This window comes from Nocardia brasiliensis NBRC 14402, assembly GCF_000308475.2.
Classification (GTDB): Bacteria; Actinomycetota; Actinomycetes; order Mycobacteriales; family Mycobacteriaceae; genus Nocardia; species Nocardia brasiliensis.
Genome location: NZ_BAFT02000110.1, coordinates 173,015 through 401,358, shown reverse-complemented (window position 1 = coordinate 401,358; position 228,344 = coordinate 173,015). Strand labels below are relative to the sequence as shown.

Annotated in this window: 224 protein-coding genes, 4 tRNA genes, 3 pseudogenes, 1 riboswitch and 1 other annotated feature (2 of these 233 running past the window's edge); of the genes and pseudogenes, 94 read left to right on the top strand and 137 right to left on the bottom strand. The window is 67.1% G+C overall.

The genetic code is table 11. The features are described from left to right. The 4 genes from ettA to TY25_RS38070 form a co-directional block, all read right to left on the bottom strand. Positions 1-1,349: the 5' portion of an energy-dependent translational throttle protein EttA gene (gene ettA, locus TY25_RS38085; RefSeq protein ID WP_014982533.1), read on the bottom strand. It extends 328 nt beyond the left edge of the window; only the first 1,349 of its 1,677 coding nucleotides appear in the window; the start codon lies at positions 1,347-1,349; its stop codon lies off the left edge, out of view. A 314-nt stretch (positions 1,350-1,663) separates the two neighbouring features. Then, entirely contained in the window at positions 1,664-2,158 is a 495-nt protein-coding gene (locus TY25_RS38080) for a single-stranded DNA-binding protein (protein WP_042264682.1), read from the bottom strand. Positions 2,159-2,525: 367 nt separating this feature from the next. Continuing rightward, complete coding sequence (locus TY25_RS38075) at positions 2,526-3,479, bottom strand: serine/threonine dehydratase (protein WP_042264935.1); 954 nt, start codon at positions 3,477-3,479, stop codon at positions 2,526-2,528. A gap of 167 nt (positions 3,480-3,646) precedes the next feature. Beyond that, entirely contained in the window at positions 3,647-5,704 is a 2,058-nt protein-coding gene (locus TY25_RS38070; RefSeq protein WP_088606979.1) for a bifunctional copper resistance protein CopD/cytochrome c oxidase assembly protein, read from the bottom strand. 82 nt (positions 5,705-5,786) lie between these two features. Between TY25_RS38070 and TY25_RS38065 the strand changes: the two genes are divergently transcribed. Further along, positions 5,787-6,173: a DUF4345 family protein gene (locus TY25_RS38065; RefSeq protein ID WP_226887034.1), complete on the top strand. Its 387-nt coding sequence runs from the start codon at positions 5,787-5,789 to the stop codon at positions 6,171-6,173. Positions 6,174-6,242: 69 nt separating this feature from the next. Next, positions 6,243-6,319: transfer RNA gene (locus tag TY25_RS38060), tRNA-Arg, on the top strand. Here TY25_RS38060 and TY25_RS42265 read toward each other — a convergent pair. From TY25_RS42265 to TY25_RS38035, 6 genes are all read right to left on the bottom strand, one after another. Further along, positions 6,285-6,542, bottom strand: a complete 258-nt coding sequence (locus TY25_RS42265; protein ID WP_081869366.1) for a hypothetical protein — start codon at positions 6,540-6,542, stop codon at positions 6,285-6,287. The two genes, TY25_RS38060 and TY25_RS42265, sit on opposite strands and share 35 nt — an antisense overlap. Before the next feature lie 206 nt (positions 6,543-6,748). Beyond that, positions 6,749-7,270 (bottom strand): phosphatase PAP2 family protein, encoded by a 522-nt coding sequence (locus TY25_RS38055; RefSeq protein ID WP_052383469.1) that lies wholly within the window; start codon positions 7,268-7,270, stop codon positions 6,749-6,751. Next, the gene (locus tag TY25_RS38050; RefSeq protein ID WP_042264681.1) at positions 7,267-8,436 is read right to left on the bottom strand and encodes a DUF418 domain-containing protein; all 1,170 of its coding nucleotides are present in this window, start codon (positions 8,434-8,436) and stop codon (positions 7,267-7,269) included. Before TY25_RS38050 ends, TY25_RS38055 begins: the two co-directional genes overlap by 4 nt. A gap of 67 nt (positions 8,437-8,503) precedes the next feature. Further along, positions 8,504-9,007: a hypothetical protein gene (locus TY25_RS38045; protein ID WP_146154059.1), complete on the bottom strand. Its 504-nt coding sequence runs from the start codon at positions 9,005-9,007 to the stop codon at positions 8,504-8,506. Beyond that, complete coding sequence (locus TY25_RS38040; protein ID WP_042264677.1) at positions 9,004-10,419, bottom strand: ATP-binding protein; 1,416 nt, start codon at positions 10,417-10,419, stop codon at positions 9,004-9,006. Before TY25_RS38040 ends, TY25_RS38045 begins: the two co-directional genes overlap by 4 nt. Further along, a complete protein-coding gene (locus tag TY25_RS38035; RefSeq protein WP_042264675.1) occupies positions 10,416-11,090 on the bottom strand; it encodes a response regulator in 675 nt (224 codons plus the stop codon). Before TY25_RS38035 ends, TY25_RS38040 begins: the two co-directional genes overlap by 4 nt. A gap of 466 nt (positions 11,091-11,556) precedes the next feature. On the opposite strand from TY25_RS38035, the gene TY25_RS38030 reads away from it, so the two are divergent. Genes TY25_RS38030 through TY25_RS38010 form a run of 5 tightly spaced genes read left to right on the top strand, consistent with a single transcriptional unit; the run spans position 11,557 to position 14,172 of the window. Then, positions 11,557-12,075, top strand: a complete 519-nt coding sequence (locus tag TY25_RS38030; RefSeq protein WP_146154060.1) for a YbaB/EbfC family nucleoid-associated protein — start codon at positions 11,557-11,559, stop codon at positions 12,073-12,075. A 30-nt stretch (positions 12,076-12,105) separates the two neighbouring features. Beyond that, positions 12,106-12,432 carry a hypothetical protein gene (locus TY25_RS38025; protein WP_042264671.1) on the top strand — a complete coding sequence of 109 codons (327 nt, stop codon included), beginning with the start codon at positions 12,106-12,108 and terminating at the stop codon, positions 12,430-12,432. Continuing rightward, positions 12,425-12,748 (top strand): hypothetical protein, encoded by a 324-nt coding sequence (locus TY25_RS38020; RefSeq protein ID WP_042264669.1) that lies wholly within the window; start codon positions 12,425-12,427, stop codon positions 12,746-12,748. The genes TY25_RS38025 and TY25_RS38020 overlap by 8 nt, the downstream gene beginning before the upstream one ends. A 3-nt stretch (positions 12,749-12,751) precedes the next feature. Next, entirely contained in the window at positions 12,752-13,534 is a 783-nt protein-coding gene (locus TY25_RS38015) for a hypothetical protein (protein ID WP_042264666.1), read from the top strand. After that, positions 13,531-14,172, top strand: coding sequence for a hypothetical protein (locus TY25_RS38010; protein ID WP_146154061.1), 642 nt, complete (start codon positions 13,531-13,533; stop codon positions 14,170-14,172). The genes TY25_RS38015 and TY25_RS38010 overlap by 4 nt, the downstream gene beginning before the upstream one ends. 359 nt (positions 14,173-14,531) lie before the next feature. Here TY25_RS38010 and TY25_RS38005 read toward each other — a convergent pair whose 3' ends face one another. The 5 genes from TY25_RS38005 to TY25_RS37985 all read right to left on the bottom strand — a co-directional run bounded on the left by TY25_RS38005 (position 14,532) and on the right by TY25_RS37985 (position 20,401). Further along, on the bottom strand, positions 14,532-15,743 hold the full coding sequence (locus tag TY25_RS38005; RefSeq protein ID WP_042264662.1) for a cytochrome P450: 1,212 nt from the start codon (positions 15,741-15,743) through the stop codon (positions 14,532-14,534). Positions 15,744-15,832: 89 nt separating this feature from the next. Then, entirely contained in the window at positions 15,833-16,936 is a 1,104-nt protein-coding gene (locus TY25_RS38000) for a terpene synthase family protein (RefSeq protein WP_146154062.1), read from the bottom strand. Continuing rightward, complete coding sequence (locus TY25_RS37995; RefSeq protein ID WP_042264658.1) at positions 16,831-18,213, bottom strand: cytochrome P450; 1,383 nt, start codon at positions 18,211-18,213, stop codon at positions 16,831-16,833. The genes TY25_RS38000 and TY25_RS37995 overlap by 106 nt, the downstream gene beginning before the upstream one ends. Before the next feature lie 22 nt (positions 18,214-18,235). Further along, a complete protein-coding gene (locus tag TY25_RS37990; RefSeq protein ID WP_042264928.1) occupies positions 18,236-19,282 on the bottom strand; it encodes a polyprenyl synthetase family protein in 1,047 nt (348 codons plus the stop codon). 486 nt (positions 19,283-19,768) lie between these two features. Continuing rightward, positions 19,769-20,401 (bottom strand): helix-turn-helix transcriptional regulator, encoded by a 633-nt coding sequence (locus TY25_RS37985; protein WP_146154063.1) that lies wholly within the window; start codon positions 20,399-20,401, stop codon positions 19,769-19,771. A gap of 288 nt (positions 20,402-20,689) precedes the next feature. Between TY25_RS37985 and TY25_RS42260 the strand changes: the two genes are divergently transcribed. The 3 genes from TY25_RS42260 to TY25_RS37975 all read left to right on the top strand — a co-directional run bounded on the left by TY25_RS42260 (position 20,690) and on the right by TY25_RS37975 (position 22,869). Continuing rightward, complete coding sequence (locus TY25_RS42260) at positions 20,690-20,911, top strand: agmatine deiminase family protein (protein WP_369405394.1); 222 nt, start codon at positions 20,690-20,692, stop codon at positions 20,909-20,911. Between the two features lie 97 nt (positions 20,912-21,008). Then, positions 21,009-21,878, top strand: coding sequence for an alpha/beta fold hydrolase (locus TY25_RS37980; RefSeq protein ID WP_042264656.1), 870 nt, complete (start codon positions 21,009-21,011; stop codon positions 21,876-21,878). A gap of 43 nt (positions 21,879-21,921) precedes the next feature. Beyond that, complete coding sequence (locus TY25_RS37975; protein WP_146154064.1) at positions 21,922-22,869, top strand: hypothetical protein; 948 nt, start codon at positions 21,922-21,924, stop codon at positions 22,867-22,869. 72 nt (positions 22,870-22,941) lie between these two features. On the opposite strand, the gene TY25_RS37970 is transcribed toward TY25_RS37975, so the two are convergent. After that, positions 22,942-23,622: a TetR/AcrR family transcriptional regulator gene (locus TY25_RS37970; protein WP_042264652.1), complete on the bottom strand. Its 681-nt coding sequence runs from the start codon at positions 23,620-23,622 to the stop codon at positions 22,942-22,944. Positions 23,623-23,742: 120 nt separating this feature from the next. Here TY25_RS37970 and TY25_RS37965 point away from each other — a divergent pair, with 120 nt between their 5' ends. Beyond that, a complete protein-coding gene (locus tag TY25_RS37965; protein ID WP_042264650.1) occupies positions 23,743-25,158 on the top strand; it encodes a flavin monoamine oxidase family protein in 1,416 nt (471 codons plus the stop codon). A gap of 54 nt (positions 25,159-25,212) precedes the next feature. On the opposite strand, the gene TY25_RS37960 is transcribed toward TY25_RS37965, so the two are convergent. Then, a complete protein-coding gene (locus tag TY25_RS37960; RefSeq protein WP_042264649.1) occupies positions 25,213-25,476 on the bottom strand; it encodes a hypothetical protein in 264 nt (87 codons plus the stop codon). A gap of 189 nt (positions 25,477-25,665) precedes the next feature. Between TY25_RS37960 and TY25_RS41085 the strand changes: the two genes are divergently transcribed. Then, the gene (locus TY25_RS41085) at positions 25,666-28,197 is read left to right on the top strand and encodes a serine/threonine-protein kinase (RefSeq protein ID WP_052383467.1); all 2,532 of its coding nucleotides are present in this window, start codon (positions 25,666-25,668) and stop codon (positions 28,195-28,197) included. Between the two features lie 502 nt (positions 28,198-28,699). Here TY25_RS41085 and TY25_RS37950 read toward each other — a convergent pair. Next, positions 28,700-29,080, bottom strand: coding sequence for a PLDc N-terminal domain-containing protein (locus tag TY25_RS37950; protein ID WP_042264648.1), 381 nt, complete (start codon positions 29,078-29,080; stop codon positions 28,700-28,702). 228 nt (positions 29,081-29,308) lie between these two features. After that, on the bottom strand, positions 29,309-29,623 hold the full coding sequence (locus tag TY25_RS37945; RefSeq protein ID WP_042264646.1) for a DMT family transporter: 315 nt from the start codon (positions 29,621-29,623) through the stop codon (positions 29,309-29,311). A gap of 8 nt (positions 29,624-29,631) precedes the next feature. Beyond that, positions 29,632-29,696, bottom strand: a riboswitch (guanidine-III (ykkC-III) riboswitch). Between the two features lie 118 nt (positions 29,697-29,814). Here TY25_RS37945 and TY25_RS37940 point away from each other — a divergent pair. The 10 genes from TY25_RS37940 (at position 29,815) to TY25_RS37900 (ending at position 41,001) form a co-directional block, all read left to right on the top strand. Further along, positions 29,815-31,032: an epoxide hydrolase family protein gene (locus tag TY25_RS37940; protein WP_042264645.1), complete on the top strand. Its 1,218-nt coding sequence runs from the start codon at positions 29,815-29,817 to the stop codon at positions 31,030-31,032. A 2-nt stretch (positions 31,033-31,034) separates the two neighbouring features. Next, entirely contained in the window at positions 31,035-32,030 is a 996-nt protein-coding gene (locus tag TY25_RS37935; RefSeq protein ID WP_042264644.1) for an aldo/keto reductase, read from the top strand. A gap of 97 nt (positions 32,031-32,127) precedes the next feature. Then, a complete protein-coding gene (locus tag TY25_RS37930) occupies positions 32,128-33,090 on the top strand; it encodes a lipase family protein (RefSeq protein WP_226887035.1) in 963 nt (320 codons plus the stop codon). Between the two features lie 103 nt (positions 33,091-33,193). Next, positions 33,194-34,792 carry an esterase/lipase family protein gene (locus TY25_RS37925; protein WP_042264642.1) on the top strand — a complete coding sequence of 533 codons (1,599 nt, stop codon included), beginning with the start codon at positions 33,194-33,196 and terminating at the stop codon, positions 34,790-34,792. Positions 34,793-34,929: 137 nt separating this feature from the next. Beyond that, the gene (locus TY25_RS44540) at positions 34,930-35,061 is read left to right on the top strand and encodes a hypothetical protein (protein WP_256656720.1); all 132 of its coding nucleotides are present in this window, start codon (positions 34,930-34,932) and stop codon (positions 35,059-35,061) included. A gap of 63 nt (positions 35,062-35,124) precedes the next feature. Beyond that, complete coding sequence (locus tag TY25_RS37920; RefSeq protein WP_052383466.1) at positions 35,125-38,043, top strand: AfsR/SARP family transcriptional regulator; 2,919 nt, start codon at positions 35,125-35,127, stop codon at positions 38,041-38,043. Positions 38,044-38,175: 132 nt separating this feature from the next. Further along, on the top strand, positions 38,176-38,706 hold the full coding sequence (locus TY25_RS37915) for a diacylglycerol/lipid kinase family protein (protein WP_052383465.1): 531 nt from the start codon (positions 38,176-38,178) through the stop codon (positions 38,704-38,706). A gap of 31 nt (positions 38,707-38,737) precedes the next feature. Then, the gene (locus TY25_RS37910; RefSeq protein ID WP_042264641.1) at positions 38,738-39,979 is read left to right on the top strand and encodes a phthiocerol/phthiodiolone dimycocerosyl transferase family protein; all 1,242 of its coding nucleotides are present in this window, start codon (positions 38,738-38,740) and stop codon (positions 39,977-39,979) included. Between the two features lie 195 nt (positions 39,980-40,174). Further along, positions 40,175-40,726: an RNA polymerase sigma factor gene (locus tag TY25_RS37905; RefSeq protein WP_042264640.1), complete on the top strand. Its 552-nt coding sequence runs from the start codon at positions 40,175-40,177 to the stop codon at positions 40,724-40,726. Next, positions 40,723-41,001: a hypothetical protein gene (locus TY25_RS37900; RefSeq protein ID WP_052383464.1), complete on the top strand. Its 279-nt coding sequence runs from the start codon at positions 40,723-40,725 to the stop codon at positions 40,999-41,001. The genes TY25_RS37905 and TY25_RS37900 overlap by 4 nt, the downstream gene beginning before the upstream one ends. A 19-nt stretch (positions 41,002-41,020) precedes the next feature. Here TY25_RS37900 and TY25_RS37895 read toward each other — a convergent pair whose 3' ends face one another. The 4 genes from TY25_RS37895 to TY25_RS37880 form a co-directional block, all read right to left on the bottom strand. Continuing rightward, positions 41,021-41,926, bottom strand: coding sequence for an alpha/beta fold hydrolase (locus TY25_RS37895; protein WP_081869363.1), 906 nt, complete (start codon positions 41,924-41,926; stop codon positions 41,021-41,023). A 27-nt stretch (positions 41,927-41,953) separates the two neighbouring features. Beyond that, on the bottom strand, positions 41,954-42,793 hold the full coding sequence (locus tag TY25_RS37890; RefSeq protein WP_052383463.1) for an alpha/beta fold hydrolase: 840 nt from the start codon (positions 42,791-42,793) through the stop codon (positions 41,954-41,956). A gap of 124 nt (positions 42,794-42,917) precedes the next feature. After that, positions 42,918-43,811 carry a LysR family transcriptional regulator gene (locus tag TY25_RS37885; protein ID WP_042264638.1) on the bottom strand — a complete coding sequence of 298 codons (894 nt, stop codon included), beginning with the start codon at positions 43,809-43,811 and terminating at the stop codon, positions 42,918-42,920. Between the two features lie 24 nt (positions 43,812-43,835). Beyond that, on the bottom strand, positions 43,836-44,654 hold the full coding sequence (locus TY25_RS37880) for an alpha/beta fold hydrolase (protein ID WP_342448064.1): 819 nt from the start codon (positions 44,652-44,654) through the stop codon (positions 43,836-43,838). 276 nt (positions 44,655-44,930) lie between these two features. Between TY25_RS37880 and TY25_RS37875 the strand changes: the two genes are divergently transcribed. Together TY25_RS37875 and TY25_RS37870 are read left to right on the top strand one after the other, a co-directional pair. After that, positions 44,931-45,662, top strand: a complete 732-nt coding sequence (locus tag TY25_RS37875; protein ID WP_042264636.1) for a GbsR/MarR family transcriptional regulator — start codon at positions 44,931-44,933, stop codon at positions 45,660-45,662. 84 nt (positions 45,663-45,746) lie between these two features. Further along, on the top strand, positions 45,747-46,589 hold the full coding sequence (locus TY25_RS37870) for an acyl-CoA thioesterase family protein (RefSeq protein WP_042264635.1): 843 nt from the start codon (positions 45,747-45,749) through the stop codon (positions 46,587-46,589). On the opposite strand, the gene TY25_RS37865 is transcribed toward TY25_RS37870, so the two are convergent. The 4 genes from TY25_RS37865 to TY25_RS37850 all read right to left on the bottom strand — a co-directional run bounded on the left by TY25_RS37865 (position 46,566) and on the right by TY25_RS37850 (position 50,704). After that, positions 46,566-47,549, bottom strand: a complete 984-nt coding sequence (locus tag TY25_RS37865; protein WP_081869362.1) for a helix-turn-helix domain-containing protein — start codon at positions 47,547-47,549, stop codon at positions 46,566-46,568. The genes TY25_RS37870 and TY25_RS37865 overlap by 24 nt on opposite strands. Beyond that, a complete protein-coding gene (locus TY25_RS37860; protein WP_042264633.1) occupies positions 47,546-48,277 on the bottom strand; it encodes a PAS and ANTAR domain-containing protein in 732 nt (243 codons plus the stop codon). Before TY25_RS37860 ends, TY25_RS37865 begins: the two co-directional genes overlap by 4 nt. Positions 48,278-48,611: 334 nt before the next feature. After that, positions 48,612-49,574, bottom strand: coding sequence for a hypothetical protein (locus TY25_RS37855; protein WP_042264632.1), 963 nt, complete (start codon positions 49,572-49,574; stop codon positions 48,612-48,614). Between the two features lie 218 nt (positions 49,575-49,792). Then, the gene (locus tag TY25_RS37850; protein WP_042264910.1) at positions 49,793-50,704 is read right to left on the bottom strand and encodes a manganese catalase; all 912 of its coding nucleotides are present in this window, start codon (positions 50,702-50,704) and stop codon (positions 49,793-49,795) included. Between the two features lie 193 nt (positions 50,705-50,897). On the opposite strand from TY25_RS37850, the gene TY25_RS37845 reads away from it, so the two are divergent. Continuing rightward, a complete protein-coding gene (locus TY25_RS37845) occupies positions 50,898-51,413 on the top strand; it encodes a GtrA family protein (RefSeq protein WP_052383462.1) in 516 nt (171 codons plus the stop codon). Between the two features lie 4 nt (positions 51,414-51,417). On the opposite strand, the gene TY25_RS44535 is transcribed toward TY25_RS37845, so the two are convergent. Further along, a complete protein-coding gene (locus TY25_RS44535; RefSeq protein WP_256656719.1) occupies positions 51,418-51,543 on the bottom strand; it encodes a hypothetical protein in 126 nt (41 codons plus the stop codon). Between the two features lie 153 nt (positions 51,544-51,696). Here TY25_RS44535 and TY25_RS37840 point away from each other — a divergent pair, with 153 nt between their 5' ends. Beyond that, positions 51,697-51,906, top strand: a complete 210-nt coding sequence (locus TY25_RS37840) for a hypothetical protein (protein WP_042264631.1) — start codon at positions 51,697-51,699, stop codon at positions 51,904-51,906. On the opposite strand, the gene TY25_RS37835 is transcribed toward TY25_RS37840, so the two are convergent. Continuing rightward, positions 51,903-53,231, bottom strand: coding sequence for an MFS transporter (locus TY25_RS37835; RefSeq protein WP_042264630.1), 1,329 nt, complete (start codon positions 53,229-53,231; stop codon positions 51,903-51,905). The genes TY25_RS37840 and TY25_RS37835 overlap by 4 nt on opposite strands. Positions 53,232-53,432: 201 nt before the next feature. Between TY25_RS37835 and TY25_RS37830 the strand changes: the two genes are divergently transcribed. Beyond that, positions 53,433-54,308: an LLM class F420-dependent oxidoreductase gene (locus tag TY25_RS37830; RefSeq protein ID WP_042264629.1), complete on the top strand. Its 876-nt coding sequence runs from the start codon at positions 53,433-53,435 to the stop codon at positions 54,306-54,308. Positions 54,309-54,363: 55 nt separating this feature from the next. Here TY25_RS37830 and TY25_RS37825 read toward each other — a convergent pair whose 3' ends face one another. Both TY25_RS37825 and TY25_RS37820 read right to left on the bottom strand, forming a co-directional pair. Next, positions 54,364-56,211, bottom strand: a complete 1,848-nt coding sequence (locus TY25_RS37825; RefSeq protein ID WP_042264628.1) for a Xaa-Pro dipeptidyl-peptidase — start codon at positions 56,209-56,211, stop codon at positions 54,364-54,366. 78 nt (positions 56,212-56,289) lie between these two features. After that, positions 56,290-57,249 (bottom strand): M64 family metallopeptidase, encoded by a 960-nt coding sequence (locus TY25_RS37820; RefSeq protein ID WP_052383461.1) that lies wholly within the window; start codon positions 57,247-57,249, stop codon positions 56,290-56,292. Positions 57,250-57,430: 181 nt separating this feature from the next. On the opposite strand from TY25_RS37820, the gene TY25_RS37815 reads away from it, so the two are divergent. Then, entirely contained in the window at positions 57,431-59,026 is a 1,596-nt protein-coding gene (locus TY25_RS37815; RefSeq protein WP_042264626.1) for an alkaline phosphatase D family protein, read from the top strand. A 125-nt stretch (positions 59,027-59,151) separates the two neighbouring features. Beyond that, complete coding sequence (locus tag TY25_RS37810) at positions 59,152-59,811, top strand: hypothetical protein (protein ID WP_042264624.1); 660 nt, start codon at positions 59,152-59,154, stop codon at positions 59,809-59,811. Here the strand turns inward: TY25_RS37810 and TY25_RS37805 are convergent. The 3 genes and pseudogenes from TY25_RS37805 to TY25_RS44830 all read right to left on the bottom strand — a co-directional run. Continuing rightward, positions 59,808-60,131, bottom strand: a complete 324-nt coding sequence (locus TY25_RS37805) for a hypothetical protein (protein WP_042264622.1) — start codon at positions 60,129-60,131, stop codon at positions 59,808-59,810. The genes TY25_RS37810 and TY25_RS37805 overlap by 4 nt on opposite strands. Next, entirely contained in the window at positions 60,121-60,435 is a 315-nt protein-coding gene (locus TY25_RS44835; protein ID WP_370466235.1) for a class I SAM-dependent methyltransferase, read from the bottom strand. The genes TY25_RS37805 and TY25_RS44835 overlap by 11 nt, the downstream gene beginning before the upstream one ends. Then, positions 60,405-60,647, bottom strand: a pseudogene (locus TY25_RS44830) (class I SAM-dependent methyltransferase); the annotation flags it as partial. The pseudogene TY25_RS44830 and the gene TY25_RS44835, both read right to left, overlap by 31 nt. Before the next feature lie 270 nt (positions 60,648-60,917). Here TY25_RS44830 and TY25_RS37795 point away from each other — a divergent pair. From TY25_RS37795 to TY25_RS37775, 5 genes are all read left to right on the top strand, one after another. Then, on the top strand, positions 60,918-61,712 hold the full coding sequence (locus TY25_RS37795; RefSeq protein WP_042264616.1) for a DUF1460 domain-containing protein: 795 nt from the start codon (positions 60,918-60,920) through the stop codon (positions 61,710-61,712). 85 nt (positions 61,713-61,797) lie between these two features. Further along, positions 61,798-62,709, top strand: coding sequence for an SGNH/GDSL hydrolase family protein (locus TY25_RS37790; RefSeq protein WP_052383460.1), 912 nt, complete (start codon positions 61,798-61,800; stop codon positions 62,707-62,709). A 19-nt stretch (positions 62,710-62,728) separates the two neighbouring features. After that, entirely contained in the window at positions 62,729-63,133 is a 405-nt protein-coding gene (locus tag TY25_RS37785) for a hypothetical protein (RefSeq protein WP_172595763.1), read from the top strand. Between the two features lie 28 nt (positions 63,134-63,161). Next, positions 63,162-63,455 carry an ANTAR domain-containing protein gene (locus tag TY25_RS37780; RefSeq protein ID WP_052383459.1) on the top strand — a complete coding sequence of 98 codons (294 nt, stop codon included), beginning with the start codon at positions 63,162-63,164 and terminating at the stop codon, positions 63,453-63,455. Between the two features lie 103 nt (positions 63,456-63,558). Next, positions 63,559-64,572, top strand: coding sequence for a YdcF family protein (locus tag TY25_RS37775; RefSeq protein ID WP_042264615.1), 1,014 nt, complete (start codon positions 63,559-63,561; stop codon positions 64,570-64,572). A 6-nt stretch (positions 64,573-64,578) separates the two neighbouring features. Here TY25_RS37775 and TY25_RS37770 read toward each other — a convergent pair whose 3' ends face one another. After that, positions 64,579-65,262, bottom strand: coding sequence for a PAS and ANTAR domain-containing protein (locus TY25_RS37770; RefSeq protein WP_081869361.1), 684 nt, complete (start codon positions 65,260-65,262; stop codon positions 64,579-64,581). A 79-nt stretch (positions 65,263-65,341) separates the two neighbouring features. Here TY25_RS37770 and TY25_RS37765 point away from each other — a divergent pair, with 79 nt between their 5' ends. Together TY25_RS37765 and TY25_RS37760 are read left to right on the top strand one after the other, a co-directional pair. Next, a complete protein-coding gene (locus tag TY25_RS37765; protein WP_042264613.1) occupies positions 65,342-66,160 on the top strand; it encodes a M15 family metallopeptidase in 819 nt (272 codons plus the stop codon). Between the two features lie 170 nt (positions 66,161-66,330). Further along, positions 66,331-66,870: a hypothetical protein gene (locus tag TY25_RS37760; protein ID WP_042264610.1), complete on the top strand. Its 540-nt coding sequence runs from the start codon at positions 66,331-66,333 to the stop codon at positions 66,868-66,870. Between the two features lie 7 nt (positions 66,871-66,877). Here TY25_RS37760 and TY25_RS37755 read toward each other — a convergent pair whose 3' ends face one another. Further along, the gene (locus TY25_RS37755) at positions 66,878-67,684 is read right to left on the bottom strand and encodes an SAM-dependent methyltransferase (protein WP_042264609.1); all 807 of its coding nucleotides are present in this window, start codon (positions 67,682-67,684) and stop codon (positions 66,878-66,880) included. Positions 67,685-67,813: 129 nt separating this feature from the next. Here TY25_RS37755 and TY25_RS37750 point away from each other — a divergent pair, with 129 nt between their 5' ends. After that, positions 67,814-69,976 carry a putative bifunctional diguanylate cyclase/phosphodiesterase gene (locus TY25_RS37750; protein WP_042264608.1) on the top strand — a complete coding sequence of 721 codons (2,163 nt, stop codon included), beginning with the start codon at positions 67,814-67,816 and terminating at the stop codon, positions 69,974-69,976. Positions 69,977-70,019: 43 nt separating this feature from the next. Here the strand turns inward: TY25_RS37750 and TY25_RS37745 are convergent, their stop codons facing one another. The 5 genes from TY25_RS37745 to TY25_RS37725 all read right to left on the bottom strand — a co-directional run bounded on the left by TY25_RS37745 (position 70,020) and on the right by TY25_RS37725 (position 75,316). Further along, positions 70,020-71,444: a purine-cytosine permease family protein gene (locus tag TY25_RS37745; protein ID WP_042264606.1), complete on the bottom strand. Its 1,425-nt coding sequence runs from the start codon at positions 71,442-71,444 to the stop codon at positions 70,020-70,022. A gap of 120 nt (positions 71,445-71,564) precedes the next feature. Continuing rightward, the gene (locus TY25_RS37740) at positions 71,565-72,263 is read right to left on the bottom strand and encodes a respiratory nitrate reductase subunit gamma (RefSeq protein WP_081869359.1); all 699 of its coding nucleotides are present in this window, start codon (positions 72,261-72,263) and stop codon (positions 71,565-71,567) included. Between the two features lie 356 nt (positions 72,264-72,619). Next, positions 72,620-73,630, bottom strand: a complete 1,011-nt coding sequence (locus TY25_RS41080) for a DUF8176 domain-containing protein (protein WP_146154065.1) — start codon at positions 73,628-73,630, stop codon at positions 72,620-72,622. After that, entirely contained in the window at positions 73,617-74,996 is a 1,380-nt protein-coding gene (locus tag TY25_RS37730; protein ID WP_042264599.1) for a hypothetical protein, read from the bottom strand. The genes TY25_RS41080 and TY25_RS37730 overlap by 14 nt, the downstream gene beginning before the upstream one ends. Beyond that, entirely contained in the window at positions 74,993-75,316 is a 324-nt protein-coding gene (locus TY25_RS37725) for a hypothetical protein (RefSeq protein ID WP_014982463.1), read from the bottom strand. Before TY25_RS37725 ends, TY25_RS37730 begins: the two co-directional genes overlap by 4 nt. 213 nt (positions 75,317-75,529) lie before the next feature. Between TY25_RS37725 and TY25_RS37720 the strand changes: the two genes are divergently transcribed. The 3 genes from TY25_RS37720 to TY25_RS37710 are packed head-to-tail and all read left to right on the top strand — an operon-like array spanning position 75,530 to position 78,192. Continuing rightward, positions 75,530-76,384 carry an ABC transporter permease gene (locus TY25_RS37720; RefSeq protein ID WP_081869358.1) on the top strand — a complete coding sequence of 285 codons (855 nt, stop codon included), beginning with the start codon at positions 75,530-75,532 and terminating at the stop codon, positions 76,382-76,384. Next, positions 76,377-77,201, top strand: coding sequence for an ABC transporter permease (locus tag TY25_RS37715; protein ID WP_042264597.1), 825 nt, complete (start codon positions 76,377-76,379; stop codon positions 77,199-77,201). Before TY25_RS37720 ends, TY25_RS37715 begins: the two co-directional genes overlap by 8 nt. 1 nt (position 77,202) lies before the next feature. Beyond that, positions 77,203-78,192, top strand: coding sequence for an ABC transporter ATP-binding protein (locus tag TY25_RS37710; RefSeq protein ID WP_042264595.1), 990 nt, complete (start codon positions 77,203-77,205; stop codon positions 78,190-78,192). A 36-nt stretch (positions 78,193-78,228) separates the two neighbouring features. Here TY25_RS37710 and TY25_RS37705 read toward each other — a convergent pair whose 3' ends face one another. Further along, positions 78,229-78,927, bottom strand: coding sequence for a DUF4389 domain-containing protein (locus TY25_RS37705; RefSeq protein ID WP_042264888.1), 699 nt, complete (start codon positions 78,925-78,927; stop codon positions 78,229-78,231). Between the two features lie 160 nt (positions 78,928-79,087). After that, positions 79,088-81,151: a CocE/NonD family hydrolase gene (locus TY25_RS37700; protein ID WP_226887036.1), complete on the bottom strand. Its 2,064-nt coding sequence runs from the start codon at positions 81,149-81,151 to the stop codon at positions 79,088-79,090. Positions 81,152-81,277: 126 nt separating this feature from the next. On the opposite strand from TY25_RS37700, the gene TY25_RS37695 reads away from it, so the two are divergent. After that, on the top strand, positions 81,278-81,943 hold the full coding sequence (locus TY25_RS37695; RefSeq protein ID WP_042264591.1) for a TetR/AcrR family transcriptional regulator: 666 nt from the start codon (positions 81,278-81,280) through the stop codon (positions 81,941-81,943). On the opposite strand, the gene TY25_RS37690 is transcribed toward TY25_RS37695, so the two are convergent. Then, positions 81,940-82,260, bottom strand: coding sequence for a hypothetical protein (locus TY25_RS37690; protein ID WP_042264589.1), 321 nt, complete (start codon positions 82,258-82,260; stop codon positions 81,940-81,942). The genes TY25_RS37695 and TY25_RS37690 overlap by 4 nt on opposite strands. Positions 82,261-82,653: 393 nt before the next feature. Here TY25_RS37690 and TY25_RS37685 point away from each other — a divergent pair, with 393 nt between their 5' ends. Beyond that, complete coding sequence (locus tag TY25_RS37685) at positions 82,654-83,178, top strand: DUF4254 domain-containing protein (RefSeq protein ID WP_226887037.1); 525 nt, start codon at positions 82,654-82,656, stop codon at positions 83,176-83,178. 17 nt (positions 83,179-83,195) lie between these two features. Here TY25_RS37685 and TY25_RS37680 read toward each other — a convergent pair whose 3' ends face one another. Genes TY25_RS37680 through TY25_RS37670 form a run of 3 tightly spaced genes read right to left on the bottom strand, consistent with a single transcriptional unit; the run spans position 83,196 to position 85,804 of the window. Further along, entirely contained in the window at positions 83,196-83,519 is a 324-nt protein-coding gene (locus TY25_RS37680) for a hypothetical protein (RefSeq protein WP_042264585.1), read from the bottom strand. Continuing rightward, positions 83,520-84,668: a fatty acid desaturase family protein gene (locus TY25_RS37675; RefSeq protein ID WP_042264583.1), complete on the bottom strand. Its 1,149-nt coding sequence runs from the start codon at positions 84,666-84,668 to the stop codon at positions 83,520-83,522. Between the two features lie 20 nt (positions 84,669-84,688). Continuing rightward, a complete protein-coding gene (locus tag TY25_RS37670) occupies positions 84,689-85,804 on the bottom strand; it encodes a ferredoxin reductase (protein WP_042264580.1) in 1,116 nt (371 codons plus the stop codon). A 202-nt stretch (positions 85,805-86,006) separates the two neighbouring features. On the opposite strand from TY25_RS37670, the gene TY25_RS37665 reads away from it, so the two are divergent. Further along, entirely contained in the window at positions 86,007-86,627 is a 621-nt protein-coding gene (locus tag TY25_RS37665; protein ID WP_041563527.1) for a TetR family transcriptional regulator, read from the top strand. 29 nt (positions 86,628-86,656) lie between these two features. Here the strand turns inward: TY25_RS37665 and TY25_RS37660 are convergent, their stop codons facing one another. Then, positions 86,657-87,073, bottom strand: a complete 417-nt coding sequence (locus tag TY25_RS37660) for a nuclear transport factor 2 family protein (protein WP_042264579.1) — start codon at positions 87,071-87,073, stop codon at positions 86,657-86,659. A 177-nt stretch (positions 87,074-87,250) separates the two neighbouring features. Here TY25_RS37660 and TY25_RS37655 point away from each other — a divergent pair, with 177 nt between their 5' ends. Continuing rightward, a complete protein-coding gene (locus TY25_RS37655) occupies positions 87,251-87,670 on the top strand; it encodes a nitroreductase family deazaflavin-dependent oxidoreductase (protein WP_042264577.1) in 420 nt (139 codons plus the stop codon). 16 nt (positions 87,671-87,686) lie between these two features. On the opposite strand, the gene TY25_RS37650 is transcribed toward TY25_RS37655, so the two are convergent. Together TY25_RS37650 and TY25_RS37645 are read right to left on the bottom strand one after the other, a co-directional pair. Continuing rightward, positions 87,687-89,426: a flavin monoamine oxidase family protein gene (locus tag TY25_RS37650; protein ID WP_042264576.1), complete on the bottom strand. Its 1,740-nt coding sequence runs from the start codon at positions 89,424-89,426 to the stop codon at positions 87,687-87,689. A gap of 231 nt (positions 89,427-89,657) precedes the next feature. Next, positions 89,658-90,059, bottom strand: a complete 402-nt coding sequence (locus TY25_RS37645) for a nuclear transport factor 2 family protein (RefSeq protein ID WP_172595762.1) — start codon at positions 90,057-90,059, stop codon at positions 89,658-89,660. 102 nt (positions 90,060-90,161) lie between these two features. Here TY25_RS37645 and TY25_RS37640 point away from each other — a divergent pair, with 102 nt between their 5' ends. Further along, positions 90,162-90,770, top strand: coding sequence for a TetR/AcrR family transcriptional regulator (locus tag TY25_RS37640; RefSeq protein WP_042264573.1), 609 nt, complete (start codon positions 90,162-90,164; stop codon positions 90,768-90,770). Between the two features lie 16 nt (positions 90,771-90,786). Here the strand turns inward: TY25_RS37640 and TY25_RS37635 are convergent, their stop codons facing one another. Beyond that, complete coding sequence (locus TY25_RS37635; RefSeq protein WP_042264572.1) at positions 90,787-91,314, bottom strand: DinB family protein; 528 nt, start codon at positions 91,312-91,314, stop codon at positions 90,787-90,789. A gap of 110 nt (positions 91,315-91,424) precedes the next feature. On the opposite strand from TY25_RS37635, the gene TY25_RS37630 reads away from it, so the two are divergent. Then, positions 91,425-93,209: an N-acyl-D-amino-acid deacylase family protein gene (locus TY25_RS37630; RefSeq protein WP_088606987.1), complete on the top strand. Its 1,785-nt coding sequence runs from the start codon at positions 91,425-91,427 to the stop codon at positions 93,207-93,209. Between the two features lie 36 nt (positions 93,210-93,245). After that, on the top strand, positions 93,246-93,845 hold the full coding sequence (locus TY25_RS37625) for a TetR family transcriptional regulator (RefSeq protein ID WP_042264567.1): 600 nt from the start codon (positions 93,246-93,248) through the stop codon (positions 93,843-93,845). 30 nt (positions 93,846-93,875) lie between these two features. Here TY25_RS37625 and TY25_RS37620 read toward each other — a convergent pair whose 3' ends face one another. From TY25_RS37620 to thrS, 4 genes are all read right to left on the bottom strand, one after another. Beyond that, positions 93,876-94,721: an alkylmercury lyase family protein gene (locus TY25_RS37620; protein ID WP_042264566.1), complete on the bottom strand. Its 846-nt coding sequence runs from the start codon at positions 94,719-94,721 to the stop codon at positions 93,876-93,878. Positions 94,722-94,846: 125 nt separating this feature from the next. Beyond that, on the bottom strand, positions 94,847-95,812 hold the full coding sequence (locus TY25_RS37615) for an ADP-ribosylglycohydrolase family protein (RefSeq protein WP_169744372.1): 966 nt from the start codon (positions 95,810-95,812) through the stop codon (positions 94,847-94,849). A gap of 19 nt (positions 95,813-95,831) precedes the next feature. Next, on the bottom strand, positions 95,832-96,476 hold the full coding sequence (locus TY25_RS37610; RefSeq protein ID WP_042264564.1) for a VOC family protein: 645 nt from the start codon (positions 96,474-96,476) through the stop codon (positions 95,832-95,834). 91 nt (positions 96,477-96,567) lie between these two features. Further along, entirely contained in the window at positions 96,568-97,785 is a 1,218-nt protein-coding gene (gene thrS, locus TY25_RS37605) for a threonine--tRNA ligase (RefSeq protein WP_042264561.1), read from the bottom strand. A 326-nt stretch (positions 97,786-98,111) separates the two neighbouring features. Here thrS and TY25_RS43095 point away from each other — a divergent pair, with 326 nt between their 5' ends. From TY25_RS43095 to TY25_RS37590, 3 genes are all read left to right on the top strand, one after another. Then, a complete protein-coding gene (locus tag TY25_RS43095) occupies positions 98,112-98,441 on the top strand; it encodes a hypothetical protein (RefSeq protein WP_226887038.1) in 330 nt (109 codons plus the stop codon). Beyond that, entirely contained in the window at positions 98,438-98,851 is a 414-nt protein-coding gene (locus TY25_RS43090; RefSeq protein ID WP_042264559.1) for a MerR family transcriptional regulator, read from the top strand. Before TY25_RS43095 ends, TY25_RS43090 begins: the two co-directional genes overlap by 4 nt. Positions 98,852-98,914: 63 nt before the next feature. Beyond that, positions 98,915-99,250 (top strand): YnfA family protein, encoded by a 336-nt coding sequence (locus tag TY25_RS37590; RefSeq protein ID WP_042264557.1) that lies wholly within the window; start codon positions 98,915-98,917, stop codon positions 99,248-99,250. 25 nt (positions 99,251-99,275) lie between these two features. Here TY25_RS37590 and TY25_RS37585 read toward each other — a convergent pair whose 3' ends face one another. From TY25_RS37585 to TY25_RS37565, 5 genes are all read right to left on the bottom strand, one after another. Then, complete coding sequence (locus TY25_RS37585) at positions 99,276-99,485, bottom strand: hypothetical protein (protein WP_042264555.1); 210 nt, start codon at positions 99,483-99,485, stop codon at positions 99,276-99,278. 26 nt (positions 99,486-99,511) lie between these two features. Beyond that, complete coding sequence (locus TY25_RS37580; protein ID WP_146154066.1) at positions 99,512-99,985, bottom strand: hypothetical protein; 474 nt, start codon at positions 99,983-99,985, stop codon at positions 99,512-99,514. Positions 99,986-100,174: 189 nt separating this feature from the next. Next, entirely contained in the window at positions 100,175-100,435 is a 261-nt protein-coding gene (locus TY25_RS37575; protein WP_042264551.1) for a hypothetical protein, read from the bottom strand. A 115-nt stretch (positions 100,436-100,550) separates the two neighbouring features. Further along, a complete protein-coding gene (locus tag TY25_RS37570; protein WP_042264549.1) occupies positions 100,551-102,581 on the bottom strand; it encodes an NADPH-dependent 2,4-dienoyl-CoA reductase in 2,031 nt (676 codons plus the stop codon). 19 nt (positions 102,582-102,600) lie between these two features. Continuing rightward, the gene (locus tag TY25_RS37565) at positions 102,601-103,158 is read right to left on the bottom strand and encodes a PadR family transcriptional regulator (RefSeq protein WP_042264547.1); all 558 of its coding nucleotides are present in this window, start codon (positions 103,156-103,158) and stop codon (positions 102,601-102,603) included. A gap of 170 nt (positions 103,159-103,328) precedes the next feature. Here TY25_RS37565 and TY25_RS37560 point away from each other — a divergent pair, with 170 nt between their 5' ends. From TY25_RS37560 to TY25_RS37545, 4 genes are all read left to right on the top strand, one after another. Beyond that, entirely contained in the window at positions 103,329-104,696 is a 1,368-nt protein-coding gene (locus TY25_RS37560; RefSeq protein WP_369405393.1) for an MFS transporter, read from the top strand. Between the two features lie 58 nt (positions 104,697-104,754). Then, entirely contained in the window at positions 104,755-105,558 is an 804-nt protein-coding gene (cmrA, locus tag TY25_RS37555; RefSeq protein ID WP_014982429.1) for a mycolate reductase, read from the top strand. 150 nt (positions 105,559-105,708) lie between these two features. After that, the gene (lysA, locus tag TY25_RS37550) at positions 105,709-107,052 is read left to right on the top strand and encodes a diaminopimelate decarboxylase (protein ID WP_014982428.1); all 1,344 of its coding nucleotides are present in this window, start codon (positions 105,709-105,711) and stop codon (positions 107,050-107,052) included. A 192-nt stretch (positions 107,053-107,244) separates the two neighbouring features. Next, complete coding sequence (locus TY25_RS37545) at positions 107,245-108,519, top strand: diaminopimelate decarboxylase family protein (RefSeq protein WP_042264543.1); 1,275 nt, start codon at positions 107,245-107,247, stop codon at positions 108,517-108,519. Between the two features lie 51 nt (positions 108,520-108,570). Here TY25_RS37545 and TY25_RS37540 read toward each other — a convergent pair whose 3' ends face one another. Next, complete coding sequence (locus tag TY25_RS37540; RefSeq protein ID WP_042264541.1) at positions 108,571-110,337, bottom strand: helicase HerA-like domain-containing protein; 1,767 nt, start codon at positions 110,335-110,337, stop codon at positions 108,571-108,573. 223 nt (positions 110,338-110,560) lie between these two features. Here TY25_RS37540 and orn point away from each other — a divergent pair, with 223 nt between their 5' ends. Beyond that, a complete protein-coding gene (gene orn / locus TY25_RS37535; RefSeq protein ID WP_042264539.1) occupies positions 110,561-111,211 on the top strand; it encodes an oligoribonuclease in 651 nt (216 codons plus the stop codon). A 56-nt stretch (positions 111,212-111,267) separates the two neighbouring features. Then, positions 111,268-111,340: transfer RNA gene (locus tag TY25_RS37530), tRNA-His, on the top strand. A gap of 559 nt (positions 111,341-111,899) precedes the next feature. Here TY25_RS37530 and TY25_RS37525 read toward each other — a convergent pair. Together TY25_RS37525 and TY25_RS37520 are read right to left on the bottom strand one after the other, a co-directional pair. Beyond that, entirely contained in the window at positions 111,900-112,733 is an 834-nt protein-coding gene (locus tag TY25_RS37525) for a CoA transferase (protein WP_042264537.1), read from the bottom strand. 564 nt (positions 112,734-113,297) lie between these two features. Further along, complete coding sequence (locus TY25_RS37520; protein WP_042264535.1) at positions 113,298-113,831, bottom strand: GNAT family N-acetyltransferase; 534 nt, start codon at positions 113,829-113,831, stop codon at positions 113,298-113,300. A 652-nt stretch (positions 113,832-114,483) separates the two neighbouring features. Between TY25_RS37520 and TY25_RS37515 the strand changes: the two genes are divergently transcribed. Further along, positions 114,484-115,620, top strand: a complete 1,137-nt coding sequence (locus TY25_RS37515) for a bifunctional 3'-5' exonuclease/DNA polymerase (RefSeq protein ID WP_236639175.1) — start codon at positions 114,484-114,486, stop codon at positions 115,618-115,620. A gap of 46 nt (positions 115,621-115,666) precedes the next feature. Here the strand turns inward: TY25_RS37515 and TY25_RS37510 are convergent, their stop codons facing one another. Then, entirely contained in the window at positions 115,667-116,881 is a 1,215-nt protein-coding gene (locus tag TY25_RS37510; protein WP_042264533.1) for a L,D-transpeptidase, read from the bottom strand. 274 nt (positions 116,882-117,155) lie between these two features. Here TY25_RS37510 and TY25_RS37505 point away from each other — a divergent pair. Further along, a tRNA-Lys gene (locus tag TY25_RS37505) sits at positions 117,156-117,228 on the top strand. A 112-nt stretch (positions 117,229-117,340) separates the two neighbouring features. Here the strand turns inward: TY25_RS37505 and TY25_RS43085 are convergent. Both TY25_RS43085 and TY25_RS37500 read right to left on the bottom strand, forming a co-directional pair. Beyond that, the gene (locus tag TY25_RS43085; RefSeq protein WP_156055184.1) at positions 117,341-117,499 is read right to left on the bottom strand and encodes a site-specific integrase; all 159 of its coding nucleotides are present in this window, start codon (positions 117,497-117,499) and stop codon (positions 117,341-117,343) included. Between the two features lie 47 nt (positions 117,500-117,546). After that, positions 117,547-118,790 (bottom strand): IS3 family transposase gene (locus TY25_RS37500; protein ID WP_106387042.1). Its coding sequence is split into 2 segments (ribosomal slippage): positions 117,547-118,496 and positions 118,496-118,790, totalling 1,245 coding nucleotides; the frame shifts between segments, so codons are not numbered across the junction. Beyond that, positions 118,375-118,503, bottom strand: a sequence feature (AL1L pseudoknot). (Overlaps the previous gene by 129 nt.) Before the next feature lie 165 nt (positions 118,791-118,955). Between TY25_RS37500 and TY25_RS37490 the strand changes: the two genes are divergently transcribed. Continuing rightward, entirely contained in the window at positions 118,956-119,963 is a 1,008-nt protein-coding gene (locus TY25_RS37490; protein WP_042264529.1) for an Lrp/AsnC family transcriptional regulator, read from the top strand. Position 119,964: 1 nt separating this feature from the next. Here TY25_RS37490 and TY25_RS37485 read toward each other — a convergent pair whose 3' ends face one another. Together TY25_RS37485 and TY25_RS41075 are read right to left on the bottom strand one after the other, a co-directional pair. Next, positions 119,965-120,387 (bottom strand): PPOX class F420-dependent oxidoreductase, encoded by a 423-nt coding sequence (locus TY25_RS37485; RefSeq protein WP_042264528.1) that lies wholly within the window; start codon positions 120,385-120,387, stop codon positions 119,965-119,967. Between the two features lie 406 nt (positions 120,388-120,793). After that, complete coding sequence (locus TY25_RS41075) at positions 120,794-121,144, bottom strand: MarR family winged helix-turn-helix transcriptional regulator (RefSeq protein ID WP_052383457.1); 351 nt, start codon at positions 121,142-121,144, stop codon at positions 120,794-120,796. Positions 121,145-121,147: 3 nt separating this feature from the next. Between TY25_RS41075 and TY25_RS37475 the strand changes: the two genes are divergently transcribed. Further along, the gene (locus tag TY25_RS37475) at positions 121,148-121,603 is read left to right on the top strand and encodes a hypothetical protein (RefSeq protein ID WP_052383456.1); all 456 of its coding nucleotides are present in this window, start codon (positions 121,148-121,150) and stop codon (positions 121,601-121,603) included. Between the two features lie 345 nt (positions 121,604-121,948). Here TY25_RS37475 and TY25_RS37470 read toward each other — a convergent pair whose 3' ends face one another. Beyond that, positions 121,949-122,218, bottom strand: a complete 270-nt coding sequence (locus tag TY25_RS37470; protein ID WP_042264523.1) for a cytochrome C oxidase subunit IV family protein — start codon at positions 122,216-122,218, stop codon at positions 121,949-121,951. Positions 122,219-122,229: 11 nt separating this feature from the next. Continuing rightward, positions 122,230-122,745 carry a cytochrome c oxidase subunit 3 gene (locus tag TY25_RS37465; RefSeq protein WP_162184257.1) on the bottom strand — a complete coding sequence of 172 codons (516 nt, stop codon included), beginning with the start codon at positions 122,743-122,745 and terminating at the stop codon, positions 122,230-122,232. Between the two features lie 131 nt (positions 122,746-122,876). Between TY25_RS37465 and TY25_RS37460 the strand changes: the two genes are divergently transcribed. The 4 genes from TY25_RS37460 to TY25_RS41070 all read left to right on the top strand — a co-directional run bounded on the left by TY25_RS37460 (position 122,877) and on the right by TY25_RS41070 (position 127,608). Next, complete coding sequence (locus tag TY25_RS37460; RefSeq protein WP_042264519.1) at positions 122,877-123,596, top strand: hypothetical protein; 720 nt, start codon at positions 122,877-122,879, stop codon at positions 123,594-123,596. A gap of 925 nt (positions 123,597-124,521) precedes the next feature. After that, the gene (locus TY25_RS37455) at positions 124,522-125,481 is read left to right on the top strand and encodes a GlxA family transcriptional regulator (protein ID WP_226887039.1); all 960 of its coding nucleotides are present in this window, start codon (positions 124,522-124,524) and stop codon (positions 125,479-125,481) included. A gap of 250 nt (positions 125,482-125,731) precedes the next feature. After that, entirely contained in the window at positions 125,732-126,814 is a 1,083-nt protein-coding gene (locus TY25_RS37450) for an esterase/lipase family protein (RefSeq protein ID WP_106387003.1), read from the top strand. Further along, positions 126,811-127,608: an SMP-30/gluconolactonase/LRE family protein gene (locus tag TY25_RS41070; RefSeq protein WP_052383454.1), complete on the top strand. Its 798-nt coding sequence runs from the start codon at positions 126,811-126,813 to the stop codon at positions 127,606-127,608. The genes TY25_RS37450 and TY25_RS41070 overlap by 4 nt, the downstream gene beginning before the upstream one ends. A gap of 6 nt (positions 127,609-127,614) precedes the next feature. Here TY25_RS41070 and TY25_RS41065 read toward each other — a convergent pair whose 3' ends face one another. Then, complete coding sequence (locus TY25_RS41065; protein WP_052383453.1) at positions 127,615-127,794, bottom strand: hypothetical protein; 180 nt, start codon at positions 127,792-127,794, stop codon at positions 127,615-127,617. A 50-nt stretch (positions 127,795-127,844) separates the two neighbouring features. After that, positions 127,845-128,126, bottom strand: coding sequence for an esterase/lipase family protein (locus TY25_RS37440; RefSeq protein ID WP_052383452.1), 282 nt, complete (start codon positions 128,124-128,126; stop codon positions 127,845-127,847). A 707-nt stretch (positions 128,127-128,833) separates the two neighbouring features. Here TY25_RS37440 and TY25_RS37435 point away from each other — a divergent pair. Next, positions 128,834-129,193, top strand: coding sequence for a MerR family transcriptional regulator (locus TY25_RS37435; protein WP_042264512.1), 360 nt, complete (start codon positions 128,834-128,836; stop codon positions 129,191-129,193). A 97-nt stretch (positions 129,194-129,290) separates the two neighbouring features. Here TY25_RS37435 and TY25_RS37430 read toward each other — a convergent pair whose 3' ends face one another. Next, the gene (locus TY25_RS37430) at positions 129,291-129,710 is read right to left on the bottom strand and encodes a hypothetical protein (protein ID WP_042264511.1); all 420 of its coding nucleotides are present in this window, start codon (positions 129,708-129,710) and stop codon (positions 129,291-129,293) included. A gap of 206 nt (positions 129,711-129,916) precedes the next feature. Here TY25_RS37430 and TY25_RS37425 point away from each other — a divergent pair, with 206 nt between their 5' ends. Continuing rightward, positions 129,917-131,857, top strand: a complete 1,941-nt coding sequence (locus TY25_RS37425; RefSeq protein ID WP_226887040.1) for an FAD/NAD(P)-binding protein — start codon at positions 129,917-129,919, stop codon at positions 131,855-131,857. 405 nt (positions 131,858-132,262) lie between these two features. Here the strand turns inward: TY25_RS37425 and TY25_RS37420 are convergent, their stop codons facing one another. Continuing rightward, positions 132,263-132,706, bottom strand: coding sequence for a DUF1707 SHOCT-like domain-containing protein (locus tag TY25_RS37420; RefSeq protein ID WP_162184256.1), 444 nt, complete (start codon positions 132,704-132,706; stop codon positions 132,263-132,265). Between the two features lie 76 nt (positions 132,707-132,782). Between TY25_RS37420 and TY25_RS37415 the strand changes: the two genes are divergently transcribed. Continuing rightward, a complete protein-coding gene (locus TY25_RS37415) occupies positions 132,783-133,376 on the top strand; it encodes a TetR/AcrR family transcriptional regulator (protein WP_042264509.1) in 594 nt (197 codons plus the stop codon). A gap of 10 nt (positions 133,377-133,386) precedes the next feature. Here TY25_RS37415 and TY25_RS37410 read toward each other — a convergent pair whose 3' ends face one another. The 19 genes from TY25_RS37410 to TY25_RS37320 form a co-directional block, all read right to left on the bottom strand. Next, positions 133,387-134,190, bottom strand: coding sequence for an SDR family NAD(P)-dependent oxidoreductase (locus tag TY25_RS37410; RefSeq protein ID WP_042264508.1), 804 nt, complete (start codon positions 134,188-134,190; stop codon positions 133,387-133,389). Next, entirely contained in the window at positions 134,187-135,293 is a 1,107-nt protein-coding gene (locus tag TY25_RS37405; protein WP_042264505.1) for an isochorismate synthase, read from the bottom strand. Before TY25_RS37405 ends, TY25_RS37410 begins: the two co-directional genes overlap by 4 nt. Continuing rightward, entirely contained in the window at positions 135,281-135,967 is a 687-nt protein-coding gene (locus TY25_RS37400; RefSeq protein ID WP_042264504.1) for an isochorismatase family protein, read from the bottom strand. Before TY25_RS37400 ends, TY25_RS37405 begins: the two co-directional genes overlap by 13 nt. Before the next feature lie 36 nt (positions 135,968-136,003). Beyond that, on the bottom strand, positions 136,004-136,960 hold the full coding sequence (locus tag TY25_RS37395; protein ID WP_042264501.1) for a UbiA family prenyltransferase: 957 nt from the start codon (positions 136,958-136,960) through the stop codon (positions 136,004-136,006). 124 nt (positions 136,961-137,084) lie between these two features. Further along, positions 137,085-139,346, bottom strand: a complete 2,262-nt coding sequence (locus TY25_RS37390) for an MMPL family transporter (RefSeq protein ID WP_042264874.1) — start codon at positions 139,344-139,346, stop codon at positions 137,085-137,087. 224 nt (positions 139,347-139,570) lie between these two features. Beyond that, positions 139,571-140,758: a hydroxymethylglutaryl-CoA synthase gene (locus TY25_RS37385; RefSeq protein ID WP_042264499.1), complete on the bottom strand. Its 1,188-nt coding sequence runs from the start codon at positions 140,756-140,758 to the stop codon at positions 139,571-139,573. Between the two features lie 7 nt (positions 140,759-140,765). Then, a complete protein-coding gene (locus TY25_RS37380) occupies positions 140,766-141,824 on the bottom strand; it encodes a hydroxymethylglutaryl-coenzyme A reductase family protein (protein WP_115347024.1) in 1,059 nt (352 codons plus the stop codon). Between the two features lie 37 nt (positions 141,825-141,861). Further along, positions 141,862-142,947, bottom strand: coding sequence for a type 2 isopentenyl-diphosphate Delta-isomerase (gene fni / locus TY25_RS37375; protein WP_042264497.1), 1,086 nt, complete (start codon positions 142,945-142,947; stop codon positions 141,862-141,864). Continuing rightward, positions 142,944-144,035 (bottom strand): phosphomevalonate kinase, encoded by a 1,092-nt coding sequence (locus tag TY25_RS37370; protein WP_042264495.1) that lies wholly within the window; start codon positions 144,033-144,035, stop codon positions 142,944-142,946. Before TY25_RS37370 ends, fni begins: the two co-directional genes overlap by 4 nt. Continuing rightward, positions 144,032-145,051 (bottom strand): diphosphomevalonate decarboxylase, encoded by a 1,020-nt coding sequence (gene mvaD, locus TY25_RS37365; protein ID WP_042264493.1) that lies wholly within the window; start codon positions 145,049-145,051, stop codon positions 144,032-144,034. The genes TY25_RS37370 and mvaD overlap by 4 nt, the downstream gene beginning before the upstream one ends. After that, on the bottom strand, positions 145,048-146,031 hold the full coding sequence (gene mvk, locus TY25_RS37360; RefSeq protein ID WP_052383450.1) for a mevalonate kinase: 984 nt from the start codon (positions 146,029-146,031) through the stop codon (positions 145,048-145,050). The genes mvaD and mvk overlap by 4 nt, the downstream gene beginning before the upstream one ends. 23 nt (positions 146,032-146,054) lie before the next feature. Then, positions 146,055-146,687 carry a GNAT family N-acetyltransferase gene (locus TY25_RS37355; protein ID WP_042264491.1) on the bottom strand — a complete coding sequence of 211 codons (633 nt, stop codon included), beginning with the start codon at positions 146,685-146,687 and terminating at the stop codon, positions 146,055-146,057. Positions 146,688-146,712: 25 nt separating this feature from the next. Further along, the gene (purB, locus tag TY25_RS37350; protein WP_201773751.1) at positions 146,713-147,996 is read right to left on the bottom strand and encodes an adenylosuccinate lyase; all 1,284 of its coding nucleotides are present in this window, start codon (positions 147,994-147,996) and stop codon (positions 146,713-146,715) included. After that, complete coding sequence (locus TY25_RS37345) at positions 147,993-150,191, bottom strand: penicillin acylase family protein (RefSeq protein ID WP_042264488.1); 2,199 nt, start codon at positions 150,189-150,191, stop codon at positions 147,993-147,995. The genes purB and TY25_RS37345 overlap by 4 nt, the downstream gene beginning before the upstream one ends. Beyond that, a complete protein-coding gene (locus tag TY25_RS37340; RefSeq protein WP_162184255.1) occupies positions 150,188-150,436 on the bottom strand; it encodes a phosphopantetheine-binding protein in 249 nt (82 codons plus the stop codon). The genes TY25_RS37345 and TY25_RS37340 overlap by 4 nt, the downstream gene beginning before the upstream one ends. 5 nt (positions 150,437-150,441) lie before the next feature. Beyond that, positions 150,442-152,082: a (2,3-dihydroxybenzoyl)adenylate synthase gene (locus TY25_RS37335; RefSeq protein ID WP_042264486.1), complete on the bottom strand. Its 1,641-nt coding sequence runs from the start codon at positions 152,080-152,082 to the stop codon at positions 150,442-150,444. Continuing rightward, a complete protein-coding gene (locus TY25_RS37330; protein WP_063602797.1) occupies positions 152,079-153,263 on the bottom strand; it encodes a 3-deoxy-7-phosphoheptulonate synthase in 1,185 nt (394 codons plus the stop codon). The genes TY25_RS37335 and TY25_RS37330 overlap by 4 nt, the downstream gene beginning before the upstream one ends. Next, positions 153,260-155,182: a hypothetical protein gene (locus TY25_RS37325; protein WP_042264485.1), complete on the bottom strand. Its 1,923-nt coding sequence runs from the start codon at positions 155,180-155,182 to the stop codon at positions 153,260-153,262. The genes TY25_RS37330 and TY25_RS37325 overlap by 4 nt, the downstream gene beginning before the upstream one ends. Beyond that, positions 155,182-155,511: a 4Fe-4S dicluster domain-containing protein gene (locus TY25_RS37320; RefSeq protein WP_042264483.1), complete on the bottom strand. Its 330-nt coding sequence runs from the start codon at positions 155,509-155,511 to the stop codon at positions 155,182-155,184. The genes TY25_RS37325 and TY25_RS37320 overlap by 1 nt, the downstream gene beginning before the upstream one ends. Before the next feature lie 302 nt (positions 155,512-155,813). Between TY25_RS37320 and TY25_RS37315 the strand changes: the two genes are divergently transcribed. Then, positions 155,814-156,839 carry a ketoacyl-ACP synthase III family protein gene (locus TY25_RS37315; RefSeq protein ID WP_042264862.1) on the top strand — a complete coding sequence of 342 codons (1,026 nt, stop codon included), beginning with the start codon at positions 155,814-155,816 and terminating at the stop codon, positions 156,837-156,839. 187 nt (positions 156,840-157,026) lie between these two features. Further along, a complete protein-coding gene (locus TY25_RS37310; RefSeq protein WP_370466234.1) occupies positions 157,027-157,749 on the top strand; it encodes a siderophore-interacting protein in 723 nt (240 codons plus the stop codon). 5 nt (positions 157,750-157,754) lie between these two features. On the opposite strand, the gene TY25_RS37305 is transcribed toward TY25_RS37310, so the two are convergent. The 4 genes and pseudogenes from TY25_RS37305 to TY25_RS44735 form a co-directional block, all read right to left on the bottom strand. Beyond that, positions 157,755-158,843, bottom strand: coding sequence for a hypothetical protein (locus TY25_RS37305; RefSeq protein ID WP_042264480.1), 1,089 nt, complete (start codon positions 158,841-158,843; stop codon positions 157,755-157,757). 18 nt (positions 158,844-158,861) lie between these two features. After that, positions 158,862-159,875 (bottom strand): polyprenyl synthetase family protein, encoded by a 1,014-nt coding sequence (locus TY25_RS37300; protein WP_042264478.1) that lies wholly within the window; start codon positions 159,873-159,875, stop codon positions 158,862-158,864. 148 nt (positions 159,876-160,023) lie between these two features. After that, a complete protein-coding gene (locus TY25_RS37295) occupies positions 160,024-161,202 on the bottom strand; it encodes a ParB/RepB/Spo0J family partition protein (RefSeq protein ID WP_226887041.1) in 1,179 nt (392 codons plus the stop codon). A 293-nt stretch (positions 161,203-161,495) separates the two neighbouring features. Then, positions 161,496-162,068, bottom strand: a pseudogene (locus TY25_RS44735) (CocE/NonD family hydrolase C-terminal non-catalytic domain-containing protein); the annotation flags it as partial. Between TY25_RS44735 and TY25_RS44730 the strand changes: the two are divergent. Both TY25_RS44730 and TY25_RS44355 read left to right on the top strand, forming a co-directional pair. Beyond that, positions 161,949-162,392 (top strand): annotated as a pseudogene (locus tag TY25_RS44730) (hypothetical protein); the annotation flags it as partial. The pseudogenes TY25_RS44735 and TY25_RS44730 sit on opposite strands and share 120 nt — an antisense overlap. 20 nt (positions 162,393-162,412) lie before the next feature. Then, positions 162,413-163,135 (top strand): Rossmann-fold NAD(P)-binding domain-containing protein, encoded by a 723-nt coding sequence (locus TY25_RS44355; RefSeq protein ID WP_226887042.1) that lies wholly within the window; start codon positions 162,413-162,415, stop codon positions 163,133-163,135. 7 nt (positions 163,136-163,142) lie between these two features. On the opposite strand, the gene TY25_RS37285 is transcribed toward TY25_RS44355, so the two are convergent. The 3 genes from TY25_RS37285 to TY25_RS37275 all read right to left on the bottom strand — a co-directional run bounded on the left by TY25_RS37285 (position 163,143) and on the right by TY25_RS37275 (position 164,783). Continuing rightward, positions 163,143-163,547, bottom strand: coding sequence for a hypothetical protein (locus TY25_RS37285; RefSeq protein ID WP_042264474.1), 405 nt, complete (start codon positions 163,545-163,547; stop codon positions 163,143-163,145). Positions 163,548-163,620: 73 nt separating this feature from the next. Then, a complete protein-coding gene (locus TY25_RS37280) occupies positions 163,621-164,058 on the bottom strand; it encodes a hypothetical protein (protein WP_042264473.1) in 438 nt (145 codons plus the stop codon). A 245-nt stretch (positions 164,059-164,303) separates the two neighbouring features. After that, positions 164,304-164,783, bottom strand: coding sequence for a MarR family winged helix-turn-helix transcriptional regulator (locus TY25_RS37275; RefSeq protein WP_042264471.1), 480 nt, complete (start codon positions 164,781-164,783; stop codon positions 164,304-164,306). 150 nt (positions 164,784-164,933) lie between these two features. Here TY25_RS37275 and TY25_RS37270 point away from each other — a divergent pair, with 150 nt between their 5' ends. Both TY25_RS37270 and TY25_RS37265 read left to right on the top strand, forming a co-directional pair. After that, positions 164,934-167,171, top strand: a complete 2,238-nt coding sequence (locus TY25_RS37270) for a hypothetical protein (RefSeq protein WP_042264469.1) — start codon at positions 164,934-164,936, stop codon at positions 167,169-167,171. Between the two features lie 19 nt (positions 167,172-167,190). Further along, positions 167,191-167,649 carry a nitroreductase family deazaflavin-dependent oxidoreductase gene (locus TY25_RS37265; protein ID WP_042264467.1) on the top strand — a complete coding sequence of 153 codons (459 nt, stop codon included), beginning with the start codon at positions 167,191-167,193 and terminating at the stop codon, positions 167,647-167,649. Positions 167,650-167,890: 241 nt separating this feature from the next. Here TY25_RS37265 and TY25_RS37260 read toward each other — a convergent pair whose 3' ends face one another. Beyond that, positions 167,891-168,517: a class I SAM-dependent methyltransferase gene (locus TY25_RS37260; protein ID WP_042264464.1), complete on the bottom strand. Its 627-nt coding sequence runs from the start codon at positions 168,515-168,517 to the stop codon at positions 167,891-167,893. A 147-nt stretch (positions 168,518-168,664) separates the two neighbouring features. Between TY25_RS37260 and TY25_RS37255 the strand changes: the two genes are divergently transcribed. Next, entirely contained in the window at positions 168,665-169,471 is an 807-nt protein-coding gene (locus TY25_RS37255; protein ID WP_226887504.1) for a class I SAM-dependent methyltransferase, read from the top strand. On the opposite strand, the gene TY25_RS37250 is transcribed toward TY25_RS37255, so the two are convergent. Both TY25_RS37250 and TY25_RS37245 read right to left on the bottom strand, forming a co-directional pair. Next, the gene (locus tag TY25_RS37250; protein ID WP_042264461.1) at positions 169,445-170,209 is read right to left on the bottom strand and encodes a class I SAM-dependent methyltransferase; all 765 of its coding nucleotides are present in this window, start codon (positions 170,207-170,209) and stop codon (positions 169,445-169,447) included. The genes TY25_RS37255 and TY25_RS37250 overlap by 27 nt on opposite strands. Before the next feature lie 144 nt (positions 170,210-170,353). After that, positions 170,354-170,722 carry a chitin-binding domain-containing protein gene (locus TY25_RS37245; protein WP_042264460.1) on the bottom strand — a complete coding sequence of 123 codons (369 nt, stop codon included), beginning with the start codon at positions 170,720-170,722 and terminating at the stop codon, positions 170,354-170,356. 731 nt (positions 170,723-171,453) lie between these two features. Between TY25_RS37245 and TY25_RS37240 the strand changes: the two genes are divergently transcribed. The 3 genes from TY25_RS37240 (at position 171,454) to TY25_RS37230 (ending at position 173,042) form a co-directional block, all read left to right on the top strand. Beyond that, positions 171,454-172,041, top strand: a complete 588-nt coding sequence (locus TY25_RS37240) for a transglycosylase SLT domain-containing protein (RefSeq protein ID WP_042264458.1) — start codon at positions 171,454-171,456, stop codon at positions 172,039-172,041. Positions 172,042-172,147: 106 nt separating this feature from the next. Then, entirely contained in the window at positions 172,148-172,462 is a 315-nt protein-coding gene (locus tag TY25_RS37235; protein ID WP_042264455.1) for a hypothetical protein, read from the top strand. Positions 172,463-172,562: 100 nt separating this feature from the next. Next, on the top strand, positions 172,563-173,042 hold the full coding sequence (locus tag TY25_RS37230; RefSeq protein ID WP_042264453.1) for a DnaJ family domain-containing protein: 480 nt from the start codon (positions 172,563-172,565) through the stop codon (positions 173,040-173,042). On the opposite strand, the gene TY25_RS37225 is transcribed toward TY25_RS37230, so the two are convergent. Then, entirely contained in the window at positions 173,039-173,509 is a 471-nt protein-coding gene (locus tag TY25_RS37225) for a MarR family winged helix-turn-helix transcriptional regulator (protein ID WP_042264451.1), read from the bottom strand. The two genes, TY25_RS37230 and TY25_RS37225, sit on opposite strands and share 4 nt — an antisense overlap. A 59-nt stretch (positions 173,510-173,568) precedes the next feature. On the opposite strand from TY25_RS37225, the gene TY25_RS37220 reads away from it, so the two are divergent. Both TY25_RS37220 and TY25_RS37215 read left to right on the top strand, forming a co-directional pair. Next, complete coding sequence (locus TY25_RS37220; RefSeq protein WP_042264450.1) at positions 173,569-174,546, top strand: pirin family protein; 978 nt, start codon at positions 173,569-173,571, stop codon at positions 174,544-174,546. Positions 174,547-174,679: 133 nt separating this feature from the next. Beyond that, positions 174,680-174,976 (top strand): excalibur calcium-binding domain-containing protein, encoded by a 297-nt coding sequence (locus tag TY25_RS37215; protein WP_014982373.1) that lies wholly within the window; start codon positions 174,680-174,682, stop codon positions 174,974-174,976. A 68-nt stretch (positions 174,977-175,044) separates the two neighbouring features. Here TY25_RS37215 and TY25_RS37210 read toward each other — a convergent pair whose 3' ends face one another. Continuing rightward, positions 175,045-175,266 (bottom strand): DUF3618 domain-containing protein, encoded by a 222-nt coding sequence (locus tag TY25_RS37210; RefSeq protein ID WP_014982372.1) that lies wholly within the window; start codon positions 175,264-175,266, stop codon positions 175,045-175,047. A gap of 243 nt (positions 175,267-175,509) precedes the next feature. Here TY25_RS37210 and bcp point away from each other — a divergent pair, with 243 nt between their 5' ends. From bcp to TY25_RS37200, 3 genes are read left to right on the top strand one after another with little or no spacing between them, the layout of a single operon-like run. Next, positions 175,510-175,983 carry a thioredoxin-dependent thiol peroxidase gene (gene bcp / locus TY25_RS37205; RefSeq protein WP_042264859.1) on the top strand — a complete coding sequence of 158 codons (474 nt, stop codon included), beginning with the start codon at positions 175,510-175,512 and terminating at the stop codon, positions 175,981-175,983. 9 nt (positions 175,984-175,992) lie between these two features. Further along, complete coding sequence (locus TY25_RS43075; protein WP_156055182.1) at positions 175,993-176,160, top strand: hypothetical protein; 168 nt, start codon at positions 175,993-175,995, stop codon at positions 176,158-176,160. A gap of 59 nt (positions 176,161-176,219) precedes the next feature. After that, positions 176,220-176,906 (top strand): TetR/AcrR family transcriptional regulator, encoded by a 687-nt coding sequence (locus TY25_RS37200; RefSeq protein WP_042264446.1) that lies wholly within the window; start codon positions 176,220-176,222, stop codon positions 176,904-176,906. On the opposite strand, the gene TY25_RS37195 is transcribed toward TY25_RS37200, so the two are convergent. Beyond that, a complete protein-coding gene (locus TY25_RS37195; RefSeq protein ID WP_146154067.1) occupies positions 176,894-177,295 on the bottom strand; it encodes a hypothetical protein in 402 nt (133 codons plus the stop codon). The genes TY25_RS37200 and TY25_RS37195 overlap by 13 nt on opposite strands. 222 nt (positions 177,296-177,517) lie before the next feature. After that, positions 177,518-178,261, bottom strand: coding sequence for a TetR/AcrR family transcriptional regulator (locus TY25_RS37190; RefSeq protein WP_081869352.1), 744 nt, complete (start codon positions 178,259-178,261; stop codon positions 177,518-177,520). Between the two features lie 99 nt (positions 178,262-178,360). Between TY25_RS37190 and TY25_RS37185 the strand changes: the two genes are divergently transcribed. Together TY25_RS37185 and TY25_RS37180 are read left to right on the top strand one after the other, a co-directional pair. Then, a complete protein-coding gene (locus tag TY25_RS37185) occupies positions 178,361-179,317 on the top strand; it encodes a daunorubicin resistance protein DrrA family ABC transporter ATP-binding protein (RefSeq protein WP_042264442.1) in 957 nt (318 codons plus the stop codon). Positions 179,318-179,349: 32 nt separating this feature from the next. Beyond that, complete coding sequence (locus tag TY25_RS37180) at positions 179,350-180,078, top strand: ABC transporter permease (RefSeq protein WP_042264856.1); 729 nt, start codon at positions 179,350-179,352, stop codon at positions 180,076-180,078. Positions 180,079-180,148: 70 nt separating this feature from the next. On the opposite strand, the gene TY25_RS37175 is transcribed toward TY25_RS37180, so the two are convergent. Further along, entirely contained in the window at positions 180,149-181,426 is a 1,278-nt protein-coding gene (locus tag TY25_RS37175) for a DUF7159 family protein (protein ID WP_146154068.1), read from the bottom strand. A 240-nt stretch (positions 181,427-181,666) separates the two neighbouring features. On the opposite strand from TY25_RS37175, the gene TY25_RS37170 reads away from it, so the two are divergent. Together TY25_RS37170 and TY25_RS37165 are read left to right on the top strand one after the other, a co-directional pair. Then, entirely contained in the window at positions 181,667-182,287 is a 621-nt protein-coding gene (locus TY25_RS37170) for a TetR/AcrR family transcriptional regulator (RefSeq protein ID WP_226887505.1), read from the top strand. Between the two features lie 130 nt (positions 182,288-182,417). Continuing rightward, positions 182,418-183,572, top strand: a complete 1,155-nt coding sequence (locus tag TY25_RS37165; RefSeq protein WP_042264438.1) for a PucR family transcriptional regulator — start codon at positions 182,418-182,420, stop codon at positions 183,570-183,572. Between the two features lie 3 nt (positions 183,573-183,575). On the opposite strand, the gene acpS is transcribed toward TY25_RS37165, so the two are convergent. Beyond that, a complete protein-coding gene (gene acpS / locus TY25_RS37160) occupies positions 183,576-184,013 on the bottom strand; it encodes a holo-ACP synthase AcpS (RefSeq protein ID WP_014982362.1) in 438 nt (145 codons plus the stop codon). Positions 184,014-184,024: 11 nt separating this feature from the next. Further along, entirely contained in the window at positions 184,025-193,402 is a 9,378-nt protein-coding gene (locus TY25_RS37155) for a type I polyketide synthase (protein WP_042264435.1), read from the bottom strand. Between the two features lie 386 nt (positions 193,403-193,788). Between TY25_RS37155 and TY25_RS37150 the strand changes: the two genes are divergently transcribed. Beyond that, a tRNA-Leu gene (locus TY25_RS37150) sits at positions 193,789-193,873 on the top strand. 452 nt (positions 193,874-194,325) lie between these two features. Here TY25_RS37150 and TY25_RS37145 read toward each other — a convergent pair. Beyond that, a complete protein-coding gene (locus TY25_RS37145; RefSeq protein WP_146154069.1) occupies positions 194,326-195,162 on the bottom strand; it encodes a flavin reductase family protein in 837 nt (278 codons plus the stop codon). A gap of 155 nt (positions 195,163-195,317) precedes the next feature. Here TY25_RS37145 and TY25_RS41060 point away from each other — a divergent pair, with 155 nt between their 5' ends. Further along, positions 195,318-195,617, top strand: coding sequence for a hypothetical protein (locus TY25_RS41060; RefSeq protein ID WP_052383445.1), 300 nt, complete (start codon positions 195,318-195,320; stop codon positions 195,615-195,617). 816 nt (positions 195,618-196,433) lie between these two features. On the opposite strand, the gene TY25_RS37135 is transcribed toward TY25_RS41060, so the two are convergent. Beyond that, entirely contained in the window at positions 196,434-196,877 is a 444-nt protein-coding gene (locus TY25_RS37135) for a MarR family winged helix-turn-helix transcriptional regulator (RefSeq protein ID WP_042264430.1), read from the bottom strand. Positions 196,878-196,976: 99 nt separating this feature from the next. On the opposite strand from TY25_RS37135, the gene TY25_RS37130 reads away from it, so the two are divergent. Continuing rightward, positions 196,977-197,369 carry a nuclear transport factor 2 family protein gene (locus TY25_RS37130; RefSeq protein WP_042264428.1) on the top strand — a complete coding sequence of 131 codons (393 nt, stop codon included), beginning with the start codon at positions 196,977-196,979 and terminating at the stop codon, positions 197,367-197,369. A 3-nt stretch (positions 197,370-197,372) separates the two neighbouring features. Here the strand turns inward: TY25_RS37130 and TY25_RS37125 are convergent, their stop codons facing one another. After that, positions 197,373-197,711 (bottom strand): ArsR/SmtB family transcription factor, encoded by a 339-nt coding sequence (locus TY25_RS37125; protein ID WP_042264427.1) that lies wholly within the window; start codon positions 197,709-197,711, stop codon positions 197,373-197,375. Positions 197,712-197,868: 157 nt separating this feature from the next. Between TY25_RS37125 and TY25_RS37120 the strand changes: the two genes are divergently transcribed. The 3 genes from TY25_RS37120 (at position 197,869) to TY25_RS37110 (ending at position 201,174) form a co-directional block, all read left to right on the top strand. After that, positions 197,869-199,011, top strand: a complete 1,143-nt coding sequence (locus TY25_RS37120; RefSeq protein ID WP_042264424.1) for an FAD-dependent monooxygenase — start codon at positions 197,869-197,871, stop codon at positions 199,009-199,011. Between the two features lie 185 nt (positions 199,012-199,196). Beyond that, positions 199,197-199,970 carry an alpha/beta fold hydrolase gene (locus TY25_RS37115; RefSeq protein ID WP_042264422.1) on the top strand — a complete coding sequence of 258 codons (774 nt, stop codon included), beginning with the start codon at positions 199,197-199,199 and terminating at the stop codon, positions 199,968-199,970. A gap of 70 nt (positions 199,971-200,040) precedes the next feature. Next, a complete protein-coding gene (locus TY25_RS37110; RefSeq protein WP_042264852.1) occupies positions 200,041-201,174 on the top strand; it encodes an NAD(P)/FAD-dependent oxidoreductase in 1,134 nt (377 codons plus the stop codon). A 4-nt stretch (positions 201,175-201,178) separates the two neighbouring features. On the opposite strand, the gene TY25_RS37105 is transcribed toward TY25_RS37110, so the two are convergent. The 4 genes from TY25_RS37105 to TY25_RS37090 all read right to left on the bottom strand — a co-directional run bounded on the left by TY25_RS37105 (position 201,179) and on the right by TY25_RS37090 (position 208,891). Further along, the gene (locus tag TY25_RS37105) at positions 201,179-202,672 is read right to left on the bottom strand and encodes a flavin-containing monooxygenase (protein WP_042264850.1); all 1,494 of its coding nucleotides are present in this window, start codon (positions 202,670-202,672) and stop codon (positions 201,179-201,181) included. Positions 202,673-202,795: 123 nt separating this feature from the next. After that, positions 202,796-206,290 (bottom strand): carboxylic acid reductase, encoded by a 3,495-nt coding sequence (gene car, locus TY25_RS37100; RefSeq protein WP_042264421.1) that lies wholly within the window; start codon positions 206,288-206,290, stop codon positions 202,796-202,798. A gap of 96 nt (positions 206,291-206,386) precedes the next feature. Further along, positions 206,387-208,177: a carbamoyltransferase family protein gene (locus TY25_RS37095; RefSeq protein WP_042264419.1), complete on the bottom strand. Its 1,791-nt coding sequence runs from the start codon at positions 208,175-208,177 to the stop codon at positions 206,387-206,389. A gap of 240 nt (positions 208,178-208,417) precedes the next feature. Then, a complete protein-coding gene (locus TY25_RS37090) occupies positions 208,418-208,891 on the bottom strand; it encodes a flavodoxin family protein (RefSeq protein ID WP_042264416.1) in 474 nt (157 codons plus the stop codon). 558 nt (positions 208,892-209,449) lie between these two features. On the opposite strand from TY25_RS37090, the gene TY25_RS37085 reads away from it, so the two are divergent. After that, complete coding sequence (locus TY25_RS37085; protein WP_042264415.1) at positions 209,450-209,800, top strand: putative quinol monooxygenase; 351 nt, start codon at positions 209,450-209,452, stop codon at positions 209,798-209,800. A gap of 137 nt (positions 209,801-209,937) precedes the next feature. Here the strand turns inward: TY25_RS37085 and TY25_RS37080 are convergent, their stop codons facing one another. The 19 genes from TY25_RS37080 to fabG all read right to left on the bottom strand — a co-directional run bounded on the left by TY25_RS37080 (position 209,938) and on the right by fabG (position 226,012). Continuing rightward, positions 209,938-210,720 carry a hypothetical protein gene (locus tag TY25_RS37080; protein WP_042264414.1) on the bottom strand — a complete coding sequence of 261 codons (783 nt, stop codon included), beginning with the start codon at positions 210,718-210,720 and terminating at the stop codon, positions 209,938-209,940. A 32-nt stretch (positions 210,721-210,752) separates the two neighbouring features. After that, positions 210,753-212,117, bottom strand: a complete 1,365-nt coding sequence (locus TY25_RS37075) for an FAD-dependent oxidoreductase (RefSeq protein ID WP_162184254.1) — start codon at positions 212,115-212,117, stop codon at positions 210,753-210,755. A gap of 22 nt (positions 212,118-212,139) precedes the next feature. Continuing rightward, positions 212,140-213,129, bottom strand: a complete 990-nt coding sequence (locus TY25_RS37070) for an ACP S-malonyltransferase (protein WP_052383444.1) — start codon at positions 213,127-213,129, stop codon at positions 212,140-212,142. Positions 213,130-213,151: 22 nt separating this feature from the next. Then, complete coding sequence (locus TY25_RS37065) at positions 213,152-214,330, bottom strand: 2Fe-2S iron-sulfur cluster-binding protein (protein ID WP_081869349.1); 1,179 nt, start codon at positions 214,328-214,330, stop codon at positions 213,152-213,154. Positions 214,331-214,338: 8 nt separating this feature from the next. Next, positions 214,339-215,826 (bottom strand): phytoene desaturase family protein, encoded by a 1,488-nt coding sequence (locus tag TY25_RS37060; RefSeq protein ID WP_042264407.1) that lies wholly within the window; start codon positions 215,824-215,826, stop codon positions 214,339-214,341. A gap of 69 nt (positions 215,827-215,895) precedes the next feature. Beyond that, positions 215,896-216,300 (bottom strand): hypothetical protein, encoded by a 405-nt coding sequence (locus TY25_RS37055; RefSeq protein ID WP_042264406.1) that lies wholly within the window; start codon positions 216,298-216,300, stop codon positions 215,896-215,898. Beyond that, positions 216,297-216,710, bottom strand: coding sequence for a hypothetical protein (locus TY25_RS37050; protein WP_042264405.1), 414 nt, complete (start codon positions 216,708-216,710; stop codon positions 216,297-216,299). Before TY25_RS37050 ends, TY25_RS37055 begins: the two co-directional genes overlap by 4 nt. Next, a complete protein-coding gene (locus TY25_RS37045; protein ID WP_042264404.1) occupies positions 216,697-217,044 on the bottom strand; it encodes a hypothetical protein in 348 nt (115 codons plus the stop codon). Before TY25_RS37045 ends, TY25_RS37050 begins: the two co-directional genes overlap by 14 nt. A 10-nt stretch (positions 217,045-217,054) precedes the next feature. Then, positions 217,055-217,216, bottom strand: coding sequence for a hypothetical protein (locus TY25_RS43070; RefSeq protein WP_156055180.1), 162 nt, complete (start codon positions 217,214-217,216; stop codon positions 217,055-217,057). Continuing rightward, positions 217,213-217,848 carry a 2-hydroxychromene-2-carboxylate isomerase gene (locus TY25_RS37040; protein ID WP_042264402.1) on the bottom strand — a complete coding sequence of 212 codons (636 nt, stop codon included), beginning with the start codon at positions 217,846-217,848 and terminating at the stop codon, positions 217,213-217,215. Before TY25_RS37040 ends, TY25_RS43070 begins: the two co-directional genes overlap by 4 nt. After that, positions 217,845-218,795, bottom strand: a complete 951-nt coding sequence (locus tag TY25_RS37035) for a thioesterase family protein (RefSeq protein ID WP_042264400.1) — start codon at positions 218,793-218,795, stop codon at positions 217,845-217,847. Before TY25_RS37035 ends, TY25_RS37040 begins: the two co-directional genes overlap by 4 nt. Next, on the bottom strand, positions 218,792-219,631 hold the full coding sequence (locus tag TY25_RS37030) for an alpha/beta fold hydrolase (RefSeq protein ID WP_081869348.1): 840 nt from the start codon (positions 219,629-219,631) through the stop codon (positions 218,792-218,794). Before TY25_RS37030 ends, TY25_RS37035 begins: the two co-directional genes overlap by 4 nt. Continuing rightward, entirely contained in the window at positions 219,628-221,691 is a 2,064-nt protein-coding gene (locus TY25_RS41310; protein ID WP_146154071.1) for a beta-ketoacyl synthase N-terminal-like domain-containing protein, read from the bottom strand. The genes TY25_RS37030 and TY25_RS41310 overlap by 4 nt, the downstream gene beginning before the upstream one ends. Then, positions 221,675-222,805: a beta-ketoacyl synthase N-terminal-like domain-containing protein gene (locus TY25_RS37020; protein ID WP_081869347.1), complete on the bottom strand. Its 1,131-nt coding sequence runs from the start codon at positions 222,803-222,805 to the stop codon at positions 221,675-221,677. Before TY25_RS37020 ends, TY25_RS41310 begins: the two co-directional genes overlap by 17 nt. Further along, positions 222,802-224,010 carry a beta-ketoacyl-[acyl-carrier-protein] synthase family protein gene (locus tag TY25_RS37015; protein WP_042264393.1) on the bottom strand — a complete coding sequence of 403 codons (1,209 nt, stop codon included), beginning with the start codon at positions 224,008-224,010 and terminating at the stop codon, positions 222,802-222,804. The genes TY25_RS37020 and TY25_RS37015 overlap by 4 nt, the downstream gene beginning before the upstream one ends. Before the next feature lies 1 nt (position 224,011). Further along, positions 224,012-224,272, bottom strand: coding sequence for an acyl carrier protein (locus TY25_RS37010; protein WP_042264392.1), 261 nt, complete (start codon positions 224,270-224,272; stop codon positions 224,012-224,014). An 82-nt stretch (positions 224,273-224,354) separates the two neighbouring features. After that, complete coding sequence (locus TY25_RS37005; protein ID WP_042264390.1) at positions 224,355-224,831, bottom strand: 3-hydroxyacyl-ACP dehydratase FabZ family protein; 477 nt, start codon at positions 224,829-224,831, stop codon at positions 224,355-224,357. Beyond that, positions 224,825-225,244 carry an ApeI family dehydratase gene (locus tag TY25_RS37000; protein WP_162184253.1) on the bottom strand — a complete coding sequence of 140 codons (420 nt, stop codon included), beginning with the start codon at positions 225,242-225,244 and terminating at the stop codon, positions 224,825-224,827. Before TY25_RS37000 ends, TY25_RS37005 begins: the two co-directional genes overlap by 7 nt. 27 nt (positions 225,245-225,271) lie before the next feature. Next, positions 225,272-226,012: a 3-oxoacyl-[acyl-carrier-protein] reductase gene (gene fabG, locus TY25_RS36995; protein ID WP_042264387.1), complete on the bottom strand. Its 741-nt coding sequence runs from the start codon at positions 226,010-226,012 to the stop codon at positions 225,272-225,274. Positions 226,013-226,710: 698 nt separating this feature from the next. Between fabG and TY25_RS36990 the strand changes: the two genes are divergently transcribed. Further along, positions 226,711-228,162 carry an amidase gene (locus TY25_RS36990; protein ID WP_042264385.1) on the top strand — a complete coding sequence of 484 codons (1,452 nt, stop codon included), beginning with the start codon at positions 226,711-226,713 and terminating at the stop codon, positions 228,160-228,162. A 102-nt stretch (positions 228,163-228,264) separates the two neighbouring features. Here TY25_RS36990 and TY25_RS36985 read toward each other — a convergent pair whose 3' ends face one another. Continuing rightward, positions 228,265-228,344, bottom strand: partial view of an FAD-dependent monooxygenase gene (locus TY25_RS36985; protein ID WP_042264384.1) — the final stretch only. Its footprint extends 1,138 nt past the window's final position; only the last 80 of its 1,218 coding nucleotides appear in the window; the start codon falls outside the window, past its right edge; it ends in the stop codon at positions 228,265-228,267.

The window sequence follows — 228,344 nt, the reverse complement described above, 5'->3', positions numbered from 1 at the left end:
CGGTTGCGCTCACCACCGGAGAGCACGCCCGCGGGCTTCTGCTGATCCGGGCCCTTGAAACCGAACGCGCTGACGTAGGCCCGCGACGGCATCTCCTGGTTGCCGACCTGGATGAAGTCCAGGCCCTCGGAAACCACCTGCCACACATTCTTCTTCGGGTCGATGCCCGCGCGGTTCTGGTCGACGTAGCTCAGCTTGACCGTCTCGCCGATCTTCACCGTGCCACTGTCCGGCGCTTCCAGGCCGACGATGGTCTTGAACAGCGTCGTCTTACCGACACCGTTCGGGCCGATGACGCCGACAATGCCGTTGCGCGGCAACGTGAACGACAGATCCTTGATCAGCTGCCGATCGCCGAAACCCTTGTCCAGATGCTCGACCTCGACGACCACGTTGCCCAGGCGCGGGCCCGCCGGAATCTGGATCTCCTCGAAATCCAACTTCCTGTGCTTATCGGCCTCCGCCGCCATCTCCTCGTAGCGGCCGAGGCGCGCCTTGTTCTTCGCCTGCCGCGCCTTGGCGCCCGAGCGCACCCAGGCCAGTTCGTCCTTGAGCCGCTTCTGCAGCTTCTGATCCTTCTTGCCCTGCACCTCGAGTCGCTGGGCCTTCTTCTCCAGGTAGGTGGAGTAGTTGCCCTCGTACGGGTAGGCGCGGCCGCGGTCCAGTTCGAGAATCCACTGGGCCACGTTGTCGAGGAAGTACCGGTCGTGCGTGACGGCGAGGACGGCGCCCGCGTACGCGGCCAGGTGCTGTTCGAGCCAGAGCACACTCTCGGCGTCGAGGTGGTTGGTGGGCTCGTCGAGCAGCAGCAGGTCGGGCTTGCTCAGCAGCAGTTTGCACAGCGCGACGCGGCGGCGCTCACCACCGGAGAGGTTGGTGACCGGCTCGTCCGGCGGCGGGCAGCGCAGCGCGTCCATGGCCTGCTCCAGCTGGGAGTCGACGTCCCACGCGTCCGCGTGATCCAGGTACTCCTGCAGCTTGCCCATCTCATCCATGAGCTCGTCGGAGTAGTCGGTGGCCATCAGCTCGGCGATCTCGTTGAAGCGATCCAGCTTCACCTTGACCTCGCCGAGGCCCTCCTCGACATTGCCGCGGACCGTCTTCTCCTCGTTGAGCGCCGGCTCCTGCATCAGGATGCCGACGGTCGCGTCGGTCGCCAGGAACGCGTCGCCGTTGTTCGGCTGGTCCAGTCCGGCCATGATCTTCAGGACACTGGATTTACCAGCACCGTTCGGGCCGACGACACCGATCTTGGCGCCGGGAAGGAAGTTCAAGGTGACATCGTCGAGCACGACTTTGTCGCCGTGCGCCTTGCGAACCTTCTTCATCGTGTAAATGAACTCAGCCATACAGGGAAGCCTATCGGTAAGGGGATCAACGATTACGCCCCACTGCCCCACCCTCGCAGCTCACGGGCCCGTACATTCAACCAGCACCTGATCACCGAGATTCCCACCCCCACCGGGATCCGCGTCGCCGGAGTCACCATGCCGCCGGCGGGCCGTCTCAGCCTCGCCCGAAGCCTTGAACACCGCGCCGATCGCCGCGCGCACGGCCGTGACTGGACGGCATCAGATGGGCGGTGAGATACGTCGCCGAGCCGTCCCAGCCGCGCGCCGGCCGCAGTTGCGATGCCACCGGAGCGGGCGGAGTTGGCGGGTGATCAGACCGGGGCGGGGACGGCTTCGTCGTGTGGGAGGAGTTGGGGCGGTTGGGTGGGTGGGAGGGGGGCGGAGAGGACGCCGGACTCGGCGACCGAGAATTCTTGTGGGGGTTGGTCGTCGGACCAGCGGTCTGCGGACCAGCGGGTTACCTGGGCGGTGCAGCGGGCGAGGTCGGGGCCTACTGCGGTGGCGCGCATTTCCAGGTCGCGGCGCTCTACGCCGTCTCTGCCGCGGTATTCGCGCGAGCGCAGTTGGCCGTGGGCGAGGACGGGGTCGCCGCGGTGCAGCGACACATCGACGCCCGATACCAAACGACGCCAGCAGGAGACGGTGAGGAACAGCGCACCGTTGTCCACCCACTCCCCTGTCGCGTGGTCGAGTCTGCGTGAATTGCTGGCCATCCGGAAGGTCAGCATCTGCTCGCCGTTCGGCAGATCCCGCTTCACCGGATTGTTCACGATCGTGCCGATCACGGTCGTATTCGCCTCGTACATGGTGACGCCCCTTCGCATTCCGCCCGCTTGCCCGGGAACTTCCGCCCCTTGGTGGGATGCCACCAGCGTCGCCGATCCGGCGGCCGATCGGACGGTGCGAGCCGAGAATGTGCACAACTTTCCCGGATGTGGATAACCGTTGCTTCGCAGGCGATTTCACGTTCGCGCCCGATCCTCGCGCCCACGGCCCACCTCGCGCTCGCGCCCGACCCTCGCGCCTACGGCCGACCTCGCGCTCACAGCCGACTCGCGTTCGCGCCCGATCCTCACGCTCACAGCCGACCTCACGCTCACGGCCGACCTCGCAACCGTAGCCGACCCGCAGCAGCGACCGACCGCGCAACCGCGACCGCTCTCGCGTTCGGAGCTAGAGCGCCGCGAGATCCGTATTCGCCCCGCACAGCACGATAACGGGCCGCTCCCCAGGAGCCGGGACGTACACCCCGCTCTGCACGGCCGCCAGTGCGACCGCGCCGGCCAGTTCCACCACGATCCGGAACTCACGCCACAGATAGTCCCTCGCGGTGGTGATCGCATCGTCGGTGACCAGCAGCGAGCGGATCTCGTGCCGGCGCGCCACGTCCATCGCGATATCGCCGATCCTGGTGGCGCCCAACGATTCCGCCACGATACTGGACACCGCGATCTCGACCGGCCGGTTCGCCCCCAGCGCGGCGTGCAGGGTAGGTATCCCCTCCGGTTCGACGCCGATGATCTGCTGGCGCCGGCCGATCGCGGCGGCGATCCCCGCGATCAGCCCACCCCCGCCGACCGCGGCCAGCACCGGTGGCCGCCCCCGCACCTGTTCCTCGAGCTCCAGCCCGACCACGCCGGCCCCGGCGACGACCGCGGCCAGGTCGTAAGCATGCAGACGCAATGCCTTGCGTTCCACCGCCAGTTCGGTGGCGTAGTCGAGCGCCTCGGTGTAAGTCGTGCCATGCCAGAGCACTTCGGCGCCGTGCGACCACATCGCGGCGACCTTGGTGTGCGGCGCCGACTCGGGAACGACCACCGTGCAAGACTTTCCGAGCTGCGCGGCGGCCAGGGCGGCGGCGATGCCCGCGTTCCCGCCCGAGGCGATCACCACCTGCTCGGCGCAGTCCGGCGCCGCCAGCAACGCGTTGAGGCTGCCGCGAACCTTGAAAGTGCCTCCGTACTGGAGGTATTCGAGCTTCATCGTGACCGGCACCGGACCGTCCGGTCCGGCGACGGAGGTGTGGAAGACCGGGGTCTTACGGGTACGTCCGGCCAGCCGCTTGCGCGCGGCCCGCACATCGGATCGGTGCACGCGGTCGATGTGGTCGTGCTCGGGGAAGACCATGGAACGCTCGTTCACAACCACACCTTGACCACATTCGACTCGACCACGACTGCACAACCATGTCCGACAGCACAGCGCCCGATCGTGGAGCACCACCCCGCAAGACGGATTTCGCACGATTGCCTTCGCAGGACACTGTGTCAGTGGAACACACTGTGCCACTCAAATCACGGTTGTGCCGGATCGCCCGCCGACTTCTGTGGTCCCCGATCACGTTTGGCCAGTTCGGCGAACATCGCGTTGTGCGCGGCGAGGTCCGCGTCGTGGTCGCGGTCGGCGGCTCGATCGGTGCGTTGCGCCAATCGCTTATCGCTGCGCGACCATTGGATGAGCAGCGCGAGCATCACCACCACGAGCGGCACCTCGCCGCTCGCCCACGCGAGGCTGCCGCCGGTGCGTTGATCGCCCAGCAGGTCACCGTTCCAGCCGAGTCCGAGACCGCGGTAGAACCAGCCGCCGAGCACCGTGGTCATGCTCATCAGCGCGATCCCGAAGAACGCATGGAACGGCAGCGAACCGAACACCATGGCCAGCTTGGTCAGCGGTTCCACCTGACGCGGTTTCGGGTCGATACCGATCACCACCCAGTAGAACAGGTAGCCGCTGAGCAGGAAGTGCAGGTTCATCAGCAGATGCGCCCCATGGGAATCCGCGAACGTGTCGAAGATCCCGCCGAGGTACAGCGCATAGAACCCGCCGACGAAGATCACCGAGGCCACGATCGGGTGGGTCAGGAACCGCGATACCGGATTGTGCACCGCGGCCAGAATCCACTCGCGCGGTCCCGGCGCCCCGCCGCGGCCCGCGGGTGGCAGGGCGCGCAAGGCCAGTGTCACCACGCCGCCGAGCGCGAACAGGATCGGCGCCAGCATGGACAGCGCCATGTGCGCGCCCATGTGCACGCTGAACATCGCGGGCGCGTACCGGCCCACCCCGGACGAGGTCGCCAGCAGCAACACGACACAGCCGGACAGCCAGGCGATGGTCCGTCCGATCGGCCAGGCGTCGCCGCGGGCCCGTAACCTGCGCACGCCGAGCAGATATCCGATCGCGAGGATGATCGCCAACGTGCCGAAGATCAGGTCGAAGCGCCAGTCGAACAGCATGCGCGCGACCGTCGGCGGCCCGGCCAGGTTGTAGCCGAGCTCCACCTCCGCGGGCGTGGGGATGCTGGTCGGCGGCGGTGGCGGCGTCCGGCCGAGGCCCACCGCGAGACCCATGGTCGCGGCGAACACCAGCACCTCGACTCCGGCGAACCGGATCAGCGCGCCGCGGTCTTTCGGGTCCGCTGCCAGCGCGGGCAGCGCGGCCCGCCGTTGCGCGTAACCGAACAGCCCGAGCAACACCAGCGCCGCCGCCTTCGCCAGCACCAGCCTGCCGTAGGTGCTGGTGAACAGCTCGTCCCAGGGCACCCGGACCCACGAGTTGATCACCCCGCTCACCCCGATCGTGGCGAACGCGAAGGTGGCCGTCAGGGAGAAGCGCCGCGCGGCCAGATCGGTGTGCGCGCCGCCGCGGCGGGCGTGTGCCAGCAGCGCGAACAGGCCGCCGACCCATACCGCGGCCGAAACCAGGTGCAGGATCAGGCTGTTGGTGGCCACGTCGTGCGCGCCGCCCGAGGAGGAATGACCGGTCAGCGCGAGCGGCATCATCGTCGCGATCGCCGCGCCGAACAGCACCGGCGTCCAACCCCAGCGCAACGCGAGCCGGGCGCCGACCGCGACGATCAACGCGAACAGCACCGTCGTGCGCCACGCGCCCGCCAGTTCGATCTGATCGATCGCCCGCCACAGCCCCACCGGGTCCAGCGTGTCGCGCACCGGCTGTCCTGTGGTGTCGGACACGGTCAACGGAATCAGCAGCGCCGCACAGCAAGCCCAGAGCAGCGCGAAGTTCGAGGCGCGCCGCACCGCGCGATAGCCGCCCACGTCCAGCAGCCCGCTCGCCTGCGGCGGCACCAGGAACGCGGCGAACAGCAGCGAGCCGACGGTCAACGCCGCGGACAGATCCGCGAGCGCGCGCACCGCGGGCAGCCCGTAGGTGGTCAACGCGCCGGGATCCGGAATGCCGAGCAAACTCAGCGCCTGCGCCGCGGACAGGCCCACCACGAGTGCCGCGACCACCGCCGCGATCGCCGCGGAAAGCGCGATCACCACTGCGTATGTCGCCGCCGGCCGGTTGCTTTCCAGATCGGGGGAAGCGGACGGGTCCAGCGCAGACGACATACGACTGAGCGTAGTTCCAGTGTTATCGCGTGGCCGCGCCGGGTTTGGGCCGATATTGTGGGCTGCGGATCACGGAGGTGCTGTGTCGGTCGTGTCGATCGTGTTGATTGCCTTGGTGGCGTTGTTCTTCGCTGCCATGGGCGTTTTCGGGCTCTTGCGGCCCAGCCAACTCGTCGACCCGCTCGGGCTGCTCGCCGACCGCGCGGACGCCCGCGCCGAGGTGCGGGCCGTCTACGGCGGCTTCGGCATCGCCATCGCGGTGATCCTCGGGTTGGCCGCCGCCGATGTCGGTGACCTCAGATTCGGGGCGTGCGTGGCGGTGGCCGCCGTGCTCGGCGGCATGGCGTTCGGCCGAGTGTGGTCGTCTGTCGTCGAAAGCCCGTCCGCCTTCTACCCCGTTTGGTTCTACCTGGTGCTAGAGGTGATCTTGGCCGCGATGCTCGTACTCGCCGTCGCGCTGGACCCTTAGCCATCTGGTCGGTCGCTATAATTGGCGCGCTGGACAGCACGACCAATGTCGGCCATGGTGGAACCCACTGCCTCCGTAGCTCAGTTGGATAGAGCAAGGGCCTTCTAATCCCTAGGTCGCAGGTTCGATTCCTGCCGGGGGCGCCACACAGATGGTGCCAACCATCGCGCCGTCACCCTTATCGGGGGTGGCGGCGTTCTCATTTCGGCCTGTGACCAGCACCTCCTGCGCGACACCGGACGCGAGAGCCAGCGTGCGCGCTACCAGGGTGATCCGGTAGCTGAGCCGGTTGTGGGTCTTGTGGTAGCGAACCTCCAGCCTTCGGGCATCGAACAGTCGCCGGGCCAACGCGTGCGGCAACTCCTCCACGCGCAAGTACCCAATCGGGCGAAAATTAATCAACCCAGGACTCGACACGTGCGCGATCTCGGTTTCTACCTCGGCGAGCCGCCCCTTCAGCTGGGTCTGCTCGGCAAGAGGTCGATGGGCATTCCACGATCATGCGTCGCATCCAGCAGATCGTCTGGGTGACGCTCCGCCGGTTGAAGACGGCCCGGCGGAACCAACCGTTGTGATCATCGCAATCTGTGACTGCGGGGCAAGTGGGCAGCCGATGTGGTCGGCAGTACATGGTCGAAATGATCTGGGGGCCGTTTCGTACGGTCGCGGACGCTGGTGGCCAGTGCGGTGCATCCGGCGACGAGCAGGAGCGCGCCGATCACATCGCTGGGGCGATGCCACTGCTGTGTGACCACCGACGCGGCTGTCGCGCTCGTGCATGCCAGACCGGCGGCCACGGTGAGTCCGCGGGCCGGGTGGCTGGTCGCCGGCGTTGCCGCCGCGGCCACGGCGGCGACCCAGGTGACCGTGCCGCTCGGGAAGGAGTTCGACATTCCGGTCGCCAGGAAATCCGGACGAACCAGGGCGGCTTTCGCCAGGGCGGCGCTGGTCGGAGCGCCGACCAGCACGGTAGCGACCCGCGCCGAGTTCAGCGCGGACCGTGAACGCGCCAGGCAGATCGCGATCGCGGTGAGTGCGAGCACCGACGCGCCGGTCAAGAGCGTGGGGTCGAGGAACGCCGAGTGGGTGGTTGTCATGCCGCACCTGCCGGGACTCGGCGCGGGCCGGGTACCGCGGTGACCATGGCGATGTGCACCAGCCACTCCAGGGGCCCGCGACGGAATCGCTTGCGCCACAGGGCCGACAGCGCGAGGACTGCCACGATGACGCCGCCGAACCCGGCCACCGAGAACTGTGTCCGGGGCTCGAGAACGGAGTACAGGAACAGCAGGTGCCCGACGTACCAGGTCAGGGTCATGCTCCCGGCCGCGACGAGGGGCCACAGCAGCAACTGCGCGCGCGGGCGGTCCAGCAGTGGCAGCAGCAGACCGAGCAGCAGCAGCGCCACGCCGATCATGAAGGTGATGCCGACGAGACTGGTGGCGTACGGGGCCGTGGCGCCGGGCATGTCGAACAGGGATCGCCAGGTGAGCATGTCGGCCGCCGGAAGCAGATGTGGAACCAGGGCCGCGACCGCCGACGCGGTGAGTGCCAGCGCGAGGCCACCCCCGGCCATGCGGCGGCGTACCGCCGTGGCGCGCAGGTCGAGGCGGCCGATCGCGATTCCGGCCAGCACCAAGGGGATTCCGTAAACGGTTTGGAAGCCGCCGCCGTAGCCCACCAGGGAGAACAGGTATGCGGCCCAGTGCTGCGGCTGGAGAAGTATCGCGGGCCCGCTCGGGATCTCGGTCATCAGCCAGCTCATGTGGTTGTTCATCACCCACACGGCGTAGAGCGTCACGGCCGGCATGGCCGCGGCGGACATCAGGGCGAGAGTCCGGGGTCGCAGATCGGTGCAGGGCACCAGCAGGAGCAGCAGCACCCCGTAGAACTCCAGCACGTTCGGCGCGGCACTCTCCAGGCACAGCCCGATGAGGAAGATCATGCCCGCGCGCACGGCCAACCGCCTGCGCGCCAGGCTCATTCGCTGGCCGGTGTACGGTCGCGCACCGCCGGTCATGAGCGCCACGGATACTCCGGCGAGCAGGATGAACAGGCTCATGGCGCGTGAGGATGTCTCGTTCTGGAGCCACGCGACGGGTGCGGTCGCGACGTCCGGCGCACCGGTGTGCAGCCAGCCCGACATATGGAAGTGCATGAGGAATACGCCCAGCAGCGCGAGCCCGCGCACGGCGTCGACGCCGAGCAGCCGTGGCGGCGCTTGCCCGGTCCGCAGTTCTGTGGAAGTGGCGAGTGCTGTCATGCCGGATACGGTGCCCGCCCGATGTGGGCGCTTCGTGGCAGCTGTGTCGCGGTTCTGTCGCAAACAGTCAGCGCTGGACCGGACAGGTCAGCGGGCCGAAGTCCGCGCCGATGGTGGGCTTGATCAGCACGGTGGCCGATGGGCGGCCCGCTTGGCGATGGACTCCCAGTGCAGTGCAGGCGACCTGGGCGACCGCGTGATCGCTGAGTTCTGTTCTGGGGTAAGGCATGTCGATGGTGATGAGGGTGTCGAATTCGGTCACCATGGGGGCCGGGCCGCCCTCCGCCTCCGGTATCTCGGTGTGCAGTCCCGGGCCCGGTTGCGTGCGGCGCATCAGGTCGAGTGCCTCGCCGACCGTCCCCAGTTTCCCGGTTTTCCGGAATTCCGGGGTCACGGTCCCGTCGGCGGCGACGTAATATAGGGCCACGCCCGGCGCGATGCCGGTCGGGGCGTCGCCGCCCGCGACGACGGCGCTGCCCGAGATCCCGCAGCCGCCGCACACCGCCGCCGCGAGCAGGAGCGCGACCGGCCCGATTGGGGTCCATTCTCGGTGCCGCCCAGGGATTTTCACGGCTGACTCCCCGCTGCGGGCCGCCCCGGGGTCCGGGGCAGGCGAACGGTGAAGCGCGCGCCACCGGTGGGTGCACGGCCCGCGGTGATGTCGCCGCCGTGCAGGCGGGCGTGCTCACGGGCGATGGCCAGGCCGAGTCCGCTGCCCCCGGCCCCGCCGCGCCCGGCGTCGGCCTTGTAGAAGCGGGTGAACACGCGGTCGGGATCGGTTGCGGGCAGCCCTGTTCCGTGGTCGTCGACGGTGATCAGCACGTCCTCGCTCGCGGTGCGAATATCCACCTGCACCGGCGGTGTGCCGTGCGCCAGCGCGTTGCCGACGAGGTTCGCCACGATGACGTCCAGGCGGCGGCGGTCCACGATCGCCTCGACCGGCTCCATCGCCCGCAGCCGCACTCGGCCGTCGTCCCAGAGCCGGGCGGCGAGGCTGTCCCGCACCGCCGCGACGATTTCCAAGGCCTCGGGGTGCAGCCGTTCGGCCGCGGCGTCGAAGCGGGAGACCTCGATCAGGTCCGCGACCAGGGCGGTGAGCCGCCGGGTGGCGTCGACCGCGAGCAGCGCGGACGCACGCTGGTCGCCGGTCATCCGATCGGATTCGGCCTCCAGCACCTCCACCACCGCGGTGAGCGTGGTGAGCGGTGTGCGCAGCTCGTGCGAGACATCGGCCACGAAACGGCGGGACTCGGCCTCCGAGGCCCGCAATCGGTACACCGTCGATTCCAGTTGTGCCGCCATGTGATTGACCGTCACGGTGAGCTCGGACAGTTCGTCGCCGCCGCGGGTGTTGCCGCGCGCGGTGAGATCGCCGTCGGCGAGTCTGCGTGCGGTATCCCGCAATTCCCGCACCGGCCGCAGCACGCCGCGCGCGGCCAGCAGCGCCAGCCCGGCCGCCAGGGGCAAGGCCAGCAGGCTGGTCAAGATGGCGGCGCGGCCGGAATCGGCTATGCGGGCCTGCGTTTCGCTGAGATCGCGCACCGCGTACACCTCGATGCCCGAGCGCGTGCGGCGGCCGTCCACACCGGTGACCATGACGGGGGTGCCGATCAGCAACCGAGGGCCTGAAATCCTTTGCAGCATCAGGCCGCCACTGTCGCGCACCGCGTTCCGGAGCTCATCGGTCACCAACTCGCGATCGGAACCCGTTGCCGCGGTGAGGTTCCCGTAACGCACCCATACTCGGCCGCCGACCAGGTCCCGTAACCGGTCCAGGGTCTGCTGATCGGGAGGATCGGTGAGCGATGGCGCCGCGGCCGTGATGCGCGCCGCCACCTCGGCTGCGGCGCTGTTCTGCGCGTCACTGGTCAACGAGGCCCGCGCCGAGGCGAATCCCGCCCAGGCCGCCGCCGCCGCGCCGATCACGGTGACCAGCACAAATGCGGCCAGCAGCCGGGCGCGCAATCCGCGCGGCCATCTCATATCGGCCCGAACCGGTAGCCGAAGCCGCGCACCGTCTGCACGAACAGCGGCGCGGCGGGATCGTCTTCGATCTTGGCGCGCAGCCGCTGGATCCCGTTGTCCACCAAGCGCGAATCGCCGAGGTAATCGTGCTCCCACACGCGTTCGAGCAGTTGCTGGCGGCTGAAGACTTGCCCCGGGGCGCCGGAAAGCTCCAGCAGCAGACGCAGCTCGGTCGGCGTCAGCGCCACCGCGACTCCGTTCTTCGCCACCGTCAGCCCGTCACGGTCGATCTCGAGCGCCCCGAATCGCACGGTGCCGCTCTGCACGTCCCGGCCGCCCCGGCGCAGCACCGCCTTGATGCGCGCGTCCAACACCCGCGGCAGCACCGGCTTGACCACGTAATCGTCGGCCCCCGCCTCCAGCCCGCCCACCACGTCGATGTCGTCCTCGCGCGCGGTGAGCATGATGACGGCGACGTCACCCCGCGCCCGCAGCCGTCGGCAGACCTCGAAGCCGTCCATGCCGGGCAGCATCACATCCAGCACCACGAGCTCGACCCCGTCCGCGGCGAGCCGCAGCCCCTCCTCCCCCGACGCCGCGACGCGCACCTCGTGGCCATGCCGCCGCAGCGCCATTGCGAGGCTGTCCCGGATCAGCGGGTCGTCCTCTATCAGCAGGATGCGCGCCACCGCCTCATCATGGCATCGCCGCGGCCCGCCGAGGCGAGTGCCACAGTGCAGTGCTCGAGACAGTGAACGCCGAAGGCGCCGAGGGTGCAGCACTCGCGCGAAAACAAGCCGAGGTGCTGTGGGAGATCACCAAATGGCAGGCATGGGATCACCCCAGCGGGTTCCAGGCGGCCCAAATGGCGGGTCGAAAGAGTGATCGTTGCTGGGGTTGCCACTGCGGAGATGATTTGAGATAAGGCCTTTGTACACCGCCTGCCCGTTGCCCGCGGCTGCGCCCGGCCAGGCCCCTGATCGCCGACACGGTCAACTGCCAAGAACGTTTCAGCGGATTGACCCGACATTCGACGGTCGATACAGTCGGACCGCCGGATCATGATCACGGCGCGATCGACGGGGGACACCTGATGAATGCCATTGGCACGACCGACCTCAGAGCTGCCTGCAACGCTTCAGCGAAGGGGCAATGATGGCTGCCCAGGGCTACTACAACCATTACGATGACCCCGACGAGTTCTGGGACGACGCACCCCTCGAGGTCGCCCGACGCCCGTCGGCGGAGGTTCCCGCATCCCGCCACGTCGGCGCATCCACCGGCGAGGCCCCCGAGGGTCACGTCAGGTCAGTTCAAGCCCAACCCCTGTCTCAACCGCGGGTGCCCAATGACGATGTCGCCGCTCAGCAGGAGCAGTTCGAGCGTCGCCGCGATATCGCGCGAGGTCGTATCGACGCGGTGATGGCGAGTGTCGGTTCGATGCTGTTCACCGGGACGTCGTCCGATCGGGCCGCGGTCGCGAGTGTCTCGAGCTCCGGTGATGTCGTCGACATCCGACTGGCAAGGGGTTTCGGAGATTTGACGCGTCCGAGCTGGGCGGTCGCCGATGACATCAACTCTGTTGCGACCGCCATAGTCGAGGCGGTCAATGCCGCGCGGTTCAGCAGAGCCGAAACTGTCGCCGACCGATTGACCAGCGAATCCGCTCGCTGACACGGGAACGCGAAACAACCTAGGATATGCATGTCGGATTTCGATCGCCTGTACCACTTGACGCAGGAGAGAAACAAGCAGTGGCGTGACCTCATGGAGGACGTCAACTCCGGTCGATTCTATGCGACGCGCGCGGCGCAAAGCCGCGAAGTGCCGGTTGTCGACGACTGTTCCGGAGCAACGTACGGATTCCTGATCGTCGATGGAAACGGCACGATCAGGTCGATGGATCTCGATCCGCAGGAGGTCGTTCGATCGAACGAGGGCGACGTACTGAAAGCTATCTCCGCAGCGATGAACTCGTCGGCCACTCGATCGCACCAAGGTTCCTACCAGGGAGAGGGTAAGAATGTCTGACCAGGATTTCCATGTGGTTCCCGAGGCGCTGAAGCTGGAAGCTGAAGAAATCCGTCAGACTTCAGGGCATTGGGACGCCGCGAAGAAGAAGATCCTCGAGTCCCCGATGGATCTCCACGCGCTCGGCTCTTATGGCAAAGACAATGCCGCCAAGTTCAATCTCGCCACGACCTATCTGACCGCGAAGCTCCGCGAAGGGGCCACTTCGATTCAATCCGCCGCGGACGGATTGAAAACGTGCGCTACACATTTCGAGAACCTGGACGCTGACTACTACCGTCAATTCGGCTACATCGACGCGCAGTTAGGGTACTGATCCGTGGGCGATACGAAGGGTTTCGCCATCCCGGCGGAACGAAACCCCAATGGCCTGCCCGCTGAACTCGTGTTCCCCTGGGATCAGGCAGCTTACGTGGTCACTTGGGCCGAACACCTCGACGTCGACGAGCCCGTCCGCGATCGAATGAGCGTCCTGCAGAAGATGCTCGGGGACCCCAGCAAAGTGTCGTCCGTCCTGGCGGCCTGGCAGGAGGCGGTCACCGAACTCACGAAAGCGGTCGATGGCAGTAACGACGGCATGGGTCTGGCGACAGCGAACGAAAACCTGAAAGCGCGCTGGGCAGGCACTGCACGGGATGCCGCTGTCGACTACGTGGACCGGCTGGCTACATCCACGCGCTCGAACAATGGCCACATCGCGCAAATCGCCACATATTTGAACGATCTCGGCGCCTACGTGACGACCGCATATACCAACGCCACGTCGAATGTGCAGAGCACCGCGGCAAGCCTTGCGCAGTACGAGGCTGCGCGCAAGAAAGCGCAGACCAACGCCTTGATCGTGATCTTCACCGGCGGCGCGGGCGGCACCGACAGCTACCAGAGCGCCGCACTAGAATTCGTGGACCGGTTCATGACCGACACGAAATCGTTACTGGATAATCTCAGCAAATATATGGTCGATACCGGCGGTAAGATCGACGATGTCATCACCAAGATCAACCAGGTAGAAGTCCCCGCAGCGATAGCGCCAGCCGCATTGACCGTTCCCGGATGGCAACCACGTAACCCGACCGGACCGGGTTGGGGGACCCCGTCATGAAAAATATCGGAACTGTGACGATGGGCATCGTCTTGGCCTCGCTCGCACTGACCGGCTGCGAGGAGAAAACACCCGACTCCGCCCCGCCGTTCAGCACTCCGCCCACCGACTGCCTCGAAGTCCAGGCAGTCACGAAGGACGCGGTGTCGAGCTATGCGGGTGAACTCTACGATCCGAAATCCGAATTCCGTCCCGAGCAACCGCAGAAAGAGTCCGCGACAGTCTTGACCTGCTACGGCGCCTTCGTGAACAACGCGTCCCACAGGGATGGCGCCGACGCAACAGGAACCCGCGCTGCCACCGTTTTCATCGCGATCACCGTCAACCAGCCCGGCTCCTGGGGGGACAAGGATCCGGTCAACGAGACCGAGCGCAGCTTCACCAGCTATCGGGACCAGCATTCCCCCGCGGTAAAGATCGTGAACGGTATCGGTGACGACGCTTACTCATTCCACGAGATCTCATCCACCGACGCCGCGGCCGAGACCGATTTCCGTGTCGCCAACGCCACCGTGCACATCCGCCTGAACCGAACGTTCGCCGGCCCGTCCACGCCCGAGCAAGGGACCGCTGTCGAGCGTCACGCATTGGAGGTGGCCCGCGCTTTGGCAGGGGGCTTCGACAGAGTCATGAAATAGGTCAGCTCGTGCCTCGCGCACGTCGGACTCGACTGCGGCACTTACCTGGTCCAGTTCCACTACCAGCTCGGCGATGCGCCCCCGCGAAAAAGCTTCCGGTGGACGAATAGCGTTGCACTCCTGGACATTTCGACGATTCTCCGCACTGCCGTACCAATCCGTTCGATCGCGGCGACCTCAGCGCCCGAGTTCAGCTCCGGTCGGGTTCGGACCCCCAATAGGTGTGGCAGTGGCTGTGGCCCCCCAATAGGTGTGGCAGTGGCTGTGGCTCGGGTACGAGTTCGCGGTCGGGTTCACCGACCAGCTCGAGGCTGCGGAAAAGGCGTTTCATCACAAGCACTGGTCGAACAGTTCCGGGTTCACCACGTCACCGGGAGTTCGTGCACCCCGTACACGACCATGTCGTGCTTGAACTCGACCTCGTCCAGCGCAACGGCGAGCCGTAGTGTCGGGATCCGCCGGTAGAGCGTGCGGTAGACCGCCTGTAGTTCGACTCGCGCGAGCGCCTGGCCGAGACACTGGTGGATGCCGTAGCCGAACGCGAGGTGGTGGCGCGCCTCGCGGGTCACGTCGAGCCGGTCGGGGTCGGGGAACCGCGCCGGATCGCGGTTGGCCACGTTGTCCGCGGTGATCAGCCCATCGCCCTGGCGGATCCGCTGTCCGCCGACCTCCAGATCCTCCAGTGCCACGCGCCGCCGTCCGCTGTGCGAGATGGTGAGGTAACGCAGCAGCTCCTCGACCGCGTTCGCCACCAGTGCGTCGTCACCGTCGCGGACGGCGGCGAGCTGATCCGGATGCGCCAGCAGCGCGGCGGTGCCGAGGGCGATCATGTTGGCCGTCGTCTCGTGCCCGGCGACCAGCAGCAGCAGCCCCATCGACGCCGCCTCCGCGACCGTCACCGCGCCGGCGGCGACCTGTTCTGTCGCAAGCCGACTCAGCAGGTCGTCGCCAGGGCCGGCGAGCTTGTCCCGTACCAGTCCGCCGAGGTATTCGAGCAGTGTTTGCATCGCGGCTCGTGATTCGGCCGCGGACGTATCGCTCGCGGTCAGCACCTTGCTCACCCGGTGGAAGAAGGCCCGGTCGGCGTACGGCACGCCGAGCAGTTCACAGATCACCAGCGAGGGCACCGGAAGTGCGAACGCCTCCACCAAGTCGGCCGGGTTCGGGCCCGCGAGCAGATCGTCGATCAGGTCATCGACGATCTGCTGGATCCGCGGTCGCAACCGTTCTATCTTCCGCACGGTGAAGTCGGCGGTGAGCAGGCTGCGCTGCGCGGCATGTTCCGGGTTGTCCATGGTGATGAACAATCTCGCCTGGTCCGGACTGGCCTTGATCCCCGGCGACTGCGCCGGATACCCGTCCCGGGTCGAATCGGCGCTGACGCGCGGATCGGCCAGCAGCGCGCGCACGTCCGCGTGCCGGGTGAACAGCCACGGCTCGCCGTCGTCCCAGATCCGCACCTTGGACACCGGCTCCTCCCGCTGCCTGCGGCCGAGCTCGGGTGGCGGGTCGAACGGGCAGCGCCCCCGTGCCATCGGATACTGGCGTGCTCCGGACCGAACCTCCGACATCGCAGTCCTCCTACAGAAATTCAGCGAACAATTGTTTCCGCATCGCCGTACTCGGCATTTCCAATAACCTGCACGACGGGTTCGTACATTTATTCGGCGTATCGGGCGCTTTCGAGGTGAATGTCGTACGTGGCCTTCACCACGGTCTGCACTCCGGTGAGGAACCGCAGTGCTCGGTCGATCTGATCGAGGTCGGCGTCGAGCTTGCGCAATGCCGCCGGCAGGGTCTCTGCGGCTTCGACAAGAGCGAGGATATTGTGGTTTGCGATCTCGATCGCGCGGGCCGTCGCGTCTTCGCGGGTGAGCCCTGTCGATCGTTCCAGGACGGCTACCGCATTCTCCGTGTCGCCGCAGCGGATTTCCTTGTCGTAGGAGAAGACGTCGTTGATCATGATGATGATGTCCAATGCTGCCCGCCGCAGGCGAAGCATCGCCGGACTGGTGTGCACTACCGGCGATAGTTCGCAGTCGTCGGTCAGTTCGATGAAATCCAGCAGCGGGTCGGACACTATATCGAGTCGCCGATGCGCGAGGTAGTCCTCGATGCTGGTTGATCCGCCCGCCGCGCGCGCGGCGGAGTGATGGGCGAAACCGGTGAGGCCCGCGGCGAAGTGTTCGCTGAATCGATGGAACCAGATCGCCGATGCGCTGTCCCGGAATCGGCGCATCATGTCGGCGAGCGCCCGAGCCAACGGCACCTCGGACGTTTCCCGGAAAGCCGCTGGGGCACAGATGATCTCGATCATGCCTTCGACGGAGGCAGCCACCGTCCCCGGCAATGCGCCCAGACTGCCGTTGAATTCGTCGTCGTAGAGAAAGCCCCAGCAATTCCAATCGGTGACCAGGGCCAGATGGTCTACACCGGCGTGTGGATAGAGACGGCCGATAATGAGCGGAAGGTCGGCCCCGATACCCGCGGTCGCCGCAGGGGCGATCCCCATGGTGTCGATCCAGTCCCGATGCGGCTCACGGACCAGCTCTGTTCGCGGGTTGCGAGCGCTGGGGAACGGGATGTGCAAACCGTCGACTGCTTGTCCTGCGTCCACCGACATTGTGGTTTTCCAATCTATTCGAGCGGCTCGGATGGTTACCGGGATCGGCGCGCCGTAACACGGAGGCGGAGATGGCGAGGGGTCAAGGTCGCTTTGACAGCAGGCTCGAGAGATTGATCCGAAAGCGGCGTCAGGCGCCACTGGCCGACAATAGTGATCAATGCCATCGTCGCCTGGGTGATGGCAACGCGGTCGCCGATGCACTTGCGGGCTCCGGCAGCGAATGGAATGAAGGCCGTTCGATCAGGCTTGGTGTGCCGCCAGCGCTGCGGGTCGAAACGATCGGGATCGTCGTACAAATCCGGTCTACGGTGAATGACGTAGGGACTGTAGGCCAGCGTGGTCCCGGCCGGAAGCTGGAAGCCGCCCAGCGAAGTCTCCTTCGTAACTGTGCGGGTGAGCAGCCAGGCCGGTGGATAAAGCCGGAGAGTCTCGTGGATGACATGGCTTGCCATGTCCATGTCGGTCAACCGCTCGAAAGTCATCGGGTCACCGGCCAGGACGTCTTGGATTTCCTGATGCAGCCGGTCCTGAATTTCGGGGTGACGGGCAAGCAGGTGCATCGCCCAGGCCACTGTGCTCGCGGTCGTCTCCGTCCCGGCGCCGAAGAAGGTGGTGATCTGGTCGACCAATTCGATATCCGTCAGCCGATCGCTGCTGTCCGGATGTTCCGTGGAGTCGACAGCCTCCTGCAGGAACGCCAGTAGGTCGCTGTGGTGGGCGTCGTCCGCACGACGTCTGCCGACGGCGTCGGCTACCGCACTCCGTAACCGCTGGTTCGCCTGGTCGAAGCGCCGGTTTCCCAGCAGCGCGAAGTGGTTGAGGAACCGGGGTGTGATCATTCGCCGGAACGCTCCCTCCACCACCGTGACCAAGTCGGCAATAAGCTGTTCCGGCTCCGGGAGGGTGTTGGCGAACATTGTCAGCACGGCCGTGCCTGCTGTCATTGCCATCAATTCTCGGTCGACATCGACGACTTGGTCGTCCTGCCAGGAACTCGCCATTTCTTTCGCCGCGGACGCGAACACCGCGCCGAATTCAGGGAGCCGGGTCGGATGAAACGCCGACTGGCACAGACGACGCTGACGCCGATGTCTGCTGTGCGGGCAGGTGATCAAACCGTCACCGATCACCTCGGCAGCCTTGTCCATGACCGGTCCGCCCTTGTCGAAGGTGCTGTCCGCCAGCAGAACCTGCCGGGTGAGTAGCGGATCGCACACCATCACCATCGGAAGGGATCCGATTCGTATCGTCGTCACATCGCCGTGGGCGGGAAGTGCCGAGATGAACGCCAACGGGTCCCGCAGCAGCGCTAACGAATGTCCGACCAACGGCAGCGCTCCCGGGGCAGTCGGAATCGCCTGATTTTCCGAACCGCCGTTCGGCAGTTCTCGGTACTGGCTGAATACTGCTCGCATCGTGACTCGGACTCCTATTGAACTATCGGTTGCGGTCGATAGCCGACGAACCGAGAATTCTCAGCTCGGACACATCGATAAAACTGGGCAATGCCGCCATGGCCGCGAGTCGATGCTGCTCGGCCAATTGCCGCGCCACAGTCATTCCGCCCGCTTTCTCGACCAACTCGGCAACACGAGCCAAGTCGGCCTTGCTCAGCACTCGGTCATCGAAATACAGACCTGCCAGCTCGGTTGCCGCGGGATGGTCCGATTCGAGCGCCGCTATAATCGGAAGAGTTCGTTTTCGCCGAGCGAGATCGTTGCCGGATGGTTTTCCGGTAATGGCCGCATCGCCCCAGATGCCCAGTAGGTCGTCGACGATTTGGAATGCGATGCCCGTCTCCCGGCCATAGGTTTCCAACGCCGCCACGGTGGCGTCGTCGGCTCCGGCGTACAACCCGCCCAGCGCACACGCGGCCCCGAGCAACGCGCCGGTCTTGCCGGACGCCATCAGCAGGTAGTCGGCGACATCGACCCCACCGCCCTGCTCGCAGGCGCAGTCGAAATGTTGACCCGCACACAGGTCCAGGGCCGTCGAGGCCAGCAGCGCAACCGCTCGGACCACAACACGGTCCGGACTGCCGAGGAGGACGCGCGTCGACAAAGCATGCAACGCATCGCCCAGAAGCACGGCGTCACTGACACCCCACACGCTCCACACCGTCGCCCGGCCACGACGCAGCTGGTCGCCATCCATCACATCGTCGTGAATCAGCGTGAAATTGTGCAGCAACTCCACCGCTGCCGCCGCCGGCGCCGCCACCGTGGCATCGGCCCCCCACGCTCGCGCCGATGCGAAAGTCACCGCGGCACGCAACCCCTTTCCCAAGGTCGAGCCCGTAGGACGACCCTCGACGTCCCACCATCCGAAGTGATATCCGGCCATTCGTCGCAGCGGGGCCGCGAGACCGTCTACTGCCGCACGCAGCAGCGGCTCGACCTGTTGACGTGCAGCGTCGAGGAGCGCGCCCGCATCCAGGTCCGGTGGGTCATTCCGAGAGCGCTGCCCGCCCACCTGAAAGCGCATACACGACGGCACCGCGGTCATATCGATTTCCTATCGCGATTTATCGTAGGCCAAATGAATTGACTGACAATCAAGCCAATATTTGCCCGCACCGTGGACGTTGTCAAGCCGAATGAGACCAACGCAACAGGGGGCCGGACGCGATGGCGAGACATTGGTGTCGCCGCTGCTCGGAGACCATGTCGGCCAGCAGCTTGGCGGTAGCTTCGACGTGGAGGTGATGGTGACCAGGGCGACGGGCGCGGAGGGGAAGTGCTAGCTCGACGCCAAGCCGAGGCGCTGCGGGAGATCACGAAATGGCAGGCACCCCGGCAACACCGGCCGCCCGGAACCTGTCCAGCCGTAAGGCATCGAACAGTCGCCGTGCGAACGGCAACATCTGCCTTCGGGTCTGCGACTACCCGTGCAAAGTGTGGCTGGGCGGCTGTCCGAAGCGTTCCTGGTAGACGGTCGCGAAGCGACCCGCTCGCTCAGCGATCGAGGCGGTCATGACTCGGACTCCGGTGTGGTCGCGGGCGAGCCCGGCGCGTTGAGGGTGGTGTGCGGGGGTTGGCCGTAGAGGTGCCGGTAGGCCGCGGCGAAACGGCCGGGATGGCTGAAGCCCCACTCGATGGCGATCCCGGTGACCGTGCAACCGTCTCCGGCCCGGCACTGGTCGAGTTCGTTGTGTGCGGCGTGCATGCGCAGCTCCCGCAGGTACGCCATCGGGGTGGTGTGCAGCTGGTGCCGAAACGCCAGCTGGATGGTCCGCACCGAGACGAAACCCGCGGCCGCGATATCGGCGATAGCGAGTTCGTCGCGCAGATGCTTCTGCATGAATGCCACCGCACGCCGCACCGGCTCGTCGGCAGTACGCGGTTCCGCGGCCGGTTCGACCGGCACAGTTTCGGCGGGCACGACGGCGTTCGCGCAGGCGGCCAGGTAGGCCGCCGCGTCCTCGGCCAACCCCAACTCGCTGGTCTCGGCCTCGACGGACTGCTGATGCGCGATCACCGACCGCACCAGTTCCACCGCGCGCATGTCGGGGGCGGGTCCGTCATACCCGCGGGAGCAGACCACGCGCAGGAACTCCTCGATCGCGGCCACGTCCCGACCGCTGAACCGCTTCCTCGCTGCCACCAGTGCACCTCCCACAACCCGACGGGCACGATCTACGTGCCGAATCCCTTCCGATCAGCCTGCTCTCGGCATACCCGCATGGACAACCGGGGACACGCGATGACACCGACCGATTTCGTTGATTGTCCTGACGCGAATCAGGGTTCGTTTTCTGGACTGACGCCGACTACCGAGGCTGGGCGTCGGAAAGGGCGTCGCTGTCGCAGGAGGACGGTTCAGCCCAGAGCAGGACTCCCGACCAGTCTCGGCGCGCGGAGGTTCTCATGACCGTCCACACCCCCCCGGCCGCTGCTGCCGCCCCGCCCAGCGGCACCGTGGCAAAGACTCTTACGCGGTACGGTTTTCCTGCCGATGTTCGACGTAGCGGAGGCTGATCGAGCCGCGGTGCGCGCCTATCAGCGGGCCATGCCCGATCACCACATCGTCGGCGTGCCCGCCCGAGTTCCCGCCGGGTCCGGCGGCACGATCCACTGCCTCACCATGCAGATACCCGCACCGAGCGCGCGCTGAGCGACGATGCGGTCCGGTCTGCGACGAGCGGACCACCGGCTGCGACGAGATCGGCGACCACCGATGAGTTCTCGGCTCCGGTACCGTCGATATCGGCATGACGACAAACAAGCTCGAAACCTCCGGCGCGACGCTCACTTACGATGTCCACGGACCGCTTCCGACCGCGGACGGGCGTCCGCCGCTGCTGATGATCGGCCTCCCGATGGACGCCAGCGGTTTCACCGCGCTCGCCGCGCATTTCCCGGACCGCACGGTCGTCACCTACGACCCGCGCGGGCTCGGTCGCAGCGTGCGCACCGACGGCGCGGTCGACAACGTGCCCGCCGTCCACGCCGGTGACGTGCACGCCGTCATCGAGGCGCTCGACGCCGGGCCGGTCGAGGTCTTCGCCAGCAGTGGCGGGGCGATCGTCGCCCTCGCGCTGGTGACCGCACACCCCGGCGACGTGACCACGTTGGTGGCCCATGAACCGCCGCTGCTGTCGGTGCTCCCTGATGCCGCCGCGGCCGAACGTGCGGCGGACGGCTACCGCGCCGCTTACGCGAAGAAGGGTTTCGGCGCGGGCATGGCGACCTTCATCGCGATGACCTCCTGGCAAGGCGAATACACCGACGACTATTTCGCCGCGCCGGCCGCCGATCCCGCGATGTTCGGCCTGCCGAGCGAGGACGACGGCGCCCGCGACCACCCGCTGCTCTCGGAACGTTCCCGGCCGGTCGTCGGCTACCGCCCCGACATCGCCGCGCTCACCGCGGCATCGACGCGGATCGTTCTCGGCTACGGCGAGGAGTCGACCGGCACCGTCACCCACCGCACCTCGGCGGCGCTCGCCGACCAACTCGGCCACAAGCCCGTCCTGTTCCCGAGCCACCACGGCGGCTTCACCGGTCCCGAGTCCGGCTACCCGGGTCAGCCCGAGGCGTTCGCCAGGGTCCTCCACGAAGTCCTCGACCCGGCCAGCTGATCGAGCGTTCCCGATGGTCGAAAACCGTTGTCGCGGCGGTACGGTGCAGAGGATCAGCACGCTGTGTGCCGTACTCGCCGGAGTGGCGGTGCTCGTCCTCACTGCTTGCTCCCCGCCATTGACCGACTATCGCGCCGAAGCCGACAAGCTCGAGCAAGAGATCTCGGCGATGTCGGGGGTGCAGCGCGTCGAACTCGCCGTCGCCGACGATTTCTTCCTCGGGGACAACTACTTTCGGCTCACCGCGTCCATGCCCGAGGCGACCGAGCCGCAGATCGGCCAGGTGATCGCCCGCATCGACGAACGCCTGGGCAAGTTCGGCGGTTTGCGGGATCGGAGCTTCGAATTCGTCGTCGGTGATCGAGCCAGGGTCGGCGCTCCCGAGGCGCTGGCGGTGGACCCGTTCCTCGATGCGGTCCGAAACGTCCGTCGCTACAGTGCCTCGATGCCCGAGGGGACCATCTCTTGGGAGGTGCGTCCCACACCACGGATCTCCGTCGGGACGAAGGGGACCGGCACAGCCGAACCGCTCGCCGCGATCCGGGCGATGATCGGCCCCACGACCGCCGCCGAGATCTCGATCGAAGCGGCCGAGCACGGGCGGTGGAACGTCGACCTACCGCTGTCCGTCGAGCGGGAAAGGGAGCTTCGCCGCCAGTTGCCCGAAAACCCTTGGGCCACTGAGTTCGTCGTTATCAAGAACGGCGCTGTCGTCCAACTGTCCTTGCGCAACACGACACCGTCCGCCGTCGACCCCGACCTTGCCTACACCCAATTATCCGAAACCGTAAGGACATTGAGCCCGACCGCCGCTAACCCACTACTCCTGAACTGGATCTGGTTCTTCGCCTACACCGGAGAAAAGCGCAACGAAGGCTCCGTCCACGCCGCGGGCTGCCATTACACGATCCCCACCGCCGACGAAACCCTCAGCGCCCCAGCCCGAACCGTCCAGCAGAGGATGCGCCAGGAGTTCGACACCTGCCGATAGGACTTGGACTCCGCAGCACACCGGCGGACCGGGTATCGCATGATCAGCGCACCCGGCTCCTGCGGCGCAACTTCAGGCGGGATCGAGACCGTTGAGCACGGCGCGCAGCCCGTGGCCGAAACGTTGTACGGGGTCGATGTTCGGATAGCGGTCGAAGTAGGCGGTGACCGGCGCGACATCTTGTCCGTCGGCTGAGGTCAACCGCGAAATGTCGGCCGCGGTGAACGAGCTCGCCGCTCGACCCGCACGAGCCCAAGGGGATTCGGCGAGCGCTGCGCCGAGCACATAGTAGTAGAAACCCGTCAGCGCCGAATCCAGCCGGCCACCGGTGAAGCCCGCGGCGGTCAGCACCCGCAGGATCGTGCCGAATTGTGCGACGGCCGCTGGGCCCAGCGGCGGATTGTCACCGACCAGGGCGGCGGCCCACGGATGGCGCACCAACGCCTGAAAAGTGCGGTGGCCGATCGCGGTCAGCGCGGCTCGCCAGTCGTCTGTCGCCGGATCGGCCGCGAGCGCCTCCGCGAACACCGCGTCGACCGCGAGTTCCAGCAGATCGTCTTTGGTGGCCACATATCCGTACAGCGTCATCGGCGCGGCGTCGAGCCGGGCGGCGAGCTTGCGCATGGTCAGACCGGACACCGCCTCCTCATCGAGCAGCGCAACAGCGGTGGCCACGATCTGGTCGCGGTCGAGTGCGGGCGGGTTGCGCGTCGGCTTCGCCGGGCGCAGCCACACCGAGTTCCGTTCGGGCATTGCCCGATCCTACGGCCGCACGTACATTGAACGCGTACCCGTACAACGTACGGACTTCACGTATTGTGTACGAACCGCGGACGGCCGCATGCTCGCTCCGCCTGGATCGAGGGAGAAACTATGTCGGGGAACGAAACTCACGAGGTAGACGTCGTGGTCATCGGCGCAGGCCTGTCCGGCCTGGCGGCGGCGCGACGACTGGTCGACAACGGTCGCTCGGTCGCGGTGCTGGAAGCCAAGACACACGTCGGCGGGCGCACCCGCGACGGCTGGGCGGGCACGACCCGCGTCGATGACGGCGCATCGCTGGTATATCCCGTGCACCACAACGTGTTTCGGCTCGCCGCGGCGCACCGGGTCGCGCTGTTCGAAGGGAGCTTCGACGGACGGTTCTTGTTCGTTTCCGACGGCGTGACGCACACGCTGCGGCTCGGCTCGACACCCGGTATCCGACTACTCGGCCGCCCCAGCTTGCGACCGCTGCTACGGATAGCGTTACGTCTCACGGCACGATGGCTCGACCTGCCGCTGCCCGCCGCGGATCTGACCGAACTGATCGGCGTGATCGGACATTTGGACGACTTGGCGGCCACGGTGCCGGCGCAGGCACCGTGGACCGCGCCTGACGCGGTCGCACTGGATCGGCACACGCTGGGTTCCTGGCTGGCCGACGAATTGACCTCGCCGTCCACGCGCGCGGTAGTCGAGTCGAGTCTGGCCGGGTTCGTGCCGTTGTCGGCCTCGCTGCTCTACACCCTGCACTTCTTGAACACCTGGGGTGGTGTCGGTTCACTGCTGTTCGGACAGCAACGCTCGGTCTATCGATTCACCGGTGGTGCACAGGGTTTGGCAGTGGCCGTCGCGGAATCACTCGGCGATCGGGTGCAGCTCGGCAGCCCGGTGCAGGCCATCCATCGACAGCGCGACCGTGTCATAGTGCACAGCGCGACAGCGGAATTCGTGGCACGGCGAGTGATCGTCGCGTTCACCCCGTCGGGCATGCGTGCGGTGCGCTTCGAGCCCGAACTACCCGGCGACCGCGCCGTGCTGCACGATGCTTGGCTACCGGTGCACGGACGCAAGATCAATGTTGTTTATCCGGAGCCGTTTTGGCGCCGGGCCGGGCTTTCCGGCGCCGCACTGGGCGATCTCGGGCCGATTCCCGGGGTGACCGATGTATCGCCCCGTGACTCCGGGGTGGGCATCCTGACCAGCTACGTCACCGTGAACGAGACCACGATCGACCCGGGTACGCGACAGGCCGCCGTGCTGGCGGCGTACGCCCGGCTCTTCGGCCCGCGAGCGCTGGATCCGCTGGCATACGTCGAAAAGAACTGGGCGGACGAGCCTTTCGCCCATGGTTGCGAGGGCGGGCTGGCCTGTGGCGCGCTGACCACGGCGCGGCGCCTGCCGAAAGAACCTGTGGGCCGCGTCCATTGGGCGGGTGTCGAGACCGCCGACGCCTGGATGGGATTCATGAGCGGCGCGATTCAAGCCGGCGAACGCGCCGCCGACGAGGTCCTCGCCGCAGCTTGAGCCCGGTAAGGGAGCTACGGCGGGACGCTCTCGATACCCGGTGACCGGCACATCTCACTCGCCGCTGTCGCCCCCACCGGCGTGGAATTCCGACGACGAAGACCCGGTTCCACCGCGGCGCAGGACGCCGCTTCTGTCTGGCTCGTCGTCGCGGCGACGGAGTCCGATGATGCCGAGCACCACCAGCGCGGCCGCCACGAGCACGCAGATACCCGCGGCGGTCAGGGAGAAATCCACGAGTGCGGCGGCGGCGATCAGCACCACGCCCGCGACGACGAACAACATCAGCCCTCCCAGCGCAAGCAGTGTGACCAGCATACGAACTCCGCCGGACACGGTTCTGCAAAAACGCTGTTAACACCGGTACCCGCGATAGACGATTGCTACTACATCTAGTTGATAGCGCGATGCGCTTGCGGCGGGCAGGGCCCGACCCGTCCGCATCGCGACGGCACCAGGGGAAGGAACGCATGAACCCCGCCGACGCCACCGATCCGGGAACCGCTCGTGAGCAACGACGTGCATCCTGAGCAAACATTCGCCGGATACACCATCGAACGACTGATCGGGCAGGGCGGCGCGGGACGCGTCTATCTGGCCAGGCACCCGAGACTGCCGCGGCTGGTCGCGCTCAAGGTGCTGGACAAGATGTTCGCGGGCGATTCCGGTAGCCGAGCCCGCTTCGAGCGCGAGGCCGAAACGGCGTCCCGGCTCGACCACCCCAACATCGTCACGATCTACGATCGCGGCCACACCGCCGACGCGACCTGGATAGCGATGCGGTTCATCGACGGCACCGACGCGCTGGCCGCGATCCGCAACGGGCCGATGCCGGTCGCGCGAGCCGTGCGGATCACCACCGAGATCGCGAAGGCGCTCGATCATGCGCATGAGCGCGGCGTGCTGCACCGCGACATCAAGCCGTCGAACATCCTGCTCGAACATCCGCCCGCCGACGAACCGGAGCGCGTGTTCCTCGCCGATTTCGGTATCGCGAAGATGACCCAGGGCGCCGGTCAGTTGACCGTCGAAGGCCTGTTCGTCGGGAGCCTCAGCTATGCCGCGCCGGAACAGTTGAGCGGGCAGGACCTCGATCGTCGGGTCGACGTCTACGCGCTCGGCTGCACGCTCTACCAATTGCTGACCGGCGAAACCCCGTATGGCACAGACAATATGGCGAACCTGCTGCAGGCCCACCTGTTCGCGCCGATCCCGTGTCCGAGCCGGCATCCCGGCGTACGCCCCGAACTCAGCGCCTTCGACGCGGTCATCGAACGCGCACTCGCGAAGAACCGCGACGACCGATTCGCGACGTGCGGAGAACTAGCGGCCGCCGCCGAAGCCGCCTTGAGCAGTGCGTTGCCCGAACTTCCCACCGTGACCGGACGCATCCAGCAGGTCGACGTCGTATCGGGAGCTCCCGGCGGCCCGAATAACGACAGCCCGACAATCGTCCACAACACCGCTCAGGTGACGGCGTCGGCCCCGCCGACCAACACTGTCGATGCCTCGGGCGATTTGTGCGGACACCGGATGGGCGGGCGATACCACCTGCTCGAATACATGGCCCGCGGCATCTCCGGCGACCTTTACAAGGCCTATGACGACATACTCGGCGAATTGGTCGCGGTGAAGGTCGTGCAGACCGTCGACGCCGACACCAAGAAACGGCTCCAGCGCGGCGGCCGGGTATGGCTGAAGCTGAAGCCGCACCCCAATGTCGTCGAAGTGATGGATGTGCAGAACCAACTCGGCACCGACCCGCCCTACATAGTCAGCAGAATCGTCGACGGCATCGATCTCGCCGAACTCACCAAGAACCGGGATCTCCGCCTCGATGAAGCCATCTGGATCGTCATCCAGGTCTGCGCCGCCCTCGAACACATCCACGCCAGTGGCATCGTGCACCGCGAGATCAAGCCGAGCAATATCTTGGTCGCCGGAAAGGAGCTGCTCGTCACCGTGTTGGATTCGGGCATCGCCAGACACGAGAACCCGGCCGTCGACTCGTTCACGAAAACCGGCATATTCGTCGGCGATCTCGCCTACGCGGCGCCTGAACAGATACAACAGGGATACCAGGTCGGGCGCCGCGCCGATATCTACGCGGTGGTCGCGGTCCTGTACGAACTGGTGACCGGCGCCCGGCTGCCGTTCCCCATCCCCGACGGATGGCAACCGGATCAGCAATCGCTCGCCGAGCTGCCCGAACGCCTGCGATCGGCCTTGATCCGCGGGCTGTGCCAGAACCCGAAAGATCGATTCACCAGTATCGGCGAGTTGCACGACTGCCTCGCCCCGCTCTCGCGCCGGGCCTCGCAACCTCCGATCCAGGGGCCCGTAGTTGTTGCCCTGCACGGGATTCGAACGCACGCCGCCTGGCAGCGCGCTTTCACCGAGGTCGCGGGCCGAGCCGGCTTGGGCACGCACGTCGACCTGTGGAATTTCGGATACTTCTCCGTGCTCCGTTTTCTGCTGCCGTGGGCGCGCCTGTCCAAGGTGCGCTGGTTCCGGCAGGTCTACCAGCAGGAATTCGGCACCGGCAGCCAGGAACCGCCATCGATCGTCGCGCACAGCTTCGGCACCTACATCCTCGGCAACGCGCTCTTGCGTTACCCCTACCTGCGATTCCGCAAAGTACTGCTCTGCGGATCCATTCTGCCGACCAACTTCCCCTGGGATCAGCTCATCGAACGCGGCCAAGTACAAGCCGTACGAAACGAATTCGGCAGCGAAGACGTGTGGACCCGTGCCGTCAACTGGTTCGTCTCCGGAACCGGACCCTCCGGGCTGCAAGGGTTCACCGCACAATGCCCACGACTGCAACAAGAGAATTTCACCTTCGCGCACAGCGAATACTTCGAACGCGGGCACATGAACAGCCGATGGTTGCCGTTCCTCACCGCACACCTCGAAGAGCGCCCGATCCACGAAACCTGTATCCCCACACCACCTGTCGAACACCGCCCCTGGGGGCTGTACCTGGCCTACTCGGTGCTCGCCGCCACCGCCCTACTGGTCGCCCTCCTCGTTCTCTGAGGTTGTCACGCACGCTGACGAGCCGAACAAGAGACCGCAACCCGGGCCGGCGAACCTTGCCGCCGACGGCTCAATGCGCGGGCTCGTTCCCCTCATCCGGATCTCTGCGACGGCGATATCGCGCCACCAACGCGCCCTTTGCCGTGCACGTGCGCCGATCACCGTTGCGCCCACGCAATTCCGACTTACTCATGCTCGGCGGCACCCACCGACAACGCTCCTCTTCGCTCATATCGGGTTGGACCCACGAACGGCAGCGCAGGTTCCCCGCGACACGCACCTGTCCCCGACGTGTCCTGTCCAGTGCCACCGTAAGGCACCTTCAGAACACGGAAAGACATCGCGACGTGCCCTTCAAGGTTTGCTGCGCAACGCCGCGAACGTCCTCGATCGCGGCTGCACCAAGCCTCGGGCACAGACCGCCGAGGACGAAGCGGACAACGTCGTAGTTGATCTACAGTCGCGGCACCCGAGCAGACCGATGGAGCCGTCGACGCAGCGATCAGAGCTGTTCGCCCTGTTCGCGGCGCCGGTCCAGGTCGCTCTGCCGCTCTGCTTCCTGGCGGCGGGCCTCGGCGCGCTGCTGTTCGGCGCGCTCGCGCAGGCCGCGCAGGAAGGCTTCGTCGGCGGCGGCGTCCTGAGCGACGTGGCGGCCGGGACGGTCGTACTCGGCGTACGCGGTGGTCGAGCGTGGGCGGCCCTCGTGCACGGGGCGGCCCGCGAAGAGCCAGAGCAGCGCGCCGACGGTGGGGATGAGGATGACGACGATCAGCCAGCCCATCTTGGGTAGATGACGGATGCCCGCGTCCGGACAGGTGATGATGTCGATCAGGCAGTAGACCCACAGTGCCAACGTGAGTAGTCCAACGATCGCGTAGGGCATCAGTACCTCCTAGTACGTCTGCCAGCCCGGTCCGTGCGGCGATTCGTGGCGAATCTCCCCCCAACCGGCCCGGGCCCGTGCCCGTAGCTGGCAGATCTTCTCGAACGGGCGGCAGGATCGGCCCCCGACTGCCGCACCACGGCAGACCCTATCGGACGACCGCGCGGCTCTCCACTCGACGCGGATGTGCGTCTTTACCCAGCAGACGTGCTGGTCACCCGGCACTGCTCAGTGCACCGACTTCAAGCCGATCACGCTGCCGATGATGCCGAGGAGAAAGACGACTTTGAGGAGGGTGATCGGTTCGGAGCCGGTGGTCATCGCGTAGGCGACGGTGAGCACGGCGCCGATGCCTACCCAGACGGCGTAGGCGGTGCCGACCGGGAGGTCGCGCATGGCGAAGGCCAGGCCGACCATGCTGGCGGCGAGCGCGAGCAGGAAGACGAGGGTGGGGATCAGGCGGGTGAAACCGGCCGATTTACCCAGAGCGGTGGCCCAGATCGCTTCACAGACGCCGGACAACACGAGAATCAACCAAGACATGACGAGCCTCCGAGGCCGTCTTGTCGCGCGCCGGGTACGGCTCCCTCGTCCGGGGTCCCTGCCGGGACCTGCCTTCCACGATGGCAACTCGGCGCACCGGGGGCAAGCGGGCAGCCGGTGACGTTTCTCTCCATGAAGTGCGCAATTTTGTGTATCGAGCAACGCGGAGGCTGCGTCCTAGCATCGCGGTCGTGACTGAAATCGAGCCGTTTCCCGTGCACATTCCCGAGCGCGAGTTGCAGGACTTGCGGGAGCGTCTCGACCGCGTACGACTGCCCGAGGCGGAAACGGTGGCGGACGGTTCGCAGGGCATCGGGTTGGCACGATTGCAACGGCTCCTGGACGGCTGGCGGCAGCACGATTGGCGTGCGCTGGAACAACGCTGGAATGCGCTGCCGCACTTCCGCACTCGGCTGGACGGACTGAATATCGCGTTCTGGCATGTGCGTTCGCCGGAAGCCGGCGCTTTTCCGCTGGTGCTGACGCACGGGTGGCCGGGCTCGGTGCTGGAGTTCGAAAGCGTGATCGGGCCGCTGACCGATCCGGTCGCGCACGGCGGTTCGGCCGCGGACGCTTTCGACGTGGTCGTACCGGCCCTGCCCGGTTTCGGGTTCAGCGAACGGCCGCGGGAAACCGGCTGGAATCCCGGCCGGACCGCACGCGCATGGACGGCTCTGATGACCCGGCTGGGGTACGAACGCTTCGGGGCGCACGGTGGCGACTGGGGCGCGTTCGTCAGCACCGAATTGGCCTGCCTGATACCGGAAAGAGTTGCCGCACTACATCTTACGATGCCGATCGCGGCACCGACGCCCGAGGACATCGCGACGGCCGACGCCGCGGAGCAGGCCATGCTCACCCGGCGGGACAGGTTCATGATGACCGGGCCCACCCATGTGATCGCCCAAGGCATGCTGCCGCAGACGATCGGCTACGCGCTGCTCGATTCGCCGGCCGGGCTCGCGGCTTGGCTGAGCGAAGCTTTGGTCGCCTTTTCGGACACGCGACCCGAAGCAGGTGGCGGCGTCAGCGTTGCGCAGCAGCTGGACGACATCGCCCTCTACTGGTTCACCGGCACCGGAGCCGCCACCGCTCGCTGGTATTGGGAGGCCCTGCGGTGGACGGCGCGAAGCGCGGCCGAGCAGAACGGCCAGCCGGTTCTCGTGCCCACCGCCTGCACAGTGTTCCCGGCCGAACCGTTCCCGGTGGCCCGGCGCTGGGCGGAACACCGCTACCGGAACCTCACCAGTTGGCACGAGATGGAATACGGCGGGCACTTCCCGGGGTGGGAACACCCGAACGTGCTGGTCAGCGAACTACGAAACGCCTTCCGCGCGATCCGCCAGGACACCGAGCGCTGCGGTGGGGAGGCCCGCACACCTCGGCAGTTGCCCCGTGCAACGCTGTAGTCATGCCCGCCTCCTCCCCTCCCGGCTCCCCGACCGACGCGCCGATCAGCAGATATGGACTGGGGACGGCCGCGGTGGGACGCCCGGGCTACATCACGCTCGGACGAGAACTGGACCTGCCCGCCGAGCGCACGGTGGACGCGATGCGCACCCGCACACACGCGCTGCTCGATGCCGCGTGGGCGGCCGGGGTGCGCTACTTCGATACCGCCCGCTCCTACGGTCGCGCAGAGGAATTCGTCGGCGAATGGCTGACGGCGCGGCCGGAAGTCGCGGCAGCGGCCACCATCGGCAGCAAATGGGGCTACACCTACACCGCCGGCTGGCGGGCGTCGGGTGTCTCGGCCCATGAGGTCAAGGAACACACGGTCGCCGTGTTCGATCGTCAAATCCGGGAAACCCGAGCCGCTTTGGGCGAGCACCTGGATGTCTACCTGATCCATTCGGTCACTCCGGACAGCCCCGCGCTGGCCGACCGGGAGCTGCACGCGCGACTGGCGGACCTGGCCGCGGCCGGGGTCCGGGTCGGGCTGTCGACCAGCGGGCCCGCCCAGGCGGCGACCGTGCGCGCGGCGCTGGAGGTCACCGTGACCGGTGAGCCACTGTTCGCCGCCGTCCAGTCCACCTGGAACCTGCTCGACCCGTCCGCGGGACCCGCACTGGCCGAAGCACATTCGGCAGGATGGCTGGTGGTGGTCAAGGAAGCCATGGCCAACGGCCGCCTCGCCGGCCGCAACGCCACCGGTCCCGGCACCGCCGCCCTGCGCGCGGTGTCCGACCGTCTCGGCACCGGCACCGACGCGCTGGCGCTGGCCGCGGCAGCCGCCCAACCCTGGGCCGATATCGTCCTGTCCGGCGCCGCGACCCGGGACCAGCTGACCTCCAATCTCACCGCCGCCGAACTCGACCTCAGCGCCGACGACCTGAGCGAGCTGGCCGTCCTGGTCGAATCCCCCGAGACTTTCTGGCGCACCCGCGCCGAATTACCCTGGGCCTGAACGTGCGGCGCGAGCCATGCCGACCCTCGCGACTGCCGAGTGCACTATGCTTCCCGACCACATGAACTAGAACAGGTTCCAGGGGGAGGGATTCGCGGTGCGGGGATCAAGATTGCTGGCTGCTGCCGTCGTCGCGGCTTACGTCACAGCAACGAGCGCAGGCTGGGCAACGGCAGTGCCACTGCCGGAACAAGATTCGTTCTACACGGTGCCGCCGGGCATTGCAGACCTACCCAACGGCACCATTCTCGCGTCGCGGCCGATCGACGCACGGTCCTACTTCCAGCCGCTGGCCGCAGACGCATGGCAGGTGCAATACAAGACGGTCGACAATCGCAACGAGCCCAGCGCATACATCGCCACGATCCTTGTGCCACAGCAGGAATGGCCCGGCGCCGGCCCTCGGCCACTGCTGTCGTACCAGGTCGCCGAAGACGGCGTGGGCACGAAATGCGCACCCTCCTATGCGTTGCGCGGCGGACTCGGCGGCGGTCCGAGCAACTCGTTCAGCGAGACCGGGATGATAGGCATTGCGCTCCAACAGGGTTGGGCCGTGGTCGTGCCGGACTATCAAGGCCCGAACTCCGACTTCTCCGGCGCGGACGGCTACGCGCACGGCGTCCTGGACGGCATACGCGCCGCGAAGACGTTCCCGCCCGCGGCGGTCGACCCCGCCGCTCCGGTCGGCCTGTGGGGCTACTCCGGCGGCGCGCAGGCCACTGCGGTCGCGGCCCAGGCGCAACGCGCCCAGCTGGAGGCCTGGCCCGGTTCGCTCACCGACAATGCCGAGCTGAGCCGGGTCATCCGGTCGACCAGCCCGCTGTTCCGGGCGGGCGCGCCCATCGCGCCGGTGCTGATCTATCACGCGCTCAACGACGAGTTCGCCCCCGTCGATTCCGCTCGGTCACTGGCCGAAAAATATTGCGCCGCAGGCACTCCGGTGCAGCGAGTGGAGAATCCGCTCGGTGAGCACGGCACCGAAGCGGCAGCCGGGCTCCCCGCCGCCCTGACCTACCTGTCCGACCGCTTCTCCGGCAGGCCCGCGCCCAGCACCTGCTGACACATTTCCCGCGGAACGAAACGCCGGACGGCGTGGTGTCGATGATGTGGTAACAGCATCACCGCAGGCCGGACGGCCCGCGACGGAACACCCCGGGGGCGAGATGACCACCGCACAAGTGCACCATCGACGGTTGATCGTCTACGTACCCGGCTTGACCGAGCGCCCCGGGGCGATAGACGGCCTGTTCGCGCGGTTGCAACGGGAACCCGGCTACGGAACCGACGAAACGATCTACTGGCAGTTTCCGGACGGGATCCGCCGCTTCAGCCGCGGCACGCTGGCGAACCGGTGCCGGGATCTGGCGGACCGGATCGACGCGTACTGGACCGGGCCACGCAAGACGCCGGAGATCGTGCTCATCGGGCACAGCATCGGCGGGATCATGCACCGGTACGCCTACTTGCAGGCGTTGCGCGGGATCGACGGGCACCGGCTGCCGTGGGCGGACGCGGTGACCAGGATCGTGCTGCTGGCCGCGCCGAATCGCGGGGTCGATCCCGATCGGCTGCCGTGGTGGCAGCGCTATCCGACGAAGGTGCTGGCGCCGCTGCTGCGCCGGTTCACGGCGGTCGAATTGATCTGCGGCGCACCGTTCATCACCAATCTGCGGATCCTGTGGCTGCGCGAGATCGCCCAGCTGGGCAACCAGGCGCCGATCGTGGTGCAGGTCAGCGGGAAGAAGGACCGGGCCGTCGTCAAGGAGGACAGCCGCGATCTGGAAACGCTGCCGACCGGCGTGCAGAAGGTGGTGCCCGGCGCCACGCACGCGGACATCATCAGCATCGAAGCGGGCTTGTCCGAGGACTATGCCGGTCAGCGGTACGAGATTCTGCGCGCGGCGATCACCGAGCCGCTGCCGCCCAGCAATCCGGAGCCGCTGCCCGCCGCCGAGGCCACGAAAACCTCGGTGGTGTTCGCCCTGCACGGCATCCGCTCGGGTAACGGCGAATGGCCGAGCGAGCTGGAGGCGGCGCTGTTGGCGGCCGACAAGAATGTGCTCGTGGTGACGCCCTCCTACGGCCGGCTGTCGGCCTACGATTTCGCGCTCCCGTTCACGCGCCGGCGCAACCTGCGCTGGTTCGCCGACATGTACAGCTACCACCTCGCCCGTCACCCGGGCATTCCATTCCATTTCGTCGGGCACAGCAACGGCACCTATTTGTTCGGCCAGTCACTGAAACAGATCCCGGCCCTGGAGTTTCAGCATGTGTTCCTGGCGGGCAGCGTGCTGCCGCGCGAGTTCGACTGGGTCCGGTGCGCCGACGCGGGTCAGATCGGCTCGCTGGTCAACATCTGCGCCAATCAGGACAAGCCGGTCGGCTGGCTGTGCAGCGGGCTGCGCGCGTTCCGGATGCGCGATGTCGGGGTCGGCGGATTCACCGGCTTCGATTCGGTACCGCCGGGCACCCGGCAGATCCGGCACATCGAGGGCGGACACGGCGCGGCCCTGGTGACCGACCGTCTTTCGGCCGTCGTCGACTACGTGCGCACCGGAGAGGCAGGCGGCGAAGCGCACGTGGTCAAACCCGGCCGCGGCTTCGAACTGATGTCGCGGGTGGCGCCCAGGCTGGCCTGGGCGACGGTGGCCGCCGTGGCCGGGCTGAGCTGGCTGGCCCTGTCCACGATGGGCATTCTGCTCGGCGCGGCGATCGTGGCCGGGCTGCTCGGGCTCACCTACACCACTTTGAAAGTCGCTTGAGCCCAACCGTTCCCCTGGCCGGGCACCTTCCGGCACAGTGGCACTGTGCAGCAGGACTTGCCGTTCACCAGGCGCGTTCATTCCCCGTTCAGCGCGAGACAGTGGCCATTGATCCACTGTCCCTACGGTCCGAAAACATGACGAATCGGACCCCTCCGCCACTGGCCGCGCTGCACGAACCGTGGGGGTGGGTGAAGCGGCTGCTGGTCCTCGTGTTCGTGGCGGTGGGGTGTGTAGTGCTCGAGGTCAAGGACCGCCTCCTCGGCTGATGGCGGACAGCGGGACGCCGACCCTTAAGATCGGGTGATCCCATGTTCCGCTGAAAGAAGCCGATGGACGCTGCCGACCTGAGTTTTACGGTGCTGGGCCGCGTCACGGTGCGGCGCGGTGCGCTGACGCTGGCGTCGGAACGCCTGCGGACCCAGGCCGTGCTCGCCGCATTGCTGTTCGCGACCGGGCGGCCGCTCACCGCGGCACAGCTGGTGGACGCGGTATGGGGCGAGGAGTTGCCCGGCGACCCGATCGCCTCGCTGCGCTCACACGTGCTGCTGTTGCGCAAACTCGTCGAACCCGATCGCGTGCGCCGCGGCGCGGCCACGGTGCTCGTTTCGGTCGGCGACGGCTACGAATTGCGCGTCCCCCGGGAATCGGTGGACGCCTTCCAGGCCCAGTCACTGGCCGCGACGGCCGACCGAGCCCGCGCCGCAGGCGATTTCGAGCAGGCGCGAGCACAGCTCGATCAAGCCCTGGCATTGTGGCGTGGCGAAGTGCTGGCGGGTGTACCGGGCCCGCTCGCAGTGGATCGGCGCCGGCACTTCAGCGAGTTGCGGACGACCCTGCTGGAGGCCGGTTTCGAGGTCGATCTCCAGCTGGGGCGACACGAGCAGGTGCTCGGCGAATTGGCCATGGCCAGTGACGAATTCCCGTTCCGCGAGCGACTGCGCGGACTGCGGATGACCGCGCTGTATCGCTGCGGCCGGCGCAGTGAGGCCCTGACGGTGTACACCGACACCAGGCGGCTGCTCATCGACCAACTCGGCATCGAACCCGGCCCCGAGCTGGCCGAGCTGCACCAGCGCATCCTCGACGACGATCTGGCCTTGCCCTCGGCGCACTCAGCCCCACCCGAGTTGCGCGAAAGCGTCCGGCCAGCTCAAATACCCAGGGGCGTAGCAGATTTCACCGGACGCGCAGCACTGGTCGACGAGCTTGGCGCGACGTTGATCCCCGCGGGAGACACCCCGCCCATCGTGGTGCTCACCGGGATGGGCGGGGTCGGTAAAACGACCCTGGCGACGCACGTCGCGCGCGAGATCAGCGCGCACTTTCCGGACGGACAGCTCTACGCCGACCTGCACAGCATGGACGATCGTCCCGCCGAACCGGTCGGCGTGCTCGGGGCCTTCCTGCGCGCGCTGGCGGTGCCGGACAGCGATATCCCACCCACCGAGTCCGAACGAGCGGCTCTGTTGCGCAGCATGCTCACCGATCGCCGCATGCTGCTGGTGCTCGACAACGCGGGCACGCTGGATCAGGTGCGGCCGTTGCTGCCGAGCGGGTCCGGTTGCGCGGTCTTGGTCACCAGCCGTACGGTGCTGCCGTTACCGGACGCGACATACCGGCCGCTCGGCGTCTTGTCCGCGGCCGAGGCGCGAAGCTTGCTGGAACGCATAGTGGGAACGGACCGCATCGCCGCAGCGCCCGCGGCCGCCGCCGCGGTCGTCGCGGCCTGCGGTCGATTGCCGTTGGCGATCAGGATCATCGGCGCCCGCCTGGTGGCGCGACCGCACTGGAGCATGGCCGCCGTGGCACAGCGGCTGGCCGACGAACGGCATCGCCTCCCGGAACTGCGCTGCGGCGATCTGACCGTGCACGCCTGCTTCGCGTTCGGCTACCGGCAGCTGCCCGCCGCCACCGCGCGGACTTTCGTGGCACTGGCCGTGCCCGCGGTGCCGGATCTTTCGGTCGCCGCAGCCGCATCCATCCTGGGTCTCGAAACCGCAGCGGCGGCACAGGTCTGCGAGTCACTCGTCGACCTCGGGCTGTTGCAATCCATCGGCGACGATCGGTACAGCTACCACGATCTGCTGCGGCTGTTCGCCCACACCGTCGACACCGAGATCGACCGCGCAGAGGTGCTGTCGCGCCTGCTGGACTACTACCTCGCGACCGCGAAAAACATCGTCCGCCATCGTTATCCCGGCCATCGGCTCGACTATGTCCGGCCCACAGCGCAACCGGGCACCGCGATCGGCACCGAGGCCGCCGCACACGCCTGGCTGGATACCGAGCGCACGGCGTTGATCGCGCTGCACCGCCAGATCGCCGCGGATCACCCCGCACTCGTGCCCGCGAGCGTGGACGTCGCGATGTTGATCAGCGAGAGCGTCGACCCGTCGGCCCAGTCCGGGCAGTTGGCCGACGCGGTGCGCGGGCTGCTCACCGTCGCAGCGGGATTCGACGACCGGGACACCGAATTCCGCGCGCGCGTGGCGCTCGGCTTGATCCTCGCCCTGGATCTGGGCCGAGGTGACGACGCGGTCGCCGTGCTCGAACCCGTGCGAAAGATACTGCGACCGAACGGGAGCAGTCTGCTACTGGCCTTCGCCGAACACCTGCTGGGGGCCGCCGCGCTCAGCGTCGGGCGCGCCGCCGACGCGATCACCCACATGGCCGCCGCGGTCGAGATCTTCCGCGACCTGGACGACCCGGCCTGGGAAGGATGGGCCTGCGCCACCCTCGCCGATCGGTACGGCGATGCCGCGCAATGGGATCGAGCCGCCGATGCCGCCGAGCGCGCACTGCGCTTGGCCGAGCGACTGGGTGGCGCGGCCTTCGAGTCGCTGGCCCGGAGTCAGCTGGGCCGGGTGGTGCTGATGCGCGACCGTGATCCGGAGCGTGCCGTGACGATCTGCGCGGACGCGGTGCGCACGGCTCGCGGACACGGACGACGGCTGCTCCTGGGCTGGGCGCTGTACCGGCAGGCGGAGGTCGCCCTCTACGGGCAACACTTGGATATCGCGGAAGCCGCTGCAGCCGAAGCTGTTTCGGTACTCACGGAGGCCGCGGACCCGATCCGTCGCGGGCACGCACTGGACTATCGGGCCCGGGCGCTGGCCGCGCTGGGACGCGATATCGAAGCCCAGCAGGCGCGCGCGCAGCTCGCCGAGCTGGCCACCCGGATCGGCCGCACACCACCGGCGGCGGCCGAGTTCGAGGCCGTCGGCGCGGGGAGCACCGGCCGACCCTGACCGTCGGCCTGCGCCGTCTCTCCCATCGCACCAGGTCGGGCGGGCGTTCATTCGCGGCTCAATGTCTGCTCGAGCACACCGCCCAAGATCGGATCGACAGCACGTTCCCCGGTCCGATCGGAGCAGTTCACCATGCCTTCCGCCGCCACTATCGGCAGCAAGACCATCGATGTGATCGGGTATCCGTGCAGTGCGCGCGGACGAGGACTGCGCACGGCCGTCACGGCGGCGCACTACCTCGCCGCCCGCGGCGCCCGGGTCCGTCAACTGCGCGGCACCACTCTCGCGACGACGATCGACCTGATACGCGAGCGGCTCAGCCGACCCGACCGTCCGGAGGTCATCGACACCGAGGCGTTGCTCGTGACCGTGGGCAATATCGGCCGCACCGGCGGCAAGCGGATCTGCCCCGGCGCGCGGCTCGACGACGGCTTGCTCGAAATCACCGTGATCGGATCCGCACCGCGCGGACGGACGCTCCGCCTGCTCACCGCGTTGGCCGCCGGACGGGCGGTCACTCATCCCGCCGTCACCTACCACCAGGCGGCCGCCGTGTCCGTGTGGTGCCCGGCGGGCAGCGCGATCGTCGACGGCGCCTCGCTGGACGCGCGGCCCTGCACCGCACGCGTTCTGCGCGGCGCACAGGCCGTCCTGGTGCCGTGAATCTTGTGAACCTACCCCTGAGGAGAACCTCGTGAAATACCGAATCGGCGCCATCGACCAGAACTTCGCGCCGAACAGACTCACTGTCTCGTACGTGGCCATCTGCGCGGGTGCGGTCGATGTCGACCTACTGCGGCGGGCCTTCGCGCACACGTGCCGTCGCTTTCCGATGCTGTGCGGGCAACTCCGCTCGGACGACGGCGACTGCTACGTCCACATTCTCGACAGCGATCGCGACGAGGCCGTCTTCGAGACGGTGCACAGCAGCGTCTCGGAGTGGCTCGTGCGCGGGCTCGACCCAGTCGATCCGACAGTTCGGCTGGCGACGCTGGAGATCGTGCACGCCGGCGCGACCACCGCGGTCGCACTGCGCGTATCCCACGCCATCGGCGACGCGCACCTGGGATTCGAGCTCATCACCGAACTGTGGCGGACGGCCACCGCGCTCGCCACCGGGGCACTCGCCGACCCCACCCCGCTCGTGCCCCGCAGGCTGGAGGAACTACTCCACGAGCGCGGGATTCCCGTCCCCGACGTGGCGCTGCCCGCACCCAACGGTCTCTACCGCTGCACACCGACGGAGATACTCGGCCGACCGGGCCTGCGCGTCGCCACGGAGGAGCGGATCACGCTGTCGGACAGGGACACCGGCGCGCTGCTCCGCCTCGCACGAGCGCAGGGCACGACGGTGCACGCACTGCTCAGCGCCGCGGTGATCCGGGCCGAGCGGGTGATGATCGCCGAAACTTCCGGCGCCGCACCCGAAGACGAGCTGCCCATGATCATCGGACATGCCGTCGACCTGCGCCCGCACCTGACACCGCCGGCTCCGGTCACCGACACCAGCAACGGTCTCGGGTACGCGCCCACCGTCACCCTGTGCGGTCCGGACGCCGACCTGCTCACCCTCGGCAAAGAGGTCAAGGCGCAGATCGTGTACGGCATCGACAGCGGCACCGCGCTGGCCACCATGTTCGCCGCGGCCCGCAGCGGGGCGAGCACACCGGACACCGCCGTCAACATCCTTACCAACTGGGGCGTGGTGCCCGCGTTGGACTGCCCGGAAGGGATGGAGGTGGTCGACTTCCGTGGCTTCGTCACCGGTGATTCCGTCCCGGAGCTCAGCTACTTCGTCTACACCTTCCGAGGCCGCCTGAGCATCGAGTTCACCTACGCCGAAAACCACCATCACCGCACCCGGATCACCGAACTGCGCCGCCTCGTGGCGGGGAACCTCGAGGAATTGATCGATGATCTGGCCCGCCAGAACTGACCGGCCGGGCGCTGCGACGATATCCGGGCCGCTGCTGCCGAATCCTTTTTCCGCCTCGGTCGCTCTTATGTAGGAGCGGCCGAAAGGGCCGGTGTCGAGGAGGATCGATGACAGTGATCGTGGTCGCCGTGGTGGCGGCGGTGTCATTATGCAGCTGTGTGGCCGTGCTGCGGTGGCGTGGAAGGGCGAACAGGCATGAGTGAATCGGCTTCGTGGCCCGGCGACCAGCTGGTGCTGGCAGCCCAGCACGGCGATGAAACCGCCATCACCGCACTGGTTTCCGGTGCATATCCGCACATCCGGCGGTTCGCGACGTCGCTGTGCGCGAGCAGTCAGGACGCGGAGGACGCGGCGCAGGAGGCGGTCATCGTGCTGTTCCGCAAGATCGGCACGCTGCGCGCGACCACGGCGCTCGCGTCCTGGGTGTTCCGGATCGTGCGGAACGAATGTCTGCGCCGCGCCCAGCTGTTCACGCGCCGCACCGCGGCTGCGGCGGAGGAGCTTTCGCCCTCGGCCGAGGACGACGTGCTGAACAGGCTGGAGATCGAACGGGTGGCCGCCGCCGTGGCGTTGCTGCCCGAGGATCAGCGTCGCGTCCTGATCATGCGGGATATCCAGGGGCTACCGGGGAAGACGGTCGCGGCGTCGCTCGGGCTCAGTGCGGCGGCGATGAAGTCGCGGCTGCATCGTGCCCGGGCGGCGGTGCGGGCGCACCTTTCCGTCATCGAAGGGAGTGAATCGCGTTGAGCACCGACGCACCGTCGTTCGCCAGCAGATCCCTGCCGGTCCACCTGGCCAAGGGCGCCATCGGTTTCGGACTCCTCGCCGCCTCGCTGGCACTGCTGCCGATCCTCGGCTGGATCGGCCTGCTGCTCGTGGTGCCGGGTCTGGTGGCATTGCGCGGCTGCCCCACCTGCTGGGCGATCGGCCTGGCGCAGACGCTCTCGCGGGGCCGCCTGCATCGGGTCTGCACCGACGGCCGGTGCACCCTGCAATCCGCGCCGCCCAGCCGATCTTCGTGACCAATTTGCCGTCGTCCGGTTATCGCACCGGCGTCGCGTCCAGGAACGAAGTGAGCAGCGGTACGAGCAGGTCTGGGCGATACATGATGTCGTAGTGGGTTGTGCCCGGGACTGTTTCGAGGCGTGCGCCCTTTCCGGCGTCGAGCCGGGCGACGAGATCGGTGGTGTGCTCGCGGTACAGAGCATCGGATTCCGCGGTGAGGATGAGGGCGGGTGCTTGGATTTTCGGCAGTTGCGCGGTCCAGTCATAGTCCTGGGTGAGCAGCTGCCTGGTCTTGGTGACCAGGGCCGTCCAACCCGCCGGGTCCGGAGCGACACCGCTGTACAGCTGGTAGAGCGGAGTCTCGCGCAGTGCATCGGGATTCATCGCGGCCATCCCGGCTCGGGTCTCGGGCAGCCAGCCGTCGGAGCGATAGGGGGCGGACGCGATGGCGAGACGGCCGACCAGATCCGGTCGGCGCGCTGCGACCTGCATGGCGACGCCACCGCCCAGCGAGTAGCCGAACAAATCTGTCCTGCCGAGGTTCAAATGAGTGATCAGCGCCGAAATGTCATCGGCCAGTGACTCATAACTCAACGCTCGCTCGCGATCGGGCGTGTGACCGTGGGCTTGCAGGTCCACCGAGATGACCTGGCGTGTCTTGGACAGCTCGGGAATGTAAGTGCCGAACGTGGATTCAGCGGTGGCGAGCCCACCGTGCAACAGGATCAACGGCTGTCCGGTGCCCTGTGTCTCGTAGTACAGCCGCCCGCCGTTGATCTCGGCATACCGTCCTTTACCATCGGTGGACGCCGGATCGTCTGCGGCAGAGCGTGTTTCCGACGCAACCGCGCCGGTGTCGTCGGTTCCGCCGCAGCCGGTGAGCAGCACTGCGGACAGGGCCACGGCGCTCGAGGCCGCCAATGACACGATGCGGATTCGCATGGGGTGATCCTTAGAGATTGCTGGATGTCAGGCCGCGAAGTGATCCGCGCCGACGAGGAAGGCACCCGAAACCGGTGCCAGGAGTGCGATTTTCGGATCGTGGCTCAGCTTCGCCACTTCCTCGTGCCGCGCGTTCGGAAGCACGGCGGTAATGGCACGGGCGGCCGACCGCAACAAAGCGCCGCTCTTGGTACCCGAAATGACCAGGGTCGGCACCTCGACGCCCGCCCACTCGGCGGGCCGCAACGCTTCACCACGCATGTACGGGCCCATGATCGCCCAATCGTGGGCCGAGGCGGGAGCGGTGGCCAACAGCGACTTCCAGAACGGGGTGAATCGCATGACCGCGGCGAGCAACCACGGCATGCCCATGCCTTTGGTCATGTAGTAGCGCACCACCTCCGCGCGCCGGTCCGCGGCGATCATCTCGTGCAGCCTGGCAGCCAGATCCGCTGGGGGAACAAAGTTTTCCTGGTCGGTGACGAAAGGCGGTTCGTAGGCGACCACTTTCGTGATGCCGTGCACCCGCTCGGAAGCGGCGGCGAGCAGTGCCAGGCCCGCACCCGACGACCAACCGAACAGCGCGGCGCGGCCGCCGACCGCCTCGATCAGCGCGGCGAGGTCGTCGATCTCGTTCTCTACGCTGTAGACACCGGGCGAGTCGGTGCTGTCGCCGCGTCCGCGCCGGTCGTAATTCACGACCGTCAACCCATACTGTTGCGCCAATATCTCGGCCAACTCGACCAGTTTCGGAAACTTTCGATAGCTGAACGCGCCGCCGATCAGGATGACCGTTCCGGCGGTACCGCCGACGATCCGATCGAAGGCGAGGACGACGCCTCCGGGCGTGGTGATGGTCTGCACCATTCGTGCCTTTCTCAGCAAACATTTTCAGCGGCACCACGAATCTCAACAGCCGGCGACAGGCGCAACAAGCGGCAAGTCGGCAACGCCGGATGTAGCGCGGCTAAACGATCACCGATGCGGCGGCTCACGCCGAAAGCGCTGCCTCGGTGATGGTTTCGAGGAACGGGGGCACCAGCGGGTGCTGTCCGGCGCGCGGCCACATCAGCCCGTAATCGATGTTCGGCGCGTCGCGGAAGGGGACGAACACGATCCCCGGGTGCGAGTGGAACCGCTCGGCCCGCAGGGCGACGGTACTGACGCCGACACCCTGGCTGACGTGCACGAGCACCTCGGCCCAGAAGGTCGTCGCGGGTCCCTGCGGGATCGACCGGCCCGCGGGAGTCCGGCGGGGAAAGTGGCAGTCCATCCAGTAACGCGGGACCGATGCATCCACGAGGGTGATCAGCTTCGTGTCGGCGAGATCTTCCACGGACACCGATTCCGCCGCCGCGAAGGGATGCTGCTCGGGCACCATCAGTCCGCGCGGTTCGGTGAAGACAACCGCCCCGGTCATGATGTCGGGTTCGGCGATCGGGAATGCGGTGAGCTGGAGATCCACTGCGCCCGAACGCATCCGGCGGAGCGGATCGGTCAGCTGGATCTCTTCGATGCCGATGACGGCGCCGGGGTAGCGAATACGGAACAGATCGGCCGCGCGCACGAGCAGATTCCCGCACCAAGGCGTCGAGAAACCGGCCGTGATGGCCCGTTCGACGCTACCGCCCCGGCTGGCGGCCAGGACGCTCGCGGTGATCTGCTCGTACGCGGGACGCAACTCGTCGCGCAGCTGCCTGCCCAGCGGCGTGAGGGCGACCGTGCGACTGTTGCGCTCGAAAAGCGCACTGCCGATCCGGCGTTCGAGCTTTCCGATGGTCTGGCTGATCCGGCTGGTGGTCACCCGCAGGCGTTCGGCGGTTCGGCCGAAATGCAGTTCTTCGGCCAGCGTGAGGAAAGCCTCCAACTCGTGCCGCTCCAGCATGGGCGTTGCTCGGGCGCCGGTCGATCACCGACGCGCGGACCGCTGAGCCGACTCGGTCTCGCGCACGGCCGCGGCGACGGCGCGAAAGTCTTTACGCAGGATGTGGGAATGGTTGCTCGCGACCTTCGCGCTCACCTGGATGTGCGGGTTGCGCGCGAGCACCGGATCGAGGGAGGCGCGCACCGCTTCCATCTCCTCCTCGCCGCCGCCGAGGCTCGCACCCGTGGCCAAGACGTAGCGCACGGGGCAGCGCACCTGATCGAGCACTGGCGCGATCGCCGCGACGATCTCGTTGATCTCGATATTGACCTCGGCGTGCTCGGCCGCGCTCATCCGCGCCGCCATGCCGAACGGACGCGCGAGCGGCAGCAGAAAACGCATGCGGTGGAACAACTTCCGAATCCGCTCCTGCCCCTCGGCACCGGTCAGCCCGTACGGCATCGCACCGTCCACCGACACCACGCCGAGCGCGCGCTCCGGATTCCGCGCCGCCCAGTGCGCCGCGAGGGTCGCACCGTAGGACCAGCCCACCAGGATCGCCCGATCCACGCCGCGCGCAGCGAGAACGGCATCGACATCGCGCAGGCACGCCTCGAAGGTGTAGTCCGCGGACTGCCGCGACTTGCCGCGCGCCCGCATGTCGTAACTGATGTGCCGGTATCCGGTACCGAGATCGGCGATCACCGGCCGCCACGGGCGCCGATCGGCGTAGGCACCGTTCAAATACAGGATCACCGGACCCGAACCACCCGTGTCGGTCACCGCCAGTGCGGTGTCCTCGACCGGCACCAGGCCGGTCCAGGTCGAGTCGGCGGTCGAGTGCTGTGCGGTCATGGTCCTCATCGCGGATCTCCTCAGGTGCGTTGTCTGCGCTTCACGGTTCCCATGTTCGGGAATCTCTGAACGTCATCGAACGTACATTGCGTTTAGCTATTCGTCAATATTAGATCGTCACGTAACTACCGAAATAGCTCGACGTTCAATGATTCATTGCAATGGCATTGGCAGTGAATGCAATGCGCCTCGTACTACCTCTTTGCAATGAGATCCGGAGGGCGGCATACTTGAGCAGCCAGCGGCGGGCATCGCCCACCGACACACCGAGAAGATCGGCACCCTATGCCCGGAGGCAGACTCAGCAACGAGGATCGGCAGCGCATATCCATGGGCCTGGCCGAGGGACTCGGCTATGCGGAAATCGGCCGGCGACTGGGCCGGCCCGCCTCGACCATCATGCGCGAGGTCACCCGCAACGGCGGCGCCGACGGCTACCGCGCGGATCGAGCCGACGAGGACACCCGTCAGCGTGCGCGCCGACAGAAGCGACCGCAGCCGACGACGCGACCACTCCCGGACAGCGCTTACGGCCGCGACCCGCGGGAGGTCCAGGACGCCGCCGAATCCTTCACCGCGCTGCTGGTCGGCCAGGGCCTCGCCCGGATGGAGGCGCGCGTGCTGGCCTGCCTGCACTTCACCGACTCCGGCGCACGCACCGCCGCCGAGTTGGTCCAGCTCCTCCAGGTGAGTCCGGCGTCCATCTCGCACGCCGTCGCCTTCCTCGAACAACAGGGCATGCTCCGGCGCGAACGGATGCCCGGTGGACGCCGCGAACGCTATGTCATCGACGATGATCTCTGGCTGCGCAACCTGCACGCGACGCTGCAGATGAGTGAAGCCCTGGCCGCCGAATCCCAGCGCACCGCCGAGATTCTCGGCGTCGACACCCCGGCGGGAGCCCGGTTCGTCGCCTCGACCGAACTCCTCCTGCTGGTGAACGAGGCGTTCCAGCACGCGATCGAGCAATGGACCCGGCGTACCGCCGCGCGCGAAACTTCGGACGTTGCGCGGTAGATCCGCGCCAATCCGGTAGAACGTTCCCGCCACCAGGTCTTTTGCGATGGTCCTCGGTCAGCGGACCGATCTAAGGTCCCTTTCATGAGTTCCGTCGAAGTTTCCTCGTATCCGGTCCGGTGCGATATCCAGCCGCGGCAGGCCGATCTCGGCCGGGACGGCACCGCGAGCACGACCGCGCTGGCGCAGTGGCTGCTGGAAGCCCGCAGACGACTGCAGCTGCCTCGATTCGAGCGACTCGTGCACTCCGGCGCGTTCGGTCCCTTCCAGATCGTGCTCGTCGGCGAGCGCGCCGAACGGCTCGCGCCGGTTCGCCTCTCGGACCCGGATATCACGGTGCACACCGGAATCCGGCGGTTCGGCCGGTCGTCGTTCACCTACGAGCAAGCGGTGTTCACGGGCACCGAGCAGGTAGGCCGCGGTGGGGCGACGATCCTGCTGCTCGGCCCCGCGGGACCGCTCGCACTGCCGGACGAGATGATCGCCGATCTCACGGAGCTGTCCCTCCCGGATTCGACCGAACCGGCTCCCGCGCGACCGGCGGTCGAGCGCCGAAGCCGCGGCCACTACTCGTTTTTCGCGCCCTTGCGGGCACGGATAACCGACGTCGACATCAATCAGCACGTCAACGCCATCGTCCTGGCGACCTGGTACGACGAGGCGGTCGCCGCGTTCACGGCCGCGGCGCTCGGCGTGCCGGGCCTGGTGCCCGACCTGGCGCCGACGGCGCACCGCATCGACTACATCGGCGAGGTCACCTATCCCGGGGACTATGAAATCGGTGTCGCGGTCGGCTCTTTCGAAGCCGATACCGTGCACTACGAACTCGGCATCTTCGGCGGCGACACGTGTTTGGGCGTCGCCGACCTCACCGGACCGCGCGGCGAACTGACCCCGGAATCCTCAGCAACCGACGTCCCCCGCTGAGCGAGCGTAGTCGACCGGCGTCCGACCGTAGCGCTTCTTGAACGCGCGGACGAAGTGGCTGCTGTCCGAAAAGTGCCAGCGCGCAGCGACTTCCGCGATGGTCGGCCGTCGGCCGGGGCGGGTGAGCGCGCGCCGCGCCGCGTCCAGCCGCCGGTGCCGGATGTAGGTCGCCGCGGGCTCCCCCGCCTCGGTGAAGGCCCGTTGCAACGTGCGCACCGAGACGTTGAGTTCCCGCGCCAACATCGCGGGAGACAGGCCCGGATCGGTGAGGCGGCGGTCCGCCAGATTCTTGGCCGCCCGGGCGAGCGCGGGCCGGAACTCGGCCTCCGCGTCGTCGAAGCGCCCCGCCGGCACGGCCCTGGCCAGCTCGAGCAGCGCGTCGTGCGCGGCGTGCACACCGGCCGGGCCGAGCGCGGTCACGGTCTCCTGGACCATGGTCGTGTGCGCCATCAGCAGGCGCATCTCGGCCGAATCCGCCGAGCCGAGGCTGCTCCGATCCCGCAGCCGCGACTCGAGCACGGCTGAGGGCAGCGTGAGGATCCGCACCGTGGTGTCCGGCGCCGCGCCGAAATGCAACGGCGAACCGTACCGCAGCAGGAATTGTCCGCCCGTCACGCGGTATTCATCGCCACCGGGCGTGCCGCCCAGCGCCCAGGTGCCGCGCCGGACCACGTACATCCGTACCTGATCCGCGTAGCCGTACGGGGTGCCCGCGGTGCGGATGACCGACGCGCTGTCGAGATCGGTGACCGCCACGTCGCGCACCTTCGCGACCCGGGTCCGTACCCGGAAATCGCCCCGGGTGGTGGAACTGAAGGTCGGCAGCGGGAAGGCCGAGCCGACCTCGGTGAGCCACCCGTGCCGGAAGATGTCGAAACCGCGCGAGACGCGGCCCGGGTCCGTGGAGTCGAGGGCGAAACCGCCGCGGGTGTCGGCCTCGGGCGTATCGGTGTTGTTCATCGGCGGACACCGTCACCCTCGTGGCGCACCGCGTCGAGTTCGGCGTCCGGTGCGCTGAGCACGCGCAGGTGCGCGGTCAGCAGGACATGATCGATCCGGGTGCGCAACGCGGTCGGGGCCGCGCCCGAACCGGTGACATCGGCGATGAACTGCTCGGACAACGCCCGCAGTTTGATGTTGGTCTCCTGGGAACGCCAGCGCAGCACATTGAACGCTTGATCGGCATCGATGCCGTAGGCCAGCATCAGCATGCCCTTGGCCTGCTCGATCGCGGCGCGGGCCGCGACGACCTCGGGCAAGGTCTCGGTGAGCACCGTCCGTCTGTCGGTCGCGACGGTGGCGGTGATGTCGACGTAGTAGCCGGTGGTGCCGATGATCTGTCCGGCGTCGTCGTACAGATGGTCGCCCACCACCATCACGTGCCGGACCACGCCCGTGGCGTCGACGAGCCGATGCCTGCTACTGAACGGCTGCCCGTTCTCGACCGCGGCGGCGATCGCGGCGGCGACCTGCTCGGAATCGTCCGGATGCCGATGTGCCAGTAGCAGTTCCGTGGTCGGCTGGACGGTCCCCGGCTGATATCCGTGCAGTTCGGCGACTTCGGGCGACCATTCCCAGCGTTGATCGGCGAACCAGTACCAGAAGGTGCCGACCCGCTGCGGCGTCCCGCCGATCACGTGCTCGAAGTCCTCCGTACTCGCTCGAGCTGGCAGCGCATCACCGGTCACGGATCCAGTATCGCTTCGAACGTCACCCGAGGCGACGTGCCCGGACGAATCGCCCGGCTGACCAGCGAACCTTCACGACACGCCGGTCAGTACCGGGAGCAGTCCGTGGTGGCGCGCGGCCCAGACGACTTTGCCGACGGGCCGGCGCGGCGCACAGCCCATGCCACGTTCAGCTGCGAAATACTGTGCAATCCACCGGCGTGCGCGCCCTCGGCGCCGGGTTCGGCACACCGCGGAGGTCTTGCGCGAGCTGCTGTCCCGCGATCCTTCCTGAACGTACGCGCACAGGCCGGCTCGAATCCGAGCCGGCCTGTGCCAGTAGCGAATCGGGGTATCAGTTCAAGCCGGTCACCTCTTGGGCGATCGCGGCGAGCCGGGTCTGCGCGGCAGAGATGACACCGTGCCGGTCCTTGTGCTCCTCCTCGTAGGCGACGATCGCGCGAATGTCGGCGGGCGAGGTCAGCTCCTTGATCGCGGCGACGGCCTGGGTCACGTTCAGGTCGGCGTAATCGGCGATCGGCAGTTCCGCCGGTTCGAGCACGCCGGTGCTGGTCCGCAGCGAATGGACCGCATCGGCGGCACCACGCGCGCCTTCGCGGCGGGCCACCTGCTCGGCGGTCTCCAGGACCGCATCGCGGGACGCGGCAAGCGTTTTCACGGCGACATCACCCGCGTACGCACCCCTGGCGAGCAGCTCTTCGAGCGCGGGCGGCGCGCTGCGGAAAGTGTCCAGCGCCCGGTCGATACCGCGCGCGGACCAGGTCACCGGGATGTTGACCAGCTTCACCGCAGTACCGGCGGCTGCCTGGAACGGCGTGCGGCGCAACGCCGCCGGGCCACCGAGGGCGTCCTCGGCCAGCACGGTGGTGAGCCAGTCGACGGTCGCCGAGTGCGCGGCGATCAGCCGGTCCGCCAGCGCCACGATCCCGGCGTGCTCGGCGGTGGTGGCGAGCGCCTTCAGGTAGCGGGCGCGGTCGAGCAGCTGATGCTCCAGTGCGAGATCGCCCAGCAGGGCTTCGTCGAACGGCTGCGCCTGCTCGCCCATCGTCCTGACCGCCGCGACGGCCCGGCCGAGGAAGGGGCCGATTCTGGTTGGTATGCCGCCCAATTCGCGCAGCGCGGCTTCGATGGCGGCGGCGCGGGCCCGGGCGTTGTCGGCGTTCTCGGACATCTCCCGGCGCACCGCGTCCGTACGCGCCTGTGCGATACGGGTTTCGGCGACCTGGATTTCGGTGTTGGTCAGATCGCGGACAGCGCGCAACTGCGCCAGCAAGGTGGTGGTGTCGCGTGTGCTCATGAAAATCTTTGTCCTTCGACGTGGATATCAGGTCGGCGCAACGGTGCACCACTGATACGACTACCCACCTGGCCCGTCCGAAACATTGCGCCCCAACATTTTCGGTCTCGAGCCGCCTGACAACACACTGGTCAGGCACTGATTGCGGCCGATCGGAGTCGGCACCGATCGGCCGCAGTGGCTCAGCAACACCGGGCACGCGTTGCCGGGCCGTGCGATCAGGGCTTGTCGGGATCCAGCGTGTCCTTGATCTTCCCGATCAAACCCGCTTCGGTACCCAGCGCGGCCGAGCGTGGTTCACCCATCGAGCCGTCGTAGGTGACATAGAGCTGCGGGTCCGGCGGCGGCGGTGCGGCCTTGTCCCCCAACGGAACCGGATCCGGGATGAAACCGTTCTTGTGCAGGCCGTCCGGCGCCATGCCGTGCGCCCACATGCCTTGGTCGGCCGCTACGCCGTCGGACAGGTGCCACAGGCTGGTCGCGTGCTCGCTGTGCTCCTCATCGAGCAGCGCGTTCGGGGTGATGGTGTCCTCGATGCCGTCCGCCTTGAGCTGCGCGATCGCCGACAACCACAGATTCTGGTGGTAGGTGTCGCGCGCGAGGTTGAACTTCAGTATGTCCTTGACACCCGGGTCGTCGGTCATGTGATAGAGCCGCGCGGTCTGCACGCGCCCTTGGGATTCCGCGGTGACGTTGGCCCGGAAGTCGGCGAGCAGATTTCCGCTGGCCACGATGTAGCGACCGTTCCACGGCACCCCGTTGCTGTCGGCGAGCACCGGCCCGCCGCCGGAAACGATCGCCTGCTGCGGATCCATCCCGCCCAGCACGGCCGCGACCACCGGGTCGCCCATCGCCGCCTGGGTGGCGTGCGTCGCGGGCGCCCCCTCGAGCAGGCGCGCGACCATCGTCGCGATCATCTCGACGTGCCCGATCTCCTCGGTCGCCACGTCCATGATCATGTCCTTGTATTTGCCGGGCATCCGGCAGTTCCAGCCCTGGAACAGGTACTGCATGGTCACGGTCATCTCGCCGTAGGCGCCGCCGATGAGTTCCTGCAGCTTGCGCGCGTACACCGGGTCCGGCTTCTCCGGCTTGACATCGAATTGCAAATGGTCGGTATGGCGAAACACGTTGTCCTCCAAATGTGTTGTATACGTTCCCTTCCCGCCGCGACTACCGCGGCAGCGGCGGGGCAAACACCGATTCGGCGCCGCCAAAACGGCGAGTCGCCGAGTTCGATCTTGTCTATACGTATACATCTACGTATAGTCAGAACGTCGCCGGAAGTCGGCGGCGCCGAGACCTACGTTCGATCGGAAGACCATGACCGTCCTGCAGACCACCCGCCCGGGGATGCTCCCCGGCACGAGCGCCTACGCCGCGTTGGCCGATCGGTACCGGGGGCTGCGCGCGGAATGGGAGGCGGCGCTCGCCGGACCGCTGCGGCACCTGCGCAGCGAACACGCGCTGGCCCAGCTCCTTCGGTTCGCCCTGGTCGGTGGTGCCAGCAATATCGCCTACGTGCTGCTGTTCCTGGCCATGCACGGCAGCGGACCTCTGGTCGCCAACATCGCGGGCTCCCTGATGAGCACGGCGATCGCGAACGAATTGCACCGGCAGCTCACGTTTCGCGCGGCAAACCGCGTCGATTGGCGCACCGCGCAGTGGGAAGGCGGCGGGCTGGCCCTGCTCGGCCTGGGCATCAGCACCGCGGCCCTTGCGGGACTGAACTTCTGGGCACCGGGCCTCGGCGAAACCGGACAGGCGGGCGCCGTCCTCGCCATCATGGCCGCGGTCGGCGGTCTACGCTTCCTGGCCCTGCGCACACTCGTATTCTGACGCGTCAGATCCGGTCGTCGCCTTCGTTGGCCGACGGGTTCCCGGTGGACAGGGAGGTGTCGTCCTTGCCGCGCGACCGCTTGCGGAACAGCAGCACGGCGGCGACCACGACCACCAGCGCAATGATCACGATTATCTCCATGATCAGGTGCTACCCGGCATATCGATGGTTATTCGCCGCGGCGGCGATGCATCTTTTCCCGCACCCCGGGTACGCAGCGTCAAGCACGCCGAACCTATGCGGCGCTGCGGCACAGCAACGGACTCGAACACAGGAGGACTGATGGTCTCCCAGGACACGATCGCGCAGCTACGCCAAGACCTCACGACGGCCTCCGACGCGGGCGACGAGGCGGCGGTGACCCGTCTGCGCGGCGAGCTGGACGAAGCACTGAACGCCCAGGGTTCCGAAACCGAGGCGCTCGACGATCCGACCGCCACCACCGAAGACCCGGCCGCCAAGATGGACTACGAGGGCGACACCCCCAACTAAAACACCTTCGCAGGGTCGTCCTCGTGCGCGATGGTGCGCAGGTCCAGACGGCGGGTCTCCCCCGCCCAGAGGAATGCGGTGGCGGTGCAGGCCAGCATCGCGCACAGCAGCAGTGCGACAGGGACGGTGGACGGGTACCGGTCCAGCAAAGCGACACCGATCAGCGGGGTGAGCGCTCCACCGACGACGGTGGCGAGCTGATAGCCCAAAGATGCTCCCGTGTAACGGACTTCACTCGGGAACAGTTCGGCGAAGAACGGCGCCTGGATGCCGGTGAGCAGGCCGTGCATGGTGAGCCCGATGGTGATCACCACGGTGATCACGGTCCACCGGCCACCGTCCACCAGTGGCAACGCGAGGAAGGCCCAGAGCGCGATCAGCCCGGCCAGGAGCACGCTCGTCGGCCGGCGTCCGAACCGGTCGCCCACTGCGCCCCCGGCCACGATGGCGGCCGCCTGGAAGCACGAGGCGATCGTGATCGAGGACAGCACGGCGCTTTTCGGCACGTGCACGACCTGGGTCAGGTAGGCGAGCAGGAAGATGCTGAAGGTGTAGTAGGTGGCCTTCTCGCCGACGTCCGCGAGCGCGGCGATGAGCACCTGTTTGCGGAAGCGGCGCAACACGATTCGCACCGGCGCGTGTCCGGACCGGTCCGCGGCGCGGGCCTGCGCCGCCAGGAAGATCGGCGACTCCTCCACCGCGTGCCGCAGCCAGATGCCGACCAGCACCAGCACGATCGAGAGCAGGAACGGGATCCGCCAGCCCCACGCCTGGAATTCGGCATTCGACACACCGAGCCCCAGCACCGCGAGAACGCCTGTGGCCAAGAGGTTTCCGAGCGGACCACCGGTTTGCGGCCAGCTACTCCAGAAACCACGATGGGCGGGCGAGCCGTGCTCGGCCACCAGCAACACCGCGCCGCCCCACTCCCCGCCGAGCGCGATGCCCTGCACCAGCCGCAGCAGCACGAGCAGCAGGGGCGCGGCGACGCCGATGCTGGCGTAGGACGGAATCAATCCGATCGCGACGGTCGCACCGCCCATCAGCAGCAACGTGATCGACAGGGTCCGCCGCCGCCCGAGCCGGTCGCCGAGGTGCCCGAACAGCACGCCACCGAGCGGCCGCGCCAAGAACCCGACCGCGTAGGTCGCCAATGCCAGCAGCACCCCGACGAGGGGATCGTCCGCCGGAAAGAACACCTTGTTGAAGACCAGCGCCGCCGCCAGCCCGTAGAGGAAGAAGTCGTAGAACTCGATGGTCGTCCCCGCCACGCTGGCGGCGACCACCCGGGCGAAACGAGCACCGGAGGTGGGAGTGTCGGTCATAGTCGAGCATCCAGTCGATCAGTGGTCGCGGTGACCTGTCGACTATGCCGTCCGAGGCCACCACCCGTCCCGAAATTCGTCCGATCAATTCGACCGCCTGGCCGGCCCGCCGAAACGCGGTCGCACGCGAGTACTTGACTTGGAGTGCACTCCAAGTCGTAGCGTGCTCACCGAGAGTCTTCGACAGACAAGGGGCTGGTCATGGAACTCGGCTTGCATCTTCCGATCTTCGATATCGACGGTGGCACCACTGCCATCGCCGGTGAACTCGCCCGGGTCGGGGCCGCCGCGGAGGCGGCGGGCGCGACCTGGTTGTCCTTCATGGATCACTACTTCCAGATCGAGCCGACGGGCCTGCCCGCGGAGGCGAACATGCTGGAGGGCTACACCTCGCTCGGCTACCTCGCCGCGCACACCTCCACCGTCGAACTGGGCCTGCTCGTCACCGGCGTGACCTATCGCCATCCCGGGCTGCTCGCCAAAATCGTCACCACCCTCGACGTGCTGTCCGGCGGCCGGGCCGCGCTCGGCATCGGCGCCGCGTGGTTCGAGCGCGAACACCGCGGGCTCGGGGTGCCGTATCCGCCGCTCGGCGAACGTTTCGAGCGACTGGAAGAAGCGTTGCAGATCTGCGCGCAGATGTGGGATCCGGAGCACAACGGGCCGTTCGAGGGCACGTATTACCAACTGGCGGAGACGCTCTGCGCCCCGCAGCCGATCTCGAAGCCCACGGTGCTGATCGGCGGCAGTGGCGAGCGCAAGACCCTGCGCTTGGTCGCACAGTACGGGGACGCCTGCAATCTGTTCGGCTCCTCCCCGGAGGACGTCCGGCACAAGCTCGACGTGCTGCGCAGGCACTGCGACGACGTCGGCCGGAACTACGACGACATCCGGATCACGGTGATGGCCAACAATCCCCGCCCGGACCCGGAGCGCCGCAATGAATTCGTCAGGCAGATGGCCGATTACGCCCCGCTCGGCGTGCACACCGTCATCATCACGCCGACCACAGGCGCACCCGCCGCGTGGATCGACGCGATGGCGCCGACGGTCAAGCAGCTCGCCGAACTCGGCTGACCCGCAACGAATCCGGCCTACCCCACTGCGGTAGGCCGGACCGTGCGAGACCGGACTAGCCGGTCGCGACGTTGAACACGCCCTGCCCGCCGACCACCGGGAAGGTCACCTTGGTCTCGGTGAGGTTCACCGAGAACCCGGGGCCCGGCTTGGGTCGCAGGGTGTATTCGTTGTCACTGGACAGGATGACCACGCCCAGCTTGTGTCCTTTCGGCAGCAGGTAATCGTGCGGCTGCATGGAAAGGTTGATCGAGTACTGCGTGCCCGGCGTGATCGGGGTCGTCTTGCCGAGCGAGTCCCGGTTCTGCGGATCCACCCAACCCCTGGTGATGATGCGGGATCTGCCGTCCGGTCCCCGATCCACCAGCAGCGCGGTGACATTGGCCGCGGGCCGCTGGAAGGTCATCCGGAACGCGACATCGACTGTGCCGCTTATCCGCAGCGCGGACCTGGTCGCTTTGGTGTAGTAGGCCAGGCGATTCGGCGAGCTGGGCGCGGCGACGAGGTCCGCGGCCGTCTTGCTCGCGTCGTCGTCGAGTGATTCCGGCGGCGCACCGTTCGCGCCGCCGATCGGCACGAGCCCGCCCGCGCTGCGGCCACCGGGGGTGAACTGCGCGATCGCCGCGGCGGCACCGGGTGCGGGCCATTCCGCCTCGTTCACCCAGGACTTGTCCTCACGCTGGATGGTGGCCTTGGGTTCCCGATCGATCCCGTTGTTCTGGCCGAGCAGATACTTGCTGAACCAGCGGTTCACCGTGCGCAGCCATTCGTCGCGGCGCAGGCTGATCGGGTCGACGTGGCCGGACTGGTGCAGCCAGATCTTGTGCGGGATATTGGCTTTCGTGAGCGCCGCGTACCACTGCGCGACATGCTTGGTCTTGACATTGAAGTCGTTGAGCCCGTGCACGGCCAGTACCGCGGCGCGCACCTTGCCGACGTCGTTGAGGTAGTCGCGCTCCTCCCAGAACTTGTTCACATCACCGGTGATCCGGTCCTGGTCTCGTTCGAGCTGGTCGATGACTGGCTTGCAGATGTTCTGGTCCGCCCTGGTGTAGACGTAGCGGGCCAGCACGTCGGTGTCTTCACCCTGGTACGTGCCGGGCGCGACCACCGCACCGGCGGCGCGGTAGTAGTCGTACCAGCTGCTGATCGCGGCGATGGGCACGATCGCCTCCAGGCCGGGCACGCCGGTCGAGGCGACGGCGTTCGGCAGCGTCCCGTTGTAGGAGACGCCCATCATGCCGACTTTGCCGCTGGCCCAATCGGCTACGGCGCGCTTGCCCTGCTCGTCCCTGGCCTCGGCCCGGCCGTTGAGCCAGTCGATCGGGGCGCGGGCGCCGATCGTCTCGTTACGCGCGCCCGAGGTCGGGCAGCCGGTGGACTTACCGGAGCCGAGCGATTCCCCGTACATCACGGCGTAGCCGCGGGACAGGAAGTACTCCTCGTACTGCCAGGTGATCTGCCCGTTGCCCAGCGTGATGCCCGCGACCCGCAGGTCTTCGGCCACCCGTGCGCGCATCTCGCCGGGCGCCTTGGCCATTCGGCCTTCCGGCCCGCCGGGCACGTAGAGCTCGACATCGACGCCGTGGTTGGTCACGTCGTTGCCGCCGGAGAAGTACGGGCTCGCCTGGTACACGACCGGCAGTTTGCCGGTCGCCCCGGCCGGACGGACCACCTGGATATGCACCTCGTCGTCCTTGCCGTCACGGTCGCTGTCGATCGGCGCCCGGACCCACAGGTCCTTGCGGATCGGTGCGGCCGCGTCGAAGACCGGCTGGGCCTCGCCGCCGGAAAACGATGGCCCGCTTGCCGGTTGCGCCATCGCGGGTGCGCCGCACAGCAGCATCGCACCCACCGCGCTCACCAGGGCCAGTCGTTGCCACGGTCTGGGAATCGCCGCCATAATCCACTCCTTGTCATCCCCCGCGCGACCTTTCCGCGCGGGGCTCGAAAAATTCACTGGCTCAAAGGAATTGCTGGATCAGGGCTTGTTCGGCGGAGCCTTCCGCTCGATCGCGGCCTTCATCGCGTCCAGGCCGATGAGGTTGAATTCCCGCCCGAGCGCTCGCATCAACGAGTTCTCCGTCGGCCGGTACACCCCGCGCTTGTGATAGACCGCGCCTTCGTAGGTGCCGACCACGCCGCCGTCGGGTGAGGGTTTGCCGAGGTACTGGTACCACTTGGTGCGCTTCTGCTGCATCTGCGCGCTGGTGTAGATCGAGGCGTTGACCTCGCGCGGTTCGCCGCCGGTGTAGCGGTCGTCGGGGTAGTCGTACTCGTCGGCCAAGCCGCCGATGGTGTGGCCGAGTTCGTGCAGCACGATCTGCCCCGCCGCGGTGTTGCCGCCGGACGAGGTGGCGACCCGGCCGCCCGCACCGCCGTATTTCGTGGTGTTGGCCAGCGCGACCACCTGGTCGACCTCGGGTGCGAGCCGGGCGAACTGCAGCGCCTTGTTCTCGTTGACGCAGAGCAGCCGCTCCGTGCCGCCGCACCAGAAGGTCATGTCCAGCGCGGTATTCCGATAGGTGCCGCGGGGATCGTTGTCCACCCCGGACTGCTGGGACACCACGTTCACGGCCCAGACGTTGAAGGAGTTCTTGTACGACTTGAACGGTTCGACCTGGGTCAGCTCGTTCCAGCGACTTGTCGCCTGCTGCTTGTATTTGCCCAGCTCGGCCGAGGTATAGCCGTCACCGACGAAGACGAGATCGAAGCGCTGACTCGACGGGCCGGTCTGCTGGATCGGCACCACATCGGCCTGTACCGCCGAGCGCGGCGCCGGGGTCTGGTCCTGGACCGGTGCGACGACCCGGCTGATCGTGCCGTCGGGCGAAAAGACTTCCCGCTCTTCGTATTGCGTGGCGGATCCGGTGGCGGTGGACAGTCCGGCGATGATCACCGTGCCGAACATGATGGTGGACAGACGTCGTAGCAGAGGCATGACGAAACTCCTGGAATGGTCCGCGAATTCGAACGAAACGGCGGTGGCGCGCTGTCTCTGGATGCGTCGAATGCCTAATCAAGGAACCACATCCGGGCGAGCAACTCGACTGGCGCACAACTGGGGATCGGCATCGGCGTTCCGGACCCGGCCGCCGCGCGGCGAAGTAACGTCGGAGTGCATGGCGAAGCTGCTTTTGGGGCCGGTGTTACGGCACGTCGACACCACCTCGGCGACCGTCTGGGTGGAGACGGACAGTGCGTGCGAGGTAGATGTTCTGGGCTTGCGCGCGAACACCTTTCGGGTAGGCGAGCAGCATTTCGCGCTGGTGCTCGTCACGGGATTGACGCCGGGCACGTCGACGCCGTACGAGGTGCGGCTGGACGGGGAATCGGTGTGGCCGGAGCCCGAATCCCGTTTTCCGGCCTGCCGGATCCGCACCCGGCCCGTCGAGAAGATCCTGTTCGGCTCGTGCCGGGCGGCCAAGGCGACGGCGAGCGCCGAGGCGGACGCGGTCGGCCTCGACGCGTTGGACGCCTACGCGTCCCGCATGCGGGACCTGTCCGAAGACCGGTGGCCCGACGCCTTACTGCTGCTGGGCGATCAGGTGTACGCCGACGAGCCCACGCCGCAGCTGCGGGAATGGTTGCACCGGCGGCGCGGTGACCAGGAACCGCGGGGTGAGGTGGTGTCGTTCCGGGAGTACGGCGAGCTGTATCACGAGACCTGGAGCGATCCGGAGATCCGCTGGCTGCTGTCGACGGTGCAGACCTCGATGATCTTCGACGACCACGACATCCGCGACGACTGGAACACCTCGCGCATCTGGCGCACGCAGATGGCGGAAAAGCCGTGGTGGCGCAGCCGGATTCGCGCGGGGCTCGCGAGCTACTGGGTGTACCAGCACATCGGTAATCTCGGACCCGCCGAACTCGCGGACAACGAGCTGTACCGCGCGGTCACCGAGTCGGGCACCGATGTCCGCGCCCTGCTAGAGGATTTCGCCGAACGCGCCGATCGAGAAGCGGACGGGCGCAGGCCGACCCGCTGGAGTTACCGGCGCGATTTCGGCCGGATCCGGCTGCTGATGATCGATACCCGCGGTGGGCGCATCCTCGACGGTCAGCGGTTGATGGTCGGGACGGAGGAATTCGACTGGATCGAGGCGAACGCCGCCGGTGAGTTCGACCATCTCCTTATCGGATCGTCGTTGCCGTGGCTGATGCCGCACGCGCTCAGCCACCTCCAGTCGCTCAACGAACGCGCCGCGAACCAGCCGGGATTGCGCGGCCGTCTCGGCGAAAAGCTCAGGCAGGCGGCCGATCTGGAGCATTGGCCCGCGTTCCGCGCGTCGTTCGAGCGCTTGGCCGGACTTATCCACCGGATCGGTACCGCGCCGGACGCGCCACGCACGATCTGCGTGCTGTCCGGGGACGTGCACCACAGCTACGCCGCCCGCGCGGACTACGGTCACCCGACGAAATCCCATGTGCTGCAACTGGTGTGCTCACCAGTACACAACGATCCGCCGAAGCGGTTCCGGCCCGTGTTCGCCCTCTCCTGGGCCACGCCGATCGCCTCGGCGCTGCGGTGGCTCGCCGACCGGCGCGGCATCTCCCCGGACCCGGTGCGCTGGACCAAGGTGAGCGGCCCGCATTTCGGGAACTCGATCGCCGCGCTCGACATCACCGGCGATGCCGCCCGGTTCACCCTGGAGACCGCCCGGAAAGGGGTCGGCTTGGTCGAGGTGGCCCGGCTGGACCTGACGACGACCTGACCGCACACGCGCACGGTGGCGGGAATCACCGACGGCGCCGCGTGACGACCGTAGGCTCGGTCGTGTCGATCCGACAGCGGGCGACACCATGTTGTCGCGCGGGAAGAACGGAAGGACTGAAGGCAATGCTGCGGAAGTTCCTCGATCAGGGTGTCGTCTCGATGATCGACCGGTCGGCGCGGTTACAGAAGCCACTGGTGGACAAGTACGTCGGCTTCGTGCAGGGCAGGCATCCGGTCGAATCGCCCGATCAGATCGTCGAGCGGCTCGGACGGCACTATTTGATCGCGGTCACCGCGAGCGGCGTCGTGGTCGGCTTGAGCGCGGCCGTTCCCGGCGTCGGAACCTTGGTCGGGCTGGCCGCGGCCGGCGCCGACACGGTGTTCTTCATCGAGGCCTCGACGGTGTACACGGTGGGCGCGTCGGAGGTCGCCGGAAGCAAGGCCACTGCGCCGCGACCGCCGCTGGTCTCCGCGGTCGTGCTCGGGCAGGCGGGCACCGGTGCGCTCGGCGCGGCGGGCCGTTCGGCCAAGCAATGGGACACGATGCTGGCCAACAAGCTTCCGGTGCTGCGCCGGATGGATGATTCACCGATCAAACGATTCGTCGTCCAGTTCATCGTCAAACGTGGTGCGCTTGCCTTCGGCAAGGTGATCCCGGCCGGGATCGGCGCGGTCGTCGGCGGCGTCGGCAACCACGCGCTGGCCCGGGGCGTCATCAAGAACCTGCACGCGGCACTCGACGACACCGCTCGCCCCGACCAGGTGGTGCCCGCGGACGCTTAGGCCCGTAGCCCGTGGCTGGTCCACGCCGCGTCGAAATTCGGATGGCCTCGATAGACGTCGAGGAAGAGATCGAGCACCTCGCGGAGCGCGTGTTCGGCGCTCTCCGCGCAGATCTCGGCGCGCCCATACCGATACATCACCAGCACACCCGCTTTCGCCTGCGCCTCCGCGGCGAACCGGGTGCCCGCGTCGGCGTCGTCGATCGACACCTGTGCCGCGTGCCGTAGGTCCTCGCCGATGCGGGCGACCAGAAACGATTCGGCGGCCGCGGGCAGAGCCCACGTCCGTGCCCGGTCCACGTGCAGGTCTTCAGCAGTCATGGGTCACGCTCCCTCGTAGTGGCGAACAGGCACGGCCTAGTGGCTCAGGTGCACCCCCTTGGCACAGGTGAACTGCATGACGTCGATGTGCCCGACCCGGAAGTGGGTGCGCACAGCCGCGCAGCGCCGCGGCCCAGTGGTCGAGCGTCTTCGCGTAGTGCAGCCGCAACGGGTGGATCCGGGTCACCGCGAAACCGGTCGTCTCGGCGTATTCCCGTACCCCGCGCGGGAATCGGCCCCACGGAATCGGCAGGTGACCGCCGGGGAATATCTCGCGCGCAGCATCGTCGCGCCCCAGCCGCACCCGATGTCGAGCAGCGTCATTCCGGGTTGCAATGCGCACTTGTCCAGTGCCAGGTCGATTTTCGCCCGCTGCGCCTGCTCCAGGGTGTAGCCGGACTCTTTCCAATACGCACAGCTGTAGGTGCGGCCGGGGTCGAGAAACAGCGCGAAGAAATCGTCGGACAGGTCGTAATGGGATTGCACCTCGGCATAGAACGGAGCGTGACGACTCATGCAGCAACCTCCAGGAAGTTCGACGTTCGAATGTGGTGGTCAGGCCGGAGCACCGAGAGCTCGCCCGCCGCCTGCGCGACAAGGCGGTCCGAGCGACATCGAGTTGGAGCCGGACCCGCTGGGCCCACTGCGCGATCAGTACGGAGTCGCAGTGCGGGAGTACACGGATGACCGGAAGATATGTGATGTACATCACATATCAACTGGGGATTTCCGGATACCGTGGGGAACGCCGTCGTACCTCGATCGACTCCTGGAGGCGCTTTGCGCATGCTCGCCCGTGTCCTGCTCGTCCTGCTCACGCTGGTCATCGGCGCGGCGACCGCGCTGCCCGCGGCCTCGGGCGCCCCGGGCGTCTCCTACGACGACGCCACCGCGCGCAGGATCGATGACGCGCTCGCGGCCCGCGCAGGCGCGCAGAGCAAAGGCGAGTCGATCGAGCGGGTGTCGCGCCCCTTCCTCGGGACGCCGTACGTCGCGAACACGCTGATCGGCTCCGCGAGCCAGGACGAGCAACTGGTGGTCGACTTGCAGCGGGTGGATTGCTTCACCTACCTCGACTACATCGAGGCGCTCAGCCGATCCACCACGCGCGACGAGTTCACCGCCAACCTGATCCAGACGCGGTACACCGACGGCGTCGTCGACTTCGCGCATCGCAAGCATTTCTTCAGCGATTGGGCGCACACCCCGCGCGTCGCCGCCACCGACATCACCCGCTCGCTCAGTCCGGACGCGGTCACCGCGGCCAAGCGACTGAATGCGAAAGCCGATGGTGGGCAGTACCTTCCGGGACTTCCGGTCACCGATCGGGACATCACCTATATTCCGAGCGACGCCGTCGACGACACCGTCATCGGTCAGCTCCGCACCGGCGATTACCTCGGCGCGTATGCCGACGCACCCGGGCTGGACGTCACCCACGTCGGCATTTTCGTCATGACATCGACGGGTCCGGTATTTCGCAACGCGTCGTCGCTGGCCGCCGATAACAAGGTGGTCGACTCACCGTTGGCGGAATACGTCCGAACGGTGCCGGGCCTCGTGGTGTTCCGCGCGCAATAAGCCGGTCGCCTCGGTTAACCGGCCCGACACTTCCACCCGGTAATACTGGGATTCCGGGAACGCTTCTGCCGAATCGAGGTTCGCCGTGTGGCAACACACCGTCCGCTGGTCTGCCGCACTGGCCACCGCGTTCGCACTGGCCGCCGCACCCGCGACGGCGCAGCCGGCCGCACCGCCCTACCGCGAATATGTTTCCCTCGGTGACTCTTTCACCGCGGACGTGCTCACCGCGATCCCGCCGACCACCGAGTTCGCCCCGTTCAACTGCGACCAATCGGCCACGAACTACCCCAGGCTGGTCGCGGCCGCACTGTCGGTCCCGGTCTTTCACGATGCCAGCTGCGGCGGCGCGAAAACCGCGGACATGACCGCGCCGCAAACGGTGCCGATCGGCACCAATCCCCCACAGCTGGACCGGCTGACGCGCACCACCGACCTCGTGACGCTGAGCATCGGCGGCAACGATCTCGGCCTGCAAGAGCTGATCCCGCAATGCCTTTCACCCGCGGCGCTGCTGCCCGGCCTGCCCGCCGCCGGTGGTTGCGCCGCGCGGCTGACCGCGGCGGGCAGCGATCCGATCGAAACCCGCACCCGCGCCACCGAACCCGAGATCGCGGCGACGATCGACCGGATCCGGCACCGGGCCCCGCATGCGCGGATCCTGCTCGTGAACTACCTGGACGCGCTCCCGGCCACCGGGTGCGTGCCCGACCTGCCCGCCACGGACGTCGACGCGGCATACCTGCGGGCGAAGCTCGTCCGGCTGAACACCATGCTCGCCGACGTCGCCGCGAGTACCGGCGTGCAACTCGTCGACACGTTCACCGCCACGGCCGGGCACGACGTCTGCCGAGCGCCCGACGTGCGCTATGTCGAAGGGCTGCTGCCGTTCTCGGCCAGAAACCCGCGGCTGGTCGCCTTCCCGTTCCACCCCAACGCGGCCGGCGCGCAGGCACAGGCCCGCGCGGTACTCGACGCGATCGGCCGTCCCGCATGAGAACACGGCGCAAACTGGTGTGGTGACAGACGACCCCGGGCAACTGATCGTGGTGGACGCCGCGAACGTCGTCGGCTCGCGACCCGACGGCTGGTGGCGTGACCGTGCGGGTGCGGCCCGCCGATTGCTCGCCAAGCTGATCGTGCTGGATCAGCGCCTGACCGAACCGGCGGAGGTGGTGGTCGTGCTGGAGGGCGCCGCCAAAGCGGCGGCGCCGGACGCGCCGGACGCGCTGCGGGTGGTGCCGGCCCACGGGTCCGGGGACGACGCGATCGTCGACGTGGTGCTGGCCGCCGTGCAGGACGATATCGACCGGACGATCATCGTCGTGACCGCCGATCGCGGCCTGCGCGAGCGGGTCGAGGCGCTCGGCGCGGACACGATCGGGCCGCGCTGGCTTTTGGACCTCATCGAGCACCCATAACCCGGCGATCACTGGGTAGTCCGCCGACATGAACAATGCATTCGAGGAACGTGGCCAACCGTCCCTCGGACGTGCCTTACCCGAACTCCTGGCCGCACGGGCCGTGATCGAGCAGGCCAAGGGCGCGTTGATGTTGGCCTACGGTATCGATGCCGAGCAGGCGTTCGGCATGCTGCGTAAGCGCTCGCAGGCAACGAATGTCAAGCTCAGGGAGCTCGCGGCGCAGCTGATCGCCGAGTTGCCGAGCCTGGATCTGGCGCCGCCGGAGTTGCGGCGCAAGGTCGACCACCTGCTGCACGGGCCGTCGCAGGCCGAACACTGAGCGACCGGAAACTCGTTGGTACCTAAGGGACGATTCGCGCTCGACGACGCCCTGACCGAGGGCCCGATGCAATCGGACACCGCCGTGGCGCTACCGTGCGCGGGTGATCCTGCTCACGGTCGGCCTGATTCTGTTGGGTGTTTTCGCGTTGCGCTTCCATCTCGATCGCCGGCGGTTGAGCAACGGGATCTATCTCTTGTCAGGCGTCCTCGTCCTAGGCGTGTGGGCGATCGGGTCGGGCGATCAGGTGGATCTCACGCTGGCGCTGGCCGGCCTGCTCGTGGTGCTCTCCCCGCTGGCGGTGCTGGTGCTCGCCGGGCTATTGCTGGCCAACGGCATGCAGATGCTGCGCCGGGAAGGGCTGCGGATCGCGAACCTGCTCTCGATCGGGCCGGGCGTCGTGCTGCTGGCGCCCTACGTGCTGCTCGGTGTCGCCATCGCGACCGGCAGCCTGCGGTCGGTGCTGCTCGCGTCACTGCTCATGGCTGTGAGCTACTTCGGCTTCGTGTTCACCGGCTTCGTGCTGTACTCGCTGCTCTACGGCCGGCTGCCGTACCAGCCCGGCATGGACGCGATCGTCGTGCACGGCTCCGGGTTGGTCGGCGCGCGGGTGCCGCCGCTGCTGGCCGCTCGCTTGGACCGTGCCGCCCAGATCTACTGGGCCGAACTGGCCGAAGGCCGCAAACCCGTGATCATCACCAGCGGCGGCAAAGGCTCCGACGAGGCGGTATCGGAGGCGGCCGCGATGGCGGACTACCTGCTGGCCCGCGGCATCCCCGAGGACAGCGTGGCACGCGAGGAGAAGTCCACCACCACGCGGGAGAATCTGCTCTTCATCAAGCGGCTGCTCGGCGAGCGCGGCACCACGACCCGAATGGTGCTGGTAACCAGCAACTTTCATATCCTGCGCACCGCGATTCTGGCGCGCAGACTGCGCCTGGACGCGGAGGTGACCGGCGCGCGGACCGCCTTCTACTACCTGCCGAGCGCCGTCCTGCGCGAGTTCATCGCGATCGTCGTCGCCTACAAGTGGACCAACGCCCTCACCTGCCTGACGCTGGTATCGCTGCCGCTGGTGCTCGGTTTGGCCGCCGGCGAGTCGCTCACCGGCCGGTGAGCGACCTCAGGACGCGTCGACGCGTTCGTGCACGGTCAGCAGCAGATGGTCGAAGCGCGTGCGGAACCCGGCGCTGTCCTTGCTGATCATCCTGAGTTCGGCGACGAACTGCGCGGCCAGGTCGCGCAACTTGGTGTTGGTCTCCTGGGAACGCCAGCGCAGCACCCGGAACGCCTGCTCCGCGTTCACCCCGTAGGCCAGGATCAACGCGCCCTTGGCCTGCTCGATCACCGCCCTGGCCTCGATCACCTCGGGCAGGATCTCCTCGAAGACCTCTTGGCGTTGCTCTTCCAGCCGTTCGGTCACGTCGACGTAGTAGCCGGAGGTGCCGACGATCGCACCGTCCTCGTCGGTGAGCAGGTCGCCGACGACCACCACCTCACGCACCTCGTCCTTCGCATCGACGATCCGGTGCCTGCCGCAGAACGGCTGGCCGGTCTCGGCGGCCGCGGCGATGCAGCTGGCCACGTGCTCGCGGTCGTCGGGGTGCTTGTGCGACAGCAGCAGCTCGGTGGTCGGTTCCACCTCGCCGGGTGCGTAGCCGTACATCGCCGCCAGCTCGTCGGACCATTCCCACCGCTGATCGGCAAACCAGAAACGGAACCAGCCCGGTTCGGCGCAGGGGTCGACGCCGATGGTCTCCTCCATCGCCTGCACCACGCCCGGTGGCACCTCGTCGCCCAAACTCACGCGTCCAGTATCCGCCGAAACCTTCGCGCACCGCGAGGCGGCCCGTCATTGTGGCAGCAGCTGACTCACGAGGAGAACCATGAGAAGTGTGCTGCTCGCCCGACGGCTCGCGATCCTGGCGGTGGCCGGGGCCCTCCTGCCTGCCCTCACCGCCTGCGCGGAGCGCCGCGCCGATCCACCCGCGACCGAGCCCGCCACCACCGCGGGACCGGTCGCCGACGAATCCGCCTTCGTCTCCATCACCGCCGTCGATCCGACGATCCTGGTCGACGCCCGGTACTACGGGGAACACAACTTCCTCGGCACCCGGGTCAACGGCTACGAGGCACCGAAATGCCTGCTGACCAAGCAGGCGGCCGCCGCTTTGGCTCAGGTGCAACAGGAGTTGCGGCCGATGAACCTCACGCTGAAGACCTACGACTGCTATCGGCCGCAGCGGGCGGTCGACCATTTCGTGGCCTGGGCCAAGGACCTGGGCGACGTGAAGATGAAACAGGAGTTCTACCCCACCGTGGCGAAGGCGAATCTGTTCCGCGACGGCTACATCGCCGAGAAATCCGGGCACAGTCGCGGCAGCACAGTGGATCTCGCCATCGTCGCGTTGCCCGCCGCCGACCCCGAGCCCTACCGCGCCGGTGATCCGCTGCGCGCCTGCTTCCTGCCCGCCGAGCAGCGATTCCACGACAACATCCTCGACTTCGGCACCGGTTACGACTGCTTCGACCCCGCCGCGCACACCGCCAACCCCGCCACCGGCGGCAACCAGCGCGCCGTGCGGACGCTGCTGACCGAACTGATGGACGATCACGGCTTCACCAATCTGCCCGAAGAGTGGTGGCACTTCACCCTGAAAGACGAGCCCTTCCCGAAGACCTTTTTCGACTTCCCCGTGCGCTGAGCGCGATCGACCTTGCGGCGGGGGTGCACACGGGACGCGCGGGCTCCTACACTGAGAAAACTGCGGCACGGTCGAGCGTCGAAGCGGCCCGCATTCGGCGATCGGCATCCATCGAAGTCTTGATCCGCTCGCCGGTTGCGTTGCCCGGCCCGTTCCATGGAAGAGGCGCCATGCCCGATCCATCACACGTCAAGGTCTGTTTGTTCGGGCAGGATTGCCGCTGCCCCAGCATCACCGTATTCCTCGCGCCGGAACCGCTGCTGCCCGGCGGCAGCATCCTGCATCTGCTCGAACAAGCGCCCCTGAGCGCGGACACCGGACCGAGCCCCGACGCCGACCTGATCGACCGGGTACAGGCCGAATCGGCCGACGCCGATCGAACGGCCCTGTTGCACACCGAGTTCCGCGCGTTTCTGGCGGGCCTGCCCGAACCCGGGCAGGTCGGGACCATCCTGCACGACCATCAGATCAGCGCCACCGCACCGGTCGGCCTCGATCTCGACGATCCCGCCGAGCTGACCCGGCTGGCGCTACTTCCCGAGCACCCCATCGGTTTTCGCCGCACCGCGGACTTCCGCGAGGCGGCCATGCGCCGTGCGATGGCGCTCGTCTATCGGCACTTCGAGGTCGACCAGCGCGTCCGGCTCATGTATCACGGCTTCGCCGATCCGAGCACCGGCTGGTTCGCGCTGCGCACCGCGAGCGCCTGAGGGTCGATCAGGGTTTGCGGGCGACGCCGCCGTAAGCCCCGGACCGCTCCGGGAACTCGCCGATATCCGCGGCGTTCTCCGGTCGCCAGAGCGGCAGGTGCACGAGCCCCGGGTCGAGCAGGTCCCAGCCCACGAAGAACTCGGCGATCTCCGGCCGGCTGCGCAGCACGATCTCGGTCGAGGTGCGCCCGGACAGTTTCTGGGCCTCGAGCACCTCCTCGGGCTGTCCGTCGGCGGTGGCGTGGGTGATGGCCAGGTAGCTGCCGGGCACGACCGCGTCGCGCAGCCGGGCCACGCAGCCCGCCGGGTCGGCGTCGTCGGCGACGAAGTGCAGCACGCCGAGCGCGAGCACCGCCACCGGCTGCTCGAAATCGATCAGCTCCGCCACGGCCGGATCGGCCAGGATGGCTTCGGGGTCACCGATATCCGCGCGCACCACCGCCGCGGCGGGATTGCCGTCCAGAATGGCCCGGCTGTGCGCCACCGCGACCGGGTCGATATCGACGTAAACGACTCGCGCCGAAGGGTTTCGACCCTGGGCGACCTCGTGCACATTGCCGACGGTCGGGATGCCGGAGCCGATGTCGAGGAACTGGGTGATGCCCTCGTCGACCAGGAACCGTACGCATCGGCGCAGCAAATCCCGGTTGGCCCGCATGGTTTCGGCCACGTTGGGGGTGAAGGCCTCGATCTGCCTGGCCAGGGTCCGGTCGATCTCGAAGTTGTGCATGCCGCCGACGAAGTAGTCGTACACCCGGGAGGCGCTGGGCCGATCCAGATCGATTCCCTCGGGCGCCCAACTCGGTCTGGTCATCGATCCCGAACCCTCCTAGAAATATCGCCAGCTCACGATCGACGCGGCGAAAGCTTCGTCATCGTAGCCGGGTTCGCCCGTCGCCCGCAGTTGGGCGAGCGCCAGCAAACCGGACTACGATCAGAGCTTATGGCGTGGGATGCCGGGAGGGGTTCAGATCCTGGCGGACCGCACGCCGAACTGGCCGAGCAATGGGCGGCCGCGCTCGGTGGCGGACCGCGCGATCATGTCGTGCCCATGAGTTCGGCCGAATCCCGGTTGCTGCTCACGACGCTGGCCGAGGAATTCGCGATCGCCGCCGAGACCGGCGCGCCCGTCGAGCAGGTCTCGGAACTGGGTGCCCGGCTGGCGGAATCGCATTTCGTCGGCGACGAGGTGCTCGGCCGCACCCTGGCCGTGCTGAACACCTACCTCACCGAGGCCAGCGGCGTCCCCGCCGGGCGCGTGGCCGAATTGGTCGGCGCGTTCGCGACCGGCTACCTGCGCGCGTTCCGCGCCTGGCTGCTCGCCGAGCAGGAGAGCGTGCGCACCGCCGAGATCGCCGCCCGCCGGATGGTCGAGCAGCAGTTGCGCTCCAGCGAGGCCCGGCTGCGGGCGGTGTTCTCCCAGGCCGGCATCGGCACCGGTCTCTCCGATATGACCGGACGCATCATCGAGGTCAACAACGCCTTCGCGAACATGCTCGGCTACCGGCCCGAGGAGATGTGCCGGCTCTCGGTGACCGATCTGACCCACCCCGACGACGGCCCCGACATGTGGCAGAAGTACGCCGGGGTGCTCGCGGGCAAATACGACAACGTGCAGTTGGAGAAGGCGTACCGGCACCGGGACGGCGGCACGGTGTGGACCCATATCAACGTCTCGCTCATCCGGGACGAGCAGGGACAGCCGCAGTACACGCTGGTGCTGGTGGAGGACGTGTCCGAGCGACGGGCGCTGCGCGAACGGTTGCAGTACCGCGCGCACCACGACCAGCTGACCGGCCTGCCGAACCGATCGCGCTTCTTCGACGCGCTCGCGGCCGCGTTCGCCGACTGCACCAGGGTCGGGCTCTGCTACGTCGATCTGGACCATTTCAAGACCGTCAACGACACCTACGGGCACGCGGTCGGTGACGAGTTGCTCGCCCAGGCCGCCGCCCGGCTCAGTGCCTGCACCACGCGCGCCGATCAGCTCGTGGCCCGGATGGGCGGCGACGAGTTCGTGGTGCTCGTCCCACATTCCAGCGGCGTCGAGGAGATGGCCGCGGTGGCGCGCACGGTGTTGCACGCGCTGTCTCAGCCGTTCTATGTGCACGAGCACCATCTGGCGATCACCGCGAGCATCGGCGTGATGGAGGAGCGCGCGGATCGCTCGTCCACCGGCGACTTCCTGCAGGCCGCCGACACCAGCATGTACTGGGCCAAGGCCGCGGGCCGCGCCCGCTACGCGATTTTCGACGCCGATCGCGGCCGGCGCGAACACACCAGTGCCGAACTGTCCGCGGCGATGCCCTCGGCCATCCGGCACGGCGAGTTCTTCCTCGACTATCAGCCGATCGTCTCGCTCGCGGACGGCCAGACCGTCGCCGTCGAGGCGCTGGTGCGCTGGCGTCATCCCGATCTCGGCGTGCTCAGCCCGGCCCGTTTCGTCGACCTGGCCGAGGACAACGGCCATATCGGCGCGCTGGGCGCGGTGGTGCTCGAACGCGCCTGCCTGGACAGCCGGGAATGGCATACCCGCTACCCGCATACCCCGACCATCAGCGTGAACGTCTCGGCCGCCGAGGTGGCCGATCCGGCCTGGCTCGATCACGTGCAGCAGGTGATCGCGGAAACCGGCATCGAGGCGGGCCTGCTGCAACTGGAACTGACCGAGCGCGCGTTCATGCAGACCACGGGCCGGCCGCTGCGGGCATTGCACACGCTGGCCGAGTCGGGCGTGCGGATCGCCATCGACGATTTCGGCACCGGCTACTCGAATCTCGCCTACCTCGGGCAACTTCCGCTGCACGTGGTCAAGCTCGCGGGCCCGTTCGTCCAGCGCATCCGCACACCGGACACCGCGAGCCCGACCGACCTGTTGCTGCTCGAGACGATCATCGATCTCACCCACGCCCTCGGCTTCACCGTCACCGCCGAATGCGTCGAAACCCGCCACCAGGCCGACCAACTCCGCGACCTCGGCTGTGACACCGCACAGGGCTGGCACTTCCACTATCCGATGCCCGCCGACCAGGTGACGACCCTGCTCGGCAGCACGGCGGGCGCGAACGACGCCCTGTTCAGACGAAAACCTCTCGGCGACAAGTGATTCCGGCCGCCCCGGCGGCAATCTCGGGGCGGCCGTGGCATGTTCAGCGATCGGTGGTGCCCGGTGGATAGATCATCCGCTCGGGTGGGTTGCTGGTGCGGCGGGCCAGGGGGTAGTAGACCGCGGCGGTGAACACGATGCCGACGATCCAGGAAATATCTGCGCCGCCGAGCATTTCGGTGAGCGGGCCGGTGTAGAGCTGCTGGGCCAGGAACGGGACCTGCGCGAGAATGCCGAGGACGTAACAGGCCAGCGCGGTGACGTTCCAGCGCCCGTAGCGACCGTCCGGGTCGTAGAGGGCCGGAATGTCGATCCGCTCACGGGAGATCAGGTAGTAGTCGATCAGGTTGATCGCGCTCCACGGCGTGAACACCATGAGCAGCGTGAGCACGAAATTCTTGAAATTGTTCAGGAAGTCGGCGCTGGCCGCGAGCGCGATCAGCATCGACACCACCGTGAACCCGACGATGTAGGCGGCGCGGACGATCGGCGTGGCCCGCGATTGCCCGGTGAACGCGGTCACCGAGGTCAGGATGCACATGAAGCCGCCGTAGGCGTTGAGGCAGTTGACGGTCAGCTTGCCGACCACGATCACCAGGTAGATCAGCAAGCCGAGCACGAACGGCCCCGCCAGCGCACCGAGGAAGCCGACCTGGTTGCCCAGGAAGGCTTTTCCCGCCGCCGCCGCGACGATCGCGCCGAACGTCATCGACCACTGTGAGCCGAGCACACTCCCCGCGAAGGTCGCCCAGAAGGTGGTGCGGTCGCTGGTCGAGCGGGGCAGGTAGCGCGAATAGTCGGCCACGTACGGCCCGAAGGTGAGCTGCCAGCCCGCGCCGAGCGAGATGGCCAGCACGAAAGTGGCCGCATCGAACGGCTCCGCCCCGAGCAGGGCGCGCACGTCGTATTCCGCGGCGAGCCGGACCGCGAGATAGCCGAAGCCCACGATGCCGACCACCGTGGCGATCCGGCCCACCACGTGGATGAGCCGGTATCCGGTCACCGCGACCACGGCGGTGAGCGCGCCGAACACGAGGATCCCGACCGTCGCGTCCTCGACGCGCAGGATCTTGTTCACCGCCTGACCGGCGAGCACCGTACCGGTCGCGGCGAACCCCAGGTACATGACGACGACGAGCAGCAACGGCAGCACGGCGCCGAAGACGCCGAATTGTGCTCGGCTGGAGATCATCTGCGGCAATCCGAGGCGGGGTCCCTGCGCCGAATGCAGTGCCATCACGATGCCGCCGAGGATGTTGCCGATCAGCAGGCCGAGGATCGCCCACAGCGCGTCGGCCCCGAACACCACCGCCAGCGCACCGTCGACGATCGCGGTGATCTGCATGTTCGCCCCGAACCAGAGGGTGAACTGGCTGCGCGGGGTGCCGTGCCGTTCGGCGTCGGGGATCACCTCGATGGTGCGCCGCTCGATCGGTCCCGTCGCGTCGATGCGCTCGTCCTGCGCCATGGGTCCGCCTTTCGTCCACGAGGCACGATCAGCGAAACGGCGTTGCCCCGGAGCAGCAGTATGCCGGATACCGGACGGTCTTGTACGGCGTTGCGGCGCAACCGGTTCCGCGAACCGCGGCTACCCGGTCGCGAGCGCCCGCGGCGATTCCGGCGCGGGCTCGGCCTTGATCCGCAGCAGCGCGCGGCAGATCGGATCCGCCATCACACCGGCCAACCGGGTGTAAGGCCAGATCGCGATGAACACCATCAGGATCAGGCCCCGGGCCTGATAGATGAGCGGCGCGTGCACCATGACGTCGGGTTGCGGGTGCAGGCTGAACAGCGACCGGAACCAGACGAAAAGCGTTTCGGCGGTGCGATATCCGCCTTCGGTGGAGTTCGGGTCGAACTTGATCGCCACCCAGGACAGCAGCGCGGTCACCATCAACGGGAAGGTGATGCGGTCGAACGGGCTGATCACCGGCCGGGCCGACCCACCGATGATATCGGGCACGAACAGCAATACCGCGCCGACCGCGGCCGCGACGAGCGCGCCGATTTCGACGAGGGCGAGCGCCACGTAGAGCGGGCCGTCCGGATGGCCGTGCGGCCCGGAGACGAGCAACTCGGTCACCCGCGCCGCGATCAGCACACCGATGCCGGCGCGCAGCGCGGTGGTGCCGAACCGCTGGCCGGGGTCGGTCTCCTCGCGATTGCCGAACCAACTGAACCGATCGTGCCGATAACGCCACACATGGCCGAGGACGAACGACAGAAACGCACTGTAGGGAAGCGTGATCCACAGCATCGACATCATCTGCCGACTCGCCTTCTGCATCGAGCTAATCGAAAACGAAACTATCCGGTGCACTACTTTCGCAGACCGCGAGTCACCAGGCAAGCATCGAAAGCCCCATTACCCAGCGTGTACTACCTTTGAACGACAGTGGATCCGGGGTGCGGCGCCGAGGCCGAGTCGGCCGGCGGGGCGGCCACCACGGCAGACAGGATGAAGGCCACCACCGCCGCGGTTTCGGCCACCGTCCGCTTAGAAATACGCATATCCCGATCCCCAACTGTGCACCGCACACCTCGTCGACACTCCCTGTCGAACGAACGGTATCCACCCGCGAACGGCGTTCCCAGACAGTACTTTTCCTGCCCCGGGAATCGGCGTTACCCCGCGCGTGCGCGTCAGCCCGAGGCAATCGCGGTGATGAGGGTGCGGGAGGCGAGCGTGCGGGTCGTGATGAGCTGGGTGAAGGTGCGCGGCTGTTCGCCTGGGTACTGCTCGGTGAGTTTCACCTCCCAGTGCGCGAGTCCGTCGTCACCGTCCTTGGCCCGGGTGACCAGGACGCAATAGCGGGTGCCGACGGGAGTCTGGTTGATCCCGCGCTGGATCTGGTCGGCGGGCGAGACGATCGCGTTGTCCGCGACCACCGCGCGCGCCCGATATCCGGAACGCTCCACGTAGTAGGCGTATTCGAACGCGAGGATGGCGTCCGGGCCGTTGGCGGTGCCGCCGGGATCGGTACCGGACACGAGGTCGGGCGTGCGCCGCTGTTCGCACCCCTGCGTCGCGATCGCCGAGGCCTGTGCGGGCGGTGCCGTGCTGGTCGCCGCCGTCGTCACCGCGCCGGGCGCGCGCACCGTCGAACTGGCCGCGGCGGGCTTGTCGTCGCCACCCAGACCGTTGATCGCGGTGTACAGGATCGAGACCACCGCGATCCCGACACCGAGCACGATCAGTACGGCGAGGATCCGATTGCCGTTCGATTGCCTGCTGCGCTGGCGGGTCGGGTGGCGCAGCGGTACGCCCGGGTGGATGCCGGACCGGTTGATGATCGCGGGCGGCGGGGCGACATTGTCGTCGTAGCCGGCGGCTCGATCGTCCTCGTCCGCGACGGGGACGCGCCGCCGTTCCGGCGCCACCGACGGCTCCGGTACCTGCTCGGCCGTCCGCGGCGGCGGATCCAGCCACTGCTCCCAGTCACCGGTGCGCCGCGGCCGGGCAGCCGGTGCGTCCGGGTTCGGCTCGGGCACGTAGACCTCCGGATCTCGGCGGCGCACCGGCGACCGGCGACCGGACGGACGCCGCCGCTTGCGCGCCTTGCCGACGGGCGTGCGCACCATGGGCAGTCCGGTATCGAACGGATTGCCCTGCCCCTCTTGCCGACCCGGAGAATTCGGGTCAGAGGGTGTCATCGTCGTAGTCGCCGAGCACCGGTGTCACGGCGACCACCGCGGTCGGCACGGTCACGCCGAGCTGGCCTTCGCGGGGCTTGTGCTCCCGATCGTCGGGCGGCGGCGACGGCGGCAACGCGACGCCGCCGGTGGTGCCCGGCGGGTGCGGCTGATCCGGCGCGGCGGAACGCGACGGCGCGTCGTCCACCACCGGTGGCGCCGGGGCGGGCGCGGGGGCCGGCCTCGACTCCGGTTTCGGCGGCGCCTCGTTCGCGGTCGGCGCGGAACCCGGCCCGGCCGACGGAATCACACTGCTCGGACCGCTGGGACCACTCGGTGCCGGGGTACGCACGCCCGCACCGAAATCGAACAGCTTCGGCGAGGCACTCGGATTCGACGAGCCGTTCGGCCCGTCGCCGGTGGTGCTGCCGGGCCGGATCGCCTCGGTCACGGCCTTGTCCGCGCCGGCCGCCACCGTATCGATGGCGTGCGTGCCGACCTCGGCGACCTTGTCGATGATGTGGGTGCCGACGCCGGCGATCTTGTCGATGATGTTCGTGCCGATATCGACGCCCGCGTTGATCGCCGCCGTGCCGACCTGCACCCCCGCCGAGATCAACTGCTGCTGCAACTGCAGTTGCGCGGCCAGCGCCGGATCCATCGGCTGCCCGTTGGCGGTCGTGCCCGGCACGTATTGGCTCGTCACACCGGGCGGGTAGGTGCCGGAGGAGTACGGCCCGGACGAGTAGGGCTGCGCCGTGGTGACCCCGGACGGCTGCGTGACCGTGAGCGGGCCCATCGCGTCGAGCCGCCTGCTGTGGTCGTCCATTTCGGTCTGCGCGGCGTTCACCGTGGTGAGCGCGTCCCGCAGGGCCTGGGTGGCCCGCGCGATCACCGCGTCGGTGTCGGGCGCGGCGGTGGCGTTGCCGAGGATCTGGCGGGCGTCGCTGCGGAAGTCGGCGATGATCTGATCGACCGTGCGCGCGGCGCGGGCGCTGGTGGCGTGTGCGTCACCGAGCACGCTCAGGTAAGCCGGTCCGCGGTCGGAGATTTCGCCGATCTCGGTCTGTGTGGTACGCAGCGCGGGCACCGCGGCGTCGGCGCCGCGCGAGGTCCAGGTCGACTCCAGGGCGTGCAGGCCGTCGCGGTGCGGGCCCTCGGTATCGGCGGCCTGGGTGCTCGCGGCGGACAGCGCGGCGGTCGCGGTCTGATTCGGCACGGCGACCCCCGAACCGAGCGTGGACCGCAGTTGCAGCAGCGGCCGCACCAGCGCGGCGACGATCGGAGGATCGACATTCGGGTCGAGATAGGTCGTTGCGGGCACGGCATTATCGGTGCGCGCCGGCGCGGCCGCGGGCCGTCTGCGTAGTCCGGACAGGCTTCTCATGTCAGCGTCTCCCCCGTCCGGGTGATGGCGCCCGCGGTGTCGCCGTCGACACCCTGCATATTCGCGGTGTAGTCGCGCAGTACCTGCCCATAGGTGCCGACCAACTGGCCCGCGGTCGAGAGCGCCTGCGCGTGTTCGGAGACCGCCGTGGCGAAGCGCGCCGCGAAGTCGGCGCCGATCAGTCCGAGGTCGGCGGCGAGCTGGTCTTGATTCACCGCACCGGACGCCACGGCCGACGCCGAGGCGAGTTGCTGGGAGACCGCGTCCGCGATCGCGGTGTATGCGGCTACCGCCGCCGGGTCGAGCTTCAGCGTGTCCACCGTTCCCCTCCCGGGTTACCAGTCCTTCGCTACCGCGACATGATTCGAGGACAAGCCTACTGCGCGACCTGGACACCTGCGTCAGATCTTCGCTTGTCGCTCCGCTGAGTATGGCAATCAACGTGCGCGCTGTCATGCGCTGGCCCGGCACTTCGTCGAATTGATGCTCGAGGGGTTACCTCGGGTTGCCGGAAGCACTAGGCTTGACTCTTTGTGCACGGCAGTGTGGAGGGGGACGGGAAAGTCGCTGCGACCGGGCACCCTTGGCGGGTCATCGCGGTATACGCCCAGTTGGCACGGGCCGGGTTCCGGCGGCAGTCCCAGTACAAGCTGGCGATGTTCGCCGGACTGTGCACCAATTGCGTGTTCGGCTTCGTCCGGGCCGCGGTGATGCTGGCCGCGGTGCGGGCGGCGGGCGACTTCGGCGGCTACACCGAAGGTTCCATCGGCGCCTACGTCTGGTTGTCGCAGGGGCTGCTCGGCGCGCTGCAGTTCATGGGGCCGCCGCTCGACCTGTCGGATCGAGTGCGCAACGGCGACATCGCGATCGACTTCCTGCGTCCGGTCGACATCCAGCTCGGCTATCTGGCCGGCGATATCGGACGCGCGGCGTGCACGATCCTGCCGCGCGGGGTGCCGAGCGTGTTGATCGGCGTGCTGACCTTCGGCCTGGCGATGCCGACCACGCCGGGCCCCTACCTGCTGGGGACGGTGAGTGTGCTGCTCGCCGTTGCCCTCTCGTTCCTCTGCCTGTTCGTGGTCGCGCTGATCGGTTTCTGGGTGGTCGAGACCCGCGGCATCCGGGTGGTGTACCAGATCTGCGGCACGTTCCTGGCCGGGCTCTTCGTGCCGGTGCACATGTTCCCGCTCTGGCTGCGCACGATCGCGCAGGCGACACCGTTCCCGTCCATCCTGCAAGCCCCGATCGACGTGCTGTCCGGCCGGACGACCGGCACGGCGGCGGTGGGCGTGCTGGCGGTGCAGGTGTTCTGGGTGCTGCTGATCGGCCTGGCCGGGCGGCTGCTGCTGGCCGCGGGCCGGCGCAAGCTGGAGGTGCAGGGTGGCTGAGCGGGCCGCCGCCGCGGGCACCTGGTTCACCCCGTACGCGGCGGTGCTGCGCTCGCGGATCCGCGCGCAGCGGTCCTACCGGTTGTCTTTCGCCAGTGAGGTTTTCGGCGCGTTCCTGATCGGCCTCGTCGAATTCGCCGAGGTGTGGGTGATCTTCCACAACGTCCGGGTGCTCGGCGGGCTGGATCTGAACGCCGCGCTGCTGCTCTTCGGCTTCGGGCAATCGACCTTCGCGCTGGCGCAGGTCCTGTTCGGCCATCTGGACACGCTGCCGACGCTGATCCGGATGGGCCAGCTCGACGCCTACCATCTGCGCCCGCAGCCGCTGCTGCTGCAACTGATCACCAGCGATATCTCACTGCGCCGCTTCGCCCGGGCCGCGGTCGCGATCGTGGTGCTCGGCATCGGGCTGTGGCGCAACGACATCGATTGGAGCCCAGCGACTCTCGCCCTGATCGCACTCACCCTGGTGAGCGGCGTCGCCCTGTTCGGCGGGATCTTCGTGTGCGCGGCGGGATTACAGTTCTATTTGATCGACGGAGCCGAACTCACCAACAGTTTCACCTATGGCGGTTCGTTCGCCGCGGTCCAACCGGCCACGGTGTTCCCGATGCCGCTGCGGGTGCTGTTCGGCTTCGCGATTCCGGTGTCGTTCACGGCCTACCTACCCACCATCGCGCTGCTCGACTTGCCCGGCCCGCCGCTGCTACCCGCGTGGCTGGCGTGGTTCGTCCCGCTCGCGGTGCTGTGGGTGTGGCTGCTGGCACTGATGCTCTGGCGCTTCGGTACCCGGCACTATCAAGGAGGGGGCGGCTAGCATGGCGAATCCCGGTGCGGCAGCAGCCATCATCGATATCGAGAACCTGACCAGAGAATTCACCCTGTCCCGCAAGGACGGCCGCCGGTGGCGGCGGCGACGCGAGACCTTGACCGCGGTGGACCGGATGACTTTCCGGATCGAGCGCGGCGCCGCGGTCGGCTATATCGGCGCCAACGGCGCGGGCAAGTCCACCACCATCAAAATGCTCACCGGCATCCTGGTGCCCACCGCGGGCCGCGTGCGCACCTGCGGGCTGGAACCGGTCCGGCAGCGGCGCGAACTGGCCGCCCGGATCGGCGTCGTCTTCGGACAGCGCTCCCAGCTCTGGTGGGACCTGCCGCTGCGCGAATCGTTTTCGATCCTCGCGGCCATCCACCGGCTGGAACCCGATGCCGCGCGCAAACGGGAGCACGAGCTGGTCGAGCAACTGGAGATGGCCGAGACGCTGGACACGCCGGTGCGCCAGCTCTCGCTGGGCCAGCGCATGCGCGCGGAAGTGGCCGCCGCCCTGCTGCACTCACCCGAGCTGGTGATTCTGGACGAACCGACGATCGGGCTCGACGTGCTGTCCAAGCAACGCCTGCGCGAGTTCCTGCGCGCCGAACGCGCCGAGCGCGGCACCACGCTGCTGCTCACCACCCACGACATGGGCGACATCGAAAGACTGTGCGGCCGAGTGCTCGTCGTGGATCACGGACACCTGGTCTACGACGGGTCGCTGACCGGGCTGGCCGCCACGGTGGGGGCGCGTCGCGTCCTCGTCGTCGATCTGGCCGAGCCCACACCGGATCTCGACGATCTGCCGTGCGCGCAACTGCTCGAATCCGAAGGCGGCGGCATGCGCCAGCGGCTGGCCTTCGATCCGGAACAGACCACCGCCGCGCAGCTGCTCGCGCTGGTCTCCGAGCGCGCCGAGGTGCGGGATCTGTCCATCGAGGAGCCCGAAATCGAGGACGTGGTCCGGCGGATATACGAATCCGCCCGCTGAACCAGCGGGCGGATCCGGTGCGAAGGTGCTTGGGCGTCAGCGGGTTTCGCGGGCACCCTGATCGAGCCGGAACGGCGGGTATTCGTCGCGCATCAGGGTGGCGTAGGCCTGCACCCGAATGCTCCAGCGGCTGATGCCGAGCAGGAAGTCGTACACGCCCTGCGGGTACCGGGCGGTGAACAGCAACCCGATCACCGCCACCAGGACCAGAATGCTGGTCAGCGAAATACTCGTGCTGCCGGCCCAGGAGTCGCCGTCGCCCATCGCGAACGCCGCCCCACCGGCCATCATCGCGGCCAGGATCAGATAGTGCGGAATGGCCAGCAGCCACCACTTCACCAACACCAGGCCACGGCTGAGCCGTTCGGGGTAGTCGACCTCGAGATCGGCCGGGTACTCCGCGTTCGGTTGCAGGCTGAACGGCGGGTACTTGTCGGTGCCGAGCACCGACAGCGCGTAGAACTCCACCCGCCACGTCCACCGCATGACACCGACATTGAAGTCGAACAGCGCCTTCGGATACTTGGCGGTGAACAGAATCGCGAAGAACGCGACTATCGTGAGCACGATATAACCGATGTGCAGGAAGAACAGCACGATGTAATGCGGAATGGCGAGAAGCCATTTCACCAACCACATCCAGCGTGACAGTGCCGGATCCAGATCACCGCGCACACGAATCGGAGCGACCGCGTCGACCGCTTTCGCGGCAATCTCGGGATTTTCGGGTTCCATGATCGACGCCCCTTTCAGATGCTTTCGATCCACGCCGCGAACAAATGCGACTTGCATCGATTGTCACGTACCCGAAGTGCGCGAACGCCACGATCTGATATCGACACGCCGACGAATAGATGTGCGGAGGCGGGCGGTGCACACCGCCGCCGTAATCGCGCTACTCCAGCGGCCGGCTCAGCGGCACGTTGACGAAGCTCGGCGCCGCTGGGTCGAGCACCAGGTGCTGCGAGGTCAGCGCGTTGCGGATGCCACCGTCGAACAACAGCGGCGGCGGCAGGAAGCCGCGCGGGAAGTTGCTGGCGAAGACGTTGACGCGCAACCGATGTCCCGGCTTCAGCACGGCGTCGAGCGGATTCACCGCGACGTCCAGAGCGGTCGGCTGACCGGGCACCAGCGGCTGACGGTCGGCCAGCGTCAGCTTGTACACGGTGTGCGTGTAGTCGCCGTCGGCGTCCTTCTCGCTCTTGTCGTCGTCGACCGCGCGCAGCGACGCCGCGAGCTGCCCGCTGGCCAGCACTGTCGACTGCCCGTCCGGCGCAACGTCGTTCACGCTGACCGCCCAGTAACCCTCGATGTTGTCGTACATCGTGTTCAGGTGCACCGTGATCGGGCCGGACAGCACGGTCGGCTCGGTCACCGGGGCGCCGGTGAAGGTGAGCCCGCCCGTCTCGTGGATCCGATCGTCACGGCCGCAGAAGTTGAAAATGCTGAGCACGCCGGTGGATTCGACGGCCGAGTCGCGCGAGCACAGCGAGGTGATTCCGGTAACCGGTGAAACGGTCAGCCGAGCCGCGTCCTGCGGCGTCTGCGCGCTCAGCGAACCGTCGTAGACGCTGTTCGCGGTGCCGCTGCGGACCGGCGAGAGGTACATGCGCTGATATTCCATGCCGGGCCGCGGGAAGGCCGGCGCGGTGGTCCAGCCGCCGCCCTGCTGCCACAGCGCGACCGGCCCGTACTGATCGATGCCGTTGTCGATTCCCTTGAGCCACTTGTCGAACCACGCCATCTGCAAGACGTCCAGCCGCGGCGGCCGCCCCGGATTGCCCAGTCCGGAACCGGGATTGATGTGGTACGTATCGCCCATGATCAGCTTCTTGCGCTCCGGCGGCAGCGGAATGTCACCGAACGAGCGCGCACTCGACGAGGCGAAGATGTCCTGCCAGCCGCCGTAGGCGAAGGTAGGCACCCGGATATCCTCCGGGTGACTGTCGGTCCACGCGTTGCGCAGCGGACTACCGGGCAACAGCTGCTGCTTCAGCGGTTCGGGCACCGAATCCACCGAGAGCGACAACGCCATCAGAATGTAGTCGAAGAACTCCAGCGGCGTCTGGACCCGGTCCATCAGCCATTTCATATCCAGATGACCGAGGGCGATGCCCACCGGGTCGGGGAAATTGGAGATCAGGTCGATCGCGGCGATGTAGAGCGGGCCGAACAGCCCCACTCCGCCGCCGGGAAACGCGACATCGGTGAGCGTATCGGTACTGCCCTCGACCGGGAAGATGGCCTTGAGCGCGGGCGGATTCTGTTCGGCTGCCTTGAATTGATTGATGCCGGAGTACGAGATACCCGACATACCGATATTGCCGTCCGACCACAGCTGCTTGCTCGCCCAGTCGATCAGTTCGACGGTGTCCTGAGTCTCCCGGCTCTGGAAGAACCTCCAGTCGCCCTGGGAATAACCGGTACCGCGTACGTCGGCCACGATGTAGGTGTAGCCCTGTTGCACCAGCTTGCGATCCGCGCCGAACGTCCGTGCGGCGCCGCCGCTGAGCGCCCTGGTGAGATCGGTGATCGAGTCGAACGGGGTGCCACCGAAATCGAATCGGTTCACCAGCTCGATCAGCGCATCCGAGAGCACCGGGATGTTCAGCGCGAGATCGGCGATCAGGGACACGAATTTCGTATATGGGGTCAGGTTGACGATGGTCGGCAGCGGTTCGTCGACAATCCGGCCCGCCGCATCCACCGGACGATAGATGTTGGCCTTCAGCACCGTTCCGTCGCTCATGGTGACCGGCACATCGAAGTCGATGTGCACGGGCCCGGGGTATCTCGGCGGGCCGTCGTGCGCCGCGAGCCACGCCGCGGCGAGCGCGCCACCGTCGGGCGGCGTCTCGGCGACGGCCGTGCTCGGCACGACCCACAGTGCGGTCATGGCGGCCGCCACCGCCATGACCCCGGCCCGTGCCGCGGCACGGCGAACTGTCCTCATCGTCATCGAACCTCCTGGCAGACCCGCTTAAAAACATCGCCGTACCCAACTGGGATGTGAGAGTAACCGGGACCACATCCGGCGGGCAAGTATGAGACGGATCACTATCGTGAAGGTGACTATCCTCAGAGGATGGGACTCGAAGCCGGCGTCGACCGCGGCCGCCTACCGCGCGGCACCCACGGCATGGCGCCGGAGGCGGTCGCGCACTCGCAACGCATGCGGATGTATCTCGGCGTGCTCGAGGCGGTGGCCGAACGCGGCTATGCCGCAACGACAGTCGGCGATATCGTGGCCCGCGCCAGCGTCTCCCGGCGCACCTTCTACGAGCTGTTCCGCGGCCGCGACGACTGCTTCACCGAAGCCTTCGAGGCCGCGGTGGACCTGGTGCTCGGCGAACTCGACACCAGCGTGCACGCCACGCCGCGCTCGGAATGGCGGGTGCTGATCCGCCGGACGCTGGACACCTACCTGCGCGTGCTGTCCGAGAACGGCGTCTACGCCCGGGCGCTGCACATCGAGTGCCTGGTAGCCGGGCCGATCGTCGCGCAGCAGCGGCGGGCGATGAAAACGCTGCTCGCCAACCGCATGCACGCCGCCTTCCGGATCGGGCGCACCGCGGGCGATATCCCGGTGGACGTCCCGCCCGAAATCTTCGAGGCGCTCATCGGCGCCGTGGACGACCGCATCCGCGACTGCCTGGACGGTCCTGGGGCACAGGCACTACCGGACCTCGGTGCACACCTGTACCAGATCACCATGGCCCTGTTCGGCGTACCGGATTGGAACCAGGACTAGCCGGGCCCGGTGCCCTGCGCCGAGTAGAGGCTCACTTCGCCGTCCTCGCTGAGGAAGGCGTTCACCAGCATCATGCGCTGCGCCTGCAGTTCGTCCGGGTCAGGGGCCTCGGTGGTGATCGAGATCTGCGGTATCGCGGCCCAGTTCACCACGTAGCGCTCCGGCGGACCGTCGTTGTCGGACAGGCGGGCGAGCCGGAACACCGAAACGGTCTTGCGCACGATGAGGGTGCGCACCACCTCGCCGATTCGCTCCGGGTCTTCCAGCGCGAACATGAACCCGAAGGTGAGCTCGGGCGATGACACGTAGGCAGGCACGAATATCGAGGCTAGCCGATCGCGCGGCGGCCCGCAGCCGCCGCGCCGAACCGGTTGCTGCCCATGAACTGAGGATGCGATGTCGGAAACTGCGACGGTATCCGCATGTGACCGCTCCGTGACGGATCATAACGATTCATCGGCGCCGGATAGATTTGTACACCATACTATTGCGCGGATTCGACAACCGCGCTTTCCTGAAAGAGTCCCGATTTCTCGGGCCGTCTTCCTCATCGCATCGTCGCGGATTTCCCGGTTTCTTTGCCGTGCTGGTGGACTGTTGGGGGTGGCGTCCGAGCGCGGGGCTGCGCCGGAGCCGAGGGGTGCCCCTCCCCGAAATCCCCCTCGGCCCTGGCGCATCCAGAATTGGATCGTGACCGCAGGGGTGTGCACATGCCTACCGAATACGCAGGCGTCCGTATCGGCATCGAAGAGTTGCCACCACCCGCGGAGTTGTTGCGCGCCTTCCGAAACGAGCCGAATCACCGCAAGCACAGCGTGCTCACCGCCGCCCGCGAACTCGTCGAATGCCATGAGCGACGGCGTAATGCGCTCGAGGCCGCGCACGCACCGGGCGTCACCACCGGCCGCGTGGTGGCGTGCGGTCAGCTCATCGAGGACATCGACACCCACCGGGCCGAACTCGTCGCGCGCATCGACAGCTGGGTCGCGGGCAACGTCGAGCACCGCGGCGGCGCCTCGCTGCACACCGAGACCCTCGGCGCGGTCATCGATCGGCTGGCGGCGAAATGGATTGCGGCACAACAGGCTTTGCGAAAGGCGCCGCAGCAGGCGCACCGCGTGCAGGTGGACGGGGAAGCCCACCTGCAGTGGTGCAGGCTCGCCGAGCTGACCGACGGATACCGCGACCTGATCACCGACGTCACCGAGCACCGGCGCAGGCTGCCGGTGTGGTGATCAGCGCGACGGGTCGATCAACGCGGCTCGCCGGGCTCCGGTTCGACCACCTCGGCGTCCACATAGGGCGCCTCGGTCGCCACCGGCTCTTTCACCACCGGCTCGGCGGCCGGCGCCTCGAGATCATCGTCGAGATCGAGATCGCGTTGTGCCGCCGCGTCCCGGCGCGCAGCCGCGGCGGCCTCCCGCATCTCGATCCCGTCGGTGATCCACTCACCGATCTCCTTGGTGACCTCCGCGACCGTGCCCGCGATGATGCTCGCGATATTGCCGACATGCTTCGCACCCGAGGACGTCAATTCTTGAATGAGGTCCTTGTTGCTTTCGAATTTCCCAATCATTCACACGCCCACTTCGCTTGCCTTTCGCTGACGCATCACGATAACACCGGGAGAAGGCTCGCTCTTGACCAAGCCGGGCGGCAGTGCGAGCTTGAAAATTTTCAGCCACACCGAACCGATCTGCTTGCCGAGCGGGCCGGTGTTGTACGGCAATCCGTACTTTTCACACAGTGCCCGGACCTCCGGCGCCATCTCCGGATAGCGCGCGGCGGGCAGGTCCGGGAACAGGTGGTGTTCGATCTGGTGTGACAGGTTGCCGGACATGATGTGGAACAGTTTGCTGCCGGTGATGTTGGCCGAGCCGAGCATCTGCCGCACGTACCATTCGCCGCGGGTCTCGTCGGCGGTCTCTTCCTCGGTGAACGTCTGTACGCCGGTGGGGAAATGGCCGCAGAAGATGATCGAGAAGGCCCACAGGTTGCGCACCAGGTTGGCGGTCACGTTGCCCGCGAGCGTGCTGAAGAACAGCGGGCCGCTCAGCGCCGGGAAGATCACGTAGTCCTTGAGCACCTGCTTACCGGCCTTGCGCCACTGACCCTTCACCAATTTCTTGATGTCGGACCACTTCCGCTTGCCCGCGACGATGTTCTCGACCTCGAGGTCGTGCCCCATCACGCCCCACTCGAACAACACCATCAGCGCGAAGGCGTACAGCGGCTGACCCAGGCGCAGCACGTTCCACGACTGCGCCTCGTCCATCCGCAGGATGCTGTAGCCGATGTCGCGGTCCTTGTTATGGATGTTGGTGTAGGTGTGGTGCAGGTAGTTGTGCGAATGCTTCCACTGGTCCGCCGGGCAGACGGTATCCCATTCGAAGACACGGGAATTCACGCCGGGCTCGCGCATCCAGTCGTACTGGCCGTGCATGACGTTGTGGCCGATCTCCATGTTGTCCAGGATCTTCGACACACTCAGCGCAGCGACGGCGGCCAGCCAGAACGGCGGCAGGAAACCGAGATACATGAGGCCGCGGCCCGCGATCTCGAAACCACGCTGCGCCTTGATGATCGAGTACAGGTATTCGCGGTCGCGCTCGCCCAGGTCGGCCACCACCTTGGCGCGCAGTTCGTCCAGCGCCCGGCCGAGCTCTTCGACCTGATCGGGGCTCAGGACCAGGGGGCCGTCTTTGGTTTCGGTGAGGATGGTCATCGATTACTCCTCTTGTTCGGTCAGATGTCGATCTCGACGTCGCCCACGGGGGCGTTGATGCAGAGCTGGATGGGCTGATCCGGGTCGCTGTCGGTCTCGCCGGTGCGCAGGTTGCGGGTGCAACCGGAACGGCGAACAGCCGTGCAGGAGAAGCAGATTCCCATCCGGCAGCCGTACTCGGGGGTGAGCCCCGCCGCTTCGGCCTGTTCCAGCAGGGGGGCGCCGTTGTTGTCCGCGGTGACGCCGGCGGCGGCGAAACTCACTGTGCCGTAGGCATCTTCGGTATCCACAGGCGCGAGGGAAACCGTGAATTCCTCGCTGTGCAGCCGCTGGTCGAGCTGCTCGGCCTGGTAGATCTTGCGCACCGCATCCATCAGCGACTGTGGGCCGCAGACAAAGGTTTCCGCGTCGGCGAACCACGGCGCCACCCGCTCCAGTTCGTCGTAGTCGAAATACCCACTGGCAGCCGCGGTGGCCACGTCGACCCACGGGGCCTTGCGGTTCACATTACTCGTGTCGGACCGCCACGGATGCCGCAGTTCGATGCGAAAGTTCTTGTGCCGCTGCGCGATCGCGTCGAGTTCGGCGCGATGCGGCACCACCTCGGGCGACTTCGCGTAGTGCAGGAACACGACCTCGCCCGGATAGTCCTCGGCAGCCAGGGTGCGCAGCATCGACAGCACGGGCGTGATACCGCTGCCGCCGCTGATCAGCAGCACCCGGTCGGGTCGCTGATCCGGCAGCCGGAACGTCCCCGCGGCGGGCTCGAGGTCGACCACCAGTCCGGGCCGGGCGTTGCGGTGCAGATACTGCGACACCAAACCCTCGGGATGAGCCTTGACGGTGAGCTGCACCTGCTTGCCCCGGCCACCCGCCGGGCCGACCGGCGAATAGCACCGGGTATGCCGGACACCGTTGATCACGACACCGATCTGCACGTATTGGCCCGCGGCGTGACCCTGCCACTGGCGGGTCGGACGCAGGGTGAGCGTCACCGAGCCGGGCACCGACCGGTCGACGTGGACGATCTCGGCGCGCATCTCCCGCGCGGTCAGCGTGGGACGCACCAGTTCCAGATACCGGTCCAGCGGATGCGGTGTGGTCAGGGTCTGCACCAGATTGATGAGATCCACCATTCGTTCTCCGTACCTCTGCGTCGGGGTCCTACTGCCGGGCTGTGTGGCGCGGGTCCCGCGACGTTGCGTTCCAATTTCAGTGCACGTCTGTACACTCAACTAGTGTGACCGATGGCAGGGGTCGGGTGTCAACCGGCAAAACATGTGACCCGAACAACATCTTTGGATGAGTGGAATGGTGAACGGATGTATGCTCACCGTGATGAGCGAGCAGTCAGCAACCCGAGGCGAGCGCAAGGAGCGCACGCGACAGGCCCTCATGGACGGCACCTTGGCGTTGGCCGCCGACCGCGGCTTCGCCGCGCTCAGCCTGCGTGAGATCGCCCGTTCCGCGGGCATCGTGCCAACCGCCTTCTACCGGCACTTCGCCTCGCTCGACGATCTGGGCGCGACCTTGGTCGACGACGGCATCACCGCTCTGCGGCTCGCGCTGCGTGAGGTGCGGCGCAATCCGGAGGCCAGCCTCGCCGACACCGTGCGCTTCGTGTTCGCACAGGTCGACCCGAAGCGGGAACTGTTCGGCTTCCTCACCAGGGAGCGCCACGGCGGATCGGCGGCACTGCGCAAATCCATCGCGCTGGAAATCCAGTTGATCGTGCGGGAACTCGTCGCGGACCTCTCCCGCATCCGCGCGCTGGACTCCTGGTCCCCCGCGGACCTGGAGATCGCGGCCGACCTGCTGGTCGCCACGGTCTCCGACGGCATCGCCGCCTACATCTCGGCACCGGCGCGCGAACAAGAACTGCTCGTCGACCGCACCGTGCAACAGATGCGCCTGATCGCCCTCGGCATGGGCGCCTGGTGGCCGCCGAAGGAACGCTGAGCCGGGCGCGCACGCCCGGCAGGCGGAAATCAGCCGGCGAACACCATGCGGTGACCGCGGGCGGTGTCCATGTACTCGCGCACGCGGTGGATCAGGCCGTCACGAAGTTCGAAGACGAAACAGTAGTCGTTCTCGTAGGCGTTCCCGTTCGCGAGGGTGGCGGTCATGGTCTCCTCCACCGTCACCCGATCACCGTCGGCGTAGAAACCGCGGAAAACGATCGAGACGTCCTTCGCGAAGAGCTTCGGAAAGCCGTTGGCGATGAAGTCGGCGATGAAGTCGCGGCCGACCATGTGGCTCGGGCCGTTCAGGAAGACGGCGGTCGCGTTGTTCGCCTGAGCGAGCCATTCCGCGTCCTCGGTGAAAAACGCGGCGATCTGATCGAAGTCGTGGGTGGCGAACGCCTTCCACGCGCGTTGCACGAGGGCCTTGCTGGTCTCTGACATGCGGTCGACGTTACGAGGGCCGAGGCGAAATGCTGGCGGAAATCAGACGAGGTCACCACCGCACCGGGCCCACGGGTCCGCCCTGAGTCGGATGCGGTGGGGCCACTCGGTTTCTAAGCTCGTGTGCGGCGGTGCCGCGCACCGTTCGTTTCGCGGCCGAAAGTGCACGGAGGACGCATGACCCAGGCAGATCGTGGCCCGCAGTTCTTTCCCACCTGGTTCGGCCGCTGGCAGAGCCGGTACATGAACCCGGTCGCCCGTCGCCTATCGCGCTACCTGCCGACGTTCGCGGTGATCGAACACCGGGGACGCAAATCGGGCAAACACTACGAGACGCCGGTCAACACATTCGGTTTCGACGGCGGGCTGGGCATCGTGCTCGGGCACGGCACCACCGACTGGGCGCGCAACGTACTCGCCGCCGACGGGGCCGAGTTGCGCCGCGGCGGCCGGGCGATCCGGCTCGTCAACCCGCGCATCGTCGACAGCGGTACCGTCGCGCGGTTGCCGCTGGTGCCGCGCATGGAGACCGGGCTCGTCCACGCGATCACGGGCAAGCGGCTGCAGCTGTTCGTCGCCGATATCGCGCCGAGCTGACGAAATCGGTGACGGCTCAGCGCTGGTGGACCTCGAGAGCGCTGCGGACACCGCTTTCCAGCGCGCCCTCGATCCACGCGGTGTTGAGGCTGGTGTGGTCACCGGCGAAATGCACCCGGCCTTCGATCGATCGGGTAGCGAAATGATGCTCGTGCAACTGGCCGGGCGCCGGGATGGCTGCTTCGCCGAGCGCGTAGCGGGCCCGCGCCCAGCTCTGGGTGATGCCGACACCGGTGAATTCGGCATCGACCCGCGCGCCGAACAGTTCGCGCAGGCCGGCCAGGGCGAAGTGGATGCGCTCCCCCTCGGTGAGCGCGTCCCAGCGCATCGCGTCCTCGGCGAAGGTGTAGGAGGCCAGCACCACCCCGCCGTCGGAATCCAGCACGTGCGACGGGAAATACGTGCACCGGTTCGGCGAATCGCTGACGCAGCGCCCGCCGCGGAAGCCGCCCGGCCCCTGCTCCCAGAAGCGACTTTTGAACTCCAGCAACACTTTTGTCGCCGAGTCGTGCTGTAGTTCGATGATCGCCCGGCGCTTGGCATAGCTCAACGGCGGATCGAACGTGCAGAAGCGCGCCGCGCTGAACGGGATCGCCACGATCGCGTAGTCCGCCTCGAACGACTCGACCGGATCGATCGGCCGGCCGTCGGAGGTCTCGTCGCCGGTTTCCGCGGTGGTCCGGATCCGCACGCCGTGCTCGGTCTGCTCCAGCCCGGCCATGCGCTTGCCCAGCAGGAGCGCCGGTCCCAGCTGCCGGGCCAGTGCGTCGGTGAGCGTCGACATGCCGCCCGCCAATTCCCAATAGGTGGCGCCTGCGGGGATCAAGTTGTGGTCGACCAGCGGGAACACGACGCTATACCCCAGCCGCGCGGTCAGGTTCTCCAAGGTGCCGACCGCATCGATCCGCGCTTTGGGCCAGCCCCGCTCGCGCAGATAGTCACGCAGGGAATGGTTTTCGTAGGTTTGCAGCAGGCCGGTCCAGCTCTCGACCTGCCGCTCGATCGAACCGCTCTGCCGCACAGAGTCTTTGCGCAGTTCGGCATCGAGAGCGGCGCTGCTGGCCGTGGACAGCGCACAGCCGAAACCCGCGTGCACCGCACCGGGATTCGCGGCGTAGTCGCCGCGCGAAACGATGCTTCCGTTCACCTTGATCAGCCCGCGGCTCGCAGAAGCCGTTGGCACGTAACGTATTACGGGTCCGTTGGACCACTCCTCACCGGTGAAGGAGCGATAGACGACCGGCGGCGTGACAGGTGCACGGGTGTGCGGATGTACATCGGCGCTGTAGAACGGCCTGCGCGGCAGACCGAACTTGTCGGCCAGCGCCAGCGCCAACGGCTGTGCGCCGGACAGCCGCATCGCGCCGCCCTCGGCGTAGAGGGCAGGATCGGTGAAGACACCGCGGAACGTCTTGACCCGGCCGCCGACCCGATTTCCGTTGGCCTCCAACACCGTCACCTGATGTCCGGCCGCGGCGAGCAGATTCGCGGCACTCAACCCGGCCGGGCCCGCGCCGACGACGATGACGCGCTTGCGCCGATCCGCGGCGGGAAGACCGGTATCGATCAGGGTCTTCAAGTAGGTCAACGTGAGATCGGTACCGTCCGCGCCGACCCCGAGCAACTGTCTGGCCAGCCATTCGCTGCGCGAACTGTCGCCGACGCCGGCGGCGGGCGCGCACGCCGTCGCCGCCAGCGCACCCGCGGCCAGCGCGGTACCCAGCAGACCGCGTCGGGACACCCCGCCGTTCGACATCCCCGATCCTCCCCGGTGCGAGGGCAGAGCCCAGTTCAGCGCAACGGCCGCAGACGGTACCGGAATCGTGCCCTCCCCCACGCGAACTCGGCACATGCGCCGCTACGACGGGCGATTCGCAGAGTATAATCCGGTGGGTGGCGCGGAAGCGGACGGCGGCGAATTGACCCCGAAGCTTTCCCTCGAGCGCGCCGTCGTGGCCGCGAACTACGCCGCCGATATCGAGGCCCTCTACCGCTGAACGCTCTCGGCCGGGGTGGCCAGTGCGGCCTGCATGGCCACACCGTCGACGTAGGTGTGCTTCTCGCGCACCGCACCGTCCTCGACGAAGACCACGTCGGCGATGTCCACATCGACGGCCGCACCGGTGACCGAGGTGCCCGACAACTTCCACTGGACCGCCCAGAAATCGTCGCCGACTCGCAGATTGACCAGATGGAAGGTCAGGTCCGGGACCAAGGCGAAGGTCTCCGCGGCGGCCGCGCGGATCTCGACCCGGCCGTGTGCGGGCTTGCCCCCGGAATGCAGATGGAAAACCGAGTCGGGCGTGTGCAATTCGACGATGCGGTCGGGATCGCGATCAGCCCAGCAGGCGTGGTAGCGCTCGAACAGATCCTTGGTGCCAACGGACATGATCTGAATCCTTCTAAGATACAAACAGGATGACTGTATGTTCCACGAAGGTGGCGGCCGCGGTCAAGGGGTGCGGCGGCGTGGATAGACTGCTACGTCGCCATGAACGCTGATCGACGAACCCAGGCCGAACGCTCGGCCGCCACCCGCGCCGCGGTGATCCGTGCCGCGCGAGATCTGTTCGGCCGGTTCGGATATGGCGCGGTGAGCACCGTCGCGGTGGCCGAGGCCGCTGGTGTCAGTCGCGGCGCGCTCTATCACCAGTTCAGCGAGAAGCGCGAGCTCTTCGAGGCGGTGTTCGAGGATCTCGAGCGCAGCCTGGTCGAGGTGATCGGCACGGCGGTGGCCGAGGCGCGGTCCGACGATCCGATCGCCGGCCTGATCGTCGGCTGCCTGGCCTGGCTGGACGCGTCGACCGCGCCCGAAGTGCGGCGCATCGCACTGCTGGACGGCCCCGCGGTGCTGGGTTGGCACCTCTGGCGCGAGATCGAGTTGCGGCACACGATCGGCCGGGTGGAAAACGCCTTGGCGGGCGCCATCGCGGCGGGTCGCATCCGACGCCAACCCGTGCGCCCGCTGGCGTTGATCATCGTCGGCGCCCTGGACGAGGCGGCCCAAATCCTCGCGCACTCAGCGGAATCCACCGATGACACCGCTGCGGTGCGCGCGGTGATCGAACAGTTGATCACCGGCCTCACGATCGACGCCTAGGCCGAAACCGTTTGCCTCACCGGCCGTCGCGCACCGCGTGCAGCAGCCGCAGCTGCCCGATCTCGGCAGCGTTCTTCATCAGTTCGGCGTTCACCCAGGCGAGGGTGTGCGCGACGGACTTCCTGTCCTCGTCGGGCCACGGAAACGCCGCCGGGGCAAGGAGATCCGCGTCGGAGATCCGATCCAACGTGCGCAACCACTCCGTCCGCAGGCCGCGCAGCCATGCGACGACGGCGTGGTCACCCGGCCACTCGATCTCGTGCCGCTCCCGGGGCGCCCGGCCGGCCAGGTGATCCATGGTCACACTCCACCACCAGCCGATATGCCAGCTGAGCCAGGCGATGGTCGGTACCGGGATCGGATCGGGCTCGATATCCGCCCAGTCCGGCACCCAGCTCCCGTCGGCGCCGGCCCGCAGCGTCCAGCACAGTTCCGCGGGCTCCCAGCGAACCTCAGCCTCGGTCAACCGCTCGAGGTGGACTTCGAACAGCGCCCAGACCAGGTCGAATTGCCAGCGCAGCACGGTAGACGACGACACATCCATGGGCCGAATCATGCCTACCCCACCTGACCAGGGCAATTGATTTGCCGAACTTAGATAGTGATCGATCACTATTTATGTTACCGTCAAGCGAAACCGCCAGGAGGCATGCGATGTTCGACATGATCGTGCGAGACGGACTCTGGTTCGACGGGACGGGCGCGCCGCCGCAACGTCGCGACCTCGGCATCCGGAACGGGGTCGTGGCGGCGATCTCCGCGCAGCGACTGACCGGCGGGCCCGACACCGAGGTGATCGAGGCCGAAGGCAAATGGGTCGCACCGGGTTTCGTCGATGTGCACACCCACTACGACGCCGAACTCCTTGCGTGCCCGTCCCTTTCGGAATCGGTACGGCACGGTGTCACGACGGTGTTCATCGGCAACTGCTCGCTGTCGACCGTCCTGGCCTCGAACGCGGACTGCGCGGACTTCTTCAGCAGGGTCGAGGCGGTGCCGCGCGCGGCCGTGCACGGCGTGCTGGAAACGCACCGCGACTGGCGAACTCCCGCCGAATACGCCGCAGCACTGGAGCGACTTCGACTGGGCCCCAATGTTGCCGCTTTCCTGGGCCATTCGGATCTGCGGACCCATGTGCTCGGCCTCGATCGGGCTGTCACCCGGGACACCCGGCCCAGCGCGGCGGAACTCACGCGCATGCAAACGCTGCTGGAGCAGGCCATCGACGCGGGCTTCCTCGGCTTGTCCTCGATGACCAACACCCTGGACAAGATCGACGGCGAGATCTACCGTTCCCGTTCGCTGCCCTCGACTTACGCCGGGAGCCGGGAGTTCCGGGCGCTCAACACCGTACTGCGCCGCCGCGGCCGCATCCTGCAGAGCGCGCCGACCATCAACTTCACGCCGAATATCTGGAAGTTCTTCGCGGCCAGCTCGGGGTTGTTCGGGCGCAAGGCCTTGCGGACCTCCCTGTTGTCGGCGGCCGACTCGAAGGCGTATCCGCCGATCGTGTTCTTCATGATGTACGCCGCGCCTCTGCTGAATCGATTCGCGCGCACCGACTTCCGGTGGCAGCACCTGCCGGTGCCGTTCACCGTCTACGCCGACGGCATCGACCTGGTGGTGTTCGAGGAATTCGGCGCCGGTGCCGCGGCCCTGCACCTCAAGGACGAGGTCGAACGCAATGAACTGTTGCAGGACAAGGAATATCGTCGCTGGTTCCGCAAGGACTACGACAACAAGTTCAGTCCCCGGATCTGGCACCGGGACTTCTTCGACGCCACCATTGTGGCCTGCCCGGACGAGAGCGTGATCGGCAAGACCATCGGGCAGGTCGGCAAGGATCGCGGGGTGCACCCGGTCGACGCCTACCTCGACCTGGTCGTCGAATACGGCACCCGGTTGCGGTGGCGTACCACCGTGGCCAACCACCGGCGCAAGTACCTGGACAAGCTCGCCACCAACCCCGGTGTGCAGATGGGTTTCGGCGACGCGGGCGCGCACCTGCGCAACATGGCGTTCTACAACTACCACCTGCGGCTGCTCGAACGGGTACAGGCCGCGCAGGCCCGCCGCAAGCCCCTCATGCGGATCGAGCAGGCCATCCACCGGCTGACCGGCGAGCTCGCCGACTGGTACGGCCTCGACGCAGGCCACCTGCGCGTCGGGGATCGCGCCGATCTCGTCGTGCTCGACCCCGCCGGGCTGGACCAGTCCGTGCACGGCCTGCACGAGCGCCCCATGCCCGAGTTCGGTCTCGCCCGCATGGTCAATCGCAACGACGGCGCGGTGACCGCCACCGTCGTCAACGGCGTAACCGTCTATCGCGAGGGACAATTCGCGGCCGGCTTCGGCAGCGACTGGGGCACCGGCCAGTTCTTGCGCGTCGGCCGGCCGGCACGCGCACACGTCGAGATCCGGCATTCGGTCGGCTCCTGATCGGCCGCGGCGCGCCGTGCGCTTACGATCGCGCCTATGAGCCGCACTCAGCGCGAACGGCGCGAGTCCACCATCGCCAAGCTGCTCGACGCGAGTATCGCGACGATCAGCGAGAAGGGCTATGCGCGCGCCTCGGTCAAGACCATCGCATCCCGGGCCGAGCTCTCCTACGGTGCGCTGTTCCGGCACTTCGAGACCATGGCGGATTTCATGGTCGCCACCGCCGAAGAGGCGTTCCGGCGCCAGCTAGACGCGTTCGAAACACGGTTCGCCGCCATTCCGGCCGCGGAACGCGGTGTGGAGACGGTACTGCGGCTGCAGTACGAGCTGGCGGGCAACTCCGTCAACGCCGCGATCTACGAGTTGCAGCTGGCGGCGCGCACCGACGAAAAGTTGCGGGAGGGACTGCAACCGGCGCTGTTCGCCTACGGCGTGCGCATTCTGCAACTCGCCCTCGAGACCACGGACCCGGACCCAGCCATCGATCCGGCGGACTTCGCCACGGTGGTGTTCATGATCAGCGATATGTTCGACGCCGAGCACCTGTTCCGGCACGTCCGGCCCTACCCGGAGCTCACCGAACGCCGAATCCAGTTGCTCACCACCATGATCGATGCGCTACGACCGACCAGCTGACCGACCGCGCGTCGGGCGCCCGTTACCGCGTCAGCGCAGCCGGAACCGCAGGAAGGATCCCAGACCGTGGCGCCGCCACGCACGCAGCATCGGAAGCGTTGGCAGCCAAAAGGTTTCGGGACGCGGAAAGCCGCGTTGCGACAGGCCGACGAGCCCGAACCGGCGCAGCTTGCGGGCGAGCGGCAGCAGCGGGAACACCGGCTGGTAGTCGTAGTCCAGCCTGCCCTTGCCGAGCAATTCGGTGATGAGCCGGCCCATCTGCTCGGGGGCACGGGTGACACCCTTGATCTCGGGATGCGCCCGGCGCCACTGCTCGGCGGCCGCCTCGGACGCGAAAAAGCTGTTGTAGTCACACCATCCGACCACCCGGTGCGGCATCTCACGCAGCGGATACCCCAGATGCACCCGCAGTGTGCGGGGTGCGTAGTCCAGTAGCACCCCGTCGCGTCCGACCAGGCGCACCGGCTGCCCCGTCTGCCTGCACACCGACTCGACGACCACCTCCGCACCGGGGAACTGCCCCGAGATCGCGCAGGCCTCGACGGCGCATTCGGCGAACCAGCGCTGTACGCCGTCGACGGTGATCCGATAGTGGTTCTCGAACGTCGCGAACGGACGCGCGTAGACGATCTCCCCCACCGCGGGTTGCGGCCGCGCCAGCGGCTCGTCCTGGAACACCGGACTCTCCGCGTGTTCCTGGTCCTGCCGCGCCACGCAGATGGCGCCTTCCAGGTCGCGCAGGTCCGTGGCGAGGTCCGCCTCCGACAGCGCGAACTCGGCCCTGAGCTCTGCGATCGTCGGTGCCGTTCCCTCCCGCCGGACCTGCGTCATGATCCGCTGCCGGATATCGCGGGCGCGGTCGGTGAGCTCTGCCATCCCTGCCTCCGAAAACGCCGTGCTGTTATGTGATCAACGAACACATTGCGATCACTGGTCACATTATGATGGGCCGACGGATTCGAAAAGTCAACGAGCACGAGTTTCGTGAGGGTGCCGAGCCCTCAGGATGCCCCGGAGAACCAGCTGCGCAACCGTCCCCTACGCCGCCGCGCCGCGCGGACGGGATCGAACCAGCCGGGCAACGGTTCGCGAGCCGCGAGCCACACCGGTGGCACCCCCGCGATCGACTGGGCGCGGCTACCGACGCCGGTGAAGGCGGCGACGATGCCTCCCGCGATCGCACCGGTGGTGTCGATATCGCCGTCCGCCGCAAGGCAAGCGGCGATCGCACTCGGGTAGTCGGCCAAATGCGTTGCCGCGACCCACAGGGTGAACGGGACCGTGTTCTGCGCGGTGACCTGCGAACCGTTGCCGAGTTCGGCCGCGGCCTCCTGCACCGAGGCGCCCAGCAGGGTGCGTGCACGGCGGATCAGCGCACCGGTTTCGCCGTGGTCCAGTCGATCGAATACTGCGGTGATGAATTCGCTCGGCGCAGGCCGAGTCCCGGTCAGGCGCGCCTGCGCGGCTTGCCCGGCGGCCAGTGCCACCGCGACCGCGCCGGTGACGCCTTCCGGATGCAGATGCGTCACCTCGGCGGATCGGATCGCTTCGGCGACAATCCTTTCCGGGTCGCCGGCGTAGTAGGCGCCCAGCGGGGCGACGCGCATCGCCGCGCCGTTGCCACACGAACCCTGATGGTCGTACGCGGCGCCGGCGGCGGTCCGCCACGGCACGCCCTCACCGATCTTGCGCAACGTGGCGATCGCGAGGAAGCCGTAGTCGCGGGCCGGATCGAGGCGCCGGGCGAACGCGGCGGCCAGCCGATCCTGGTCGATCCGTTCGTGCCGGGCGAGTTCGTCGACCACCGTGCAGGCCATTTCGGTGTCGTCGGACCACCGCCACGGCCCGCCGGGGAGTTCGCCGGCGCGCACGTCGCGAATCGAGCGGCGCATGATGGGGAATTCCCACCCCAGCGCGTCCCCTACCGCAAGCCCGTCCAGCGAATCGAGCATCAGATCCCTGTGCATCGCCGCCGATGGTAGGCGCTCAACGGTCGGCGGGGGCCGGGGTGGGCTCCCATTCGAAGCCGTCGGGGTCGGCGAAGGCGCCAAGACCACTCGCGAGGACGATGCGATGCGAGCCGGAACCCTCGGGGGCCACACCGGCATCCTTGGCCGCCGCCTTGCGCCCGTACAGCGCCAGCTTGATCGCCGCCGACGGCGCCTCGAACTCGACGTACTTGCTACCGAAACTCTTGCCGACCGCCAGACCGCGATCGGCGTAGAACTGCTTGGTCGCCTTCACGTTGTCCACACCGAACAGCACGACGAAGTCGTCGATCTCCCGGGTGGCCGGGCCGGTGTCCTTCTTCGCCGAGGTCGCGATTTTCCAGATCGCACCGTCCGGGGCCTGCACGACCGCGCCGTAACCCCAGAAGCTCTTCTTCGCGGGCTTGACGATCGTCGCGCCCGCCTGCACGGCGCTGCCGACGAGGCTGTCGACAGTACTGGGCTGCGAGACGACCAGCGAGAGGATGAAACCGCGGAATCCGCTGGTCGGCGCGTCCGAGGCGCGCACCCGCAGCTTGTCGCCGAGCCCGAACGCGGCCGCGTAGAACTCCGCTGCCGCGGCGGGGTCGGCCACCTCGAGGGTGACGGCGTCGATGGTGATCTGGTCAGTGGTGGTGTTCATGTCGATAACGCTAGGTGCGGGCCGGTGACCAGCGCTTCTCGATTCCTGATCGGTTCGCGCGGCCGCCGGCCACCGGCCCGCCGCCGGGCGATCAGTCGGCCCACAGTCGGGTGTCGTGACTGTTCACTAGCGCGCGGATACGCGCGATCGCGTCGTCCGCGGACTGCGCGGGCAGCCTTCGTCCGTCCCGGAGCCGTACCGCGACCGCGTCGTGCGCGATCTCGTTCGGCCCGAGAATGAATTGATATGGTGCCGAACGGCTTTCCCGGACCCGTGCCGCCAGGCTGCCCGATTCGGCGCCGAAGACCTCGGCACGCAGACCGGCCCGCGCACACCGATCGCGCAGCTCGACGGCAGCGGCTGCGTCGGCGGCCGAGATCGGCAGCACGGCAACCTGTTTCGGGGCCAACCAAGCGGGGAACGCGCCGCCGTGCTCTTCGATCAGCTGCGCGACAGCGCGCTCGACGCTGCCGATGATGCTGCGGTGCACCATGACCGGTCGGTGCTTCGCCCCGTCGGGCCCGACGTAGTGCAGGTCGAACTGATCGGGCTGATAGAAGTCGACCTGCACGGTCGACAGGGTCGACTCCCGGCCCGCGTGGTCGTGCACCTGGACGTCGATCTTCGGCCCGTAGAATGCGGCTTCGCCCTCGACTGCGTCGTACGGCACACCCACCCGATCGAGCACCGCGCTCAGAATCTTGCTCGCCCGCAGCCACATATCCGGTGCCGCAACGTATTTGCCGCCGGGGCCGGGTAGCGACAACCGGTACCGCACCGCGCTGAGACCCATCGCGCGATACGCGGCCCCGATCAGCGCGAGAGCGTCCGCGGCCTCGTCGGCGACTTGCTCGAGGGTGCAGAAGATATGCGCGTCGTTGAGCTGGATACACCGCACTCTGGTCAAACCGCCCAGAACGCCGGACAATTCGGAGCGGTACATGGCACCGAGTTCAGCCATGCGCAGCGGCAGTTCGCGATAGCTGTGCGAGCGGGATCGGTAGATCAACGCGTGATGCGGACACAGGCTGGGTCGTAACACGACCTGCTCACCGCCGACATCCATCGGCGGGTACATGTCTTCGTGGTAATGCGCCCAGTGCCCGGATATTTCGTACAGCTCGCGCTTGCCCAGGGCCGGGGAATACACGTGCTGGTAGCCCGCCTGGCGTTCCACGCCGCGGATGTAATCCTCCAGACACTGGCGCACGATCGCCCCGTCGGGCAACCAGTACGGCAGCCCGGCCCCGAGCAACGGGTCGGTGTCGAACAAGCCGAGTTCCCGGCCCAGTTTGCGATGGTCGTACATGGGGTCTCCTCCGAATGCGGGCGGATGACCACACGACAAAAGCCCCGGGCATCCGCCCGGGGCTTTGTCAGAACAAGAGTCAGCGCGCCGGGACGTCGTCCGGCGTCGTGATGCACAGTGCGCGCTGCATGCGCGAGACGGTACACCCGCTACGCATCGGGAACAATGGAATTCCTGGGGGCTGCTCTCTTGCCGCCCGTTCGGATCGGGGCTTGCATCCGGTACTCGGGTACAGGCTTAGCATCGAATTACGCGGCGCTGATCGGCGCTTTCGGTGTGGGAGGTAGGCAATGACCGGACAACCAGTCGAGCGAGGCGATTTGCCCGTGAAGTTGCACTGGGCTCCGGTGCAGGGATGCACGCTGCCCACCGCCGCGCAGCCGGTACGCGAGGCCGAGTTCGCCGCACTGTTCGCCGCGGCGGTGCGGACCGTGCACCGGCCTTCGCCGAACCTGCTGCGGTTGGCGGTGGCCGCTGGTGCGGAGCAGAGGGCGCGGGACCTCGCCGCGCGCGAATCCGGGTGCTGCTCGTTCTTCACCTTCGAGTTCACGCCCCGCGATCCGGAGACGGTGTGGATGGACATCGAGGTCCCCGCCGCGCGGGTCGCCGTGCTCGACGGTCTCGCCGCCCAGGCGATCGAAGCGAGCGGTTCGTGAACGGGCTGCGTTCGGGCGAACTCGCCGCGGCCGCAGGGGTGAATGTGCAGACCCTGCGCTATTACGAGCGGCGCGGGCTGCTCGGTCGACCCGATCGTTCGCTGGGCGGGCACCGGCGCTACCCCGAGCGGACGCTGACCATCTTGCGAATCATCAAAGCCGCGCAACGACTCGGGTTCAGCCTCGACGAGGTCGCCCAGTTGCTCCGCAGTGAACCCCGGCGTGTCCGTGAGGGCGGCCTGCCGGTGCGCACCGCCGGCAAACTCGCGGAGGTCGACGCGAAGCTCACCGAGCTCACCGAGGTACGCGACACGCTGCGCGCGATGCTCGCCGCAGGGTGCGACGACCTGTTCGTCTGCAGTGAGAGCCCTTCCTGCCTATTGCCTTTCACAGCCGACACCACGCGGTGACCGGCAGGCGAGGTCACGACGCCGGCCCGGACGGCGCAGGTTGATCTCCTACGCTGCGTGCCTATGACCGTCTTGCGTTCGATCCTGCTCTTCGCGCTGGCCGCCGTGGCCGAGATCGGCGGAGCCTGGCTGGTCTGGCAAGGTGTGCGCGAACATCGCGGCTTGGCGTGGATGGGCGCCGGAGTGCTCGCCCTCGGCTGCTACGGATTCGTCGCGACCCTGCAACCCGACGCCAACTTCGGCCGCATTCTCGCCGCGTACGGCGGCGTCTTCGTCGCGGGCTCGCTGCTGTGGGGGATGGCGCTGGACGGATTCGAGCCGGACCGCTGGGATCTCACCGGCGCCCTTATCTGCCTGCTCGGCGTCGCCGTCATCATGTACGCGCCCCGCGGCGCCTGACCCGCCGCGAACGGCTGGACCGAGCCTAGCCCAACTCGACTTCGTCGAATCCCACGGTGAGCCGGTGCCGCCGCTCCCGCAGCACGCCGCCTTCCCGGTGCGCGAGCCCCTCACCGAAGTCGATGCGCAACGTCGACCTCCGCACGTCCACCTCCCGGACGACCGCGCAGACACCGCTGAACGGTCCCTCCGGGAAATAGACGACGTCACCTGGCGCGTAATCGGAGAACCCCACGCCCGCACAGTCATCCGGAGCAGCGCTCATTCGGCGGCGTCGAAGAGCACGATCGGGCCCGCGCTGATCCAGTGCTGGACCGGCTTCGTGACGCAGTTCTCGTCCAGATGGTTCAGATCCGGCATCGACTGGACGAACGAAACATAGTGGTACGGGCCGAGATAGCCCTCCATGAAGTTCTCGGCACCGACGCTCACGTAGGTGGCAGGTCCGTCGAGTTGCAGCGTCCCGCCGTCCATCGTGGGCAGCCGCACCGTGACGTGCCCTTCGCCGCCGTCGGTGAGGCAGGTGCCGGTACTGCCCAGGCCGGGCCGGGTGCCGGTGGTGACGTCGGCATCGAACACACCCGCCCCGAACGGATCCAGCTCGCGACCGGCGAGCCGTCCTGCGCAGACGATCGAAAGGCCCCGGTTGCGGACCTGCTGCTGCGACGGCGTCAAGCTGAGGCCCGGCGGCAGCGCCCGCTCGGCCCCCGCGACGAAACAACTCGCGGTGCTCACCGGCGCAGCGGACGCAAGTGGTTGCGGCACAAATGCGGCGCCGGTGAGCGATAACAGTGCGATGGCGAACGTCGCCGCACGACGCATGACTTCCCCTCCCGTATGCGATAACCCCCCGATCGTAAACACGCTTGCGTTGTCCCCGTGGGCATTCGACGGTCAGAGATGAAACACGTTCCAGCTACTCGGTTACCGGTTGGGCGGCGGGCAGGGCTTACCGTTGAGATCGGACGGCGGCGGCAACGGCTTGCCGTCGGGGCCGACCGGCGGCGGCAACGGCTTACCGTCCGAACCCAGCGGTGGGGGCACACACCCCTCGGGCGGCGTGGCGCCCTGTACCGAACCGAATCCGCCGAGCCCGACGGGGTTTGCCGTCGCCGAGCCTGCGGCGAGCAGCCCCGACCCCATGATCGCGGCGAAAACCAAGACACTGGCCGTACGCAGCCTCATATCAATTCCTGTCTCGAATGCTGTTGTCCTGTCATGGCTTTAGACGCGCGGCGGCACGTCCGGTTCCACGGCCGAACAAATATGAGCTACGTCACATTCGAGACCCGGCGTCGATTCAGAGGCGAGCCGCCAGCCGCGTGCCCTGATCGATGGCCCGCTTGGCGTCCAATTCCGCGGCGAGTTCGGCGCCACCGATGAGGTGCAGGTTCACGCCCGCGGCGCGCAGCTCGTCCTCCAGGTCGCGCACGGATTCCTGGCCCGCGCAGACGATGACGTTGTCGACCGGGATCAGCTGGGGGCGTTGCCGTTTCTCGCCGAAGCTGATGTGCAGGCCGTGGTCGTCGATGCGCTCGTAGTTGACCCCGCCGATGTGGTCGACGCCCTTGGCTTTCAGCGCCGCGCGATGCACCCACCCGGTGGTCTTGCCCAGGTCCTTGCCGAACGGTGTCGACTTGCGTTGCAGGAGCACCACTTCGCGCGCGGCCGGCGCCGGCTTGGGTTTGGTGAGCTGCCCGGGGGCCTGCTCGTTGTCGGCATCGACGCCCCACTCTTCCTTCCACTCGTCGAGCTTGAGCGTGGGATGGCCTTCGACGGTGAGGAATTCGCTGACGTCGTAACCGATGCCGCCGGCGCCGATCACCGCGACGCGCTTGCCGACCGGCCGCTCCTCCCGCACCAGTTCGGCATAGGACAGCACCATCGGATGGTCGATACCCGGGATGTTCGGGATGCGCGGCTTGACGCCGGTGGCGAGCACCACCTCGTCGTAGCGGCCCGCGATGAGTTCGGCCGCGCTCACGCGCTTGTTCAAATGCACTGTCACGCCGGTGACTTCGATCTTGCGCCGGTAGTAGCGGATCGACTCGTCGAACTCTTCCTTGCCGGGGATGCGGCGAGCGATGTCGAACTGGCCGCCGATCTTGTCGTCGGCTTCGAACAGGTCGACGCGATGACCGCGCTCGGCGAGGTTGACCGCGGCCGACAACCCGGCGGGTCCGGCGCCGACCACCGCGATCCGCTTGGTGCGGCGGGTGGGGAGCAACTGGAGCTCGGTCTCGTGACCCGCGCGCGGGTTCAACAGGCAGGACACGGTCTTGCGCTGGAACGCGTGGTCGAGGCAGGCCTGGTTGCAGGCGATGCAGGTGTTGATCTCGTCGATCCGGTCCTGCTTGGCCTTGTTCACCCACTCCGGGTCGGTGAGGAACGGGCGGGCCAGCGAAACCAGTTGCGCGTCACCGCGAGTGAGGATCTCCTCGGCGATCTCGGGCATGTTGATCCGGTTCGACGCGCAAACCGGAATGTCCACCTGCTTGGTGATCTTCGCGGTGAACTCGACGAAGGCCGCCCGTGGCACCGAGGTCACGATGGTCGGCACCCGCGCCTCGTGCCAGCCGATATCGGTGTTGAGGATATTCGCGCCCGCCGCCGCCAATTCCTTGGCCAGCGCGACGATCTCGTCGAAGGTCTGCCCCTTCTCGACCAGCTCGGCCATCGAGAGCCGGAACACGATGATGAACTTCGGGCCGACCGCGGCGCGGGTGCGACGCACGATCTCCACCGCGATCCGGCGGCGATTCTCGGCCGAACCGCCCCACTCGTCGGTGCGCTTGTTGGTGCGCGGCGCGAGGAACTGGTTGATGAAATAGCCTTCACCGCCCATGATTTCGCAGCCGTCGTAGCCCGCGAACTGGGCCAGCCGGGCGCAGCGCACATAGTCGTCGATGGTGCTCTCGATCCCCTTGGCCGACAGCTTGCGCGGACGGAACGGGTTGATCGGCGCTTTGATCGAGGACGCGGAAACGCTGCCCGGCACATAGGAGTAGCGGCCCGCGTGCAGGATCTGGATGGCGATCTTGCCACCCTCCTTGTGCACCGCCTTGGTGATCACCCGATGCCGATAGGCCTCGGTCTTGTTGGTCAGTTTGGAGCCGAAGGGCAGCAGCCACCCGGTGCGGTTGGGCGCGTAACCGCCGGTGATGATCAGGCCGACACCGCCGCGGGCGCGTTCGGCGAAATAGGCGGCCAGCTTGTTGGTATCCCAGGCACGGTCCTCCAGGCCGGTGTGCATCGACCCCATCACCACGCGATTGCGCAAGGTGGTGAAACCGAGGTCCAAGGGCTCGAAAAGGTGCGGGAAGGAACTCATCGGCGCGTCTCGCTTTCGGTCAATCCGGGTGCGGGGCTGTCGCACTCGGGCGCAGGGCTTGCAGAACTTCGTCGCACCATTCGATGAACCCCGCCTCCACGCGGATGCCCGCGCGCAAGACGAGGAACTGGTGCAGAGCCGTCCCGGAGAGCTGATCCGGGACCGGAAAGTCGCGTTTTTCGATGAGGCGGTACACCTCTAGGCGCTGAGCATGCTGGTCACGATGGCGGGCGACCTCGGCGCACAGCGCGGTGATGTCACCGTAGGCGGCGGCGCGGATCTTGATCGCGAGCTCGTTGCGCGGGGTGCCCGCGTCGGAGGGTTCGGCGATCCAGCGGGCCAGCTCGGTGCGACCGGCCGCACTCACCGAGTACACCTTCTTGTCCGGCCTGCCCTCCTGGACCACCGACTCGCTGTTCAGCCAGCCGGACTCTTCCATGCGCTTGAGCACCCGGTAGATCTGCTGATGGGTGGCGCTCCAGAAGTAGCCGATGGACTTCTCGAAGCGGCGTGCCAGCTCGTACCCCGAGCCGGCCCGCTCGGTCAGCGATACCAGCAGCGCATGCTCGAGGGCCATGGCGTCAGATTAGCCGTAACACCCAGTACTATGCAACTGAGTGCATAAGGTTCGGCTATCGTGCCGGTAACTCGCCGGAACGAGACCTGCGCCCCGTGCGTAGCACCCAGGTATCGAATCGGCGTGCAGGGCGCTTTGTCGGCCACCGGCGCAGGCCCGCGGCGGATAGGCTGCGCGGCATGACCGAGGTGAACGCGCGAGCGACTGTCGGACAGGCCGCCGGGCGCGCACAGGTGGTGGCGTGGGGATTCTGGGACTGGGGATCGTCCGCCTTCAACGCCGTGATCCTCACCTTCGTCTTCTCGGTGTACCTGACCGACAAGGTCGGTGACGATCTACCCGGCCCCTTTTCGTCGAGCACCTGGCTCGGCTTGACCCTCGGTGCCGCGGGCCTGTTGGTGGCGCTGACCGCGCCGATCTTCGGGCAACGATTCGACGCGTCGGCGAAACGCAAACGCTCCCTTGCCTTCTTGACCGGGCTCTGCATCGCGTCGATGACACTGCTGTTCTTCGTGCACGACGACTACCACTATCTGGGGTACGGCCTGCTGCTGCTCGGACTCGGCTCCGCCTTCTTCGAGCTGGCCAGCGTGCCCTACAACGCGATGCTGCGCCAGGTGTCCACCCCGGACAACGTCGGGCGGGTCTCCGGATTCGGCTGGGCCATGGGCTATTTCGGCGGCATCTTCCTGCTGCTGATCTGCTACTTCGGCTTCATCTCCGGTGACGGCGACAATCGCGGGTTGCTCGGCATCCCCACCGACGACGGACTCAACATCCGGTTGGTCGCCGTCGTCGCGGCGGTCTGGTTCGCGGCGTTCGCGCTGCCGGTGCTGTTCAGCGTCCCCGAATTACCGCGCACCGACGCCGATCCCGGCGCCGCGAACGCGGGGTTCTTCGCGTCGTACAGGGTGCTGTTCCGCGATCTGGGCGAGCTGTGGCGCGTCGATCAGCGCATCGTCTGGTTCCTGTTGGCCAGCGCGGTCTTTCGCGACGGACTGGCGGGTGTCTTCACCTTCGGCGCGGTGCTCGCGGTCCGGGTGTACGACATCGCCGAGGCCGATGTGCTGCTGTTCGGTATCGCGGCCAATGTGGTTGCGGCACTGGGCGCGATCGTCGCGGGACGGCTCGACGATCGGGGCGGGCCGAAGCGCGTCATCGTGGTCTCGCTGGTGTCGATGATCGTGTGCGGCCTCGCGCTGCTGGTGGTGTCGGGCCCGCTGATGTTCTGGATCTTCGGGCTGCTGCTCACCGTGTTCGTCGGCCCGGCGCAGTCCGCGTCCCGTTCCTTTCTCGCCCGCCTGGCCCCGCCTGGACGGGAAGGTCAGATCTTCGGCCTCTACACCACCACCGGGCGCGCGGTGTCGTTCCTCGCACCGCTCTCGTTCGCCCTGTTCACCATCCTGTTCGATACCGATCGGGCGGGCATCGTCGGGCTCGTCCTCGTGCTCGCGCTCGGGCTCGGCGCGCTGCTGCCGGTCCGCTCGCCCGCGCCGACGGACGTGCAGACAGGTCCCACGGACAAACCGGTCCGCTAGCCGGGGTCTGGGCGGACCGCCCGCCTCGCCGTCCCGAAACATCGCTTAGGCTCCTGGCGTGAGCTTGCCCTCCCCCACCTCCGAGAACCGCGCCGTGGTCACCGGCGCCTCCTCCGGCATCGGCACCGCGCTGGCCGCCGACCTCGCCGCCCGCGGCTATTCGCTGATCCTGGTCGCCCGGCGTGGTGAGGTGCTCACCGAGCTCGCCCAGCGGCTGACGCTGGCGCACGGCATCACCGCGGAGGTGCGTGCGGTCGATCTGTCCGACCGCACCCAGCGCGGCGCACTGGTCGAAGAGCTCGGCGCCCGCGACATCGCGATCCTGTGCAACAACGCCGGGATCGCCACCTTCGGCGCGGTCGCCGAGCTCGATCTCGCCTACGAGCGGGCGCAGATGGAACTGAATGCCGTTGCGGTGCACGACCTCACGCTCGCGGTGCTGCCCGGCATGATCGCGCGCGGCGCCGGCGGCATCCTGATCAGCGGCTCGGCCGCGGGGAACATGCCGATCCCGAACAACGCGACCTACGCCGCGAGCAAGGCCTTCGCCAACACCTTCTGCGAGTCGTTGCGCGGCGAGCTGAAGGATTCCGGCGTGCACGTCACCCTGCTCGCGCCCGGCCCGGTGCGCACCGAGACGCCCGATCCCGCCGAGGCGTCGATCGTGGACCGGCTGGTGCCCGATTTCATGTGGGTCTCCTCGGAGTACACCGCGAAGGTGTCCATCGACGCGCTGGCCCGCAACAAGATGCGCGTCGTGCCTGGCTTGATCAGCAAGGGAATGAGCGTCGCGGGGCAGTATGGGCCGCGCGCCGTCACCGCCCCCATCGCCGGCGCCTTCTACCGGAAGCTGGGCGGCTGAGACCGCGGTCACGGGCCTGGTCAAGGTTCCGTCAAGATCGGGGCCCGGCTCGTCAAGCACCCGTAAGCTGGACGTTTGCCCAGGGGGAATCGGCGTAGTCCTGACAACGGCCCCGCATACGGAATAGCGGGGGCGCACACAGGAGACACCGTGACGCTGCTCGAAATTTTCCCGTCGCTGAAGTCGGGAATGCCCTCGCGCCTCGACTCGGCGGTATGGCCGCGGGACACGCATTACGACGACGCGGGCCGCATAACGATCGGCGGGGTCGCCCTCGCCGATATCGCGGACCAGTACGGCACTCCGACCTACGTCCTGGACGAGCGCGAGGTCCGGGAACGCTGCCGGGCCTACCGCAAGGCCTTCCCCGAGGCCGAGATCATCTACGCCGGTAAGGCTTTGATGATCCGCGCGGTCGCCAACTGGGTTTCCCAGGAGGGACTGTCGGTGGACGTGTGCTCCGCCGGGGAGCTGGCCATCGCACTCGCCGCCGGCGTCGCGCCGCGGCGGATCATCATGCACGGCAACGGCAAATCGTTCGACGAACTGACCGCCGCGGTGCAGGCCGGGGTCGGCCGCATCGTGGTCGACTCGCTGGCCGAGATCACCCTGCTCTCGGCGCTGGTCACCGATTCGCAGAATGTCCTGCTCCGCCTTTCCCCCGGCATCGACGTGCACGGACATCCCGCGGTGAAAACCGGTGTCACCGACCAGAAGTTCGGTTTCCCGCTCGGCGGCGACACCGCGGCCGAGGCGGTCGCGCGCATCCTGCGCCAGCCCAAGCTGAATTTGGTGGGTTTCCACTGCCACCTCGGCTCGCAGATCCACGATCCGGACTACTACGGCGAGGCGGTGCGCCGGATGGTCGCCGAGATGGCGCGGGTCCGGGCCGACCACGGCCACCTGCTCACCGAGCTCGACCTCGGCGGCGGGCATGCGGTGGCCTACCGCACCGGCGATATCGCGATGGACCTCGCCGACCTGGCCGCCATCATCGAGGACGCGCTCGACGCGGCCTGTGCGCGCCAGCACTTCCCGCGCCCGACCATCTCGCTGGAACCGGGCCGCGCGATCGTCGCGCACGCGGGCGTGACGCTGTACCGGGTGCTCTCGGTCAAGCACATCGAAGGCGGGCACACCTATGTGACCGTGGACGGCGGCATGAGCGACAACCCGCGCGTCGCGCTGTACGGGGCGCGCTACAGCGTCGTCGTCGCGAACCGGCACCCCACCTGCGCGAGCATGACCGCGACGGTCGCGGGACGGTTCTGCGAGGCGGGCGACATCCTGGCCACCGACGTGCAGCTGCCGGTCGACCTGCGCCCCGGCGAGGTGCTCGCGGTGCCCAGCACCGGCGCCTACCACCACAGCCTCGCGTCGTCCTACAACAGCGTGGGCCGGCCGCCGATCGTCGCGGTGCGCCACGGGCAGTGCCGGGAGCTGGTGCGCCGGGAGACCACCGCGGATCTGCTGAGCCGCGACGTCGGGTACTGAGCGCGTTCGCACCGGCCTGTCCGACTCGTGCGACAGGCCGGTACGCGCTCGGCGCTTGTCAGTGATTCGTCAAGATCGCGGGGCCGGTGGTCAAGGTTGCGCTAAGCGACCCGCCCCGGGTCTACGCAAGGGCGTAGTAGTTGATAGGCCCCGCAGCACAGCGAAAGCGGGGAGCGGATCAGGAGAGCAGCCGTGACGCTAGTGGACTTCTTGTCGCCACCTCGGCCGGGAGCGGCCGCAAAGCTGGATTCCGCGGTGTGGCCCGCCGGCGCCGCCTACGACGCCGGGGGCCGGATCGTGCTCGGCGGTGTGGCGCTCACCGAGATCGCCGACAGCTACGGCACCGCGCTGCGGGTGGTCGACGAGCGCGAGGTCAGACAGCGCTGCCGGGTATACCGCAAGATCTTCGCCGAGGCCGAGATCGGCTACGCCGCAACGGCCTTGCTGGTCCGCGGCATCGCGAACTGGGTCACCGCCGAGGGGCTCTCGGTGGTCGCGGGCACGGCGGCGGACTTGACCGCCGCCTTCGCCGCGGGCGTCGATCCGAAGCGAATCATCTTGCATGCCAACCGGACTCCGCGCGCCACGCTGGAGACCGCGGTGGCCCGACGGGTCGGCCGGATCGTGGTCGGATCGTTGGACGAGATCGGCGTGCTCGCCTCGATCGCCACCCGACCGCAGCGCGTGCTGCTGCGCGTCGCGCCGGGGATCGGCCGCGACGGCTACCCGACCTGGGACGACGCCGACGCCCCGGGCTTCGCGCTCGGTGACATCGCCACCGCGGTGGCCCGAGTACTGGGCACGCCCACGCTCGAACTGATCGGCTTCCACTGCCACCTCGGTTCGCAGATCTACAACCCGGACCACTACGGCGAGGCGATCCGGCGACTGGTCGCCGAGATGGCGCAGGTCCGCCGCGACCACGAGCGCCTGCTCACCGATCTGGACCTGGGTGGCGGTCACGCCATCGCGTACCGCAACGGTGACGCCGAGATGAACCTCACCGAGCTGGCCGCGATCATCGAGGACGCCCTCGACGCCGCGTGTGCGCAACAGCATTTCCCCCGGCCGAACATCGCGATGGAGCCGGGACGCGGCATCGTCGCGCGCGCGGGTGTCACGCTGTACCGCGTCCTGTCGGTGAAACACAATGACGGCGGCCGTATTTCGGTCGTCATCGACAGCGAAGAGCGCGGCGGCAACGGCGCCTACGCGGGCACGGTGGTGGCGAATCGGCGGCCGTCCGGGCCGCTGTCCAGCGCCACCGTCGCGGGGCGCGCGGGCGACGTCATCCTCGCGGCCGACGTACGGTTGCCCGCCGACCTACGCCCCGGCGAAATACTGGCCGTGCCGTGCACCGGTGCATACCATCGCGGGCCTGCGATGTCGGTGATCGGCGTGCGGGGCGGCCGATGCACGGAACTGCTCCGCCGTGAACCGCACCTGCTGGATCGCGACGCGAGCTGAAAACAGCTACCGGTTCCCCCCGATCCGGCAGGCCGAGTCGGGGGGAACCGGTCAGCGCTTGCGCGTGCCGAAGATACTGCGACTGATCTCCCGGCCCGCCGCGGTGGCAGCGGATCGCAGGAAGCTCTTCACCGCAGGGTTTTTCATGATCCGCTCGGCGGTCGACTCGTCGCCACCCTTCGCGGAGCGCCCCGGCGCGGGCGCGACGACCTCCGGATTCTGTTCTGCCGCCTCCACTTTCGCGGCCAGAATCTCATAAGCCGACTCCCGGTCGACAGTTTGACCGTACTTGCCGTGCAACGAACTCGACAGCGCGCGCGACTTGATCGCGTCGTCACCGATGGTGTCCATCAGTGAACGCGGCGGCTGAATCCTGGTCCACGCCACCGGGGTCGGCGCGCCCTTCTCCGAAAGCACCGTCACGACGGCCTCACCCGTACCGAGCGAGGTGAGCGCCTTCTCCAGATCATAGGTACTGGTCTTCGGGTAGGTACGCACCGTCTTCGACAGCGCCTTCTGATCGTCGGGGGTGAAGGCGCGCAACGCGTGCTGGATGCGCGCACCCAGCTGCGACAGCACGGGGTTCGGGATATCGGTGGGCAGCTGGGTGCAGAAGAACACGCCGACGCCCTTGGAACGGATCAGCTTGACGGTCTGCTCCACCTGATCCAGGAAGGCCTTGGAAGCGTCCGCGAACAGCAGGTGCGCCTCGTCGAAGATGAACACCAGCTTCGGCTTGTCGATATCGCCCACCTCGGGCAGCGTCTGGAACAGGTCGGCGAGCACCCACATCAGGAAGGTGGAGAACATCACCGGCCGTGCCGCCTGGGCGCCGAGCTCGAACAGCGTGATGACGCCCTGGCCGCCCGCGACCCGCACCAGATCGCCCGGATCCAGTTCCGGCTCACCGAAGAACGTGTCACCGCCGTCGGCCTCGAGGTTCACCAGCGCGCGCAGGATCACGCCCGCGGTGGCCGCCGAGACGCCGCCGATGCCCTTGAGGTCCTCCTTGCCCTCGGGGCTGGTGAGATGCGTGATGACGGCACGCAGATCCTTCAGGTCGAGCAGGGCGAGACCGTTCTTGTCCGCCCAGTGGAAGATCAAACCCAGCGTCGATTCCTGAGTCTCGTTGAGCCCCAGCACTTTACTGAGCAGCACCGGGCCGAACGAGGTGATCGTCGCGCGGATCGGCACCCCGATTCCGTTGGTGCCGAGCGAGACGAACTCGGTGGGGTACCCGGTCGGCGCCCAGTCCTGCGCACCCGTTTCGGCCGCCCTGGCACTGAGTTTGTCGTTGGCTTGACCCGGCTGCGAAAGACCGGACAGGTCACCCTTGATATCCGCGAGGACCACGGGAACGCCTGCGCGCGAGAGCTGTTCGGCGATGCCCTGCAAAGTCTTCGTCTTACCGGTACCCGTCGCGCCCGCCACCAGGCCGTGCCGGTTCATCGTGCGCATCGGGATGCGCACGCGCGCCGTGGTATCCACCTCGCCGTCGACCACCACCGTGCCGAGTTCCAACGCCGCCCCGTCGAAGGCGTAGCCGGCGGCGATCTCCTGCGCGGCCGCCGACCCTGTGCCGTCGTTCGCGGCAGCGGCTTCCTTCTTGTCGGCTTTCGCCGCGGCAGCTTCGGCGGCAGCAGCGGTTTCGTCGGCCTTCGCCGCCGCGCTCTGCGCCTTCGCCTTACTCGCCCCCGCCTCCTGCTCGGCGAGCTCGCGCTCCGCTTCCTCCGCGGCAGCCGCCGCCTCCGCCGCTACCCGCGCCGCCTCCTCGGCAGCCTTACGCGCCGCGGCCGCCTTCTCCTGGGGCGTAGTCATCGCACGTCCTCCGTCTGGGGTCTGACTCGAACTGCTAACGCAGTGTTTGCTGTCGTACCGAAACGCCTGTGCCGATCTGCCCGAAACTGTATCCCCGCAACGCCCGATCAGGAGCGGCACACCCCGCCGAGATTGTCGCCACACCGGTAAACCCGGCGGGACACCCCGCCGAGAACACGCGGCGCGAAGGCAGCGCAAATCGGACAGAGCTAATGTTGCTGCCGTGTCGGACAAATATGTGGTGTGGATGGATTGCGAGATGACGGGCCTGCGCCTGGACAGCGACAAGCTGATCGAGGTGGCCGCGCTCGTCACCGACAGCGACCTCAACATCCTCGGTGACGGCGTGGACATCGTGATCCACGCCGACGACGCGGCGCTGGCCGCGATGCCCCCGGTGGTCGTCGACATGCACGCACGCTCCGGGCTGACCGAAGAGGTACGCCGCTCCACCGTCACCATGGCCGAGGCCGAGGAACAGGTGCTCGACTACATCCGCCAATACGTGCCGACCCCGCGGACAGTGCCGCTGGCGGGCAACTCGATCGCCACCGACCGCGGCTTCATCGCCCGCGACATGCCCACGCTCGACGCGCACCTGCACTACCGCATGATCGACGTGAGCTCGATCAAGGAACTGTGCCGTCGCTGGTACCCGCGCATCTACTTCGGCCAGCCGGAGAAGGGCCTGACCCACCGCGCGCTCGCCGACATCAAGGAATCGATCCGCGAACTCGAGTACTACCGGCGCACGGCGTTCGTCACGCCCCCCGGCCCGACCACCACGGAGATCGCCGCCGTCGCCGCCGAGATCGGCGCCGCCGCATCGACCGTCGAATCAGCCCAGGTCAGCGGCGTGCCGGAAACCGATTAGGGACTCGAAGGGTAGACACGCTAATATCGACGGCGCCGGTATTCATCCCGGCAATGGTGACCGTAGTTCAGTTGGTAGAGCACCAGGTTGTGATCCTGGCTGTCGCGGGTTCGAGTCCCGTCGGTCACCCGCACGGGCCAGGTCAGGTTAATCCCTGACCTGGCCCTTTTGTTTGGCGAGGTTGTGGGCGGCTGTTACGGCCTGCTGCGTCGACCTGGAGGCGAGTTCCCCGAGGGGCACGTCGTCGACCTGCGGCCCAAAGCGCCTGCATGTGGTGTGCCGCGCACTCTTTGTTACGCCGCGCGCGTGTCAGCGTGCAGACACGCACGCGGGAAGCGAAATATGCGCGCCGGCGAGGCCAAGCGCATGACCGAGCCTGGCGGGCGGCCACCACGCGGCCGAGGGGCCGCCGCGCACTTTCCATTACGCCGCGCGCGTGTCTGCACGCTGACACGCGCGCGGGAAGGCGAAACGTGCGCGCCGTGCCAGTCGAGCACCTCCACCCTGCGGCCGCCTTCGGCACCGAGTCGCTCCCGATGCTCGGAAACCAAGCGAACGTCGAGCGCGGGAGCGCAGTGCAGCCGACGCGGCGTGGGCATGCTCTCGCACTCTTTCTGATCCTTCGCACTCGCTGTGGCATGGCAGAGGGGGTGCGAGGAAACAGAAGTGGTGCGAGGAAAGGGTGGGGCTAGGGGCGGACGGCGTTCAGGGGGAGGTCGTTGGCGGCGGCGATCGCTTCCAGTTCGGCGGTGGACTTGTCGGCGAACGCGGTACGCAGGCTTTCGTGGCTGCCGTCGGCGCCGAAAGTGGCCAGTGCGCGCATGAAGAAGTGGGGTTCGACGGCGCCGAGCGCGACGTAGCCGTCGGCGCATCGATAGATGCCGTATCCCGGGAACGCACCACCGAGGATCGCGTCGGTACCCATCAGCCGATAGCGGACCGCATCGCCGGCGCGGGCGGCGGCCTCCTCCAGCGCCACGCGATACGGTTGTCCCGCACCGGTTTCCGCGCGACGGACCAGCGCGGCCAGCGCCGTGGAGACGGTTCGCTCGGCGCCGAGCATGTCGGCGATCGGCACCGTCGGCATCTGCGGCGGGACGAGCGTGCCGTGTACGGCTTGATAGTTCAGGTCGTGACCGGGCAGTTCCGGGTCGTCGGCGTGGCCGACGATCTCGATCAGCGACAGTCGCGGGAAACGCTCCTGCGGCTGGGCGAGGTCCAATCGCACGAGCGCGCTGGGCCGCATCGAGGTGATGAGCAGATCCGCGGGCTGCAGCAGGTCGTCGAGTTTGCGTCGGTCCGCGTCCTGTTTCAGATCGAGCGAAGCGATCTCCTGATTCTCGATAAGCGCGCGATACCAGTCCGGCGCGGCGGCAGCGAGCGGATCCCCACCCGGCGGCTCCACCTTGATCACGTGCGCGCCGAGTTCCGCGAGTCGCGCGGCCGCGAGCGGTCCGGGCAGATTCACGGCCAGGGAAACAACCCGGACCCCGGACAGCGGCTGCACTGCGGTGTTCTCCATACCGCGACGATACAGTTGTATCGTCTGCGAGTTGTCTGCACCGTAACCGATGTCTCACACTTAGGCACGATCGACGCCCCGCCCATGGCACGCAGCGCAGCGCTCGCATCATTGAAGGGCACACATATCGAGGGGACACCGACGACGAGGACCGGTCACGGCATAACCGTCGACCAAAGACCCCTGCCACCTGCTACTGCTCAGCGGGTGGCCGTGTTCCTCTCCGGCCGACAGAAAGCCGATGCGACTGGCAAGGGTCAACCCCGCTGACAAAGGGCAGCCCGGCCGTGTTCCTCCCCGGCAGACGGGAAGCCCGCGCGACTGGCAGGGGTCAGCCCGGCCGAGAAAGGGCAGCCCGGGAGACCTCGCCGGCCACGGCGCAGGGCTCGACGATCATGGTCGAGCAGCGATCGTGCGGATCTCGGCGGCGGAGTCATCCTCGCGGTGAGCAACCACGTGATGGTCGACCACGTGGTGGACCTGCAGTGCGCAGCTGAGCCTTCTCAGCGTCGCCACCCGTGCCGATCACGGTAGCGCGGGGCGAGTGCTGCGGGCCGATGGCCGTCAGCGGTTCCAGAGCAACACCGGACCGGTCAGATCCCTTGGGAACCAGGTGTATTCGAGTTCGGGCAGGTCGAAGCCCTGCTCGAAGTGGGCAGTGCGTTCGTCGGTGCGGGTGGCCCCGTTGCGTTCGTAGAAGGCGATCGCGGGGGTGTTGTCTTTCAGGACCTCGAGGTAGACGGTGGTGCCGGGGTGTTCGGCGGCGGCCCAGGCGAGGACGTGCCGCAGCAGGCGCCCGCCGATACCGGAACGTTTCAGCCGCGGCTGGACGTGCAGGTTGTCGATCAGGAGGCGGCCGTCGGTACGCGGGACGAGATAGGCGAAGCCGAGGAGCCCGTCCGCGTCGTCGGCGATGAAGAGCGTGCCGTCCGACGGTGCGCCGTCGAGGCGGTTCCGCCAGAGCGCGAGCCGGTCCTCGAGCAACGATCCGTGCAGATATGCGTCGGGCATGATGCCCGCGTAGGCGGTCTGCCAGCTATGCGTGTGCAGCGCCGCTACGGACTCGGCGTCCGGCCCGGCTCCCGGTCTGATCCTCATGGGTCGAGTTCACCGCACCGGGACGCGAGTCGGCACCTCATTTTGCGGTGTCCGGACCGCGCATCTGGCCCCGAGCGAGCGTCGCACCGAATTGTCGGTCCCTGCTGCCAGACTCTGGGCATGCGGTGGGCGGTGGCGGAAACAGGCGACGGCGGCGCCCGGCTGTGCCCACTCGACCAGGAGGGCAGACCGGCAGGCCCGGTGGTGGACGAGCCGTCGCTCGCGGCGGCCGTGCGGTCCCGGCCCGAGGTCGAACGGTGGGTGTGGCGCTGTACCACCGACATCTATCGTCCGCTGCTGGCGGCGGGCGTGCGCGTGGCACGCTGCTACGACGTGCAGGCCGCCGAGTCGCTGCTGATCGGCCACGAGGAAGGCCAATCGGGCCAAGCCCGCTCGCTCGCGGCCGCGTGGGCCCGCCTGCACAACCTGCCCGTCCCGCCGGACGCGCCGATCCGGGCCGCCGAGACCCAGCCGTCCCTGTTCGATTCCGGCCCGGCGCCACTGCCGCCCGGCGTCGACGAATTCGCCGCGCTGCTGGAGGTTTACGCGGCGCAGGTGGCCCGGACCGCGAAAACCGAACACCCGGACCGCATGCGCCTCCTGCTCGCCGCCGAATCGGCGGGCATGCTGGTGGCCACGGGAACTAAACCTCGTGGGCATCCCCTGGCGCGCGGACGTCCACCGCGAGTTGCTGGACAACTTACTGGGCGAACGCTTTCCGGGCGGGCTGGAGCCGCGGCGGATGGCGGAACTGGCCGACGAGGTGTCCCGCGCGTTCGGCAACGGCGTGCGGGTGCGCCCGGACCTACCCCAGGACATCATCAGAGCTTTTGCCCGCGTAGGTATTTCACTGTCGTCCACGCGAAAATGGGAACTCCAGCGGATCGATCATCCCGCGGTGGCGCCGCTGCTGGCGTACAAGTCGCTCTACCGGCTGCACACCGCCAACGGCTGGTCCTGGCTGGAACAGTGGGTGCACGACGGCCGGTTCCGGCCCGAATACCTGCCCGGCGGCACGGTTTCGGGCCGGTGGACCACCAATGGCGGTGGCGCGTTGCAGATTCCGAAAGTGATCCGCCAAGCCATCCGCGCGGATCCCGGCTGGCGGCTGGTGGTCGCCGACGCCGCCCAGATGGAGCCGCGCGTGCTCGCCGCGGTGTCGCGCGATCCCGGGCTGATGGAACTCGCCGGTCGCGGCGACGACCTGTACGCGGATCTGGCGGCCCATGCGTTCGGCGGCGAACGCGACCAAGCCAAGATCGCCATGCTGGGCGCGATGTACGGCCAGACCTCCGGTGACGCCCTCGCCCACGTGGCCGAACTCCGCCGCCGCTATCCGGCCGCCATGGCCTATGTCGACGACGCCGCCCACGCCGGCGAGGAGGGGCGTCTGGTGCGTACCTGGCTGGGCCGCACCTGCCCGCCGGTCACCGCGCCGGAGGTCGAGCCGACCCACGACGAAGAGGAGTTCCGCGGGTTCGGCACCTCCGCGGCCCGCGCCCGCGGCCGGTTCACCAGGAACTTCGTCGTGCAGGGCAGCGCCGCCGACTGGGCACTGCTGCTGCTCGCCGGCCTACGCCACGCGATGTCGCACGCCGGGCTGCGCGCCGAACTCGTCTTCTTCCAGCACGACGAGGTCATCGTGCACTGTCCGGCCGAGGAAGCCGAGACGGTCGCCGCCGCGATCACCACCGCCGCGGAGAACGCGGGGCGCATCACCTTCGGCGCCACGCCGGTCCGTTTTCCGTTCACCACGGCGATCGTCGAATGCTACTTCGACGCCAAATAGCAAGCGGGCCACCGGTTCACACCGATGGCCCGCCCGAACCCGGTGGCTAACCGCGGTCCGCGTTGCCCGCCTTCCACACCGGCCAAGGGATGTTCCAGTCCCCGAGTCCGTCGGTGCCGGAAAGGGTTCCGCCGACCGTGTTCTTGATGATGGTGATGTCGCCGCGCTTGGCGTTCTGGTACACCCACTGTGCGTTGGCCGGGCTGAGGTTCAGGCAGCCGTGACTGGTGTTGCTGTAGCCCTGCTGCCCGACCGACCACGGCGCGGAGTGGAAGAAGATGCCGCTGTAGGAGATTCGGGTCGCGTAGTCGACCGGCGTCTTGTATCCGTCCGGCGAGTTCACCGCCACGCCGTAGGTCGACGAGTCCATGATCATCTTGTCGAACCGGTCGCCCACGATGTAGATGCCGTTGTCGGTGGGGGTGCTGTTCTTGCCCATCGAGGTCGGCATGGTCTTGATCACCTGGCCGTTCTGCTCGACCACCACCTGCTTGGTGTTGTCGTCGGCGGTGAAGATCGTGGCATCGCCGATGGTGAAGAACGACTGGATGTTGTCCTGCCCGAACAGACCGTTGCCGAGGTCACGCCCATAGACGTTCACGTTGATGGTGACCTTGGTCCCCGGTGCCCAGAAGTTCTCCGGCCGCCACCGGACCTCGCGATTGTTCACCCAGTAGAACGCGCCCTCCACCGGGGGTTCGGTGGTGATTTTGATCGCATCCTGGGCGGCCTTGCGGTCGGGAATGTTCTCGTCGAACTGCACCGCGACCGGCTGGCCGATGCCGACGACCTCGCCCTCGCCGGGCAGCAGATACGGCTTGGTCTGGCTGTCGGGGGAACTGGTGGTGAAACTCAACGTCGCCGAATTGGCGCCGCCGAGGCCGATCGCGTCCGCCTTCAACCGGTAGGTCTTGCCGTAGCCGAGCACCTCGGTGGTCTCCCACGACCGGCCGTCCGCGGCCAGCTTGCCTGCCACCGGCTTGTCCTGCGCGTTGACCAACGTCACATTGGTGAACCGGCCGTCCTCGACATGGAAGGCCAGCGGCACGCCCGGCGACACTCCGACATCGCCGTCCTTGACCGGGGACATCAACTTCGGCTTGATCAACTCCAGCATCGGATTACGGTCGATCATGACCGTGGACGAGTCCGTCGTGCTCGACGAGGAGCAACCCGACAGGGCCAACGCTGCCACCGCCAGCACGGCAACAGGCCCGCTGATATGTCGTATCCACCGACGCCGACCTCGTCCAACGCTCATCTTCAACCCCGTTTCAAGTCGATCCCGCCCGCTACAGCTCAACCCGCCGTGTCTGCGGAACGGTCGAGACCACATTCGGACATTCTGCCAGTCCGAAGGTCTCGCACCAACGCGAATCCCGCGTCGACACAGTGGTGTTACACGGGATAGATCCGAACCACCCCCTCCGTTGTTAACACGGCAACCGATGCACCCATCCGCGCCGGTCAGGGCGCGATTTCACATCTGCGCCCTCGGCCTGTTAAGGTTTCTCACGCACCGGAACACGGAGCAAGCGCCATTAGCTCAATTGGCAGAGCAGCTGACTCTTAATCAGCGGGTTCGGGGTTCGAGTCCCTGATGGCGCACATTAAAACGGCCCCTGACCTGGCATTACAGGTCAGGGGCCGTTTTCGTTTCGCCAGGCGGATCGGACCGTTCCCAAAATATCCCAAACATTCGCGCACCCAGCCGTGTTCGTCAGCTGTCCCCACCGAAACCCAGCTCCAGCACCGCCGACGAGTCCGGGGCCTGCTCGGGTGACGCGATGTAGTGCCGCTCGGTGATCCCCTCGCGCGAGTGCCCCAACTGCTTGGCGGCGGTCTTCGAATCCGACGCCTCGGCGATCAGCGTCGCCACTGCCTTCCGGAACGTGAACCGTCACGGGTAAGGGACCGGCTTCTGATTCAGGCCAGCGCCGGTCGGCGTGGCGATTGTTGAGAGTAGTACGCGGCCTCGTATTCGGCTGGGGGTATGTAGTTCAGCCAGGAATGCAGGCGTGCGTTGTTGTACCGGTCGACCCATTCCATGAGCGTGAACTCGACCTCGGACAGGGTCTTGAATGGGCCGAGGCGGTTGACGACCTCGGTCTTGAACAGGCCGATGATCGATTCCGCCAGAGCGTTGTCGTAGGCGTCGCCGACTGAGCCGATCGATGCCGAGAGCCTTTGTAGTGCAAGAGATTCGGCGAACTTCACCGAGGTGTATTGCGACCCTGCGTCGCTGTGATGGATCAATCCGGGCTCGACCGGATGCCCGTAGTGATCACGGCGCCACAAAGCCATGTTCAGCGCCTTGGACACCAGCGCTGTGGTCTTCGTGGCAGCGGTGGTCCAACCGACGATCGCGCGAGAGTAGGCGTCGAAAACGCATGCAACGTATGCCCACCCGGTCCAGGTCGAGACGTAGGTGAAATCAGCGACCCACACCAGGTTCGGTGCGGTGGCGGTGAAATCCCTGTTGAGCTTGTCACCGGCGCGGATCCCGTCCTTATCCGGGATGGTGGTCCGATGTCTGCGGCCTCGCACGACCCCGTTGAGGCCCAGTTCGCGCATGATCCGGTCGACGGTACAGAAAGCCACCTGGTGGCCGCGGCGACGCAGATAGCGGGTCATCTTGCGGCGCCCATACATGTGCTCCGGGCTGCCTGTCAGATCACGCAACACGTTCTCCACATGGGCGTCGGCGATATCGCGGGCCGAGGCGGGCCGGCGGCGTGCTTTGCGGTAAGTCCTTGGCGAGAACTGGATTCCGTGCGCCGAGAGCGCACCACAGATCGACTCGACGCCATAGACCTGGCGGTATTCGTCGATGAACCCGACGATCAACGGTGTCGCGGGTCGAGCTCCCGCGCGAAAAAAGCCGACGCCAACTTCAGGATCTCGTTGGTCTGCTTCAGATCTCGCACTTCCTTGCGGAGCCTTGCAAGCTCGTCACGTTCGGTGTCAGACAGGTCCGAAGCCTGCTTTTGGCCCGGCCGGGATTTCTGGGCCAACGCCTTGACCACCCACACCCGCAACGTCTCGTAATGCACATCGACCATCGGGCCGATCGCCTTGGCGGCGGCATAAGGCGAGTCGAACTCATCCCGGCGCTGCAAGACCAAACGAACAGCCTTCTCACGGACCTCGGGGGGATAACGCTTCGGCATGATGACGACCATCTTCCACCAGGAAGAAGCGGCCCCCAACCCGTGACGGTTCAGTGTGCGATTTTCGCAGGCTGTTGCGGTGCAACCCAAGAATGGCGCGGCAAAACTGCGACATCGGCACGGACTGGCTAATCTGAGTCGGATCCGACACAGGCAAGGAGATCTGTGGACGAACCCGACATTGTCGACGCGCTCGATCGCCGCATTCTGCACGCGCTGGAAGTGGACGGGCGGGCACCGTTCAGCCGGATCGCGCAGGTGCTGGGCGTCTCCGATCAGACCATCGCCCGCCGTTACCGTCGGCTCCGGGCGGAGTGTGGGTTGCGGGTGGTCCTGCAACGTGATCCGCTGGTCCTGGGTCACGATCTGTGGATGCTGCGACTGCGCTGCACCCCCGAAGGCGCGGCCGCCATCGCCACGGCTCTGGCTCGCCGGCCCGATACCGCGTGGGTCGCGCTCGCCTCGGGCGGCACCGAGGTGGTGTGCATGGCCAGCGCCCCACGGCGCGGAGACCGCGAACTGCTGCTCGGCAAGCTGCCCCGCACCCCCAGCATCGTCGAGATCCGAGCCCAGCAGGTACTGCACCGCTTCCACGGCGGACCGAGCGGCTGGCCTCAACGACCCGACGGACTGACCCATGAACAGGCGCTCGCAATACGGTCTCCGCTGCTGCCCGATCTGGACGCGGCACTTCCGTCCGGGGCGGTCCAGCTGACCGCCGAAGACCAGTCCGTGGTCACCGCGTTGGAAGCCGACGGGCGGGCAACCACCCCGGAACTCGCACGCGCAACCGGACTTTCGGAGTCGGTGATCAAGAGGAGGCTGGCCGCGCTGTTCGGCTCGGGCGCGGTGTATACCGACGCCGACTTCGCGCCGGAGCTTTTCGGTGGCCGGGTTTCGGCCCTGTTGTGGATCACCGCGGCGCCACCCGTGCTGGCTCGTGTGGGCGCGCAGTTGTCGATCCATCCGGAAGTCGTCTTCGCTGCGGCGACCGGCGGCCCGTCCAATCTGGTCGCCGGTGTCGTCGTCACCGATGTCGCAGCCCTCTACACCTACCTCAGCGGGCCGCTCGGCAGTCTCGACGGTGTCGTGCACATCGACGCGACACTGTTCCTGAGCCGGGTAAAACAGCTCACCTACCAGCCATTGCGCCGGGCCGCCGCGCCAGCGTGACCTATCGAACGCTCGCGGTGCTCAACGGTTGAGCAGGAGTGCGGCTCACCTTCTCCGGTGCGATCATGAACATCACGCGGACCTCCTCGCCACCGGTGAACCGCGGGTACGGGCGGTTGAGGTAGCGCTGCGACAACCGTTCGACATGTTCTTCGGCGCCCTCGGTCGTCGTGTTCACGACCTCGCCCCGGACCTGGAAGAAGGTCGTCGGATCGCTCGGGTCGGAGACGGTCAACGCCACTCGCGGATCACGAGCGATGTTGCGCGCTTTCATATGGGTCTCGACACTGTTGATGATGACGTTCTCACCATCGGTGTCCACCCAGGTCTGCGTGAGCTGCGGCGACCCATCGGGCATCAAGGTCGCCAAATAGCAGGTGCTAGGGCGGCGCAACATGGCAACAAGCTCATCAGGCAGACTCATAATCCGGCTCCTTCTCAATGAAAACATCTGGGGCGGTAAACATTTCACAGCGACCCAGGAACCTCAGCGACCTGCCGGGGTTCCGGGGCAGTCCCGAATCTGCGGAACACATCTGGCCGATAGCGAAATACTTGCTGACGAACGGAACGCTATTCGCCAACCATTCGATGTCGCGTGCCACGCCGGGCTATTACGGCCGATTTCGACATTTCCCCGGTCCCCAACAGCGATATCCGACTCCACAGCGAGATTGCCGGCCGCTCTGAACCAGCACACCCCCGCTGCCCGAATCGAACTTGAACCGCCCGCGCGAATGCTGAAAACAACCATCCGCTCCTGCCGCGGAGCGGTTGTCCGGAGGGGTCCTCGGTCGCTGAGGCGTGCCATCGCGATCGTCGCCCTGCGTTTATGAGGATGTCGGGGGTGGAGTACGGGCGAGCGTGCGCAGGTGCGCGAGGAATCCAGGTGCTTCGTTTTCGCCTAACGCGCCGACGATCCAGGCTTCGGCGGCCAGCGCGGCTGCCTCCTGTTCGGCCACGACCCGGCGGCCTTGGCTGGTCAGCCGGACCGTCCGGCGTCGGCGGTTGTTCGGGTCGATGGCCTTGTCGATGTCGCCCCGCGCTTCGAGCCGGTCGAGCATGGCTCCGAGGGTGGACTTGTCCATCGAGGTCAGTCGTCCGATCTGGGTTTGGTTCAGTTCGCCGCGCTCGTCCAGGGCCACCAGGACCGCGTATTGAGGTGCGGTGATCTCGGGCATGAAGTGCTGCCAGGCCGCGGTGACGGCCTGGAGGGCAAGACCTCCCTCTACGAACTGCGCTACGACCAAACCCCGGCCGGGGCCGGGCACGCCATCGACCTCCCGATGATTTTCGGCACATACGACACCCCCGAAGGACTCGCGTTCTTCGGCTACCCGACCGCACCCCAAGCGGTCGCCCTCGGCACCCGAATGCGCACCGACTGGGTAGCTTTCGCGACCACCGGCGACCCGGGCTGGCCCGCCTATGCACCCGACACCCAGCCCACCCGCCTCTACGACAACACCGGCGCCACCACCGGCCCATACCCCGAAACCCCCTCCCAGCAGATCTGGGTTGGTCAACCTCCCACCGCAACCACCCTCACCGCGCAAACCCCTGACTCGCCCCGCGAGTATCGGCCCGACTTCGGTGGGCACAAGGCATCGAAATCGCCTTCCGGACAACAACAGTCGTAGCTCAGGCCGGTCAAACGGTCATCCTGAAACTCTGGCCACAAAATGCCTTCCACAATTTGTGCAGAAGCGGGCGTGCTCGGAGTAATTAACTAAGACCGCGAGGAGCGACAGCGGTTGACCACGCCCGACTCACACAGGTCAGAGCCGCCTCCCCTTCCCTCGGGTGTCCGAACTTCATCGTCAGCCCGCCACGCAATGCACTGCCACGCGGGAGGCGGGCGGTTCACAGAGCGAGATGTACCGTGACGTAACGCACGCAAACAGCCCGCTGACCGGGCTGAAAAAATCGGCCAAGGCGCGGCGACCAAACGCACTGATCTGCCCAGTACAGCGGGTCCTCGGTGCTCAGCTCAGGGCATAGAATCCTGCAAGGGTGACGGCGGTGGCTACGACCCAGCTGGTGAACAGGATTTGCAGGACCCGGGGTGCGGTATCGAGTTCCATGAAGGTGAACCCGACCAGCCAGATTTTGGTGAACGTGATGGTGATGACCGCCAGCGCGCCAAGGGTGCTCGCGGTGGTGTGTCCGCTGCCCAGCAGCAGCGAAATCCCGGTAGCGGCAACAAGTAACAGCCAGGTGAGGACCAGTCGGCGCTGGCGTAGCAGGACAAACATTTGTGCGCTTCCTAGACGAGGTAGAGCAACGCGAACAGGGCGATCCACAGCAGGTCGACCAGATGCCAGAAGCACGCGCCGCCTTCGATGAACTTCAGCTGCCCATCGGTCAACGCAGGCCGCCGCGCCAGGTACGCCAGCCCGGCCAGTAGCGCGGTGCCTATCAGGACGTGACCGAGATGGATTCCGGTGAACACGAAGTAGGACATGAAAAAGTCGTCGGTCGTCGGCAGCAGGCCGGCCCTGATCGCGCGGGTGTACTCGATCGTCTTGACGGCGGCGAACGCGACCCCGCTGGCGACGCCCAGCAGAAGGCAGCCGACGGCACGGGGCAAGCCCTGCCGCGCGGCCTGCACTCCCAGCGCGACGAACAACGAACCCGTCAGCAGCACAACGATGTTGAGTACACCCAAACCCACGCTCAGGTGAGCCTGCCCCGCAGTGAACATCTCCGGTCGGGCGCGGTGGTAGAACGCGATCGTGCCGAAGAACAACGCGAAGATCACCAGATCGCCGAACAGGAACACCCACAAGCCCACCTCACCGGGGACACGCCTGCGGTGGGGGTCCGCGTCGGCTGGTCCACGCTCCGTTGCGTGAGATATTGAGAGTTCCATCGTCTCAAAGTAGCATTCGGCTCCTCGCAAAGGAGTGACACATGACGACTCGATCGACCAGCATCCGGGTACAACTGCTCAGCACACTGTCGGTGCTGGGCGTCTTGGCCCTCTACGTCCCCGGCCTCGTGCTCGTCGCCCGCTTCGCCCTGCCGATCCCCTCGCCGGACGCGAGCGCTGAACAGATCGCGGCGATGTTCGCAGAGCACCAGACCCGTATTCGATTCGGTGTCCTGATGATGGTGGTCGGGGTGTTCTTCTTCGGACCTTTCGGCGCCGTCCTCGTCGCGCGCACCAGGCGGATGGAGGCCGACGTCCCGGTGTTCACCTACCTGCAACTGATCAGCTTCGCCGCCACACTGGCAGTCACCTACCTGGTGCCCATGGCGTGGGCGCTGGCCGCGTTCCGACCACGGCAAGACCCGAACATCACCCAGATGTTCTATGACCTGGGATGGTTCCTGCTGCTCTACATTTGGCCGCTGTTCACCCTGTGGCTGTGGTCGCTGGCCGCTCCGATCCTGCTCGCGCCCAAGGGAACCGAAACTTTCCCGCGGTGGGTCGCCTACTTGAGCCTGTGGTGCGGACTGCTGTTCGCGCCGTCGTTCCTGATCAACTTCTTCAAGACCGGACCCTTCGCCTACGACGGCCTCTTCGGTGCCTACGTGCCCGCTGTCGCTCTAGGTCTCTGGGGATTTGGAGTGATGGTCGCGCTCGTGCAGACCATCCGCAAGGAAAAACGCACCCCGAATACGCTGTAATGCCGCCGGGCGGGCGTTCGGGAACTCGGCATCCAACAATCAGAAGCGCGATAACCCGTTCCACTTGTGCGCAGCTGTCGGTGGTCCCACTACTGGCAACGTGGTGGTCCCTCGATGGCGGCAAGCGACAGTGGTTGCGCATGAGGGCGGGCCGCCATCCGGCCTGTACGGATTCAACGCGGATGTAACGCTCCCGGGCTGCGCGCGAGACTTCCCATCACTTCAAGACGAGTGGCTTCTGTTCGAACCACCCCGAGATCCGAACCGAGACATAACGATCGGCGGCCGTCACAGCGCAAAGTCAGCTTCGAGCACCAACCGGCCACTAAGAAGATGCTGGCCGAACCTGCTCCCATCTAGTTAGTGCCCCGCCGCAGAGGGCACGAACCTGCAACGTGTCCCGGACGCACGAGATCAACGTTGGAGCGGGTGTTGGGCGGGTCGATTCGAGCCACCCAAAATTACCCCAAACTTTCGGGGTGATTACTGGTGATCGACCGTGACTGATGTGCGATGCGTTTCGCCATCGCCCCTGGTAGGGCGTGCCCCGGGGACTGTGCGTGATCAACGGCGATATTGGAAGGACCCCGAACCACTAACAGCGGGTTCGGGGTTCGAGTCCCTGATGGCGCACACACATAACAAGGTCTTGGTAGTCGAGCTACCAGGGCCTTCTTTCTTTTCTAGCGGCGACTCGTCCGCAGTAGGCGCCGCAACCTCGATCACTCGTGCCCCACCGAGTGTGGCCAGATGGGTCGATTATCTGGCATTTTCGCCACTGGTCCGCGTCCGTTGCTAATTCCTACGCTGAAGTACTGCTGCTTTCGCGATTCGCACGGTCTGCAAGTCCGAGCGTCGGCCACATCGACCGCTACGACCTCGTTGAAGGCGGCCGAAACGGACCGAAAGTGACTAAGGTGGCCAGATGTTGTCCATGGATTTGCTCGTGGTGCCTGGAACGACACCGATCGCCGTCGCGGCAACGCTCGACCTCGCCGAGGCCGTCACGCGCAGCCACCACGGGCCCGATCACGCGCCGGTCGATGTGCGGGTGGTCGGCGGTGACAGCGGAATCGTCGCGCTGCGTGGCGGGATGTTCGTCCCGGCGGTGCCGGTGGCGCAGGCCGGTCCGGCGCGGCCATGGGTGGTGGTCCCCGGGATCGGCAATGCCTCGGCCGGTGAGATGGAACGCCGCCTCGCGGAGGCAGACGTGCAGGCCGCGGTCGAGTGGCTGGCCAAGGCGATCGACTCCAGGGTCGCCGCATCGTGCACCGGCACGTTCGTCGCCGCCGAAGCCGGCGCGCTCGGCGGGCGTACCGTCACCACGACCTGGTGGCTGGCCGGCCTTTTCGCCGCTCGATACCCGGATTGCCACCTGGATGCCGACCAGATGGTCGTCAAGGACGGTCCGGTGCTCACCGCGGGCGCGGCGATGGCTCACCTGGATCTGTTGTTCGCCATAAACGAGGAGGTGTTCGGTCTCGAGGTCGCCCGAGCGATCGCCGCCCGCGCCACGGCGGCCCCGCGAGCATCACAGGCCCCGTTCCGCCGCAGCGTGGTCTTTCGCGACATGGATCCGGACTTGGCGGCTATCGAACGCTATGTCCTCGATCGGATCGACCGCCCGATCCGGCTGGCCGACCTTGCCTCCACGACCCACCTTTCCGCGCGCACCCTGACACGGCGAGTGCAGGCGGCGACGGGCTTGTCGCCGATCCAATTCGCGCAACGGATCAAGGTGGAGGCTGCGCTGGATCTGCTGAGCGATGCGCGGCGCAGCGTCACCGAAGTCGCACATGCGGTCGGCCTCGCCGACGCCTCGACATTGAATCGACTCATCCGCCGGACTACCGGCCGCAGTCCGGGGACATTCAGATCGGCGTGAACCCTCGCCGATATCGTGGATGTTGTGCGGTGTCGGCCGAGTCCGCATTCCAAGAAGGACGAGAAGTCGCTTCGCTGCCGCGACGGCCGCGCGTGGGCGCAGCGGCTCGTGCCATCGGGCGACAAAGTCGCCCCTAGCTGCCGCCGGTCGGTCCTCGGCTCCAGGTAGATAACTTTGTGTGGCGAATACAGACGAATAGTTGGCTATAACGCCACTGGGAGAATCTATCGGAGATTTCTAGGGTGAACTGATGTATCTATCGAGCATCCTGTCGGCCCGGCGGAATCGAGGCGCCACCAATTCTGCGCGTGCGTGCCGACGGCGGCATCGTGCTCAGTTTTCTGCTCGAACCACCGTGCGCCGTCGGATCCTCGCTGTGGTGCTCGTGGTTGCGGCAATGGTTGTCGGTGGACCGGCGACCGGACACGCCGAATCGAACGAGCCGTCGACGGAACAGGCCTTGGCGGCGTTCGCCTACAACATGTTTCATCCCGATTCGGCTCCGCCCGGCGCCAACGATTGGAACCGTCGACCGAGTGCCGAGCATCCACGTCCGGTGATTTTGCTCCATGGGACGTGGATGAGCGCATATGACAATTTCGCTTTCATGGGCCAGCCGATCAAAGACGCCGGCTTCTGTTCCTTCGCGTTCAATTACGGCCGATCGAATCCGCTCGCCGGTGGCGGGCTCGGGTCACTGCTACCCGGTGCGGGAGGCGTGGGCCATGTCGAGAACTCGCCCCAGCAACTGAGCGCCTTCGTCGACCGCGTGCTGGCGGCCACCGGCGCACATGAGGTGGACCTCGTCGCGCACTCCCAGGGCGGCCCGATGGCGAACTGGTACCTCGAATTCGACGGCGGAGCCGCGAAAGTTCGCCAGCTGATCTCTTTCGACGCCGCATATCACGGGACCTCGTTCAACGGCATCGGCACGCTGGGACGCACCATCAACAACCTCGGCATCGATGTGCTCGGGTTGGTCGAACTCCCGCTGGGACACGCCCCGGTCGAACTGATCGCCGATTCCGAATTCCTGCACCGGCTCAATGCCGGCGGGGACACCGCTGCCGACGTGGAATACACGGTCATGGCCACCCGCTACGACGAGGTGACCAATCCGTACCCGATCACCTTCCTGACGCCGACTGCCGGCGCCACGGTCCACAACATCACGCTCCAAGACGGTGGTGCACAGGACCTTTCCGATCACCTCACCATGATGTACTCCCCCCGTGCCGTCTCCATCGCGCTGCGCGCCCTGGACCCAAGCGCGCACCCTGCACTCACCTGTACCTTCAATCCCTGGCTGATCGGTGGCGGTGGCACCCTATGACAAATCTGGCACGTTTGACCTCCCAGCAAGGCCTCCTGGAAGCGCCCTTGGTGAAAACCGATGGGAGCGTGCTTTTTTCGAACGTCACCGCCGGTGGGGTGTTCGAGTACGCGGCCGGTGAGACCAGGACCTTTGTCGAATCCCGCAGGGGCATCGGCGGATTGGCGTTACACGTCGACGGCGGGCTGGTCATGACCGGACGGGATGTGTCCTATGCCGGGCCGGACGGGCAATGGCCGCTGCTGGCGGTCGAGGGCGCGACCGGCTTCAACGACATGACCGTAGGCGAGGACGGTTCGCTGTATGTGGGAGTCCTGCGCCACAACCCGCAACGAGGCGAACCGGCCGTACCGAGCGAAGTGGTGAAAATCGACCCGGCGGGAGTAGTGACCCCTGCCGTCTCCGGGGTCCGCTGGCCCAACGGGCTCGGCTTCGCGCCCGACGGCACCACGCTTTATGTCTGCGAATACGCCGAAAGCCGAGTGCTGGCGGTCCGCGACGGCGACGTGCAGGTTTTCGCGAATGCTCCCGTCGGAGAATGCGACGGCCTGGCCGTCGATACCGACGGCGGGGTTTGGGTCGCGCTGGGCAGCGGCGGCGCCGTTGCCCGGTTCGATCCCGACGGCGAACTCGACACCACCATCGACCTGCCCGGTGAATTCGTCTCGTCGATCGCCTTCGACGCCGGCACCCTCTACATCACCACCGCGGGCCACCTGCTGACCTGCACCACCGATCGAACCGGGGTCGCTGTCCCGCGGACCCGGATATCCCGCGCCGCGCGGGTGCCGTGATCGCGATCAGCCCGCGGCGAATCCGATAACGGTCGAGCACGGGATCTGTTGCGGGTGAGCTGGATCCAACACTGTGCCGATCACGGCTACCGCCGTGGGCGAGTACGGCTGCGCGAAATACGTGCCCAGACCGGCCAGATCGATGGGTAGGCCGGTGGGCTGATAAGGGGAGGACAGCAGCACCATGTCGTCGACTTTGTCCGCACCGCCGAGGGCGTTGATGTAGTAGCGGTCGACTACGCCGCCCCGGGAATGGCCGACCAGGTCGACTTGGCCGCGCCGGTGGCCTCGAGCACCTTGTCGACCACGGTCGAGACTTCACGGGCCGACATCGGTATCGGATCGAATCCGTTGAGACCGGGTGGGTTCGAGTACATCCGGCGCCCGTAGTCGACGGTGTAGACGCAGAATCCGCGGTTGTGCAGGTATGGGGCGAGTGCTGTCCAATTGACCGCTGCGGACAGGAATGTCGAGGTGGTCAGCACGACCGGTTCGGGTGCTCGGTCGATGGCCGGCAAGAGAAGTCGTGGGCGCCGGGCACCGGTCCGTCCCAATCGGTTGTGGCGACGCGAAGCATTTCACCGTTCCCATAGGAGACCGGTAGGTCATCGGCATCAGCGGTCCCGGTGAGGCCGGCGGTCACCAACCCGTTTCAGAACGACCGGCTGACGCCGACCAGCGTTGCCCTAGCGAGGATTTGGGCGACCCGATGCCTAGATGGCGTGAGGGCGAGCATACGTGCCGCCCACACATCCCGGCGAACCGACCACCCCAGTCGCCCTTCTTGTTCAGCGCAGGCCCAAGGAGGTCGAGCCTCGCCTTGCCCGTACCGCCACCCGCGGATCGAAAAAATCTACACTCGCGGATGTAGACATTCTGCGAAGTGGGAGGTATGTTCTCTGTTGTTGGAGATGAAAGTCCAGTGGCCGGGCAGGTGAGCTGCCCGGAATGAGATTTACCGCCCCTCCGGCGGAGAAGAGAATCCGGTGCAGTCGGCCGGACCGCCGGAGGGGAGCAGTACACACCGAAGGCACTATCGGACAACCCGGGAGGTGGTCACTGAGCAGCTCTCTACCGGTTCCGCGCCCGCCATGCCGGGTGCTGAGCCAGGCTCCGGCCTTACCGGCCGGGTGGACAGAATTAGTACTCGATACCCCTTCGTAAATCCTGGGCCCCGGCGCACCACGCGCCGGGGCCCCTCGGCGTTGAAACATCAAGAGGTGCTGTGGAACAACCGAACACCAATCCCACCGATGGCCCGTCCGCCGCGGACAGGCTCGATGACGACGACTATCCCGCCTACAGCATGGGCCGTGCCGCGGAGTTACTCGGCGTCACCGCGGCCTTCCTGCGCGGGCTCGACTCCGTCGACCTGCTCACACCGCAACGCTCAGACGGCGGGCACCGCCGCTACTCTCGCTACCAGCTCCGCTTGGCCGCGCGCGTGCGTGAACTCGTCGACACCGGCACCACCCTCGAATCAGCCGCCCGCATCGTCGTCCTCGAAGACCAACTGGCCCAAGCCCACGCGCTCAACGCGGAGTTGTCCGAACGACATTCACCCTCGCCGGAGCACGACAGCTGAGTTCAACCGGCACCTCGGTTATTCAAGTGCTGCATCGTCTGCCTCCCAAGGTTGCGCTGCTCGTTCGCTTGGTGGCGCCTCGGGTGCGTGCGCGACTTCAGCTCAGGGAGGGCAGATATTCGGGGGTCGTGGGAAGGAAGTCTCCGGGGAAGGCGGGGCCGAAGAAGACGAGGAAGACGCTGATGCCGGCCAGGACGACCAGGGCCGGGAACAACCACATCGGCCATACCGAGGCGAGGCGCCCGCGCCGCCGACTCCGGACTACCAGCGCGAGTACCACCAGCTCCAGAACGCATGTCCCGTAACCCATCAGGTAGACGCTGGCGTCGGCGTAGGTACGGCAGGTACCCGTGCACTCGCTCGCGTGCCCGCCTGGCGCACCGAGCATGCCGACCATGAACGACAGGTACATTCCGAAGAGAAAGCCGCCCGCGCAGAGCAACAGCGCGCCGAAGAGGTCGAGGTACCGACCCGCCTTACGCTGCGGCTGCAAGAACATTTGGGCCGTCCACGTCATGAAACCTCCTCGCACACAGAAGGATAGCGCGTTCGGCCGCCTGCCGGGGCCGGGCAAGCACTCCGCTCCACTGGCCATGTCGACGCCCGCGCTCGGCACCGCGACCCGGACGCTGCCCCGTTGACGCTTCGCGCGCGGGCTGAATAGCATCGAATTCGTCGCCCAATTGCGCGGCACCGACTTTATTTGTTCCGGGGGGCGGGGCTTTGATTTCACCGGCGACTCCAGAATATCCGCGCGCCGAGCGCCCGGAACCGGTCCTGCGAATTGCGATAGTCGGGGTAGGTCCACGCGGATTGAGTGTTTTCGAGCGAATCTGCGCCAACGCACGGGCCGCGGGTGAATCGGGCGGCATCGAAGTATTGCTCGTCGATTCGACCAGGGTCGGGACGGGCACGGTGTGGCGCACGGATCAGTCCGGTGAGCTGCTGATGAACACGGTCGCCTCGCAGGTCACCGTGTTCACCGACGCCTCGGTGGCGATGGCGGGACCGATCGAGCCCGGTCCCAGCCTCTACGAATGGGCGAGCTTCCTGGACAAAATCGGCAATTTCGCCGAGCTACCGGAGAATATCTATGCGCGACTCCGCACGCTCGGCCCGGATACTTATCCCACCCGAGCCGGGTACGGATATTATCTGCGCTGGAGTTACGAGCACATTCGGTACCGATACCGTTCTGTCGCGCACGCACAGGAAATCACCGCCACTGCGCTGGACCTGCGCGACGAACCCTCCGGACTCCAGGAACTCCGGTTGAGCAACGGCGAACACCTGCGCGGCTTGCACGCGGTGGTCCTCACCCAGGGCCACCTGCCGCTGGCCGCGACGAACAGCCCCGAAATAGCCCACGCCGCAAGAACTTCGGGCCTGACCTATTTCGCGCCCGCCAACGCGTCCGATGTCGACGTCGACCAGATACCGGCCCGCGAGCCCGTGTTCGTGCGCGGCCTCGGCCTCACCTTCTTCGACTACCTGACCTTGCTGACCGCGGGACGCGGCGGCTGTTTCAAACAGACCCGTGGACCGCTGGAGTACATCCCGTCCGGCAGCGAACCGTTGATCATCGCGGGATGTCGGCGCGGTGTACCCCACCACGCGCGTGGCGAGAACCAGAAAGGGGTCGACGGCCGCTACGAACCACAGTTGCTCGACGCCCGGCGCATCGCCGAATTCCGTACCAGGGCAGAGCAATCCGGCGACCTGTCGTTTCGCCGCGACGTCTGGCCGCTGATCGCCCGCGAGGTCGAATCGGTGTACTACACCGCGGCGATCGCCGACCGGGTCAGTGCCCGCGAACTCCGCGAGTTCCGACACCGCTATCTGCACGCGCCCACCGCACCGGACGCCGCCGACGTACTGGATCGGTTTCGCGTCCCCCGCGCCCAACGATGGGATTGGGCGACGATCGCCGACCCCACCGGCGGCCGTCACTTCGACGATCCCGCGGACTTCCGATCGTGGCTGCTCGGCTACCTGGACGCGGACGTCCGACATGCCGAACTCGGCAACGTCCACGGCCCGGTCAAGGCGGCGCTGGATGTGCTGCGGGATCTGCGCAACGAGGTCCGCCTGGTCGTCGACTACGGCGGCATCACCGGCCGTTCCTACCGTGACGACCTCGATCGGTGGTACACGCCGCTGAATGCCTTCCTGTCCATCGGACCACCCGCGCATCGGATCGCCGAGCTGGCAGCGCTCATCCGCGCCGGCATCGTCCGCGTCGTCGGCCCGGGTATGCGCGTCCGGGTCGATCCGGCGCTCGGCTGTTTCGTCGCCGATTCGCCGAGCGTCGCCGGCTCGAAGACATCCGCGCGCACGCTGATCGACGCGTTTCTGCCCGCGCCCGATCTACCTCGCACCGGAGACCCGCTGCTGCGCAACCTTTTTCAACGCGATGAGGTGCGCAGCCACACGGTGTTCGATCCGGACCGCGACGACTACCCGACCGGTGGACTGGACGTCATGGCCGGTTCGCACGCGGTGCTGGACGGAAAGGGACGCAGCCATCCCCGCCGGTTCGCCTGCGGCGTACCCACCGAGTCGGTGCGCTGGGTCACCGCCGCAGGCGCCCGCCCGGGCGTCAACTCGGTGACCCTCGCCGACACCGACGCCATCGCCCGCGCGGCCCTGGGAGTCGGACGGTGATCCCGGACGCCGGTTGGGTCACCCGGGACCGCCGCCGCGGCAACTGGACTACCCGCGGAGGGCGACCCGGTTCGCCGACCACGTGCCGACCCACGGCACCTTCGCAGGACCGACCCGCTGGCCAACCGACCCCGACCACAGCAGGGCCGTCCGAGCACCGTCAGGCGCGAAACTCGCAGCCTCACAGACGATCCACACACTTCACAGCAGATACAGCTGCTGCGGGGCGCGTGGCAGCTCTGTGATGACAGCCGCGATCAGGTCAACAGCCCGGCCGGACCGCTGGCGGCGATCCAGCGCTCGGCGATCCGCCTGATCGGAAAGGCATCGACGGCCGCCACCTCGTTCGGCTCGGTGATGTTGCACTTCCGCTCAAGGGTGAGAACTCACCCGAGCCGCGAACCCTTACCGATGAATCGCCGCGCGCGATTTGGTGCGCAGTTCGTGCATGCGCGCGGCCGGGTGCCCGCGGTGCGGCGGATGATGCGGGTCCGGCCGCCGCACGAGGACCCGCCGGACAGCGGGGATCAGCAGCAGGAACCACAGCCAGCTGAGCTGTCCGACGGTCAGTGCGGCCGTGACGAGTGCGGCCGCCGCGAGGACCATGACTCGCCGGTACGCCGGATCCCGCTCGACCTGCTCGGCGACTTCCGCCTGCGCGGGCGCCAGTGCAGGGAGATCGGTGAACACCGCCGCGATGTCCCGCCGGGTCGTGGCACGCACCAGCTGCGCGCTGCGCTCGTCGAATTCGGCGACGCTGAGCCGCCCCGCCCCGAGATGTGCCGAAAGGTCGCTCAGCGCTTGCTCTCGCTCGGGATTACCAACCCGGAGATCAGCCGACTCGTCCATGCGTTCCATTCTATCGGACATTCTGTCCATGTCGATACGAAATGACCTACTTGGGATACCGCGCTATACTTCGCTGATGTCGAGACCTTGGGCCGCCACTGTCGAATCGCACCGCCGCGATGTCCGCGAGGCGATCCTGGACACCACGTGGGCGCTCGCCCTCGAACACGGACCCGCGTCGACGACGATGTCGGAGGTTGCCGAGAAGGTCGGCATCGGCCGCGCGACCCTGTATCGGTACTTCCCTGATATCGCAACGATTCTCGCGGCCTGGCACGAGCGTCAGATCAATCGGCACCTCGAGCATCTGTCCACGGTGCGCGACGGCAAGACCGACCCGGGTAAGCGGCTCTGCGCGGTGCTGGAGGCCTACGCCGAGATCCACCTGCGCCGCGCCGAGAACCAACGCCGGGAGATGCACGGCGCCCAGGTCGAATCGCTCATGCACACGAACGAGCGGGTGGCCGAGTCGCAGCGGCAGCTGCACGGCCTGCTGCAGGGCGTGATCGCCGACGCCGCGGCGGCGGGGCGGATTCGCGACGACATCAACCCCTTCGAACTGGCCAACTACTGCCTGTTCGCGATCACCGGCGCGAACAGCCTGGAAAGCAAGGCCGCGGTGCAGCGGCTCGTCTCCTTGACGCTCACCGGACTGCGCTACCAGGACTGAGCGATGCCGCTCAGTCGTGCAGCGTCGCCCCGCCGTCGACGTACAGCGTCTGCATGGTGATGTGGCGCGCCGCGTCGGAGAGCAGAAAGTGCACCGCCGCAGCGATATCGGACGCCTGCGCGAGCCGCCCCAGCGGTATACCCAAGCGGAAGTCGGCCGGGCTGCCGCCGACGGCGTGCCGGACCATCTCGTCCTCGTTCGGATACAGCGCCCGCAGCATCGGGGTATCGGTGGAGCCCGGCGCCACGACATTGGCCCGCACCCCGTAGGGCGCCAGCTCCAGCGCGGCCACGCGGGTGAGCAACGCGGCGGCCGCCTTCGTCGCGCCGTACACACCGATGTGCAGCCGCGGTACCGCCCCGGCGTTCGACCCGATCACGACGATCGACCCGCGGCGCCGCTGCTTCATCCGGCCGCCGACAGACGCGAGCAGATGCAGTACCCCAACGACATTCACGTCGATCATGCGCTGCACGGCGTCGACATCGATATCGGTGAGCGGGCCGCGGTGCAGCACGCCGGCGGTACAGGCCAGCGCGCCGACCGGGCCGTGCTGCCGCTCGATCTCGTCGACGGCGCGCTCCACCTCGGCGCGGCTGCCGATATCCGCCACATGGGTGGTGACTCGACGGTCCGAGCCGTAGTTCGTCCGGATCTGCTTGCCCACCACGGCGAGTGCCGCACCGTCCCGGTCGAGTAGAGCAAGGTCGCGCCCCGCCGCGGCCAGCCGGTCGGCGACGGCACCGCCGATCCCGCCCGCCGCACCGACAACCAGCGCACAGCCCGAATCACGCTGCCGCTCAATGGTATTCATGCGGCAGGCTCGTCGTCGAAGACGCTCAGGATCGCCCGGAACTTGGCCATGGTCTCTTCGACCTCCGCCGCCGGCTCCGACCCCGCGACGATCCCGCCGCCGGCGAACGCGGTGGCGACGTGGCCGCCGGGGGCGATCTCCGCGCATCGGATACAGACGCTCCAGGCTCCGTCTCCCGACCGGTCGCACCATCCGACCGCGCCACCGTAGAAGCCGCGGTCGCCCTCGATCTCCTCGATCAGCCGCATCGCTTCGCCGCGCGGCGTGCCGCCCAGTGCCGGCGTGGGCTGCAGGACGCGTGCCAGGTCCAGGGACGTGCAGCCGGGATCAGCGAGGGTGCCGCGTATCGGAGTGCCCAGATGTACGAGATCGGGGGTACCGAAGATCTCGGGCTTCTCGGACCAGCGCAGCGTGGAACACAGCGGCGCCAGGGCGGACACGATGAAGTCGACGACAAAGCGATGCTCGCGCCGGTCCTTCTCCGAGGCCAGCAACCTGGCCGCGGTACGGTCCGCCTCCACAGCCCCCCGCCGCGGTGCCGAACCGGCGAGCGGGCACGCGTAGACCTGCGAGCCCGTCCGCCGTATCAGCAGTTCGGGACTGGCGCCGACCAACGCCGCGCCGGGACCACGGAAGGCAGCAAGATCCAGATAGAACCCATTCGCACGCGGGTCACGCCCGACCAAGGCGCGCAGCATCGCCACACCATTGATCGCCCGCTCGGTGGTCAAGCGCATCCGGCGCGCCAGCACCACCTTGTCGAGCAGTCCGGCGGCGATCGCGTCGAGCGCCGATTCGATCCGCCGCTGATGCTCGGCGGCCGACGGATCCGGTTCGATGGACCGCAGACGGGGCCGCCACGGTTCGGCGTTTCGGCCGTGCCGCCAGCGGTCCGGCGCGCGCCGGAAAGCGATGGGGTCGATCAGGGCGGCAGGCGCGGCCGGGTCGAAAGGCAAGGCACCCAGAAGGATCGATGCGTCGTCGTTGCGCAGCGCCTTCGCCGCGGTGTCGAGATCGGTATAGCTGTGCCGGACACCGGTGCCGACGAGACTGCCTTCCGGACCCGTGAGCACGCACGTCGCCGCGCGTTCTACCCCACCCATTGCTGCTCCAGCAGGTCGGTCGACGGCGCAGGCTCGGCACCGGCGCGGCGGAGATGCCCGACGGTGTCGTCGGTGCGGACCACAGCGCCGCAACGAGAGGCGATGTAGTCGAGGGCCTGCTCGTGATGCGACCGCGAGAAGTCGGCCACCGCGTCCGCGATCAGGAAGACCTGGACGTCGTGCATGAAAGCGTCCAAAGCCGTTGCCAGACAGCCGATGTGGGCGTAGACGCCGGTGATGACCAACTGGTCCCGGCCGGCCGCGCTCAGCCGCCGGAGCAGATCGGTGCGCGAGAAGGCGCTGTAGCGCCACTTCGTCAGCGTGACGTCGCGCCGGTCCGGCGTGAGTTCGCTGATCACCGAGGTGTCCTCCGCGGCACCGGACAGGCCCGGCCCCCAGAAGTCCGCGAGCAACGCGCGGGTCGCCGGCTCCTGATCCCCCGGCTGGGCCGTGTAGATCACCGGGCACCCCGATCGCACGGCGGCACGTTTGATGCGCGCGATGTTCCGTACGACGGCGGAGATCGGTTCGGCGGAGCCGTCGAACCGCCGGATGAAATAGCGCTGCATATCGTGGATCAGCACCACCGCGCGGCGCGGATCCACTGTCCAATCCACGATATTCGGCGGCAGCGCCTCCGGCAGCGCATAGGATATCGACTCGGGCAATGGCATGATTATTGGAATCCTTTCCGGCTGCACCCGGCGGCGTCAGCGTGCGGCGAATACCGCCATCGCGAGAACAACGCTCCCCCAACCCATTACCGCGCCGTACAACGGCAGCCGCCGGGTGTTCTCCCGTGCGATCAGAATCGCATCATCCAGCGGTTTACCGCGGACACCACGAAGTATTCCGGAGATGAATCGCAGAGTGAAGAGGGCAGCGACCGCGTACAACCCGGCGGCCCACCAGTAGGCGCCGAGCGATACCGCGGCGACGAGGAAGGTCGTCGTCCCGATCGCCACCAAAACCAGTGCGGTCGTCACGGTCCCGGTGAGACCCAGCGCGCGGGCGCTGGTCATGATGCCGAATTTCGCGTCCTCCGGAATGTCTTCGGTCTGGTTGATCAAATTGACCATCGTCATCGCGGTCGCGTATCCGAGAAACGCGATGAACGCCGCCCATTCCGGGACGGTGCCGATGGCCCGGATCATCATGATGCCGGGCAGCAGCGCGATGGTCGACGCGAGCGTCACGGACTGGAACACACCGGCGCCCTTGAGCCGCAACGGCGGCAACGAATACTCGAATCCGACGACGATCCAGACGACGCCCAGCACCGCGATCTCCCAGTGCCCGCTCGACGCCGTCACATACGCACCGAGCAAGAGCACCAGGACGATGTGGGTGACGATCTGGATCACGATGTTGCGCTTGCCCAGACCGTCGACCGCCTCGGCCAGCCTGCCCTTGTAGATCAGATCCAGCTCCCGGTCCGCGACGCAGTTCGCCATGTTCCCGGCGTGCAGGCCCAGGAGAAAGGCGACCACGACGGCCAGTGTCTTGCCGGAGCGGAGTTGATCGGCCGAGGCCGCCCCGAGAAAAGCCGCGGTGAGTATGACCGACAGGTGGACGGGCAGAAATTCCAGCCGCCTGATGCGTAGTGCGTACCGGAATTTCTGCCCTGTCGTGACGAGGGGCGAGCTGACCGACTGTGCTGCGTTCATATTTTCTCCAGAACAGAGTGAGTGTGGCTCATCGCGCACCTACTCGATATCTGCTGGAGTTATCGAAAGAAGGCTTCAGATATTCATCCGAAGGAATTCGGATACGCGGCGCTCCCGACAGCAGTCAGGATTTCACGGGCGTTCGCGCCGCGTCAACGTGGTCCGTGCCCGAATCCCGCACGGCGGCAAGGGCAGAGGGCAGCCAGATACGTCTCCCGATATCGTAGGAGAGCGCCGGCACCAGCAGGCTGCGCACGATCACGGTATCGAGCAGCACGCCGAATGCCACCGCGAAACCGATCTCGGCCGTATTCACCAGCGGGACCACACCGAGTACCGCGAATGTCGCAGCCAGCACGACGCCCGCGGACGTGATCACGCCACCGGTCACCGTGAGTCCCCGAATGATTCCGGCCCGCGTGCCGAAGGTCTGGGATTCTTCGCGGACCCGGGTCATCAAGAAGATGTTGTAGTCGATCCCCAATGCGATGAGGAAGACGAAGACGAATAGCGGGAACGAGGGATCCTGTCCGGGGAAGCCGAATATCTTGTCGAAGACGAAGCCGCTGACACCCAGCGCGGTCGCGAAGGACAGCACCACCGAACCGATCAGCAGGATCGGCACGACCAGCGCGCGCAGCAACAGGGCCAGCACCAGGAAGATCACGACCAGGACGATCGGGATGATGACGGTGCGGTCCCGGACCGCCGCCTCCCGCACATCGAGTGCCTCGGCCGACTGTCCGCCGACCAGCGCGTCGGCACCGGGGATGGCGTGCAACGTTTCCCGCAGCCGGTCGACCGCGTCCAGTGCCGCCGTGGTGTCGTACGGATCGGCCAGCGTCGCGTCGAGCACGGTGCGGCCGTTCACCGGCTGCGCCTGTAGTGCCGGTGGCGGGCACCCGGCATCGGACCCGCGCTGACTCTCGGGAAGCGCCGCCAGCTTCGCCGGATCCACGCGGACGCAGAACGAGCCCGGTCGATCGGAGATGCCTGGCACCTGCGCGCCGGCCGCGATCACCTGATCGACCTTGTCGCTGTTCACGACGATGAATGCTGGTGCACCCGCGCCCTTGTCGAACTTCGCGTTGTAGATCTCCTGGCCCGCAACGGCTTCCGGATCGTTGGTGAACGCCTCCTGCATCGGAATACCCCGTGCGTCGAGCATGCCGATCCCGCAGGCACCGATGATCAGCAGCACGGTCGTGCCGATCCACACCGCGCGATGCCGGGCGGCGACCCAGTCGGCGATCCGGCCCCAGATCCCGTGCGCCGACAGGTCACTGAGATGGTCCACCCGTGCCAGCCGCGGCCAGAACACCCAGCGTCCGGCGAGCGCCAGCAGACAGGGAAAAACCGTCAGCATGACGAACACGGTGCACCCGACGCCGATCGCGGCGACCGGGCCCATGCTGCCGGTCGAGTCCAGTTCGGCGAACATCAAACAGAGCACACCGATCACGACGGTCGCCGCCGAGGCGATGATGGCGGCCACGGATTTGCGCCACGCCGCGATCATCGCTTCGAACCGATTGTCCTTGGCGTGCAACTCCTCCCGATATCGCGCGGTGAGCAGTAGGGCATAGTCGGTGCCCGCGCCGATCACCAGCACGAACAGGATGCCTTGGGCCTGCCCGTTCAGGGTGAGCACGTCGTGCTTGGCCAGATAGTAGATCGCCAGCGAGGCCAGGCCGAGCGAGATCAGCGCCGAAAGCAAAGGGAAAACCCACAATACGGGCGACCGGTAGACCAAGAGCAGGATGACGACTACCACCGCGAGCGCGGCAAGCAGCAGCGTGCTGTCGAGCCCCTTGAACGACTCGATGAGCGACACCAGCAAGCCGCCCGGCCCGGCGGGCGACACCTCGAGTCCGTCGCCGCCCGCCGTTTGCCGGGCCACCTCGAGCAGGTCTGCTACGGCGGCCGAGAGCTGGTCGCCGGTTCTGGTAGAGCCGTCGGGCGCCGCCGAGATCAGCGGCGCGAACACGGCGGCGGCCGTACCGTCCTGCGCGTACCGCGGCCCGCGCACCCCGTCCTTGTCCACGCCCGCGACCTGCGCTATCGCGACGGCGGCGCGACCGATCCGGTCTTTGTCGCCGGCGGTGAGCGCACCGTCACGATGGAACACCACCACGGCCGGAATCGTCTGGGCCGCAGAGAACTTCGTGACCTCGCTGTTGGCCGCGGTCGATTCGGCAGAACTCGGCAGGAAGGCCTTGTTGTCGTTGCGGATCACCTCGGACAGCTTCGATTGATATGAACCACCGAACCCGCCCACCAGGAAGGCCAGCACGGCTAGCGCGATCACCGCGACGACCGGCTTGGGCCAGCGGCCGCGCCCCCGCGGCTCGTCGACGGTAGGACGCTGGGTGGACCCGATACTCATGAGCACTCCGGTTCGCTCGGCGGTCATCGCTCCTGTACGGGGGGCGCGGCTCCCCTGCCGTCGCGTCCCCCTCGGGAATTCACCATAGATCTGGTGAGACACTTTGTCCAGGTCGAATCGAATTGTATCGATGATCGACACGCGCCGTACCGGCGCTTCCCTTGGCCAGACGAAGCGCCTCGACCAGCACGAACACGCCTGACCAACAAGGAAGACCGGATCGGTCAGCCCACCACCGCCGGCCGTGGCTGATAGATGCGGCGGTGCTCGGAGATACCCGCGAGGCGGAACGGCGCACCGGTCTGTCGCGGCAGCTCGTGGTCACCGCCGTCGGTCGGCAGTTCGTGCACCCGCAGCGCGCGATATCTGCGGTAGTCGATGGCTTCCCGGCGGGCCAGGACGGCCGCGTTCGCCGCGGTGCGCAAGTGTTCGTGATACCCGGGAACCACTGTGCCACAGAAGAATTCGGCGACACAGCCGGAACCGTAGCTCAGCAAGGCGATGGACTGCCCGGTGAGGTCGCCCCCGTGATCGAGCAACGAGGCCAGCCCGATGTACAGCGACGCGGTGTAGCTGTTGCCGATCGCCCGGTTGTACACCGTGGTCGGTGCGATCATCGCGTGCATCTCGTCCTCGGTGACATCGGTGTCCGAGCAGGTCAGCAGGTGCCGGTGGGCCTTGTAGGCCATCTTGGTGAACGGCTGGTGGTAGCAGAACGCCGCGAAGTCCCCCAGCGGTCGACCGCCCTGCTCGCGGTAGTCCTTCCAGGCGCTCTCGACCGCCTGCAGGTAGGCGACGACCGACGCCTGACCGTCGACAAGTGCCGCGTCGCGGTAATTGGGCCGCCAGAAATCCATGATGTCGGCGGTGTACAGCCCAGCGGGCCGTTCCACCCGCAGGATCGCGGGGTGGGCACTGACCAGCATGGCCGCCGCACCCGCACCCTGGGTCGCCTCGCCGGGGCTGTCCAACTCGTATTTCGCGATATCGCTGGCGATCACGAGCACGCTCTGTTCGGGTGCGGCGGCGACCAGCGAGCACGCGAACTGCAGGCCCGCCGTTCCCGCGTAACACGCCTGCTTCAGCTCGACCACGCGAATCGACGAGGGCAGCCCGAGCAGCGAACTCACATAGATGCCCGCGGATTTCGACTGGTCGATCGACGTCTCGGTGGCCAGCACCACCGTGCGGATATCGGCGTCGGGATGCCGGTGCACAATGGCCCGCGCGGCTGTCGCCGCCATGGTGACGATGTCTTCGTCGCGGGCTGGGACGCTCATCGCCTCCTGCCCGATGCCGTGGTGGTACTTGCCGATATTCGCCCCGGTGTGCTCCGCCAGGCGAGCGTGGCTCAGCACGTAGTGCGCAGTGGCGAAGGCCAGATCGTGGATTCCCACTGGTACTTCTGTCATTTCAGGATCACTTCCTAGAGATGTCGGCGCCGCGCTCCAATTGCACGTGCGCGTACATGAGTTCGCCCGGATTGGTCTGGGCAGCGAGCAGCGAGAGCTCCCCGCAGAGCACCGTGGCGGCCGCGACCGCGGCCAAACGTCGTGCGTTGGCTCCGGTTTCGCGGTCGTCGCGGCAGCCGAGCCGGCGCAGGTTCGCCTCGACGAAATCGAGGCGCTTGCCGTTGCCGACCGTGCCGACGACGAGGTTCGGCAGATTGCACGAGAAATAGAGATCGCCGTCCCGGTCCTCGGCCACCGTCACGCCCTGGGAACCCTCGACGATATTGGCCGCGTCCTGCCCGGTGGCGAGATAGAAGCCGAGCAGCATGTTGGCGTAATGTGCGTTCGCCGAGCGTATTCCACCCGCGAGGATGCTGCCGATCAGGTTCTTGCGCAGGTTGAGCCGGGCGATCGCCCCGGCGGTCGTGTGCAGCGCGTTCGTCACGACAGCACGCGGCACCAGCAGTTCGGTGACCACGTTCTTCCCGCGCCCGAGAATGCCGTTCACCGCCGAGACCTTCTTGTCGGTGCAGTAGTTGCCGGAGATGGATTCGTAGGCGAGACCGGGAATCCGTGCCAGGATGGCGCCCATCAGCTGGTCGGCGGCCAGCGTCGCCATGTTGTGGCCCGCCGCGTCGCCGGTACTGAATTCGAGGCGCAGGTAAAGCAGATCGGCGACGATCTCGTGCCGGAAGCCGATCAGCCGGGCGTATCGGCTGCCCGCCTCGACGATCCCTTGGAGCAGGCCCAATTCCTTGTGCAGCTGCTGAGCGGCGGCGTACGCGGTCGCCGCGTCGTCGGCTCGTAGCAGGATCGACCGGGTCATGCGTTCGTCGGTCAACGTGGCGACGATGCCCCGATCGGTCGACATCGACACCCGCGCGCCCCGGGCGACCGACGGCCACAGCGGTGATTCGTAGGTGGCCAGCGGGACCTCGGTCTCGGTCTCGGTGATATTCCCCGAGATACGCAGTGGTCCCACCCATTTCATCGGCACCCTGGCCGCCGAATCCGCCGTATCGTGCATCCCTGCTCCTCTCTGCATGCGGCCACGCCGCTGATCGTCACCCGTCATGCCCGCCGCCGATGCCGGCCGCGGGCGGGTACCGGTTCGCCAGGTGGCCGACCGGAAGGCCTCGGACTGCGCAGAATTCGCGCAACTCTCCGGAAATCAGCAGGGCGCACTGTGTCAGCTGAGCGGGGGTGCCGGCGCCCAGCACAGTCATCAACGCGGTCAATTGATCGAGCCACAAACGGATTTCCGCGATCAGCCCGTCGACCCCGTGCTCGACGAGCACGCTGAGGAAGCGTCCGGAAACGCCGACCGCCACCGCGCCCAACGCCAGGCTGCGCGCGACATCGAGGGGATGACGGACGCCACCGGAGGCGAGCAACGGCACCCCCACCGCCGCGGCGTCGAGCAGGCAGGCCGGTGCGGACTGCCCCCAGTCGGCAAAGAACGCGTACTCGCCCGCGGTGCGCCTGCTGTTCTCGATCGACGCGAAATCGGTGCCGCCACGGCCTGCCACGTCGGCGGCGTAGACGCCCAGGTCACGCAGCAGCGAAACGGTTTCCCGGCTGAGCCCGCAACCCACCTCCTTCACGATCACCGGCACGTCGACACCGCGCACGACCTGCTCGATCCGCGCGGCCCAGTAGGCGAACTCGCGGTCCCCTTCGGGCATCACGATTTCCTGCACGGTGTTCAGATGGATCTGCAACGCGTCCGCCTCGAGCAGATCGATCGCGCGGCGCGCGTCGTCTACGGACACGGTCGCGTTGACGTTCGCCATCAGAAAGCCCTTCGGGTTCTCTTGGCGCACAACTCGATACGTGTCGGCGGTCGCCGAATCTTTGAGATACGCGCTGAGCGAACCGGTCGCCATCGCGAGACCCGTCTCCCGCGCGGCGATGGCGAGGTCCCGGTTGATCCGTCCCGTGGCGACGGACCCACCGGTCATCGCGTTGACATAAAGCGGCGCCTGCCACGTCTCGCCCGCGAAGCCCGCGCGGAGCACGACGTCGGATCGATCGACGGCGCCCAGCGCGTGGTGCACGAATCGGACATGGTCGAAGTCGTTCGTTCGCGCAGGCGACCGTTGCTGTGCGGCAGCCAATTTGACGTGGTCGTCCTTGCGATTACCGATCATCGCGCCGCTCCTGCCGAGGTGGAAATCGCCACGGGCAAGGGCCGGATGCCCTGTGCCTGCCATTGCTCGCTCAGTGCCGTCGCGGCGGTGCGCGCGTCGCCGTGGAGTAGCGCGATACCGCAGTCGCCGCCGCCCGCGCCGGACGGTTTGGCCGCGCCGCCCGCGGCCTCGGCCGTCGCGCACAGAGCCGTCAGCCGCTCCGTGAAAATGCCGAGCCGCGCCGCGCTGTCGAAAACGCGCAGGATCGAGTGACATCGGCGCACGCCACGCAGCAGCCATGCCGAATCGCCCTCACGCACCGCGGATTCGAGTGCCGCGACGCACGTGCCGCTTTCCCGCAGGAAGGTCCGGTAGGCCGCACTGGCTCGGACATCTCCTCCGTACACCTTGGCGAGTTGTGCGCCGGTCGATGCGGGGGTACCCGTCCAGCCGACCAGGAGGTCGACATCGGGCGGCGCGCGCAACGGGCGGATCGACAGACCGGGCCAGTCGGCATGCATCGCGTGCCGGAGCCCGTGCCGGGCCGAAAGGATGTGTACCGCTTCGCGATCGGGCGCACGGTAAGCCAGCCAGCCACCCCAGGTGCTCACCGCGACGTCCGCGCCGGACGGGCGGCGATCCAGCCGGACGGACGCGAGCAGTGCGAGCCGGAACCGCTGCGCCGCAGTGAGTTCGATACCGAGGAACTCGGACAACGCCGCGACCACCGCCGTGGTCACGGCCCCGCTGGAGCCGAGTCCGAACTTGGTGCCGCGCTCATGCATGGTGCTGGTGATGGTCAGCTCGACGGCCGCCGGACCGCGACCGAGTTCACCGGCGAACTGCTCGACCGTCTCGATCGCCGTGATCACGTGGCCGAGGTTCGCGCCGGAACTGTCGAGGGCCACCAGCCGCCCGCCTACCCGCCGCAACCGTGCCGTCCCCGAGAGATCGCTGCGAACAGTCACTTCCGCGGCCGGATCCGTGCCGGGCGCGATCGCGACCTCGGCGTACCGGTCCACGGCGACCAGCACCGCGGACCGGCCCGGCTCCACGACCGCGAATTCTCCCGCCACGAACAGCTTTCCGGGCGCACGGTGAACGATCACGGCTGTCCCCCGGCGATCAGCCGCGCGCCGGGGCCGGGCTCGGCGACGGCGATGGTTTTGATGCAGTCGAGTTCGGCGAGTGCCCGCGCTACCTGAGCGGCATCCGCGCGTGCGCAGAGCACTTTGACGTTCGGCCCGGCGTCGATCGTGACGTGCGCGCAGACACCGCGGCGGCGTAGCGTTTCGACGCGGTCGATGACGGTCCACGACGCGGCGGTGAGATACCGCACGGCGGGCCGCGCGGTCAGCATGACCGCGTGCATGCCCAACGCGTTGCGTTCCGCGATCTCTCCGACCACCGGCAGATCGCCCGCCGCAATGGCTTCGCGCATCTCGACCAGGTCCGGTTTGCTCGCGTCGACCCACGCCGGGTACAGGGGCGAGGTATCGACCGTCCGGCGCATCGCCTCCCGGCTCGAGATCACCTTCGGCCCCGTGTCGACCAGGGCCACGACCAGCGCCGCGTCGAGCGCGTCGCCGTCGATGGCCGCGGCGTAGGAGGACCGGTCCCCGGCCGCGCCGTCGCCCTCCCCCGCATGCCAGATGGCGAAGCCGCCGAACAGCGACCGGCTGGCGGAGCCGGACCCGCGCCGGGCCAGCCGGGACACCGCGGTGGGGTCCGGGTCGAGGCCGAAGACGGCGGCGCCGGCCAGGGCCAGCGCGGCGAATCCGGCGGCCGAAGAAGCCAATCCGGCGCTCGTCGGCACGGTGTTGCGCGAATCGACGCGGACGCGATCCGGACGGCCCGCCGCCGCGCGCAGGACATCGAGGAACCGCACGACCCGGGCGGCCGCCGCACCCACGGCCGGCTGCCCGTCGAGGTACACGTCATCGCGGTCTGCCGTGGGCAGCATCCGCACCGTCGTGGTCGTGGGATAGATGTCCAAGGTCATCGACAGGCTGTCGGTCGCGGGGAGCATCAACTCCTCGTCGCGCTTGCCCCAGTACTTGATCAACGCGATATTCGGGTGCGCGACCGCCGTGGCCGACCGCCCGGCCGCCGCACCGCGAGTCACGGTCGGCTCCCGTCGAATTCGGGCATACTCAGCACCCGGCCGGGCGCTACCGTCCATGTCGCCGTGGCGCCGGCGCGCCGGAACGCCGTGGCGATCTCGCTCGCCTGCGGCAGATCTCGCGCCAGCGCGAGCACACATCCGCCCAGTCCGCCGCCGGTGAGTTTGGCGCCCGGGCTGCCCGCGGCTACCGCGCTGTCCACCAGAGCGTCCAAAGCCGCACTGCTCAGCTCGACGTCGCGCAACAGCTCATGGTTCCGGGTGAAGGCCCGGCCCACGGCGTCGAGATCGCCACGCGCCAGCTCGTCCGTGGCCGCGCGCACGATCCGGAGTGCCCGGTCCACGAACTCCGCCTGCCGGCCGGGGTGCTGTTCGAACCGCCGGCGTAGTTGCCCGACCGCGTCCTGGGTACTGGCCGCGACGCCGCTGTCGGCGATCACGACGAGCGCGTCGACACCCCATGCGAGGTCGGTCGCGACCCCGTCGCGGAACAGGATCGGCCGGGACGCCGCGACGGCGGCCGCGTCGACGCCGCTCGACTTCCCGTGCACCGCTTGCTCGGACGACTGGATCAGATAGTGGCAGACCTCCGGCTCGATATGCCGATCGAGCAGATCCGCCAGTGCCAGCACGACCGCCCGCGCGCCCGCCGCACTGGAGCCGAGGCCCCGCGCCTGCGGAATGCCGCAGTCCACCACGAGATTCACGCCACGGTGCCGGCTGCCGAGCGCCGCGAGCGTATTCGACACGAGCACCCGCATCGGCGCGCCGGCCGGGCGGCGCGGATCGACCGCGGGCAGGGCGCCGGGCCCGGCGAAGGTGACCCAGCATTCGTCGTCGGCCGCCGACAGCGAGGCGGTCACCTGCATGGTGAGCTGCTTGACCGGAATCGCGGCCGCCGCAACGCCGTACAGCACGGCGTGCTCACCGAAGAGAACGACTTTCCCGTGGGCGAAGCCGATACCGATCGGATGTTCGCGCATCCTCCTGACCTTCCTGTAGACGCTCAGTGGCCCTGCGCGGCATCGCCCAGCCGTCGGGTGAGCCGCTGCCGGACGGCGGGCCACTCGTCGTCGGTCACCGCGTATTGGACGGTGTCGCGCCAGCTGCCGTCGGGGCGGCGCTTGTGTTTGCGCAGCACGCCTTCGCGTTGCGCGCCGAGACCTTCGATCGCGCGCTGGGCCCGCACATTGCGAATATCGGTGTGCCAGACGACGCGGACGGCGCCGAGTTCGTCGAAGGCCCGCCGCAGCAGGAGCAGCTTCGACTCGACGTTGATGCCGGTCCCCCACCACGCCCGACCCAGCCAGGTGAATCCGATTGCCACACTGCGATTCACCGGGCTGATCTCGTAGTAGGAGGTGGTCCCAGCCACCGGCGCGGCGCGCCTGTCCCGGATATCGCGCTGGACCCAGCACACCCGGTTGCCCGCGGCGCAGCTGTCCAGGATGGTCCGCACCATTCCGTCGGCGGCTTCGCGGTCTCGCGGCCGGGTGATCGAAAGATGCTCGAACACCTCGTCTTCGGCGATCGCCAGCAGGTCGGCGGCGTGCGGTAATCCGATCGGCTCCAGTTGTACGAGTTCGCCGGTCAAGGTCGCGGGGGTCTGCCATGCGACGGCGGGCAATGTGATCGTCATTCGGTCCGGTACCTTCTTCCGTGGTTCAGGTGGTGAGGTCGAGGGCGCGCAGGCGCCGCAGGACGACCCCGTGATCGAGTGGAAACCGTTCGGGCTCCCGCACTTCGGCGGTGACACCGGCCTCGGCCAGCGCGCTGCCGAAGTCCAGCTCACCCCGTGTCACGCGGCCGGCCGCGGCTTGGACGGTCCGGTAGGCCTTTTCGCGGTCCATTCCGTCGCGCAGCAGGGCGGCCAGCACCGGCGAGCTGTAGATCAGCCCATGGGTCGCCGCCAGCGCCGCGCGCATCCGATCCGGGCGCACCTCGAGGGTTTCGACCAGATCGGCGGCCAGCGCCGCCTGGTAGTGACCGAGGGTGAGAATCTCGGGCAGCAGGACCCGTTCCACGGCGGCGTGCGCCAGATCCCGTTCGTGCCACAGCGCCACGTTCTCCAGGAACGGCGCGACCTGACCGCGCAGGACCCGGGCCAGCCCGCACAGGCGCTCGCTGCCGGTGGGATTGCGCTTGTGCGGCATCGCGCTCGACCCCTGGTAGGCACTGGTCCGGCGCTCCTCGACCTCGCGGATCTCGGTGCGCTGCAACAGCCGCAACTCGAGACCCAATTGCTCGACGCACGCCCCGAGCAGAGCCACCGCCTGTACCAGCTCGGCGTGCCGGTCCCGCGCCACGACCTGGCTCGGTGCCGGTTCGACAGCCAGCGAAAGCCGTTCGCAGACAATTCGTTCCACGGCCGGATCGATCAACGAGTAGGTGCCGACCGCGCCGGAGATGGTGCCGACCGCCACTGCTTCCCGGGCCGCGACCAAGCGCCGGACCGAACGATCCACGGCGAAGACGAATCCGGCCAGCTTGTGCCCGAAAGTCGTCGGCTCGGCGTGGATGCCATGGGTACGGCCGACACAGGGCGTCTCCCACTGCGCGGCTGCGAGGTCCGCCAGGACGCGACGCAACCGGCGCGCCTGATCGAGGATCAGGTCGGCGGCCTGGGCGAGCGTATGGCCCAGTGCGGTATCGACCAGGTCATAGCTGGTCATCCCCAGGTGCACCCAGCGCGCCGAAGCCGCCGGGATCGGGTCGCAGAACGCGGCGAGATAGGACAGCACCTCGTGATCTCGTTCGGCGATCAGTTCGCGCACCCGGGCCGCCGCCGGGGCCGGTGCGCGGCGGATGTCCGCGACGGCGTCCGCCGGCACGCGCCCGATCGCCGATTGCGCCTCGGCGACCAGGATCTCGACCCGCGTCCAGGTGTCGTAGCGCGCCTGTTCGGTCCACAGCGCGGCCATGTCCGCGAGGGCGAAGGAATGGCTCATGGCCGGTCCCTCGGCTCCAGCCGGATACGGTGTTCGGTCGCGCGCTCCACGGCGGCGCGGGTATACAGCAGCGGCACGTAATCGCCTGTACCCCAGGCTTTGTGCAGATCCCGATAGTGCGGGCTACCCGGATCGCCCGCTTGGCCCGGTGTGTTGACGCACCGGGAGTTGTCCCACGCGCCCACATCGATGAGCAGCCGGATCGACGCACCGATTTCCGTGCTGAAGTCCGGCGGCACGTAGGCGGCTGCCGCCACGGTCGAATCGGAGCCGCCCACCGGCATCGGCTCGACGCCGAGCGCACAGTCCAGATGTTCGAACAGGTGCGGCTGCGGGCTTCGATGGAGCAGACCCCATGCCCATGCGGCGGGGTCGGCGCCCATCAGGCCCGCGACCTCGTGCCAAGCCTCCCGCAGCGTGACCGCTACGAGGCGGTCCCGCTCGGCGGCATCGGGCGGATCGAGTAGCCAGTCCAGCACGGCCTGGGTGTGCGGGCGCGCAATCGCCGGAACCGCCGCGGCGGGCACACACGCGGCGACGAACGCCGGCCCGAGCTTGCTGCTCCACCACACCTCGTAGAGCGCGGCGGCGGCCGAGTCGGCCGATTCGACGGCGTCCCAGCCACGTAGCAGCCGCAGCGCGGCGGCGAGCACACGGTCGGGGGCGGGGAAATCCGACTCGCGCAGCAACGCGACGACCGCACGGGCGGTGACCGACAGCAGATCGGTTTGCAAGCGCGCGCTGTCGTCCAGGGCGTGGTCGCCCGGCGCCGACAGCACCTCGACGATCCGTCGATATCGCGCATCGCTGGGCCACTCGTAGGTGGGCAGCGGCAGTTCGTCGGGCACGTTGCACTGGTTCGCGGTTGCCACGAAGCCCTCCGGTGGATCCACCGCCGTCGCGAAATCCGCAGGGGCGAACCAGCCTTCGGCCTCCGGGACGGCAGGCGCGAGCCGGGGCAGCAGGCCGGTGACCGCCTCGCGCCGTGGGATCAGCCCCGCGGTGCGCCGCGCGATGGTTCCGCCCACGTCGGCATAGACATGGGTCTCGCCGGGCAGCCGCCACGATTCGAGCGCCTTGTCGAACTCGGTCCAACTGGTGGCCGTGAGGTAGGCCAAACTGCCGAAATACGGTGCGGTGCCCGGTTGGGTCCAGGTGGTGCGCAGCACGTAGCAGCGGCCACGCTGCGGATCGATGTCCAGTACCGGCCCGTGCGCGGTGAACCGCAGCGGGACTCGGCGCGGCGGCTCGTCGCGGACCTCGATGGTCTCGAACACCGTGCTGATCGGCTCCCGATCGAGTGCGCAGACCAGCAGCTCCTCCGAGACCATCGGGCAGACCGTGAATCCGAACGCCGCGGTGCCGTTGTGCCCGAGCGTGATTCCCGGCGTCTGGGGCTCGCCCGCACCGATCACGTCGAGGTCCGGCGCGGACAGGTGCGCCAGGTAGCGCAGCGCGGGGGTGGTGTAGCCCCGATGCGGATCGGCGGCCAGCACCGGGCGGCCGGTGCCGGTCCGGTTCGCCGCCACCGCCCAGCAGTTGCTGCCCGACGCGGTCCCCGGCAGCGGCCCGGGCCGACCGGTGGCCAGCAGGTAGTCGCGCAGCACCGTCTCCGGAATATCGAGGACGGTCTCGGCGGTGACCACCGGCCGGTGGCCGCGCGCGAGCGGCTGGCGGACGAGATCGGCTTCGACGCCCGCGGCCGCGGTGACCAGGGCCCGGCGATGCTGCGCGAGCAGTCCATAGGCGGGCGCGTGCCCGCGTGGTCGCACCACGTCCGCGGCGGACCACCGCGCGGGCCGGTAGTCGGCCAGGCCGAATTCGGGCGGCAGCTGGTCGGGGTGTACGTCGAGCCAGTGGAGGTAAGCGTTGATGCCCGCGACGAATCGTTCGACCGTGCCCCGGGTGTGCGGATCGTAGGCCCGCCACTCGTCGTCCATTTCGCCGCGAAAGAGCAGCAGGCGGGCCGCGCGATCCTCGTCGACGTAATCCGGGCCGAACACCTCGGCCAACTGGCCCAGGGCTTTTCGCCGCCAGAGATCGATCTGGAACAGGCGGTCCCGCGCGGCATTGAACCCCTGGGCGAAGAACACGTCGTCGACGGTGGTCGCGTAGATGTGCGGGATACCCCAGCGATCGATGAGAATGTCCACGCTCGCGGCCAGGCCCGAAACCTCGAATACCGTGCCGCTCATCGCGATTCCTGTTCCGGTGCCAGATATCGCCGCCACGCGATCAGCCGCCGGTCGGCCACCAGATCTGCGTAGGCGATCTTGATACCGGCGCGTCGCCACCGATTGGCCAAGCGCATCATGCCGATCGAGGTGACGCCGAGCGCGTGCAGATCGGCGTCGAGCGGCACCGCCTCCGGCGTCGTCCCGATCATGTCCGCGACGAGCGCTCGTACCTCGGCGAGGGTGGGCAGGTCCGGTGTGGTCACCCGGCTCACCGCCCCGCCGCGAGCACAGTTCGCGCCAGGGCAGCCTTGTCGACTTTGCCGAGGCCGGTCAGCGGCAGCGCGGTCACGATCGCCAGTCGATCGGGCCATTTGTATTCTGCAACACCGCTGCTTTGCAACAACTCTCGTAATTCCGACAGCGTGGGCGGCTCGGCGATCGGTTGCACGCACGCGCAGGTCGCCTCGCCGAGATCGACATCGGGCACCGGTACCACGACCACCCGGCTGACCGCGGGATGCGCGAGCAGATACCCTTCCAGCTCGGTGGCCGAGATCTTGTTGCCGCCGCGGATCACGATGTCCTTGCGGCGCCCCTCGATCATGAGATTCCCCGCGGCGCTCAGGCGCGCCAGATCGCCGGTCCGGAAGAAGCCGTCCCGGGTGAAGGCGTTCCGATTGTGGTCCGGCGCTCGGAAATATCCGCGCAGCGTGTACGGGCCGCGGGCGAGCAGTTCGCCGGTGTGCCCGAGCGGCACGTCGGCATCGGCGTCGTCGACGAGGCGGATCTCGTCACCGGGCGAGATCGGCCGGCCCTGCGTGCCGAGCACGGTCTCGACGGGATCGTCGAGCCGGGTCACGCTGAGCAACCCCTCGGCCATGCCGAACACCTGTTGCAGCGCACACCCCAGGGTGGGCGAAACACGTTCGGCGACACTGCGTTGCAGCGGTGCGCCACCGATCTGCAGCAGGCGCAGCGTCGAGAGCCGCGGTGGTTCCAGCTCCGCGATCTCCAGCCACAGCTGAGCCATCGCGGGCACCAGCGAGGTGACGGTGACCTGCTCCCGGTCGATCGCGGCGAAGCAATCGTCCGGGTTCGGGTCGTCGACCAGCACCACGGTGCCGCCGCGGCACAGGGTGCCCACCACCCCCGGAGATCCCCAGGTGAAGTTGAATTCCACCGGCAGCGCCGCCAAATAGACATCCCCCGCGGTCAACTGCACCAGATCCGCGAGAACGCGGGTCTGATAGCAGTAGTCGTAGTGGGTCCGGCCGATCAGCTTGGGCATCGCCGTCGTCCCGCCGGACAACAGGAAGAAGGCCACCTCCGACGGATGCGGCGCCGGAAAAGCGGCGGGCGCCGCGTCGACCTCGGCCAGCGCGACGAACCGGTCCGACACCGCGGACTCGACCCCGTCGTCCGCTTCGCCGGCGACGAAAACCGTACGCAGGCTCGGACAGTTCTTCAGCGCGTCCACCGCGAGTTCCCGATGATCGAAGCCGCGGTAGCGCGCCGGCGTGACGAATCCCGTGGCGTCGACGCTGCGACAAAGATGCCGGATCTCGTTGCCGCGGTGCGCCAGCAGCGCGAAGACCGGGATGGCGCCGCGCCGGATGAGGGCGAACACCGTGACGACGAACTCCGGATGATTGGGCAACTGGACCACCACCCGGTCCCCCGCCTCGATACCGTGTGCCCGGAACCCGGCCGCCATCCGGTCGATGCGCCGATCGAGTTCCGCGTAGTCCATCCGTGCGCCGGTGCCGAAATGCACCAACGCCGTTGCGGCACCGAAGGTCTCGGCCCAGCGTCGGGGCAGATCGGCCAGCGTGTCGGCGCCCCAGTAGCCGAGTTCGCGGTATCGCGCGGCGAAATCCGTTGGCCAGGGCGTGAATCCGTCGAGCGTCATGATGAACGCCTCTCCTCGGTGGTCAGCGCGCGAGCCGCCAGCTCCGCGGCGAAGTGGTCGATGATCGTGGTCGCCTGGTCCGGATTCAGCCGCGGATCGCACGGCGGCGCGTCGCCCGGATCGGCGTCCGGTTGGTCGGCGCCGCATTCGCGGACCTGGTCCGGGGTGACCTCGAGATGCAGACCCGCGGGGTGTACACCGGCCGCGGTCAGGATCGTCACGAACGCGGTGATCTCGGCGCGCATATCGCGCAGCAGCCGTGTCTTGCGTTCGCCCGCCCGAATGGTGTTGCCGTGCATCGGATCACACACCCACAGCGCGGCCGCGTCGAGGGCGGACAGCGCACCGGTGAGGGCGCGCAACCGGTCGGTGTGGCCGACGCCCATCCGTGCGATCAGGCCGAGCCGGCCCGGCACCGGTGGGCAGTTCAGTGTGCGGACTATCTCGGTCAGCTCGTGCGCCTCGGTCGTCGGACCGAGCTTCACCGCAACGGGATTGGCGATCGACGCGGCCCAGTTGATATGCCAGTCCACGGCCCCGCGGGTCCGGTCCCCGATCCACACCAGGTGCGCGCTCGCCGCGTACCGGACGCCGTGGTCGCGGGTCAGCGGCTCCTCGTAGTCGCGCAGCAGCGCCTCGTGTGAGACGAACAGCGGGCGGCCCAGGTATTGATGCCTGCGCAGGTAGACCAGGGTGCGATGCGAACGGCCGTAACTCTCCAACAGCCGGGCCGGTTCCGGGGCGCGCTCGTCCGCGGAGCAGGCGACACCGTTCACAGCGTCGCCGCGGTAGGTCAGCACCCGGCTGCCGTCGGGCAACGTCTCGTAGGGCTGGCTGCGTGGTTTCGCGTGCTGTCCGGCCATCCGCGCCAGCAGGACCACCTCGCGGCCGCTGCGCTCGGCGAGCCGATCGGCCAGCCGCCGGTACAGCAGCAGCCTGCGATCGATATGGGTGGGGCTGGCCATGCTGAACAATTCGGCGCACTCACCCACGTGCAGCAGCAGCGCGGCGCCGCGTTCGACGCGAGCCAGCGCGGCGAGCAGCGACCGGATCTCCCACGGCGGCACCAGCTCCGGCAGCACGGTCAACGTCTGACGGACCGGGCCGATGTCCGGGTGTGCGTCCCACGGTGGTTGCTGCGCCGCGACGGGCACTGCTCGGATTTGCGCTGACGACGTCATAGCCGATGTCCTTCGTGCAGAGTGACCGGCGCCCCGACCGGTTCGATATCCGGTTCGGGCGCCGAGCCCGCGATCGTGGCCCAGTGCCACGCGGTGTCGAATGCGGTGACCTCGAGCTGCCGCCCGTTCGCCGCCAGCGCGGCGGCCTGTTCGGTCGCCCGCGCGATGAACGACGAAACCCGCTGGGCGGCAAGTAATTCCTGCTCATCGAAGGCAGGTCCCAGACAGCGCAGCAGCCGCAGGTCGACGAACCCGTTGAAGACCCGGTCCAGCACCCGCACCGGCCGCGGGCTACGGATGGTGAACCGGACATGCCCGGCGATGTGCCCGTGATGGTGCAGATCCGAGAAGTGCGAAATATCCGGGATCCCCGGCGGGAAGAAGTAGTCCCGCGCCCGCACCTCCGGCGTCTCGGGCAGATTCCCCGCGATGAAATGCCAGGAGTTGTACTGCATCCGCGCCGCCATCGACCACGCGATATCGGCCAGCCGCACCGGCGAACCGCCGAAATGCGCGCGGGCGGCCGGGTCCGGCACGACGCAGCAGAAGTAGTCGGCGATCTCCCATCGCACGATCTCGGCCCAGTCCGCATTGCGCAGCGCCGCGACCAGACGGGGCAGCGACCGCAGCCCCCTGCTCATCGCGAAGTCGGCCCCGAATTCCCGCACCGCGGCCGAAACCGTCTCGTACACCAGCGATTCCAGTCCGGAGCCGAACTCCCCGTGCCGCGCGGCCAGCCAGTCCGGGTGGGCGGCCACCGCCGCACTCAGCTCGGCGAGCGAGCGCCCCGACACCGGTAGCAGTTCGGTCAGCCGCGCGCTGAGTCTGCGGTCGATCCCTTCGCACGGCTCGGCCACCGGCCCCGCGACCCGCTCGGTCTTGTGCACCAGCGCGCCGTGGATCTCGCGATACAGCTGCACGGCGTTGACCAATTCGGCCCGCCTGGTACGAAGCGCGTCCGCCAACTCCAGCAGCGCGGCCACCGACTTCGATTCCGGCGCCGCGATGGCGGGACCTCGCCGGAGCAGGTTGTAGCGCAGCCGGATCTCCTCCAGCAGATCCGCGACGTGGTCGATGCTCAGCTGCGTGCCGTTGGCCTCTTCGATCCGGGCCGGGCCCGCCGAACGGACCAGCAGCAGCAGGCAGACCACCAGCACGACCTGGCTGTCGGGCCACAGGTCGAGCGGGAGGCCGCGCAGACTGCTGAGCACGCAGTCGGGATGGCCGGGCCACAGCGACTTGCCGGTGAGGTTGTTGGGCTCGCGAAAGTTGCTGTACCGGTGCGGTCCCTCGTACAGGATGAACGGCGCGGTACGCAGTGCCGCCTCGGTGAGTTCGTCGAGCGACTCGTCGCGACCGCGACCGCCGAGACCGGTCAGCCACTGTCGGCAATCGCGGATGGAATCCATTCGGCGAGTGTCGATTTCGGCGAGAAGCCGTTGGTGGTCGGCGACCGCCCGTGCCGTCCACGGGATTCGGCGCACCCCATCGATCAGATCGTGCTCGCTGATCAGTGGCGGATCGGACGGCGTCCGGAGCACGATTCGCGCATCGGTGGTCAGGCCGATCTCGCCGAGGAACACCGTCGCCCGGTCGTCGCCGTCGCGGTCCCCGTCGGCGACCGGTCGCCATGACCTGCCGGACAGCGCCGCCACCGCGGCCTCCTCGGCCGGGGCGAGCGCCCGGAGCCGGACCGCGGCGGGCACTCGGCCGCCGAGGGTCAGCAACAACTCGAGCGCGGCGGCATGTTCGGTACTGCGCGTGCATTCCGCCCAGAGGCGAGCGAGCAGGCCGGGCAGTCCGTCGTCGTGGTCCGCGTGCTCGGGGACGGGCGTCGAGCCGGCCGGCAGCCCGAGGCGGCTCGGCCGGCGGCTCAACCGCGCCTTGGCCATGGCCGCACGCCGCGGCGTGGTCACCATCAGTCCCCCCGGACGGTCGGATCGATCTGGCTCCACAGCTCGTTGCCGGTCGCCACCCAGTCCTCGTCGACATAGATGCAGTCCACCGGGCAGACCAGCACGCAGGCCGGGCAGCCCGAGCACAGCTCCGGCACGATGACGACGTCCAGTCCGCGATTGAAGATCGCTCCGAACTCCTGCGGACAACTGCGCAGACAGGAATCACAGGTGATGCATTCGGACGCCTCGATGCGCCGCGGCGGCTTACGCCAGGAATTGTTTCTCGATCGCGTAGAAACTCGATCGACCCGGGTCGATCCAGTATTGTTTCCATTGGCTTGCAAATTCATAGCAACCTACACAGATTGATTTCGCGTCTGATTGTTTCTCACGTATGTGTCCGGTCGCATGATCGACGACCGACCGTGCACACCGCACTGAACTTCAGACCCCCTCGGCGACAACGAGTTTAGACGATGAGACAGAGTGTGTCGAGGTGTACGCTTCCGCTCAGTGGATACAGTAGGTCCGCTCTGGACATTCTGTCGACCACTCGGTGAAAGACCTTCGGTATTCCTTATTCCACGGTCTTTTCTCGTTCGAAAATGCCCAAACTTTTCGGGGCAGTACCAACCCTTTGGAGGACATTCCGATGAAGACCAGCAGTATCTTTATCGCCGGGATCGGGACGGCCCCTGTCCCGCAGCTCGAGACCGCCGACGCCGTTGCCCGCGGATGGTACGACGCCGACGAACGCGCACGCAGCGAGCTGGTGTCGATCACCACCGCGGGGGCCACCCCGGCTCCCGACCTGGCCGTCACCGCGGCCGATATCGCGATCGCGACATCGGGGCAGCAACCCGCGGATTTCGGCGTCGTGTTCCACACCAATGTGCACCCGCAAGGACCGGAGGGGTGGTCGGCGCAGCACTACATCAACCGCCGCACCATCAACCAGCCGGTCCCCTCGATGGAGATCCGCAACGGTTGCATCGGCTTCCTGTCCACGTTGCAGCTGGCGGCTATGTACCTGACCACCGCCTCCGATCGTCCGGCCGCCCTGCTCACCTGCGCGGACAATTTCGGCACACCCACCGTCGACCGGTGGAACGCGTCCAAGCTGTTCGTGCTCGCGGACGGCGGCGGCGCCGTCGTGCTGTCGCGCACCGGCGGCTTCGCCAGGGTGCTCGCCCTCGGTTCGGTGTCGGCGCCGGAGCTGGAGGAGCGCCACCGCTCCGGTGAAACGATGTTCCCGCCGAGCCTCACCGTCGGCGGCGCGTTGAACTTCGAGGAGCGCACCAGCCACTTCCAACACCGGATGAACGAGGGCGTGCTGCGTCCGGAAAGCGATTTCGGGTCGGTCGTGATCGAGGTGGTGGAGCGCACGCTGAAGGAGGCCGACACCTCGATGGACGAGATCGCCCGGGTAGTGCACGACGGGTTCACCTTCTGGGCACTGCAGGATCTGTTCCTCGACCCCATCGGCGTCGCCGTCGAGCGCGGCATCTGGGATTACACCCGCACCGTCGGGCACGCGGGGCCGGCCGATCAGATCCGCGGGCTCGAGTACCTGCTGCGCACCGGACAGGTCGGCCCCGGCGATCGCGTGCTGCTGTTCACCGGCGGGCCGGGCATGGAAGCCGCGGCCGCCGTGGTCGAGATCGACGCGCGACCATAGGCGCATCAGCACTGGCCAAAAAGCCGAGGGTGCCCGATCGGGCACCCTCGGCTTCCTTTTTCGCATGAGTCACTACGACCACCTATGAGACACTTTGTATTGACAGATGCAAACCGTTCTGATGGAGTCCCCCACTATGCCTGAACTGTCAGATGACCAGTCGCTCATGTCACGGTTCGTCGGTGCGGTGCCGACGGTCGCCAAACAATCGTCCCGGGATCTGCACGGCGCGCTGCTGAAGGCGGTGGGCGTCGCCGATTTCGAGCTGACGGTGACCGGTCGCCGCGAGATCTCACCGCACTACCTGCGGCTCGGCTTCCACGGCGGCGGCCTGCTCAGCGGCCGATCGATCCACCCGACGATGTGGGTCCGCATGTGGTTTCCGGACGAAAGCCGTTTGCACATGCGCGCATTCACCCTCGTCGAGCCCGATGCCGGCGGCGACCGCTTCGATATCGAGTTCGCGCTGCACGAGGGGCGGGCGAGCAATTGGGCCCGCAACGCCCGCGTCGGCGACACGATCATGGCCACCATCCGCGGCTCGCGATTCGCGATACCGCAGCCGCCACCCGCCGGGTACCTCGTCGTCGGCGATACCGCCTCGTTGCCCGCGATCAATTCCTTGCTCGCCGCGATCGGCGACGCACCGGCCACGGTGTGGCTGGAATGGCAGCACGAGGACGATCGCGACCTGCCGGTCGCGGCGACCGCGCGCACCGAGGTCACCTGGGTGCCGCGCGAGCACGGCGGCGCGGCACTGGTGCACCAGGTCCGCGCCGCCGCCTTTGCCGCTCCCGGCCATTTCGGCTGGGTCGCCTGCGACCGCTGGACGACCCGCAAGGTAGCGAGCGTGCTGCGCAACGACTTCCACCTCGCCCGGAACTCGCTGGCGGCCCGCGGCTACTGGTGAATCCGCTAGTTGCGCTGCCGTTCCCAACCGAGGTTGCGCAGATGCTGGATGGTCGCGACCGACCCGGGCACGTCGCTGTGGCCGTCGGCCATCGTCGTCAAGGCCATGGTGAAGTCGGTAGGGCCGAAGCGCAGCGGGTGCACGTGCTGTTCGGTGACGGTGAACGTCCGGGCGAGGTGGACGTCGCCACTGGTGCACGAGGAACGGATGGTCCGCGGATAGTCCAGGGGCGCAACGGGTGCGCCGCGGTCCATGCCGAATTCCGTGGTCCAATCGGTCAGTTCGACATGATCGGGTTCGCACATCGTCACCGAGCCGTCGGCGCCCGTATGTGCGAGGACACCGCGCACGTCACCGTTCTTCTGCGGGAAGGCGAAGAGTTGATCGGCCGATCCGTCGGGATTGCTCGCCTGCGCGTACTCGTACCCCTTGTGGCCGGCCACCAGGTCGAAGTACCCCGCCATCCGCTCCTGCTCGCCCGCCCACTCGTGTACCGCGGTCGGCTCGGCTTGCCCGGGGAACCGGATCCATCCGTCGACCTTCGCCGCGCCCAGCGTCGACGCCCAGAACACCTTCTGCCCGTCCCAATCGACGTCGGTCATGGCCGCACCGGGCTTGGTGTCGTAGAACCACAGGTCCGCGACCGCACCCGGCACACCGATCTGGGTCATCGGATCGTTCAGGACCAGATGCCACGCTTCGCGTTCCGGCACGAAACTCCAGCTGAACCGACTGTTGCGCACCGTGATCGGATCGGCGGTGATGACGTAGGGATCGAGCGCGTAGTCGAGCGCATTGTAATAACTACCATCCGGTGCGGTGATGATGCTGATCAATTGTGGTGCGGGAAAGTTGTGCAGCGCGAAGGTGATCAGCAATTTCTCTTTTCCGGCCGGATTCTGCACGGCAAGCCAGTTATAGCTCATCGGATACCAGGTATCGATCATGTCCGCGGGCGTCGCAATACGCAGCGGGGTCGGCGGCGTGGTGCCACGCAACGCTCCCGCGGGCGCCGACATCGACAGCAGCAGCGCGGCGGCAAAGGGCAGGCACAGGGCAATACGGGCCAGCGAGTACTTCTTACGCGATTTCATTTCTGCCTTTCGGATGGGTCAGAGATCTCGATGGGTGACCAGGTGTGCGATATCGATGAGTCGCTCGGCGTGCTCGGCGGAAACCGTGGCCTCGGTGAGATAACCGAGCGCGGCGGCGATCTCTTCTTCGGCGCGTGCTTCCGCCCAGGCCCGCCCGCCCGCCGCCACGATGAGATCGGCGGTGTTTCGCAGTTCCTCGTCGGTGAGCCGGCGCTCGCTCCGGTAGATCACCGACAATTTCGCGCCTGCCGTTGTCGCCGAGTTCAACGCGGCGGTCACCGGCAGCGATTTCTTTCTGGCCGCGATATCCGCGCAGACCGGCTTTCCGGTCGATTCGTACCTGCCCCAGATGCCCAGCATGTCGTCGACCAGCTGGAAGGCCATACCTATATGGTCACCGAAATTGCGCAGGGATTTGATCTGCTCCTCGGTACCGCCGCCGTACAACGCGCCGAGTTCGCAGGCGCAACCGAACAGCGCGCTGGTCTTGCCGTGCACCATGGCCGTCACCTCGTCCAGGCTCACCACGCCGCGGGTCTCGAGACCCAGATCGGCGAACTGGCCCTCGTGCACCGCCAGCACCGCCCCGGTCAGCACCCCCGTGCCCCGGACGGCCTCCGCTCGCGGCTCCACCGCCAGCATGGTCAGCGCCTGGGCCAGCAGCGCGTCCCCGGCGAGTACCGAGGGCCAGCGGCCGAACACCTTCCACGCGGTAGCCCGATGCCTGCGGGTGAGGTCGCCGTCCATCACGTCGTCGTGCATCAGGGTGTAGTTGTGCACGAGCTCGAGCGCGGCGGCGGGCACCAGCGCCGCCGCCGCGGCACCCCCGACGACCTGGGCGGCGAGTAGGACGAGCGCGGGCCGGATGGCCTTACCGCCGTTGCCGGCCGTGGCCGCGCCGTGCTCGTCCGACCAGCCGAGGTGATAACTCGCGATGCGATGCATCGATTCGGGCAGCTGATCCACGGCCGCGCGCATGGTCGGCTCGACTTCCGCGCGCGACCGATCCAGATATTCTCGAATATTCCGCATACGTCGTTCTTCGTTGGCTGAATACACCGAACCCCTCCTGAGAACAGCACTCGACTCGACCACGCGGCCCGGATCAACCGAAGGATTCGTAGTCGGTTCGGAAATGATTGTCTGCATCGAGTGACTGTTCGGATATTAGCAAGGAACGTCAGGAAATACGGTCGAGGTCGGCCTTCCGCGCCAATCGTTCGGCGAGATTCTGCCATTCCACAGCGTGCCGCCGAGCCAATTCCGCCACCGTCGGGGCGCAATGCATCGGAATGCTGTCGACTATCATTTGCCACGCCGCCGGTTCCACGGGCAACGCCTCCAGCATCCGCAGCAGCTTTCGCCCGTACTCGGTGAATCGCAGCGACGGATCCGCCCGCAGGCGGCGCACGATCGCGCCGGTATCTCGCGATCCGCGCCGGCCACCGGCTTGCGGATCAGCCGGAGGCGTGGCATTCGGCACGCCCGGTTCGCCGCCCGTGCCGGTGTCGGCGCCCGGTTCGTCCCGGCCCGCGACGGCCGCCCGGCTTTCCCGGACGTCCCGGCGGGCTTTCTTGGCAGTGGTGAGCGAAACACCCGTCGCCAATGCCACCTCCTTTGCCGACGCTCCGGGTTTGTCGGCCAAGAACTCCAGCGCGCGACGCCGACGCTCACCGGCCTCGACCGGATACATCACGCCATCGCGTCCCATTCGCGCATCGGGCTGCTGCGGATATTCCGCATCTGCCCCTCGGCGAATAGCGCCGACCGTTTTGTCGGATAATCCCACGACATCGGCCACCCGGCGGTTCGACCATTCCGGGTAGTCGCCGAGTATGCGTGTGGCCGCGGCCTTTCGGTCGGCCAGCGACAATGGCAGACCGTGCGCGCTGTTCATACGCACGGCGATCACGAATGCCTCTCGTGCGTCACCGTCGAAATACACCGCATCGATGACCTCGGCCCCGCTGCGCTGCGCCGCACGCAAGCGATGCGCGCCGTCGACCACCGTCATCGTCTGCCGGTGCACGACGATCGGAGGTAAAGCGGTGATCACTTCCGACAGCGCGCGCACATGCGTGAAATCCTCACCGCCGATCCGTGGTGAATCGAGCACGCTGAGCTCATCGATGGGAATTCGCTCGATTTCCGAATACTCCGAGCCCGACCCGAATTCGAGTACGCCATGACCCGCGGCATCCGCTTTCTGTCGGACCGCAGCAATCTGGTCCATAACTATCCCTCCTGGCATCCCCGCCGCCGCGTTGCGCGCACGGCAGCCGGGTTTTCGCTCCAAGGCCTGCATTACCCGAGCACCCAGGGTGATATATGATATTGCTTCCGACGAGGTCCGAAGCATTTGTTGTAAGGTACGGCACTACCACGTCGGCGTCCCCATCGCCGACGAATATGACCAACCGGTCGGTACCTGTGCCGAGATTACTGTTACCACAGATTTCGGTCACGAAATCGAGTTCACCCCCCGGGTACATCACACACGTCAGGGCACCAGACGCTACTTCGGCATCGGAATAACCCCGGTCGCAAGTCAAGCTCATCGTGTGTGAATTGGCAAGCCTGTTCGCCGCTATTCCGCACACGGGAATTCCGTACCCCCATGCATGATTTTCGACTCAGACAGTTCTTCTGATCTTACGTACCGTAACGGCACCGAAACCAATCCCCGCAGGGCCCGATGTTGAGCGAATTGATCGCCGACAATCGCGGGCCGGTCCTCCCCTTGGACCCCACGTATCGGCAATCTATCCGAACTCGGCACCGCCGAACAGCCCCCAAAACAGAGGCCCCGGGCACCCTCGACTGGTCAGCGCCAGCCGCTGTCCGCGGCACGCCCAAGGGGCAGAACGACTTTCGACGGATACCGGGCCGAGTGTGCCAGCGTGACAGCGGAACCGAGCAGCCCGGGCAGGTCGAGGGGTGCGGCATCGAGGCGGGGAAGTTGCCGCTGGATATCCGGATGCGCAGGCGGTGGCCGGCGTCGATTTTCTGGGCGGTGGGCAAGACTCGGACCTGGAATTCGGTGACCTGGCCGGGGACGAGGGGTGCCGCGAGGTCGAGGTGTTCTGATGGACAGCGGCGTAGACAGTGCCGGCGCCGGTTCGCCACGACCGATCCTCGTCGAGTCCCGCACTGGGCCGTGAGCGACCCCTCGGTGAGCCGGCGGACCGTGCCGTCGGGGGCGACGTCTTCGACGGCCACATCGAACGCGGTTGCAGGACCCGTACGGCGTCCTCGAAAGCACCACGGGGAAGGGCCCTTTCGCGGGCTCGTGGGTCACCGGGTCCAGCGGATACCGGATCGAGGCATGCAGCTCGACGCCGTCGCTCATGCGCACGTTCTGCACGATGTCGTAGCCGGGTTCGCTGCGATATCGGCGACCAGGCGGCCATGCCGATACTCACCCGTGCGTTCGCCGGGGCGGACGCGGTCGTCCATTTGGCGTGGGCGGTAGAACCGCGTGTCACCGATCCCCCGCTGCGGCGGACGAACCACCTCGGCAGCGCGAACGTGCTGCGCGCGGCGGCGGCCTGCGGGGTCACGCATCTGACGTGCGCCTCCTCGGTCGCGGCGTACACACACCCGCGCCGCGGTGGCAGCGCGTCGACGAACAGTCGCCGCTGGATGGGATGCCGCACAGCGCCTACAGCAGGGGCAAGGCGGCACTCGAGGCGCAGATCGACGCGTTCGCGCTGGCGCACCCGGCGATGCGCATCGCCCGGGTGCGACCCTGCGCCATCGCGCAGGAGACCGCGGCCGCGGAACTGGCCGAATGGACGTTGAGCCGGTGGCTGCCCCGAAATCTGATCGGGCGCCGGCTGCTTCCGGTGCCGCTGTGGCGCGATCTGCGGTTGCAGTTCGTCCACCCGCACGACGTGGCGGCCGCACTCCGATTGATTGTGCTCCAGCAGGCCACCGGAGCCTTCGATCTCGCGGCCGAGCCGGTCGTCCCGGCACGGACGCTGGCCGGGATCTTCGGTGGCTTCCGGCTGCCGATGCCACTGCCGGTGCTGACCGCGGCCGCGGCGGCGAGTTGGCGAATGGGCTTGCAGCCGTTGCACTCCGGGTGGTTCACGCTCGCCGATCAAGCCTGCCTGGCCGACACCGGCCGGACGCGCCGCGAACTCGGTTGGTCCCCGAAATACGACGCGCTCGACGTGGCCGCCGAACTCGCCGCGGGGATGCGGGCGGGCCGGTGCGGTACCAGCCCCGCGCTCGCACCCCCTGCGGCGCCGATCCGATGCGGCACGCCCACCCATCAGAGCCAGGTGTAGCGCTCGGTTACTCCGGCGGCGACGGTTGCCGGATACCGGCGGGCAGCGAGCCACCCGCGACATCCGCGGCGATGCCGAGGGTTTCCTCGTACTCGCGGACCTCGAGATCCGCGCCGTCCGAGGGGGATTCGGCGTCCTCGACCGGCTGTGCCGAGTCCGGCGCGACATCGGGCTGTTCCTCGGCCAGCCGTTCGGCCAGCGGCCGCGGGTGGCTTTCCTCCCACGGCGTCATCCCGTACTTGGTCGCGCCGGACCAGTGCTCAGGCGGATCCATCCCCGCCTCCTGCGGATCCAGTCGCAATCGATCCTCGTCGAGGTCCTCGGCGCTGCTGAGCGCCGCCGGGTCGGTCTCGACGGCGTCCGGATCGCCGGTGTCCTGCGGAGGGTCGTAGGTGTTGCCCGATTCGGTCATTGCTGCCTCCTTCCGCTACGCGACTTCCCACCTTGCCGCGGGTAAAACGTGCGCAGCCGGAGGGGTCAGCGGATCACGGCAGGACGACGCACGCGGGTCCGACGCTGATGCCGGTTCCGATCGGGAACGGAGTGTCGTGGGAATACGCGTCGTAGTCTTCCTCCGACCGGTACTCGACCACCCAGATGTGATGCTGACCCCGCTGCGGCGGAATCCACGTGGTGCGTGCCACGCCGGAAGCATCCGCGACCACGACGGCCGGCTGGAACGCTCCCCGGACCATGCGGCCGTCGGCCTCGTCGAGGAAGACCACTTCCTGACCCGGGTCCGTCTCGGCGATGACGGAGTAGGCGCAACCGGCGCCCAGGGCGGACTCGGAGCTACCGAAACTCTGCCCGCGCTCGACACCGACATAGGTGACGGTGGCACCCGCCTGCGGTGCACCCAGTGCAATACCGGTGGCCAGCGCGCCGATCATCGCCGCGACGGCGACCGGTCTGTTCTTGAACACTATGAAATCCCCTCTACAACAATGAATTTCCCGGAATATTTCGGGAACACAGCGAACTGTCCCGCACCCCATCCAGGCGTTCAATACCCCTGTTTCGGACACGCTGCGCGGCACGCCAACCCTGCCCGAAATCTCCACGAATTCAACACAATTGGCCCGATCACACCGGATAGCGTGACCTTCCGTGTCCGATCCGGCGAGCCGCGCAGGCGAACGAACAATTCTGTCCCGCAACCCCTATCGGTTCACAGCTGATAGCTCTCGAGGTCGGCGATGCCGTGCGTGGCGCCGCCGGCCGCGGCGAACGCGGTGAGGGCGTGCACCAGCCCGTGCCGGTCGGCTTCGGGCAATTCGGCGACCACGACGGCGATTTCCGCGCGTCGGCGTTCGGTGACGGCAGCGACGATCTCGTGCCCGCGAGCGGTCAACTCGACGATCAGCTCGCGACGGGAATTCGGGTTGGGCTTGCGATCGATCAGCTCCGCGGCGACGAGACGATCGACCATGCGCGTCGCCGTGGACGGTCGCACCCCCAGGATGCCCGCGAGCGCCGCCACATTCGAGGGCCCGCGCGTGGAAAGGATGACCAGCGTCCGGAATTGCGGGATGGTGATCGTGTCGTCGACGGAGGCGATCGACCGGGCGGACAGCGCGACCAGCACCCTCGACGCCGTCAGCAGCGCCTCGGTGATCTCATCGACCGATTCCTCGGTTCGGCGGCTCATCGGTTCCCTTTGATCGCAGTGAGAGTCGATTCTCCCATCCGATCACCCGTGCGCGACGAATGAGAGGTGTAACCCGAGTCGGCGCGGCAGAAATATTGCACATGGCAACTGTTGCACACTGCCCCTATCCGGTAAGGTCTCGAAGTCGTGATGTCAGAGGCGGCGGACGAATCGCGAGCGCACGTTCGCACCTGGGCAGCGGTGACCACGCTCGGCGTGGTGCTGGGCTACGCGGCTGTGCTGCTGGGCAATCCGCGGCACTTCTACACCGACGACACCGAGGCCCAGTACGCGCCCATGTGGGTCATGATGGGCCGTTACCTGCGGGAGGGCCGGTTCCCGGCGCTGGTGCCGTGGGAGTGGATGTCGGGCAACTACTCGCTGGAGGAAGCGGGGATCTACAACCCGCCACAGCTCCTGGTCGACGTGCTCGCACCCTCGTTCGACAACCTCGCCGCCTATGCCACCGCAGTGAAACTGGTCTTCTCGATCATCGCCGCACTGGGCGTCTTCCGGATCTGCCTCGCCTACGGTGCCAGGCCACAGTGGGCGGCGGTGGCGGGTGTGGCCTTTCCGCTGAGCGGCTGGTTCTTGTTCTTCGACGAATCCAGTTGGGCCACTTCGCTCACCGGCACGGCCTGGATGGTGCACGCCTGGGCGTCCGCGGTGCGCTACGCGCGTGGTCGCAGCGGGCCGATACCGACCGTTGTCTTTCTGTACCTGGCGATTTCGGTGCAGTACGTTTTCCCTGCGGTGGAAGCCGCTTTGATGGTCGTCGCGGTGGCGGCGGGCGAGGTGGTCTACCAACGACGATGGGCCCCGACGACGAGGCTGCTGCTCGCGGCGGGCTGCGCGGGACTGGCCGGACTCGCGACCTATTTGCCGAGCGTGCTCGCCTCGCCGATCACCTGGCGCGGCGACGAGCGCATCCTCAACGATCCGTTCCTCACGGTGCCGTGGTCGGAATCGCTCAATGCCAGTCTGCCGAGCACGGTTCCGGCGTTCACCGGCTGGTGGGGTTACGTCCAACCGCTACCGATGGTCTACATCGCGTGGTTTCTCATTCCCGCCCTGGCGTTCATCGACTGGCGCGCGGCACGGGCCTCGGCGCGCGAACTCAGCGGGGTGGCGCTCTTCGCGACCGCCGTGCTGATGTGGTGCGCGGGGCCGGGGCAGATCGGCCCACTGCGCTGGCCCGCGCGGGTGCTGCCGATGGTGGCGATCGCACTGCTGGTGCTGGTGTGCGTATTGCTCAGCCGCCATGGCACTTTCGAGCAGTGGCGGCGTCGCGGGGTCGCCGCCGCGGTGCTGATCGGGCTGCTGTTCGTGCGGTCGTTCTCCGCGGGACCGCACGAGGTCGTATGGCATCTCGTCGCAGCCTTGGCCGTCGCCGCGCTGGGGGCGGCGACGGTCTGGCTGATCCGCACCCGGGGCGTGGCGATGGCCTGCGTGCTGGCCATCGTCGCGATGTTCCCGATCGCCTACTGGCAGGTGCACAGCGCACCGCCGACACCGCTGTCGTACGGGTTTCCGGAACGGCGCTCGGCGATGAAAGCGGCGTTCCCCCGATTCGACGGGGTCACACTGCAACTCGCCGACCGCGGTCTGCTCCGGCCCGAGGACAAGTCGCTGGCCGGAGCCTACAGCTCACTGGCTTTCGGCAACTACGCCAAGAACATGAACCTGGACTACGTCAACGCCTACACCCCGATCGGGCACGCAGCGTTCAGCGCGCTGCTGTGCATGGGCTGGGACGGAAGCACCTGCCCGGACGCGTACCGGCGCGCGTTCGCGGTCGAACCAGGTACGGGCAGAACGATTGTCGATTTGATGAAGGTCGACCGCGTGGTCCTGCAACGCGCGCAGTATCCGGAGATCGGCCGTACTCCCCCGCCGCCCGGCTGGCAGTGGGTCGACTATCCGGGGCACGAACGCTACATCTGGGTGCTCGAACGCACCGACGGACTGCTCTCCACCCGCAACGGCTTGATCGCCGACGCGCAGGGCGCCACCGCGATCTCGACCGAACGCACCAGCGTCACCAGTCGTATTCGCGTCTCCTCGGTGCACGGCGGACGGGTCGTCTTCGCCCGACTGGCTTGGCCCGGCTACCAGGCGACGCTCGGCGGGCGCGACCTACCGGTCGACAAGCTCGCGGGAACCTTTGTGTCGGTGAATATTCCGGCGGGCACCGAGAACGCCGAACTGATCCTCACCTGGCGGCCTTCGGCCTGGCAGGCCGGTCTCGCCGCCGCGCTGGCCGGCCTCGCCGGAATGTGCTGGCTGCAGTGGGCCTACCGGCGGCGGCGACGGCTCGACATCGGTGCCACGCCGCCGGAACACCCGACACCCGACGAGCCCGAACGCGAACTGACCGCGGTGTCCTGACCAGCCCGGAGGAGTAACCATGTCCATCGCCGACCTCGGTGCCCGTATGTTGCAGACCCGTTGGGCGGTGCGTGCGCCGATCCTGCTCTACCGCGCGGGTCTCGGATTCCTGCTCGGTTCCCGCCTACTGATGCTCCAGCACGTCGGACGCCGCAGCGGCGCAGCACGATTCGTGGTACTCGAGGTCGTCGATCGTCCTTCGGCCGACCACTACATCGTGGTGTCCGGATTCGGCGCGAAAGCCCAGTGGTACCGCAACATTCAGGCCGAGCCCCGGGTGCGGGTCTCCACAGGCACGAAACGCGCGGTCCCCGCCACCGCAACGCCGATGACCGAAGCGGAATCGGCCGCCGCACTCGAGCGCTACAGCGCACGCCATCCCCGCGCCTGGAAGAACCTGCGCGCCACCATCGAACGAGCCACCGGAGCCCCGGTCGGCACCTTACCCATGGTCGAACTGACACTGCAGGCGCACTGACGCCGGACTCGACTACAGCCGCAGCGCACGGCATCGCGATCGGTCCTGCCGCCGCGGGGCCGATCATCGATGCGCACGGTGCGAACGCGGGGTTCTGGGTCGCGGTGGCAGCGGGCGCGGTCCTGCGCACGCTCGCGGCCGTATGCCGCCGCCGCTTCCGCGCAAAACCGGCGCGGCCCATTGCGCCAGCACCTGCCACAGTGCCGTGCCTCGGTTGACCGAAAGTTGCTGCCGGGAATCGCTATTCGGGTTCGGCACCGGTGCTGGGCGACGCGGCACGGGTGAAGCGGATGAGGTCGCTCCAACGGTCGCCGCGGTCGTCACGGAAGGTAAAGCCCTCCGGCTCGGCCAGTTCCCGCAACTCCGTCGCACTCAAGCGGTCCGGATCGGGGAAGTACTCGTAGAAAACGAGTTGGCCGCCGGGCTTGATGACGCGTGCGAGGTCGCGTACGCAGGCGGCGCGGTCCGGGACCTCGCCGATCACCGCCGCGAGGAACGCGACATCGAATTGCCCGTCGGCGAAGGGCAGACCGGCGCCCGCGTCACCGCTGTGGAATCCCACGTTGGCGCAGCCCGCCCGGTCGAGTTTACGGCGCACCTTGTCCAGCATCTGCGGCTGGATATCGAAGAGCTCGAGCCTGCCGCCGGTGAGTTCCCTGGCCAATTCGAGGCTGTAGAAGCCGGGACCGGGCCCGAGTTCCAAGGCCTGTTCGGTCCCGGCCAGCTCCAGCCGTTCGATCACCGACCGCGGGTTCGAGATGAACCGGCGCACGGGGTTGTCCAGCAGGAACGCGGCCTGGTGGGGGTAGGGGAACTCGCCTAGTCGTCGTGTTTGCCGTAACAGGGTATCTACCCAGGTAGTCGACATACGCACCTCGCAAAGGAGTCGATAAGTTTCACGGTACGTCTTCCACTTGCATTGCGCCACAATCGAACCGACGATCGCATACGAGTCCGGGATAGCGAGACACTAGACGGTTAGGTAATCCTAAGTTACGCTCCGCACGTGGCCGAAATGGTGTCGTTGGGCGAGGTCCAGGAAACGCTGCTGATCCCGCTGTACGGGCGGGCGATCGACGCCCGGCAGCGCCGGAGCGTGTTGCACGACCGTAAGGCGATCGAACTCGTCGAATCGATCGACTACGACTTCGCCGAGTTCCGCGGACCCTCGCTCGCCGGATCGGTGCTGCGGGCCTCGATCTTCGACGAGTACGTGCGCGGGTTCCTGCGCGAGCATCCCGAGGGCACGGTCGTCGACCTGGGGTGCGGCCTGTCTACCAGGTTCGATCGCCTGGACAACGGCCGGCTGCGCTGGTTCGATCTGGACGTCGCGGACACGATGGCGTTGCGGCGCAAGTTCTTCGACGACGGTGAGCGCTACACGATGATCGCCGGGTCGATCTTCGACACGGACTGGTACGCACAGGTCACCGAGCGACCCGGGCCGGTCTTCCTGCTGAGCGAGGCGGTGCTGCTCTACTTCCCCGACGAGCAGGTGCGCACCACGCTGAAACGGTTCGCCGCGACGTTCCCGGCGAGTCCGCTGGCCTTCGACACCGGCGGGACCATGATGATGAACAGCCAGGATCGCAATCCGGTGTTCAAAGCGGTTCCCGCACGGATGAAATGGATCTGCGACGACCCTGCGGATCTCGAACAGTGCGGTCTGCGACTGCGCGAGTCACGCACCTTCGCGACGCCCCAGCCCGCCGTCGCCCGGACCTGGCCGGCCCGATACCGCTACGGCCTCAAAGCCTTCGGCTGGGCGACGCCGGTGAAGACGTATCGGCTCAACTTATTCAGCACCGCCGGCCGGGACTGACTTGCGCAGCACCGCTCGATACTCCCAGGCCTCCCACAACGGATGTTGCGCCGAATGTCGTTGATCGGCACGGATTTCCACGCCGTCCAGCTCTATCCGCTCGGCGGTCAGTCCCGTTCCTTCCAGTAGCAACAACAGGTCCGCGGGGGTGTAGCAGCGACCGAATTGATCGAGGGCATCCACCTCTCGGCCGGCGGGCCACCAGCGGTCGTTGAAACGACTGGTCACCGGGTCGTAGTCGTTCGAATTGGCCAGATCGATGGTGTAGGTGTCGTATTCGAGCTCACCCGCGATCCGAGCCCATTTCCATGGGCTGAACACGTCGACGATCATGCGGCCGCCGGGCGCGAGCCATTCCCCGCTGACCCGGCGCAGCAGGGTGCGCTGCTCGGCGTCGGTACCGATGCCGAAACCGTTCCAATAGACCACGCAGTCGAACGGTCCATCGAGCTCGACGGTATAGAAGTCGCCCTCGACCACCTGCAGATCACGTCCCTCGACCAGTTCCGCGGCCTGCCGCGCACGCGTCGCGCTCAATTCGACCGCGACCACCGAGTAGCCGCGATCTGCCGTGACGGCCGCGGTGAGCCCGCTGCCCGCGCCGAGTTCCAGGACCCGCCGCACACCGGGACCACCCAACCGGGCGATCGCGTCCGCGCGCTGAAAGTCTTTCTCCTGCACCGTCTGTGGGCCCCACCAAAGCGGGGCGGTCTCGAAGAACGGTTGCACCCAGTCCATGACCACGCTCCCACCGGTCGGCCGCGGGCGAGCCGGTCAGCCCACCACCACGCATCCTGCCTCGGCGGTCGCGCCGGGGAAAGCGAATATTCGCGGGTTACCCGTCGTCCATGTTGTGGCACAGCAGATTTCACGAGCGACCGGTCAGTACGGCCGGCGCACCACACAGACCGAACGCTGCGCGTCGTAGCGGGCTTGATCGAGACAGCGGAAGTGCAGGGTCGCCATGCGGCGGTTCGCGGAATCGAGGCAGCGGTAGAACACCGCGTCGTCGTCGGGGTCGGCGTAATACCCCTCGTCCTTGTTCGCGTCCTGACAGAAGTCGACGCCTGCCTCCAGCGGCACGACCGCGTACTGCCTGATCACCGCGCCCCGGCCCGCCGCGTCGGGCAGATCCACCGCCGCCATGGTCGTCAGGGTGAGCAACGCGACACCCAGGGACGGCAGCGCGGCGGTCGCGGCCCCGGCGACGAGCACGCCCGCACGGCGCACGGGGGCGGTTCGGATCTTCACGGCAGTCCCTATCTACCCCGGTAACGAGGTGTCGACGGTTAGCTACTCCCCTGTATTCGGCTTCACGCACACCCTGGATCGGACTTCCCCGGGGCGAAAACCGGGCGAACCGACCGATGCCGCTGGTTTACCACGGGCCCCGATCCGGACCAGTACCCCTATGCGGCAAGCGAAAACGGATTCGTTAGCCGAAAACTTCTGTGACGTGTCGCACAATCGGTTTAGCAGCAAACTCCCTGCTTAGGTAACGGTTCGGCAACCACCGAGGGCGCCTTCCAAGATCGGTAGCACCTTTCATTTGCCTACCGTTCACCCTGTGTTAACTATCTGTGACCATTCTGCGATCAGGTCAAGAAGCGACCTGGAGTTTGGTTACACCGAGGAGTTGTTCACCCACATTCGGAAAACGACCGCAACGGTAGGCACCATGCCCGCCGCGGTCGGCGGATCGGGATCCGGCAACGGACCCGCGAACCCAACCTTCCGCCACTTTCTCCGCATCGAGGATGCGGAGTCCCCCGCGACATCGCGGCCGGGCTCGCAGTGAGCGCCCCGGCATCGCCGCACTGAACGCGTCGCGTTTTCGGGACCAGGACGTCCCGCACAACAAAACCCCACAAAAGCACATCAGCCCGTCCCGGCGAGCGCCGACCCGCGCGCCCGCCTCGGATCCGTGCTGCCCGCGCACGCCCGGATCGAAACCTGTCCCCGACAAAGGAACCGATTTCGCAATGCCTGACAGACGCCTTCTCCCGCTCCGCCGCTCGTCGCTCCGCGAAGGTTGCACCATCGCGATCGCCGCAGCCGGCATCGTCGCCGTGGCCGCCTCCTCCGCCGTCTCGGTGGCCGACGACAGCGTCCCGTCTCGCATCGCGCTGGTCGCCGACCGGCACCTGGCCGCCCAGCCTGTCGCCGCGGCCCTCCCGGCGCCCATGCCCGCCCCGCTCCCCGCACCCGAGCCCGAGCCGATTCCGGCGCCGATGCCCGCGCCCACCTACCCGGACAACCTGGACGGCTGGATCCGCCAGGCGCTCGACATCATGGCGGCCAACAACATCCCGGGCAGCTACGACGGCATCCTCCGCAACGTCATGCGCGAGTCCACCGGAAACCCGCAGGCGATCAATCTGTGGGACTCCAACGCCGCCGCGGGCATCCCGTCCAAGGGCCTGCTCCAGGTGATCGATCCGACCTTCCGTGCGTACCACGTCGAAGGCACGTCCTGGGACATCTACGACCCGGTCGCCAACATCGCCGCCGCCTGCAACTACGCGGCGCGCACCTACGGCTCGATGGACAACGTGCACGGCGCGTACTGAGTCACGCAGACCGACGCCTTCCCGCGCCGCTGCCGGGGAGGCGTCGTCGCGTCCGCGCCGCCCTGCGACTAGGGTCGTTCATCACCCGACCCTTTGGACTTCCGCGATGACCGATTACGCGCACAGCGACGCGGCCGCCAAGAGCCGCGCCGAAAAAGCCAAACGCCTCGCGGGCTATATCTGGCAGCGGGGCATCACCGGACCGGAACTCCTCGCGATGCCGGCCGCAACGCGACGCAAGCTCGCCAGGGCCGCCGAGACCAACCCGCCGAGCACCGAGGAGACCTGGGGCACCGTCGCGGCACTGCTGACGGACAAGGACGAGTGGGCCGCGCGGAATCCGGACCATCCCGCCGCGCAACGCACGAACACCGACGAGAAACTGCTCTGGGTGAAGCCGCCCATCACGCCGTGGTCGTAGCGAAAGACCTTGCACAGCAGCGTTTTCAGCAGCGCTGACGGGCGATTCGGTACGCTGGTGCCATAGACCCGCCGTCGACGATGACGTGATGGAGACCGCTATGACCGAGCGCAAGCCCGTGAGCCTCGATTTCGAATCGTGGATCGACAAGCAGATCCGCGAGGCGACCGAGCGCGGTGAATTCCAGAACCTGCCCGGCGCGGGCAAGCCGATCCCGCGCGGTAGCGACGACGAGAACTGGTGGCTGAAGGGCTATCTCCGCAAGGAGGGCGTGAGCGGCGACGCGCTGCTGCCGCCTTCGATCCTGCTGCGCCGCGATATCGAACGGCTGCCCGAGACCGTGCGCGAACTGCAGTCCGAGCGCGCCGTCCGGGAGACCGTGCGCGAGCTCAACAAGCGGGTCGTCGACTGGCTGCGCCTGCCGCACGGCCCGTACGTGCAGGTCGCGCCGGTGGACACCGAGGAGATCGTCGAGCAGTGGCGCGCCGGACGGCGCAAGCCGCAGCGTCCGGCACCCGCCCCGGTGTCGCCGCCCGCACCGCACGGCGTCAGCTGGTGGCGTCGGCTCTTCGGCCGCTAGGACGCCTGACGGGTACCGACCGAGGATTCCTCGACCGCGGTGACGACCTTGTCCGCGAGCGCTTGAATCGCTTCGGCCTCAGCGGGATCCACGCAATCGATGAATATCTCGCGAACCAACCGGACGTGATTGGGGGCCGCGCGTTCGAGCAGACGGCGGCCCGCCGGGGTCAGCTGGACGAGTACGCCGCGGGCGTCCTCTGCGACCGGCTGCCGATCGACGAGTCCGCGCGCGTCCATCCGCGCCAGATGCTTGGACAGCCTGCTCTTCTCCCAACAGACCTCGGCCGCGAGATCCTTGGCCCGTAAGCAGTCACCCGGCGCGGCCGACAGTGCGACCATCAGCTCGTAGTCCGCCGCGGACACGCCGTCCTTGGCCAGGCCGGCGGCCAATGCCGCGTCCAACCGCTGCCGCATGCGGACGTACGCCGTCCACGTCACCTGCTCCTCATCACTGAGCCACTCCATGGGAATGAAGTCTAGACCCATTTGGTTGACATGGACACCAACTTGCTCAGGAGGTCACGATGCCCGCCATCACCGTCCCCGACATCATGGTGCTGCCGCGCCTGCCCCGCCCCGCCGAGACCATGCGCCACCGTGCCGTGCGCAGCGTGGTCAGCGCCCCCAAGCAGCGCGAAGGCGCCGGCTTCGAGGTACGCAGGCCCTTCCCGAGCATGGACCTGCGCACCGCCGATCCGTTCATCCTGCTCGACCAGATGGGTCCGGTCGCCTACGAACCGCACGAAGCCAAAGGCGCACCGTGGCATCCGCACCGCGGCTTCGAGACCGTCACCTACGTGATGGACGGCACCATGGTGCACCACGACTCCAACGGCGGCGGCGGTGTGATCGGCGAGGGCGACACCCAGTGGATGACGGCAGGCTCCGGCATCCTGCACGACGAGTTGCCCGCCGAAGAACTGGTCGTCGCGGGCGGCTGGTTCCACGGCATCCAACTGTGGGTGAACCTGCCGCGCGCACTCAAATTCGCCGCGCCGCGCTATCAGGATCTGCGCGGCAGCGAACTGACGCTGGTCACCTCACACGACGGCGGCGCGCTGGTCCGGCTCATCGCGGGCTCGGTCGGCGGTTTCGAGGGCCCCGGCTCCACCTACACCCCGATCGCGTACGCACATGCCTCGATCAGCCCCGACGGACAGCTGGAAACGCCTTGGCCGCAGCACTTCACGGCGATGGCCTACATCCTGTCCGGCAGCGGCACCGTCGGTGCGGAACGCAGGCCGGTGCGCGAGGGTCAACTGGCCGTCTTCGGTCAGGGCGACGCCCTCACCGTGAGTGCCGATGCGGCGCAACACAATCGGAGCGGCGAGTTGGAAGTGTTGCTGCTCGGTGGCCAGCCGATCCGGGAACCGGTCGTGCAATACGGGCCGTTCGTGATGAACACCCGCGCCGAAATCATCCAGGCAATGGACGACTACCAGGCCGGACGCATGGGAAACATCCCGGCAGAGCATCTGGCGGGCCGTCGGCTCGGCGAATGAGCACAGCTGCGGACCGATCCCCTAATGCCCTAGTTCTCGGGCGACGCGGTTGACAAGAGGGCGAGCCGTCACAACAGTGGATGCGGCGTCCGGTCGGACGCCTATCCATCGCAGCAACTATTTAGAGGAATACATGAACGTTCGCCGGCTTACCTTCAGCGCTGCCGTCGCGGGACTGACCCTACTTGCGGCGCCGACCGCAGGGGCGCAGCCTCCCTCGGGTTCCTCCGGAACCGGATCGTCCGCCGTCGACACCGGATCGGCCGCGACCGGTTCGGCCGGTCTGACGCAGACCGGTTCCGCGGGTGGCGCTTTCGCCAACTGCGAAGACGCCAAGGCCGCCGGCCGGGCGCCGCTCTTTCGCGGCGAGCCGGGCTACGGCCCGCACCTGGATCCAGATGGTGACGGGTTCGCCTGCCCCACGGTCTGATACCCGTGAAAAACGAACACCCGGTGTGACGTACACACCGGGTGTTCTGCTGTTCGGGGCTCGACGAATCAGCGGAAGATCTTGAGCAGCACCAGCCCGACGACCAGTGCCGCCGCGCCGAGCAGGCTGTACTTCACCTTGGGCTCGTTCAGCTTTCGCAACACGATCTGCTTGCTGTCGCTGGCGATCCGCTGCGGATCGGCACGCACCGCGAGCTCGTCGAGCGTGCTCGCCAACCGTGTGCGCGCAGCCTCGATCTCCTGCTCGATCCGCTCGGTGTCCTTTGCCACGTTCCGGCCTCCTGTATTTGATATGCGCGCGCCGGGGCTCGAATCGCGGTGCGTGTTCGGCCGTCGCGGGTCACCCTCAGCTCCCGGACGAGTCTATCGGTCCGCCCGCAGTTCCCTCGAGCGCGCGGTGCCCTGTCGGTCCCGACAAGTGTCGCGCAGGTCTGCGGGCGCGGGCCTGTCGTAATCGCCAGTGTCGTTCTGTCTGTCCCCGGACTGTCCGAGCCTTCGATTACCGTGCAGGACGTGACCGACAACCAACGACTCTCCCCCGGCGATGCCGCCCCCGATTTCACGCTGCCCGACGCCGACGGCAAGGACGTGTCGCTCGCCGACTACCGCGGCCGCAAGGTGATCGTGTACTTCTACCCGGCCGCGAGCACCCCCGGCTGCACCAAGCAGGCCTGCGACTTCCGCGACAACCTCGCCGAACTCGACGGCGCGGGCATCACCGTGCTCGGCATCTCGCCGGACAAGCCCGCGAAGCTGGCCAAGTTCCGCGACGCCGAACAACTCACCTTCCCCCTGCTGTCCGACCCGGACAAGTCCGTGCTCACCGCCTGGGGCGCCTTCGGCGAAAAAACCATGTACGGCAAAACCGTCACCGGCGTAATCCGCTCCACCTTCCTCGTCGGCGAGAACGGCAAAATCGAGGTGGCCCAATACAACGTCCGCGCCACCGGCCACGTAGCCAAACTCCGCCGCGACCTTTCGGTCTGACCTACCGCGATGACCGATCGCTCTCTTTGGCAGGTTGCCGTGGGGGTGGGGAAGCCGGACGGATATTCGACGGCGGCCGATCGGTCGGTATCGGTTGGCCTGCGGCCGATTTTCGACTACGCCAGGCACGCCGAGTCGTATCGCTATCTCGTCGATCAGTACGGCAAGACGAGGTAGCCAGACGTAACCGTGGCTCGGCGCCTGGAACCGGCGCCGCGTGTGGGTACGGTTGCGGTGTGCCGCGAGAGACCTTGACCAGAGAACAGATCCTGCGCGCGGCGGTGGAGGTATTGGACGCCGAGGGCGTCGCCGGATTGAACATACGACGCCTCGGCACCCAATTGGGTGTCGCATCGACAGCCATGTACTACTACGTCAAGAACAAGGACGAGCTGGTCACACTCGCTGCGGACCTCGTGTGGCACGAAATCGAGCTGCCCGATCCGGATACGACCGAGTGGCGCTCCGCCGCCACTATGTTGGCGCGGGAGGTGTTCGGGATGATCGATAGGCATTTCTGGCTGATGCCGGCCATGAGCACCCACCTGATCCACGGGCCGGGCAAAGTGCGCTTCGACGAATGCGCCCTCGGCGTCTTCGAAAGCGCGGGTTTCCGCGGGCGAGACACGGACCGCGCCGCGGCGACCGTTCTGATGTTCGTGATCGGCGCTGCGCAAGGCTCGGCTGCCGAACGCGCGGCACAGGCGCGGCTGCGAAAGGAGGACGCCGAGGGCGCTCGCCTGCGCGACATACTCACCTACATCACCGAATCCGCGGCGCAGTTCCCCCGCCTGCGGTCGCGCATGGACTCGTCGGCGTCCGGATCGATCGAAACCATTTCCGGCAACGAAGGTTTCGAGTTCGGCCTGCACACGGTGCTCGACGGCCTGCAAACCCGGCTGGCGTCGGGTCAGGAGAAGTAACTGCTCGCGGCGGGCAATGCCAGCAGGATGATCGCCGCCACCGATCCTGCGGTCGCGAGCAACCACCGCAGCACGGTCGCAGGCCGGTACCAAACCGGCAGCACACCGACCGCGGCGTGCAGCACGGCCCGGATATCGAGGCCCTGCACCCGTGGATCGTCAAGTCGGGCGAACGCGGACACAGTCATCGGCACCGCGAACACCTGGATCGTGGTCACATAGCCGACGCCGAGAAACACCAGCGGCTCCACGATCCAGGACAGCAGCCGTCCGAGCTCGTTACCGGTCAGATTCAGAATCGCCAGCGCTGTCAGTACCGCGGCGATCAGATACCCCACCACGAAGCCCCCTCGGCCTTCTTCCAGCCGAATCCCATGCTCGGCGAGCATCTGCGGAGCCACACCCTGCCGCGCTGTCGCTTCCTCAGCAGCCCGCTGCGCGCGAGGACCGGCGGATCGATACGCGCCAAGCATCGCTACGAACATTCCCGCCAACAGCAGCTGCAGCAGGATCGCAAGAACCACACAGAACGGCACGCCGCCTCCTCAACAATTTGAACAAAGCTAAAATTGACCTTAGCTGGTTTTTTATCTTTGTTCAACGAAGGAGCCCTACCCCTCGACGGAGCGGATGAATTGTTCGTAGCCGTCCAGGAGGCGGGCCAGGCCGAAGGCGAAGTCGGCGTCGTCCCAGTCGGCGTCTACCTCGTCGAAGGCTTGGGCGGCGAGGGCGCGGGTCAGGGCGGGGAAGCGTTGGGGGTCGAGGACCCGGCTGAGCATGGCCGGGTACTCGTCGTTGTCTTCGTCGTCGCCGCCCATCTCGCGCGCCACCCGCAGCCGCCCGAGCACGTACAGCGAAACATTCATGACCAGTTGCAGTTTGGTCGACTCGGGCACCGCGCTGTCGGCGAAGGTCGCCAGGCCCGCGTCGAGCCAGGCCATATTGCACGGCCCCACCGGCGGCGTCGCCAGCGGCAGACTCAGGAACCACGGGTGCCGCCGGATCTGCTCGACCTCGGCCCACGCCCAGGCCTCGATGCCGACCCGCCAGCCCTCACCGACCGGCAGCTCCGGCGGCTGCCCGAGCACCCGATCCGAGACGAGCGCGAGCAGCGTGTCCTTGCTGTCCACATAGCGGTACAGCGACATCGCGGTGAAACCGAGATGCTTCGCGACCCGGCCCATCGATAGCGCGCCCGCCCCTTCGGCATCGGCCACCTCGATCGCCGCATCGATCACCTGATCGAGGCTGAGCCCGCGTTTCGGCCCGCGGGTGCCCTGCTCGTCCATTCCCCACAGCAGGGCGAACGATTTGGCCAGCACCTCCGCGCCACTCGTGTCCGGGGTGTCCGTCACTGTCGACCTCTTTCTCTGCAGCACTCTTGCCCCGCGTCGAAAACTGCGTACTATCTAAACAAAGTTTATCGCATACACAGTTTCGAACCGAGGAACACTATGACAGTTCCATCCATCCCCGCCGTCAGCATCAGCGGGTTGACCAAAGCCTTCGGCAGCCGGACGGTGCTGGCCGGTATCGACCTCGAAGTCGCGGCGGGCACGGTCTTCGCGCTGCTCGGCCCGAACGGGGCGGGCAAGACGACCATGGTCCGCATCCTCGCGACGCTGGCCCGCGCCGATGGCGGCGAGATCCGCGTCGCCGGTCTCGATCTGGCCCGTGAGCCCGACGGCGTGCGCAAGCTCATCGGGGTCACCGGCCAGTACTCGGCCGTGGACGAGGTGCTCACCGGGGCGGAGAACCTGCGCCTGATGGGCCGTCTACTTCATCTGAGCAGCCAGGAATCCGCCCGCCGGACGACCAGGCTGCTCGCCCGTTTCGATCTCACCGAGGCAGGCGCCGCGCGAGTCGCGACCTATTCCGGCGGGATGCGCCGCCGGCTCGACCTGGCGATGAGCCTGATGGGCCAACCCCGGATCATCTTCCTGGACGAACCGACCACCGGCCTGGATCCACGCAGCCGCCGGGAGTTGTGGCAGGTGATCCGCGATCTGGTCACCGATGGCGTGACGATCTTCCTCACCACCCAGTATCTGGAGGAGGCCGATCAGCTCGCCGACCGAATCGCGGTGCTGCACAACGGAAAGATCGTCGCGCAGGGCACGGCGGCCGACCTGAAACAGCTCGCGCCCGGCGGGCACATTCAACTGTCCTTCGCGGATCGGGCCGGACTGGCCGCGGCCGCGCGGGCGGTACCGGACGCCGACATCGATGTCGACCAGCTGAAGCTGCTGGTGCCCTCGGACGGCAGTGTCGGCACCCTCAAACAGCTGCTCGATCGGTTCGATGACCAGGCGATCACCATCGACGGTCTCGCCATCCACACCCCCGACCTCGATGACGTGTTCTTCGCGCTCACCGGGCATCCCACCGTGCAGAAGGCGGTAGCGCTGTGACCATATCGACCGTCGCGCAGGATTCGGCCACCATGCTGAGCCGCAATCTGCGCCATACCCTGCGCAGTCCCGACTCGATGATCGTGACGATCGCGCTGCCCGTCGTGATCCTGCTGATGTTCGTCTACGTGTTCGGCGGCGCGATGAACGTCGGCACCGCCTATGTCGACTACATCGTGCCGGGCATCATCCTGCTGTGTGCCGGATTCGGTTCGGCGACAACGGCGGTCAGCCTGTCCACCGATCTGGACAACGGCATCATCGACCGCTTCCGGACCATGGCCATCGCCCGCTCCTCGGTGCTCACCGGGCACGTCGTGGAAAGTCTGCTGCGCAACCTGATCACCACGACGATCGTGATCGGGGTGGCGGTCGCGATCGGCTTCCGGCCGACCACCGACCCGCTGCGCTGGCTGGCCGCCTACGGCATCATCGCGCTGTTCGTACTCGCCCTGTCCTGGGTGGCGGCGGCGCTGGGCGCGCTGGCGAAGAATCCGGAGGCCGCGAACGCGGCGACCTTCTTCTTCATGTTCTTGCCCTACGTGAGCAGCGCGTTCGTGCCACCGCAGTCGATGCCGAGCTGGCTGCACTGGTTCGCCGAGCATCAACCGGTGACCCCGGTGACCGAAACCATGCGCGGCCTGCTGCTCGATACCCCGATCGGGGACAGCGCATGGCTGGCCGTGCTGTGGTGTGCGGGCATCGGAACAGCGGGCTATTTCGCGGCGGGCACGCTGTTCCGGCGCCGCACGACGAACTGAGACCGCGAAGACGAAAAAGGTCCGGTGCTGGAGGGGGCACCGGACCTTTTCGCCTCGAGATGTAATCAGGCTAAACGGGCGAGAACTGCTGTGCCGCCCACTGCAACATCATCCGGAAGTGGTTGTCCCACCACGCGTAGGACTCCGGGGTGAAGGCGGCCGGTGGTGCGGTCTCACCGGGGAAGAGCAGGGCGCCGTTGGGCGCACCGACCTTGGTGGTGCCCGCGAGGGTGCCCGAACCCGACGTCAGTGGCGCCGACGCGTTGGTCTCGGCCTCGTGCGCCGATTCGTCGGCGAGCAACGGCTCCGGATGCTCCAGTCCCCTGCCCCACCGCTGCGTGGAGTACTGCGGCCCGAGCTCCGCCGGATCGATGGTCACCACCGTCAGATCCGGGACGTGCGCGGAGACCGGCACGCGCCGATCGAGCACCGGGCCGTCGCCCCCGCGATCCTCGTCGATCGCGCCGCCGGGCCCGCCCGCGACCATCTTGGACTCGGCGGTGACGTGCGCGTCCTTCACAACCGCACCGGGCAGCGTCCGCGACGAACCGCCCGCGACGTAAACCCCGCCTACCACCAGACCGCCCGCGAGCACGCTGGCCGCCGCGAAGACCGCCGTCCCGCCGCGCACCCGCCGCACCTTCTCCGGTGCGAGGCCGAACTCGTCCAGATCGGCCATCGCGTACAACGCCGCACCCGCGGCGGACGCGGCCGAGGCCGTCTTGCACGGAATCACCGGCGCGCCGAAACCGTCCACGGCCGCGACGACCGCAGGTTTGCCCGCGGCGGAGCCGATCAGCACCACCGCGTCGGGCCGGACCGCGGCCGCCTCGAACTGGTCCCAGGCCGCCGTGACCGCGGCACCCATCGCCTCGGCGGTCGCGCCGCCGGACTGACTGGTCGCCGCGACGATCCGGCGCCGCTCCCGATCGACCAGCGTGAAGGCCTGATACCCGGGCACGACCTCACAGATCAGCAGGTCGTCGAACTCGTCGAGCCAGGTCATCACGGCCGCCACGCTGAGGTGAGCCGATTTCGACGACACCAGCGAGGCCGTGTGCCACCGTCCGCTCGCCAGCCTGGTGACGATCGCGCGCCGCTCGGCCGCGTCCCGGTAGGTGACCGCGGCGCCGGCGATCTCGTGCTCGGGACCGAGTTCGGCGGCGAGTTCGTCCATCGCCGTCTCGACCGCTTCCGCCAGTTCGGCCTTGCTGTCGCTGTGCGTGCGCCGCACCCGATGCAACAGCACGCGCTCGGGTAGCCGGGAGCCGGTGTCGGCGAAAGCTACCGCGTGCACGGCGCCACGTTCGGTGGAGACGCCGAGAGTTACCACTGATCGAGCTACCACTAGATCGCGCCTTCCTGATCCTTTCGCGCGTCTGCAGCCACGCGCGCTCGGTATGTGTTCGACGCCGAATTCGATCCGGATGGGTGGTGAATTCGGACAGAAGAGGAACACGCAGATGCCCGGCGCGTGTCGTGCGAGTGTCCCTACCGTTAGCCTGGTTACGTGGAAGTACGCGCGGAGGCCAGGTCGAAGCAACGGCTGGACCCTGCGTTGGAGCTGCAGGACGACCCACAGGAGCTCATGCCGCGGCGCCGGCCGACGCAGGAACGCAGCAAGCGAAAGTTCGACGCGCTCTTGCAGGCGTCCAGAGAACTGCTGGTAGAGGTCGGATTCGAATCGTTCACCTGTGAAGAGGTGGCGGCCAGGGCCGAGGTGCCGATCGGCACGCTGTACCAGTTCTTCGCCAACAAGTACGTGATCGTCTGCGAGCTGAATCGGCAAGATCTCGTGGCCGTTTCGCGCGAGCTCGCCGACTTCCACGGCGAGATCCCGTCGCTGGACTGGCTGCGGCACATGAACCAGTTCGTCGACCACATGGCGAATCTGTGGATGACCGACCCGTCCCGGCGCGAGGTGTGGCTCGCGATGCAGTCCACCCCGTCGACGCGGGCCACCGGCGCGATCCACGAGAAGGAGTTCGCCGAGGTCGTCGCGCAGATGCTGCGCCCCCTGACGCCGCGCACCCCGCGCGCACGGCGCACCATGATGGCCGAGGTCCTGGTGCACGTCGTCTACTCGATGCTGAACTTCTCGGTGCAGGACGAGCAGAGCAACGCCGAGGCGGTCTCGGAGCTCAAGCGGCTGATGGTCGCCTATCTGCTGGTCGCGGAGAAGGAATCACGCTCGGCCAGCCAGCGCTGATCGCCGTTGCGCGCCCGATTCCGCGGGCCCGCCTGAGCGATCACGTCGCAATCGTGCTGTTTGTCGCAATCTGGCCGGGAAACCAGCGCACCCTTTGTCGCCGCGCCGAAAGAGAGTTACTCTCCAGTTAATGGCGACTCGTCCGACTCCCGCGGACCGCCGCGCCCTGCTGGCTCGGCTGCTCACGCATGCCACCGACCTGACCACCACCGCGATCGAACAGATGCGCGTCGAGGTGCCCTCGTACGGGCGCCTGGACACCGAACAGATCCTGCCGACGGCGGTCAGCACCGTCGAGCAGGTGCTGCGCACCCTGGCCGCCGAGAGCGAGCTGACCGAACCCGAACTCGCCCTGTTCACCGAGCACGGCAAAACGCGTGCCCGGCAAGGGATTCCGGTACACGAGATGTTCAACGGCTGGCGCTTCGCGGTGCGGGTGGCGACCGACGAGACCATCACCATGGGCCGCAAACTCGGCCTGACCGACCGGCAGCTGCTCGACCTGGCCAATGACATTCTCGCCGTGACCGATTCGGCGATCCTCGCGGTGGCACGCGGGCACCTCGAGGTGGAGTTCCAGCAGACCCTGCACGATCAGCAGCACCGGTCCGATCTGGTGCGCGGGATCCTGTTCGGCACCCTCGCCGCCGCCGAAATCCGGGTCCAGGCAGAGCGTTACGGCCTCGACTCGTTCCGCGTCTACCACGCGGTGCGCGCCCGGCCGAGCGCCGCCGTGCCGGCCGAAGCGTTGGTCAGGGCACTCGAGCCCGCGGGTGATCGGCCGCACGCACTGTTCGCGGTCATCGACGGCGATATCGCCGGAATCGTCGACACGGCACCGACCGTCGAACTCCAGACCGCGGTCGGGATCGGCCCGCCCGCCCGGCTGGACCGGATGGAACCGTCGTTCCTGCGCGCCACCCGCGCGATGGCGACCGCCGACGCCTTCGAGCTCACCGGCGTGCACACCCTGGCCGACCTCGGACTGTTGCCCGCGGTGCTGGCCGACAGCGAGGTGGGCGAGGAACTCGATCGGCGCTATCTGCTGCCGCTGGGTGAAAGCGAAAGCGCGGCAACACTGCTCGACACCGCACAGCACTACCTGAGCAACGGCATGCGGGTGGACCACACCGCGAAAGAGATGGGCCTGCACACCAATACGGTGCGCTACCGGCTGCGCCGCTTCCAGGATCTGGTCGGGATCGATCTCACCGATCCCGACCGAGCCCTGGAAGCGTGGTGGGCGCTGCAACGCAGGCGGCTGCGGCGCACCCACCGGGACTGATCGTCAGCCCTGGCCTTCGCGGCCCGCGATCAGATCGGCCAGTTCGCCCGGGTCCTCCAGCACCACCATCGCGGCGGCCATATCGCCGTCGTGCGTGAGCGACAGGTGGACCCTCGCGCGCGGCAGGAATTCGGCGGCGAGGCCGTGCAGCTTGATGCTCGGCCTGCCCCACGCGTCGTTGACCACTTCGATCAGCGGGTAGGGGTTGTCACCGATCTGCGGGCGGCGGGCGAACCGAGACGAGGCCCAGGCCTTGAGCACCGCCTCCTTCGCCGCCCACCGCGCCGCATAGCTGCGTGCCGGATCGGTCCCCTTGCTCTGACAGTAGCGTCGCTCGCCCGCGGTGAAACTTTCCCGGAGCATGGTGGTTCCGGCACGTTCGAGCTGTTCGGCGAACTCGGAGACAGTCACCAAGTCCAAGCCGATACCGAGGATCGTCATAGAGCGGGAGCCTACGACGCGCCCTGGCCGCTCGCGCGCGAACCATCCGCCGCGAGTTGCGCATCCGATACTGCCGCACCGCACGCGAAGCCGTCGGCCCGGTACGCGCCGTCACCACCGAGGCGTGCCTCGGTCGACAACAACACGTCGGCCTCGAGCTGCCGCGACTGCTTGGCCGGGGTGCCGTCGCCACCGAGGCGACGGTCGGCCGGGCGCTCGTACAGCGGCGCGCCGCCGCACATGGCCTCGGCGAAGCGCTGCCGCCCCGCGAGCTGACGCTCCTGCGCCTGCCGCTGGTAGGCCTCGCGCCGGGACGGCTCGATCGCCTGGATGAACGCCTCCGGGTGCACCACCGCGAGCAACCCGTTGACGTGCCCGAAGCCGAGCGAAGTCAGCAGGCCCGCCTTCAGCGGGAAGCGCTCGCCGAAGCGCAGCGGCTCCCGTGCCCACACCAGGTGCGGGTAGGCCTGCATCTTGTCGTCGACACAGTCCAGGCTCCGGTTCGGCGGCACCACACCGTTTTCCAGCACCTGGCACAGGCCGATCAGCTGGAACGCGGCCGCGCCGCCCTTGGCGTGTCCGGTCAGGCTCTTCTGCGAGACGACGAACAGCGGTGCGCCCGCGGACCGCCCGATGGCCGTGGCCAGGCGGGTGTGCAGCTCGGACTCGTTGGGGTCGTTCGCCGCGGTCGAGGTGTCGTGCTTGGACAGCACCGCGATGTCGTCCGGGGTGACGCCGAGCTTGCGCAGTTCGGCGGCGATCCGGGACTCGCGCCCGCCGCGGCCCGCGCCGAGCGCGCCGAGGCCGGGGGCCGGGATGGAGGTGTGCACGCCGTCGGCGAAGGACTGCGCGAAGGCGACCACGCCGAGCACCGGCAGGCCCATCTCCACCGCCACGTCACCGCGGGCGAGCAGCACGGTGCCGCCACCCTGTGATTCCACGAAGCCGCCGCGGCGACGGTCGTTGGCGCGGGAGAAGTACCGATCGCTGATGCCCTTGGCGCTCATGGCCGCCGAGTCCGCGGTGGCGGACATGTCACCGAAGCCGACGATGCCTTCGATGCCGAGATCGTCGAAGCCGCCTGCCACCACCAGGTCGGCCTTGCCGAGGCGGATCTTGTCGACGCCCTCCTCGACCGACACCGCGGCCGTGGCACACGCCGCCACCGGGTGCACCATCGCACCGTAGCTACCGACGTAGGCCTGCACCACATGCGCGAGCGCCACGTTCGGCAGCGCCTCCTGCAGGATGTCGTTCGCCCGCGACTCGCCGAGCAGGTTGTCGATGTACAGCGAGCGCATCGAGGACATGCCGCCCATGCCGGTGCCCTGGGTGTTGGCGACCTGGCTCGGGTGCACCCAGCTCATCAGCTCGGCCGGACTGAAGCCGGAGCTGATGAAGGCGTCCACGGTGCAGACGACGTTCCACAGGGCGACGCGGTCGATCGAGTTCACCATCTCCGCGGAGATGCCCCAGACGGTCGGATCCCAGCCGGTGGGGATCTGGCCGCCGACCGTGCGCGACAGCTTGGCCCGGCGCGGCACCCGAATCTCGGTGCCCGCCTTACGGATCACCGTCCAGTCGCCCGAATCCGGCACCGGCACGATCACCGTGTGCTCGGGGTCGGCCTCGTAGAAGGCGCGGGCCTCGGCCTCGCCGCCGACCGTGAAGGTCAGGTCCTGATCGAGGAACACCGAGGTCATCAGCGGTGCGCTGTTGTCGACCATGGCGCCGTCGTCGGCGTAGCGGCGCACGCCGCAGCGCGCGATCACCACGTCGTGGTACTTCTCGGCCAGTTCCGACTCCGGCACGTAGTCACCGGTTTCGGCGTCGTACCAGCCCGGCTTGGGATCGTTCTCCCAGGTGACCAGGCCGGTGGTCCAGGCGAGTTCGAGCACGCCCGCGGCCGAGAGCTGGTCTTCGACCTCCATCTCGAACCGGGTGCGCGCCGAGCCGTACGGGCCGAGCTCGCCGGCTCCGACGATCACCACCATGTCGGCGAGATCGGCGGTGACCGTGCCCCATTCGGGCACCGGCAGCGCCGAGGTCAACGCGGGCGGTGCGGGCAGCGCCGAAATGGTCGCGGCCGCATCGGCTTCCGCGGTCTCTGCGGCCGCCTGCTCCGCGGCCTGCTTGGCCAGTGCGGGCAGATCGAGTTTGGCCCTGGCCAATCCGCCGGTCAGGTCGATCTGCTGCGGGCCGGCCAGGGTGACCTGGCGCGCCCGCGAGGTGCACCACTTGAGCAGCTCGTCGGCCATCTCGGTGGTCGACCAGGTCTGCACGCCGGCCTCTTCCACCGCGGCGACCATCGGATCGTTGTGGCCCATCAGCCCGGTGCCGCGCACCCAGCCGATCAGCGCGTGCACCAGGGTGACCCGCGCGGACCACGACTTCTCCGCCCGCCACTTGGCCACCACCGCGTCCAGCGCGGCCTTCGACTCGCCGTACGCGCCGTCGCCGCCGAACATGCCGCGGTTGGGCGAACCCGGCAGCACCACATGCAGTTTCGCGTCGACGTCGTGGTCGGCGCCGAGCACCGACAGCCCGCCGATCAGCCGCTCGACCGACCAGAGCAGCACGCGCATCTCCATCTCCGCGCGCGCACCGGCGTCGGAAAGGTCACCGGCCACCCGCGGCGCCGCGAACGGCAGCAGCATGGTCGGCGTCATCGCGTCCTTGGTCTTGATCTTCGCGCCGCCGGCGTTGTCCACCTGCTCGGTGCCGATCCACTCGATGAGCGCGTCGATGTCGTGGTAGGACGCCATGTTGGCGGGCACGACCCACAGCGCCGCGCCGTGCCGGGCGTTGTCGCGGTAGAGCTTGCGGTAGAAGGCGAGCCGGTTGTCGTCGAGACTCGAGGTGGTCACCACGACGGTGGCGCCGCCGCCGAGCAGTCGCCCGGTCACCGCGGCCGCGATGGAACCCTTGCTCGCGCCGGTGATCACCGCGATATCGGCGGACCAGATGCCGCGATCGTCGGTGCTCAGCGCGGCCTCGGCGATCTGCGCGTAGACCCCGGCCAGCACCGAACGGGCCTCGTGCTTGGCCCGCTCGCGCCACCAGTTCGCCTGCGCGGCAACGGCTGCACCCGCGCCGAGGTAACCGGTCACCGGCGGTGCCGCGGTCTCGGCGTCGTCGCCGAGCCACAGCCGGGCCAGATCTTCGCGGGCCGTGGCCCACCGGTCGTCGAGCAGCACGGCCTTGCGCGCGTCGAACGCGGGTGCGACCAGACGCGGCCAGTCCGAACCCAATTCGGCCGAGACCAGATCGACCAGCGAGGTGTCGGTCGCCTCCGGCGCGGACACCTGCTCGGTCAGGCCGAGCTGATCGAGCACGACCCGGGCAGCCGTGGCGAGCACGCCGTCACGTCCGGTGATCTGTTCGGTGAACTCGCCGAGCGCGGCCGCGTCGACGGTGGCACCGCCGCCGCCACCGGCCGAGGGCAACGACACCGCGATGCCGCGCCGCGCGGCGACCGCCTGCACGGCGGCGTCGATGGCGGCGTCCACCGCGGCACCGTCCCCCAGCGCACCGCTGACCAGGCCACCGAGTTCGCCGCCGCGGACGCTCACACCCTCGCGGGTGCCGAGCGAGACCTCGGCGGTGACGTGGCTGGCCCAGCCGTCACCGAGTTCCCAGACCTTCTTCACCCGTTCGGCGATCGCGGCCGGGCGCTTGCCGGACGGACCGAACACCTTGCGCAGATGATCGCCGATCGAGTCGGTCAGCACCGAGCCGAACGGCTTGTAGGTGCGGGCGAGCCGCTCCACGGTCGCGGCGAGCGCACCCATGTCCGCGTCCGCCGCGCCGTCGATGGCGCCGAGCGAGAGCTCCGAACCGAGGTCGACCAGCAGCTGGTTGCGGCGCGAGGACACACCGTCGCACAGGCCCTCGATGGTGTCGACCGGGCCGATCTGATCCAGCCGCAGCTTCGTCCACAGCGCGATGAGCACCCGGGTGGCGTCGGCGGCGGTGAAGACGATGTCGTCCGGGCGGGGGCCGCCGGAGCTCGGCACCGGTGCGGCGACGGGCGCCGCCGCGGCGACGGGCGCTGCGGCCGTGGAGGTTTCGGCGACCTCGTCGGCGGGCTCGTCGACCGGCGCCGGGTCGGTGTCGGTCGAGTAGACGATCCCGGCCTCGCGCTCGATGTTGAGCACCTCGACCGTGGTGCCGCTGAACGCGGGCAGCTTCAGGGTCTGGCTGGCCAGGTTCGCCACGGTCGGGGTTGCGCCCAAACCGATTTCGACGAAGCGCTCCACGCCGAGACCACCCGAGGCGATATCGGTGAACAGCAGGTCCTGGGTCTCGATCCAGCGCACCGGGCTGGCGAACTGCCAGGCGAGCAGCTCGACGAGCACGACGCGACACAGCTCGGTCGGGCGCGCGGCCCAGCCCTCGAAGTCCGCCAGGACCGCGGCGAGCGGCTCGGACGGCACCAGATCCGCGATCTCCTGGATGAATTCGCGCTCCAGCGAGAACGGACGCGGCACCAGGTTCGGGATGTAGCGGCCGACCAGGACCTCCGGATGCAGGTCGGCGGGCAGCAGCTGCTCGAGCTTGTGCCGGAACTCCGGCACGCCCTTGCGCAGCACGGTGGAGTGGAACGGCACATCGATGCCGGGCACCAGGATGTAGGCCCGCTTGCCGCCGAATTCGGTACGGCGACGGTCGATCTCGGCCTCCAGCGCTTCGAGTCCGGCCACCGTGCCCGCGATCGCGTACTGCGAACCGCGCAGATTCAGGTTGACCACCTCGAGGAACTCGCCGACCTGGGCGCCGATGCCGGCGACGAAGTCGATCACCTCGTCGTCGGGCAGCCCCATCTGCGAGGGCCGGATGGCGGCCATCCGATAGTCGCTGCGGCCCTTGTCATCCCGCGGCACCAGCTCGTGCATCGCCGAGCCGCGCTGGAACACCACCTCGAGCACCGCCTCCAGCGGCAGCACGCCGGCCACGGCGGCGAGCGCGTTGTACTCACCGACCGAATGCCCGGCCAGCATCGCGCCCTCGATGAACGCGCCGGCCTCCCGCAGTTCGGCCACCTGGGCGACACCGAGTACCGCCATCGCGACCTGGGTGAACTGGGTCAGGTGCAGCACGCCGTCCGGGTGCCGGTGTTCGACGCCGCGCGCCTTGAGATAGGTCGGGTTGTCGCGCACCACAGCGAGAATCGAGAAGCCGAGCGCGTCGCGGGTGTGCTTGTCGGCGCGGTCCCAGATGGCCTTGGCGGCCTTGGACCGGGTGCGCGCGTCCAGGCCCATGCCCTTGCGCTGGATGCCCTGGCCCGGGAACGCGTAGACGGTCCGCGGCGTGGCGGTGCGACCGGTCGCGGTCATCACGAGATCGCCTGCGGCACGGCAGGACACCTCGATGATCTCGCTGCCCGCGTCCACCGCGACCCGCTCGACCCGCACGTCGATTTCCGCGCCGGGGCGAACCATGCCGAGGAACCGGGTGGTCCAAGCGGTCAGGGTGCGGGCCGGAACCGTGCTGTCCGGGTCGACCGCCGACACCGCGTGCTGAGCCGCGGCCGAGAGCCACATGCCGTGCACGATCGGGCTGCCCAGGCCGGCCAGCTTGGCCGCGGCATCGCTGGTGTGGATGGGGTTGTGGTCGCCGGAGACCGCGGCGAAGGCGTGCATGGTGCGCGGCGCGACCATGGTCACGTCACGGCGGCGCCGGCGCGGGGTGTCGGTCGCGGTGTCGGCGACCGTACCCGCCGCGCGCGGCGGATCGGTCAGCTCGCCCGCGCCGTTGCGGCCGCGGATGGCGAACCGCTCGGTGAGCGTGGCGACGGTCGGCATGGACAGCCCGGTTTCCGGCCGGTCCAGCAGACCCGCGATCCGCACCCGCACCTCGACCACGCGGCCGAGATCGGTGTCGAGGGTCTCCCCCGCCTCCGCGCGGACCGCGAGAACGCTTGGGCTGGTGGGCAGTTCGCCCGCCAAATGAATCTGATGATCGAGGTGGACGAGGTCGAGCATGCCCTCGATGACGCTGGTGCCATCCGCCGCACGCGCCGCGCCGAGCACCGCGAACACGGCGGGCCAGCAGGCGCCGACCAGCACGTCGGGGACGGTGCGGCCGAGCGTGCTCAGCGCCGACGGCAGACCCGAACCGGTCACGCCCGCGTGATCGGCGATGAGATCGGGGGTCCACGCGATGTTGAGGTGCGCGACCTTGCCCTTCACCTCGGGCAGGTCCTGCCCGGCAGCCACGGCGAGCAGTGCCGACATCGCCGCGGTGGCGTCGGCCTCGGTGACTACCGGCGCGCCACCGTTGTAGACGGCGGTCGGCACGGTGATCCGGATGCGAACCACGTTGCTGCCCAACAGCGGAACGGTCAGCTCGACGTACGCGTGCTCAGCGACCGGACCGGTGGTCTCGGTAAGTGTGGCGCCGCTCGGCGGGTGCACCGCACCCTTGCCGTCGACGGTCCACTCCGACAGCTCACCGAGCCGGTGCACCGGGTTGACCGTGGTGCGTCCGGACCATTCGAGGTCGGGCGCGGCCAGCACGGTGTCGATCGCACCGGTCGTCACGCCCGCGACGCGGCGCGCGTCGATCGCGACCGGCACCACACCGGCCCGCACCAGCGAGTAGGCCGTGTCCTGCTCGAAGCGGTCGAGCAGCTCGCCCACCGGCTCGTCGACCCGGGTGATCCCGGCGACCGCGACGGTGCCCGGGATGATGCACACCTGATCGGCGGAGTAGCGCGGATCATGGGCCTGCCACAGCGAATCCGAGCGCCACCAGCGGCGCACGTCACCGTCGACGACGGGCACGAAGTTCACCGGCTTGCCGGGGGTCTTGCACAGCGCGACGAAGAACGGCACATCGGCCGGGTGCAGCTGGGTGTGCGCGGCCGCCGGGTACCGCTCCTGCAGCGCGCACAGCGCCGCGACCGGGTTCTCGAAGGCGTCGTCGGTCGGGAACAGCGTCGGGATCTCGCCGCGGTCGGCCGGATGCAGCCGGGATTCGGTGCGGCGCATCATTTCCGCGAAACGATCGCGCCAGCTGATGTCGAGCCACAGCGAGCGGGTGGCGTCGGCGATCGCGTCACCGATATCGCTGCCGCAGTCGAAGTCCTTGCGGCGGTCCAGGCCCACCGCGAGCTCGACGTAGCGCTGCAACCACTCCTGGTAGGTCATCGTGGCGACGTCACCGAAATACGGCTTGGCCGTGCCGTTCAGCGCCGCGATGATCTCGTCCCGACGCGCGGCGACGGCGTCGGCGTCACCGGCGACCTCGTCCAGCAGCCGGCCGGTGCGCGAGGCGGCGTTGTCGATCTCGTGGATATCGGCGCCCAATTGGCTACGGCCCGAGGCCATCCCGCCGGACGCGGTGCCCGCACCGACCCAGTCGGGGGTGCCGGGGGTGTCCACCAGCAGCTGCTTCACCTCGGGGGCGGTCGTCGCCTCCAGCGTCGCCATCGCGGCCGTGCCGATCAGCACGCCGTCCAGCGGCATCACCGGGTAGCCGTGGGCGCTCGCCCACGCGCCGGTGAGGTATTCCGTTGCGCGCTCCGGGGTTCCGATGCCGCCGCCGACGCAGACCACCACGTTGTCCCGGCTGCGCAGCTCGGCGTAGGTCTCCAGCAGCAGGTCGTCCAGATCTTCCCAGGAGTGGTGCCCGCCGGCCTTGCCGCCCTCGATGTGCATGATCACCGGGTAGTCCGGCACCTCGTCGGCGATCCGCAGCACGGCCCGGATCTGCGCGACCGTGCCCGGCTTGAACGCGACATGCGAGATGCCGACCTCGGTGAGCTCGTTGATCAGTGCGACGGCTTCTTCGAGCTCGGGAATGCCGGCGGTGACGATGACGCCGTCGAACGGCGCGCCCGCGGTGCGGGCCTTCTGCACCAGGCGCTTCCCGCCCAGCTGCAGCTTCCACAGGTAGGGGTCGAGGAACAGCGAGTTGAACTGCACCGCGCGGCCCGGCTGCAGCAGCGTCTTCAGCTCGGCCACCCGGTCGGCGAAGATCTGCTCGGTCACCTGACCGCCACCGGCGAGTTCGGCCCAGTGGCCCGCGTTCGCCGCCGCCGCAACGATTTTCGCGTCGACGGTGGTCGGGGTCATGCCCGCGAGCAGGATCGGCGAGCGACCGGTGAGCTTGGTGAACGCGGTCTCCACCACGATGCGGCCGTTCGGCAGGCGCACAGGGCGCGGCGCGAACTCCGTCCACGCGGCGGCGGTCTCCGGCGCGGCGCCCGGGGTGAGCAGGCTGCGCTGCCCGGCACGGGTCGCGGCGGCCACGATGCCGACGCCGGTGCCCTTCAGCGAACCACCGGTCAGCCGGGACAGCAGGTCGCCGGGGCCGAGGTCCAGAATCCATTGCGCGCCGGCGGCGACCACACCGTCGACGATCTCCACCCAGTCGATCGGGTCGACCAGGATCTCCTGCGCGAGCGCGCCGGCCAGCGCCGCGTCCAACCCACACTGGGTGGCCCACGAGGTCACCAGATCGACGGTGTCGGCCAGGGCCGGGTGGTGGAACGCGACATCGACGGCCACGTCCTCGAACACCGGCGCGAAGATCGCGCCGCCGCGCACCTTGCCCTCGCGCTCGGCGGCCTGCTTGTCATGGATCTGGGCGCAGCGCTGGCGCACCCGCTCCAGTTGCGCGGGAGCGCCGGACAACACCGCGCGCCGGCGTCCGTTCCGGATCGACACCACCGCGGCTGCCGCCGGGTCGACACCCTCGGACACCTCGGCCACCACGGCACGCAACTGCTCGGGGTCCACGTTCGACACCGCGACCATCGGCGAGCGCTCACCGACGGGCATCAGCCCGCGCCGGCGCGCCACCAGACCCGCGGCGGCACCGATCAATTGGGCCAGCGCGAGGATCTCGGCGTCGCGCTGACCGCCGGCCTCCACGGCCGTCGCCGCCAACCTGCCCTGCGAGTGTCCCACGATCGCCACCGGCGCGTGCGCGGCCGGATCGAGACCCTGCAGCCGCAACGCGCGCATCGCGGCCACCTGGGAGAGCAGCACACCCGGCATCGAGACCGCGGCCGAACGCAGCACCTGCGCCGGCGGCGCGGCCGAGACCTCACCCAGCTCGGTGTCGACCAGATCGTCTTCCAGCATCCAGCCCACCGGATCGAAGCCGACCGGGCGCACCACGAGCAGCTGTGCCGACACCGGCTCCAGCATCGCCTCCGCCTCGTTCACCAGGGCGGTCAGTTCCGGCTCCAGCGCGCTGTCGCGGCTGATGTCGGCGAGCTCATCGAGCCACTGCGCGCCCTGCCCACCGAACGCGAGCGCATACGGCGTCCCGTTCAACAGGCGGTCCAGCAGCGGCGACCGCGTGCCTCCCGCGCGGGTGGCTCCACCGACCTTCGCGCTCTGTCCGGTACCGGCCTCGGTGCTCTCGTTGATCGTCAAGGCAGCTCGACTTCCTTCTCCTGGCGACATGCCCTCCGAGACACGCCGCTTCCTCCGGGCGCAGGTGATCCTCAGCGTTGGGGCCTGATAACGGCGAGGATTCCACAGAATCATGAGGAAATCCTCACGTTTGCTCGCCGGCGACGGCGCTACCCTCGAGTATTTCGGTACTTCAGTACCAGAATCGCGACAAACATGACCCCTCCTCATGTTTGAACGCGCTGGTCTACCCGGTTACCAACACGTAGGAAACATGAGTGCTCCTCATGTTGAGATTTATCAAATCGTTATAATCCCTGGTAGGGTTACCGACCAGTACGCCACGCCCGCCCGGAGCTTCGCGAACGCGGTCAAGCCCGGTAGAGTTTGGACGGTCGTACCATCACGCGCGAGTGGCGAAATTGGCAGACGCGCCAGATTTAGGTTCTGGTGTCCACGGACGTAGGGGTTCAAGTCCCCTCTCGCGCACCATCCGGCGGCACCCGCGTCGGGTTTCGGAGCCGCCCCGCTCCCGAACCCGACACATATGCCCTCACCAGCACTCTTTCAAACATTCCCCCGCTCGCGTCGCGCGTCGACCCCCGCGCGCACGCGATCGCGACACACGCGAGAGATTTGCTCGGCACAGTCAGGAACCAGCCGCGTACCCGACCGACTGGCCTCTTCGGGATAACGGGCCGGTCGCTGGTCCAGAACCGACGAAGCCGCACCACGTCGGCGTGTCTCCCCTGCCACGTTTCCCCGAATCGATGCCAACCCAGCAACCAAGGTGTATGAGCTCCCGACCACGCTCACCCCGAGGCACAGCCCGGCCCCGGCACACCGCCGCAACGTTGCAGCACTCAACGGCAGAGACCGGTCGTAGGCCCACGTTCGGCTCGAAGACCTGACCGCTGCGTCCGACGCGCGCGGGCAAGGCATCACTATTGGTCGAAGGCGATGAAGATTTCGTCGGTTTCCGGGAGGGACTGGCAGGCGAGGGTCAGGCCCTGCTCGACGTCTTCGTCGGGGAGGGAATCGTTCACCACCATTCGGGTTCGGCCCTTGCGGACCGAGCACACGCAGCTGCCGCAGATCGGTTCACGGCAGACGTAGGGCACGTCGATGCCTTGCTCGAGCAGCACGTCCAGCAGCTTGGTCTGCCGGGGCCAGGTCAGGGTGTGGCGGTCACCGTCGATCTCGACCTCGAGGATCGCACCGTCGGTAACGGGCGACCCGGGCGCGGGTTCGGGCTGTTCGAAAGGATTATCGGCCAGCGAGAGGTACTTCTCCTGGTGAATCCGGGAGGCGGGTACGCCCAGACCGGCCAACGCGGCCATGGCCACCGCCATGAAACCGGCAGGCCCACAGAGGTAGGTCGCACGCTCCGCGAACGGTGCGATCAGCGCGGTCATCGCGGCCGCGTCCGGCACTCCCCCATCCGTTTCGAACCAGTACTGGACCTGGAAGCGGTCGGGGTGCTCACGCGTGAGCTGTTCGAGCTGGCCGGCGAAGATCGTGGACCCCGGGTCGCGGTTTGCGTAGATCAGAACGATGTCTGCCGTGCCGCACGTCAGCACCGTCTTGATGATCGACATGATCGACATGATCGGCGTGATCCCGCTGCCCGCCGCCAGTAGCAAAAGGTCCCCATTCGTACCGTCGGGCCCGAACGTCCCGGAAGGCTCGAGAACGGTCAGGGTCGATCCCGGAACAATGTTGTCGCACAGCCAATTCGACGCATATCCGCCCGCGACCCGCTTGACGGTCACGGTCAGCACGTCGTCACGATGCGGATTGCCCGACAACGAGTAGCACCGCGCCACGGACCCGGTCTGCTGAAGTAAGCCAAAAATGGCCGCACAACAAAAGTTCCGCTCGAAGGAAACCCGACCTTGGAGAAGACGGGACGAACGGATCCGCCGCCGAGTGGCTGATGAACGAAGCCCACGACCACCTCGCCACCGACTTCCTCGGCGTATATCAATTGCTGTGGCTGCTCCGCGGGTCCGACTTCGAACTCGGTGACCACGAGGCAATCACATTGGCCCGGCAGACCGCAGTCGAACTCATCTCCAGCGGCCAGGCACACCTCGTGCTGTTGCGCTGGCCCACGGATGAAGTGCTGTCGGAACACTGCGACGAGCGCCAACTCGATAACGACTCGGTCTTCGACATAGAGAACAACAACGACGACAGCTATCTCGCACTGTCACCCACAACGCCCTGGACTTGATCGAACCGAGCGGACGCCCGGGAAATCACTTATTCCGCTGCACATCCAAGCCATCATGTTCGGCCGAACGGCGTGCGGGGTATAGGCGCCGGCGATGGAAACGGCTAGGGACACTATCGAGGCGAGAACAGGTGCGGATCGCCGCTTTAGTGGAGATCAGATGGCACAGGGCAGCGCTGAGCCAGGGCGTGCGGGAACAGCCCTGGCACAGCGGCGACCTGCGTTGTTATGGAACCGAGGGGGTCCGAGACGAAAGGCTGCTGATGAGGCAGCCCAATACGGCCGTGCTGTCCGGTAAGCAGGCGCCGCCGACGACCACTTCTGCTTGCGGCACCACGGCGGGCGTCTCCAGCGGAATCGAGTCCGCCACTGCAGGGCCACCGCACATCAGAACGGTAGCGCCGACGAGACCGCCGAGCAGAATTCCGCGGGCAGTGAATCGGGATCGGGGCATTTGATTCTCCTCGAAACGGGGATGATAACGCCCCGAGCCTACGAAGACGTATCATTACGCCGCACGCCCCTAATTGTGTTGCCCACAGCCCATCCGGGACGAAACCTGCTGGCGCGGCACGCTCTTGCAGCCTTCGAGCTACGCATCCGGATCGATACCGCCCGGCGGCTAATCGGTACTGCAGGTACTCCAGAACCCGCCGGCGAACCGAATCTCCGCACGCATTCAATACATGCGCGCCATTGTTCGAATACAGATTCAATTGAATATTAACTGAGTAATCGATGACGGGCAGCGCCTACCGCCGAGAGGTGGGCGTGGAACTCCGACTCGGCCACCCGCATCGAGGGCGGGCGTCGCCGTCACGCAAAGGGCCCGTCGGTGATGAACCGGCTCAGGCCGCGGGCGAACGCCTCGGCTTCGCCCGGCGGCCAGGTCGTGAGGCTTGCGGTGATGTGCGCGGCCAGACGGCGGCGTAGTTCGTCCACCACGCGTTCACCCTGCTCGGTGAGGACCAGCAGGGTCGCGCGCCGGTCGAGGGGGTCGGGTTCGCGGAAGAGCAGCCCGGCCTGTTCCAGCCTGGAGGCGCGGCGGGTGACACCGGAGCGATCGAGCCCCACCTCCGAGGCCAGGTCGGCTGCGCTTCGCGGGCCGATCCTGGCCACCGCGCTCAAGACCGGGTAGGTCCATTCGTCCAGCGCTTCACCCATGTCGGCGGTCAGCCTCTTGTACAGCTGGACCCGCGTCGCGCGCCTGAGCAACACCCCCAGCGCGTCGGCGATCTCGCCTCCTACCTCGTCATGCATTGCCACAGACTACCGTGCGCCGCGCACGCAACATATGCTAGTTTCCCTGTATTGCGTGCGTGGCGCACGCACATCGCTTGTAGTCGTGAAAGGACTCCCATGAGCAAGACCGATATCCGTACCGCCCTCACCGACCTGCTGTTCACCCCCGACCTCGACCTGCACGAGGCCACCGACCGACACTTCGCCCCCGACTACCGCCAGCGCACCGACGGCGAGTGGGCCGACCGCGAGGGGTTCGTCGAGCACATCGCCCATCTGCGCACGATCGTGGCCACAGGGTCTGTCGAGGTCCATGACGAGCTATACGACGGCCCCCGCTACGCCGATCGCCACACCGTCGAGATCACCAAGACGGACGGATCGACCGTACGCACGGAGGTCTACGTTTTCGGCGAGTTCGCGCCCGACGGGCGCTTCCGCCGCATCGAGGAAACCACGCTGATGCTCCACGGCTCCGAAGCGGACCGAAATATCGGCAGCGCCCGCTGACGTTCAGCGCACGCCTGTCGTTCCACCTCGGGACTCCGCTTTCAGGAGTGCGAGCAGCCCGGGAAACCGCTTTTCGATGTCCGCGCGGCGTAGCCGGATGCCCTTGCGGTTGCCGTAGTCGATCTCGTCGATGAGACCCGCCTCGCGCAGGACCCGGAAGTGGTGGGTCTGGGTTTGTTTCGAGATCGGAAGATCGAACGAGTTGCAGCCCCGTTCGCCGTCGCTGCGGTCTGCCGCCAACTCCGTCATCACCGCACGACGGTGCTCGTCGGCGAGGGCGCGCAACACCGCACCCAGATCCAGCGCATCGGCTTCCGGCCCGGCCCGGTTCTTCGCGACCACGAACCCCTCCCTTCAGGTACGACTTGCATCGTACCTCAACAGAGTGTTCACTAAGGTACGAAATTTATCGTACCTTGACCCGGTTGTGCTGTGCCGCCGAGACCCGGCCCAATACCCGCCGGGGACCGGGTCATCGACACTCCGAGAGGTCATCGTCATGCAGAAGCGCGAAGTGCTGATAGTCGGCGCCGGAATAGCGGGGCCCGCACTCGCATACCGGCTCTCCCAGCATGGATTTCGGCCGACGGTCGTCGAACAGGCCCGGCAGTTGCGCTCCGGCGGTAGCGCGGTCGTCGTGCAGGGGCCCGCGATCCCGGTCGCCGAACACATGGGCATCCTCCCGCAGCTGCGGGAACTCGCCACGCGCAACCGGTCGCTGACCCTGCTGGACCCCGACGGCAGGCGGATCCTGCAGCTTCCGCTCACCTCGGACGAGGCCCCGACGGTCGAGGTGACCCGAGCCGACCTGTCCGCGGTGCTCCACCGGTCGGCGCGGCCCGAGGCCGAGTTCTTGTTCGACGACACGGTCACTGCTATCGACCAGGACGGCGGCGGCGTCGATGTCACCTTCCGACGGTCCGCGCCACGACGTTTCGACCTCGTGGTCGGTGCGGACGGGATGCACTCCACGGTGCGGCGCCTGACATTCGGACCCGAGCGGCAGTTCGTGCGCGATCTGGGTCTGTACGGCGCGACCGTCCCGTTGGCACCCGACGCCATCGCGGACCCGACCGAGATGACGATGCTGACCGTACCGAACCGGATGCTGGTCGTGCACCCGTCACGAACCACCCCGCTCGCGATCTTCACTTTCCGGGCCGCACCAACGGCACCCCACGACCGCAAGAACATCGCACTGCACAAGCAGACCGTGGCCGACGCCTACGCCGACATGCTTTGGCGGGCACCGGAATTCGTGGCGGCTTACCGCGACCACCCGACTCCGTACTTCGACCCCCTGACCACCGTCCGGATGCCTTCGTGGTCCCGCGGGCGGGTCGTCCTGCTCGGGGACGCGGCGGCGGCGACAGCCCTGCTGGGCGACGGATCCAGCATGGCGATGACGGGCGCGTACGCCCTCGCGGACGAGCTCGCCGCCCATCCCTATGACCACGCCCGAGCCTTCGCCGCCTACGAGTCGCGCCTGCGCCGTGGAGTAGGCCCACGGCAACGACGCGTCGGCCTGGTCTCCCGGCTCATGGTGCCCCGCACCCGGCCAGGGCTCGTGCTGCGCAACACCGTGGCCCGCGCGGTCGGCCGCACCAGTCGGATCGCCCCGCGCGAAACAGCCAACCGGTAGACCGGTCCGCACAGACCGCTTTGGGACGCACGGCCAGCTGTTCGACGAACGACCAAGCCGTCTCGTCTAAGTGACAGCATCACTTTGCGAGTAGCAATACCGAATATTGCACTCTCGCAGAGACGTTGGCGATATGTCAGCGACTGCTACGGTGGCGCTCGACCGTGCGTCGAGGAAGGCCACTCATGTTGAACTACCACCGGACCGGTTCCGGCGAGCCCCTTGTCCTGATGCACCCGGTAGGCGCCAGCTGGCGGATCTGGGAACCGATCATCGACACGCTCGCGCAGCGCTACGAGGTGTTCGCCATCGATCTGCCCGGCTTCGGTGACTCGAAGCCACTGGCACACACCACCGTCGACACCCTCGCCGACGCCGTGGCAGCCTTTATCGCCCAGCACGGGCTCGAAAGACCGCATCTGGCGGGCAATTCCATGGGCGGGTTGATCGCGCTTATGCTGGGCGCTCGCGGCTTGGCCGAGTCGGTGACGGCGTTTTCGCCAATCGGCTTCTGGTCGACCGCGGGACGGGTGTGGTGCCAGCAGGCGCTGAGCAACTCGGCGCGCCTGGCTCGTCTGATACGCCCGGCGCTGCCGACCGTCTTCGGCACTGTCGTCGGCCGAAGTGCTTTGCTGAGCTTGCTGTTCGGGCGCCCTTGGGCGATCAGCCCCCACATCGCGCTGGAGACCGCGCACGGCGCCATGAATGCTCCAGCCTTCGGATCCGCCCTGGCTTCGTTCGAGACCGCACGCTTGCGTGAAATCGGCGAACTCGACCGGATTCCGGTCACGATCGCCTGGGGCAACCGTGACGTCCTGCTCACCTACGGCACTCAGAGTCGCCGCGCCAGGGAGCGCCTCCCCGGTGCCCGGCACGTCACCCTGACGGGCAGCGGCCACACTCCCTTTTACGACGACCCCGCGGGTTGCGCACAGCTGCTACTGGACAGTGCAACTTGACAACTAACATCGGTCGCGGCCGCGATGGTGTCATCCGGCCGTGGGTTGGTTCAACGAAGGGGTTGTCGTGATGAGGGTTTCGTCGAACCAGGCGAGGGTGGTCGTGCTCGGCGGCGGATACGCGGGTGTCGCAGCCGCCACCCGGCTGGCCCGTGCGAATACCGTGGTGACGCTGGTCAATCCACGGGCGGAGTTCGTCGAGCGGATTCGGCTGCACCAGTATGTCGCGGGTAATTACGCCGCGGTGTCGCCGATGCGGAACCATCTGCCCGAGGCGGTCGAATTTCTGCACGACACAGCCGAATTCATCGATGCGCAGGCCTGCCGGGTCGAGCTGGCCGACGCCGGGACACTCGAATACGACTACTTGGTCTATGCCGTGGGCAGCCGCTCGTGCCGAACGGGGATCCCCGGTGCCGCTGAATCCGCTGTGTCGGTGTCCACCTGGGAGGATGCCGTCGCGGCCCGGCGGCGATTGGACGCGCTGCCGGACGGTGCGACAGTCACCGTGGTCGGCGGCGGGCTCACAGGTATCGAGATCGCGGCCGAGCTCAACGAACTCGAACGCTATACGGTGCGGCTGGTCAGCTCCGGTTCGCTGGGCCCCGCGCTGACCGTCCAGGCGCGGACTCGGTTACGGCGCTACTTCCGCGACGCCGGTGTGCTCGTCATCGAGGACACCCGGGTCATCGAAATCTCCGAGGACAAGCTCGTCCTCGACGACGGCCGTCACCTCGACAGCGAACTCACCGTGGTGACTACGGCTTTCCATGCACCGGACCTGGCCGCCCGCAGTGGGCTGGTCACCGCGCCTACCGGTGCACTGCAGGTTTCCGAAACCCTTGTCAGCACCAGCGCTTCGTCCATCGTCGGCGCCGGTGACGGTTGCGCTTTCGCGCGGCGACCGCTACGGATGAGTGCCCAGGTCGCCAACCCGACCGGGGTGCACGCCGCCGACACCGTGCTCGCGCTGATGGATGGCCGCGAGCCGAAGCCAGTGCGCCGCAAGTTCGTCGGTCAGGCGATGAGTCTAGGCCGCCACAACGCTCTGATCCAGACCTCGAACCTCGCCGACAGGCCGCTCCGCTTGGTACTGAGCGGGCGCGGCGCCGCCGCGGTGAAAGAGCGGATCTGCCGCGCCACAATGGGTTTCGGCCACTTCGGGCCGCTGCGCTACAGCTGGTCCTGGCCGATCGGCCGTTAGCCCGTCACCGTTGCGGTGCGACGCCCTCGTCGTAGTCGGAGGACTCGAAACGCCTTGTTTTCCATCGATAAAGGACCGTAGGGCCGGGCCAGTTGTTGGTGATGCGCCCGGAGACGTTGCGGTACCAGCTGGAGCACGAATGCCAGGGGGTGCCCTGCAGCCGGTGCTGCAGCCAATCGTCCCAGGACTGCTCGGCGGCGGGCCGAACGGACAGGAAATGTCCGGAGCGGCCGGTCAGGTACGCCACGACCTGACGGATGTAGCGGGCCTGGGATTCCAGCATGTAGATGACCGACCCGGGGGCGACGTTGGTGTTCGGCCCATACATCAGAAAAAGATTCGGGAAGCCGGGCACCGACATGCCCAGGTAGGCGCGGGCGCCCTCGGGTGACCACTCGTCGGCGAGTTTGCGCCCGCGCAGACCGTAGATGTTCATCGGGGCCAGGAACTCCGTGGCCTTGAAGCCGGTGCCGTAGATGATCACGTCGACGTCGTGCTGGGCGCCGTCGCGGGTCCGGATGCCGGTGGGTGTGACCGCCTCGATCCCTGTGGTCTCCACGGCCACGTTCGGCTGTCCGAGCGCAGGGAAGTACTCGTTGGAAAACAGGGCGCGTTTGCCGCCCGGCTGGTAGTCGGGCGTCAGCTTGTCGCGTAGTTCGACCACTGGAACCTGTTGGCCACGAAGGCGATTCGCAAGCGCCACGACCGGCTTCATGATCACCGGAACATCGTGCAGTCCCAACGCCAATACCTCGAAGGACGCCCAGAACGCGAACCGCTCCGCCCAGCGAATGGGCGCCAGGTACTTGAACAATGCGTGATGCACTGCGCTGTAGCGGGTATCGAATTTCGGCAGAACCCACCCTGCCGAACGCTGGAACACCGTCAGCTGCGCGACCTTCGGCTGAATCGCCGGAATGTATTGTGTAGCGCTGGCTCCCGTACCGATGCAGGCCACTCGCTTGCCGGCGAGGTCGACGCTGTGATCCCACTGCGCCGAATGGAAGGACGCCCCGGCGAAGGTGTCGATGCCCGCGATATCCGGTAACGCCGGACGTGACAGCTGGCCCACCGCGGGAATGAGGACGTCCGCAGTCAGGGTCGTGCCGTCGGCGGTGCGGATCTGCCAAATGCCTTGCTGTTCATCGAATTCTGCATCAGTCACTTCGGCGCCGAAGCGAATCTTCGCGGAAAGCCCGTGTTTCTCGGCCACCGTACGCATGTATTCGTGAATGTCGCGCTGCTGCGAAAACCGACGCGGCCAATCGGATTTCTGCTCGAACGACCACGAGTACAGCATCGAGGGCACATCGCAGGCTGCACCGGGGTAGTCGTTCTCCCGCCAGACGCCGCCGAGATCGGCAGCCTTCTCCAGAATGGTGTAACTCTCGATGCCCGCACGCTGCAGTTCCAGCGCCATCCCGAGTCCACCGAACCCGGCCCCGATGATGACGACAGAGGGCTTGCGTGTCACAGCTGTTGTTGCTGTTGTTTTCATGTTGACCATCACACTCGTTTGAAATCGGTCGGCCGATTCATCCGGCGAAGGATGCCGAGCCGAAAGTTGTAGTCCTGCTTGACGAACGGTCCTCCGCAAGCCGACGCGTGGATTACCTGTGACCTACAGCAGGTTTCGCAATTTCAAATCACTCACGTACTTTTCGATCAAATCCGGTGTCAGGTGCGGGATGTCGCGCCCTGGACCCAACTGCGCGTCCTGCACGGCGGCTTGAAACTTCTTGGCCGGAAGGGCCGCACCGGGGATCGGCACAGCCGCACGCCGGTAAGCATGCAGCAGCGGCAGCACCGAGTGCTGTCGCTGTCGCTCGGACAGAACACGCAGCGCGGTGCCGAAGCGCGACAACCACTCGGCGTACCCATCGATCCGATCGATCGAATGACCCGCCGCGATCAGCCAATCCACGAACTCGTCCAGCGAAAGGCCGTCGTCGTGCGGATTGAGCACGTCGAAGGTCTCGAAACCAGAAACGACCTGGCTGCCGAGTACCGTGATCGCCTGCGCGGTGAAATCCACCGGTAAACCGTCGTAATGTGCGCGCTGCCGATTGCCCATACGGTCGGTCTCGTAGAACGACTTCGGCGCTACCCCGGTGGCCAGCACGCTGAGCACCAGCCTGGTGAACATATCTGAGACGTTCAGCTGACCGGCAAACCGGCTGTGCGCCAGAATCATATCGGAGCGGAACACCGCCACCGGCAGCCCGCACAAGTCGTAGGCTTCGCGCAACAGCACCTCACCGGCCCATTTGCTGGTGCCGTACCCGTCGGCATACCCCTCGTCCAGCGAGCGCACCGCACTGATCTCGCGGATGTCGCCGTCCTCGGTGAACTGCTCCGGCGCCACCTGTGCGGCCACCGCCACCGTAGACAGATAGGTGACCGGCTTGATGCGCGTAGTCATAGCCAGTCGGATGATCTCGGCGGTACCGACAACGTTGGGCCCGAACAGCTGTCCGTACGGCAACACGTGGTTGACCAGCGCCGCCGCGTGCACGATCAGCTCGACGGTATCGGCCAGCCGCCTCCAATCCCGCTCGCTCAGACCGAGGCCTGGCTCACTGATGTCGCCGCACAACACCTCCAGGGTGCCTTCGGCCAGTTCGCGGTAGCGGTGCAACAATTCGGGATCGCCACTGTCGAACACCTCGTCGAGCCGCTCACGTGCCGCGACGGCATCGATGCCGCGGACGACACAGATCAATGTGCCGCCCGAATGATGCAGTCGTTGCAACCACTCCAGGCACAAGAACCTGCCGAGGTAGCCGTTGGCGCCGGTCAACAGCACGGTGCGCGGTTCGCCCGCCCGCGGCAGCGTGGTCGCCGCCGCCAGTGTCGAGGGGTCGATGAACTTGTCGAGCCTGAGATCTATGGCACGCAACTGCGAACCCGTGCCGTGCACACCGGTGGACGTGGGCCGCAAACTACCCGCGCTGCGTTCCGCCACTGCGTAGTTCGCGATACGCCGCAGATCGTTGGCGGAGCTGGCGATGACGCCGACCGGCACCTGCACACCCAACAGCTCCTGCAGCAGTGTCGAAAACGACAACGCTGCCAGCGAATCCCCGCCCAGATCGGTGAAATGCGCATCCGGCCGCAACTCGGCTGCGGAGACGCCTAGCACTGCCTGCGCTGCCCGGCTCACCGTCTCCAGCACCGGCAACATTCCGGCCTGTTGCCGCAGGGCCGCCAGCTCTTGTGTCTGCGCAGCCTCCGCCACACGGTACAGCGCCTCCAACCGCTCGCCGTACCGCTCTTTCAGACTGGGGCGCAACAGCTTCGACAAGCCGGCCAGCAGTCCGTTGTCGACGGTGAACGGCTCGGACTCGAGCAGGAAGTCGCGCGGAACCTCATAGGAACTCAACTCGGCGTCCTTGGCGATCTGCCGCAACGACTCGCTGATCGCGGCCTTCAACTCCGCCGTACCAGCATGCGTGGCGATCGCTTCGGCGACCGGCACGATGACCGCCAGCAGGTAGGCACGCTCGCTCGAACCGTACACGTAGATCTGCTCGACCAGCGGGCTGCCGACGAAGATGGCCTCCAACTTCGACACCGCCACGAACTCGCCCTGCGACAGCTTGAGCACGCTATTGCGGCGGTCGACGTACACCAGCTCGTCGAAACCGGTCTGGGCCATCACGTCACCGGTGCGGTAGAAGCCCTCGGCGTCGAAGAACTGCGAGTTCAGTTCTGGGCGTTTGTAATAGCCCGGGATCAGGGTGCGTGATTTGATCAGCAACTCACCTCGCGGATGAGGTCGATCAGTCGAGAAGTAGCCGAGTTCGGGGACATCGACCAGCTTGTAGTCCAAGATGGCCGTCCGCACCACCTTGTTGTTCATCAGCACACCACCGGTTTCGGTGGAGCCATAGGCGTCGATCAACGCGATGCCCAGCACCGACTGCATGAACTCACGCATATCAGCCGACAACGGCGCACTGCCGATCGAGGCGACAAGGAAGCGACCACCCAGGAACTGCTCACGCAATTCGGTCTTCACCTCCTGCTCGACGACGGTAGGTTCATCATCCGCTCCGACCCGCCGGGCCATCTCGCTCTGGAACCGCTGCAATACCATGTCGCACACCCGGGGCACGAACCCGAGCAACGTCGGGCGAGCCAGCGCGAAATCGTCGAACAGGGTCGACATATCGTTGCGCGCCGCAAAGTACACGGTGCCGCCTCGAGCCAGGCCCGTCAGCAGCAACTGGCGTGCCATGGTGTGACTCATCGGCAGATAACTGAGCGCGATACTCGGCATCGGGGACGCGCCGGCGGCACACCACGCATTCGTGAGTAGCCGCTGTGTGTACATGGCGCCCTTAGGGGTTCCAGTGCTACCGGAAGTGTAGATCAGCAAGGCCAGCTCGTCCGGGTCGGCACTGGCATGCAACGACGCGGCCGGCCGATCCTGCCCACTCGCGAGCAGCTCCACAATGGTCTCGACCACCACCGGGGTGTCGGCCAGCCTCCGGCGCGCAGATTCCACAGCGGCGCAGTGCTCATCGTCTTCGGCGTACAGACCGAAAATCAGCAGCGAACGCACCGAATCGCCGGCCGACGCCAGATCGACGGCCACTTCGAGCTGTCCGACGTCGGTGGCCAGCACCTTCGGTTCGACCTCGCGGACGATGGGGGCCAACTGCGTCGGCGACGCCCCGGCTTGCAACGGCACCGGCACCGCACCCGAGTACGTGCATGCCAGGTCCACGACCGTGTAGTCGATGCCCGTGGAACCCAGGACAGCAACGAAATCTCCGGCCCGCACGGACCTTTCGGCCCTACTTTGCCAAACGGCCGCTACCGTCCCGACCCGCTGCCACAGCTCACCGAAGGTGATGGTGTCGAACCACGGCAGCAATCGAGTTCGCCTGCACCCGTTTTCGTCCGGCACGAACTCGACCGCGCGCTGCCCCAGAGCAGGCCGATCCGCGTAACCTGCCATCACCCGAGCCACTGTCTGCGCCAACGACCCATCCGCGCGCTCGAGTTCCGCGGTGACGACCGGATCCGGTATCGCGGCTCGCACCTGCGCGTCGCGCTCGATCAGGTCCTCGACCCGGCGCGCCGCCAATACTTCCGCCTTGCGCTCCATCCCCCCACACCTCCCTGGCCACATCTGGCCCCTTCGATAAATCGGCGGCGCAGTCCGACCGCACCGCCGATTGGTTTACCTACCCCGTTGGCACTACTAGCGCTCTGCTTTACGAATCAGCAGCTTGCCGAGAACCAGGTAGTCGATTTCCGTACTCAAGAAACACCGAATAGCGTCCTCGGGAGAACCGACGATCGGCTCACCGGCCACATTGAAGGAGGTGTTGATCAAACATCCCACGCCGATTCTTTTCTGCACTTCACGAAGCAACTCGGCCAGTAGCGGGTTCTGATCGTCACCGACCGTCTGAACCCGTGATGTGCCGTCGACGTGACTCGCTCCGGGGATCTGGCCGCGAAACTCCTCCCGCACCGGCACCACGAAGGTCATATGTGGCGAAGCAGGGAGCCTTCCCATTTCGAACAACTTGCCGGCCTCGGACTCCAGAACCACGGGCGCAAAAGGCCGGAACGGTTCCCGGTGTTTGACCCGAAGGTTGATGGTGTCCTTGATATCATCGAATGTCGGATTCGCGAGAATGCTGCGGCTGCCAAGGGCACGTGGGCCGTACTCGGCGCTGCCCTGGAACCAGCCGATGACTACCTTCTCCGTCAGCAAGTCGGCAGTTTTGGCAGCAACGTCGGCCCCGTTCAGCTCCGTCACAACGAGGCGGTCTTCGAACAGCCGAGTAGCCTGGATCATGTCTTCGTGCGTGTATTCCGGACCCAGATATGTCGTGCAGGGCACCGGGGTGACGTTCCCGTACACATGGCCGACGTAAGCGGCCGCACCGATGGGAAGTCCGGTATCACTGGCCCCGAAGCTCACATGCACGGAGGAGAAATCGGCAGCCTCCAGAATCTTGGTGTTGTTCACACAATTCAGTGCGACTCCACCTTCGTGAATCAGGTTCGAAAGATTCGTGCATTTGGACAGAGCGGCGATTTGGTGCGCAGTCGCCAGTTCGAGGACATCTTGGGCCGCCCGTGCGACCCGCGCCTTGAACTCGATAGAGTCTCTGATCGAGTCGTCGGCACCGAAGATGCCGTCGAGCAAGCTCTCATAGGCGACGTGCCCCCCTGGACTGGTCAGCGGAATCGGAAAACTGATCTGACCATCATCGAGAAGTGTGATCAGCGAATCAACGATACGCGGATCCGTAGGGTTCGGGCAGTACGCGGAGAGTCCCATCACCTTGTACTCATCATTATTCGGATAGAAACCGAGGTAACGAGTGATTTCGCTGTAGAACAGTCCGATGGAATTACCGCTCCCGACGGTCAGATGCTCGAAGATGGTGATCTCGCCGTTCTCGATCTGCCCGGAGAGCGACGAGTCCTTCTCGCCCCGGCCGTCGCTGATGAAGAATGCGGTGTCACCACCGCCGCGCACCTGATAGCCACACATCAGGTGCGCCATATGGTGCGGAACAAGAATCAGCTTTCCGGCCGGGATTTTATATCCGGTCCGCGCATAGAAATCGTTCGCCACCTGCTCCGGGTCGAACAGTCGCTCGTACAGCTTATCCAACTCCGCGAAGACCATTGAGCGAAAGGCCGGGTCGGGCACGAATTCTGCCACTTCACTTTTCATCGAGTCGAGAACTTCACTCGTAAACGCCCACGGCAGAGCGAAGTAGTCCACATCGGACAACGATATGCCGGCCTTCTCGAGGCACCAATCTATCGAGTTCGACGGAAACTGACTGGTCTTCTTTTCCCTGTTCAGGCGTTCTTCTTCGACGGCGGCAACGACCCGGCCGTCGATGATGACTGCGGCCCCGGCGTCGTGGCCCACCACCGCGTAGTGATCTATCTTATCCGGACCCGGATACATGAGGTCGCTATCGCGACTGTGCGTGAACCCGTTGTAACCCAGAACGATCACAACGCCCCTCCTTCGATAATGGAAATATTCTTGGTGTATTCGAAAATTCCGACCACGGCCGGCTTCGACGACGGTGGCGCATGCCCGAGCAGGACGTGGGCACGCGTGCCGCCGATCCCCCACGGCGACACACCTGAGTGGACGCTGCTTCAGCCGATCACTCGGAGCCCTGGCCGACACGACCGTCCGAAACACCGCCGGGCATGGCATCCCGGCGACGCTCGGCGGATCGGCAGATGGTCAGGAAAGGGCGCCGTTGCGAGCAAGCAGTCCGGCGGCGAATTCACGCGCGGTATCCAGATCTGCGGCATTGGGGCGCCCCTTCCGGATGCCACCGAAGATCTTGAACGGCGCGAAGGTGTCCAACGCCCGGCTCGAGAACGTGTCGATCACCTCGAAGCCCTTCTCCTGCAACAGTTTGACCAGCGGGGCGGAGAAAGCGGTCGGCCCGGAGTCCTTGAAACCGCTGGAAGCGAACACGAACACCTTACCGCGCTGCCCCGTCGGCAAGGAGGCAACGAACTCCAGCAGCTCCGGATAGAACTTCTGGAGATGAATGCCCGAGCCGAAGCCCACCAGATCATAGGAGGAAAGTTCGGCAGCACTGATGTCCGCAGGATCGACGACCCGCGCTCCGAGCACGCCGGCGATCACATCGGCGACCTTCTTGGTGTTGCCGTGGTACTTCGACTTGCACACGAGGATGGTCTTCATACCAATTCTCCTTCAAATCTCTCGAATTCGTTTGTGATGCGGCGGGGAATTCTGGCCATGGGATCCCCTGCTCCTGGTCTCTCCCCCTGGCCACCAGTTCACTGTATCGGTACAGTTTGCCGAGTTAAATGATCCCAACGGGATGTCAAGTGCACCTTTCGGACCACGGCACCGCGCCGTAGCCGGGTAGGGGTCGGTGACGCCGCCTGAGGGGCCTCGACCGGATCGATGCCAGGTCACGCGGCCGTGACGGCAGCGGTCTGGGTACTTGCTCACGACCAGCACCATATGGCGGGCTCGCTACATAGAAGCCAGGGCCCGCCCCGGCCCGCGGCGGTCCGCCGCTTCGGTCCGGACCGGGACCATCCGCCGGAGTAGGCCGCAGCCCCGTCGGCCAGTTCCGCAGCAGTATGCGCACTTCACCGCGCGGTCGCTACACCCCACCACGCACACCGACGACCGCTCCGCTCTGCAGCCAAATCTATTATGAGGCAACGTGATACAACTTTCGTGTCAGTGCATTGCCCCGCGCCCAACCGCCCCGCTACCGTCCGAGATATGACTGATGTCTCACCTGCCGATCGAGTTCCCGTAGCGCTCATGGGATTCGCCCGACCGAAACCGGAGCGCGCCGACGAGCTGAAACAATTGTTGCTGTCGTTCGTGGCCCCGTCCCGCGCCGAGGACGGGTCCCTGGAGTATCACTTCCACGAAGACGCGAACGACCCATCGACTTTCGTCCTCTACGAGGTGTGGCGGTCCAAAGAGGACTTCGAGCGCCACCTTGCGCTGCCGCACATGCTGTCTTTCTGGGAACGCCGCATGGACTACCTCGAAGAAGACCTCGACATCCGGTTCTTGACGATGCACAGCCCGCACCCCAAGGTTTCCGCCGCTATCGCCCAGTAGGACTGCCGTCTACTCGGGCAACGCGTGAATCCAACAGGGTTTCGCGGCGTTTCGTGGAGCGGGCATGGCTGCTCCTGTGACGATGAGGTTCCGCACGTCATCGCCACAGGAGCCGTCCCTGCCCGCTACAACCGCAGCTACCTCGCAACGTAGGGCTGGACCGCGCCGACCGAGGTGATGACTCGCGACATCCGGCCATCGGTCGTCGCGATCCTGATCACAAAGTTTACGGTCAGGAGCGAGCACAGGACGGTCACCAAGCCCAGGAGGCTGGCGATCGGCGTGGCAAGATTCGTCAGCACTGCGAATACCGACGGCCCGCCCATGAACAAATTTCCGCCGAATATCGCCCCGACCGCGACGGGTAGAATCAGAATGCGATTCATCCCGCTGGTATGGGCGACGAGAAAACGCAGTACCACTGCCGTGAACAGCTCGAGCGCAGCGTTGAAGATCGGAACCGTGAACGGCAGTTCGAAGATTCGTAGCGGCTGACCCCCAACGTATCGGTACAGTCCCGCATTGATAATCAAGATTTCGACTGCCGAATCGAACAGTACGAGCGCTCCGTAGAGTTTCCAGATGGCGCCGCTCGACCATCCCCGCTCCCATGCGACCATGAACATGTAGATGGTTGTGCAATACCAGCCGAGGTAAACCAGTATCCCCCACACCGGGACGTCCGCCTGCGGTAGTTGGACGAAGGGAACGCCATCCGGAATCCTATAAGTGACGCCGATCAGCTTGCCGAGTACACCGTCGAACGGAGCGGCGGCAAGGCATGACGCGATCAGGGCGAACAGATAGTATTTTCGGTGTTTCACCCAAATCCAGATCGCCCACCCAGTGAGTCCGGCGGTCCAGATGATCATGGCCGTCAGGCAAATATTGCTTGCCATGCCGATAGCTTTTTCACTCATGCCAGTGTCCCTCCCGTAAACTTCGGTAGCGATCAGCCACTCAACGCGGCGACCATCTCCTGATAGCTGGGCGCCTGGCCGGCCGGACGCCAGCCGTTCTCCGCCAGATTCTTCAGCCGCACTGCTACTTCCGCGGTGTTGACGGCCGTCGGCCCATCGAACATATTGAGGCTGCGCTGCGCAATACGCCACAACACAGGATCGACTTTTCCGGCATCGAGCAATGCCAGTGCACTGATGGAGTTGATATCGACGGCGAACGGGCGCGCGGCCGAATCCGTTCTGATCGACCGCCAGTACGCTGTTCGCCGGGCATCCATCCGAACCGCATCGTCGAACCAGGGGCGCACGATATCGAGGGCCCCAGTGGTGGCGCGGACCGACTGCTCGGGCAGCCGCACCATGGCGCCGGACAACTCCACTGCCAACTGCACAGCCTGCGCCAAGGCTATCGGACTGCCACGACCGAAGCTGGGATCGGTTGTGCACAGTGCATCGCCGATCGGAAAGTATCCGGAAGGAGCATTCGGCCCGAGGCCACGAATCGTGTTGTTCAGACCTGCGATCGGAGTGACCCGTGTCAGCGGCTCAGGGACGCGGTTCCGAAGCCAATCTTCGAGCCGTGGGATGATCGCTATCGCCTTCTCGAACCCTTGGTCTTCGCGCAGCGACCGCAATCCATCGTCCTCGGGAAGCCTACCGAGCGTGATGCTGAAGATTCCGTTCTCATGGCAGAAGAGCGAACCGCCGAAGCCGTGACCGCCCACCTTCGACACTGAACCTTCGTACAGTTTCGGCTGTTCGACACCGGGAGCAAGACGGTAAAATCTACTATTATAGATGACATTGCATGACGTTTCGTCACGTACCTCGGTGAATTTCTTGGCAAGCCTGGAGCTGCGACCGCAGGCATCGATGACGATCGAGGTCGGCAGTAACTCGCCATCGACCACGGCGCCAACGACCGCATGATCTTCGACAATCACCTCGCGGACCGTCGTCCCTGAGCGCAGCGAGATATTCACCTCTCTGTCGATGGCACGGTGCAGGGCCCATTCGACCGCAATCCTCCGGGTCGCGACCATATACAGATCCGAGGCACCTGCCACGCCGCGTTGGATCTCCGGCTGTTCTACATTGATTTCTCCGGCGCCGATATCGAGGAGTTCCTCGTAAACATCGGGAAGCCATTTCTGCAGCAAACTGCGAAATAGCCCGAAAAAGACATGCGGATGCCGGTTCTGCGGCGCACCCGGTCGTGCCCAGGAATCCACGCCGTCGAACGTCTCCGGCGGCCCGTCATCCCGCTCGATCAAATCGACCTGGAATCCGGCGCGCGCCAGCAGCAATGCGCTGCTCAAACCGGCAATTCCCGCACCTGCCACTACAATTCGCACGATACATTCCCTTCGTCGATGATCAGGCGGCGCCCGGTAGAGTTGCCGCAAGTTCGGCCACAGCGGCCAGCGTGCTGTGCACCGGCTTACCCTTGACCACGACCGGCAGAGCGGTAGCGCCGCCGACATGTTTGCGGACCAGCGCGCACAAGGTGTTCTTCGCCCCCGACTCGACGAAGTCGCGGATGCCATCGGCCTTGGCCTGCAGCAGCCCGCTGTGGAACCGCACCCGCCGGGTGAAGTGGGTAGGCAGGATGTCCAGCAGATCGTCGGCGTCGGTGTATTCACGTTCGAGGATCGGGGAGTACACCGCGCAGCGCATCGGCCGGGGCGCCAGGCTCGGCAGCTGCGCCAACCGGTTCCGGAATCGGTCTACCGAGTCCCGCAACACGGGGCTGTGAAACGGATAGGGCGATGCCAGCCTGGTGCACAGGATCTCCTCGGCCGTGGCGATGTTCGCGAGGGCGACCAGGGCCTGCTCGGTACCGGACACAATGGTCTGGTCGGGACTGTTCTCCACCGCGACTGCCCATTCCGTGCTGGGCACCGACGCCGAGAGGGATTCGATCCGATGAACGTCGGCCCGCAGGGCCAGCATTCCGCCCACCCCGAGATCGGGTTTCAGTGCTTCGGAGCGGGCGGCGATCACCTTGGCACCCTGGGCGACGTCGAAGGCACCGGCCGCCACCAGGGCGGCGATCTCGCCCATGCTGTGTCCGATCAGCAATCTCGGACGCAGGCCGTCGTTCCAGAGGATGCGGTGCACGGCCACCGCGATCCCGTACAGTGCCACCTGCAAGGCGTCGGGGTCCTCCCGGACGAGTTGCGCGAGCCCCGGTGGCCGGCCATTGAAAAATGTCGAAGATACTGGTGTAGAACCGATTTCGATCAGCGATCGGTCGATCTCATCGAACACTGCCGCTACCTCCGACCGAAACGCTCCGAGCTCGGTGAACACTTCCTCGGTGTAGGCGCCCTGTCCTGGGAACAGCAAGCACAGCGTGGAATTCATTGCGGACCCTTCCGCTCGTTGTTCAGCACACACCGGGCCATACCTCGATCCTGCTGTCGGACAACGGATATGCCACGCAGGCGTGCACATGGTTCGTGACGCCATCCGACATCCGCAGTTTTGTCTGGGCGGCTACGACCACATCGCCGTCTGCGACTCGGACCCGGCACAGTCCACATTCACCCGACCGGCAGCCGGCCGGAATGCGCATTCCTTCGCCCTCCAGTGCGTCCAATAGTGTTTGCCCGCAACGGGTTTCGACAGTCCGACCGGCAGCGGTCAGCCGCACCGACGCATCGGGGTCCACACCGGCGGGCCAGTTGGGGTCCTGTTCCGGGCGCGGGGGTGCGCCGTTCGCCTCCACCCGGATCCTGCGTGATGGCTGCCCGAGCGCCCGCAACTGGCCGACTGCGAAGTCCTGGAACGCGGTCGGCCCGCAGACATAGCACATCCGTGCGCCCAGCGCTCCGACCACCGATTCGATGGTTGCACCGCTGAGGAATCCGGTGGGGCCGGACCAGTCCGAGGCCGGTTCGCTGAGGACGTACTCGACTCGGATACCGGGGTGCGCGGCGGCGATCGCATCCAATTCCGTCCGGAACAGGATGTCCTCGGCTGTGCGGGCTCCGTAGACCAGATGGAACCGGCGGTCCAGTCCGCGATCGACGATCTCGCGGATCATGCTCATCGCCGGGGTCACTCCGGAACCACCTGCGAGAAACACTACGTCGTCGCCGTGGAACAGAGGGTTGTGGAAGAAGGTGCCCATCGGCCCGGTGATGACGAATTCGTCACCCACACAAGCGATGTCGAGCAGGTGTCCGCTGACGCGGCCGCCCGGCACCGCGGCCACTGTGATGTCGTAGCCCTCCAACGCCAGCGGGCTGGACGAGATGGCGTACGGCCGGCTCGTTCCAGCGACACCCACACCCACGTACTGCCCGGCCATGAAGTAGGGCAGTTCCCCGCCGTCGCGGCGACGCAATCGCAGTGTGCGGCATCTCGGGGTTTCGGCGACGACGCGGTCGACGACCACGTCGATCGAGTTCGGGCTGTGCCTCTTGATCGCCGCGGCGGTCGACGACTCGTGGTCCCGGTCATCGATCTCGCGAGCGGCGAGATCGGCGCGGATCTCCGCATGGCCGTGGAACAACGCGATGACGTCCGAATCCGCCGTCGTCTCCGAACTTGCTGTGGTCATCTTTACTCCTACAGTGTGCTCAGCAGCCGCAGAGCGACCCGCTCACCGGCTTCGAGGGTGTACTGGAATCCGCCGTTGCCGGACCAGGCACCGGCCAGATGAAGTCCGGGTACCTGGCTTTCCCGGTCGAGGCCGCGTAACTGCCAGACATCGGTGGTGTCCTTTTCGTAGCCGTAGATCGCGCCACCGGGGGTACCGAGGTACCGCATCACCGTGAGCGGGCTGGCGACTTCGGCTTCCTCGATGGCGTCGCGGATTCCGGGTGCCGCCTGTTCGGCCAAGCGCAGCATGCTGTCGGCGTAGGCATACTTCGCTGCCGCGTAGTCCCGAGGGGCCAGCCGTTCCCAGGCGGCACCGTATTGCAGGGTGACAATGGCAACGTGGCTCGCCCCTTCGGGGGCGAACCCGATCGGATCGACGTCGAAGCACGACACGCACACTCCGCGAGCGGGACTCAGTGACCGGGTGCCCTCGTAGAGGTAGTCATCGTCGGTTCCGATATTGACCAGGGTCGTGCCGCTGGTGATGCCGAGTTCAGCGGGGGTTGCGGCCAGGCCCAGATGAATCACTACCGCCGAAACACCCACTCGGCGCAGGCCGAGCTCGGCGCTCACCGACGCGGGAACATCTTCGTCGGCAAGCATGCGGTACGTGATGGGAGCCGAGGCGTTCGATACCACCTGTGGTGCAGTCACTTCGGTGCCATCGGCCAGCACCACAGCGCGCACGACGCCGTGTTCGGTGCGGATCCGATCCACTCGGGTGTTGAACCGCACCTCACCTCCCGCGGCACGGAACGATTCGAGTACGGCCGCCGACATGGCCTGCGAGCCGCCGCGCACATGCCACGGCTTCAGCTCCAGGTAGCCGTACAGCATCATCGCCATCTCCTGGAACGGCAACCGCGACGGCGGCATCCCGAGATACACCCAGTAGGAGCCGAGCACCGATTTGATGCCTTCGTCCTGAAAGTGATCGTCCAGCACGTCCCGGAGCGGGCGCAGCGCGTTTTCGAACAGAGTCGGACCGAGCTTGTCCAGTGCCAGCAGTCCGCGGCTGGCAACCATGTTCCACATCGCCACCCCCTTGACCAGGCCGAAGAATCGCTCGATCCGTTCCCGGTTCCCGGGGAACGCTGCCTCGAGCGCCTCGGTGGCGTCCTGCCAATCCGGGGGCAGCCGCACGTCGTACACACCGGGCACCACGACACGGCACAGGTCGGACTGTTGCACCAGTTCCAGCCGATCGAGCGCACCGACCCGGCGGAACAGCTCGCGCAGCGCCACCGACCGGTGCTGCCCTTCGGCGGCGACTCCGGACAGTTGATGCAGCGCCACTTCGAACTCGAACCGACCGCGCCGGAAAGAGGTTCCGGCACCGCCGGGCACATTGTGCCGTTCGAGCAGCAGCGTTCGTAATCCACTGCGCTGCAAGGTCGCCGCGGCGGTCAGTCCCGCGTTTCCGGCGCCGATGACAATGGCGTCGTAATCGGTCACGCCCCCCGTCCTTTCTTTTCTGCTGAACAGCCTTGGCGTCCAGTAATTTTCAAGCGCCGCGTGTGACGCCTACTGGTAGTAGACGAGGTCTGTCGTGCGGACCAGTTCCGCCGCCGACGCATCGTCGAGCTCGTCGACGCAGCTGCGCAGGATTTCGGCACGGTCGGTCCGGCGGTCGTCGTCGGGCAGTGCGGCGATCAGTTCGGCGACCGAACAATCGGTGACGTAGCCGACGCCGAGCCGACGGCTGTCCGCCAGGACGGTCGCCGGGTTCGTGTACCGCGGCAGCACCGACTCGGCCGCGTGGTATCCGCCCTGGTCCAGCACGATCTGATGGAGTGCGAGCCGTCGTAGCAGCACGGTGACCGGCCCCATTCGCTGATGCATCACCAGCGCATCGAACAGACCCTTGCCTGCGTGGTCGAGTAGTCCCCGGTCCATGCGGGTCACGATGACGAGTTGACGTTTCTTCATGCTCGACCCACGTAATAGATCTTGTCCGCGGCGTTGAGGTAGCGGGCGTAATGCGACAGATAGCCGGTGCGGAAAAGCTCCCGGTCCACCGAATATCCGCATTCCCCACTGCATTCGGCACAGCCGACGATGGTGAGATCGGCACCGAACTGCTCGCGCATCGCTGCGAGGATGCCCTTCATCGTCGGGGGCCGACTCTTGTCGAGGCACAGCAGCGCCGAGGTCTCGGTCCCCGTGCCCTCATTGCAGGTGACGGTTGCCAAGCCACACATCCACAGTGTCACCGAGGCGCCCTGCCGCAGCATCGCGGACACGGCCTCCACCACCAGGGAGAACAAATTCGTCTGGTACGGAGCGTATTCGGAGACGATGAGCACGGAGGTGCGCTTCAGCGTGTCAGTGCCAGACACTTCTGGACCCCCCGTCGAGCAACTGGACGGCCAGATCGTCGACGCTCATGACGGTGATGCCGTCGTCGCCGATCCAGTTCGCCACCTCCACCGTGTCGGCTTCGCTGCGCACCACCACCCGGAACGCACCAGGGTGCCGATCCAGGATGTCGTGGTAGCGCTGCCGCACCTCGGGCACGGAGAGCTGGGTCAGGGCTCGGTTGGTGAAGACCACCGACAGCTCGAGATCGGAGGTTTCGGCGACCCTGGACCACCAGGCGATCTCGCGCTGGGCGACGGTCAGGTCCTCGGTCCCGGTTTCGACGAAGGTCACCGCGTTCGCTGTTTCGATCATGATTCCTCGCTCAGCCGCAGCCGCCGGCACTGTCGGCGTCGTAGCAACCGACGGCGCCGCGCACCTCGTCCGGTACCCCGGACAACGGATCGGTGTTGTAATCGACTGTCACAGCTCGTATTCCAGTGCTGCGGAGTTCGGTTTTCGACCGCGCCTCGCTCGTTTCACTCACCGGTTCCGCTCCTTTTCCTGCCAGGTCTCCAGTGCCTCCAGGAAGTCCGGCACCCGGTCCAGACCCCAGAACCGATGCGGTCCGATCTTGAAGTACGGCATCCCGAACACGTCGTCGAAGTAGGCAGCCTCCATGGCATCGATCCCTTCGGCGCGCAGCTGCGGATCTTCTGGCGCGGCCACGAGTGCAGCACCGTCCAGGCCGACGTCGTCGCAGATTCGGCACAGGGTGTCGGGATCGCAGATGTCGGCTCCGTGGCCCCAGCGCGCCTCGATCAGCGCCCAGTACAGGCGGTGCTGATCACCGGTGCGGCGGGCGGCCAGCCAGGCGTGGTGCGGCAGCACCCACCAGGGGTCGCGGTCGATCGGCCAGCGCATGGTCAGGCCGAGCTGGGCCGACAGACGTTTGGTGTCCTGCAGGATGTACAGGTGTTTGGCCTTGCTCATCTCGACGTAGAGCGGCTCGACTCCGCGGTCGTCGAGTGCCGCCTCGGCGGTCTCGTCCACCCGGAACACCGGAATCATGTCCACAATGTCGAAGACGTCGGGCCGCCGGCGACGCAACACTTCAGTGGCCATCCAGCTGTAGGGACTCTGGAACGAGAAGTAGAACTTCGGGTTGCGGCGGCTCATACGAACGCTCCGATCTTTCCGTTCAGCAGTGCGCGCTGCACCTCGTCGTCGAGCGGCACCATCTGCTGGAATCGCTCCGGACCGCGGGCGAGGGCCCAGCCGTGCAGGATGTCGAGGGTCGCGACCTTGACCAGTTCGTCACCGCGCCGCACCCAGCAGGAAAGGGTGGAATCGTAGGCGATGTCACGCACGATGTCGTGCACGACGTAGGAGATGTACATGGTCTCCCCCATGAACGCGTCGGCGTGCATCCGCACCCGTGCCCGGGAGACCACCGGGATCCAATCCCGCTCGGCGAGCAGGTCGGTGATACCCAGGCCGACGTGGGCGAGGAAGCGGTCGGTGCCCTCCTCGAGGATTCGCACATAAGCGTTGCTCTGCATCCGGGTGTACCAGTGGCAGAAGTAGTAGGGGATCCTCAGCTCCCACAGGAAGCCGTTCTCCGGCGCCAAGGTCGCCACCAGGTCCGCGGACATCGGTACGGTCTCGGGCGCGTCCTCGGAAATCGATGCCACCTCCGGAACGACGACCCGCGCAAGGTCGGCAGGCACCGGTTCGATCGCGTTGCCGTCCGGTTCGGTAACCAGCACAGCGCGCACCTTGCTGCCCGCCACCTGGACCCGCCCGGTCGCCCTTATCGCGTCCAGCCGGACCTTCGCGGTGATCCCGGGCCCGCGTCGCGGCTCCACGGCCTCTACGACGGCCTCGATCCGATCGTCGAGCGTCATGGTGTTTGTCAGCCTGGTCGAGATCTCGACCAGTTCGAGTCCCACCCCATGGGTGACATACAGATGTTCCGGGCCGAACCCCTTGTCGCGGAAGTGATGTAGGAGCGCATCCTCGACGAGGAACATGAAATTCTTGAAGCCGATGTACTTGTCGATATTGGCGCCGTTGAAACGGGGACCACCGACATAGCTGGTGGTGGTGCCGATCAGGTCGGTCATGAGTTCTCCTTGGAGCAGATCTCGGGCAGGTGGCCGGAAAGGAACTCCGATACCTGCTCGCAGACGAGGTCGGTGTGTTGTAAGTGGCAGAAATGACTCAGACCCGCCCGCCGCACGATGCGGACGTTCGCGACATCGGCGGCGAACTGCTCGGCGCGCCCACCGTCGAGCCCTTCGTCATCGGTGCCGGACAATGCGAGTATCGGAACGGTGTTGTCCCGCAGATCATTTCCCGCGGTGGACAGGAAGATGTCGGCCAACCCCAATAGCCCCGAGGGGCTCAGTCGGTCGAGGAACTTCCGCACCATCAGGTCCAGGACGTCGGTCTCCACCGAATCCACCCGCGCGCCCAGTAGGCTGCGCATGGAACTTCTTGCGGCGTAGTTGATTTCATCGAGGGTGTGTTCGAAGGTGCACAGCGGGGAGGTCAGCGGTTCGGCGCGGTAGAAGGGTGACAGCAGGACTACCGCATCGACCCCGCAGTGGACGCCCGCTGCCAACCAGCGCAGCACCGCGACCGCCCCGAGCGAATGCGCCACTATCACCGATACCCTGCCGGGCACCATGCCGATCGCGGTGTCGATCAGCCGGGCGGCGGTGGTCCGGTCGCCCCACCGGTAATCGCTGCCGGCATGCCACGGTAATTCCGGTGCGTAACAACGGAATCGGTCCGACATTCGGTCTGCGAACGGCTGCCAGGTGCGCCAACTGTCCTCGATACCGTGCAGCATGAGCATCGCGGGTTTCTCGACGGGACCGAACAGCTGCAACGCGCCGGATCCGAGCTCGGAGCGGGCCACCGGCCCCCACGCCGCTCGCGATTCCATTGTGGTCATTTCCGGACCCGCCGATTCTCCAGCCGCAGCCAGCCGTAGCCGTCTTGCGGATCTCCGGCCGTAACCACTGCTCCTGCAACATCTTCGGTCTCGAGCAGATGGGCAGCGATCGCGACCTGCAGCACACCGAGCGCACCGTAGGTGTCACCGAGTCGCTCGGTGAGATCGATGCGCCGTTTTGCCCCGAGGCCCAGGCCGGCCGGGACCAGCCACAGTTCTTCATCGCCGGCCGTAACAGTGCCGAACACCTCGGCGAATCCGTGTGTGCCGACCTCGATTCCAGTGCTTTCACCGGAATCGAGCACGACGCAGGCCGCGGCGGCCCGCAGCGGCGCCGCGCCGGTATCGTCCGGGCGGGTGCTCAACAGCGCCGTAGCGGTCTCGTCGGCGGGTTCGACACCGACTACGACCACCCGATCCGCCCGGCCTGCTGCGATCAGCCCGGCCCCGATCCGTATGGCGTCCACGCCGGAGGTAGCTCCGTTGCAGATCATCAGATTCGGCCCGGTGAACCCGTAGCGCAATGCGATGGCCGCGGCGATCACGTTGCTGGAGGCGTTCGGCAGTTCCAGCGGACTCACCGCCCGGAAGGACTCCTCGGCTACCCGCTGCACCATATCGGTCACGGTGCCGACGTTGCCGAGATTCGAACTCACCACCACCGCGGTCCGGTCCGCGCCCGCCAACGGCAGCTCGGGGCGGCGGCCCTCCGGCAAGCCGAGTGCCCGCTGGACCGCGCACAGCGCGAGCAGGGTTGCCGGTTCGAGATACAGCAGGCCCTTGCGGCCCAAAACGGTCTTCGCCTCGGCCGCCGCTACCATCACGGCGGCGTCGGCCGAACCGTACACGTCTTCGGCGCTCGCCTCGGGCACGTGCACGCTGTATCCACCGATCGCCACCGGCCGTGCCGCGACAGACGAGCCGACGTAGGTGTCCGGGCGGGTGCGCGCGACCACCGCCACGGCGTTGACCCCACCGAAGCCGAATCCGTTGATCTGGGCGAGGGATACGTCAGCCGTTTGTGCCGCACCGGCCACCAGCGACAGACCTGCCACCTCCGGAATCGGCTCCCGCAGGCCTGCGATGGCAGGCACCCGACCGTCCCGGATCGCCTGCAGGGCAACAACCAGGCTCATCATCGACGCCGCGCCGGAAGTGTGCCCCAGGTATCCTTTCAGTCCGGTGAGCAGCGGATGAGCGGCGGCGTTACCGAAAGCCCCGCGATGTGCGGTCGATTCGGTCACATCGTTGAGCACCGTCGCGGTGCCGTGCATGACCACCAGATCCACGTCGGCGGGGACGATTCCAGCGCGGATATGCGCATCCGACATGCTGCGTGCCATTCCGTCCGCGTCGGGCGCGGTGGGATGGTGGGCGTCGCAGGACAGGCCGACCGATTGCAACCAGCCCTTCGGCTCGGTCACTACATCGCCTGGTTCGAGCACCACCGCGGCGGCCCCCTCACCGAGCAGGGGCCCGGTCCGATGCACATCGAACGGTCGTACCAGGTGGGTACGTTCGGGCGCGGTCCGGCCGATAGCGGCGAGCATGCTCTCCGACATCCCATCGCAGCCGGCGACCACTGCCGCGTCCGCCGCTCCGGAGGTCAGCAGATCCGCCGCCACCGCGAGTGCATGGCTGCCGGCCGAACAGGCGTTGCAGATAGTCAGCACTTCCGCGACACCAGGCAGCGCCCGGCGCACCGCAGCGCCGAAATGCAGCTCGTGGACCTCCATTCGGTCCCCGTCGCGGTGCCACCGCTCCACGGACGGCAGTTCACGCAAGCCGGTGCCGACAACCACGATCACCCGGCGCTGCACCGGGTCCAGACCTGCATCAGCGGCCGCCGCGGCGACCACTTCCGCCAGCCAGGCACTGGCCCGTCGCGTTTTCGGGCTGTCCGGGATCTGATGGGCGTATTCGACGCCGAGTTTCGCACCGTCGCCGCGGTCCGGCCACAGCGGTGCGACGCCGACGACATCGCGTAGCATCGCGGCGAAGGTCTGTTCGGTGTCCCCCAGGCAGGTTCGGGCCGCGTATCCGCTAATTGCCAGTTGCACGGCTGAACCCCCTCACCACGGCAACGCCGACGAGTCCTTCGGTGGTAATCGAGGTCACCAGCGACACGGCCCCGTCCCGGGCGCGATCGTTGCGATGTTCGGCCAGCACCGCCGCCAGCTGTAGCCCGCCTGCGGCGCTGTACGTCTCACCCAGTAGTTCCTTCACCGGCAGCAACACAGGTAGTGCTTCGCCGAAAACCTTTGCCAGGCCAGCGCTTTCGATCGCATCGCGACGAGGTGAGCCGCCGAGCGACGGCGCGATCGAGGACACCTCGTCCACGCGAACTCCGGCGATCTCCAAAGCCTGTTCGATGCACGCGGCGAATCCGGCAACCGGATCATCCGGAGCACCGGTTTCCCCGTCGTAAAGCCCGGTGACAACGGCCGGGATCTCCGCGTCCGGTTTGCGGCCTTCGGCCCGGACGGTGTCGGCATCCTCTACGAGGAAGATCGCGGCGCCCTCACCGAGCGGTGCGCGGCCCGCTGCCGTCCCGGCACGGACCTTCTGCGCAGCCCAGGCTCGAGCCGGCGCGAATTCGTCGACCACTCCGACCAGCGCGGCCTTGCCGTGTCCACCCAGCACATGGCGCCTGCCGTACGCCATGGCCGCCGACAGTGCGGCTTGTCCCCCGGAGATGGTGACGTTCGCGCCGCCGAGCAGAAACCGGATCGCGGCCGCGCTGGCCGGTCCGTTCATCACGACGTACGGAAATTTCACCGGGTTGACCAGGTAGGGCTTCTCGCTGACGATGGAGTCGCGGATCAGCTCCCAACTCGCCTCCAGCGCACCGGTGGTGGTGCCGAGCACCACGCCAATGTCGTCGTCGCGTTCACCGGGCCGGTACCGTCCGGCGTCCTCGAGCGCCAGTTTCACCGCCACCACCGTCATCGCGGTGGACCGATCGTAGAACCTGGTTCCCTTGCGGCCCAGGTGATCTCCGGCTTGAAAGTCGACGATCGCGCCGGCGCGGTCCACCGGTAGCTCCTGGTCGGGGTACATCATCGACACGTCGCGGATGCCGCTGGTCCGCGAACACCATGCGGTAGTGAAGTTTTCGGCACCGATGCCGATCGAGGACACCACCCCCCATCCCGTGATGGCGATCACACTCATTCGTATCTCCCGAGGATTGTGATGGCGTTGTTGCCGCCGAAAGCGAATCCGTTGTTCTGGACGATGCGCACGTCGGCGTCGCGAGCCGAGTTCGCCACCAGGTCGAGATCGGCGAACTCCGGATCGACGGTGTCCAAGTTGATCGTGGGCGGGATGAACCCGTCCCGGACAGCAAGACAGGCAGCGATCACACCGAAACCGCTTGCCGCACCGAGGGTGTGCCCGAGCATCGACTTGATGGAACTGACCGGCGGCACGGTCGCGCCGAATACCGACCGCAGCGCCGTCGTCTCGGCGACATCGTTGGCCGGTGTCCCGGTGCCGTGCGCACAGACGTAGTCCACGTCGCCGGGTTTCACCCCGGCGTGGTGGTGGGCACGCCGGATGCATTCGGCGATCCCCGACGGATCGGGTGCGATCGGACTGTTGGCATCACAGTTGACGCCGTAGCCGAGAACTTCGGCATAGATGTCCGCGCCGCGGGTCCGTGCCGAGTCCAAGGACTCCACCACCACCGCGCAGGCGCCCTCGCCGAGGATGATGCCCTGCCGGTTCATGTCGAAGGGCGAACACACGTCCTTGGCGAGCGTGCCGATTCGATAGAAGCCGGCCATCGTGTACAGGGTCACGAGGTCGACGCCGCCCGCAATCATGTAGGTGGCATCGCCGCAGGACACCGCGTCGTAGGCGTAGCCCAATGCGAAATTGCTTGCCGCGCAGGCGCTCGCGAGCGTCACGGTCTCACCGTTGAGCCCGAGTTCGCGGTTCACGGCCACTCCGAGCCGGTACGTAGGCACCTTGCGCACCAGATCGGCACCGACCGCATCGCGGCCCGCGTCGACCTCCCGTTGGCAGGCGATCTCGATCAGACCCGACTCGCCGCAGGTGGTACCGATCGCCGAACCGGCTCGCCCGCGCCGCAGTTCACTGCGGTCCAGTCCGGCGTCGTCGATCGCCAAGCGGGCCGCCGCAGCGGCGGCCACGCTGGCCGGTCCCCACTCGTCGGGATCAATGACTTCGACATAGTCGGCCGGGTCGATATCACCGAATTCAGACACCGTATTGTGCGGCATTCCCGAACCGTCGACTCGACGGACCCTCCCCAGATTGCTCGCGCCGGCTCGCAGTGCGGTAGCGAAGGAGTCGACCCCCACACCGATCGGCGCCACGGGACCGATGCCCGTGATAACTACCCGGCTTCTCATATCAGACCGTCACGCCGCCGACATCGACCATGGTGTCGTACACGGCCCGCAAGTTGACCATCTCCGGCAACCGGTCCTGCGGGATGGTCACCTTGTACTTCTTCTCGATCCGGGCGAGGATTTCGATCGCCCGCAGTGAATCCGCCTCATGGTCCTCAACGAAGTGGCTGGTTTCGGTGAGCTCTTCGGGCTCGATCTCCAGGACCTCGGAAATCATATCGCGCAGGTATTCCATGGTTTCGGCGTCGGTCTGAACAGACATGGTTCTCCCCTTTTGGATTGTGCCGCATTCGGCGGCAGTAATGGAGGTGCCGGTTACCGAGTGGCTCCGGTTCGGAGCAGACTCAGCAACTATCGGCTGATTCGACCAGCGGTCGAATTGATACAATCGCCTCACCGACGGTCATGACCGGCTCCTCGCCGATCACTGTCTCGCCGGAGACGAAAACATTGTCGCCCACAATATGATCAACGCGCACGGTATGCTGGACCGTATCGCCTGGATAGACCAGGCGGTGGAATCTCATATTCCGAAGTGCGGCAAAAATGAGTTGGCCCGTGAATTCAACTTTATCACGCCGCATACTTTCGAGCCAGAGTACCGCGCCGGATTGACCGAACGATTCCAAGAGCAACGGACGTGGGTAGGCGAGCGCGGCCTGTGACAGTCCGGCGGTCAATCCTGAATAGCAGGGTTCACAACCCGATATCGCCTTCCGCGCGACCACACGCTCGTACGGAATCAACTCGTCGACGGCGTCGACCAGGGCGATCGGATGACCGTGCGGCAGGATATCGCGGATTACACTGTGGTTCAGCATTTCCGATCCCGATCGTCGATCGTATAGGTGGCCTTGATCTTGGCCACCTTTACATCGGAGCAATTCACGCACTCGGCCCGAACTCCGATGGAGTCACCGGACAAGTCCAGCCGGCAACGAATCGTAATGGTGTCGCCGGGCAGCATCGGCGCCAGGAAGCGTGCCGACTGCACGTGCGACAGCTGTACCAGCTGATGGCCTCGGGCTCGTGCGGCCAAATGCTCATCCAGCAGTTGGGTGATCCCCTCCAGCAGAAAGACTCCTGGATAAAGCGTGAAGTTCGGGTAATGTCCGTTCATGTACGGATCGGCCTGCTGGACGGTCTTGACCCCAGCGATTTCGATGTCGCTGTGTTCGATCACCCTGTCCAGGGCCCGCAGCGGTGCGCTGCGAGTGCCCATTGTTGTCGGCATGTTGTACACCATCATCATTCGCGGTCGTCAGAACGAAATGCCGCCGTCGACCTGGATCACCTGTCCAGTGATATAAGCGGCCCTGTCGGACACCAGAAAAGAAACGAGTTCCGAGACATCCTCGGGCTTTCCCACAGATTTCATCGGAATGCGTTGCATCAGAGCGTTCATCTGTTTCTCCGAAATGCCGGCAGTCATGTCGGTTTCGATGAAGCCGGGTGCCACTACATTTACCCGGACACCGTATCCGGCCACCTCTTTGGCAATCGCCTTGCTCATACCGTGGATCCCGGACTTCGAGGCCGAATAGTTGGCCTGGGTCGGATTCCCGTACACGCCGGAGACGGATGATATGTTGACGATGACGCCCGATTTACGCTTCATGAATCCGAACGCGACGGTACGGCACAAGTTGAAGGTTCCGGTCAGGTTGGTGTCGATGACAGAAGACCAGTCCTGCGGCGGCATGATCACCAGCGGACTATCTTTCACGATACCGGCACAGTTCACCAGAACCGCGGTCTCGCCGAGTTCTGCCTCGGCCTTCTCGACAAATGTTTGCACTGCCCCCAAGTCTGCGACATCACATTGCGCATGGAAGGCCCGAGCACCGTTTTCACGGATTTCAACTTCGGTCTGTTTTGCCGCGTCAGCGCTGCTGCGATAACAGAATGCTATATCGTAGCCGTCCTCGGCCAATCGCACTGCGATAGCTCGACCGATTCCGCGCGATGCACCTGTGACGATCGCGGTCCCCCGCCTGTCCATCAATTACTCCTAATTCGGCAGCATAACCTTCGGTACACACCCAGCGCAGGGTGAGACCGACGAGTCAGGCATGCATTCGTGTCGGAAAAAACTCTCCCGAATCTCCTCGAACGGGAGGGTTTTCATTCATTACGGCCGTTCGTAAACCCTGCCGGGGAGGGAATCCCGGAGGTTTCCCCCGGACCGGCCGGGATGGCCTTCAGCCAATACTCCTCATACTCGCTCGAATTCATTGTCATACTCAGAGAATTCGCCCCCTGGCTCCCCATCTCCCCGAAGGCCACTTGCCCAGACTATCGGCACGGTTTGCCGAGCTAAATGATCCGAACGGGATACCCGGTACGCCTTTCGGATCATGGCGAACTGCAGGAGCCGCGTACGAGCGCGCGGAAGGGGCCCCGCCACAACCGATTCCGGCGATCATGCAGACGAGTCCACCTCCCGGGCTCCGGGGTGTGGCCGTGCGGAACCCGGTCAGCCATGTGGCCTGTACAAGGCCGCCGATTCACGCGAATTGAGACTTCCATCCTGTTGCACGACGCGGCAGCACATGCCTGCACCGGTGAAGTCGATCCTTCATCAACACTCTGACCTGGGGTGATCCGTCTTCGGCGGCACGACGGGGACGACCCTGCCTACTTTCCATTGCGCGAAAAGATATTTCGTGGCTTACTCGGCGGACCTTTAGCTTCGGCGGCATGGAGTGGAACTTTCTCTCGGCCGAAGAACTTTCGACTGCTTTGCGTGCCGGTGCGGTGACCTCGGTGGAATTGACCGACGAGGCGATCGCCCGTATCGAGCGCGAGGACAAGGCGATCAACGCGATCTGTGTGCAGGATTTCGACCGTGCGCGCGACGCCGCACGCCATGCCGACGAGGCGCGCGCCCGCGGCGCGGATCTGCCGTTGCTCGGCATTCCGGTGACCGTCAAGGAGTGCTACAACGTCGCCGGGTTGCCGACCAACTGGGGTTTGCCGGAACACCGGAACTATCGGCCGGCCGAGGACGCGGTGCAGGTGTCGCGACTGAAGGCGGCCGGTGCGGTGCTGCTCGGTAAGACCAACGTGCCGCCGGGGCTGCAAGGCCTGCAGAGCTACAACGGGATCTACGGCACCACCAATAATCCGTGGGATCACGCACGCACACCGGGTGGGTCCTCCGGCGGATCGTCGGCGGCTCTGGCCGCCGGCTTCGGCGCGCTGTCCATCGGCTCCGATATCGCCGGTTCATTGCGCACACCCGCGCATTTCTGCGGCGTCTACGGACACAAGCCGACCCTCGGGCTGGTGGCGAACCGCGGCATGGTCGCGCCGCTCGCGCCGGCCTTGCCGGTCGACCTCGATCTCGCGGTCGTCGGCCCGATGGCGCGCACCGCCCGCGACCTCGCGCTCCTGCTCGACGTCATGGCCGGGCCGGATCCGCTGACGCACGGCGTGGCGCACCAGCTGGCTCTGCCGCCCGCGCGCCACCAGCAGCTGAGCGAGTTCCGGGTCCTGGTCCTCGACGAGCACCCGTGCATTCCGACCGGGTCCGCGGTGCGGGCGGCCGTGCACCGGGCGGCCGATGCGCTGGTCGCCGGCGGTGCCCGCGTCGAACGGCACAGTCCACTGCTCCCCGATCTTGCCGAAGCGGCAACGCTCTACACCCAGTTGCTGTTCTCGGGCTCCGTCGCGCGTTTTCCCGTCGAAGCCGACGGGCAGCTGCGGATGCGCGCCGCCGAATTGCACGCGGACGACCAGGGTCTCGATGCGTCACGGCTGCGCGGGATGCTGTTCAGTCACCGCGACTGGATGGCGGCGAACGACCGTCGCGAACTCCACCGGCACGGCTGGCGGCAGTTCTTCGCCGAATTCGATGCCGTGCTGTGCCCGATCACGCCGACGCCCGCGTTCCCGCACGACCACAATCCCAACCTGCTGGACTGCCGGATCGACATCGACGGCGTCGAATACCCCTTCTTCGACCAGCTGGTCTGGGCCGGCCTGGCCACCATGCCCGGGCTGCCCGCCACGGCAATTCCGGCAGGCTTGTCGCCCGAAGGCCTGCCGGTCGGCGTCCAGCTCATCGGCCCGGCGTTCGAGGACCGCACCCCGCTGCGGCTGGCCGAACTGCTCGAGCAGAGCATCGGCGGCTTCCGAGCGCCACAATAGGGCGCGCTGGTTCGCGCCACCGACACCCCGGTCGTCCAGTCGAGTTCTCCGGGATCGAACGGCTATGCGGCGGTGCATGTTTCGCCGCATAGCCGTCGCGGACTACCGCATCGCCGCCAGGTAGTCCTCGAGTTCGATGGCGGCCGCGGTCTCGCGGCTGTCCGCGAGCTGTTCGTCCATCG

Coding starts and splice junctions, on each gene's coding strand:
- TY25_RS38080 (WP_042264682.1), bottom strand. CDS start 2,158: ATGTACGAGGCGAATACGACCGTGATCGGCACGATCGTGAACAATCCG.
- TY25_RS38075 (WP_042264935.1), bottom strand. CDS start 3,479: ATGGTCTTCCCCGAGCACGACCACATCGACCGCGTGCACCGATCCGAT.
- TY25_RS38070 (WP_088606979.1), bottom strand. CDS start 5,704: ATGTCGTCTGCGCTGGACCCGTCCGCTTCCCCCGATCTGGAAAGCAAC.
- TY25_RS38055 (WP_052383469.1), bottom strand. CDS start 7,270: ATGACAACCACCCACTCGGCGTTCCTCGACCCCACGCTCTTGACCGGC.
- TY25_RS38050 (WP_042264681.1), bottom strand. CDS start 8,436: ATGACAGCACTCGCCACTTCCACAGAACTGCGGACCGGGCAAGCGCCG.
- TY25_RS38040 (WP_042264677.1), bottom strand. CDS start 10,419: ATGAGATGGCCGCGCGGATTGCGCGCCCGGCTGCTGGCCGCATTTGTG.
- TY25_RS38030 (WP_146154060.1), top strand. CDS start 11,557: ATGGCTGCCCAGGGCTACTACAACCATTACGATGACCCCGACGAGTTC.
- TY25_RS38025 (WP_042264671.1), top strand. CDS start 12,106: ATGTCGGATTTCGATCGCCTGTACCACTTGACGCAGGAGAGAAACAAG.
- TY25_RS38020 (WP_042264669.1), top strand. CDS start 12,425: ATGTCTGACCAGGATTTCCATGTGGTTCCCGAGGCGCTGAAGCTGGAA.
- TY25_RS38010 (WP_146154061.1), top strand. CDS start 13,531: ATGAAAAATATCGGAACTGTGACGATGGGCATCGTCTTGGCCTCGCTC.
- TY25_RS38005 (WP_042264662.1), bottom strand. CDS start 15,743: ATGTCGGAGGTTCGGTCCGGAGCACGCCAGTATCCGATGGCACGGGGG.
- TY25_RS37995 (WP_042264658.1), bottom strand. CDS start 18,213: ATGCGAGCAGTATTCAGCCAGTACCGAGAACTGCCGAACGGCGGTTCG.
- TY25_RS37990 (WP_042264928.1), bottom strand. CDS start 19,282: ATGCGCTTTCAGGTGGGCGGGCAGCGCTCTCGGAATGACCCACCGGAC.
- TY25_RS37980 (WP_042264656.1), top strand. CDS start 21,009: ATGACGACAAACAAGCTCGAAACCTCCGGCGCGACGCTCACTTACGAT.
- TY25_RS37970 (WP_042264652.1), bottom strand. CDS start 23,622: ATGCCCGAACGGAACTCGGTGTGGCTGCGCCCGGCGAAGCCGACGCGC.
- TY25_RS37965 (WP_042264650.1), top strand. CDS start 23,743: ATGTCGGGGAACGAAACTCACGAGGTAGACGTCGTGGTCATCGGCGCA.
- TY25_RS37960 (WP_042264649.1), bottom strand. CDS start 25,476: ATGCTGGTCACACTGCTTGCGCTGGGAGGGCTGATGTTGTTCGTCGTC.
- TY25_RS37950 (WP_042264648.1), bottom strand. CDS start 29,080: ATGCCCTACGCGATCGTTGGACTACTCACGTTGGCACTGTGGGTCTAC.
- TY25_RS37945 (WP_042264646.1), bottom strand. CDS start 29,623: ATGTCTTGGTTGATTCTCGTGTTGTCCGGCGTCTGTGAAGCGATCTGG.
- TY25_RS37935 (WP_042264644.1), top strand. CDS start 31,035: ATGCCCGCCTCCTCCCCTCCCGGCTCCCCGACCGACGCGCCGATCAGC.
- TY25_RS37925 (WP_042264642.1), top strand. CDS start 33,194: ATGACCACCGCACAAGTGCACCATCGACGGTTGATCGTCTACGTACCC.
- TY25_RS44540 (WP_256656720.1), top strand. CDS start 34,930: ATGACGAATCGGACCCCTCCGCCACTGGCCGCGCTGCACGAACCGTGG.
- TY25_RS37920 (WP_052383466.1), top strand. CDS start 35,125: ATGGACGCTGCCGACCTGAGTTTTACGGTGCTGGGCCGCGTCACGGTG.
- TY25_RS37915 (WP_052383465.1), top strand. CDS start 38,176: ATGCCTTCCGCCGCCACTATCGGCAGCAAGACCATCGATGTGATCGGG.
- TY25_RS37905 (WP_042264640.1), top strand. CDS start 40,175: ATGAGTGAATCGGCTTCGTGGCCCGGCGACCAGCTGGTGCTGGCAGCC.
- TY25_RS37895 (WP_081869363.1), bottom strand. CDS start 41,926: ATGCGAATCCGCATCGTGTCATTGGCGGCCTCGAGCGCCGTGGCCCTG.
- TY25_RS37890 (WP_052383463.1), bottom strand. CDS start 42,793: ATGGTGCAGACCATCACCACGCCCGGAGGCGTCGTCCTCGCCTTCGAT.
- TY25_RS37885 (WP_042264638.1), bottom strand. CDS start 43,811: ATGCTGGAGCGGCACGAGTTGGAGGCTTTCCTCACGCTGGCCGAAGAA.
- TY25_RS37880 (WP_342448064.1), bottom strand. CDS start 44,654: ATGAGGACCATGACCGCACAGCACTCGACCGCCGACTCGACCTGGACC.
- TY25_RS37875 (WP_042264636.1), top strand. CDS start 44,931: ATGCCCGGAGGCAGACTCAGCAACGAGGATCGGCAGCGCATATCCATG.
- TY25_RS37870 (WP_042264635.1), top strand. CDS start 45,747: ATGAGTTCCGTCGAAGTTTCCTCGTATCCGGTCCGGTGCGATATCCAG.
- TY25_RS37865 (WP_081869362.1), bottom strand. CDS start 47,549: ATGAACAACACCGATACGCCCGAGGCCGACACCCGCGGCGGTTTCGCC.
- TY25_RS37855 (WP_042264632.1), bottom strand. CDS start 49,574: ATGAGCACACGCGACACCACCACCTTGCTGGCGCAGTTGCGCGCTGTC.
- TY25_RS37845 (WP_052383462.1), top strand. CDS start 50,898: ATGACCGTCCTGCAGACCACCCGCCCGGGGATGCTCCCCGGCACGAGC.
- TY25_RS37840 (WP_042264631.1), top strand. CDS start 51,697: ATGGTCTCCCAGGACACGATCGCGCAGCTACGCCAAGACCTCACGACG.
- TY25_RS37835 (WP_042264630.1), bottom strand. CDS start 53,231: ATGACCGACACTCCCACCTCCGGTGCTCGTTTCGCCCGGGTGGTCGCC.
- TY25_RS37830 (WP_042264629.1), top strand. CDS start 53,433: ATGGAACTCGGCTTGCATCTTCCGATCTTCGATATCGACGGTGGCACC.
- TY25_RS37825 (WP_042264628.1), bottom strand. CDS start 56,211: ATGGCGGCGATTCCCAGACCGTGGCAACGACTGGCCCTGGTGAGCGCG.
- TY25_RS37820 (WP_052383461.1), bottom strand. CDS start 57,249: ATGCCTCTGCTACGACGTCTGTCCACCATCATGTTCGGCACGGTGATC.
- TY25_RS37815 (WP_042264626.1), top strand. CDS start 57,431: ATGGCGAAGCTGCTTTTGGGGCCGGTGTTACGGCACGTCGACACCACC.
- TY25_RS37810 (WP_042264624.1), top strand. CDS start 59,152: ATGCTGCGGAAGTTCCTCGATCAGGGTGTCGTCTCGATGATCGACCGG.
- TY25_RS37805 (WP_042264622.1), bottom strand. CDS start 60,131: ATGACTGCTGAAGACCTGCACGTGGACCGGGCACGGACGTGGGCTCTG.
- TY25_RS37795 (WP_042264616.1), top strand. CDS start 60,918: ATGCTCGCCCGTGTCCTGCTCGTCCTGCTCACGCTGGTCATCGGCGCG.
- TY25_RS37780 (WP_052383459.1), top strand. CDS start 63,162: ATGAACAATGCATTCGAGGAACGTGGCCAACCGTCCCTCGGACGTGCC.
- TY25_RS37765 (WP_042264613.1), top strand. CDS start 65,342: ATGAGAAGTGTGCTGCTCGCCCGACGGCTCGCGATCCTGGCGGTGGCC.
- TY25_RS37760 (WP_042264610.1), top strand. CDS start 66,331: ATGCCCGATCCATCACACGTCAAGGTCTGTTTGTTCGGGCAGGATTGC.
- TY25_RS37755 (WP_042264609.1), bottom strand. CDS start 67,684: ATGACCAGACCGAGTTGGGCGCCCGAGGGAATCGATCTGGATCGGCCC.
- TY25_RS37750 (WP_042264608.1), top strand. CDS start 67,814: ATGGCGTGGGATGCCGGGAGGGGTTCAGATCCTGGCGGACCGCACGCC.
- TY25_RS37745 (WP_042264606.1), bottom strand. CDS start 71,444: ATGGCGCAGGACGAGCGCATCGACGCGACGGGACCGATCGAGCGGCGC.
- TY25_RS37740 (WP_081869359.1), bottom strand. CDS start 72,263: ATGCAGAAGGCGAGTCGGCAGATGATGTCGATGCTGTGGATCACGCTT.
- TY25_RS41080 (WP_146154065.1), bottom strand. CDS start 73,630: ATGACACCCTCTGACCCGAATTCTCCGGGTCGGCAAGAGGGGCAGGGC.
- TY25_RS37730 (WP_042264599.1), bottom strand. CDS start 74,996: ATGAGAAGCCTGTCCGGACTACGCAGACGGCCCGCGGCCGCGCCGGCG.
- TY25_RS37710 (WP_042264595.1), top strand. CDS start 77,203: ATGGCGAATCCCGGTGCGGCAGCAGCCATCATCGATATCGAGAACCTG.
- TY25_RS37705 (WP_042264888.1), bottom strand. CDS start 78,927: ATGGAACCCGAAAATCCCGAGATTGCCGCGAAAGCGGTCGACGCGGTC.
- TY25_RS37700 (WP_226887036.1), bottom strand. CDS start 81,151: ATGACGATGAGGACAGTTCGCCGTGCCGCGGCACGGGCCGGGGTCATG.
- TY25_RS37695 (WP_042264591.1), top strand. CDS start 81,278: ATGGGACTCGAAGCCGGCGTCGACCGCGGCCGCCTACCGCGCGGCACC.
- TY25_RS37685 (WP_226887037.1), top strand. CDS start 82,654: ATGCCTACCGAATACGCAGGCGTCCGTATCGGCATCGAAGAGTTGCCA.
- TY25_RS37680 (WP_042264585.1), bottom strand. CDS start 83,519: ATGATTGGGAAATTCGAAAGCAACAAGGACCTCATTCAAGAATTGACG.
- TY25_RS37675 (WP_042264583.1), bottom strand. CDS start 84,668: ATGACCATCCTCACCGAAACCAAAGACGGCCCCCTGGTCCTGAGCCCC.
- TY25_RS37670 (WP_042264580.1), bottom strand. CDS start 85,804: ATGGTGGATCTCATCAATCTGGTGCAGACCCTGACCACACCGCATCCG.
- TY25_RS37665 (WP_041563527.1), top strand. CDS start 86,007: ATGAGCGAGCAGTCAGCAACCCGAGGCGAGCGCAAGGAGCGCACGCGA.
- TY25_RS37660 (WP_042264579.1), bottom strand. CDS start 87,073: ATGTCAGAGACCAGCAAGGCCCTCGTGCAACGCGCGTGGAAGGCGTTC.
- TY25_RS37655 (WP_042264577.1), top strand. CDS start 87,251: ATGACCCAGGCAGATCGTGGCCCGCAGTTCTTTCCCACCTGGTTCGGC.
- TY25_RS37650 (WP_042264576.1), bottom strand. CDS start 89,426: ATGTCGAACGGCGGGGTGTCCCGACGCGGTCTGCTGGGTACCGCGCTG.
- TY25_RS37645 (WP_172595762.1), bottom strand. CDS start 90,059: ATGTCCGTTGGCACCAAGGATCTGTTCGAGCGCTACCACGCCTGCTGG.
- TY25_RS37640 (WP_042264573.1), top strand. CDS start 90,162: ATGAACGCTGATCGACGAACCCAGGCCGAACGCTCGGCCGCCACCCGC.
- TY25_RS37635 (WP_042264572.1), bottom strand. CDS start 91,314: ATGGATGTGTCGTCGTCTACCGTGCTGCGCTGGCAATTCGACCTGGTC.
- TY25_RS37630 (WP_088606987.1), top strand. CDS start 91,425: ATGTTCGACATGATCGTGCGAGACGGACTCTGGTTCGACGGGACGGGC.
- TY25_RS37625 (WP_042264567.1), top strand. CDS start 93,246: ATGAGCCGCACTCAGCGCGAACGGCGCGAGTCCACCATCGCCAAGCTG.
- TY25_RS37620 (WP_042264566.1), bottom strand. CDS start 94,721: ATGGCAGAGCTCACCGACCGCGCCCGCGATATCCGGCAGCGGATCATG.
- TY25_RS37615 (WP_169744372.1), bottom strand. CDS start 95,812: ATGCACAGGGATCTGATGCTCGATTCGCTGGACGGGCTTGCGGTAGGG.
- TY25_RS37610 (WP_042264564.1), bottom strand. CDS start 96,476: ATGAACACCACCACTGACCAGATCACCATCGACGCCGTCACCCTCGAG.
- thrS (WP_042264561.1), bottom strand. CDS start 97,785: ATGTACGACCATCGCAAACTGGGCCGGGAACTCGGCTTGTTCGACACC.
- TY25_RS37590 (WP_042264557.1), top strand. CDS start 98,915: ATGACCGTCTTGCGTTCGATCCTGCTCTTCGCGCTGGCCGCCGTGGCC.
- TY25_RS37575 (WP_042264551.1), bottom strand. CDS start 100,435: ATGAGGCTGCGTACGGCCAGTGTCTTGGTTTTCGCCGCGATCATGGGG.
- TY25_RS37570 (WP_042264549.1), bottom strand. CDS start 102,581: ATGAGTTCCTTCCCGCACCTTTTCGAGCCCTTGGACCTCGGTTTCACC.
- TY25_RS37565 (WP_042264547.1), bottom strand. CDS start 103,158: ATGGCCCTCGAGCATGCGCTGCTGGTATCGCTGACCGAGCGGGCCGGC.
- TY25_RS37540 (WP_042264541.1), bottom strand. CDS start 110,337: ATGACTACGCCCCAGGAGAAGGCGGCCGCGGCGCGTAAGGCTGCCGAG.
- TY25_RS37525 (WP_042264537.1), bottom strand. CDS start 112,733: ATGGAGAACACCGCAGTGCAGCCGCTGTCCGGGGTCCGGGTTGTTTCC.
- TY25_RS37520 (WP_042264535.1), bottom strand. CDS start 113,831: ATGAGGATCAGACCGGGAGCCGGGCCGGACGCCGAGTCCGTAGCGGCG.
- TY25_RS37510 (WP_042264533.1), bottom strand. CDS start 116,881: ATGAGCGTTGGACGAGGTCGGCGTCGGTGGATACGACATATCAGCGGG.
- TY25_RS37485 (WP_042264528.1), bottom strand. CDS start 120,387: ATGAGTCTGCCTGATGAGCTTGTTGCCATGTTGCGCCGCCCTAGCACC.
- TY25_RS41075 (WP_052383457.1), bottom strand. CDS start 121,144: ATGCCCGAGATCACCGCACCTCAATACGCGGTCCTGGTGGCCCTGGAC.
- TY25_RS37470 (WP_042264523.1), bottom strand. CDS start 122,218: ATGTTTGTCCTGCTACGCCAGCGCCGACTGGTCCTCACCTGGCTGTTA.
- TY25_RS37460 (WP_042264519.1), top strand. CDS start 122,877: ATGACGACTCGATCGACCAGCATCCGGGTACAACTGCTCAGCACACTG.
- TY25_RS37455 (WP_226887039.1), top strand. CDS start 124,522: ATGTTGTCCATGGATTTGCTCGTGGTGCCTGGAACGACACCGATCGCC.
- TY25_RS37450 (WP_106387003.1), top strand. CDS start 125,732: ATGTATCTATCGAGCATCCTGTCGGCCCGGCGGAATCGAGGCGCCACC.
- TY25_RS41070 (WP_052383454.1), top strand. CDS start 126,811: ATGACAAATCTGGCACGTTTGACCTCCCAGCAAGGCCTCCTGGAAGCG.
- TY25_RS41065 (WP_052383453.1), bottom strand. CDS start 127,794: ATGGTGCTGCTGTCCTCCCCTTATCAGCCCACCGGCCTACCCATCGAT.
- TY25_RS37430 (WP_042264511.1), bottom strand. CDS start 129,710: ATGACGTGGACGGCCCAAATGTTCTTGCAGCCGCAGCGTAAGGCGGGT.
- TY25_RS37420 (WP_162184256.1), bottom strand. CDS start 132,706: ATGGACGAGTCGGCTGATCTCCGGGTTGGTAATCCCGAGCGAGAGCAA.
- TY25_RS37415 (WP_042264509.1), top strand. CDS start 132,783: ATGTCGAGACCTTGGGCCGCCACTGTCGAATCGCACCGCCGCGATGTC.
- TY25_RS37410 (WP_042264508.1), bottom strand. CDS start 134,190: ATGAATACCATTGAGCGGCAGCGTGATTCGGGCTGTGCGCTGGTTGTC.
- TY25_RS37405 (WP_042264505.1), bottom strand. CDS start 135,293: ATGGGTGGGGTAGAACGCGCGGCGACGTGCGTGCTCACGGGTCCGGAA.
- TY25_RS37400 (WP_042264504.1), bottom strand. CDS start 135,967: ATGCCATTGCCCGAGTCGATATCCTATGCGCTGCCGGAGGCGCTGCCG.
- TY25_RS37395 (WP_042264501.1), bottom strand. CDS start 136,960: ATGAACGCAGCACAGTCGGTCAGCTCGCCCCTCGTCACGACAGGGCAG.
- TY25_RS37390 (WP_042264874.1), bottom strand. CDS start 139,346: ATGAGTATCGGGTCCACCCAGCGTCCTACCGTCGACGAGCCGCGGGGG.
- TY25_RS37385 (WP_042264499.1), bottom strand. CDS start 140,758: ATGACAGAAGTACCAGTGGGAATCCACGATCTGGCCTTCGCCACTGCG.
- TY25_RS37380 (WP_115347024.1), bottom strand. CDS start 141,824: ATGCACGATACGGCGGATTCGGCGGCCAGGGTGCCGATGAAATGGGTG.
- fni (WP_042264497.1), bottom strand. CDS start 142,947: ATGATCGGTAATCGCAAGGACGACCACGTCAAATTGGCTGCCGCACAG.
- mvk (WP_052383450.1), bottom strand. CDS start 146,031: ATGCGCGAACATCCGATCGGTATCGGCTTCGCCCACGGGAAAGTCGTT.
- TY25_RS37355 (WP_042264491.1), bottom strand. CDS start 146,687: ATGACGATCACATTGCCCGCCGTCGCATGGCAGACCCCCGCGACCTTG.
- purB (WP_201773751.1), bottom strand. CDS start 147,996: ATGAGCCATTCCTTCGCCCTCGCGGACATGGCCGCGCTGTGGACCGAA.
- TY25_RS37345 (WP_042264488.1), bottom strand. CDS start 150,191: ATGAGCGGCACGGTATTCGAGGTTTCGGGCCTGGCCGCGAGCGTGGAC.
- TY25_RS37335 (WP_042264486.1), bottom strand. CDS start 152,082: ATGACGCTCGACGGATTCACGCCCTGGCCAACGGATTTCGCCGCGCGA.
- TY25_RS37330 (WP_063602797.1), bottom strand. CDS start 153,263: ATGACGTCGTCAGCGCAAATCCGAGCAGTGCCCGTCGCGGCGCAGCAA.
- TY25_RS37325 (WP_042264485.1), bottom strand. CDS start 155,182: ATGGTGACCACGCCGCGGCGTGCGGCCATGGCCAAGGCGCGGTTGAGC.
- TY25_RS37320 (WP_042264483.1), bottom strand. CDS start 155,511: ATGAATTTGCAAGCCAATGGAAACAATACTGGATCGACCCGGGTCGAT.
- TY25_RS37315 (WP_042264862.1), top strand. CDS start 155,814: ATGAAGACCAGCAGTATCTTTATCGCCGGGATCGGGACGGCCCCTGTC.
- TY25_RS37305 (WP_042264480.1), bottom strand. CDS start 158,843: ATGAAATCGCGTAAGAAGTACTCGCTGGCCCGTATTGCCCTGTGCCTG.
- TY25_RS37300 (WP_042264478.1), bottom strand. CDS start 159,875: ATGCGGAATATTCGAGAATATCTGGATCGGTCGCGCGCGGAAGTCGAG.
- TY25_RS37295 (WP_226887041.1), bottom strand. CDS start 161,202: ATGCTTCGGACCTCGTCGGAAGCAATATCATATATCACCCTGGGTGCT.
- TY25_RS37285 (WP_042264474.1), bottom strand. CDS start 163,547: ATGACCGAATCGGGCAACACCTACGACCCTCCGCAGGACACCGGCGAT.
- TY25_RS37275 (WP_042264471.1), bottom strand. CDS start 164,783: ATGAGCCGCCGAACCGAGGAATCGGTCGATGAGATCACCGAGGCGCTG.
- TY25_RS37270 (WP_042264469.1), top strand. CDS start 164,934: ATGTCAGAGGCGGCGGACGAATCGCGAGCGCACGTTCGCACCTGGGCA.
- TY25_RS37265 (WP_042264467.1), top strand. CDS start 167,191: ATGTCCATCGCCGACCTCGGTGCCCGTATGTTGCAGACCCGTTGGGCG.
- TY25_RS37260 (WP_042264464.1), bottom strand. CDS start 168,517: ATGTCGACTACCTGGGTAGATACCCTGTTACGGCAAACACGACGACTA.
- TY25_RS37255 (WP_226887504.1), top strand. CDS start 168,665: ATGGTGTCGTTGGGCGAGGTCCAGGAAACGCTGCTGATCCCGCTGTAC.
- TY25_RS37250 (WP_042264461.1), bottom strand. CDS start 170,209: ATGGACTGGGTGCAACCGTTCTTCGAGACCGCCCCGCTTTGGTGGGGC.
- TY25_RS37240 (WP_042264458.1), top strand. CDS start 171,454: ATGCCTGACAGACGCCTTCTCCCGCTCCGCCGCTCGTCGCTCCGCGAA.
- TY25_RS37235 (WP_042264455.1), top strand. CDS start 172,148: ATGACCGATTACGCGCACAGCGACGCGGCCGCCAAGAGCCGCGCCGAA.
- TY25_RS37230 (WP_042264453.1), top strand. CDS start 172,563: ATGACCGAGCGCAAGCCCGTGAGCCTCGATTTCGAATCGTGGATCGAC.
- TY25_RS37225 (WP_042264451.1), bottom strand. CDS start 173,509: ATGGAGTGGCTCAGTGATGAGGAGCAGGTGACGTGGACGGCGTACGTC.
- TY25_RS37220 (WP_042264450.1), top strand. CDS start 173,569: ATGCCCGCCATCACCGTCCCCGACATCATGGTGCTGCCGCGCCTGCCC.
- TY25_RS37215 (WP_014982373.1), top strand. CDS start 174,680: ATGAACGTTCGCCGGCTTACCTTCAGCGCTGCCGTCGCGGGACTGACC.
- TY25_RS43075 (WP_156055182.1), top strand. CDS start 175,993: ATGACCGATCGCTCTCTTTGGCAGGTTGCCGTGGGGGTGGGGAAGCCG.
- TY25_RS37195 (WP_146154067.1), bottom strand. CDS start 177,295: ATGCTCGCCGAGCATGGGATTCGGCTGGAAGAAGGCCGAGGGGGCTTC.
- TY25_RS37185 (WP_042264442.1), top strand. CDS start 178,361: ATGACAGTTCCATCCATCCCCGCCGTCAGCATCAGCGGGTTGACCAAA.
- TY25_RS37180 (WP_042264856.1), top strand. CDS start 179,350: ATGCTGAGCCGCAATCTGCGCCATACCCTGCGCAGTCCCGACTCGATG.
- TY25_RS37170 (WP_226887505.1), top strand. CDS start 181,667: ATGCCGCGGCGCCGGCCGACGCAGGAACGCAGCAAGCGAAAGTTCGAC.
- TY25_RS37165 (WP_042264438.1), top strand. CDS start 182,418: ATGGCGACTCGTCCGACTCCCGCGGACCGCCGCGCCCTGCTGGCTCGG.
- acpS (WP_014982362.1), bottom strand. CDS start 184,013: ATGACGATCCTCGGTATCGGCTTGGACTTGGTGACTGTCTCCGAGTTC.
- TY25_RS41060 (WP_052383445.1), top strand. CDS start 195,318: ATGAACGAAGCCCACGACCACCTCGCCACCGACTTCCTCGGCGTATAT.
- TY25_RS37135 (WP_042264430.1), bottom strand. CDS start 196,877: ATGCATGACGAGGTAGGAGGCGAGATCGCCGACGCGCTGGGGGTGTTG.
- TY25_RS37130 (WP_042264428.1), top strand. CDS start 196,977: ATGAGCAAGACCGATATCCGTACCGCCCTCACCGACCTGCTGTTCACC.
- TY25_RS37120 (WP_042264424.1), top strand. CDS start 197,869: ATGCAGAAGCGCGAAGTGCTGATAGTCGGCGCCGGAATAGCGGGGCCC.
- TY25_RS37115 (WP_042264422.1), top strand. CDS start 199,197: ATGTTGAACTACCACCGGACCGGTTCCGGCGAGCCCCTTGTCCTGATG.
- TY25_RS37110 (WP_042264852.1), top strand. CDS start 200,041: ATGAGGGTTTCGTCGAACCAGGCGAGGGTGGTCGTGCTCGGCGGCGGA.
- TY25_RS37105 (WP_042264850.1), bottom strand. CDS start 202,672: ATGAAAACAACAGCAACAACAGCTGTGACACGCAAGCCCTCTGTCGTC.
- car (WP_042264421.1), bottom strand. CDS start 206,290: ATGGAGCGCAAGGCGGAAGTATTGGCGGCGCGCCGGGTCGAGGACCTG.
- TY25_RS37090 (WP_042264416.1), bottom strand. CDS start 208,891: ATGAAGACCATCCTCGTGTGCAAGTCGAAGTACCACGGCAACACCAAG.
- TY25_RS37085 (WP_042264415.1), top strand. CDS start 209,450: ATGACTGATGTCTCACCTGCCGATCGAGTTCCCGTAGCGCTCATGGGA.
- TY25_RS37080 (WP_042264414.1), bottom strand. CDS start 210,720: ATGAGTGAAAAAGCTATCGGCATGGCAAGCAATATTTGCCTGACGGCC.
- TY25_RS37070 (WP_052383444.1), bottom strand. CDS start 213,129: ATGAATTCCACGCTGTGCTTGCTGTTCCCAGGACAGGGCGCCTACACC.
- TY25_RS37065 (WP_081869349.1), bottom strand. CDS start 214,330: ATGACCACAGCAAGTTCGGAGACGACGGCGGATTCGGACGTCATCGCG.
- TY25_RS37055 (WP_042264406.1), bottom strand. CDS start 216,300: ATGAAGAAACGTCAACTCGTCATCGTGACCCGCATGGACCGGGGACTA.
- TY25_RS37045 (WP_042264404.1), bottom strand. CDS start 217,044: ATGATCGAAACAGCGAACGCGGTGACCTTCGTCGAAACCGGGACCGAG.
- TY25_RS37040 (WP_042264402.1), bottom strand. CDS start 217,848: ATGAGCCGCCGCAACCCGAAGTTCTACTTCTCGTTCCAGAGTCCCTAC.
- TY25_RS37035 (WP_042264400.1), bottom strand. CDS start 218,795: ATGACCGACCTGATCGGCACCACCACCAGCTATGTCGGTGGTCCCCGT.
- TY25_RS37030 (WP_081869348.1), bottom strand. CDS start 219,631: ATGACCACAATGGAATCGCGAGCGGCGTGGGGGCCGGTGGCCCGCTCC.
- TY25_RS37020 (WP_081869347.1), bottom strand. CDS start 222,805: ATGAGTGTGATCGCCATCACGGGATGGGGGGTGGTGTCCTCGATCGGC.
- TY25_RS37015 (WP_042264393.1), bottom strand. CDS start 224,010: ATGAGAAGCCGGGTAGTTATCACGGGCATCGGTCCCGTGGCGCCGATC.
- TY25_RS37010 (WP_042264392.1), bottom strand. CDS start 224,272: ATGTCTGTTCAGACCGACGCCGAAACCATGGAATACCTGCGCGATATG.
- TY25_RS37005 (WP_042264390.1), bottom strand. CDS start 224,831: ATGCTGAACCACAGTGTAATCCGCGATATCCTGCCGCACGGTCATCCG.
- TY25_RS37000 (WP_162184253.1), bottom strand. CDS start 225,244: ATGCCGACAACAATGGGCACTCGCAGCGCACCGCTGCGGGCCCTGGAC.
- fabG (WP_042264387.1), bottom strand. CDS start 226,012: ATGGACAGGCGGGGGACCGCGATCGTCACAGGTGCATCGCGCGGAATC.
- TY25_RS36990 (WP_042264385.1), top strand. CDS start 226,711: ATGGAGTGGAACTTTCTCTCGGCCGAAGAACTTTCGACTGCTTTGCGT.